The 168359-nt window shown below is 42.6% G+C and carries 139 protein-coding genes, 4 tRNA genes, 2 pseudogenes and 1 riboswitch (1 of these 146 only partly in view); of the genes and pseudogenes, 55 read left to right on the top strand and 90 right to left on the bottom strand.

The window, feature by feature from the left end:
• The first annotated feature begins 242 nt into the window (after nucleotides 1-242).
• The 5 genes and pseudogenes from JMX82_RS03530 (at nucleotide 243) to JMX82_RS03510 (ending at nucleotide 3797) form a co-directional block, all read left to right on the top strand.
• Entirely contained in the window at nucleotides 243-929 is a 687-nt protein-coding gene (locus tag JMX82_RS03530) for a hypothetical protein (protein WP_201539492.1), read from the top strand.
• Between the two features lie 118 nt (nucleotides 930-1047).
• Nucleotides 1048-1377: pseudogene (locus JMX82_RS03525) on the top strand (PAAR domain-containing protein); the annotation flags it as partial.
• 156 nt (nucleotides 1378-1533) lie between these two features.
• Nucleotides 1534-2004: a hypothetical protein gene (locus JMX82_RS03520; protein ID WP_201539491.1), complete on the top strand. Its 471-nt coding sequence runs from the start codon at nucleotides 1534-1536 to the stop codon at nucleotides 2002-2004.
• Between the two features lie 290 nt (nucleotides 2005-2294).
• Nucleotides 2295-2864 carry a hypothetical protein gene (locus JMX82_RS03515; protein ID WP_201539490.1) on the top strand — a complete coding sequence of 190 codons (570 nt, stop codon included), beginning with the start codon at nucleotides 2295-2297 and terminating at the stop codon, nucleotides 2862-2864.
• Between the two features lie 30 nt (nucleotides 2865-2894).
• Entirely contained in the window at nucleotides 2895-3797 is a 903-nt protein-coding gene (locus JMX82_RS03510; RefSeq protein WP_201539489.1) for a tetratricopeptide repeat protein, read from the top strand.
• 72 nt (nucleotides 3798-3869) lie between these two features.
• Here JMX82_RS03510 and JMX82_RS03505 read toward each other — a convergent pair whose 3' ends face one another.
• Nucleotides 3870-5072, bottom strand: a complete 1203-nt coding sequence (locus tag JMX82_RS03505) for a serine hydrolase domain-containing protein (protein WP_201539488.1) — start codon at nucleotides 5070-5072, stop codon at nucleotides 3870-3872.
• Between the two features lie 149 nt (nucleotides 5073-5221).
• On the opposite strand from JMX82_RS03505, the gene JMX82_RS03500 reads away from it, so the two are divergent.
• Nucleotides 5222-5977 carry a lysozyme inhibitor LprI family protein gene (locus JMX82_RS03500; RefSeq protein ID WP_201539503.1) on the top strand — a complete coding sequence of 252 codons (756 nt, stop codon included), beginning with the start codon at nucleotides 5222-5224 and terminating at the stop codon, nucleotides 5975-5977.
• Nucleotides 5978-6114: 137 nt separating this feature from the next.
• Here the strand turns inward: JMX82_RS03500 and JMX82_RS03495 are convergent, their stop codons facing one another.
• Entirely contained in the window at nucleotides 6115-8250 is a 2136-nt protein-coding gene (locus JMX82_RS03495) for an NADPH-dependent 2,4-dienoyl-CoA reductase (RefSeq protein WP_201539487.1), read from the bottom strand.
• Nucleotides 8251-8683: 433 nt separating this feature from the next.
• On the opposite strand from JMX82_RS03495, the gene JMX82_RS03490 reads away from it, so the two are divergent.
• A complete protein-coding gene (locus JMX82_RS03490; RefSeq protein ID WP_201539486.1) occupies nucleotides 8684-10348 on the top strand; it encodes an AMP-binding protein in 1665 nt (554 codons plus the stop codon).
• Between the two features lie 127 nt (nucleotides 10349-10475).
• Here the strand turns inward: JMX82_RS03490 and JMX82_RS03485 are convergent, their stop codons facing one another.
• The 4 genes from JMX82_RS03485 to hemA form a co-directional block, all read right to left on the bottom strand.
• Entirely contained in the window at nucleotides 10476-10895 is a 420-nt protein-coding gene (locus JMX82_RS03485) for a DUF6691 family protein (RefSeq protein ID WP_201539485.1), read from the bottom strand.
• Nucleotides 10896-10993: 98 nt separating this feature from the next.
• The gene (locus tag JMX82_RS03480) at nucleotides 10994-11431 is read right to left on the bottom strand and encodes a YeeE/YedE family protein (RefSeq protein ID WP_201539484.1); all 438 of its coding nucleotides are present in this window, start codon (nucleotides 11429-11431) and stop codon (nucleotides 10994-10996) included.
• A gap of 161 nt (nucleotides 11432-11592) precedes the next feature.
• Nucleotides 11593-12726 (bottom strand): aminotransferase class V-fold PLP-dependent enzyme, encoded by a 1134-nt coding sequence (locus JMX82_RS03475; protein WP_201539483.1) that lies wholly within the window; start codon nucleotides 12724-12726, stop codon nucleotides 11593-11595.
• Nucleotides 12727-13391: 665 nt separating this feature from the next.
• A complete protein-coding gene (gene hemA, locus JMX82_RS03470) occupies nucleotides 13392-14747 on the bottom strand; it encodes a glutamyl-tRNA reductase (protein ID WP_201539482.1) in 1356 nt (451 codons plus the stop codon).
• 551 nt (nucleotides 14748-15298) lie between these two features.
• Here hemA and JMX82_RS03465 point away from each other — a divergent pair.
• The 10 genes from JMX82_RS03465 (at nucleotide 15299) to JMX82_RS03420 (ending at nucleotide 24320) form a co-directional block, all read left to right on the top strand.
• On the top strand, nucleotides 15299-17248 hold the full coding sequence (locus JMX82_RS03465; protein WP_201539481.1) for a tetratricopeptide repeat protein: 1950 nt from the start codon (nucleotides 15299-15301) through the stop codon (nucleotides 17246-17248).
• A gap of 156 nt (nucleotides 17249-17404) precedes the next feature.
• On the top strand, nucleotides 17405-18037 hold the full coding sequence (gene lolB, locus JMX82_RS03460) for a lipoprotein insertase outer membrane protein LolB (RefSeq protein WP_201539480.1): 633 nt from the start codon (nucleotides 17405-17407) through the stop codon (nucleotides 18035-18037).
• Nucleotides 18038-18103: 66 nt separating this feature from the next.
• Entirely contained in the window at nucleotides 18104-19066 is a 963-nt protein-coding gene (ispE, locus tag JMX82_RS03455; RefSeq protein ID WP_201539479.1) for a 4-(cytidine 5'-diphospho)-2-C-methyl-D-erythritol kinase, read from the top strand.
• A 167-nt stretch (nucleotides 19067-19233) separates the two neighbouring features.
• Nucleotides 19234-19309 (top strand) — tRNA-Gln (locus tag JMX82_RS03450).
• Between the two features lie 244 nt (nucleotides 19310-19553).
• Nucleotides 19554-19629, top strand: a tRNA-Gln gene (locus JMX82_RS03445).
• Between the two features lie 110 nt (nucleotides 19630-19739).
• Complete coding sequence (locus JMX82_RS03440) at nucleotides 19740-20687, top strand: ribose-phosphate pyrophosphokinase (RefSeq protein WP_045452669.1); 948 nt, start codon at nucleotides 19740-19742, stop codon at nucleotides 20685-20687.
• Nucleotides 20688-21110: 423 nt separating this feature from the next.
• The gene (locus tag JMX82_RS03435) at nucleotides 21111-21785 is read left to right on the top strand and encodes a 50S ribosomal protein L25/general stress protein Ctc (RefSeq protein WP_045443278.1); all 675 of its coding nucleotides are present in this window, start codon (nucleotides 21111-21113) and stop codon (nucleotides 21783-21785) included.
• A 196-nt stretch (nucleotides 21786-21981) separates the two neighbouring features.
• Complete coding sequence (gene pth / locus JMX82_RS03430; RefSeq protein WP_201539478.1) at nucleotides 21982-22563, top strand: aminoacyl-tRNA hydrolase; 582 nt, start codon at nucleotides 21982-21984, stop codon at nucleotides 22561-22563.
• A gap of 100 nt (nucleotides 22564-22663) precedes the next feature.
• Nucleotides 22664-23044, top strand: a complete 381-nt coding sequence (panD, locus tag JMX82_RS03425) for an aspartate 1-decarboxylase (protein WP_045443274.1) — start codon at nucleotides 22664-22666, stop codon at nucleotides 23042-23044.
• Between the two features lie 295 nt (nucleotides 23045-23339).
• Nucleotides 23340-24320, top strand: coding sequence for a calcium/sodium antiporter (locus JMX82_RS03420; protein ID WP_201539477.1), 981 nt, complete (start codon nucleotides 23340-23342; stop codon nucleotides 24318-24320).
• 62 nt (nucleotides 24321-24382) lie between these two features.
• Here JMX82_RS03420 and JMX82_RS03415 read toward each other — a convergent pair whose 3' ends face one another.
• The 3 genes from JMX82_RS03415 to JMX82_RS03405 all read right to left on the bottom strand — a co-directional run bounded on the left by JMX82_RS03415 (nucleotide 24383) and on the right by JMX82_RS03405 (nucleotide 25631).
• Nucleotides 24383-25036 carry an RDD family protein gene (locus JMX82_RS03415; protein ID WP_201539476.1) on the bottom strand — a complete coding sequence of 218 codons (654 nt, stop codon included), beginning with the start codon at nucleotides 25034-25036 and terminating at the stop codon, nucleotides 24383-24385.
• A 241-nt stretch (nucleotides 25037-25277) separates the two neighbouring features.
• Nucleotides 25278-25354: transfer RNA gene (locus tag JMX82_RS03410), tRNA-Arg, on the bottom strand.
• Nucleotides 25355-25541: 187 nt separating this feature from the next.
• A tRNA-Ser gene (locus tag JMX82_RS03405) sits at nucleotides 25542-25631 on the bottom strand.
• 356 nt (nucleotides 25632-25987) lie between these two features.
• Between JMX82_RS03405 and JMX82_RS03400 the strand changes: the two genes are divergently transcribed.
• Nucleotides 25988-26794 carry a hydroxymethylpyrimidine/phosphomethylpyrimidine kinase gene (locus JMX82_RS03400; RefSeq protein WP_201539475.1) on the top strand — a complete coding sequence of 269 codons (807 nt, stop codon included), beginning with the start codon at nucleotides 25988-25990 and terminating at the stop codon, nucleotides 26792-26794.
• 103 nt (nucleotides 26795-26897) lie between these two features.
• Here the strand turns inward: JMX82_RS03400 and JMX82_RS03395 are convergent, their stop codons facing one another.
• Nucleotides 26898-27467, bottom strand: a complete 570-nt coding sequence (locus JMX82_RS03395) for a YggT family protein (RefSeq protein WP_045452679.1) — start codon at nucleotides 27465-27467, stop codon at nucleotides 26898-26900.
• 132 nt (nucleotides 27468-27599) lie between these two features.
• On the bottom strand, nucleotides 27600-28433 hold the full coding sequence (gene proC, locus JMX82_RS03390; RefSeq protein WP_201539474.1) for a pyrroline-5-carboxylate reductase: 834 nt from the start codon (nucleotides 28431-28433) through the stop codon (nucleotides 27600-27602).
• 218 nt (nucleotides 28434-28651) lie between these two features.
• Between proC and JMX82_RS03385 the strand changes: the two genes are divergently transcribed.
• Nucleotides 28652-29164: a GNAT family N-acetyltransferase gene (locus tag JMX82_RS03385; RefSeq protein ID WP_201539473.1), complete on the top strand. Its 513-nt coding sequence runs from the start codon at nucleotides 28652-28654 to the stop codon at nucleotides 29162-29164.
• A gap of 50 nt (nucleotides 29165-29214) precedes the next feature.
• Here the strand turns inward: JMX82_RS03385 and tilS are convergent, their stop codons facing one another.
• The 3 genes from tilS to ppx form a co-directional block, all read right to left on the bottom strand.
• A complete protein-coding gene (tilS, locus tag JMX82_RS03380; protein ID WP_201539472.1) occupies nucleotides 29215-30816 on the bottom strand; it encodes a tRNA lysidine(34) synthetase TilS in 1602 nt (533 codons plus the stop codon).
• 230 nt (nucleotides 30817-31046) lie between these two features.
• On the bottom strand, nucleotides 31047-31850 hold the full coding sequence (locus JMX82_RS03375; protein WP_201539471.1) for an acetyl-CoA carboxylase carboxyltransferase subunit alpha: 804 nt from the start codon (nucleotides 31848-31850) through the stop codon (nucleotides 31047-31049).
• Between the two features lie 227 nt (nucleotides 31851-32077).
• A complete protein-coding gene (gene ppx / locus JMX82_RS03370) occupies nucleotides 32078-33604 on the bottom strand; it encodes an exopolyphosphatase (protein ID WP_201539470.1) in 1527 nt (508 codons plus the stop codon).
• A 458-nt stretch (nucleotides 33605-34062) separates the two neighbouring features.
• Here ppx and JMX82_RS03365 point away from each other — a divergent pair.
• Nucleotides 34063-34401, top strand: a pseudogene (locus JMX82_RS03365) (Mpo1-like protein).
• A 19-nt stretch (nucleotides 34402-34420) separates the two neighbouring features.
• On the opposite strand, the gene JMX82_RS03360 reads toward JMX82_RS03365, so the two are convergent.
• From JMX82_RS03360 to JMX82_RS03350, 3 genes are all read right to left on the bottom strand, one after another.
• A complete protein-coding gene (locus JMX82_RS03360) occupies nucleotides 34421-36169 on the bottom strand; it encodes an AMP-binding protein (RefSeq protein WP_201539469.1) in 1749 nt (582 codons plus the stop codon).
• A gap of 281 nt (nucleotides 36170-36450) precedes the next feature.
• Nucleotides 36451-37752, bottom strand: a complete 1302-nt coding sequence (hemL, locus tag JMX82_RS03355) for a glutamate-1-semialdehyde 2,1-aminomutase (RefSeq protein WP_201539468.1) — start codon at nucleotides 37750-37752, stop codon at nucleotides 36451-36453.
• A gap of 111 nt (nucleotides 37753-37863) precedes the next feature.
• Entirely contained in the window at nucleotides 37864-38217 is a 354-nt protein-coding gene (locus JMX82_RS03350) for a zinc ribbon domain-containing protein YjdM (RefSeq protein WP_055123598.1), read from the bottom strand.
• Nucleotides 38218-38542: 325 nt separating this feature from the next.
• Here JMX82_RS03350 and JMX82_RS03345 point away from each other — a divergent pair, with 325 nt between their 5' ends.
• Together JMX82_RS03345 and JMX82_RS03340 are read left to right on the top strand one after the other, a co-directional pair.
• Nucleotides 38543-39316, top strand: a complete 774-nt coding sequence (locus tag JMX82_RS03345) for a YgfZ/GcvT domain-containing protein (RefSeq protein WP_201539467.1) — start codon at nucleotides 38543-38545, stop codon at nucleotides 39314-39316.
• A 74-nt stretch (nucleotides 39317-39390) separates the two neighbouring features.
• Entirely contained in the window at nucleotides 39391-40716 is a 1326-nt protein-coding gene (locus tag JMX82_RS03340) for a D-amino acid dehydrogenase (protein ID WP_201539466.1), read from the top strand.
• A 98-nt stretch (nucleotides 40717-40814) separates the two neighbouring features.
• On the opposite strand, the gene JMX82_RS03335 is transcribed toward JMX82_RS03340, so the two are convergent.
• Entirely contained in the window at nucleotides 40815-43028 is a 2214-nt protein-coding gene (locus JMX82_RS03335) for a molybdopterin oxidoreductase family protein (protein WP_201539465.1), read from the bottom strand.
• A gap of 251 nt (nucleotides 43029-43279) precedes the next feature.
• Nucleotides 43280-43969 carry a TetR/AcrR family transcriptional regulator gene (locus JMX82_RS03330; protein ID WP_201539464.1) on the bottom strand — a complete coding sequence of 230 codons (690 nt, stop codon included), beginning with the start codon at nucleotides 43967-43969 and terminating at the stop codon, nucleotides 43280-43282.
• A 501-nt stretch (nucleotides 43970-44470) separates the two neighbouring features.
• On the opposite strand from JMX82_RS03330, the gene JMX82_RS03325 reads away from it, so the two are divergent.
• The 3 genes from JMX82_RS03325 to JMX82_RS03315 all read left to right on the top strand — a co-directional run bounded on the left by JMX82_RS03325 (nucleotide 44471) and on the right by JMX82_RS03315 (nucleotide 46762).
• Nucleotides 44471-44674: a CsbD family protein gene (locus JMX82_RS03325; RefSeq protein ID WP_201539463.1), complete on the top strand. Its 204-nt coding sequence runs from the start codon at nucleotides 44471-44473 to the stop codon at nucleotides 44672-44674.
• Nucleotides 44675-45432: 758 nt separating this feature from the next.
• Nucleotides 45433-46095, top strand: coding sequence for a PepSY domain-containing protein (locus JMX82_RS03320; RefSeq protein ID WP_201539462.1), 663 nt, complete (start codon nucleotides 45433-45435; stop codon nucleotides 46093-46095).
• Between the two features lie 295 nt (nucleotides 46096-46390).
• On the top strand, nucleotides 46391-46762 hold the full coding sequence (locus JMX82_RS03315; protein WP_201539461.1) for a hypothetical protein: 372 nt from the start codon (nucleotides 46391-46393) through the stop codon (nucleotides 46760-46762).
• 9 nt (nucleotides 46763-46771) lie between these two features.
• Here the strand turns inward: JMX82_RS03315 and JMX82_RS03310 are convergent, their stop codons facing one another.
• The 7 genes from JMX82_RS03310 to JMX82_RS03280 form a co-directional block, all read right to left on the bottom strand.
• Nucleotides 46772-47083, bottom strand: coding sequence for a YqfO family protein (locus tag JMX82_RS03310; protein WP_201539460.1), 312 nt, complete (start codon nucleotides 47081-47083; stop codon nucleotides 46772-46774).
• Nucleotides 47084-47136: 53 nt separating this feature from the next.
• The gene (locus JMX82_RS03305; RefSeq protein ID WP_201539459.1) at nucleotides 47137-47790 is read right to left on the bottom strand and encodes a DNA-3-methyladenine glycosylase; all 654 of its coding nucleotides are present in this window, start codon (nucleotides 47788-47790) and stop codon (nucleotides 47137-47139) included.
• 165 nt (nucleotides 47791-47955) lie between these two features.
• Nucleotides 47956-48669 (bottom strand): phosphoribosylaminoimidazolesuccinocarboxamide synthase, encoded by a 714-nt coding sequence (gene purC, locus JMX82_RS03300; protein WP_109590721.1) that lies wholly within the window; start codon nucleotides 48667-48669, stop codon nucleotides 47956-47958.
• A gap of 130 nt (nucleotides 48670-48799) precedes the next feature.
• Nucleotides 48800-49114 (bottom strand): hypothetical protein, encoded by a 315-nt coding sequence (locus JMX82_RS03295; RefSeq protein ID WP_227676275.1) that lies wholly within the window; start codon nucleotides 49112-49114, stop codon nucleotides 48800-48802.
• 35 nt (nucleotides 49115-49149) lie between these two features.
• Entirely contained in the window at nucleotides 49150-50055 is a 906-nt protein-coding gene (gene dapA, locus JMX82_RS03290) for a 4-hydroxy-tetrahydrodipicolinate synthase (protein WP_045443218.1), read from the bottom strand.
• A 438-nt stretch (nucleotides 50056-50493) separates the two neighbouring features.
• The gene (locus tag JMX82_RS03285) at nucleotides 50494-51702 is read right to left on the bottom strand and encodes a hypothetical protein (protein WP_201539457.1); all 1209 of its coding nucleotides are present in this window, start codon (nucleotides 51700-51702) and stop codon (nucleotides 50494-50496) included.
• A gap of 261 nt (nucleotides 51703-51963) precedes the next feature.
• On the bottom strand, nucleotides 51964-53328 hold the full coding sequence (locus JMX82_RS03280; protein WP_390890589.1) for a Do family serine endopeptidase: 1365 nt from the start codon (nucleotides 53326-53328) through the stop codon (nucleotides 51964-51966).
• 972 nt (nucleotides 53329-54300) lie between these two features.
• On the opposite strand from JMX82_RS03280, the gene JMX82_RS03275 reads away from it, so the two are divergent.
• Nucleotides 54301-56673 (top strand): cation:proton antiporter, encoded by a 2373-nt coding sequence (locus JMX82_RS03275; RefSeq protein ID WP_227676274.1) that lies wholly within the window; start codon nucleotides 54301-54303, stop codon nucleotides 56671-56673.
• 150 nt (nucleotides 56674-56823) lie between these two features.
• Here the strand turns inward: JMX82_RS03275 and tmk are convergent, their stop codons facing one another.
• Both tmk and mltG read right to left on the bottom strand, forming a co-directional pair.
• Entirely contained in the window at nucleotides 56824-57549 is a 726-nt protein-coding gene (tmk, locus tag JMX82_RS03270) for a dTMP kinase (RefSeq protein ID WP_201539456.1), read from the bottom strand.
• Nucleotides 57550-57648: 99 nt separating this feature from the next.
• The gene (gene mltG, locus JMX82_RS03265; RefSeq protein ID WP_055123616.1) at nucleotides 57649-58941 is read right to left on the bottom strand and encodes an endolytic transglycosylase MltG; all 1293 of its coding nucleotides are present in this window, start codon (nucleotides 58939-58941) and stop codon (nucleotides 57649-57651) included.
• A 167-nt stretch (nucleotides 58942-59108) separates the two neighbouring features.
• Between mltG and JMX82_RS03260 the strand changes: the two genes are divergently transcribed.
• Complete coding sequence (locus JMX82_RS03260; protein WP_201539455.1) at nucleotides 59109-59873, top strand: DpnI domain-containing protein; 765 nt, start codon at nucleotides 59109-59111, stop codon at nucleotides 59871-59873.
• Here JMX82_RS03260 and JMX82_RS03255 read toward each other — a convergent pair.
• A complete protein-coding gene (locus JMX82_RS03255; RefSeq protein ID WP_201539454.1) occupies nucleotides 59865-60431 on the bottom strand; it encodes a hypothetical protein in 567 nt (188 codons plus the stop codon). The genes JMX82_RS03260 and JMX82_RS03255 overlap by 9 nt on opposite strands.
• A 158-nt stretch (nucleotides 60432-60589) precedes the next feature.
• Between JMX82_RS03255 and JMX82_RS03250 the strand changes: the two genes are divergently transcribed.
• Entirely contained in the window at nucleotides 60590-60784 is a 195-nt protein-coding gene (locus tag JMX82_RS03250; RefSeq protein ID WP_055123619.1) for a DpnD/PcfM family protein, read from the top strand.
• Nucleotides 60785-60790: 6 nt separating this feature from the next.
• Here the strand turns inward: JMX82_RS03250 and JMX82_RS03245 are convergent, their stop codons facing one another.
• Complete coding sequence (locus JMX82_RS03245; protein ID WP_227676273.1) at nucleotides 60791-61777, bottom strand: aminotransferase class IV; 987 nt, start codon at nucleotides 61775-61777, stop codon at nucleotides 60791-60793.
• A gap of 3 nt (nucleotides 61778-61780) precedes the next feature.
• Entirely contained in the window at nucleotides 61781-62449 is a 669-nt protein-coding gene (locus JMX82_RS03240; RefSeq protein WP_198330902.1) for a hypothetical protein, read from the bottom strand.
• Between the two features lie 444 nt (nucleotides 62450-62893).
• On the opposite strand from JMX82_RS03240, the gene aroE reads away from it, so the two are divergent.
• On the top strand, nucleotides 62894-63754 hold the full coding sequence (gene aroE, locus JMX82_RS03235) for a shikimate dehydrogenase (protein WP_201539453.1): 861 nt from the start codon (nucleotides 62894-62896) through the stop codon (nucleotides 63752-63754).
• A gap of 95 nt (nucleotides 63755-63849) precedes the next feature.
• Here the strand turns inward: aroE and JMX82_RS03230 are convergent, their stop codons facing one another.
• Entirely contained in the window at nucleotides 63850-64977 is a 1128-nt protein-coding gene (locus tag JMX82_RS03230) for an FUSC family protein (RefSeq protein ID WP_201539452.1), read from the bottom strand.
• Between the two features lie 398 nt (nucleotides 64978-65375).
• Between JMX82_RS03230 and JMX82_RS03225 the strand changes: the two genes are divergently transcribed.
• Nucleotides 65376-67196 carry an acyl-CoA dehydrogenase C-terminal domain-containing protein gene (locus JMX82_RS03225; protein ID WP_201539451.1) on the top strand — a complete coding sequence of 607 codons (1821 nt, stop codon included), beginning with the start codon at nucleotides 65376-65378 and terminating at the stop codon, nucleotides 67194-67196.
• 191 nt (nucleotides 67197-67387) lie between these two features.
• Nucleotides 67388-67870, top strand: coding sequence for a hypothetical protein (locus JMX82_RS03220; protein ID WP_201539450.1), 483 nt, complete (start codon nucleotides 67388-67390; stop codon nucleotides 67868-67870).
• Nucleotides 67871-67907: 37 nt separating this feature from the next.
• On the opposite strand, the gene JMX82_RS03215 is transcribed toward JMX82_RS03220, so the two are convergent.
• Nucleotides 67908-68282, bottom strand: coding sequence for a 5-carboxymethyl-2-hydroxymuconate Delta-isomerase (locus tag JMX82_RS03215; protein ID WP_201539449.1), 375 nt, complete (start codon nucleotides 68280-68282; stop codon nucleotides 67908-67910).
• Nucleotides 68283-68389: 107 nt separating this feature from the next.
• Entirely contained in the window at nucleotides 68390-68878 is a 489-nt protein-coding gene (gene ybaK / locus JMX82_RS03210; protein ID WP_201539448.1) for a Cys-tRNA(Pro) deacylase, read from the bottom strand.
• A gap of 258 nt (nucleotides 68879-69136) precedes the next feature.
• Between ybaK and plsB the strand changes: the two genes are divergently transcribed.
• On the top strand, nucleotides 69137-71920 hold the full coding sequence (gene plsB / locus JMX82_RS03205) for a glycerol-3-phosphate 1-O-acyltransferase PlsB (protein ID WP_201539447.1): 2784 nt from the start codon (nucleotides 69137-69139) through the stop codon (nucleotides 71918-71920).
• A 146-nt stretch (nucleotides 71921-72066) separates the two neighbouring features.
• Here the strand turns inward: plsB and ettA are convergent, their stop codons facing one another.
• A complete protein-coding gene (gene ettA, locus JMX82_RS03200) occupies nucleotides 72067-73728 on the bottom strand; it encodes an energy-dependent translational throttle protein EttA (protein WP_045443195.1) in 1662 nt (553 codons plus the stop codon).
• A gap of 437 nt (nucleotides 73729-74165) precedes the next feature.
• Here ettA and JMX82_RS03195 point away from each other — a divergent pair, with 437 nt between their 5' ends.
• The 4 genes from JMX82_RS03195 (at nucleotide 74166) to JMX82_RS03180 (ending at nucleotide 78073) form a co-directional block, all read left to right on the top strand.
• Nucleotides 74166-75389: a flavin reductase family protein gene (locus JMX82_RS03195; protein WP_201539446.1), complete on the top strand. Its 1224-nt coding sequence runs from the start codon at nucleotides 74166-74168 to the stop codon at nucleotides 75387-75389.
• Nucleotides 75390-75538: 149 nt separating this feature from the next.
• Complete coding sequence (locus tag JMX82_RS03190) at nucleotides 75539-76888, top strand: fatty acid desaturase family protein (RefSeq protein ID WP_201539445.1); 1350 nt, start codon at nucleotides 75539-75541, stop codon at nucleotides 76886-76888.
• A 222-nt stretch (nucleotides 76889-77110) separates the two neighbouring features.
• Nucleotides 77111-77404 carry a GNAT family N-acetyltransferase gene (locus JMX82_RS03185; protein ID WP_045456426.1) on the top strand — a complete coding sequence of 98 codons (294 nt, stop codon included), beginning with the start codon at nucleotides 77111-77113 and terminating at the stop codon, nucleotides 77402-77404.
• Nucleotides 77405-77779: 375 nt separating this feature from the next.
• A complete protein-coding gene (locus JMX82_RS03180) occupies nucleotides 77780-78073 on the top strand; it encodes a 4a-hydroxytetrahydrobiopterin dehydratase (protein ID WP_055123632.1) in 294 nt (97 codons plus the stop codon).
• Nucleotides 78074-78194: 121 nt separating this feature from the next.
• Here the strand turns inward: JMX82_RS03180 and JMX82_RS03175 are convergent, their stop codons facing one another.
• Nucleotides 78195-78350 carry a DUF1328 domain-containing protein gene (locus JMX82_RS03175; RefSeq protein WP_021814049.1) on the bottom strand — a complete coding sequence of 52 codons (156 nt, stop codon included), beginning with the start codon at nucleotides 78348-78350 and terminating at the stop codon, nucleotides 78195-78197.
• Nucleotides 78351-78910: 560 nt separating this feature from the next.
• Here JMX82_RS03175 and JMX82_RS03170 point away from each other — a divergent pair.
• The 3 genes from JMX82_RS03170 to JMX82_RS03160 all read left to right on the top strand — a co-directional run bounded on the left by JMX82_RS03170 (nucleotide 78911) and on the right by JMX82_RS03160 (nucleotide 82399).
• Nucleotides 78911-80203, top strand: coding sequence for a saccharopine dehydrogenase family protein (locus JMX82_RS03170; protein ID WP_201539444.1), 1293 nt, complete (start codon nucleotides 78911-78913; stop codon nucleotides 80201-80203).
• 488 nt (nucleotides 80204-80691) lie between these two features.
• A complete protein-coding gene (locus JMX82_RS03165; protein WP_201539443.1) occupies nucleotides 80692-81528 on the top strand; it encodes a hypothetical protein in 837 nt (278 codons plus the stop codon).
• A 454-nt stretch (nucleotides 81529-81982) separates the two neighbouring features.
• A complete protein-coding gene (locus tag JMX82_RS03160) occupies nucleotides 81983-82399 on the top strand; it encodes a hypothetical protein (protein ID WP_201539442.1) in 417 nt (138 codons plus the stop codon).
• Nucleotides 82400-82573: 174 nt separating this feature from the next.
• Here the strand turns inward: JMX82_RS03160 and JMX82_RS03155 are convergent, their stop codons facing one another.
• Nucleotides 82574-85123 (bottom strand): Tex family protein, encoded by a 2550-nt coding sequence (locus JMX82_RS03155; protein WP_201539441.1) that lies wholly within the window; start codon nucleotides 85121-85123, stop codon nucleotides 82574-82576.
• Between the two features lie 425 nt (nucleotides 85124-85548).
• Between JMX82_RS03155 and ompR the strand changes: the two genes are divergently transcribed.
• Both ompR and JMX82_RS03145 read left to right on the top strand, forming a co-directional pair.
• A complete protein-coding gene (gene ompR / locus JMX82_RS03150) occupies nucleotides 85549-86307 on the top strand; it encodes a two-component system response regulator OmpR (RefSeq protein WP_201539440.1) in 759 nt (252 codons plus the stop codon).
• A gap of 122 nt (nucleotides 86308-86429) precedes the next feature.
• The gene (locus tag JMX82_RS03145) at nucleotides 86430-87683 is read left to right on the top strand and encodes a CobW family GTP-binding protein (protein ID WP_201539439.1); all 1254 of its coding nucleotides are present in this window, start codon (nucleotides 86430-86432) and stop codon (nucleotides 87681-87683) included.
• 62 nt (nucleotides 87684-87745) lie between these two features.
• Here the strand turns inward: JMX82_RS03145 and JMX82_RS03140 are convergent, their stop codons facing one another.
• The 4 genes from JMX82_RS03140 to ubiG form a co-directional block, all read right to left on the bottom strand.
• Nucleotides 87746-88012, bottom strand: a complete 267-nt coding sequence (locus JMX82_RS03140) for a DksA/TraR family C4-type zinc finger protein (RefSeq protein WP_045443167.1) — start codon at nucleotides 88010-88012, stop codon at nucleotides 87746-87748.
• A gap of 161 nt (nucleotides 88013-88173) precedes the next feature.
• Nucleotides 88174-89010: a YciK family oxidoreductase gene (locus JMX82_RS03135; protein WP_201539438.1), complete on the bottom strand. Its 837-nt coding sequence runs from the start codon at nucleotides 89008-89010 to the stop codon at nucleotides 88174-88176.
• A gap of 99 nt (nucleotides 89011-89109) precedes the next feature.
• Entirely contained in the window at nucleotides 89110-89820 is a 711-nt protein-coding gene (locus JMX82_RS03130; protein WP_201539437.1) for an HAD family hydrolase, read from the bottom strand.
• A gap of 75 nt (nucleotides 89821-89895) precedes the next feature.
• Nucleotides 89896-90735: a bifunctional 2-polyprenyl-6-hydroxyphenol methylase/3-demethylubiquinol 3-O-methyltransferase UbiG gene (gene ubiG, locus JMX82_RS03125; RefSeq protein WP_201539436.1), complete on the bottom strand. Its 840-nt coding sequence runs from the start codon at nucleotides 90733-90735 to the stop codon at nucleotides 89896-89898.
• Nucleotides 90736-91184: 449 nt separating this feature from the next.
• Here ubiG and JMX82_RS03120 point away from each other — a divergent pair, with 449 nt between their 5' ends.
• The gene (locus JMX82_RS03120) at nucleotides 91185-91805 is read left to right on the top strand and encodes a thiol:disulfide interchange protein DsbA/DsbL (RefSeq protein ID WP_045443155.1); all 621 of its coding nucleotides are present in this window, start codon (nucleotides 91185-91187) and stop codon (nucleotides 91803-91805) included.
• Nucleotides 91806-92006: 201 nt separating this feature from the next.
• Here JMX82_RS03120 and yjgA read toward each other — a convergent pair whose 3' ends face one another.
• The 8 genes from yjgA to mazG form a co-directional block, all read right to left on the bottom strand.
• On the bottom strand, nucleotides 92007-92525 hold the full coding sequence (gene yjgA, locus JMX82_RS03115) for a ribosome biogenesis factor YjgA (RefSeq protein ID WP_045443152.1): 519 nt from the start codon (nucleotides 92523-92525) through the stop codon (nucleotides 92007-92009).
• Between the two features lie 100 nt (nucleotides 92526-92625).
• Complete coding sequence (rapZ, locus tag JMX82_RS03110) at nucleotides 92626-93591, bottom strand: RNase adapter RapZ (protein ID WP_201539435.1); 966 nt, start codon at nucleotides 93589-93591, stop codon at nucleotides 92626-92628.
• A gap of 42 nt (nucleotides 93592-93633) precedes the next feature.
• Nucleotides 93634-94542: a pantoate--beta-alanine ligase gene (panC, locus tag JMX82_RS03105; protein WP_201539434.1), complete on the bottom strand. Its 909-nt coding sequence runs from the start codon at nucleotides 94540-94542 to the stop codon at nucleotides 93634-93636.
• 41 nt (nucleotides 94543-94583) lie between these two features.
• Nucleotides 94584-95384 carry a 3-methyl-2-oxobutanoate hydroxymethyltransferase gene (gene panB, locus JMX82_RS03100; RefSeq protein WP_201539433.1) on the bottom strand — a complete coding sequence of 267 codons (801 nt, stop codon included), beginning with the start codon at nucleotides 95382-95384 and terminating at the stop codon, nucleotides 94584-94586.
• A 139-nt stretch (nucleotides 95385-95523) separates the two neighbouring features.
• Nucleotides 95524-96045, bottom strand: a complete 522-nt coding sequence (folK, locus tag JMX82_RS03095) for a 2-amino-4-hydroxy-6-hydroxymethyldihydropteridine diphosphokinase (RefSeq protein ID WP_201539432.1) — start codon at nucleotides 96043-96045, stop codon at nucleotides 95524-95526.
• Nucleotides 96038-98314, bottom strand: coding sequence for a polynucleotide adenylyltransferase PcnB (gene pcnB, locus JMX82_RS03090; RefSeq protein WP_201539431.1), 2277 nt, complete (start codon nucleotides 98312-98314; stop codon nucleotides 96038-96040). The genes folK and pcnB overlap by 8 nt, the downstream gene beginning before the upstream one ends.
• Before the next feature lie 166 nt (nucleotides 98315-98480).
• Nucleotides 98481-98855, bottom strand: coding sequence for a ComEA family DNA-binding protein (locus JMX82_RS03085; protein ID WP_109590655.1), 375 nt, complete (start codon nucleotides 98853-98855; stop codon nucleotides 98481-98483).
• On the bottom strand, nucleotides 98852-99733 hold the full coding sequence (gene mazG, locus JMX82_RS03080) for a nucleoside triphosphate pyrophosphohydrolase (RefSeq protein WP_201539430.1): 882 nt from the start codon (nucleotides 99731-99733) through the stop codon (nucleotides 98852-98854). The genes JMX82_RS03085 and mazG overlap by 4 nt, the downstream gene beginning before the upstream one ends.
• Before the next feature lie 176 nt (nucleotides 99734-99909).
• Here mazG and JMX82_RS03075 point away from each other — a divergent pair, with 176 nt between their 5' ends.
• The gene (locus JMX82_RS03075) at nucleotides 99910-101397 is read left to right on the top strand and encodes a phosphomannomutase CpsG (RefSeq protein WP_227676271.1); all 1488 of its coding nucleotides are present in this window, start codon (nucleotides 99910-99912) and stop codon (nucleotides 101395-101397) included.
• A gap of 106 nt (nucleotides 101398-101503) precedes the next feature.
• Here the strand turns inward: JMX82_RS03075 and JMX82_RS03070 are convergent, their stop codons facing one another.
• The 4 genes from JMX82_RS03070 to galE (JMX82_RS03055) are packed head-to-tail and all read right to left on the bottom strand — an operon-like array spanning nucleotide 101504 to nucleotide 106615.
• Nucleotides 101504-102934, bottom strand: a complete 1431-nt coding sequence (locus JMX82_RS03070; RefSeq protein ID WP_201539429.1) for a UDP-glucose/GDP-mannose dehydrogenase family protein — start codon at nucleotides 102932-102934, stop codon at nucleotides 101504-101506.
• A gap of 40 nt (nucleotides 102935-102974) precedes the next feature.
• A complete protein-coding gene (gene pgi / locus JMX82_RS03065; protein ID WP_201539428.1) occupies nucleotides 102975-104642 on the bottom strand; it encodes a glucose-6-phosphate isomerase in 1668 nt (555 codons plus the stop codon).
• A gap of 3 nt (nucleotides 104643-104645) precedes the next feature.
• Nucleotides 104646-105530, bottom strand: a complete 885-nt coding sequence (locus tag JMX82_RS03060; protein WP_201539427.1) for a UTP--glucose-1-phosphate uridylyltransferase — start codon at nucleotides 105528-105530, stop codon at nucleotides 104646-104648.
• A 53-nt stretch (nucleotides 105531-105583) separates the two neighbouring features.
• On the bottom strand, nucleotides 105584-106615 hold the full coding sequence (gene galE, locus JMX82_RS03055; protein ID WP_201539426.1) for a UDP-glucose 4-epimerase GalE: 1032 nt from the start codon (nucleotides 106613-106615) through the stop codon (nucleotides 105584-105586).
• 160 nt (nucleotides 106616-106775) lie between these two features.
• Between galE (JMX82_RS03055) and JMX82_RS03050 the strand changes: the two genes are divergently transcribed.
• Both JMX82_RS03050 and JMX82_RS03045 read left to right on the top strand, forming a co-directional pair.
• Nucleotides 106776-107759 carry a hypothetical protein gene (locus JMX82_RS03050; RefSeq protein WP_201539425.1) on the top strand — a complete coding sequence of 328 codons (984 nt, stop codon included), beginning with the start codon at nucleotides 106776-106778 and terminating at the stop codon, nucleotides 107757-107759.
• Between the two features lie 48 nt (nucleotides 107760-107807).
• Nucleotides 107808-109067 carry a nucleotide sugar dehydrogenase gene (locus JMX82_RS03045; protein ID WP_055123655.1) on the top strand — a complete coding sequence of 420 codons (1260 nt, stop codon included), beginning with the start codon at nucleotides 107808-107810 and terminating at the stop codon, nucleotides 109065-109067.
• 138 nt (nucleotides 109068-109205) lie between these two features.
• On the opposite strand, the gene JMX82_RS03040 is transcribed toward JMX82_RS03045, so the two are convergent.
• From JMX82_RS03040 to sdhC, 16 genes are all read right to left on the bottom strand, one after another.
• Nucleotides 109206-110435, bottom strand: coding sequence for a hypothetical protein (locus tag JMX82_RS03040; protein WP_201539424.1), 1230 nt, complete (start codon nucleotides 110433-110435; stop codon nucleotides 109206-109208).
• 122 nt (nucleotides 110436-110557) lie between these two features.
• On the bottom strand, nucleotides 110558-111682 hold the full coding sequence (locus JMX82_RS03035) for a DegT/DnrJ/EryC1/StrS family aminotransferase (protein ID WP_201539423.1): 1125 nt from the start codon (nucleotides 111680-111682) through the stop codon (nucleotides 110558-110560).
• Nucleotides 111672-112235 carry a DapH/DapD/GlmU-related protein gene (locus tag JMX82_RS03030; protein WP_055123657.1) on the bottom strand — a complete coding sequence of 188 codons (564 nt, stop codon included), beginning with the start codon at nucleotides 112233-112235 and terminating at the stop codon, nucleotides 111672-111674. The genes JMX82_RS03035 and JMX82_RS03030 overlap by 11 nt, the downstream gene beginning before the upstream one ends.
• Before the next feature lie 19 nt (nucleotides 112236-112254).
• Nucleotides 112255-113172 carry a Gfo/Idh/MocA family oxidoreductase gene (locus tag JMX82_RS03025; RefSeq protein ID WP_055123658.1) on the bottom strand — a complete coding sequence of 306 codons (918 nt, stop codon included), beginning with the start codon at nucleotides 113170-113172 and terminating at the stop codon, nucleotides 112255-112257.
• Nucleotides 113173-113282: 110 nt separating this feature from the next.
• On the bottom strand, nucleotides 113283-114311 hold the full coding sequence (locus JMX82_RS03020) for a glycosyltransferase (protein WP_201539422.1): 1029 nt from the start codon (nucleotides 114309-114311) through the stop codon (nucleotides 113283-113285).
• Nucleotides 114301-116277, bottom strand: coding sequence for a hypothetical protein (locus JMX82_RS03015; RefSeq protein WP_201539421.1), 1977 nt, complete (start codon nucleotides 116275-116277; stop codon nucleotides 114301-114303). The genes JMX82_RS03020 and JMX82_RS03015 overlap by 11 nt, the downstream gene beginning before the upstream one ends.
• 110 nt (nucleotides 116278-116387) lie before the next feature.
• Nucleotides 116388-117425: a UDP-glucose 4-epimerase GalE gene (galE, locus tag JMX82_RS03010; RefSeq protein WP_201539420.1), complete on the bottom strand. Its 1038-nt coding sequence runs from the start codon at nucleotides 117423-117425 to the stop codon at nucleotides 116388-116390.
• A 99-nt stretch (nucleotides 117426-117524) separates the two neighbouring features.
• Nucleotides 117525-118400, bottom strand: coding sequence for a succinate--CoA ligase subunit alpha (sucD, locus tag JMX82_RS03005; RefSeq protein WP_201539419.1), 876 nt, complete (start codon nucleotides 118398-118400; stop codon nucleotides 117525-117527).
• A gap of 152 nt (nucleotides 118401-118552) precedes the next feature.
• The gene (sucC, locus tag JMX82_RS03000; protein ID WP_055123662.1) at nucleotides 118553-119719 is read right to left on the bottom strand and encodes an ADP-forming succinate--CoA ligase subunit beta; all 1167 of its coding nucleotides are present in this window, start codon (nucleotides 119717-119719) and stop codon (nucleotides 118553-118555) included.
• 156 nt (nucleotides 119720-119875) lie between these two features.
• Nucleotides 119876-121330, bottom strand: coding sequence for a dihydrolipoyl dehydrogenase (lpdA, locus tag JMX82_RS02995; RefSeq protein WP_201539418.1), 1455 nt, complete (start codon nucleotides 121328-121330; stop codon nucleotides 119876-119878).
• Between the two features lie 221 nt (nucleotides 121331-121551).
• Nucleotides 121552-122793, bottom strand: a complete 1242-nt coding sequence (gene odhB / locus JMX82_RS02990) for a 2-oxoglutarate dehydrogenase complex dihydrolipoyllysine-residue succinyltransferase (protein ID WP_045443097.1) — start codon at nucleotides 122791-122793, stop codon at nucleotides 121552-121554.
• Nucleotides 122794-122946: 153 nt separating this feature from the next.
• A complete protein-coding gene (locus JMX82_RS02985) occupies nucleotides 122947-125829 on the bottom strand; it encodes a 2-oxoglutarate dehydrogenase E1 component (RefSeq protein WP_201539417.1) in 2883 nt (960 codons plus the stop codon).
• A gap of 922 nt (nucleotides 125830-126751) precedes the next feature.
• Nucleotides 126752-127462 carry a succinate dehydrogenase iron-sulfur subunit gene (locus JMX82_RS02980; RefSeq protein ID WP_055123743.1) on the bottom strand — a complete coding sequence of 237 codons (711 nt, stop codon included), beginning with the start codon at nucleotides 127460-127462 and terminating at the stop codon, nucleotides 126752-126754.
• Between the two features lie 211 nt (nucleotides 127463-127673).
• Nucleotides 127674-129524 (bottom strand): succinate dehydrogenase flavoprotein subunit, encoded by a 1851-nt coding sequence (gene sdhA, locus JMX82_RS02975; protein ID WP_045443095.1) that lies wholly within the window; start codon nucleotides 129522-129524, stop codon nucleotides 127674-127676.
• Nucleotides 129525-129987: 463 nt separating this feature from the next.
• Nucleotides 129988-130374 (bottom strand): succinate dehydrogenase, hydrophobic membrane anchor protein, encoded by a 387-nt coding sequence (gene sdhD, locus JMX82_RS02970; RefSeq protein ID WP_227500963.1) that lies wholly within the window; start codon nucleotides 130372-130374, stop codon nucleotides 129988-129990.
• A gap of 20 nt (nucleotides 130375-130394) precedes the next feature.
• Entirely contained in the window at nucleotides 130395-130781 is a 387-nt protein-coding gene (sdhC, locus tag JMX82_RS02965) for a succinate dehydrogenase, cytochrome b556 subunit (RefSeq protein WP_201501781.1), read from the bottom strand.
• A 1029-nt stretch (nucleotides 130782-131810) separates the two neighbouring features.
• On the opposite strand from sdhC, the gene gltA reads away from it, so the two are divergent.
• Nucleotides 131811-133091, top strand: coding sequence for a citrate synthase (gene gltA / locus JMX82_RS02960; RefSeq protein WP_045455400.1), 1281 nt, complete (start codon nucleotides 131811-131813; stop codon nucleotides 133089-133091).
• Between the two features lie 186 nt (nucleotides 133092-133277).
• Here gltA and JMX82_RS02955 read toward each other — a convergent pair whose 3' ends face one another.
• The gene (locus JMX82_RS02955; RefSeq protein ID WP_201539416.1) at nucleotides 133278-134228 is read right to left on the bottom strand and encodes a hypothetical protein; all 951 of its coding nucleotides are present in this window, start codon (nucleotides 134226-134228) and stop codon (nucleotides 133278-133280) included.
• 72 nt (nucleotides 134229-134300) lie between these two features.
• Nucleotides 134301-134807, bottom strand: coding sequence for a type IV secretion protein Rhs (locus JMX82_RS02950; protein ID WP_201539499.1), 507 nt, complete (start codon nucleotides 134805-134807; stop codon nucleotides 134301-134303).
• A gap of 430 nt (nucleotides 134808-135237) precedes the next feature.
• Here JMX82_RS02950 and JMX82_RS02945 point away from each other — a divergent pair, with 430 nt between their 5' ends.
• On the top strand, nucleotides 135238-136527 hold the full coding sequence (locus JMX82_RS02945; RefSeq protein WP_201539415.1) for a replication-associated recombination protein A: 1290 nt from the start codon (nucleotides 135238-135240) through the stop codon (nucleotides 136525-136527).
• A 325-nt stretch (nucleotides 136528-136852) separates the two neighbouring features.
• Nucleotides 136853-137965 carry a bifunctional 3,4-dihydroxy-2-butanone-4-phosphate synthase/GTP cyclohydrolase II gene (ribBA, locus tag JMX82_RS02940; RefSeq protein ID WP_055123670.1) on the top strand — a complete coding sequence of 371 codons (1113 nt, stop codon included), beginning with the start codon at nucleotides 136853-136855 and terminating at the stop codon, nucleotides 137963-137965.
• Between the two features lie 103 nt (nucleotides 137966-138068).
• On the opposite strand, the gene JMX82_RS02935 is transcribed toward ribBA, so the two are convergent.
• The 6 genes from JMX82_RS02935 to JMX82_RS02910 form a co-directional block, all read right to left on the bottom strand.
• Nucleotides 138069-138557, bottom strand: a complete 489-nt coding sequence (locus JMX82_RS02935; protein WP_201539414.1) for an acyl-CoA thioesterase — start codon at nucleotides 138555-138557, stop codon at nucleotides 138069-138071.
• A 58-nt stretch (nucleotides 138558-138615) separates the two neighbouring features.
• Nucleotides 138616-139593, bottom strand: coding sequence for a hypothetical protein (locus tag JMX82_RS02930; protein ID WP_201539413.1), 978 nt, complete (start codon nucleotides 139591-139593; stop codon nucleotides 138616-138618).
• A 101-nt stretch (nucleotides 139594-139694) separates the two neighbouring features.
• Complete coding sequence (locus JMX82_RS02925; RefSeq protein ID WP_201539412.1) at nucleotides 139695-140681, bottom strand: uroporphyrinogen-III synthase; 987 nt, start codon at nucleotides 140679-140681, stop codon at nucleotides 139695-139697.
• Nucleotides 140682-140779: 98 nt separating this feature from the next.
• Nucleotides 140780-141814 (bottom strand): hydroxymethylbilane synthase, encoded by a 1035-nt coding sequence (gene hemC, locus JMX82_RS02920; RefSeq protein ID WP_201539411.1) that lies wholly within the window; start codon nucleotides 141812-141814, stop codon nucleotides 140780-140782.
• Nucleotides 141815-142031: 217 nt separating this feature from the next.
• Nucleotides 142032-142769, bottom strand: coding sequence for a LytR/AlgR family response regulator transcription factor (locus JMX82_RS02915; RefSeq protein WP_201539410.1), 738 nt, complete (start codon nucleotides 142767-142769; stop codon nucleotides 142032-142034).
• A 303-nt stretch (nucleotides 142770-143072) separates the two neighbouring features.
• On the bottom strand, nucleotides 143073-144224 hold the full coding sequence (locus JMX82_RS02910; RefSeq protein ID WP_201539409.1) for a sensor histidine kinase: 1152 nt from the start codon (nucleotides 144222-144224) through the stop codon (nucleotides 143073-143075).
• A 125-nt stretch (nucleotides 144225-144349) separates the two neighbouring features.
• Here JMX82_RS02910 and argH point away from each other — a divergent pair, with 125 nt between their 5' ends.
• Both argH and JMX82_RS02900 read left to right on the top strand, forming a co-directional pair.
• Nucleotides 144350-145723, top strand: coding sequence for an argininosuccinate lyase (argH, locus tag JMX82_RS02905; RefSeq protein ID WP_198330504.1), 1374 nt, complete (start codon nucleotides 144350-144352; stop codon nucleotides 145721-145723).
• Between the two features lie 306 nt (nucleotides 145724-146029).
• A complete protein-coding gene (locus JMX82_RS02900) occupies nucleotides 146030-146320 on the top strand; it encodes an oxidative damage protection protein (RefSeq protein ID WP_060490196.1) in 291 nt (96 codons plus the stop codon).
• A gap of 87 nt (nucleotides 146321-146407) precedes the next feature.
• Here the strand turns inward: JMX82_RS02900 and phoU are convergent, their stop codons facing one another.
• From phoU to pstS, 5 genes are all read right to left on the bottom strand, one after another.
• On the bottom strand, nucleotides 146408-147214 hold the full coding sequence (gene phoU, locus JMX82_RS02895; protein WP_227676270.1) for a phosphate signaling complex protein PhoU: 807 nt from the start codon (nucleotides 147212-147214) through the stop codon (nucleotides 146408-146410).
• A gap of 119 nt (nucleotides 147215-147333) precedes the next feature.
• The gene (pstB, locus tag JMX82_RS02890; RefSeq protein WP_201539498.1) at nucleotides 147334-148260 is read right to left on the bottom strand and encodes a phosphate ABC transporter ATP-binding protein PstB; all 927 of its coding nucleotides are present in this window, start codon (nucleotides 148258-148260) and stop codon (nucleotides 147334-147336) included.
• Between the two features lie 97 nt (nucleotides 148261-148357).
• The gene (gene pstA, locus JMX82_RS02885; RefSeq protein WP_227676269.1) at nucleotides 148358-149272 is read right to left on the bottom strand and encodes a phosphate ABC transporter permease PstA; all 915 of its coding nucleotides are present in this window, start codon (nucleotides 149270-149272) and stop codon (nucleotides 148358-148360) included.
• A 99-nt stretch (nucleotides 149273-149371) separates the two neighbouring features.
• Complete coding sequence (pstC, locus tag JMX82_RS02880) at nucleotides 149372-150325, bottom strand: phosphate ABC transporter permease subunit PstC (RefSeq protein ID WP_201539408.1); 954 nt, start codon at nucleotides 150323-150325, stop codon at nucleotides 149372-149374.
• Between the two features lie 196 nt (nucleotides 150326-150521).
• Nucleotides 150522-151685 (bottom strand): phosphate ABC transporter substrate-binding protein PstS, encoded by a 1164-nt coding sequence (gene pstS, locus JMX82_RS02875; protein ID WP_201539407.1) that lies wholly within the window; start codon nucleotides 151683-151685, stop codon nucleotides 150522-150524.
• A 292-nt stretch (nucleotides 151686-151977) separates the two neighbouring features.
• A riboswitch (TPP riboswitch) is annotated at nucleotides 151978-152120 on the top strand.
• Between the two features lie 248 nt (nucleotides 152121-152368).
• Between pstS and thiC the strand changes: the two genes are divergently transcribed.
• Complete coding sequence (gene thiC, locus JMX82_RS02870; protein WP_227676268.1) at nucleotides 152369-154309, top strand: phosphomethylpyrimidine synthase ThiC; 1941 nt, start codon at nucleotides 152369-152371, stop codon at nucleotides 154307-154309.
• 85 nt (nucleotides 154310-154394) lie between these two features.
• Here the strand turns inward: thiC and JMX82_RS02865 are convergent, their stop codons facing one another.
• From JMX82_RS02865 to JMX82_RS02850, 4 genes are all read right to left on the bottom strand, one after another.
• The gene (locus JMX82_RS02865; protein ID WP_201539406.1) at nucleotides 154395-155519 is read right to left on the bottom strand and encodes a hypothetical protein; all 1125 of its coding nucleotides are present in this window, start codon (nucleotides 155517-155519) and stop codon (nucleotides 154395-154397) included.
• A gap of 27 nt (nucleotides 155520-155546) precedes the next feature.
• Nucleotides 155547-156614 carry a hypothetical protein gene (locus JMX82_RS02860; protein WP_201539405.1) on the bottom strand — a complete coding sequence of 356 codons (1068 nt, stop codon included), beginning with the start codon at nucleotides 156612-156614 and terminating at the stop codon, nucleotides 155547-155549.
• 125 nt (nucleotides 156615-156739) lie between these two features.
• Nucleotides 156740-157642 carry a fructose bisphosphate aldolase gene (locus tag JMX82_RS02855; protein WP_201539404.1) on the bottom strand — a complete coding sequence of 301 codons (903 nt, stop codon included), beginning with the start codon at nucleotides 157640-157642 and terminating at the stop codon, nucleotides 156740-156742.
• 192 nt (nucleotides 157643-157834) lie between these two features.
• Complete coding sequence (locus tag JMX82_RS02850) at nucleotides 157835-158683, bottom strand: DMT family transporter (RefSeq protein WP_201539403.1); 849 nt, start codon at nucleotides 158681-158683, stop codon at nucleotides 157835-157837.
• 318 nt (nucleotides 158684-159001) lie between these two features.
• On the opposite strand from JMX82_RS02850, the gene JMX82_RS02845 reads away from it, so the two are divergent.
• From JMX82_RS02845 to JMX82_RS02835, 3 genes are read left to right on the top strand one after another with little or no spacing between them, the layout of a single operon-like run.
• Nucleotides 159002-160909, top strand: a complete 1908-nt coding sequence (locus tag JMX82_RS02845) for an ABC transporter ATP-binding protein (protein WP_201539402.1) — start codon at nucleotides 159002-159004, stop codon at nucleotides 160907-160909.
• A gap of 51 nt (nucleotides 160910-160960) precedes the next feature.
• Nucleotides 160961-161851 carry an alpha/beta fold hydrolase gene (locus JMX82_RS02840; protein ID WP_201539401.1) on the top strand — a complete coding sequence of 297 codons (891 nt, stop codon included), beginning with the start codon at nucleotides 160961-160963 and terminating at the stop codon, nucleotides 161849-161851.
• A gap of 17 nt (nucleotides 161852-161868) precedes the next feature.
• Nucleotides 161869-162501, top strand: a complete 633-nt coding sequence (locus tag JMX82_RS02835; RefSeq protein WP_201539495.1) for an alpha-ketoglutarate-dependent dioxygenase AlkB family protein — start codon at nucleotides 161869-161871, stop codon at nucleotides 162499-162501.
• A 193-nt stretch (nucleotides 162502-162694) separates the two neighbouring features.
• Here the strand turns inward: JMX82_RS02835 and JMX82_RS02830 are convergent, their stop codons facing one another.
• From JMX82_RS02830 to JMX82_RS02815, 4 genes are all read right to left on the bottom strand, one after another.
• Nucleotides 162695-163699: an NADP-dependent oxidoreductase gene (locus tag JMX82_RS02830; protein WP_201539400.1), complete on the bottom strand. Its 1005-nt coding sequence runs from the start codon at nucleotides 163697-163699 to the stop codon at nucleotides 162695-162697.
• A gap of 87 nt (nucleotides 163700-163786) precedes the next feature.
• On the bottom strand, nucleotides 163787-164545 hold the full coding sequence (locus JMX82_RS02825; protein WP_201539399.1) for an endonuclease/exonuclease/phosphatase family protein: 759 nt from the start codon (nucleotides 164543-164545) through the stop codon (nucleotides 163787-163789).
• Nucleotides 164546-164549: 4 nt separating this feature from the next.
• Nucleotides 164550-165119 carry a M949_RS01915 family surface polysaccharide biosynthesis protein gene (locus JMX82_RS02820; RefSeq protein WP_201539398.1) on the bottom strand — a complete coding sequence of 190 codons (570 nt, stop codon included), beginning with the start codon at nucleotides 165117-165119 and terminating at the stop codon, nucleotides 164550-164552.
• Between the two features lie 367 nt (nucleotides 165120-165486).
• Nucleotides 165487-166599: a hypothetical protein gene (locus tag JMX82_RS02815; protein ID WP_045443051.1), complete on the bottom strand. Its 1113-nt coding sequence runs from the start codon at nucleotides 166597-166599 to the stop codon at nucleotides 165487-165489.
• A gap of 457 nt (nucleotides 166600-167056) precedes the next feature.
• Here JMX82_RS02815 and JMX82_RS02810 point away from each other — a divergent pair, with 457 nt between their 5' ends.
• A protein-coding gene (locus tag JMX82_RS02810; protein ID WP_201539397.1) for a M3 family metallopeptidase crosses the window boundary here: on the top strand, nucleotides 167057-168359 show its 5' portion. It continues 884 nt past the right edge of the window; 1303 of the gene's 2187 nt are visible here — the first part of the coding sequence; its start codon is at nucleotides 167057-167059; its stop codon lies beyond the right edge, outside the window.

Below are 168359 nucleotides of genomic sequence, written 5' to 3'. Positions count from 1 at the left end.
TGGATGGAAAATGACTTATCCAAATTATTTTATGATGTTTGTCCTAGACATAACACTTTTGTTTTGAACTGACTATACTACAGGTGAAAAATATAACGACTTTTATGGTAACCGTTATGATGAATATGAGAACGAAGGCAATTTAAATGAGCTGCTATTGAATTTTTAAAAATATTATTTACTACAGTAAAAAACATTTTTAAAAATAGTAGTGGTTTATTAAAAAATATAGGTTGACACTTGTGACTAACAAAAAAACAAAAAAAATCATTAGAAATATTTTACTATTAAGTACAATAACCTTTTATTGCACAACTGCCCACTCATCTATTACTATAAACAATGAAGCCCATATAAATACTGATAGCTTAAATAAAGAAAAACGAATGTTTTTTAGCACAATTGACTATTTTTCAAATAACCATCCCTATTCAACTCATCAAGTTGAGAACTTCTACGGTAATAACTTCAAATTTATCAAGTATACTAATAATAGGTTTTATGAAATTGAAAGCGTTAAAAATAAACATCCTTATATAAGGAATATTAAAGTAAAAGGGGACCCTCAAAATAGTAATTTACTAATCATATATCTTAAAGAGCCTATCTGCTTTAATAGTTCTGACTATAATGAATTAATGTCTGATTATAAAATATCTTATAACAGTCACTTTCAATCATACTACCGGGTTTTAGATAAAAAGAACGATATAGGAAAAGTTTTTCTTACCAATAGGTTAGTGATTGTTGGCATAAAAGATCACATAAGAGGCTACAGCTCCTCCTCAAATCAAAGCAACAACTCAAAACCTTTAAAAATAATCAGTGATTTAGAGAAAGAAAATAATAGTCGATGTATTACTAACTTAACATTTAATACATTTGATTCGATAAAACCAAAACGTTATGGTCGCTACATTAGAAAATAAACGATAGATGGTTCTGTGGTTTTATACTCAATGATACATAGCGCCCAGAATAGCTTAAATATCAGGGATACATCTACCCCAAATCTGGCTTTGAATATAAGGCTTTACCGATGGCGGTACGGTCATCACTGGCTCTCCGCAAACCACTCATTATGGTATTCCTATCGCTCGTCAGGGAGACAAAGTCGTCTGCAAGAAATGCAAAAAGGTTGTCACTATTATCACTGGTGACCCATCCTATATAGTAGATGGTGCGCCTGTTGCTCGTGTAGGTGATATAACCAGCTGCGGCTCAAAACTAATTGCTAGTCAACAAGCGTTTTCAGAGTCGGGTTTTGATGTGGGCAATATTGAACCATTGCAGTCTGCAAAGTCGGATTCAGAGAGCTTATTTTCTAACTTTGCAGCTTCCGATGACAAAAATTCTGAAACTGAAATGTCTGATTAAGAACTGGGAATCTGGGTTGATGTATCCACTAAAAAGGCATTACAAGATGGTGGGCTTTGGGCAGGAGCAGGTACACGTGAAGAGCTGATTTATCAGGAACGTGCTAATTCACTATGGATCGATGTTAATGGTGATCCCAAGAAGTTTTATGAAGGTATGCAAAAAATTAGAGATGAGGCGGGATTAGTTTTTGACATTATGACATTTCCAATGGGTTTAGGTGCGGTATCTGTTAAGACTGGAGTCAAAGCTGGGCAGTACGTGATTCGAAAACGAGCGGTAAGTAATAACAATATCTACAGAGACTCTGAAAAAGGTTTCGACTGGACTTCTACTAAGAAAAGATCTCCTAATACAAACCTAGCAGAGCATTGGAGTAAACATAGCAAAGAATTTCCTGAGCTAAAATCTCAAAATGACTACTATCGTCATGCTCAAGAGTTTGTCAGTGACCCTCCGCGTGGAACTTTAAATAAAACAAGAAAGAATGGTGATACGGTTTTATATAATCCGAAAACAAACACATTTGCCGTCAAAACGAAAGATGGTGCACCTCGAACAATTTTTAAGCCTGATGCTTCCACACATCCCTACTCAACTAATTTGGAATATTTTCATGCTCAATAGAGAGTTACACAGTTGTAAAATATGCGGTTACTGTGATGAGGATTTCTTGCCATGGGGTCTTGACGGTGAATTCCCATTATATGAAATATGTCCTTGTTGTGAAGCGGAGTCTGGTTATGAGGACTTTACCTTAGAATCAATTATTCATAATCGTAATAAGTGGATTGAATCTCCAAAATTTAAATCGGATGAGAAATATAGAGAACAATTAGTTAACTACTTAGAATATTTAAAGCGCATTAAATAACCTAGTTTTGAAAAATATTATTGAGTATGTAGGAAAATAATCAGTGAAAATAAGAGGTAAAAAATATAAGTTATCTGATATTTCACTTATTGCTTTCGTTATTATTTTATTTATATGGACTGTAGACTTAGAACCAGATAAAGAGCTAGAAATATATCAACAAGAATTAGTTGCGAAGGAAAGTTGGTTAATATCTCAATTAAATGATATCGCCAATTTTATTAACTTCAACAACAGTGAATATGATTACATTAATCGAGAAGTTTGGTTCACTGCTTGGTATGTCAGTCCCGAGTTTGATAAGAATAAACTGTTACATTTACATAGCTTTCTTCTCAAGGAAGGCTGGATAGATATGACTGATAAAATTGACAAAAACGATTATATAGCTAAGACCTCAAGTAGATCTGATAAAACAGATAAACGTGTTCGCATTCTATGCAAAGATAAAGCTACCATTTTCATGTATATGACCGACATGCAAAATGATTATGAATATGAATCTTTTGAAGCACGTACTTTAGTAGACTTACTATATGACTATAGTTTACCTTGCTATGACTTAAATGAAAAAAAATATGACAATCCTAGTGCTATAGAATTGGATAATTAATAGTTATAACAATTAAAAAAAGGATATTCAATGCATCAAAGAAAAAATACTACTCTCATTCAGTCTTTACTATTAGCTACTTTATTATCAAATATATTAATCGTTTCCGCTTGTTCAGCTGAATCATCAAACGCACCAGTACTATCAAATCAAAGCACTCCTGCTGAGACCTATGATCTTGGCCTTGCCTACTATGAAGGCAACTCAGTTCCTGAAGATGATAACAAAGCTTTTGAACTATTTGAAAAAGCTGCCAATCAAGGCTATGCCCCTGCTAAACATTATCTAGGTATTATGTATTATGAAGGTTTAGGCGTAGATCAAAATTATCAAAAAGCATTTGAATGGGTTAAGCAAGCTGCTAACCAAGGAGATTCTGATGCTCAATTTGATTTAGGTGTTATGTACCACGAAGGTATTGCTGTTAAGCAAGATGATTTCAAAAAATTTGAATGGTTTCAAAAATCTGCTAATCAAGGAGATTCTGATGCTCAATATCGTATAGGCATTATGTATTATGAAGGTAGTGGTGTTGAGCAAGATTACCAAAAAGCAATGGAGTGGTATGTATTAGCTGCTGATAATGGATCTTTTGATGCTCAAAACAATATTGGTAATTTTTACGAATACGGTTATGGTGTGACACAAGACTATGACAAAGCTTTTGAGTGGTATACCAAAGCGGCTGACCAAGGGTTAGATGTGGCACAACTTAATATTGGTGGTCTCTACGAAAACGGCTATGGCGTGTCGCAAGACTATGACATAGCTTTTGAATGGTACAAAAAAGCAGCTGATCAAGGCAATCAAGAAGCCAGCAATCGCATTGGTAGATTGGTCATGAATGGTAAAATCGACGATGAAGGTATCGTTATTTATAGCATCCAAGAAACTGGTCTCACATTGGGTGATATTGAAAACATGAGCCAATGATAATGACGGCTGTATGAGCCAGTAATTTTTGGCTCATACAGCCACTAATGTGTGAAATGTTTAACAATTCCATCACTCCGCCAAACTATCCAACATCGTCTTCACTTCAGTCACATACTGACCCAAATCTGGCTCTAAATGAAAACCTTCTACTGGAGTGGGTAAGCCTTTTTGTTTACCTAGCCTAACGATAATCGCGTTCTCTTCTGGCAGCACCAATACCCGCTGACCTAAGTGACCAAGCATGGCGTAAAATGGAATCGGACTGTCCATATCCGTCCACACCGAATGTCCGTAAACTTGCGCTTGCGCTTCTGCAAATGCTGCGGCATTGGGCGTAATCATAAAATCAACGTGCGCTTTGCTAAGCAGTTGCTCACCTTGCCATTCGCCACCATTCAATAGCAATTGCCCAAATTTTGCAAAGTCCAATGCACTGGCATTTAAACAGCAATAAACCTTCTCAATATTTTTTGAACCATCAAGTGACCAATAGCCGTCACCTTGCATTCCAAGTGGTTGCCAAAACTTCTCTTCTAAATAGCTAGAGATAGTATAGCCATGCTCTGCGAGCGCCCGTGATAATGCAATGCCAAGCATTTGCGTATCGCCTGAGGAGTATTCAAACCGACCGCCGCATTCTTGTACAAAATCTCGATTGACCATTTGCTTGACCAAGTCATGACCATAATAGGATTCAGCAGTCGGATTGATCGGAAAATAATAGTCCTCGGTCCAATCATAACCCGAGGTCATCGCTGATAAATCTGCGAGAGTGCAGTTTTGCGCATACTTGTTTTCAGCGTATTCTGGTAGCCAGTTGCTAATCGGCTCATCGATACTACCGATATAACCGTCTTCTACCGCTTTTAGATATAACATAGTTGTGATGGTTTTTGCCATCGAAAAGCTATTGGTGTGCGAGTCGCTACCATAGCCTTGCCAGTAGTTTTCGTACACCAGCTTGCCGTCCTTGATAATAGCAAAGGCGACAGTCTCATCGGTATCTAAGGCATTTTGTAAGGTAGGCGTCAGACTAACGTGCTCAAAGTTGGCATCTTCTTCCCAAGCGATAGGGTCTTTGGCAGCAATAGTCCGATTATCAAAATCGATATAATCATCGATATTAGCGGTATTTTCACCTTTAAGATAAGTGAGTTGCAGACCGCGAAAGATATAAGCATTGCCCGTCACCACTAAACCTAAACTAATAAGAATTGATAACGCTAAAATAGGTAAAAATATCCATTTAAACAGGGTTTTTAACACTACCATTATAAAATCCTTTTTTTATGGCGTGATTGGTGCGTACGATTGAGTATCGCTGATAGGTTTAGCGTAGCATAGATATGAATTACTGAAAGTTAAAATAAACTTATGTTTATTATAAAGTAACTGCTATATTCAAGCTTATGGAGAATAATATGAAAAAATTAACCTTAACTACAATCAGTACTTTAGGCATTTACCTCTTATCCACTTATGCAAACTCAGCCAGTTTTGATTGTAATAAAGCTTCTACTTGGGTAGAAAAAACTATTTGTAAAAGTCCTGAGCTATCCAAGCTTGATGAAGCGATGGCAAAAAAATATATAAAAGATCTCAATAACGCAGCTAATGACGAAGACAGCGAAGTATATAAAAATAATGCAATTATAGATCAGAAATTATGGTTAAATTTTCAACGGAATACTTGTAAAGATACCAAATGCCTTATACGTGAGTATGAAGAACATATCGGAGAAAAGACAGGTTCTGACTGGAACGATGATTTAGATTCTTCTGATTTACCTGATAAAAATGCGTTTGGAGAATTCTCTAAAAACTTCCAGATTTCAGTATATAACGTAGACGGCAAACGCAACAATACTTTTCAAGATGCAACGAATACTTTATCGATTAATAAGGTTGATAATAAACCTCATATCTCTGTAATTGAAAGCATCCTGATTTTTAATAATTTACACACCTGTGAGATTGAAGGAAGCATTGCAACATGGTCACAAAATCACTGGGTGATTTATGATAATAGCCAAGATAAAGAAGTTAGGCTAAGGTTATATCCTGCACCTTATAAAGGTAAGAATCAGTTACTATTAAGAGACGTTGATTATCAATTTAGCTCAGGGCGTTGTGGAGTGCGCGGCTATTTTGACAGTATTATATTAGAACATCAGTAAGTGAGCCGAGTGTCTTAATATTGCCTGAAGCAATATTATGCTGAACTGAAGCTCTATTACAAGAAACTAAATCTACCAAACCAAAAAAAGCGGCAAGATAATCTATCTTGCCGCTCTCATTACTTCTGAACTAAACCCTAAATCGCTGCCGCAACCTCAGCACCATCTCTTATAGCACGCTTAGCATCCAGCTCAGCAGCAAGTTTTGCACCACCGATTAGGTGATATTGCGCGTCAGGCGCATCACCAACATTTGGCATCAGCTCAACCACAGACTCTTGACCGGCACAGACCACAACGCTATCGACACGTAGCAACTGGCTTTGACCTTGGTTATTGGTGATCCAAATGCCTTCATTAGTGATCTTATCGTACTGAGCACCTGATACTTGGATGACGCCGTGTGATTTGACATGGGCACGATGTACCCAACCCGAGGTTTTATTCAGCCCACTGCCCAATCGACCTTTAGTACGCTGCATCAAGTACACTTGGCGGATAGGTTTAATAGCTTCAGGCTTAATCAGACCTCCCTCAGTTTGATAATTGGTATCATTAGTCACGCCCCACTCTTCACGCCACTCTTCGATAGACTGCGCTTTTGGACGATAGCTTGGATCTTTTAAAAGTTCAGGACCTAGCTCATCAAGCGGCTGACCATGTTTGGCGGTCAGATATTCACTGACGTCAAAGCCAATACCGCCAGCACCGATGACAGCGACGGTGTCACCAACTGATTTCTCGCCAGAGAGTAATTCAGCATAGCTCATTACTTGTGGCAAATCCGCGCCTTCCAGTTTGCCAGCTAGGCTTCTAGGGACAACACCCGTTGCGACGATGACATGGTGGAATTTAGCTTTCTCAAGCATGGTTTTATCGACTTTGGTATTGAGTTTAATCTCAACACCTAAGTGCTCAAGCTCATTAATATAATAGCGAATGGTTTCAAAGAACTCTTCTTTACCAGGGATAACTTTGGCGTAGTTAAACTGTCCACCTAAGATATCTTTTGCCTCAAATAACGTGACCTCATGACCACGCAAAGCTGCAACGTGCGCCGCTGACATACCAGCAACACCGCCACCGATGACGGCCACTTTTTTAGGTTTCTTGGTTTTCTTATAAACCAGTTCCGTCTCATAACACGCTTGTGGATTGACCAGACAAGTCGAGCGTTTGTTTTCAAAGGTATGATCGAGACAAGCTTGGTTACAGGCGATACAGGTATTAATGCGATCGGCTTGACCATCTTTGGCTTTATTGACCCAATGGGCATCGGCTAAGAACGGACGCGCCATTTGAATCATATCCGCCTGACCACTAGCCACGATTCCCTCAGCAGTGTCTGGCATATTGATACGGTTGGCGGCCATCATTGGGATAGTGATGTGCTTTTTAATCTCAGCAGTGAAATCAACAAAAGCTGCACGCGGTACGCTAGTGACAATCGTCGGTACGCGTGCTTCATGCCAGCCAATGCCCGTATTCATGATGGTCACGCCTGCTTCTTCTAGCGCTTTGGCGACGGTGATAACTTCATCCATAACGTTGCCGTCTTGAACCAAGTCAATCACTGATAAGCGGAAAAGAATAATAAAATCCTCACCCGTTGCTTCACGAACTGCTTTGACCACATCGACGGCAAACTTCATACGATTTTGAATGTCACCACCATACTCATCAGTACGCTTATTGACGTGGCGCGATAAAAACTGGTTGAGCAAATAGCCTTCTGAGCCCATGATTTCCACACCGTCATAACCCGCTTGCTTGGCAAGTTTAGCTGAACGGGCATAATCTTTTACCGTTTGTTCGATGTTTTTAATACTCATCTTACGCGGCTTAAAGGGTGAGATTGGCGATTTAATCGGGCTTGATGACACGACAAATGGATGATAACCATAGCGACCACTGTGCAAAATCTGCATGATGATTTTGCTGTCATATTTATGCGCCGCACGGGTCACGCGTTGATGGTTAATCACGTCCGCTTTGCTATTCATGGTACCACCAGCAGGGAGTAACCACCCTTCGCGATTGGGCGAAATACCGCCCGTAATCATCATCGCCACGCCGCCTTTGGCACGCTCTGCAAAATACGCCGCTAGTTTGCCGTAATTATAAAAACGGTCTTCAAGCCCTGTGTGCATTGAGCCCATGACCATACGGTTTTTAAGCGTGGTAAAGCCCAAGTCTAATGGCTCAAATAAATGTGGGTAGTGTTCATTGGTGCTAGCAGTTTCGATGGTATTGGCAGTGCGGCTGGCGGACATATCATTTTCCTTATGAATGGTTTGTGGAAATGCTTGTTAAAGCTGGTTGGGCTTTTTAAAAGTTAAGATTTTTAAAAATGAGGCTTTTAGAAATAGTTAAGCGATAGGATTTAACATCACTGGTATCGTAACACACCGTCATTATCATCAGCTATGCAGACAAGCGACTGATGAGTGAACACTATGTGCATTAGACTAATTGATCATGCGATCCAATATAAGCAAGCACTAAAAACATACTCGCTTTTCACAGAGCATTGTCTATAATGGACGAACAAATATTTACCGTGAGTCACCTATCGGCGAGTTGCTACAAGGAAGGTCAGCAAAAATATTAATAACTTATCAAATTGTGATAAATAGCGAAGCCAACTTTATAGCAAGTTTGTAGCGTATTCACCGAATTATAACAGCAAGATAAAGGACTATCCCCATGACAGACTTCCATACCGGTCTCGGCAAAAATGCTGCCAATCATCAACCGCTTACCCCTATCGACTTTATTATCCGTAGTGCTCAGGTCTATCCCGATAAAACTGCCATTATTTATGACGATTTAGAACACAATAACCTCACCCAAACGTGGCAACAGACTTACGATCGTTGTCGTCAATTGGCGGATGGGCTACGCAAATTAGGCATCGATAAAAACGACACAGTTGCAGTCATGATGCCAAACACCCCAGCGATGATCGAATGCGCTTTTGGTGTACCGATGTCAGGTGGCGTACTTTGTACACTGAACACCCGCCTCGACATCAACGCCCTTACCTTTTGTCTGCAACACTCAGAAGCCAAAGTGTTGATTCTAGACAGCGAGTTTGCTGAACATGCTGAAATTATCGATGAAGCCTTCCCTAACCTAATCGTGATTCATGCGACAGATGCGGCGCTCGATACTGAACGTTTTGGGCAAATGAGCTACGAAGCATTAATCGCCAGCTCAGACAATTTGGATAATTGGGAAAAGCCACTCGATGAATGGGATGCTATCGCCCTCAACTATACCTCTGGCACGACGGGTAAGCCAAAAGGCGTGGTCTATCATCATCGCGGTGCGACGCTTAACGCCGTCTCCAATATTTTAGATTGGGATATGCCCAAGCACCCCATGTATCTATGGACGCTGCCATTATTTCACTGTAATGGTTGGTGCTTTCCGTGGACGATTGCCGAACGTGCGGGCATCAATGTCTGCTTGCGCAAGATTGACGCTGATTTGATTTTGCAGCTGATTGCCAAATATAAAGTCAGTCATTATTGCTCAGCGCCTGTGGTACACAATATGATTGCTGGCGGCAAACCAGAATATAAAGACGCCATCAATCATGAAGTAAAAGGCTGGGTCGCTGGTGCGCCGCCGTCTGAAACCATGCTCGCCGCCATGGAAGCCATGGGCTTTCATATCTCGCACGTTTACGGTCTTACCGAAGTCTATGGTCCGGTCACCGTCTGCGCGGAACAAGCAGAATGGGATGAGCTGGATATCGCTGCTCGTGCACAAAAGAAATCACGTCAGGGCGTAACGTCACATTTGATGACTGGCTTTGAGCTGTTTAAACAAGGCACTACAGAGCCAGTTGCCGCGGATGGCGAAGAAATGGGCGAGCTGGCACTACGCGGCAATATGGTGATGAAAGGTTATCTAAAAAGCCGTAAAGCCACCGAAGAAGCCTTTGCTGATGGTTGGTTCCGTACTGGTGATTTGGGTGTCAAATACCCTGACGGCTATATCAAAATCATGGACAGGCTTAAAGACATCATCATTTCAGGTGGCGAAAACATCTCTAGTATCGAAGTCGAAAACGTCTTATATAAAATGCCAGAAATCCAAAGCTGTGCGGTCGTCGCCGCGCCGCATGATAAATGGGGCGAAGTACCTGTCGCCTTTATCGAGATTCATGAAGGCAGCACCTTGCAGCGCGACCATGTGATGGAACATTGCAAGCAGCATTTGGCGGGTTTTAAAGTGCCCAAATATATTATCTTTGCTGAAATTCCAAAAACCAGCACCGGTAAAGTGCAGAAATTTGAGCTGCGTCAAGCGGCTAAATCATTAGCACACGAAACGCCAAAAGTAACGGCTAGCGCCAAGTAAGACTTTATCATTAAGCCTTAATAATACGGAAGTATCGTTAATATTAATGAAGCATCATTGATAAAAAAGGGTCAGCCTAATTGAATTAGACTGACCCTTTTATTGCGCTAAAAAAACCAAACCAATGTTAATTAAGCTTAGGTTCTAGCCACTGATACACCAACATCCCGACTATCATCGCAGGGATAAAGACATAAGCCTGCCACTGTCCTGTACCAAGCAGCACAATACCGGGTCCTGGGCAAATACCAACCAAACCCCAACCGATACCAAATAGCATCGCGCCGATTAACAATTTTTTATTAATAGTGGTTTTGGTTGGCATCTCAATTGATGACCCAATCCAGCTGGTCTGTTGACGCTTAGCCAATTGTACACCGACTATCGCTACCATTAGACCGCCGCCCATCACCAGTGCTAGAGAAATATCCCATGCACCAAAGACGTCCAAAAAGCCCTGTACTTTAACAGGATCGGTCATGCCTGATATCAGCAGTCCAAAGCCAAATAATAACCCTGCCAGTAATCCAATTATATTTTTTAGCATGTTTTTTCTCGCACCTAATGTGTTAATCCAAGCGGTTATAACTATCCGATATAAACAATAGTCATCGCTATCTTCGCAACGTACTGTCTACGTGATTTTTAAATCAAACCCAAGGCATGACGAACAATGTAAACGGTCACAATACCAAATAACATAAAGGTCACCGTCGCCGCCATCGATCGTGGTGACAGTCGCGCATTACCGCAGATACCATGTCCACTGGTGCAACCTGAACCCAAACGTGTCCCAAAACCAACCAGTAATCCTGCCCCAATAAGCAGTGGCAAAGAGCTACTAATCTCTATATCGGGCAACGGTTTTACCAGACCATAAAGTAATGGCGAGATAACAAGACCAAGTATGAATAACACCTGCCACATCTCGACGCGCTTGGGTTTAAGAAGACTTGAGAAAATACCACTAATACCCGCAATACGACCAATGCCCAATAGCAAGATGACCGTTGCAACGCCTAGCATCAGACCGCCTACCAAGGAAATTGGCGTAAAGGCCTGCCAATCTATTTGTATACTCATAATATTTACCTAAGCCAATTTTTATCAAAACAGTTTTGGATGTCGTTTTATATAAATACATTATATTATAAAATATAATAAATAGGTAAAAAAATACTGAACCCTCGTTACAAGGGCTCAGTATTCTTTTTACTTAAAGAACATCTTACGAGATAAAGATATTATTTTGCCAATACTTCATCAAGTGCAGTTTCAAAACGCTGTACCGCTCCGTCTACATCAGTCAATTTATCTAGACCAAATAAACCTAAGCGGAACGTTTTAAAGTTATCCGGCTCACCAACTTTTAACGGTACACCAGCAGCGATTTGCATGCCTGTTTCGGCAAACGCACTGCCTTTATGCATATCATCGCGATCGGTATAAACAACCACAACGCCTGGCGCTTCAAAACCTTTTGCCGCAACGCTTTCAATGCCTCTAGCGGCTAATACTTCACGAATACGGTTGCCCAATTGCCACTGCGCATCACACAATTTATCAAAGCCAATCTCTTTTGACTCTAAAATAGTATCGCGGAATTGACGTAAGCTATCGGTTGGCATAGTGGCATGATAAGCGTGACCGCCATTTTCATAGGCACGCATGACATTTAACCACTGCTTTAAGTCTAAGCTAAAGCTATCTGATTCTGTATTGTCTACTTTTTCGATTGCCGCAGCGCTTAGCATGACTAAGCCTGCACACGGAGTGCTACTCCACCCTTTTTGCGGGGCGCTGATGAGAACATCAATACCCAAGTCTTTCATGTCCAACCACACACAACCTGAAGCGATACAATCAATGACCAATAAACCGCCAACGCTATGTACAGCCGCGCTTAGCGCTTTGATATAGTCTGATGATAAAATAATACCCGATGAGGTTTCGACGTGCGGCGCAAAGACTACTGCTGGTTTCTCTGCTTTAATTTTAGCAACGGCTTCATCGATATCAACGGGGGCAAATGGTTTTGGTGACTCACCCTCTTCACGGTGTGCCGTCAATACCGTAGACGACTTGGCGATTTTGCCTTTTTCTAAAATTTGCGTCCAGCGATAGCTAAACCAACCGTTACGAATAATGAGACAATCTTCATCATTAGCCAATTGGCGTGCAACGGCTTCCATTCCATAAGTACCAGCACCGGGTACAATGACCACTGCTTCGGCGTTATACACGGATTTTAGGTCGCTAGATAAGTCATTCATCACTTGCTGAAAGACTTTTGACATGTGGTTTAAGGCGCGGTCAGTATAGACCACTGAGTATTCTAATAAGCCGTTTGGATCAATATCTTGACGTAATGCAGTCATAGGAAGCTCCTAGTTTATAGTTAGATAGTTTAATTTTTCTCAAGCATTGGCTATAGCAAAATCCAGATACTCTCTTAAACCAACCTGCCTTAATAACGCTAACCAATCTAGAAACCTACTGTTCGCCAACTTAGCCAGATAATGCTTCTATTAGATAACATGGTTGTCAAATAACGTCTTTGTTAAATAATATGGCTGTCAAATAGCATTGCTGACCAATAGCATAGTCGCTAGATTGCATAGCAGCTAGATACTACTATGGGTAGTATTAACTGAATATTAATATGGGGTAATAGTCGAGAGCATGACGCAGGGTTGACGATATAGCACTTTATCCTAGCGCTATTGCCGTTGGTGATTGTGTTTTGCACGACGTGTTTTTATTGATTTTAGACAAAGTCGTACAGAACAGGTGCGCCACTATAGGGGCTACGCGGTGGTAGGCTAATAATGGTCACTAACAACTGATGAGATGAATAGGCATCAAGCGAGAACATATACACTAAGGTTTTGGAGAATAACCGCTCGCGTATAACAAAAGATTATCATCACTTAATATACTCATAACAGCTTGATATTAGCACTGATAATGCAGGTTGACAACGATATGTTTGCGCAATAATAAGGTTTGCGCCACTTACGTTTTTTTGATCAGTCAATAATAACTATCGACGTCCGCGATGAGCCTCTTGCAGCCCAGACACCACAAAGTCTAGCAACTCACTATCCCCTTCACGGGCAGCCTTGCGCATGAGCTTCGATGGTGCGTGGGTTAGCGTCTGCGTCAGGCGGCGTGACAGCTCAATGATAATATCTTCAGGACTGGCATTATCCTGTTGTAGCTTGGTAATGGATTCATGCAGGAGTTTATCTACTTGATCCTGCGTATGCGCGCGATACTGCTGAATGTCTTTACCGACTTGGCGCACTTGAAAGCTGCGATCCATCTCAACGACTAATTGGCTAACGAGCAATTCCGCATCAACTGCCGCTTGTCTACGCTGTTCGATATTGCCAGCGATCACGTGTTGTAGATCATCGACAGAGTAGAGATAAACATCATCAATACGACTAATGGTCGAGTCAATATCACGCGGTACGGCTAAGTCAATCATCAACATAGGCTGATAACGACGATGTTTCAGCGCCCGCAAAGTCATGGTTTTATCGATCAACACATCCATACTACCGCTACAGCTACTAACGATATCGGCTTCTGCTAAAACTTGTGGTAACTCTTGCAAAGGTCTGACTTCTACCAAGTGACCTGCGCGGCGCAGCTCCACTGCCAGCGCTTCAGCGCGCTCAGGATTGCGGTTGCAAATAATCACGCGACCTACACCAAGCCCAGCAATGTGGGTAGCAACCAAACGGTTCATCTCGCCTGCCGCGACCACCAGCAATGTGCGACTGGGCAAATCATCGAATATTTGCGTCACTAATTTGGCGGCCGCATAGCTAAGCGATACCGCTTGAGCACCCACTTGGGTCTCATTACGTACGCGTTTGGCGGCAGCAAATACTTGATCGATAATCCAGCCAAGCTGATTACTCAGGGCTTTTTGTTCTTGCGCGAGCTGTACTGAGCGCTTGATTTGACCGAGTATCTGCGGCTCACCCAATATCATAGAGTCAAGCCCTGCGGCGACCCTAAGCCAATGAGTCAGCGCGTGAGTATCACGGTGCACATAAAGATAGGGATCAATCTCAGACAGTGACAACTGCTTAAAGTCAGCAAGCCATGCTTTAATTTTTAAGATATGAGCACTAATAGCCGCCGAAGATGTCTGAGCACCGGCCGCGCCATTAGCAGACATAGAGGGGACATCTTGCGGCTCTGCTAGCTGCGGCACGAGCGCATAGATTTCAGTACGATTGCAAGTAGAAACAATCACACTGCCATCAGTAAAGGCCTCTAATTGTTTGAGAGCGATATTCACATCGTCACCCACAAGCGCCAAGCGCTCTCTCAGAGCGACTGGTGCAGTTTTGTGATTGACCCCAATGACCACTAATCTCATTATTGATAGACCATAAACATGACGCTCACCTGCCAGCCCACGCTATCTCATTATTTTTAAAAGACAGTTGTAGACGACAGCGCTGAAAGGAAGACTCTAAAAGCCGCTTATTATATCATTATTGCCAGCTTTAATTAACACTCAGCTATCGATGATAGCTATTTGCTTGTATCTGGGCACATGAGTAACAAATCAACTACCGATACGATTGTTAAAACCAATATCTATGTTTTAACGAGCGCTTATAGAAATGGATAGAAATCATTCGCTTACTTGACGTTAACTTGTTATATTTTCACAATATTTAGGCTAAGATTTACAACCAATGAAAGACCCCGTTGATACAGGTTATCAGCCAATCCTACTTTGTTAGCAAAGATTTGGTAGAGCGGCTGCTATTAATAACGGAGTAACACGGGCACTATTGTTTATCCCATCAGTCTGCTTTTATAATGTCAGGCATGGGTACTCGTTACCAATAGTTATTTTGAAATGATTAAAATAAAATTGTCTTATCGATATAGATGAACAATGGGCGAATACGGTTATCTATGATTTTTTTTGGGTCATTATTTCGATCACAACTTGCGCATGACGACCAATCTAATCTGCGTGCTCTATTGCATGCGGTTATCGAACGTCTGTGCCAGCGTTATAAGCTAACCTTGTCGTTGGCCTTTTGCCTATGCTTAGGATCGTCTTCCGTTCATGCCAGTCATCCTGATATCTCGCTCGAAGCCCATGTACCCAAAATATCCATTGCTGATAAGAATGACAAGGCCGTCAGTAGCGACGGCATTGATAATAGCCGCTCAACGCTACCAGAAATTTCTCCTACCAACACACAACCAATAGAAAATGTCGCCAATATTAATGGGTTAGCACCAACTACCTTATGGCAACCTGAGCTCAAAGAGCCTAGCCTGTATGCGCTGCTTGATGCAGAATTCGCAGCAGATCGCGGTGATAGACAACGAGCGATTACTATCTATAAGCAGCAAGCATTTAAAGAAGATGCAACTGCCGTATTTGAAAGAGCACTCAGCCTTTCTTTACGCACCGAAAGGGTTGAGAAATCGTTACAATTTGCCAAGTCATGGCAAGACCAAAATCCGGATCACGTGCCTGCTTGGTTTTATGTGGCGCATTTGGCCCTGCGAGCACACGATTATCTGTTAGCTGGTGAAACCTTAAATCGTATTTTGCTTTATGATCCTCGAGCGGACTTAAGCGAAATCCTTATCGGTATCTATCCAAACAATGATGAAGACAAACGTGAATTACTTGCCGCTTTGCAACCACTAGATAGCGAGCAGAATGCCTCATTGTCGGTATTGAAAGCAGGGTTACTTTACCAATTTAACGAGCCTGAGATTGCCATTGTCCATATCAATCGTGCGCTAGAACGCCAGCCTGACTATGTACCTTTTATTACGCTAAAGGCTGACATACTGCGCAAAATCGTCACGGCTGAAACCGTCGTCAATTATGTGAGCCAAGCACGCCTGCGTAACCCCGATAGTAAAAGTCTCTATCTGTACGAGATTCGCTACTTGCTTGACCTAAAGCAAAGCCAAGAAGCGTGGCAATTATTGCTGGATGCCCATAGTCGCTTTGCGGATGATGCCGAGATTACTTTGTTGGCTGCATTGGTGAGCTTAGACATCGAAGAATATAACAGTGCCGATGAGCTACTCAACATGCTCGCAAAAAACCCCGCTTACCTCGATCAAGCTTATTATTACCTTGGCATCAGTGCCGAGCGTCAGCAGCGCTTTGACCAAGCCAAATACTATCTCAACGGTGTCATGCAAGAAGACTTAGTATTAGAGGCTCGTAGAAAAGTAGTGGCTTTTGAATTGCTTAACGGCGATGTAGATGCGACGATTGCTACTTTAGAAAAACTGCGTAAAGACTTTAACGTCTTTGCGCCAGATACCTTTGTGCTGCAAGCTGATATTTTATGGCAGCAAAATGAGTCCGAAGAAGCCCTGCGCCTACTAACCAAAGCTGCTCGCAAATATCCTGATAATGAAATGCTCTTGTTTGCACGCGCCCAGCTCCTTGACGACAAAGACGACTATATCGTTAAGCGCACCTTGCTCAATCACCTGCAAGCACTTGACCCAACCAACCTCTCCTACCAGCTCAGTTATGCGCAGCTATTGCTAGCCAATGAACGCAGCTCTGAACAAGGATTGGCATTGGCCACCGCCATCATTCAAATTCGCTATGATGACCCACGTTATGACAATGAGCTGCACTTGCAAGCGCTGAATGTGCTGGCTGGCAATGCATTGGCCAATGAAAACTATCAACAAGTCATCGACTACCTGCAAACCCCTTACGATGTGTTTCCTACCTTGCGCTCTGGCAGCTTACTGCTACGCGCTTATCAAGGTTTAGGCAATAATGAAAAAGTCGAGGCGTTACTCGCAGACTTGCAGCAGCGCTTCTCATTTGGGCAACACAATATCAATGACCGTATACAACTTTACTGACCCGCCGTTTTATAGTGGATAAATCGTTGCATGCTATGATTACAAGGCACTCATAAGATACTAACAGCCACGCATAACTGAGTAACATACAACCATTAAGCTAACCTCTTTTCGAAACAATGATTTCGTAAATTTGTCTATCTTTGAGGAAACATCATGTCAGTATTGGTCCATGCTAATAAGCCTAATAAATTGGTGCTATTCGCTGCCGTGACAACCGCGCTCGTCATCACGTCTGGTTGTCAATCACTAAAAACAGCCAACGCTACCAACCAACCCAGCACGACTTTACAAGGTCAAAACGCTGAGCCACCGCAAAAGCTTGAGAACTTTAATATCACTGGCAAAATTGGTGTGACGATGCCCGCCAATGACACCACAGGCACTCAAGGTGGTAGTGCGTTCTATGCATGGGGGCAGCAGAATGATCGCTTTGCCATTGAGCTGATCGGCGCGCTCGGTATTGGTAAAACCAACATCGAGTATAATGGTCAAACCGCCACTTTAGTCAGCGAAAAAACAGGTACCTTAACTGCTGATGATCCTGAGACTTTGCTCAAAAAAGCTACTGGGTGGCAAGCGCCTATTTCACAAATGCCCTATTGGATATCTGGTCGCCCAGCGCCTTCCGATAGCGCACCACAGCTCGATGATCAGAATCGTTTAATCAGCTCAGTCAATGGTGAATGGACCGCAAGCTTCACCTATAAAGGGTCCGACAAGTTACCAAATAAAATCAGTGCCGTGCTGCCACAAGGCAATAAGGTAGTAATGACGATCAATCATTGATTAGTCACGTAAATACGATGAAAATTGCTGATTATTGATTACTATAGCCGCTTATGACTGAAACTTATGATTAAAAACCTAGCCGCTACGCCTACTTCCACCATCACCCGCTTATCACCGGCAAAGATTAATCTGTTTTTGCATATCATAGGTAAGCGTGCTGATGGTTATCATAATTTGCAAACCGTGTTTCGCCTGCTTGATTGGGGAGATTATTTGCATTTCTCAGTCATAGATGAAGCCGTAATTTTTACAGTAGATAGTGAACTAGATGCCAATAAGCTCTATCATCAACTTCTAATATTGGCTGGTGCAGAGACTATAACTGCCGATATAGAAGACAACTTAATTTTTAAAGCAGCGCGTGTATTGCTAGCGGCTGCCATACAGTCAAACACTCTACCTGAGCAGTTAGCACAAGTGCATATCGCTTTAGATAAGCATTTGCCGATGGGTGCAGGCTTGGGTGGCGGCTCATCCAATGCCGCAACGACATTGATGACACTTAATGAAATTTGGCAGCTTAATTTTGATCAAGATACGCTTATAAAAATTGCTGCCACTATTGGCGCAGATGTGCCGATTTTTATCTTTGGGCAAGATGCGATTGCGATGGGTATTGGAGAGCAGTTAACCGCAATCAAGTTGCCCGACCAGCAGTATTTAGTATTGACGCCCAATACTCACGTTAATACTGCCCAGCTGTTCGCGCATCCTAAATTACAACGTGATATCGCTGTGCTATCGGTTGAGACAATTAAAAATAAACAAGCCGACTATGTACAAACTCTGACCACGCCCTATCAAAATGTCTTTACGCCAGTGGTGACCAGTCTTGCTCCTGCCGTCAGCGCAGCATTACGTTACTTGCAAGGGTTGGAGGCGCAAGCACTCGGCACAGCACGAATGACAGGCTCTGGTAGCGCAGTGTTTTTACCTTTGGATGCAAGCGTGGCTACTGACAAAGCACTTTTAGCAAAGTGGATTGAAGAGGCGCCTTGTTCTGCATATTTAGTTCGTAATCTATGAATTAGATTTGAGCTGTAGTGCGAAGATAAAATGATTATAGATACAGCTTGAAGCATTTTATTGACCCAATATTCGGTTTGTTTTTGACCTATTTTTCAATAAAAGCCATAAAAAGACGCAAATCACTTGCAAATTCTGAAAATTTAATTATAATAGGTCGCCTCAATAGGGGTATAGCCAAGTTGGTAAGGCATCAGGTTTTGATCCTGACATCCGTTGGTTCGAGTCCAGCTACCCCTGCCATTTTTTAGTACGAAGCGTTTGATATGCAATGATCATAGGTGGTTTATAAATAGCCGCTTATCTTATTGACATTGACAACGTTATCCCAGTTTCGGTATAGTTCGCAATGGACACCGCTAGGGAACAGTTATATTTTAAATGGTTTATCCGTTTATAATATAGCGAACAGGTCGTGACGCTATTCTAACAATGACTTTTATTAAAAGTTGCTATTAGATATCGACGTACACAGCCTAGACATTACAGGGGTATAGCCAAGTTGGTAAGGCATCAGGTTTTGATCCTGACATCCGTTGGTTCGAGTCCAGCTACCCCTGCCATTTTTTACTGTAATAGTAGTCATCAAAACTTTTCACCACTCTTTTCTGAATTTGAGCAGTTTGACACTGCTTAGCGGTCGCTGCTTGAGTCAATCAATAGGACTTCTGTCATGCCTTATTTGGCGATTTTTACGGGTAATGCCCACCCTGAATTAGCAAAAACCGTAGCCGATCATCTCCATATACCTCTTGGTAAAGCTGATATCACGCGTTTTTCTGATGGCGAAATCGCCGTAGAAATCAAAGAACACGTGCGCGGTAAAGACGTGTTTATCATGCAGCCAACCTGTGCACCAACCAATGACAATTTGATGGAAATCATGATGATGGCCGATGCGCTGCGTCGCTCTAGTGCGGGTCGCATCACAGCAGTCATGCCTTATTTTGGTTATGCCCGTCAAGACCGTCGCCCTCGTTCAGCTCGCGTGCCTATCTCTGCTAAAGTCGTCGCTGACATGCTAAACATCGTGAGTATCGATCGCGTGATGACGGTTGATTTGCACTCAGATCAGATTCAAGGCTTTTTTGACATTCCTGTAGACAATATCTACGGCACGCCTGTATTGCTTAACGACCTACAAAAACAAGATTACGACAACATCATGGTTGTCTCTCCTGACGTCGGTGGCGTGGTGCGTGCGCGTGCTATGGCTAAACAGTTGGGCGATACTGACATGGCGATTATCGATAAACGCCGTGCCCGTGCCAATGAGTCGCAAGTCATGCACATCATCGGCGATGTCCGTGACCGTGATTGCGTCATCGTTGATGATATGGTTGATACCGCAGGTACGCTATGTAAAGCAGCTGAAGCATTGAAAGCAAACGGTGCACGTCGCGTATTGGCTTATATTACGCACCCTGTCCTATCAGGCAACGCGTTACAAAATATCAGTGAATCTGCGCTAGACGAAGTCGTTGTTACCGATACGATTCCATTGTCTGAAGCGGCAAAAGCCTGTAGCAAAATCCGCCAAGTGAGTATCGCACCGATGCTTGCTGAAAGCTTACGCCGTATCAATAACGAAGAATCTATCAGCGCCATGTTTGACGCTTAGATTTTTAATGAGCACTCTCTCTACTTTCTGTTGGCAATGCTCGTTATAAAACACTGCTTAAGTTTAAAAAAAAGCGTCAAGTATCTTTACTTGACGCTTTTTTTGCCTATTGGTGTTGCACAGTCATTTTGCGTAGGTCTTTATTATTACTACAAAATCACGTATAATGCGCGCCTGTGCCAACCATTTGTTCGATTTAATTAGGTTGGCATTCTCAAAAGTGCTGATCATGCCCAAAAGTAACGATTGTCATGATAATGACTATCCAAAAAAATCGTTATGATGAGCAAATGGCTACATTTAGCAATTGTGAATTTTATTAGCAGTCATAAATGTTAGCTATCATCACGTATTAGTGGATTGGTCGCAAATCCACTTTTTTATGACCAGACACTTCATCATTCTTTTTATAGGATTATATCCATGAGCATTAATCATTTTGAACTAAACGCTGTTGATCGTTCTGCTGAACAACAAGGTAAAGGTGCGAGCCGCCGCCTACGTAAGCAGAATCTAGTTCCTGCTATCATCTATGGTGGTAACGAAGAGCCAACGTCTATCTCAATCAAGATCAACGAGCTAGTAAAGTCACTTGAATTCGAAGCGTTCTTCTCACACATTTTGACAATCAATGTTGATGGCGTAGAGCATCAAGCGGTTATCAAAGACTTGCAACGCCATCCAGCTAAAGGCTTCCCAATGCATGCTGATTTCCAGCGCGTTGTGAAAGGTCAGAAAATCAATATGAACGTTCCTGTCCATTTTGCTGGTCGTGAAGAAGCGCCTGGTACTAAAGCTGGTGGTGTTCTATCAACGCTAGTATCTGATATCGAAATCGTTTGCCTACCATCACAATTACCTGAATACCTAGAAATTGACGTATCAGGCATGGAAATCGGTGATCTATTCCGTCTATCAGACATCAAACTACCTGAAGGCGTTATCATCTTTGATCTTGACATGGAAGATGCTCACGACCGTACTATCGTTAACATGCAGCCACCAACGGTTGAAGAAGTTGACGCAGACGCTGAAGAAGTTGATGCTGCTGACGTACCTGCTACTGAGCAAGGCACTGAAGACAAAGACGGCGAATAATAAACCACGGTTACATAGAGCACGCAACCTAGCGTCTGCTATGTAATACAAGGTTTGTTTAGTCAAAAAACAGCAGGTGATAAATATCTCCTGCTGTTTTTGTAAGTAAGGTTTGAAAAATAACAGATATGCTATGAATAAATAGCATAATCACAAACCTTATGCCTCATTTATTCAATTTAAGCAGGGTGTTTTTATGGCCATAAAGCTTATTGTCGGTCTTGGTAATCCTGGTCAGCAGTATATGTTTACACGTCATAATGCAGGGTTTTGGTTTGTCCATCACTTGGCTCAGCAGTTCAACATTACCCTCTCCCATGATAAAAAGTTTCATGGAATTACAGGACGTGGGCAGATTCATGGGCATGACGTACGTCTATTGATGCCGCTCACCTTTATGAATAAGTCTGGTCAGTCGGTCGTGCCGATGGTGAAATTTTATGGCATTGAAAATGATGAGTTACTGATTGCTCATGATGAGCTCGATATTCCAGCTGGCAGTATCAAACTTAAGACGAATGGTGGTCATGGCGGTCATAATGGTCTGCGTGATATCACCCCTCATATCGGCAACGACTTCCATCGTTTGCGTATTGGTATTGATCATCCTGGTCATAAGTCTAAAGTTAGTGGTCATGTACTCTCAAAAGCTGCGCCCGATGAACAGATTGCCATTGATAGCGCTCTGACAGCAGCATTTGAAGCGCTACCATTATTACTAAATGGCGATATTGAAAAAGCACGTTCACAAATTAATGGCTTCAAACTGCCAGAATAAAATCATGCTTTAACCATAATAGCCTTTTATTTTAGCAAGTTATCCCCCATTAACCTTTTGATTTGAATCATTAATCTCAGTTACGCTAAGGAAGCAACCTATGCTACTTAATATGCTTAAATGCAAATTACACCGTGCTCGCGTCACCCATGCCGAACTTCATTACGAAGGCTCATGCGGTATCGATGGTGATTTATTGGATCTTGCTGGTCTGCGCGAAAATGAGTCTATCGATATCTACAATGTGACCAATGGCAAGCGCTTTCGCACCTACGCTATCCGCGCTGAAGCAGGTTCTGGTATCATCTCGCTAAATGGTGCGGCGGCTCACATGGCAGATTTAGGCGATATCGTTATCATCTGTGCCTATGCTCATTTTGATGAAGTAGAAGCGGCAACCTACCAGCCAAAACTGGTGTATTGCAACGAAGATAACACTGTAAAAGACACGGCAAACATCATTCCGGTACAAGTGGCTTAAAGCACCGGAACACCGAAGATTTTTGGATAAAGCAAGGATAAACAATCGACTAAGCTGTTGAAGTTATTCTTATTATCCAACCAAAACCGCTATGCTAATATGAGAGCTGAATCTCCATTCTGATTCAGCTTTTTTTTATGCCATTTTTATATGGCAAATTCACATTTTATACCACTCTTAAAAGATGAAGTCGTCAGAAAAATAAATGTCAGCGCTATGTTTTTAGGCTAAATGAATTTGGCACGGCTAAGCGTATTTTTAGGTTTGGTATTAACACTAATAAGGAAACAGACTGATGTGGTTGGCAGTTATTGCAGTATTGATCGGACTAGCTATTCTTGTTTGGAGTGCAGACCTTTTTGTTGATGGCGCCACTGCCTTGGCAAAAAAATTCAACGTCCCCAGTTTCTTAATAGGTGTGTTGATTTTGGGTGTGGGTACATCCGCCCCTGAGATGGTCGTGTCAGTATTGGCGGCACTAGAAGGCAGCCCTGATTTGGCATTAGGCAACGCTTATGGCTCAAACATCATCAATATTGCGCTGGTATTGGGTGCAACCGTATTGATTAGCCCTATTATCATTCGTAAGGGCATCATCAAGCGTGATTTACCTCTATTGGTATTGATTACTATGGTCGCCGCATGGCAGCTGCGTGATGGGCAATTAGACCAAGCAGATGCGATTGTGTTGATAGCGCTGCTGGTCGTGACTTTAGGCATTCAGATTGTACTAAGCTTACGTGAAGGCAACCATGAGCACGAAGGAGAACCCATAGCAGAAAGCGTCGATGCTGAACATATCGAACAAACCCTAACACGGGGACTCATCAGCTTAGTTATCGGCATGCTTTTACTGGTCATTAGCTCGCGGGCTATAGTTTGGGGTGCAGTAGAATTGGCAACGCTGTGGGGCGTGAGCGAACTGGTGATTGGATTGACGATTGTTGCTGTGGGGACCTCGTTACCTGAGCTGGTATCGAGCTTATCAGCCGCCCGTAAAGGCGAACACGACATGGCATTGGGTAATATTATTGGCTCTAATATATTTAACACCTTGGGCGTCGTTGGTCTCGCAGCGCTTATAGCGCCAATCACAGTCAGTCCAATTATCTTATCGCGCGATATAGTGGCGATGGGATTGGTCACCTTGTTACTCTTGGTATTGTGTGGGTTTGCCTTTATGAATAAGCGTCCATTCGGTCGCACTTCTGGGTCGACTTTGGTCTTATTCTTTGTCGGCTATACTTTATGGCTGATACAAACCGTCAACCTGTAACGCTTAAATTGTATTAACAGACCTTAAAATGTCTTAAAGGACTATGGCGATGATAATGTGGTTTATTTTCCTTGCTTGCGATTTCTAATCACCCGCCATAGTCCTTCATTCTCTGTTTTTGGAATTTTTAAGGTAATGGTATTCGATAGCATATCTTGCACTGCGAGACCACGTGGGTTAAAGAGGCAAAAAGCATAGTTAAAGACAAAGCCCAAAAAGGCACTGGTCAATAAAACAGCACGCGAGCCATCAATGACACTACCAATGATACCAAATATAAGTGGCATAATACTGGCCGCTAAAATCCGCTTAAATGACTGTCCCCACGTTAGCAAATGACCATTACTATTGACCGTCTTTAACCGCCAAGTCTGCATACCTAATGTCTGTCCACCGCGACGCCAAAATATCCCATAGAATCCTACTAACGTCAGTATAAAAGACGGCGTCATAATCACGTTTTGATACCACGTTGGCAGCGACTGCGCTTGTGACGACTCGCTACCCGTCTCCATCGTGATAAGTGTACCAATCACGGTTAGCAGGGTACCGACCAAAAACAACAACGCTAAAATTAACATACCATCATAGAGAATGGCTGCCATACGGGTGCCAGGTTTAGCAATCGTTAGCTCTTCACTTTCAGCGGCATGATATGCTGATGCTTTAGTTTGAGCAGCAGATTTGGTAGGTCGTTTAGGTAAACTCTTTGACATGGTACAAGCTCATAGCAAGCAGTGAATAATGACTCTATTGTACCGTAATTCACGGTCTTATCGTACATTATCCTAAGATGCCGTAAGTCATATAACAATGTGGTATAACCATGTCGTATGACTCATCAGCTCATAAGACTATCACACAGAAATTGCAGACATAAAAAAATCGCCAAATTGTCATAAGACAGGCGATTATTTTAAGGTTTCTCTAACTGGGTTAAAGAAGTGATTATGCAAATGGTGCGCTTGGAGAGATTCGAACTCCCGACCCCTTAGTTCGTAGCCAAGTGCTCTATCCAACTGAGCTACAAGCGCGTACTTTGCACATCATTTACTGCGTTGTTAAGAAACAATTGCAGCAAATTAGGTTGGTTATTATATAGATAATTTCGCTTGTGTCAACATCTTTTTTTATTAAAATCAAAATAGTTTTTGCTTTAATAAAACAGAAGATTATTAACGCTTTTATGCTGCGTCACTACTCTACTAAAAACCGAATAAATGGAGGTGAAGGAGGGATTCGAACCCTCGATACGCGCAAACGTATGGTTCCTTAGCAGGGAACTGGTTTCAGCCACTCACCCACTTCACCAAACGATGTAAGACTTTTTAAGTTCTAAAAAATAGTATTATTGCTGATAATACGTCTTATCCCGTGGGCGATTATTATAGCAAAGCCAAAACGAATTGCAAGCACTGTCTACAAATTTAATGCAATTTTTATCATATTTATTTATTTATATGGTTTCATAGCCTCTTGAGCAGCTCAAATATCAATAAAAACTAGTAAAAACGATGTTTAAGTTAGTCAGCACGCTTTAGGTTGTTGTTAATTGATTGATTAATGGATGGATTGTCTATGTACCATCTCTCACCTACTATGGCTTTTTTAGCAGTGGGTGTCTATAGTATTTGTTACTCATTTTAGATTATGTCAAAGGAATTTTTATGCGACCAGTGGTACTGTGTTTTTCAGGATTAGACCCCTCAGGCGGCGCTGGATTACAAGCGGATATAGAAGCCATCGGTCAAGCAGGTGCGCATGCTGCCATTGCTTGTACAGCTATTACCATACAAAACTCGCAGCAAGTCTTTGGTTTTGAAGCTTGTGCAGCAAATTTGGTAAAGGATCAGGCCACCGCAGTGCTCGATGATTTGCCTGTTGCAGCTATTAAGTCAGGTATGTTGGGTACGACTGATAATATCGCTATGCTGACTCAATTGTTTGCCGAGCGCCTTATCGCCGCTGATACGCCATTTGTATTAGATCCCGTATTGGTTGCCAATAGTGGTGGCAGTTTGGGCGATGAAAAGACGCTCGTTAGCGCATTTAGGAAGCTGTTACCATACGCGACCCTTATCACACCGAATACTCATGAGCTACGCGCATTAAGCGGTGAGCAAGACTTACATATTGGCGCGCAAAAACTATGCGCCCAAGGCACCTATGCTGTATTGGTAAAGACCTCACATGACTTTGATAGCGGCGATATAGAGCAGTATTTGTATATAAAGGGTGAGATGGTACATAAAAGCACCTTGCCGCGCTTAACGGGCGAATTTCATGGCTCTGGCTGTTCACTTGCCAGCTTTATCGCTGGGCGCTTAGCAATGGGTGATGCGCTTATCGATGCAGTAAGGGCAGCAGACAGCTGGATTACCCAGACGCTGCGTGCCGCTGATGCACCGCACCCTAATAATGAGCAAGCCCAATTAATACCCAATCGTTTTATAGACTTTCAGCATAACCTCTAAATAAGCAATAAAAAAAAGGGCGCTCTATATCTCGTAGAGCGCCCTTTTTTAGATAGCTATTGGTAATTTTAGCTAACAGCTTTCAAGTGACCATTAATCCAGCTCAACCCAACATTGGCATGAAGCTCGCGGCAAAGCCACCAATAAACATCTCAAGCAAAATAAAAGCAATGAAGGCGACCATTGGTGATAAATCAATCATGCCCAAGTTTGGCGTGATTCGACGAAATGGTGCCAAGATTGGCTCCGCTAAATCGACAATGATACCAATAATCGGATGCTGAGATTGGGTAAAGACCACAATCCAGCTGACAATGATGGAACCAATGACGAGATAGCGACACATACGTAAAAAGTCTAATACCAAGCTGATAGTACCAGTAAAAAATAACGGTACAGGAGCGATACCTTTATGGGTCAGTGCTGCTTTTCCAGAGATATCGATCAAACGAATCAAAAACATCAGGACGATAGCCGCAATACTGATACGCCCTTGCCCGACGGTTGGAAAAATACGCCCAAACACATCGACAATGTGCGTTGCTTTATAGGCAGGCGCAATCATGGGGTTGCTGGCATCCATCCCTGCAAATTGCAGCATAAAGCGAATAAACACCAACATCATGGCGAAGGTGGTGACCAAATCAAAGATTTGAAATAACATGTTGTTCATGAAGTGCTACTCAATGTGACATTATTAACAGGTTTTGGGATGACGACTGTCATTACTTGGTAGTGGTGCTTGGTATTACAGCTCAGGCGCGTCATTCGCTTTTAGCAAATAACGCGCCTGATATAGGGATGATTATTTACTCATCTCTTCACTCAAGGCTTGGCTACGGTCATAGCAGGCCTGCATAGCCTCAACGATTTGACCACCGATATCATTGGCTTGCATTGACTCAACGGCGGCTTGGGTTGTCCCATTTGGCGAGGTGACCTTGCGACGCAATTCAGCAGGTGCATCCTCACTATTCATCGCCATCTTTGCCGCGCCTAGCATGGTTTGCATAGCGAGCGCTGAAGCCTGCTCTTTATCCAAACCTAAAGCCACTGCCCCGTCAATCATGGATTCAATGAAGTAAAACATATACGCTGGCGCTGATCCTGATACGGCGGTTACCGCATGCATATGTTCTTCATTATCGACCCACATGACCAATCCTGATGCTTCCATCACCGCCGTTGCTAACTGCTTTTGTTCAGCAGAAATATTATCAGTACCGTACAGACCCGTTGCGCCCATTTGAATCATTGCAGGTGTATTTGGCATCGCACGGACGATATTGTCATAGCCATGCAACATGTCAGATAGAAGCTCAGTCGACAAACCTGCTGCCACTGAAATCACCAGCTGCTTGTCTAAGACATCCGCAAAGCTACTGACCACCGCTTTCATCACTTGCGGTTTGACCGCCAGCACCACAATGTCAGCATCGATAACGGCAGCTTTTGCATCAGCAGTTGGATCCACCGTGTTCAGTCCTTTAGCAGCCAATTGCTCGCGTGCTTCACCGCTAGGATCAGCAACGGTAATTAAACTCGGTTTGACACCGCAGCTGACAAGCCCGCTAATCAAAGCCTGCGCCATATTTCCGCCACCGATAAAGCTGATTTTCTTATTATCTAATACTGACATACATGTCTCCTATTCAAAAATCCAAAGGTATTCAAACTAACATAATGATAGGTAAAATGACACTCAGTTTACCATACTGCTACTGGCATCGTTTGATAAATTGACGGCATCTAACCCGGCTGTAAGCTCCGTTGAATCACTTAATTGCCATGGACTATGGCACAACCAAACGGTTAGATTAACAAGGGCATTATATAAAATCAGTGACGGAGAGTACTATGTTTTTCATTCGTAAAGCCAACCCAGAGGATTATGCAGACATTGCTAACATTCATTTCAAAAGTTGGCATGCCGCCTATTTAGATTTGCTACCAGTGTCCTATATCAATGATAAAAACAACTTATTTAATAAGACAAAAATGTGGCAGGAGTTAATGGCGCATCCTGACGTTATTGTCTGGATAGCATATGATGCTTATCATCATAATTTGGGGTTTATTGGCTACTTCATTAATAATAAAAATTATGAAATTACCACGTTGTATGTTTTGCCCGACTACCAAGGATTGGGTATAGGCACTCAATTAATGACAGCATCATTACAAGCCCTCTTAGAATCTCATATCCATGCCCATTTTTATTTATGGGTATTAGCAAACAATGTGGCTGCTATTGATTTCTATCAAAAATTTGGCTTTGTAGGTAATGGCGAAAAGAGTGAAGAATGCTACAAAAGCACGCAAATAATAGATATCAAAATGGTTAGAAAACTTGATGCTCTGATGGCTTGATGACCTAGCCCTAGATAACCTGACCTCCTAAAAGGCTTAGGTTACAAATATTAAAAAGCGTTATTGATGCTTAAACTGTTTCTAATAGCACTATTTCTAATAACATTGCTTCTAATAGCACTGTCTAAAACGCCAATATTTTCTGTCGTGTCTGTTAGCGATCTACTCGTCCCTAGTATCCAGCGCTCAAAAGGTGAAACCAGCAATAATGGCCACTCTTTATTCTGCTGTACGGATACGGCACTGACCAACACCAAACTCTCTCGCAACCATACAGGCACGCCAAGCGTTTGATATAGTTTCTTGCCCACTTGTGGACGTGATGCCAATGCAGTTTGCACACGCTGCTGACGACCTAATGGTGCAAAGGTAATCTTAAACTTCTCATCACCATCTTGGTCGCTGTCTAATAGCTCTGCTAAGGCATTTGGCATCATTTGCACTTGCCAAATAAAGTTATTATCCCTGCGTAAGGTAACTGATATAGGCTGGGCAGCCGCTGAATCAGCATCAGCATCAGCATCAGCCACAACAAAATCAGATAAGGGTTGAATCTGTTTGGTAAGCGGTAATGCTAACCACTTGCTCCACTCACTGCTCAAACGGTAAAGCTGCTGACGGTAGCGGCAAATCGTATAGGACTGCTTACGAGCTTGCCAAAAAAGCGCCGTTTGGTGATCAGGATCTTCACGTCGGCTTAGCATAAATACATCATCGACCAGCTGCTTAGCAGGCGGTAACGGTTCATCTTGACCGAGCCAATGATGCAATAGTTGGCGCTGACGATAAATGGGTAATGCTTGTAGCTTGTCTATATTTAGCACACGCTGGGCAGACGATAGCTGTAATGATGCTACCTCTATCTGCTGTAAATCTTCTGCCGCTTGTGCATTGATTATTAATTGGGCATCACGCAATAGCTGTGCGCTACGGGCGATATTGTCAATGACATTAGAATTATAGGTCGCCAATACGGGCATGATGTCAAGGCGTAGCCCACTACGTACATTCTCGCCAGCATCATTGGTTGGGTCATCGATATAAGGGAGCTTTAGGCGCTGAGCATAATTGCTGATGTTGGCGCGTTTGACCGTCAGCCAAGGTCGCCATAATGCCATACGTTGTGCGCCCTGCGTTTGGATACGCCACGGCTGCATACCCGACAGACCATTCACCCCAGCGCCTTGTATCAGCCGCATCAGCACCGTCTCTGCTTGGTCATCAGCATGATGCGCTAAGAGCAATACATCATCTTGATTGAGTTGCGCTCGCATGACATCATAACGAGCTTGCCTTGCAGCTTGCTCATCATGACCATTCACTTGCGCACGTAAAATCCGACACGGTATCTGCTGCACTGCTGCCCAATGAGCGACATGCATCGCCCAAGTCTCACTATCTGCTTGCAAACCATGATTCACATGCAGCAATTGTGGCAAAAATGGCAACTTACCTTGGCGATAGAGCTGCACACACAGCGCAGCCAATGCTAATGAATCACGACCACCACTACACGCCAGCCAAATCCGTCGACCGTGCAGCTGTTCACCATATTCAGCCATACTGCTCAATAATGCTTTTGCCAGATCGGCATCGACAGGCAAGTCTGCGATTGGCTTCATAGGATGCGAGAGGATTGCACTGCTGGTCATAATCAGCCTTATTTATTTAGCATGCATACATGAATTGACATATAAATGAATCTGCTCATACGTCAGCTACGACATCAGTTACAGCGTCAGTTAGCACCTATATTAACAGCCACAAAAAAACGCGCCATAAAATGACACGTTTTTATTTTAGCATTAAGACTCAGTCTCTAATATGAAAAGCTTTGTGTCCATGAATAGAGGCTTTGTAACAGAGGTGTCATAGCGACCAATTAAGCAGGCAACATCACTTCTGAGTTAAAGGTTTTCAGCTTCTCATAACGCAGCTCACAACGCGCGTGTGCGTCTAAATCTTTAATCTCATTTAACTGCTCAGCAATCAGTGCTTTCAAGGCGATCATGACAGGCTGCGGCTTGATATGTGCGCCTTCACCTTCTTCAATGACGGCATCAATCAGCCCCATCTGATATAAATTAATCGCATTTAATTTCAAGGCTTCACTAGCATCTTGTGCTTTTTCAGCTGTTTTCCACAGGATAGAGGCACAGCCTTCCGGAGAGATAACCGAATAAATACTATTTTGTAGCATATTGACTTTGTCACCAACGCCAATAGCCAACGCTCCACCTGAGCCGCCTTCACCGATGATAGTCACGATAATAGGCACTTTTAGGCTAGAAAAAACAGCGATACTTTCGGCAATGGCTTGCGCTTGTCCGCGCTCTTCAGCGCCGATACCCGGATAAGCGCCTTGGGTATCGACAAAGGTCATCACAGGGATATTAAAACGCTCAGCCATTTTGACCAAACGAATCACTTTGCGGTAGCCTTCAGGATTGGCCATGCCAAAGTTATGAGCAATACGCTCACGGGTGCTGCGACCGCGATGTTGACCAATTACCATCACAGGCTGACCATCAAAACGCGCCAGACCACCAAGAATGGCTTTGTCATCAGCAAAAGCACGGTCACCGTGCAGCTCATCGAATTCGGTAAACAGCTGATTAACATAGTCCATAAATAATGGACGCTTGGCGTGCCGTGCAAGCTGCACACTATCCCAGACAGTGCTCATAGACGCTTCCCTTTAATAATTATACTTAATGTATTTATGTTTAAGAATAATATCGTTATCGATTTTTAGATAATGAAAGTACAGTTGTAAACTCAATAGAAGCTATAGTAGCACATCTTAAATGGCATGACATTACTGACAAAGCCGCTTTTGTTACGTTAATCTATAGCATACTCATTACAATAGTAACAGCACCGTGTTGATCGCTCAGTACAAACCAGCGCTATCTAGCCCTCAACCACGCTCAGCGTCACGCCCCATTTAGCAAACTGCTCAATCTCAGTATGCAAATCGGGCAATAAGAAAGCATAGTGCTCGCTGCTATCGGCAACGGTGATTTGCCAGCAATGATCATCCATGGCTTGTAACTGTAATGCTGGTAATTCATAATCGCTGCGGCTATGATGCGCCAGTACGGCTAAGCGTAGCAACAGGCAAAGATAAACGAGCTGATTACCACCGATAGTACAGGTCTGCTCTAACATATCAGCCTTGAGCTTACGACGATGATTGAGCATCAGTTGTGCCATGCGCTTTTGATCGACTTGCGAAAATCCTGGAATATCAGAATACTCAAGTAAATACGCGCTGTGCTTATGATAACTACTATGACTGATGGCCAATCCTATCTCATGCAAGAAAGCCGCACGTCTGAGTAAATCACAATCATCATTGGTAAGGGCGAGCTGACTCTTCACTTGCTCAAATAAATGACGACTGGTTTTCACCACTTGTTTGGCTTGTTTTTTGTCCCCTGAATAACGCTTAATCAGCGCCAGCACACTGCGGTCACGAACATCTTCGCTAGCAAAGCGTCCAAGCATGTCGTACATCACACCTTCACGTAATGCACCATCTGAGTAAGTAATGGTATCTACACCCAGCACTTTCATGACTGCACGCAGTACCGCAACGCCTGCTGGGAAGACGGCTTTGCGATGTTCCTTAACGCCTTCTAAATCGATGTCATCGACGTTGCCAATTTTAAGCAACAGTTTCTCTAACTTTTTGACACCTTTATAAGTGATGCGCTCTTGCTCATCAGCCCAGCCCTTAGAGACCAGCACATTACGTACCGCTTTAATCGTCCCACTCGAGCCAACCACACTACTCCAGCCCAATTTTTGATAACGACCCTGAATCGCTAACACTTCTTTGCGAGCGGCTGATATCGCATTATTAAAGGCTTCTTTAGTGATTTGACCATCGGCAAAGTACTTCTGGGTAAAGGCGACACAGCCCATCTGTAAACTCTCGGTCAACAGCGGATCGAACTCTTGACCAATGATAAACTCTGTCGAACCGCCACCAATATCGATGACCAAACGCTTGTCACTACTGGCATTGGTGTGTGAGACGCCCAAATAAATCAAGCGCGCCTCTTCTCGTCCCGCGATAATCTCAATGGGTTTCGGCAATATTTTATTGGCACGGGCAATAAAGTCATTGGCATTTTTGGCTTGACGTAAAGCGTTGGTCGCAACCACGCGAATGCGTTCGGGTGGTACCGAATCCAAACGCGCCACAAATCGGCTCAAACAGTCGAGACCTCGCTGTGCAGCTGCCGCACTTAAGATATTATTCTCATCCAAGCCTGCGGCGAGCTGGACTTTTTCAGACATAGAAACGACTTTTCGCACCTCACCATGGTCAAGACGCGCAATGGCCAGATGAAAACTATTGGAACCGATATCAATGGCTGCCATCATTTCATCATCAGCAAGCGGCGGATTTGTAAGGTAGTCAATAGGCATAAGAGGAATCGTTACCGTGTTGGATAAAAGGGAGAGGATATGCGCTAAAAATCAGATGATTGGGTCATATAAACATCGTAGCTGCACCAAATAGAGCCATTTACGCAAAGCGGCTCACGTATTTGACGTAACTTTCGCCATTAAAGCATTTATGCCAAACACTGGCAAGTGACCCAAATGCTAATTAAGCAGCAAGCGCATCATCAACAAAATAACAAATGCGCCATAAACATCCATTGCTTGTGTTAAGGATAGCGTTTTGCTACATTAAAAACGACCAATATTATAATAAATAACAGTCACTTAATGAGCGCCAGCCGCTTTATTAAAACAGAAAGCCCCCTAATATCTATACTCAAGAAACGATTAGCAAGGAAGCTAAACAAATGAATCAAACGACCACACAAAACACTACCAAAAACGCCGATGCTCAAGCGGTCAGCAATGCTAAAAAAAACATGATGACAACCGTCAGCCCAACAAAGCAGAAATTTTATGACTTCTATTTAGCTGAACATCAAAACATGGCTTGTCGCCGCTTACATTTCGCCGGTAGTAGCTTTGGCTTATTGGGACTCGCAAAGTCGGTCAAAACTGCTTCGCCAAAACCATTACTCAAAGGCATCGCTGCTGGATATGCTTGCGCTTGGGTCGGTCATTTTTTCTTTGAAAAAAACAAACCTGCCTAGTTCAAATTTCCTTTAAAAAGCTTTGCTAGCGACTTTCGTATGTACAGTGATGTCCTACGCGGTAGACTCAGCTTAAAAGACCGTAAATTTGATAAAATCGGACGATAATAACTCGCCACTACCTCAACTAACGTAAAGACTTACGTAATATTTTTCCTACCGCAGTTTTGGGCAATTCATCGATAAACTCGTATGACTGCGGGCGTTTATAACCTGTTAAACGTTCGCTTGCGAAGCTTTGTAACTCTTCTACCGTTAGGCTCAACTCCTTTTTAACCACAAACGCTTTGGGTACCTCGCCGCTGTGCTCATCTGCAATACCAACCACCGCGACTTCAAGTACTTTCGGATGCTCTGTCAATGCCGCTTCCACTTCGTTTGGATAGACGTTAAATCCTGAAACCAGTATCATGTCTTTTTTGCGATCCACCAGCGTCAAAAATCCATGTTCATCAAGCACACCAATATCACCTGATTTAAAGTAGCCATCCTTTGTAAAAGTATCTGCATTGTCTCGTTGCCAGTAACCACGCATGACCTGCGGACCTTTAATACAAACCTCGCCCCGTGTACCTATTGCACAAGCTGCACCCTGTTCATCAATGATTTTAATATCCATCATCGCAAGGGGCAGACCAACGCTACCGTTGAAACGATCTATACCAGGTGGGTTAAAAGAGATAACTGGTGCAGTTTCGGACATGCCGTAACCTTCATTGATAATCATACCAGTGACTTGTTGCCACTGATCAGATACGGCTTTTATAATTGCGGTGCCGCCACCAATAGATAGTGCCAAGCGACTAAAATCAAGGTTGGCAAACTTTAGATGATGCAGCATACCAATAAATAAGGTATTAACCGAAGGAATGACATGCGGACGATGCTGCTCGATGATATTGACTAATCCATCGATATCACGCGGATTGGTGACCAGTATGTCTTCCCAGCCGCCATAAATGCCTAGTAAGCCGCAAACGGTAAATGAGAAGATATGATAGAGCGGCAACGGATTGAGTATTTTGATCTGCTCGCTACGACCCGCTTCAATCGCATGACCAAACATCGCATAACACTGACAAACATTGGCCATAACATTGTAGTGCGTGAGCATCGCGCCTTTTGGCTTTCCGGTCGTGCCACCCGTATATTGTAATAAAGCTAAATCTTCACGCTCGATAGTAACAGGCTGATATTGCTCAGCGTGGTATGCACTCATAATATGGGCAAAGCTTATATTATGCTCTGAGATATCGTTTACAGCATTATCGGCTGTGGTTTGGTTGGTTTGATTGAATTGACGAGTAGTATCGGCTGACGGTTCAAGTTGGGTAAGCAAAGCAATATCGTTATCAGCAGGTGCAGCATTCGGATTGACGGAACAATGTACAACCAATGACAGTTGCGCTTTGACTGCATCATCTAACTGATCGTAAGCAGAGGTCATACCATCGAGGACAATCAGCACACTAGCTTGAGCATCCGTCAGCTGATGCGCCAATTCATAATGGGTATACATCGGATTGACATTCACCAATACCGCGCCTGCTCGCAGACAACCAAGTAACACCACGGCATACTGCAATATATTGGGTAATTGCACAGCGACACGATCGCCTTTGCTGATGCCTTGTGCTTGTAAAAAAGCAGCAAAGCGGCGGCTGGCAATATCCAATTGTGCAAAGGTAAGGGTGGCAGGCCCCATACTAAAAGCCACAGAATCACTATGCTGATCTATCTTGGGTTGCAACAAATCTAGCAGGTTGTGCTTTCCCTCTAATACATCTAAATTATTTCTTATTCCATATTTCTCATATGAGGCTTGCCATAACGGTGGCGTATTACTGCTAGGCATATCATTAGTGCTTGTAGTCATCAGTTGGCGTCCTTGCTCAATTGTCTTGATTCATCTCAGAATAGCATAATTTATTGTTTATTTTGCAATCACCCAAAGAAGGAATTGTCTTAGCCTTGGTTTTTTCATTTATGCAGTCATCGTCAAAAAATCTTTATCTCTTATAGTAAAAATCACAAAAGGATAAATATTGGACACAAAAAAAACCAGCATGATTTCTCATACTGGTTCTTGTAAGTACATATATTTTAAACAGGTCTTAAATAAACAGGTGTTAAATAAACAAGGTCCTGAATAAACAGTTACGCTTTTGCCATTTCTGCAAAAATCTCGTCAGCGGCTTTAATCGACGCATCAATATCTTCATTGCTGTGTTTAATTGACATAAAGCCTGCTTCATAAGCAGACGGTGCCAGATAAATACCGCGATCGAGCATACCATGGAAGAACGTATTAAACACCGTCATATCGCACTCTGTCACGTCATCGAAGTTCTTTGGCGTGTCAGTCTCATTGTCTTTCACAAAGAACATGCCAAACATACCGCCCAATTTATTGGTACGCATGTTGATGCCGTGTTTGTCAGCTGCCGCTTCAAAACCGTCTACTAGACGATCAACTTTCGCTGCTAACTCATCATAAAAACCATCTACGGTTAAGTCTTCAAACATCGCAATACCCGCACGCATCGCGAGTGGGTTTCCTGATAACGTACCAGCTTGGTAGACGCTGCCGAGTGGCGCGATACAAGACATCACTTCTTTTTTACCACCGAAAGCACCAACGGGCAGACCTGCACCGATGATTTTACCAAAGCAGGTCAAATCAGGATCAATGCCGAAATGTGCTTGTGCACCACCCAGACCAACACGGAAGCCCGTCATCACTTCATCAAAGATCAGCACTGAACCGTTGGCAGTACATTCTGCACGCAAGGTATCATGGAATTCTTGGGTTGGAATGACCATATTCATGTTGCCAGCGATCGGCTCTAAGATCACGCAAGCGACTTCTTCGCCCCATTTCTCAAAGCAATCTTTAATCGCTTGTGGATCATTATAAGGAATGGTAATGGTGTGCTTAGCAAAATCTGCTGGCACGCCTTTTGATGTTGGCTCACCGATATCAAGCATGCCCGAACCTGCTTTTACTAATAAGCTATCTGAATGACCATGATAACAGCCTTCAAATTTAACAATTTTGTCACGTTGGGTATAACCACGAGCCAGACGAATTGCACTCATGGTCGCTTCTGTACCGGAGCTGGTCATACGAATCATCTCAACACTTGGGACAATTTCGCAAATTTTATCGGCAACAGTCGTTTCAAACGGCGTTGGCGTACCAAAACTTAAACCATCATCAGCCGCTTTTTTGACTGCATCAATCACTTTAGGGTGTGCGTGTCCCAAAATCATTGGGCCCCAAGAGCCGACATAATCGATATAAGCATTGTCTTCGGTATCATAAATTTTGCTACCGTTAGCACGGTGCATAAAAATAGGCGTGCCACCAACACCAGCAAAGGCACGGACGGGCGAGTTTACGCCGCCAGGAATATGTTTGCGGGCTTGCGCAAATAGCTGTTCGTTTTTAGTGCTCATCATTATTCTCTACTTATTATTTCTTTAATATTGATTCTGTCTTATTTTATTAAAAATAACCTTGCGGCTTGTTGTTAATGCTTAGCAGATTTTTAAAGCACATTTAATAATTTATGCTTTTTTAACAACAGATGATTTAAGCTTCATTGGCCCAAAGCCATCAAGTTTACAGTCAATATCATGACCATCAGAGGCATCGGGCAGCAGGCGAATACCTTTTGCTTTGGTACCAACTTTAATAACAATCGATGAACCTTTGACTTTTAAGTCTTTAATCACGGTGACGGTATCGCCATCTTGCAGCTCATTACCGACCGCATCACGAATGACCGCGTCTTGCTCTTCAGCTTGCGCCGCATCGGTTTCAGCCGCAGTCCATTCATGAGCACACATGGGACATACCAGTAACGCACCATCTTCGTACGTATATTCAGCATCGCATTTTGGGCAATTGGGTAAGCTCATAATTTCCTCGTCAGCCGTGATAAATTGGGTGTATTCTAGAGCTAACATTGTACCGTAACTCGCCAGCTTTAACCAATCGCTTCGCTTGTAAATGCTGTGCTGTGACTAATTGATAGATTCGCTCATGTCTTGCAGCGGACGTTTTTTATCACACGGTGTTTTGTGGTACTCTGCTTTAACTAAATTTGGTTTGATGACCATGTACTTTTAGATGGTAAAACCTCAATATTTACTTTATCAATTACTTTAATAACTCAGTATTCACCACAATATCTGAGGCTATGGCTACTGATAACGATAGCGACTTATGAATAGGATAATAATAATGACTCAATCAAACGTATCAACCCTCTCATCAACACTGCCACAATTTGTTCAACTAACGATTCAAGGTGAAGATGCAGAAAAATTCTTGCAGGGGCAGCTAACCTCTGATGTCACCAAGCTCGGACTCAGTTATCAAGCAACGGCGCTTAGCAATTTAAAAGGTCGCATTGATTTTGGTTTGTGGATAAAAAAACAAGCCGAAAAGTATTATGATGTGGTTATCAGTGCCGATTGTGCTGAGGCTTTTCAAGCCCATTTAAAAAAGTTCGGTGCCTTTTCAAAGTTTGACACCAGTACGCCCGCGCCCATTTATCCTTGCGTGCTTGATGACGTGCCAACTTTTAGTCATAAAGAGGAACATAATACGCCAGCCGATACCCAAGCGTGGATGCAAGCGAGTCTTGCCACTGGTAACTATTGGATAGTTGCTGCAACCCAAGGTCTGTTTCAGCCACAAGAGCTGCGTCTGCATCAGCGCGGCGGTATGGACTATGACAAAGGCTGCTATCTTGGTCAAGAAGTGATTGCCCGTATTTATTTTAAGGCAGCGCCAAAAGCGTTTTTACATTATGTCAGCGGCGCAGGTGACGTGCCAGCAGCCGGTGACAAGCTAGAAAAAATTCATGTGGTTAATGCGATTACCGATGACACTATTAATGGTAATGGTTTTAAAGCATTGGTCGTTGCCCGTCCAGAGCATTTAGCCGATAGTGAGCTTACGATATTAAACTTACCGCCAGCGCTGCAAGCCGATGTTGCGCGTCAAAAATAGTACGACATGATGAGTGACGCGTAATAAGCAGCACTCTTCAAAACATTTTTACTAAAAAAGCAGCAGAGTAATCTATGACCCATATTGCGGTACTCGGAGCGGGCGTGGTGGGCGTGACCACCGCATGGTATCTTCGCCAAGCAGGCTACGATGTGACCGTCATTGAGCGCGAATCTGCTGCCGGTATGCAGACCTCATTTGCCAATGGTGGGCAGATATCTGTCTCGCACGCAACCCCTTGGGCAAACCCTACGGCTCCAATGAAAGCCCTTAAATGGCTGTTTCGCGAGGATGCGCCGCTGTTGTATCGCTTGCGTGCTGATAAGGCGCAGCTCAAATGGGCGATGCAGTTTTTGCAAGAGTGCCGTGCCGATAGAGCCGATGCCAATCTGGTACAAATGGTACGTTTAGGCTTGTATTCACGAGATGCACTACAACAGTTGCGTGCTGATATCGGTATTGATTACGAGCAGCAAACGCGCGGTATCATGCATTTTTATACCAATCAAGCTGAGTTTAATGCCGCCATTGCGCCAACGGAGCGCATGCAAGCGTTAGGCTGTGAGCGTCATGTCATCGATATCAATAATGCTGTTAACTTAGAGCCTGCGCTTTACCCTATTGCTCATAAGCTAAAAGGTGCGACTTATACCAGCCGTGATGAATCGGGTAATGCCCATTTATTTACCCAGCGCTTAGCCGAGCGCTGCATCGAGGCTGGCGTTAAGTTTTTATACGATACCGAGATTCTGGCGTTAAACACTGACGCCCATCCTGCTCGCCCGCATGTACATAGTATTACCATTCAACCTAAGGGAGAAAACGCGCAAACCTTTAGTGCAGACAGCCATGTACTAGCCCTCGGTAGCTATAGTGTGTCATTACTAAGACCTTTGGGAATACATGCGCCGATATTTCCAGCCAAAGGCTACTCAGCTACTTATCAAATCAACCCTCGCGCCCCGCATCTGGCACCCTTTGTCAGTCTCATTGATGATGAGTTTAAGCTGGTGACATCACGCCTTGGTAACAAGTTACGCGTCGCTGGAACGGCAGAATTTAACGGCTACAATTTGGATTTAAATAGCACGCGCTGTGCAGCCATTACCCGCCGCGTGCAGCAGTTGTTTCCCAAAGGTATCATTGCCAATTCTGTGCAATATTGGACAGGGCTACGTCCAATGACACCTTCTAATGTGCCGTTAATTGGGCGCGCGCACAGGGGTCAAGTCCGTCATGGTAGTCATAATATGGATGCTGGTTTTGATAATTTATGGCTCAATACAGGTCATGGTACGCTTGGCTGGACGCATGCTTGCGGTTCTGCCAAGGCGATCAGTTTATTGATACAAGGTGAGACACCGCCAGTCGATTTTGATTTTGTTGGCCTAGTAACGTAAAAATAAGAAACGTAAAAATTAGAAACGTAAAAAAGGCGCTACCACTATAAGTCAGCGCCTTTTTTCTTTATATGGAAGACTTTTATTCTAGAACTATTTTATGCAGCGCTCCCTGATTCAATGTCGGAATTAACATTAGAATCAATGGTCTCCAAATCAACCACTTCTGGCGCGATTGCTTGCAGTTGTACCGGTACGCCATTGACTGCCGCATTGCCACTTAGCTGATCGATTAAGGTATCGTCCGTCAAATCATTGACACTGACGCCAGCATGCGCTTGAGCGATCTTTTGTTTTACTCCTTTCCGTCCGTGACCCCAACCATGGGGAATACTCACCACTTTAGGCATCAGCTCGTCCGTCACTTCTGCCACAATAGTGATGCTACCGACGCGCGAGGTAACTTTTACATTCTGACCATCCTCAATACCGTATTCTTTTGCCGTTTCAGGATGCAACATGAGCGTACAGCGCGGCTTACCTTTTACCAAGCGATAGCTGTTATGTAGCCATGAATTATTGCTGCGTACATGACGACGACCGATCAATAGAATTTGTTTGTCATCATAATCCTGCATCATCTCCTGTACCCGCTCTAAATCTGCTTGATAAAAATCGACATTGAGATGAATTTGCTTGTCTTTGTGTTTTAACGCTTGTGGCAGCATCCTTTTGAGGGCACCTAAATTAATCCCATGCGGACTATTTTTAAGTTCCTTTAGATTTAGGCCTTTATAAGGACCACGCTTTAGACCTTGATCGAGCATGAATTTTGGCCCCAAAACCTTTATTAATAGGCGTTCAACTTTGGTTGCAAGGGCGGCTTTTTTATCCAAGCGTTTCGCCAGCTCTAAGTAGATTTGCCAGTCATGCTTGGCGCTTCTTTGCTTAGCAAACAATGCCTTTGAATATTTGGCGACGTTATGGACAGCAAAATTGTTAAAGGTGACGTCATAATGATCGCGCTCTAGTGGCGATACCGGCGGCAAAATGATATGCGCATGACGGCTGGTTTCTGTGACAAAGTAGTCAATAGCGACCATAAAGTCTAAGTTGGCAAAAGCTGTATCTAACTTTTCACCATTCGGCGTGCTGAGTACAGGGTTGCCCGCGACAGTCATAAAGCCTTTTAACTGCCCCGCCCCTTCTACCAGCATCTCATCCGCCATTGCCACAACGGGATAATCGCCATTAAAGTCAGGCAAGTTACTCACGCGGCTATGGCGCTTACCTAAATAACCTGGGCCTGAGTTATTGACCACGTCGACCGCAGGATTGGGAAACATCAGACCACCTACTTCATCCAAGCGACCTGTGACAATATTAATCAGCAGGATTAGATATTGACTCAGTAAGCCAAACTCTTGCACCGAAACGCCCATGCGTCCATAACAGACCGAGCTTTCGGCTTCACAAAATTCTTTGACAAGTCGTTTAATCTTAATTGCCGAAATGCCAGTAATATCAGCGACGGACTCGGCGCTATAGTCTTTGGCAAAGTCTGCAATGCGCTCAATCTCTGGCGCGAGCGCCGCCGCTCGATTATTGTTAGCGCGTGCCTTGTCCGCATACCCTTGGAGATAAATTTCATTGAGCATGGCAAGCAAGAGCAAAACATCGGTCGCTGGACGAATAAAATGATGCTCGCTAGCAATGTCGGCAGTTTCGGTGCGGCGTGGATCAATCACCACCACTTTACCATCACGCGCTTTGATATCTTTTAGTTTTTGACGCATATTTGGTGCGGTCATAATACTGCCATTAGACGCCAGCGGATTGCCACCAATGATGAGCATATATTGGGTACGATTGACGTCAGGCACAGGGATGCGCAGCATATGCCCGAACAGATGCATGCTAACAATGTGATGCGGTAACTGGTCGATGGAAGTCGCAGAAAAGCGACTGCGCGTCTTGATACTGGTTAATAGATGCTTAATGGTTAACATGCCGCCCAAATTATGGACATTAGGATTGCCTAAATAAATCCCGAAGGCGTTTTGACCATGTTTTTTCTGTACCGACTGAATACCAGCTGCCACCTTATCTAACGCCTCAGCCCAGCCAATCTCTTTCCAACCGTTAGCGGTTCTCTCAACGGGATGACGCAGGCGATCACTGTCTTCATGCAAGTCCTGCAAAGCAGTCGCTTTTGGACAAATATACCCTTTAGAAAATGGATCATCTTTATCGCCTTTAATCGATAATACTTTTTTTCCATCGTGCTTGATGACAATTCCGCACATCGCTTCGCATAAATTGCAGGTTCTAAAATGTGTTTGTTCATCCGTGTGACTCTTTTCAATAGCCATGGTCGCGCTCCCTGTTATTTTTTACTATAGTCATTCCACTATAAAAGTATTACTGCGTTAACCTCGCTTGAAGTATTAAATAGACATCTACACTCGGTTGCCTGGTACTACTTTTAAATTGAATCGACTATAGCGCTTTCACTATATAAATTCCGTTTTATAGGTTTAATATGGTTGCTAAATTTGCTCATCTTAAAACTATTGAGCATTAGTTAAAGCTAAGCATTACTAAAAATTAATAAGCTGAGTGACTAGCCATCTACTCTGCGCTTGTCTTTGGTGAACAAATGGCTAAAGACGCCATCAAAATTTTTGCACAATATCTCAATGGCTTGCTGCCGTGAATAACGCTGTTGATGACAGCCCAATATCAATTCATGTACTTGGGCGGCAGCGATATCGACACAGAGATGAACGTCAGATTCGTCAAAAGAGCACTCGGCTGACTGCAACCCCGCTATAAATATCTTGGTCCACTCGTCTCTTATCTCTATGATTAGACTTCCCAACCCGTTACGTTCTATGTTTGAATCAAAGCGCAGACTGTCTTCGAGCAAACGTTGAAATAAAGTGATGTTTTGAAAGGCGGCATCAAAAATCAATGTTAGGCATTCCTGACAACGCTCATTGAAGTCCTCTTTAGACAACGTTGGATAGTCTTTAAGCATATCTACCCACGCCATGCGCATTGGCGATAAATAGTTGCCTTTAAGTTGCTCGCCTAACACCTGCTGCAACGCATCTAAACTATCAAAATGATTATAAAAACTTGGCTGAGCAATACCAGCGCCTTTCGCGATTTTATTCATACTCATACCAAAAGCGCCCTCTACGCTATACAGCTGCAAGGCAATTTTGAGTAACGTATGACGCGTTTTCGCCTTTGCCAGCTCGCGTTTTGTTTCCGGTTTTTTAGCACTTACGCTGTTAAGTACATTCACTATCAACCTGCCCCAACTTAATCTATAAAATAATTGTTATTTCAACTATAAGGCTATAGTCATTTAAACAAGAAGTCTATTACTAAATATTTAACTCTACTTATTCTTGATGATTCGTTTTAACCCATCCTAAAACAATCATAAAAAATAGCCGCCACATTTATGATGACAGCTACTTTTTTATTCCTATATTTACAGCGTGTTATGACGTCATTTGTATAAATCATCGCCAGACTTGTTGATCCTCTTTACGTATGTCACTGATAAAACACTTCATTCATTACACAAATGGACGATGCATAACATAGCTGTGCAGATCTCCATAATGGAGCAACACTCTCAACATTGCATATACAGACATGACGATGGTGAGCACTTATATTAGATATCACCAGTTAGCTGATCAATAAGTACAGATAGCAGCTGAGTAAAATGTCGATTAAAGACAGATGGAATAATTGTCTCAATAACCAACCTTATAATAAAAGAAGGAACATAAAAATGAACGAACATACTCTAAAAGGTGAATGGAACCAAGTAAAAGGCTCAGTAAAACAAAAATGGGCTGATCTTACTGATGATGATTTATTACACGTTGAAGGTAGCCGTGATAAATTGGTCGGAAAAGTTCAAGAACGTTATGGTCACAGCAAAGATGATGCTGAACGTGAAGTAGACGCATGGCGTACTGAACATAAATACTAGTAGATAGTGATGCTTGTAAGAAGTATTAAGATAAAAATCTTATAAGCAGATTATTGAAACGAAAATCGCATTAGTTTCTAATGCGGTTTTTTTATGCAGGACTTATCACCAACTTGATTTATATCAAATAATTATAAAAGATAAAACTCAAAGTCCAGACACGATAAAACCGCATAGCAATTAACTGTTATGCGGTTTTATTGTTAACCATCCATGTTACCTATCACCACTGTTTCCCATGCATCCTTGCATAATATTCAGCATATTGTGATACTGGGCATCCTGCCCTTTTTACTACAACTACCAGCATTAACTACTGATAGCAGCAAAGGGTATGTGTCCTTACTCCACTTATCATTATCATCCTGATGCTAATAAGTGAATCATTATCCTTAATGCGGTCAACTCAATCCTTGAGTCACATTCCCTAATGCCGTGTGACTATAATGCCTAATTCCTAACCTGATGTTAAGTCGCGTAAGCGTCATTACGTGTAAGCATATGCTTACATGATTCATATTCGTTGCTTTAATTACAACTTATTAACGCAAAAGACACTAATCATCAAGCTTTGTCCATTATGATAGATAATGTAAGAAAATATTTCAAAGCGCATAATGTTAATGACGATGGTAATAATTAATTTGCCAGTAAGTTATGAATACGATTATATTAACAATTTACAGAGTGCGTACGTGCTCGGCTATCACCAGCAATGATGCGACGGGTAATTTAAAAATATTATAGGATGTTAGATCATGAAAATTCTAAAGCCTTTCTCAATTAAGACCATTATATCTACTGGTCTTGCGGTTACATTATTGGGTACTACAGTTGGGTGTGCCGTCGTCGGTTCAGGGTATGATAATTACCCAGTATACGGTGGTAATGATGATTATGGTAACGCTGACTACAACCGCATTAGTCAAAAGCTACGCGCTGATCTGCGCCGTAAAGGCTATCAGGTTATGGATATCAAATCCGATAACTACCGTGGCAATCGCATAATGACCGCTTATGCCAAAAAGAACAACCAAGCATACGAGCTAAAATACACGTATCCTGATCTAAAACTTATTAGCTCAAATAAAAAAGCTTGGTCTAATGTTTGGCAAGACGATAGATATGACAAAGACCATTACAACAAAGACAAATATAAAAATAATGGCAAGCATAAGAATAATAAGCACTATAAAAATGATGATATCGAAGATAACATTAAAAGAGACTCGCGTTATCCAGCAATTAAGCAACGTGCAATCAATAAAATACAAGGCATGGGCTATCGGGTCAAAGACATTGAGCTGGAAGAAAAGAACGGACGCGGTGTGTTCGAGATTGAAGCCAAGCGCGGCTCACAAGAATATGAAATACGACTTGGTTACCCAAATTTAAATGTGATTAAGATTGAAAAAGACTAGGGCATGTCCTCCATTCAATTGATAGTTATAGTCAATCCTATATAAATCAGATACGGTATCAGGCTCGCTTAGTCTACTATTTATAGTATTTTCGCTTGCCTTCCTTGAATCTAAATTATATTGAACCGACTATATTTAAGTGCATTAAAAATGAAATAAGTAAAATAAAGCTATTAAATAAAGTTTTGGCATCATTGATTACTTGATGCCTTTGGTCAAATAAGCCAGCCCTTGGTTTATTTGACCCTTTTTTATAAAAGAAGCAAAAATATTTTTGACATCATAAGAGGATTTTATGAACCACCATACTTTATTAAAAACCACTACTACAGCTAGTATGATTGCAGTGTTGCTGACGATAACGACTGGCTGTGTCACTGCACCTGATTATAATGCTTACGGCGACCTTTACGAAGGTGTTTATAAAGACAGTAAGGTCTACAAAAAGCACAAGAAGACCATCAACTCCATTGACAAAGAACTTTATCAGCCTGCTATCGAGCAAAGGGCTGCGAATAAAGTCAGAAATATGGGTTATCGAGTCAAAGACGTCAAATACAAAAAAGGTGACAGTAAAATAAAAGTAAAAGCCAAACGCGGCAGTGAAGATTACAAAATCGAGCTTAGCTATCCGAGTTATAACGTGATTAATATCAAAGAGGACTGATAGCTGACCCTAAAAGTCTAATACTTCAATCACATCATAGGCAGGTGTTTCATAAGGATGCGCCTGCTTTAACGCCTCGACGACTTGTTTAATATCAGCATCAGCCACTACCATTTCTACCCGCCACTCCTCAACGGTTTCCAGTTGATCATGTGCTCCAATATTTGGATTACTACCTGCCAGTGGCCTAAATTGCCCTATTCCCTGCACTTGCCAGCAGCACTGTTCATAATTGCCAATCGTCCCAGCGCCCGCCGAAAACAAAGCGGACTTTACCTGCTCTAATGCTGTATCTGGAATAAAAACCGTTATTTTATACATGTGTTACTTCCTTCAAGTCTATTTAGAAAAACAGCCATCAACTATCAATCTTACTATTTTTTGGATAACGAAGGATGGTCCGTCCAAATGTAGCGTAATAACCACTCTTTTGCCTCGCCCGCATAATCAATGCCAATCCGTGGACGCAGCGATACTAGCGGCTTGCAACCGTCGTCTTCTACCCAAACGGCTGATGCTGGATGAATGGATTTGCCATACAAGTCACGGTCGATTTGTAAACGCTTGGTCAGCTTACCGGGACCAGCGAACTGCTTGGGATGAATCAGTTGTTGATCTAAGCTCAATAATTGCTCATCTCGTAGGCGGTCACTATCTTCTGCTAAAAATCCAGCGCGTATCAGCACTGACTCAGGGGAGTCGATAGCACCACTGATTAAATTGAGCATATGATGGATGCCATAAGTTAAATACACATAAAAAACACCACCTTGCTCATACATGATTTCAGTGCGCGGCGTTCGGCTGTTAGCATGTGAATGACAAGCAGGATCGCCCGCACCGATGTAAGCTTCAGTTTCTGAGATGCGCATACGCAATATTTTAGTCGTGCCATCCGTATCTAACAGCTTTCTACACAGCACTTTACCTATTAAGTCAGCAGCAACCACACAGGTTGGTCGAGTAAACCATGATGGCGCTAAAATAGTAGGCTCAGTGTCAGTAGTAGATGGTTTTGAAAACGGCATACCATAAGCCTTATTTTTGTATGTATCTTTATTATAAGAACAGTAGTCTCACAAGTCGTGCAAATTGTATAAGGTTTCAGTAATTTTTTGCATAAAAAAACTGAGCACATGGCTCAGTTTTTTTTACGCTAAAGATTGACCTGCAGTGCAGTGCCAATCAAACATCTAGCTTAATGGCACACCAATACGGTTAGCCACTTCTTCATAAGCTTCAATGACATCGCCTAATGATTGACGGAAGCGGTCTTTGTCCAGCTTCTTCTTAGTTGTCTTGTCCCAAATACGGCAGCCATCTGGTGAGAATTCATCCCCTAAGACGATACGGTCATGGAACACACCAAATTCTAGTTTGAAATCAACCAGTATCAAATCACCTGCTTCGAATAACGCCTTTAACACCTCATTTACTTGATGAGTTAACTCTTCCATTCTGGCAAGTTGTGCTTCGGTTGCCCAGCCAAGAGACACAGCAAGTGACTCATTGACCATTGGATCACCCAGTGCATCATCTTTATAAAACAATTCATAAGTAGGCGGCGTCAATGCTTGCCCTTCTTCTAAGCCCAAACGACGAACCAAGCTGCCCGCAGCAAAGTTACGAACCACGCACTCAACCGGAATCATATCCAAACGCTTGACCAATACTTCATCTTCAGACAATTGCTTTTCAAAATGCGTTTCGATACCAGCATCAGCCAATTTTTGCATGATGAAAGCATTAAAACGATTATTGACGACGCCTTTGCGGGCTAACTGTTCAATACGCTTGCCATCAAGCGCTGAAGTATCATCACGAAAATGTAGAATCAAAAGATCATTATCTTCAGTTTCATAGACAGATTTGGCTTTGCCTTTATACAGCAGTTGTTGCTTTTGCATTATGGGAGTTCCTGTTCGTTCAAGCTTATGTGGTAAAAACGCGCAGCGACCGCTGATTTTTGTATGACAGAATGAATAATATTTATATTAATCACTGTAAAATGTCAGCGGTATAAATAAGGAAATAGCTTTAATTCGAAGGACTACTGACAGCGCGCTCAGGCTTCGGTAGCTGGTACTGATTACCTGATTCGTTCTGTAATTTCAGCGTATTTGCACCGGCATTAGGAGTTGCGTACAAAGGTACAAAAGGCGCTGGTTCTTTGTTAGCAGGCAGCTCTATTGGCACAAGCTTTTTGCTTTGCTGATATTCTAAACTACCATTGTCACGCTTACCAAGTAAGTTTTTAGCACTTTGGCAACCGCTCAATACTAAGGTGCTTCCCAACATTAAGGTCAGCAGCGCAGGGAATATTTTTGCAGTCGGTGATGATGTTTTCATCATATTATCTCTCTGAGTTAGCATTTACACGCATCATTTTATAATAAGTTCGCACGCACCAAGGCTTCATCAATAGTGGCATGATGTTGTTCAGCCAACCATACCAAAGGCAGACGAATACCAGTATCTATCATACCCATTTTATGAAGCGCATATTTTGCTGGGATAGGACTTGACTCAATAAACAAGTCACGGTGTAAATGCTTGACCACATCATGTGCTTTATGAGCCGCATCAAAATCACCACGAAGCGCCGCTGTAAAAGTCTCGCTCATCGCTTTCGGGGCGACGTTGGCAGTGACTGAGATATTACCTTTACCACCAAATGTCATCAAATCAAGCGCCGTACTGTCATCGCCAGATAGCACGACGATTCTATCACCCACTGCTTTGATCAATTGCTCACCGCGAGCAATAGAGCCTGTGGCATCTTTAATCGCGACGATATTATCGATATCAGCCAGACGTTCTACCGTCTCTTGTGCAATATCAACGACCGTACGTCCTGGCACATTATAGAGCATCTGCGGGATATTCACCGCGCGCGCGATAGCCTTATAATGTTGGTACAAGCCTTCTTGTGGCGGTTTGTTATAATAAGGCGCAACCAATAAGGCACAATCTGCACCAGCGTCGGCAGCATCTTGGGTCAACTTAATGGCTTCCATCGTATTATTGGCGCCTGTTCCAGCAATCACTGGTACACGACCTTTGACATGCTGAACAAAGTAGCGAATGACATCGCTGTGTTCTTGCATAGATAATGTCGCTGACTCGCCAGTAGTACCAACGGCAACGAGACAATGCGTCCCTTGCTCAATCTGCCAATCTATGAGATCCGCCAGACGTTTATAATCGACCGTGCCGTCAGGATGCATGGGCGTTACCAAGGCTACCATTGAGCCTTGTAGTCGGGTTTTGATCTCGTCGTATGCTGTGCTCATAACCGTGCCTTACTGTATTATCCTAGCTTTTTTCAAAGCTGTCACATGATAGGTCGTTGGCAAGTGTCAATGATTATGTCTACGCCTGCACTCATATTGTGTACATTCATAGGCAACATTGGCAATATCTTGCTTGATATTAATGCTGAGTATTTTTTATGATCAATCTTTTTCTATGATAAAAGCGTTCGCAATATAGGTGCTCAAAGCCGTCTTGGCCTTATTTTTGCCAATGACCGACAACGCTTATTTAATACTAAAAATAGAATAACAAAAACGCCTGCTAGTGTAGCATATTTTGATTTGACAGCTATCAATCAATTAACGTTCAATCAATTGAACTGCTGACATGCCGTTACAACCTACAAACCAACAGCCTTATTATTCAACTCTCAGTTTAGCGCAATGAATCAGCGCTGATAAGTCTTTTGAGTCATGTTAACGAATCGTCAACACATCGATAGTGGGGCGATACAAGCGAAAAGGCAACCCTCGTGTACCAATACCGCTACTGACAAATATCTGTGCACTGCCATGTTGGTATAAACCCCGCTGCTTACCCATGCGGCTATTATTCAACAGGGTTGACTGCTCGCTACTACGCTCAATATTTTTTTGTTTTTGTGCCAACCATATATTTTTTTGAATCGCCTTTGCTGCCCCAGTAATCAATAGTGGTCGTGGCTGTAAGGATTTTGGCAAATCACTAATACTATCAAATCGTGAAGCCAAGATGATGACGGGCTTCGTGGTATTAGCAATTTCAGCACCAAGCGCGGCTTTATCAGACGCATTTGCCTCTTCAATATCAGCAAACTGTTTAGGAACATCTTGCCAACCGCAAAGCACGGCGACGGTTGGGCTATTTTCCAAATTTTGCTGTCTAAAGCCCTCTTTATTATTTTTAGAATAGCTCGCACTGGGCATTACTGGAAGCGCATTAGTAGCCCCAGTACATTTAAGTGGCAGCGAGGTACACTGCTGACCGATATAGCTGATATCAAGCACATCAAAGGCACTGGACAACGTATCTTCTAATAACGGCTGTCCTTGCTTAGTCGTATTAATCGATTGATAACGCAAGTCAGAGGTACTCATCACTGTATAAATAGGCTTATTAACCCCTTTAAACAACATGAGCTGACCCACTAAATCAGCACTTGGGTAATACAACCAGTCGCCCGTAATCAGCACCGCATCTGCTGGTAACGCATTGATGGTAGCAACCAGTTTACGAATATGACGCGGCTTGCCGCTATACAAGCCTATGCGTAAATCAGCCAATACGGCAACCGTCAGCGGTGTGGATAAATCTAAGTCGATTGCATGATGATCTAAACGTAAACGATTGGGTTGTATCACCACGGTATAAAAATAGAACCCCATTGCAAATACGGCCACTAGCACGAGTGGCAGTGATAGCTGCGCCAGTATCGGCAGCATTTCTTGCGACCAACCTATCACCAACAGCAAAGCCCAAACGGGCATAGTATAGGCAGCATAATATAGTGCCAACTTCAACCAAATACGCATAAAACGTTTGGTAGGATTGGCATTGAACGTTTGTAATCCTGACCACAGTATAATATACGCAAGCAATACTGCTGTCGTAGAGATACTTAGGATATAAAGAGCATGGTCAGTCATAATTACCTGATGGTTACGAGAGAGTATGAGCCTAGCAACTGGCTTACCCTATATTAGAACGTATAGAGCGATAAATAAATCGCTCCATGAATAAGTTAGTGACAGTGTTAGATTATTTTAAGTCATGGTTAAAAAAATCAGCCATTATAGGGGTCGAGCTCTATCATAGACAAGTAGAATTGTTGACGCGCCTGTTATGCCATGCTCAGTTGGTGCCCCGACTACCCATTACTCCTACCAAGCTATCAAAGCTATCAAGGCTTACTCAATACGTAAACCAATAATCGCGGGAATACCTTGGCGAATAATTTCAATGGTCACTACGCCTTTTTTGGGCAATGATGAAATCGCGCTTGAAAAATCCGTGACCTTTTTAATCGGCTTTTGGTGAAAATTGGTAATTACATCACCTGCCAATAGACCTGAGCGCGCCGCCAATCCCGTTGGGTCAACTGTGGTGACCAAAATACCCGTCTTATTATCCACTGCGATTTCTGCTTGCTCATCCGCGGTCAAGTTACGTAAACGCAAGCCTAACTGCACCTCATCATTCTGCTGATCGCCGCCTTGTGCTCTCACATCATTGGGCGCATAAGTGAGTTTGCCGCTGATGGTCATCTGCTTACCATTACGCTGAATCTGTGCGCGGAAGCTATCGCTCGGTTTGGCACGATTGAGCAAGTTTAATAAATCTGAGGCGCGCATAATTTGCACTTCATTATATTGCAAAATGATATCGCCAGGTTTTAGACCAGCTTTTTGTGCAGGTGAGTCTGGTGATACTCTTGTCAGTAGCGCACCTTGAGGACGATCTAGGTTATAAGCTTCTGCTAAATTGCGATCGATGTCTTGCGGATAAATACCTAAATAAGCACGCACCACTTCGCCATCGGTTTTTAGCTGCTCGTAAATATCCATCGCCGCATCAATCGGAATGGAAAACGACAGACCCATGTAACCACCTGTACCACTAAAGATACGCGAATTAATACCAATCACTTCACCGCGCTGATTAAATAGTGGACCGCCTGAGTTACCCGGGTTCAATGCCACGTCTGTTTGGATAAATGGCACGCTGGTATCGCGTGAAAAACTGCGTGATTTAGCACTGACAATGCCCGCCGATGCTGAGTAATCAAAACCAAATGGCGAACCAATGGCCAGTACTGGTTCCCCTACTTTCAGAGCATTTGAGTCGCCGATAGGCAAAGCAGGAAATTGGTTGCCCGAGACTTTTAGTACAGCCACATCAGAGCGTTCATCACTACCAACCAAGGTTGCATCAAGCTCCGTTCTATCGTTAAGAGTGACAGTGATTTTATCAGCGCCCTCCACCACATGATGGTTGGTTAGCATATAACCATCGGCTGTGACAAAAAAGGCCGTGCCATAAGCATGCTCAATTGCTGGCGTGGCAGCCTGATCAGGAATACGTAAACGATCACCAAAGAACTGCCGCAACAATTCGGCTGTTTGGGCTTGGGCAAGCTCAGCCTCGCTGACGGTCTTGGTGACATTTACGCGGGCAACGGCTGGGGTAACTTGCTGCACTAAGTCAGAAAAATCCGCCGTGGTGACGACAGCTTGGGCGCTTGCCATGGCGGTGGCAGTGACGCCAGTAACCATCGAGGTACTGACAGCAAGCACCAGCGCACTACGTTTTAACCAATGCGGCACATAAAACTTAGATTGCGCTGTAAGCATATTGATAGGCATATTGTCCTCCATATAAGTAATCGTTGTTATTTTTAATGGTTATGTTTTGGCTACTATCGCTAGTGATGTGTATACGATGTTTTAATTTTAACCAAATCCGTATATGACAAACGTTGCATCGGCACTTAATGTTATGACGGCCAACCTTTTTAGTCGCTATCTAGTCGTTTATTAGATTACTGTTTTTTATACCCTTATGCCATCGACCATTCACCTTTCCTTATATGAACACCCCAAAACAATGATAATCCTCGCTAGGTGCATGATAAAGACGGCTACTGTATGATAAGTCATCGTGCTATTTTGTCATTATTCCGATCATGTAGGATAACCCAAGGCGCAATTATTTGACCCAGTTATTGTATATTTTTACCGCTTCCTACTGATATCGTGGTAGATACGGCCTTGCTCAGCATGAAATAAAAGCATGTTATGATAGCAAGCCAAATAACTTTTCAAGCAAACTAAAGTCTATAAATAATCATTATTGACTATTGTTTTATAAAGCTGGCTATTATCACCCTTATTGTTCATCTTTTGTATTACTAGAATAATGCGATGGTCGATTCAAGATAAATGGATAAAAAAAGTCGCGTGACAGTACTATCAATAATAGACTGAGCGAGCTTGATGCCATATACGATTTATATGAGATTGACGATTTTTTCTAGCAATGCTTTTGTCTTTACTACTCTATAGTAGTTATATCATATCTAGCTCATGTTGTGATTCATGATGGATACCATTGTCGTCGCTTACGTTTTATAGAGATGTGTCTCTATAGCGAGTAGCGTCAACTTATTATTATACTACTGGCGGCCGCTACTCTAAAAAAACGGTTGATAGCTATAAAATACGACAAGATTATAAAAGGATCAATTTATGGATACCGCCCTATTATTATCTGGCGTGGTTGGGATTGGCATTGCTGCCCAATGGTTGGCTTGGTATTTAAAGCAACCGTCCATTTTATTTTTATTACTGATTGGCATTATCGTGGGCCCAGTGCTGGGAGTCTTCGATCCTGACTTGGTGCTGGGAGAGCTGATGTTCCCCTTCATCTCTTTGGGCGTGGCGATTATCCTATTTGAAGGCTCGCTGACGTTAGAGTTTGACGAGATTAAACAGCATGGCACCGTGGTGCAAATGCTGGTGTCGGTCGGTGTACTTATCACCATTGCTATCGTGGCGTTATCGACTTATCTCTTATTCGATGTCGATCCACTGATTGCTTTGCTGTTCGGTGCGCTCGTGTGCGTCACGGGTCCAACGGTGATTATGCCGCTATTACGTAGTGTGCGTCCCAATAAGACGATCTCTAATATCCTCAAATGGGAAGGTATCATCATTGACCCAATCGGCGCTATTGCCGTGGTTTTGGTCTATGAATACATCATCTCAGGCGGCGAAGCCAGCAGTATCTTATTGTTTGCCAAAATCGTGGTATTAGCGACAGCGATGGGTATGGCAGGCGCTTGGCTGCTTGCCTTCTTGATGCGTCGGCATATGATTCCTGAATTTTTACGTAATGTCTTTACGCTTGCCTTTGTCTTGGTGTTATTTTCAGTATCGAACCATTTAGAGCATGAGTCTGGGCTATTGACAGTCACCGTATTGGGCGTGGCATTGGCGAATTGGCCAAAATTCCCACGCGATACGATTTTAGAGTTTAATGAATCTTTAACCATCCTTCTTATCTCTGTGCTGTTTATTATCCTTGCAGCACGTGTAGAGCTAGAAAGCTTACTTAGTGTTGGTTTCGCAGGGCTAGTATTACTTGCTATCGTCATGTTTGTGGCGCGACCCTTATCCGTTTGGGCATCGTCTATTGGCTCAAACTTAAAGACCAATGAAAAGCTGATGATTAGTTGGATTGGGCCACGTGGTATCGTCGCTGCAGCTATCTCATCACTGTTTGCTATTCGTCTGCAAGAGTACGATATCCAAGGTGTTGAGCTGCTTGTGCCCTTAGTATTCATGGTCATTATTGGCACGGTTATGATTCAGGGCTTGGGGGCGAAAATAGTCGGCAACTTGCTGGGTGTCCGTGAGCCTGAGACCAATGGTATTCTTATCGTCGGCTCAAATCCCATTGCCCTTTTGGTAGCAACTTCTCTAAAAGATCAGGGCTTTGATGTCATCGTCGCACACAACAACTATACCAATATTGCCCGCGCACGCATGAGCGGTCTACGTACTTATTTTGGCAATCCCATCTCTGATCACGCCGATCATCATCTTGACCTGATCGGTATCGGTCGGCTGTTTGCCATGAGTATGGACAAAGAGATGAATACCTTGTCTGAGATTCATTATCGTCATGAATTTGGTGAGCGCAAATTGTACCGTCTCAAGTTCAGCGACGAAAAGGTCAAAAGCGAGCGCGATGATAAGCAAGGCAACTTCCACTCGCAGTGGCTGTTTGGCAAAGACGTCACCTATACCAAGCTTGCCAGTATGCTGTCGAAAAAAGCCCGTATCAAGATTACCAACATCACTGACAGCTACAGCTTTGAGCAATACAAAGCCGACAATAAGCAATTCGTGCCGCTGTATACAATCGACAAAGAAGGCAAGCTACACGTCATTACCGATAAGTTTGATGGCATCGTGCCACGCGATCGCAAGCTCATCTCACTGGTAGTGGAAGATGAAGTACAGCCAAAACCTGTCGACGTGACACCTAAACAAGAGCAGGCGCGACTGGCAGCTGATGCTAACTTTGAGTCCAGCTCAAAAGCGCCTGAAAAGCGTAAAGAAAAAGAGCTGAGCGATGATAGTGTTGATGCAACAGAACAATCCACTGCCACTGATAGCGACAGCGCTAAAGAAATAATCGCTGAGCAGAAAATCACTGAGCAGAGAGTCGCTGAGCAAAATGCAGATACTGAGGTATCAAACCATTCGAGCAGCAGTGCTGGAACTAAAACCACGCCAAACACCTTGAATGACAAAGTAATAACGTCAAAAGATAAGTCTATTGACGTCGTTAATAAAGGCGTCATGTCAGCCAACTCGACAGCGACTTCGAAGGCAATGCCTAAAAATAAGGTGTCTAACAATAGTAGTACGAATGGTAATGGCAACGCACCTAAAACCAAGAAGGGCGCGCTTGATCCAAATCGTCTACCCGACTCTGGTCAAGATAATACAACCAATGCAAGCTCTGATGGCGATATTACTAAAGACAACATTAACAAAGACAATGTTCAAGAAATTTCAGATAATAAAGCGGTGAATAAACAGGATGAATAATCTTTGCCACAGCTTTGTTTTAACACAGTTTTGACAATATCTTGATGACTGTTTTGATACTTTATAGAATATAACAGTTTATAAAACACAAAAGCCCCAACGCAATGTTGGGGCTTTTTATTTGGCTAGGTGATGGCTGTATAAAATCCGTTACGAAACATCAAATCTGCCTTGTACCGCCTGCCATACTCGCGCGCTCACCTCATCGGCTGTGCCTGATGCGTCAATGCGCTGTATCCGTTCGGGATGCTGAGTCGCCAGCGTGTTAAAGCCTTTATGTACCCAAGTAAAAAATTCGGTCGCTTGCTGCTCAAATCTATCAGCGGCGCTACGTTTATTAGCGCGTGCCATGCCTTCTAATACGGGCAAATCCAGCCACAATGTCAGCTTAGGTAGTTGCGGCACAAACTGCTCGATAAGTGATTCAATTTTGGCTCGTACCACCGCATCGCCATGTGCGCGCCCAAAGCCTTGATAAGCAATAGTAGAATCGGTAAAACGATCGCATATTACCCACGTCCCACGTTGTAGCGCTGGCAAAATCACTTGCTGCATATGATCGCAGCGCGCCGCAAATAGTAGCAATAGCTCTGTATCATCATTGATGTCGGTCGCAGGGTCCAATAATATAGCGCGCAAACGTTCTGCAAACGGGCTACCACCCGGCTCACGGGTACGCAGATACGCAATATTGTTATCGTCTAAGCGTGTGCACAGCTGCTCAATGGCAGTCGTTTTGCCTACGCCCTCAGTACCTTCAAAACTGATAAAGCGCCCTTGATTGAGTGCGATATCATTGATGTCATTGCTTGTTTTGGGCTGACTTGCTTGCGACTGGACTGTTTGAGATACATGGTCTTGTATAGATGCTGACATGATATGACCTTATGTCATTGATGAGCGTTATGTCGTTATGTAGACAGTTGCATAACGCTCAGTTCACGATAGGTTTTTAAGAAAAGATAGAGGATTGAATTACTGCGGCGGGGTTTGTGATTTTTTTTCACGCATGACGCCGAGATATTCTTTTACCGCTTGATTGTGCGCCGCCAAGCTATTGGTAAATTTGTGCCCGCCATTACCCGTCGCTACAAAGTACAATGCGTCACTATCTGCTGGGTGCAAGGTCGCTTCGATAGAGGCAGCCGATGGTAGCGCGATAGGTGTTGGCGGTAGGCCGTCAATTTGATAAGTGTTATAAGACGTTTTTTCATCAATGTCTTTACGGCGAATGTTACCTTCATAGCGACTGCCCATACCATAGATGATGGTCGGATCGGTCTGCATTCGCATGCCTTTATCTAAACGATTTCTAAACACCGCAGAGACCAAAGGACGCTCTTCTGCCACACTGGTTTCTTTTTCGATAATAGAGGCCATCACTAACGCCTCATAAGGCGTCTTATAAGGTAAATTGGGCGCACGATTTTCCCACGCTTCAGTCAATACTTGCTGCTGACGCTTATATAAATCGGTCAATACCTGCTTATCAGTGCTGCCTTCACCATAGTAATAAGTATCGGGGGCAAACCAACCTTCAAGATTGTGATTGACGATAGGGTCGTTACTATTGATCACTTCATTTGGCAATATACCGACCAAATCCAACGCTTGAGCAATACCAGCATTGTCTCTATCATTGCCACTATCGTCGGTCAGCACCTCTTTTTTGATGCCTTTATTGTCCCTCAATGTTTGATATAAATCTTTAGAGGTTTTGCCTTCAATGATTTGCACTTTTACCATCGATGCTTTTACCCCTTGCCCAAGTATATGTAGCGTTTCAGCAAAGGTAGGGTTTTCTGGTAATTGATAAATACCAGCATGTAAGGGGCCATCGACTTGTGTTTTCATATAGAGCTTGGCAATCGTGGCAGAGAACAGCGGGATTTGCTGTTGCCACTGCGGCAGTAAGCCGTAATAGCTCTGACCCTGCTCAATGGTGACCATTTGCTTTGGCTGCTCAATCCGCCCAAACAATGTCTGATAGACCATCACTAAGAAAAACGCAGCGATAAGCCCCAACACTAGCAACACTTGATAACCACGCTGCATAAAGAACGATTGATTATCCGCTTTATATTCGCGTGGCTTAGCCGCTCCACTGATGAGTGACACATCTGTCGCTGGCGTTTCCTCTACCCCATCAACTGCTGGTTGCGTGTCCGGTAGTGTGGTATCGACACGCTCCTCAACACTGCTATCTGGTTTATTCGATGGCGTTTCATTAGGGCGTTCAGGAGGCGTTTCAGATGTAGGCTTGCTCATGGCAACTCGCGAGGCAGAAGTTTGCTAGAATTTAGCACTGAACCGTGCGATTTTCAATGGTATTTGCTTAGCTTATGAATTATCTTGGTATTTACGCCTGCTGATATGGGCTAATATTTCTACCTTCTTTTGTTGTTTTTCCTTTTCTCTAATAACGAAAACTGGTTATGAACCTACATTTTAATCAAAGTCTCGCTGCAAACTACAAATCCGAACCTCAAAAAATTCGTGTATTAAGCGAGGATTGGGTTGCTAAGCAAAGTTACTGCCCTAATTGCGATGCTGAACCATTGGCGGAATTTACTAACAATAAGCCTGTCGCTGACTTTTATTGTGCAAATTGTAATGAGCAATATGAGCTAAAAAGTAAGCAAGCAAAGTTAAGCAATATTATCAATGATGGCGCTTATGACACCATGATTGAGCGTATCAGTAGCGACAATAATCCTAACTTTTTCTTTTTAACCTATTCTCAAGAATATAGCGTTAACAACTTCCTGATTATTCCTAAGCATTTTTTTAAGCCTGATATGATTGTTAAACGTAAGCCTTTATCAGTCACTGCCAAACGTGCCGGTTGGGTTGGTTGCAATATTGATTTACGACAAGTGCCCGAATCAGGCAAAGTATTTTTGGTGAAAAACCAGCAAGTCATACCACGCGATAATGTCACCGAGCAATTTCAAAAAACCTTGTTTTTACGCGAGCAATCTACGACCTCACGTGGTTGGACGTTAGATGTTTGGCAATGTATTGATAAACTGAACGTTAATTTTTCTCTCAATCAGGTTTATGCTTTTGCTGAACTATTAAAGCTTAAGCATCCCGAAAACAATCATATTAAAGATAAAATTCGTCAGCAGCTACAAGTGTTACGTGATAGAGGCATTATTGAATTTATCGGTCGCGGGCATTATCGAAAATTATATTAAACGTTTCTCATTGAAGCGTTCAGGTCTTGGTTGCCCTTTATTATTACGGTAGACATCTGCAATTAATTCCTCTCTATCGTCCCATAAAGGTAAACGTGCCGTTGCAACTAAACGGCCATGAAACTTATGCGGTGGATACTCTCCATCAATTTCATCATTGATTTTAAAAAAGTGCTCTTCTCGATAATCGACATAAGCGTGCATTCTATTTTTAACATACTTATTCCAATACCAAACTAGCTGTATAGCTGTGCGCGCGGGCTGAGTAAACTGCTTTAAATTGACTGTCAGCGCACGTGTGACTGGTTCATCATTAGGAAAAACTCTAATGCGTTGCTCGATAACTTCTTCTCTTGTTTCTGCATACTCAAACACGCCGCCAAACGCGATAAATTTTTTAAAGTCTTTCAAATACATAACACCGAGCGACAATTCAGTGAATCTTGATAAATGAATAATTTCATCAGGTTGTTTTTTTGCTAATTTGCAAATCTCATCAAAAATTAATAGTCGACGGATTTGTAAAGGTATTCGTTCATCTTCGTAGATGTAGTCCATGGATATCTCTCCTTATCAAAACACTATCATTGATCGATTTTCCTTATCGCACAAGTCTACGTAACAAAAGACGATCACTTCTTTTTAAGCGCCTTTGCTAACCTAGAATATATAAATACTCAGGAAATTTTGATAAGCGTATATCGGGGATAGTAATGATGAAAGTAGATAAAAAACTGAAGAGAGCCTTTCAGATAGAGATTGTCGAGACGTTGAATAATATCGTGGAGGTTAACGCAGAGAACGAGCAAGAAGCACTATTAAAAGCGCAAGATATGTATCACAATGAGGAAGTTATTTTGTACCCAGATGACTTTATTGATACCAAGTTTAATATTTTTAAATACGATTAGAATCGCTCAAAATCTCACCATTTCACCCGATAATAACGTCAGGCTACTCATTGGCATGACACCGCGCAGCGCATTGCAAAAGAATAGCTGGCTTAGTCGTGGCAAATCCTCATCTTTTAATGATCTGATAATGACGGGATGTTTGCTAGTCGATAACGCATCGATAAGCACTTGCCGCATCACGCCAGCGACGCCAGATTTCGCCATGGATGGTGTATACCATTGACCAGTGGTTAGATAGTTTGCATTGTCTTCATAAAGCGGTAGCGTAGACAATTTTTCTGATGACGTTTTTTCTGATGATAGTGTTGATAAAGGCGAGTCTGACAACTGATAGAAGACGTTACTCATCGTACCTTCAACCCAACGACCACTCATATCTCGTAGCAGCCCCTCACTGATGCTGGGTTTGATATTGTCTTCCAATACTTTGGCTTTGATGCTTTGTAGCTCGCCACTTGCCAGCACATTATCAAGGCAATTGAGGCTTTTGAGTCCGGCTAATGGTTGCGGTAAGCAAGCAAGCTGCGAAGATAGGCAAATGGCAGAACTGATAGGCTGCATCGGGATTAAGCATCCATTAGGCAAGCGTAATTGCTCAGTCGTAGTGACGGTCATCGCAGAGGATTTTAGCCAAATCTCACAAGCACTACCAGACGTGGTTGGCACATAGCCATAACCACGGATATCTTGCACGGCGCGAGTCACCATAAGCTTCAGCATGCCTTGTTGTAGTTGCTCGGCATGCGTCTGCAATAAAGCCATGACAGAATGACTGTCTAATTCAAGTTGTAAAGCTTCAGCATGGGAAACAAGGCGCTGCTGATGATAAGCCAACCACAGTATCTGCCCATCGATGACCCCCATCGTGGTAAAAAATCCATCGCCATATGCCAACCCACGATTGTCTAGCGATACTGTGTCTGAGATATCCGTCGTAGCACTTGATGGATGTATGCATAGCCAATTATTGAGCGGCATGATAGCGAGCACAGCTTACTTCTTATCTGTTTGGGCAGCAGATTTATTGATGACCAACATACAACTGTAGAACTCACATTTTGCCAGTTCTATTTTTTGACCACCGATGACTTTATTTTTGATAATTTGACCATTAAGCATATCAGAAATCAGTTGTCCGCCCTCCTCACCCATCAGTTGGCGGGCAAGCTTATGCGCTTTTTCGGCATGGTTTTGACTTATCTCTTTTTCTTTATCAGAGTCAGTAGGATTGGCAAAGTACCAGCCCAGTTCGAGATACTTTTCAGAATCAATCAGATCCAAATACGGCGCATCGGTATCCATAAAACGATATTTGGCGGCTGGATTACTGGCATAGTCGAGGCTGTTCTCGTCAGTGCTCATGACCTTACCAAAAGTCGCTTTGATCTCATCTAAATTATCGACGGTCAGTGACGCTACATTTTTAGTGCCCCATCCCGCAACGTCATATTTCACTTGTGTACCTTGCTGAGCAGTAGCGCCGTCTAAATCGGCGTTCGGCGCAGCATTGTCCTGTACTAGCGCATCGTCAGCGACGCTTTGTTCGCTCATATCGGCATCTTGGTTTTGGGCGTCGTCTTTACTGCTATCACAGCCACTGAGCGACACGCCGACTGCCATTATCGTACCGACTAAGAGGGTCTGTAGGCTATTATTCCACATGGGCAATTTACTCACACTTTTAGATGATTCTCAAAATAGTATTAACGAGCAGGCAGATAGGCCGCTGATAATGGACATTATATTTTATAAACAAGCGTTCTTATACTTGGTATTGTATGACTCAGTTTGTTATGTCAGTTTCTTATGACTTGGTGTTTGACAGTTCAGTTACTGATAGTTATGCAACTGCCAAAATATCAATATAAAAATTTCATGCTCTCTAGTTTACCCAACTGCTTAACACTTGACCACCCTTTACGTTACGGATAACGCTCCCAGACAGTACAGATTTGTTAAAGACCTAACCTGTCAAAAAACCTACCTATTCAAGTGTTTACTTGTTAGACCACCGATTTGTCAAATATTGCGTTATCCCTTATGATGATTGCATATCAATGCCCTTCCGCTGATTAATTTTTGCCTCTTACCGCAAGCAGACCCATTATGACCCAGCATTTTATCGTTATCGGCAATCCCATTGCCCACAGCAAATCCCCTGAAATTCATACGTTATTTGCAGCGCAGACGGGCATTGAGATTAGCTATCAACGCCAATATTGCCCCGATGATGTAGCCAGTTTTACCGCGGTGCTTGAGGCGTTTTTTCAGGGTGGTGGCGTTGGAGCCAACGTGACTGTACCTTTTAAACAAATCGCTTATGACTGCTGCGTGGCGCGCGGTGGTTTATCGGAGCATGCCAAAGCTGCAGGCGCAGTCAATACGCTGTTACTAAATAAAGCGCTGGTGAAAAGTGGCGTGCCAATCACCGAGGCATTGTATGGCGATAATACCGATGGACAAGGACTGGTCAATCACATCGTAAGTTTGGGTTGGCCATTGAATGGTGCACGTGTGGCACTCATTGGTGCAGGCGGCGCAGCACGTGGGGTGATATTGCCATTGATTGAAGCCGGTATCGCACATCTTACGATTGCCAATCGTACGCTGAGCAAGGCAACAGCGTTAGTCACTGAGCTTAGCGCGGCAAGCACTGCTATTCATGAGCAGCAGATTGAAACTTGTCGCACAGCGGATTTAAATGGAAAGTTTGATATTATTATCAATGCGACTTCTATTGGTTTATCAGCAGATACGCTACCACTAAGCGACACGCTAAACGGTGACTATGCTTATGACATGATGTACGGACGCACGCTGCCGTTTTTGCAGCATTTTTCTGCACGTGGCGCGCAGATTTCTGATGGCTATGGCATGCTCATCGGGCAAGCAGCGCTAAGTTTTGAGCGTTGGACAGGTCATACGATCGATGTTGCGCAAGCGACCGAAGCGTTACACAATCGTTAATCGAAAATTGATATGAAAAAAGTCGCATGAACTTAGCTCATGCGACTTTGATTAATACTTGATTTCAAACGTACTGATGATTTGACACTCATCAATTAGCCAAAGCGCGCCAGCAGCCAGTTTTCGATACGCCGTAGTGGTATGCGTAAGTTGGTCGAATGCATCACTACTCCGCCGCTCAGACCCACCAAGCAGCCAATCACAGTATCAAAAAGGCGCGTGCGAATCACTTCTTGATAGGCGGACTCAGAAAACGGTAGACCACTGCCGTATTCTGCAATAAATATCGTCAGCGGCGTGATAAATATGACTGCCAAACCATAATGTCGATCCACCAACGTCTCGATACAAAGCATCATCGTCAGTATCGCCAGTGCGACACCCCATATTGACAATCCCCAAGACAACATCCAACTCGCCAAAACCACGCCCAATACTGTACCAAGTAAACGATGTATTTGCTTAATCCACATGGTACGCAAATGAATACCTTGGATAATCAAAAAGCAGCTAACTGCTGCCCAATAGGGGTTGGACAGCTGTAAAGTGACGGCGATGAGCAAGGCTAAACTGACAAAACTGGCGACAATCACACTTTCAGTAATAGTATCTGGCTCGTAGCTATAAGTAGGCGTCGGCGTTGCTGGGCGCGTCGCCAGTAAAAATAACGAATACAGCAATGCCATCACTAAAGCAAAGCCACTGCCAAGCATCACCAGTCCAGTTGCACGTAAGATGTCTTCCAAAGGCAGCGGTATAAATAGCGCAATAGCGCCTGCCATCATCACAAACAGTCCCGCTGGCGGTGGCTGACGATAATAACGTCCAAAAATCACAATACCAAACGCCATGAGCGTAAATATCGGCAGTTTTAATAGCGGGATTTGCTGAGCAATGAGACCGAGCGCAAAGCACAGCGACATGGCAAAACCCCAAGCCATCACCGTCACCAATCGATACGGCAGCTTGCCCACTAACGGTATATTCAAAATAACCATCGCCCCCAAAGACGCTTTGATACCTGACGATAAAGCATCGAAATAAGCGCCCACAAACACAGGGAAACTGATCGCAATCGCCGCGATAATCGGCATATGCCACGGTCTCTTACTACGGTTCACTGTCAGCAGATGCGCCAGCTCCCCATCAATTAAAGCCTTTATGCGAGCAAATAACGCTGTCAGCCAAGATGCTCGCGTTGCCTTGCGCTTAGATGCGCTCATAATTGGCTTTCCTTATATCGTAAATGCAGTTAAAAAATGTTTTTCTGATACGGTCACATCTATCATTAATAGGTACTTAACCACAGACGCTGATAAAAACCGAATCCATCAATACATAAATTAATGTTTTGATTTAAAATATTAATTATGAATATTAGTTATTAGTTATATATTTGTCGCTATAGAAGATTTATACTGACAGTAACGCCGCGACAGCTGTTTTTTATCAAGGATGCCTTAAAGGCAATCAAAATGGATGAGCTGTTTTTGATAAATCTGAATGACGAGCCGTGATATCGTCTATTCTTACCCCAAATAATTAAACACCCTTTTACATGAAACGTGGCTCAACTACTGAGCTAGCCATTTATGATAGCGAATAACTAAAGAGAGCGACTATGTTAACTTACAAAGCACCTTTACGTGATATCAAGTTTTTAATAAATGATGTTTTCGACTTTCAAACTCATTATAAAGATTTGGATAATGGCGAAAATGCCGATCCTGAAACCGTCGATATGATTCTTCAAGGGATGGCAGATTTTGCTGAAAATGTCTTAGCGCCTTTATATCAACCAGCAGATGCTGAAGGTTGTCATTTTGAAAATGGTGTGGTCACAACCCCTAAAGGCTTTAAAGAAGCTTATGATCAATTTGTAGAAGGCGGCTGGCAAGGTATTTCTTACCCTGAAGAGTACGGCGGTATGAACTTACCGACCTCATTGAACTTAATTAAAGCTGAAATGATCGGTACGGCGAACTGGCCATGGGCAATGTATCCTGGTCTATCAACTGGCTGTATCAATACCATTATGCAATATGGTACCGATGAGCAAAAAGAAACCTACTTGCATAAATTGGTCGAAGGCTCTTGGGCTGGTACCATGTGCTTGACTGAACCGCAATGTGGTACGGATTTGGGTCAAGTTAAGTCTAAAGCCATTCCACAAGATGACGGCTCTTATAAGCTTAGCGGTACTAAGATTTTCATCTCAAGTGGTGAGCATGATTTAACGGAAAACATCGTTCATATTGTTTTAGCACGTTTGCCAAATGCACCAGAAGGCACACGCGGTATCTCATTATTTATCGTACCGAAATTTTTACCAACTACTGAGGGTGAAATTGGCGAGCGTAATGGTGTGACTTGTGGATCGATCGAACACAAAATGGGCATTAGCTCATCGGCTACTTGTGTGTTGAACTTTGATGATGCCGTGGGTTACTTAATTGGTGAGCCGAACAAAGGTCTAAAAGCTATGTTCACCTTTATGAACACAGCCCGTATTGGTACTGGTATCCAAGGTTTGGCGCATACTGAATTGTCATTCCAAAACGCGCTGCCGTATGCAAAAGATCGCCGTTCTATGCGCACCTTATCAGGCACGAAAGAGCCTGAAAAAGTTGCTGATGCCATCATCAACCATGCTGACGTACGTCGTATGCTATTGACCCAAAAAGCCTTTGCCGAAGGCGGTCGCTCGATGATTTATCATTCTGCGCGCTATGCTGATAAAATGGCACAGGGTATCATCAATGGCGATGATGAAGAGTTTGAAAAATGGGATGACAAATTGGGTTTCTACACACCAATCCTAAAAGGCTTCCTAACTGAACTAGGCATTGAAGCGGCCAAACACGGTCAGCAAGTCTATGGCGGTCATGGTTATATCAAAGAATGGGGCATGGAGCTAATTGCTCGTGATGCTCGTATCGCCACCATGTACGAAGGTACAACTGGTATTCAAGCATTGGATTTACTCGGTCGTAAAGTGATCTTGCAGTCTAAAGGCAAAATCATCCGTGATTACACCTCAAGCATTATGAAATGGTGTGGTGAGTATGCACTTGATAAAGACATGCGTAAATTTGTTTGGGCGCTCACCAAGCTATGTGCTGAGTGGAACACACTGACTGTACGCTTGATGCTAATGGCACGTAAAGACCGTGAGATCATCTCTGCTGCATCAGACGATTTCTTGATGTACTCAGGCTATGTCATGATGGGTTATCATTGGGCGCGTATGGCAGCGGTCGCTTATGACAAGCTTGAAACTGGTGGTACTGAATCACCAGAATTCTACAAAGCTAAGATCCAAACGGCTGAATTCTATTTTGATAAGTTGTTACCACGTACCTCGGGGCATGCCGAAGCCATGGTTGCACCAAGTGACAGCATGACAGCAATGAAGATTGAGAACTTTGCTTTTCTAGACTAAGTTTTTTAGACTAAGATAGCATCACAATTAAGCAGTAATTAATAAGAAAAGCGCCTAGCATGTAGGCGCTTTTTTATGCTTAACTAAAAGTACAGACGTTCTCATTAAAGCCTATCAATAATAAATATACATCATAGATGACGGTTAACGAGTAACTCATCATAGATAAACGGCCATTTTAGGAGCCAATCATGTTACCCAGTGATCATCAAAAAACTTCTTTAGCCTCATTATCTATACGAGTACTATTGCTCAGTACAGCACTGATCAGTTTTAGCGCAACTAGTGCTACGGAGCTGGCTAAAAACCCTGACATTCCTATTAAATTTGCCCAAGGCGCGATCAGTAGCACGATCACTGGCAAATTAAGCCCCAATGAAGATGAGCGCTGGTATCGCTTTGATGCCACCAGCTGGCAATATGCCGTTATTAATATTGCGCCACTTATTGGTACGCCTGAGACAGCCAGTGTCGGCGTATTACATATGCCAAACGGTACGCAAGATGGCAGCAAAGGCGGTATCGTGTATCAAGGCTGCCTACCCGCAACCGGAGAATATCGCTTACGTATTGCCCACAATTTGATGGCGACTGAAGGCAAAACGGCTGGTTATAAGGTTGAGGTAATGATATTACCCACATATGCCAGTAAATCGCTATGTGAGTACTTATAACCATTGATGAATCGTTGTTTCGGACGATATCAGCATTTTAGCTACCCAGCATTTTTTTATGATACACCGCACTAATTTCTTCAACTTCCACACATATTTGTAAGGCTGCTCGCCCTGATTGCTCTGCGCCTATCTCCTGCTCTATCGCCGTCACCAGCAGCCCTGCTAGCTGATTACGAATAACTATGTCACGACCAGTCATTAGTTTTAGATGCGCATAAATAAAGCCATACGCCTGCTCATCATCTTCAACGCCTACCAAAAATGTCTCAATAGGTACGATACGTGCTTTAATATCAGTCGGCGTGCCAAAGTGCCCACTGTCCCATAATGCTTTATTTAACGCTTTAAGCAATGATTCTTCATGAGCAATACTGACATTGGGCGTCATTTGAATGGTTAGATGTGGCATGAATATGTCCTTATAAAATATGAGTGAGGGAGTAAAATATTAGCCATCGTTTCAGACTTGATTAAACAACCCGTTAGCGGCAACGATTTTTAGTCATCAGTAACTTTTTAGTCATCAATAATAGTACTAAAGCAAGCAGCAAGGGTCTCAGCTAATTGTGCTGGTGGCAGCTCAATTTCTAAACCACGGCGACCACCGCTGACATAAATCGTTGTCTGCTCTGCAGCCGAGCTGTCTATGATAGTCGGCAAGCGCTTCTTTTGTCCCAATGGACTGACGCCGCCTAGCACATAGCCCGTACTACGCTCTACCTGCTTAGGATCCGCCATTTGCACTTTTTTGCAGGTCAGCAATTTATTCGAAGATAGCGCCTTAGCCATTTTTTTAAAGTTTAACGTTTTATCCACGGGTAAGATAGCAACGGCAAGCGTACCAGTCTCTGTCGATACCACCAAGGTTTTGAACACTTGTGACACATCCACGCCTAGCTTTTCTGCCGCCTCTAAGCCAAAAGAGACGGCATTACTGTCATGGACATAGTCGTGTAACTGATAGTTCAGAGCGCGTTGTTTGGCAAGATTAATCGCTGGTGTCATAATATTTCAGCTTATATCAATGATATTAAAGGGTAGATTTAAACATAATTACTCTATAGTGACTCTTGATTGTCGCCGAACTATTATTGCGCTAAATACATTAACTTTCAATTATTTGAGCTTATTAAGAGCGACTTAACTCACTATATAGTAACCAGACCGTATTAATATTAGCAGTATATACAGACACTATATATCGCTTTGATGGCTTTTATGGCATCATAAGCGCAACATATTTGACTATTTTTGATACTGATTATGATACCGAAGTTCTTAAAAAAACGGATTTTTAAAGCGCCAGTCACAACCGACAGCGCTTCTAATACTGACGTCAATCCAATCGCCCCCAGGCCTTATTCCAATGCGCCGATTAATCAAATTTATCGCAAGCTATCGGGGCAGCTACTCGATGTCGCTGTTAAACCTAAGCTATTGGGTGAATTACCTGAGTTCGATACAGACGATCAAACGCTAAGATTTTATGTGTTGCAAGATTACTCGCGCTCCAACAGTATTTTGATTGACCTGCAGACGCAAGAGCACAACTTACCGCCAGCATTGGTTGGGGTACATGATGCCGCCCATAATATCAAAGAAAACGCAGCCATCATATTTTTGAACCATCCAAGCGCCAAAGACGGCAAATTATCACCGCGCCTGTCACGTTTGGTGTCTGCTGTTTTGCAACATCCAGAGCTAAAAGTACGTTTGGTGCCCGTCTCTATTTTATGGGGACGCGCCCCAGAAAAAGAGGACTCACTGTTTAAACTGCTGACCGCTGACAACTGGCAAGACCCTAGCATCACCAAGCAGCTCTTTAATATCGGAGTAATGGGACGTGACACCTTTGTACAGTTCCATCCACCTCAAGATCTACGTACCCTTATCAATGATAGCCTTAAAGGCGATGAAGAAGGGTTTTCTATTTTTGATTCGCTAGCTACTGATTCAAAAGAGAACTTTATAAAAGAAAGCTCTGTAAAAGACAGCAATTTAGACATCACGAGTAGCGTGGGCGATGCTGACGAAGCACCAAACTATGCTTTGGTAGCGACCGCTGACAGCAATCGTGAGCTGGTACGTATGCTACAGCAGCGGCTTACGGTTTATTTAGACAAGCAGCGTGCCAGTATGCTCGGTCCTGATTTATCAGACAGACGCAACTTAGTAGATAAGCTGGTGTATTCACCAGCTATCAAACATGCGATAGAGGCAGAAGCCGTAGAATCCGGTATCAGTGTACGTGAAGCCCGTGTCTTGGCTAAAGGTTATGCCAATGAGATGGTCAATGATTATTCACATTCCATCGTGCGCGGTTTTTATAAGTTTTTAACGTGGTTATGGACGCAACTCTATGATGGCGTAGAAGTCCATCATTTCGAGCGCGTACGTGAGCTTGCGACTGACTATGAGCTGGTTTATGTGCCTTGTCACCGTAGCCATGTCGATTACCTATTGCTATCTTACGTCATCTACAAGCGCGGTCTGAGCATTCCTTATGTCGCTGCTGGTGACAACCTAGATGTACCCGTATTAGGTCCATTATTACGCGGCGCGGTTGCCTTTTATATACGTCGTAGCTTTCGTGGCAATGCACTTTATACTGCCGTCCTCCGCGAATATATGCACACCCTTATTACGCGTAACACACCGATTGAATACTTTATCGAGGGTGGTCGCTCGCGTTCAGGACGTTTATTACCACCGAAAATGGGCATGCTAGCAATGACAGTGCACAGTCAATTACGTCATTCTGAGAAGCCAGTGGTTTTCATTCCGACTTATATCGGTTATGAGCGTATTATGGAAGGTGGCACCTATGTTGGTGAGCTAAAAGGCAAGCCAAAAGAATCTGAATCTTTACTAGGCTTACTCAAAGTTGGTCGTAAAATTGAGCGTATCTTTGGTAATGTACATCTAAGCTTTGGCACACCACTACATCTTAGCGACTTTATGACAAAATTCGATGTGCCAGCCAATAGCTTGCCGACGGATCGCACCGATACCCCGCTCGATGATAAAGCCAGCGCGATGGTCGATAACATCGGCGTCAAAATCATGCAGCACATCAATAAGGCGGCGGTTGTGACGCCCGTTTCGTTATTATCATTGGTATTATTATCAGCGCCTAAAGCAGCTTTAGATGAAGAAATCTGCCGTGAGCAAATTGCCCTCTATCAAGGTCTTGCTCAGCAGTTGTCCTACTCAGATGATACCGTCATTACAGATATGAGTCCGCAGCAAATCATTGATTATGGTATCAAGCTAAAGCTCATTGAACGTACACCGCATATCTTAGGCGACATCATTCAGATTGCCGGCAAGCAAGCGGCATTGCTCAGTTATTTCCGTAATAACATTCTTCATGTCTTTATTCTACTGTCTTTTTTAGCCGCCTTAGTAGCGCGTAACGGTCGTATCGAACGTAGTCGTTTGGACAATATTGCTAAGCAACTCTATCCATTTTTACAAAGCGAGCTGTTCTTATATTACCCAGCACATGGCTTGGCTGATACCCTGAACAAAAAAGTCGACAGCCTACTCTCGCATGGTCTAATTGTCGAATTGAGCGATGGCGTACTCAGCGTCCCTGAGTCAAACAGCAAATGCTATCAGCAGCTGCAAGTGCTAGCGACGCCTGTCGGACAGAGCCTTGAGCGTTACTTTATGACGCTTGCTCTACTCGCCCAGCAAGGCTCAGGCAATCTAACCGAAAGCGAAGTCGTTGATCTGTGTCATCTGCTGGGTCAGCGCTTATCTGTACTATATGCAGATGATATTCCTGATTTCTTTGACCGCGCCTTATTCACCAGCTTCATCAGTGCCTTGACTCGTCTCGATTACTTGCAAAAAGATGATGAAACTGGCGTATTGACCTTCGATCATCGTATCAATGATATTGCTCGTCATGCTAAGTACGTGCTAACGCCTGACATGATGCAGATTTTGCAGCAAGTCGCCAGCTTAGATGAAGAAGAAATTACTCATGCGATTACTGAGATTAGTAATAAAAAGCAGCGTAAATTTGGGCGTAAGCGTTAATTTGTAACCAGCTATAATATTTAATGAGCTAAACTGAATATATCGAGCAAAAAAAGACCTCTAATTGATTAGAGGTCTTTTTTTATCTTTAAATTTGAAATTTCTAAGTAGCTGTTTTTTTAACAACTACTTTTTAAATAACAGTCCTAGGTTGAAATCTTTTTATATTTCATACGCTTAGGAGTGGCAGCATCACCCATCGTCTTTTTGCGATACGTTTCAAACTCAGAATAGTTACCATCGAACCAAACTGGGCCTTCATCTTCGAACGCCAAGATATGAGTCGCGATACGGTCAAGGAACCAGCGATCATGCGAGACGACCATGACCGTACCTGGGAAGACCTGAATCGCATCCTCTAGCGCACGTAAGGTTTCGATATCCAAATCGTTTGACGGTTCATCGAGTAGCAGTACGTTTGCGCCCTGCTTCAATGTCTTCGCTAGCTGTAAGCGGTTACGCTCACCGCCAGACAATTGACCGACGTGCTTTTGCTGATCTGAGCCTTTGAAGTTAAAGCGACCGATATAAGCGCGACTTGGCGTGGTGTAATCGCCAACCGTAATAATATCAAGACCGTCAGACACTTCTTCCCAAACGGTTTTGCTGTCATCTAAGTTATCACGTACCTGACCAACATAAGCGACTTTGACACTTTCGCCCAAATCGACTGAACCGGTATCTGGCGTATCACGCTCAGTAATCATGTTAAACAGTGTGGTTTTACCCGCACCATTTGGACCGATGATACCGACAATAGCACCAGCTGGCACGTTAAAGCTTAAGTTTTCATAAAGCAGACGATCACCAAATGATTTGGAGATGTTATTCACTTCAATGACTTTATTACCTAAACGTGGACCGGGCGGAATATAAATTTCAGCTGTCTCATTACGCTGTTGGAACTCTGTTGAGTTCAACTCTTCAAAGCGCTGTACACGAGATTTAGACTTGGCTTGTTGACCTTTTTGGTTTTTGCGAATCCAATCAAGCTCTTTTTTCAGCGCTTTAGCAAATGACTCTTCTTGCTTATTCTGCTGCTCTAAACGGGTGTTCTTTTGCTCTAACCACTCAGTATAGTTGCCTTCATACGGATAACCATGGCCACGATCTAGCTCCAAAATCCACTGAGCGACGTTGTCTAGGAAATATCTATCATGGGTAATGGCAACGATTGTACCGCTGTAGTTCTGTAAGAACTGCTCTAGCCATGCAACAGATTCGGCGTCCAAATGGTTGGTTGGTTCGTCAAGTAACAGCATATCAGGGCGTGACAATAGCAAACGGCATAGTGCCACACGGCGTTTTTCACCACCAGACAGCTTACTAACATCCGCATCCCAAGGTGGCAGACGTAGGGCATCAGCCGCTTTTTCTAACTGAGTATTTAAGTTATGGGCATCCCACGCTTGAATGATGTCTTCCATCTTGCCTTGTTCTTCAGCAAGCTTATCAAAGTCAGCATCAGGCTCAGCATATTCAGCATAAATGGCATCTAAACGTGCGAGCGCATCTAAGGCTTCACGCATACCGTCTTCGACGTTACCACGTACGTCTTTGCTGTCGTCAAGCTGTGGTTCCTGCGGCAAATAACCAATTTTGGTGCCAGTTTGCGCGCGTGCTTCACCACTAAATTCAGTATCCACGCCCGCCATAATGCGTAGCAAGGTTGATTTACCTGAACCATTGATACCTAGGACACCGATTTTGGCACCTGGGAAAAATGATAAGTTAATATTTTTTAAAATTTCACGCTTAGGCGGAACAAGTTTTGACACGTTGTTCATCGTGTAAATATATTGAGCCATTAACACTCCGATAGACTGCATAAAAGAGGCAAGCGAATCATACTTGGCAATGATGCCAAGCGTGCTGCACCTCAAAATCAGGGTTACAAATTATAAGCCATTATCGCATTGTGGCGCATGCCCTGCAAGCCAACAGATTGTTTTAACGATTGTTTTACGGCTTTTGTCACAGAGTACTCAGCTTTCTAGCTAAAAGCGGTAACGAAACCTACTCTCGAACCGTTTCGCTTAACATTCTGACTTATAACTGTTTTATAAAGACCACAAAAAATTGCATCAAAACTTTCGCAAATTTAATCAATAGCCGTTAGCATGTTAGGATAGCTTAACAGATTCAGTCGACCTGACCTAAGTGATATCCGCTAAATTGGCGCACAGGTGAACACAATATTTATGATGTCAATCATTTTGATAGTATTAACAAAGGTACTGATAATATGACCAACGGCTATCGCCCTGAAATGATTCAACATGCATTTATCGATTTTATTGGATCACACTTACAGCCGTTTTGGTCTTTCACTGTCCCAAAGCTGCGCCTTGTTGCGCGGTATACCCTTAGCGATGACTTAATAGCGCTCAGATTTGAGATCAATCATGCTTTTCGACGGCAATTAGTGGGTTCGCAACGTGGTTGGCAGGGTGGGCAACATCTTAACTTAAGCGTTCTTATTGAAGGTGTGTATCATCAGCGCAGCTATTCATTATTAGGTTTGGCGCATCAACCGCTCTGGTGGCAAAATGCTGCTATCAATAATAGTACTAATAGTGGCGCTAGTAAAAAGCAACCACCTTATCTTGCGGTTACTATTGCTATTAAGCCACAAGGCTTGGTTTCAGATTATTTAACCAAACATATGGCACTTGGCAGTGTCATCAACAGTAGTGTCCCTAGTGGCTCTTTCACTTTGGCACAATCATCTATAACGGTACAGACAAAATCAGCTGCCGAAAAATCTGCTTCTTTATTATTTATCGCAGGTGGCAGCGGTATTACGCCCATGTTAGGACTCATCACGCAAGCACTGGACAACGGACATCAGGTGACGTTGCTATATTACAGTCGCACTGAAATGCTCCCGTTCAAAAACCAATGGCAACAACTGAGCATAGCGTATCCAGCTTTCACCTATCATCTGGTCAATACCGAGAAATCTGATACTTATTTGGCTGGCAAGCGACACTTGAGCCTAGACAGTTTGTTGGCATTAAACCTGCCGCTGGCAGATACGCAAATATTTGCATGCGGTTCACAGACTCTGTTGACTGGCTTATATAAAGCAGCGGCGAAGGTAACCCTACCGCACAATAAAAACCTGCGCGATAATATCATTGTAGAAAACTTTGGTCATGCGTTGCCTGATTTCGATTTTGATAACGAACAAGCGCTCGATAGAAAAAAACACGCAGCACAACATACTGTTTATTTACGGGCGAGGCAACGGCAGTTTAATAGTAGCACGACACTATTGAATGCTGCAGAGGATGCAGGAATTCGCTTAGCGCACGGTTGTAGACAAGGTATCTGCCAGTTGTGTCGCTGCAATAAAGTCAGCGGTGTGGTCAAAAATATTCACACAGGAAAAATGAGCAGTGATGGTTATGAATCTATTCAAACTTGCATCAACATTGCCATGACTGATGTGGTGCTGGATATTTAACAACACGGTGATAAAAATAAATACTCATAACGGCTCGTAAGATAGAAACACAGCCTGCTGTTACCTTATAGCCTACGGTAAAAACTTAAACAACTTATTGAACCGAACCCAGTACCGACTCTCCGTACCATTTCGGTTAAGGATTATTTATGCGCTTGCTACCACCCGTCACTACGGCACAATCTGCTGTACCCGTTTTGACCACACTAACTGATGCAAAACAGCAGAAAGCAAAGCAGTTGACTCGCTACCCAACGTTGACAGGATCGCCCTTACCGAAGGCGCAATCTGATGCCCTCGCTCATGAATTAAATGTGCTTTACCGAAGCGTGATGGATTCATTAGGTAGTGATGACGCACGATACATTAAACGAGTGTATGCCGCGGTAGTCTATAGTGAGATGACAGCGCGTGGCTTACTGGCAGCGGCTGGATGCATGCAGTCAAAACGTAAAATAGTCGCGACTTGGTTATTGGGTACCTCGCTACTGAGTCTCAGCAAAATCCTAAACAATATGGAACTTGGGCATAATGTCATGCATGGTCAGTATGACTGGATGCAGCACCCGTATCTCAATAGCCAAAAGTTTGATTGGGACATTGTCTGTCCTGCCCCATTGTGGCAACACTCTCATAATTACTTGCATCATACTTTTACCAATATCGTTGGTCGTGACCACGACGTTGGCTATCACTTAATTCGCGTGACTGATGAGCAACCTTGGACGCCAAGCGACCGCCATAATATGTTGAAAACAGCGATATTGGCTCTAGGTTTTGAGTGGGCGGTCGCCTTTCATGATATTCAAATCAGTGTCGACGAATATGCGGACTTCCCTGATCGACACCAAACCATGCAACAGAAATCTCGCGCATTATTCGCCAAAATCGCACGGCAAGTAGGCAAAGATCATATTGTACTACCCACGTTAGCAGGGCTGACATTAGGTCGGCGTAGTGCTATGACTACACTGAGCGGTAATGTTACTGCCAATATCGCTCGTAATCTGTGGACATGGGCGGTAATATTCTGTGGACACTTTACCGAACAAGCCCATATCTATACCCATCTCGATGCCGATGAGACTAAAGGCGACTGGTATGTGCGTCAAATTCTTGGCTCCAGCAATATTCAAGGCAGTAAGCTGTTTCATATTTTGACGGGTAATTTATCGCATCAAATCGAACATCATATTTTCCCTGATATGCCAGCCAGTCACTATGCTCGTATCGCACCACAATTACAAGCAATATGCCGCAAGTACAATCTACCCTATAATACTGGGCGCTTTGGTACACAATTCCGGCAAATGCTGGAACGTATCCGCCACTTTAGCAAGCCAAGTGCTGAAGAATGGCAGTCTTATTTACACTCACAAACTACGTCAATCACTGAAACAAATCATGCCGTAGCAGAAAGACAAAAAGAGCTGCCCGCTATACGTGGATTGGGTAAATATCTTCCCCCTGTCATGCGCCAAGCCTTATTTTATGCTTGATATGCAGCTCATATGGAGATCACTGGTAGACCCCTTTAGTCTTAACATTTACTCTATCGACTCTTACGCTAAAGAACTATAAATGTGAATCGAAAGGACTCATACTTTAGTGAACAATCTATTTGGTCATTCAAGCTCTTTTCATTTAAAAATACGCTTGATCCATACCAAAAAAAACCAATAATATTTAATGATAATAATCAATAATAACGGAGAATATCCATGAAAAATCAAAACTCTGAACAAAACCTAACCATTACCCATGATGAACAAGCTAAACGCTTTGAAACCTCTATTGACGGTTATACTGGCTATATTAGCTATCAAGAGCGTGACGATACATTAGTTTATGATCATACTATCGTACCTCAGGAGCTAGGCGGGCGCGGTATTGGCTCAGCATTGGTCAAGCATGCCCTCAACTATGCTCGTGAACAGAATAAAAAAGTGATACCACAGTGCTCATTTGTCTCGTCATATATCAGCAAACATCCTGATTACCAAGACTTGCTATAGTCCACTCCTTAGCAATAAGCCGTAGAAAATGTAGCATGCTAATAAGCACCACGATTTCTTTAGAAATATTTTAAGCATTTATTATGGTTCAGCTTGGCCAATAAAAATGGAACGTTAATACGCTACTACCCTCCTATTTATTTGCTATCTGCCCTCGTATATTTATCTTTGAATATATGGCAAGATAGCAAATATAGGTGGGTTTTCTGACCTATAATGCCGATAGAACAAAAGGTCTTTACAGTGATGTAATAGCGTCAATGATACAACTGAAAAAGAGGATTGAAGTTTCGTACAATAGCTTTGACAGCTACAATGTAGTGCCTGATATAGTTTTTAATAAACCAAATCAACATAATAATAAAGGTGATTAATATGAGTAGTTTATCTGATAAGCAAGTAAATTTGCAGCTAGAAGAATTGCCCGGTTGGCAGCGCGAGGGCAATGCTATCGTAAAAACATATCACTTTAGCGATTTCATCGAAGCCATAAGCTTTATGAATCAAGCAGCGTTCCATGCCGAAGCGCTCGAGCATCATCCCGAATGGCGCAACACGTATAACGTGGTAGAGGTGCGCTTAACTACTGGCGATACTGGCGGTATAACCAGCCATGATATTCGTCTGGCGAAACGGATGGAACACATAGTCCAGCCGAAACGTTTATAGTGATGTGTTTGTTTTTATAATGTTTATAAAAATCCTTTATTAGTAAATACATTATTAAATACCAAAAAAAAGTCCTCAATTGAGGACTTTTTTTTGGTATTTAACAATCTACAGGTATTAATTACATCTTGCGGCTTACAAATGCCACAATAAATAAAATAACAGCGACTGCTAAGAAAATATATGCCAAATTAGCAGACAATCCTGCGACACCGCCAAAACCCAATAAACTTGCTAACAGTGCGATCACGGCAAAAATAATAGCCCAGCGAAACATAACCTTCTCCTTAAAAATTATTATTAGAAAACCAGATATTTAGATTGATGCAATGGACAAGTATTAATAAGAAATAACTACTATTATTAATGAGTACCTTGCTCTCTCTAAGATTCCTTTTTCTTTACTTGTTGTTTTTTTGATATTTATTAATTTTTTAACCATTAATACTGCTTACGACCATAGATTAGCAATATTTATCTTTAGAAAACGTTCATTTTGGTAATGATATCGGTAGGTTATGTAACCTTTGTAGCAAATCTTAACATCGAACCTTTTTTTCATCCCTTTATGGGAGTTATGTGTATAGATGGTTAGTTATCACTTAGCCATCAACATTTTCATCATATAATCTGCTATAAACAGTAACTTACAAGTCATTTTTACTGGTCAAAAATACTTTAATATATCTTTTTCAGGCAGATATAAATCTGAGTCATGACTTATATAGATAATATGATTTCTATCAAAAAAAATCAGACTTCAAATTCTGACTGTTAAATGGCAATAAATTTTAAACGTCACACGACTCATCAAAATAGCTATTAAGGATAATAAATATGGATACCAATACTAATACGGATACCTCAAACAATACACAACAGCGCAGCGATGAAAAGCGTCCTTACGCGGTCGTCTTATATGGTGCAACCAGCTTTGTTGGTCAAATCACAGCACACTATTTAACAGAGTTTTTATCTAATACTAAAGACAAAGATGGCGCCGATGTCACGTGGGCGATTGCTGGGCGTGATGAAGCAAAACTGAACGACTTGCAATCTAAACTTGGCAGCACTGTCGATATTATTCTTGCTAATAGTGACGATGCGGATAGCCTTGATGAGATGACCAAACAAACCCAAGTCATCATTTCAACCGTCGGTCCTTATCTTAAATACGGTGAGCCGCTGATCAAATCTTGTACCACTCATGGGACAGATTATGTCGACCTCACTGGTGAAGCTATCTTTATCAAAGATATGATGGACAAGTATCAGGACGCGGCAAAGCAAAGCGGCGCTCGTATTGTCAACTCGTGTGGCTTTGATTCGATTCCATCGGATTTGGGCGTCTACTTTACCCAAACCCAAGCAGAAGAGAAATTTGGTCGCGCCTGCGATGTGATTCATATGCGTGTCAAAGCGGCGAAAGGCGGTCTATCAGGTGGCACCATTGCCTCGATGGCGACTATTTTTGAGGAAGTCGGAAAGGACAAGTCACGTCGTAAGCAGGTAGCAAATCCTTATCTACTCAATGATGATAAAGATGCGCCAAACGTGCGCCAAGCTAATGTCAGTAAGCCAGAATACGATAGTAAGCACAAACGCTGGCTTGCGCCTTTTGTCATGGCTAGCATCAATACCCGTATCGTGCATCGCACCAACCAATTGCTTAACTATGAATATGGTCGTGACTTTAAATATGACGAAGCAATGTGGATGCAAGATGGTGTAAAAGGTCAATTATCAAGCTATGCAATGAGCGCCGGCTTGTTTGGATTTGCCACTGCTATGATGGTCAAACCGAGCCGTGAATTATTAGCTAAGCACGTGCTACCCAAGTCAGGTTCTGGTCCGTCTGCAGAAGAGCAAGCAAACGGCTACTTTGACATTCGCCTCTTTGGAGAAACGGCTAATAAAGACACCATCAATACGAAAGTAACGGGTGATAAAGATCCAGGTTACGGCAGTACCTCGCGTATGCTAGCGCAAGCAGCGTTATGCTTAGCACAAGATATCAGCAAAGAAGAAATTGGTGGTGGTTTTTGGACGCCAGCCTCTGCCATGGGTAAGCATCTACTAGCGCGTTTAGAAGAGCATGCGGGTCTTAGTTTTGAAGTTGTCGATTCGTAAGATGACCCATTTATAAATCGAAGCAATCTACTTCTTAATATCTAAGTAATGACCGTATCTTAGCAACGAGATACGGTTTTTTATTGCCTATTTTTTCTCATTATTCACATTGCAATCTTTTGAGCGATTGTTAATAAATAATAATAACGTGATTCTTTGGTAAATGATATTGCCAATTCTTGCCTTTTTAATACATTAAGCTACACATTTCTAGAGTAATGTCACAGCCATATTGCAGTGAATGACGTAGGATAAAAAACTTAGGATAAAAGAAGTTAGGCAATTTTTTATCCCATATTTTTTTACTACATATTGTATAGCAGCTTTGAGAGGAATAATTGGCTCATTAACATTTTATTTAGGCTTTAAACGCGTCAGAGTAATTTTCTAGTGCAATAAAAATCATATTAATAAAAATTAAGTTTTACTTATCTATCATAAATTTGGAATAAATCAATAGACCCTCATCCAATTAAAAGGACATAATAATGAAAATGAATATATTAACCGCTGCTGTGATGACATCCAGTCTTGCTATGTTTGCAAGCTCTGCTAACGCCGCTATGACTACCGATAGCCACGGCAATGTTGGCTATGACAGTTATGAGGAGTGTGTGAGCGCTGTCAAAGATGGTTCGGCCAAATTTTATACCCCTTATACTTATCAAAATCCAAAGCGCCAAGCAGGTGAAGCGACTGTCAAAAAAATGCGCTTGTCTGAAGTAATGATTCCTCAAACAGTGGTCAATGCAAACAACTTAACAGCCAGTGATTACTCAGCAGGTGCTTGTGATTTAGGAGTTGGGCAGTCAAATGGTCGCTATGGTGTTTCGGGTGCATTGGTTGGGAAATACGTCCCTATCGCCGCTGATATGCCTGTCAATGTCTATATGGATAAGGCTGGCAATCCAGTACGCTTAAGCATGCAGCAGTGCGATAACCACTTCGGTGCCAAGTTTCCAACGCCTATTATGAGCGAAACAAAAGAAGCTACAGCACCAGAAGCACAACTCGCGATTATCGAAGATCGCCGTGTAGAGCCTGTCATCGTTGAAACCACACGTGTTATCCGCCCTACTAAATATAGTGTCAAAGAAGTCATCATCGTACCGAAAGATCAAATCAAGCGAGTAAACACAGCGTCAGGTACAGCCATTGCTATCGAAGACGAGGCTAACCGTACTGTAATCGTTGGTGAAGAAGCAGATGCGGAGGTCATCGACAATACTGAAATCAATCAAACCTTCCCAGTCATTCGTGTTCCTAGTAGCATTCAACAACGCGTCGTTGATTCAAACACTGGCAAGTATATCGTTATTGAATAAGACTTTAATGAAATACAGACGAACGAGATTCGTTGAGACATCATTGCTATAAAAATTAGAGATATGAAAGTAGAAAATAATGCTATTTTCCTATCTGACAATAACCATACAATAGTTGCACAAAGTCACCTGCTAACATCCGTCTGTTAGAATTTTAATCTATGGACTACTGAACTAACGCTTGTTTAATTGGTATTCTCCCTTTTAGATTTTTATCACTGATTTAGGTCAGCTTATAAAGCTCTTTATCCAAATCCATCATGATAGTCTCTTAATGGTTATCATGATTTTATTTTGTCTACCAATTAAATGTTAGATATATTAAATATATAGATTTGAATTACTAAATGAATGTGTGATATGCAACGGCTGTATACAGCAGTTAGCAACATAAGCGTCAAGTTTGAAATTTTTTAAACTGACATTATAAGATTGTAAATTAAGGAATTGATTAATGAAAAAAAGTACTCTATCTTTATCGCTACTGATCGGCGCTGCGCTCACTATCCCAAGTTTGGCTATGGCAGCACCTGCTGATACTGCGGCAGTAGATGTGCAAGCAGCGGCTACCGCCACCACACTTGAGATGGAAGGTGACAATACAAATAATGCCTCAGCAGACAATCAATCTAGCCCATTTCAGATTAGTGAGACACAGATTATCTCAAGAGCAAACGTTAACAACAGTGCTGAGCAAGAAGCAATGGATGCCGAGCAGGAGTTGATTCAAGATTCTGAAGAAGCGATGCAAGAAGCAATGGATGCCGAGCAGGAGTTGATTCAAGATTCTGAAGAAGCGATGCAAGAAGAAGACTCGTTAGACACACAAGAAGAATTACAAGAAGCTGAAGAAGCCACAGAAGAATTATAGAATACGAAATAAAGTACGATATGAACCCCGCTGTTAACTGAAATCACGCAGAAGAGGTTATTCAGCGAGTTAGGTTTGAGCAGTTATCAGTGTTCATTAACAATTTCTACTTTTAAATAAATTCCATAAAAAAGGCAGCCTAATGGCTGCCTTTTTTATCACTATTAATATTAACTATTTTTTGGTTTTAGTCACACCAGCTTCCTGTAACAGCGCCCCAAGCGTACCCATTTTGCTAGGTGCTTCTGCTTTATCAGCCCTTGGCGCTTTGCTACGATCATTATTAGCATTGTCTTTATCCTGACGATTACCGCGAGATTTCGACGGGCGCTTGTCAGCCGCTGGACGGCTACTGTTCGGGCGTTTGCTATTTGCATGATCGCTACGTGGACGACTGACTTTCTCATCATTACCAGTACTTTCAGCCGCTTTCGCTGCTGAGCGTACTGGCTTTTCGATTTCAGGTTTCATACTAAAGCCAATACGACCACGTTTTTCATCGATAGAGATGACACGTACCGAGACGATATCGCCAGGCTTGACGCGGTTCATCGGGTCAGCGACAAAGTCATTGGCCATTTGTGAGATATGTACCAAACCGTCCTGATGGACGCCAACATCAACGAAGCAACCAAAGGCTGTCACATTGGTCACCACGCCTTCAAGCTGCATGCCCTCGCTCAAGTCTTTAATACTGTTAACGTCTTCACGGAAGTTAGCAGTCTTAAATTCAGGACGTGGGTCGCGTGCTGGTTTGGCTAGCTCCTCGATGATAGCAGTTACACTAATATTGTCATCATTAGCAGCCAGTGCAGTGGTATCTATCGTATTTAATATGCCGTCATTACCGATGACTTCTGGCAATGCTTTACCAGTTTGTGCCAATAAGCTATCGACCAGCGCATAGCTTTCTGGATGCACACCAGTGGCATCAAGGGGATTACTACCACCATGGATACGCAAGAAGCCTGCTGCTTGTTCAAAGGTCTTAGCGCCTAAGCGTGGAACGTTTTTTAATGATTCACGACTGTCAAAAGCACCATGCTCTTTACGATAGGTCACGATTTGCTGCGCGACGTTTTTATTCAAACCAGCGATATGTGCCAAGATAGCAGGGCTTGCGGTATTTACATCAACGCCAACCGCATTTACGCTATCTTGCGTGACTTTATCAAGACTATCTGCCAATTGTGTTTGGTTAACATCATGCTGATATTGACCAACGCCAATGGCTTTTGGATCAACCTTGACCAATTCTGATAAAGGGTCTTGCAAGCGACGGGCGATAGAAACCGCACCGCGTACCGAAACGTCTAAGTTACCAAGCTCATCAGTGGCAAGCTCACTGGCTGAATAGACAGAAGCACCTGACTCATTGACGATAACTGACTTGGCTTGTAGCTCAGAGTTGGCAGCCAAAATTTCTTTAATCATCGCATCTGTTTCGCGGCTCGCCGTACCATTACCGATAGCCACCAAATCAACGTGGTAAGTACTTAATAATTCATCGATGACTTTTTTGGCTTCATCCATTTTATTATCAGGGGCAAATGGATAAACGGTTGCGACGACAGGCTTGTCTTCACTGTCTAACATAACGTGACCTTGAGCATCGACGATGGCCATTTTTACGCCATGACGAATGCCAGGATCAACACCTAAAATCACTTTACGACCGGCAGGCGCTGACATTAATAAGTGCTGTAAATTATTAGCAAACACGTCAATCGCGTCAGCTTCAGCGGTCAGACGTTTTTCTGTCAATAAACGGTGTTCAATATGCGGACGCCATTTGTCTTTCCACAAACTCGTCGCCGCTTCTGTCAAAAACTCTTGACGCTCGGCTGGAGCTTTTGTATCAACGTCAAAATGCTTAATGATTTTTTCGATAAAGGGTGCGTCTTCGCCTTCGATTTTAAGACCTAAGACGTTTTCTTGACGACCACGTAGCATCGCTAATAAACGATGATTCGGCAGACGCGCAAGGCTTTCACTATGCTCGAAGTAATCTTTGAATTTCTCGCCGACTTCACGTTTTTCTTCACTGGCAACGGCAGATACGATACTCGCCGTCTTGGCAAAGCCACTGCGCAAGTTGTCTAGCAAAGCCAAAGCCTGCGTCCATTCATCAACGATGATGGCTTGTACGCCAGCCAATTGCTTGGTGATATCGCTAAAATCAACTTCGATCTCATTACCACTATCATCGGTAATGCTAGATTGTACTTGATAGTCTGCTAGCGCATCGGTCGGCGTGATTTCTTGCGTCAAGACGGCTTGCGCTGCCACATCAAGACCAGCAGCACGTGCTTTGGCAGCTGGTGAACGACGACGCGGGCGGTATGGCAAGTAGATGTCTTCAAGCTCAAGTTTCGACGTCGCATTATCGATACGCGTCTGCAGCTCGTCAGTCAAATTGCCCTGCGTGCTGAGCAGCTCGGTAATTTTGAGGCGACGGGTGGCCATGTCACGCTCATAATTAAGAGACTTCTCAAGCGCGCGCAATTGCGCATCGTCAAGATTCTGCGTCTTTTCTTTACGGTAACGGGCAATAAATGGAACGGTCGCGCCTTCATCGTAAAGTTTGACAAACGCATTGACTTGAGCAGTCTTAATGCCAAGCGCGCGAGCAAGCTTGTCGTGAATATTCGCGTGTGTGGTTGCATCCAAAACCTGTGCATTTGTCGAGGTTTGAGATGGCGTTAAGGTATCAGTGCTACTCATAGACGTATCAATCGTTGAGAAATGTAGTTTTGCATTATAGCAAAAGCTGCATGAATAAAAATCCTTTTTATCTTTTCGTTATTTATCGCCTGTTTTCTAGCAAAAATCGTCTAATATCGTCCGTTCTTGTGCCTTGTTAAACAAACGCATACAGCATTTAGCATTATCATTGATGCAATTATTACAGCAATCTTATACACTAAAGTCTTAATCGTACAAATATTGCAGTTTACTACTGTACTGAACACTAGTTTGTTATATTTATTTATTTTTAGCAATTGATGGAATGGTTTTTAGCTAGCAGCACTAATATTGTTACCTTTATGGATGCTTTCCTGAATTCTATTTTTATTAACAAAGACATTTACCCTTGTATTTTTAATCACAATTTCTACCAATAATAATTTTTATAAGAGGATGACTGTATGACAGATAACAACAGCCCTGATACCTTAACTCAGCGAATTTTAGTCGTTGATGACGATGCACGCTTGCGCTCTTTATTACAGCGCTTTCTAGAAGACGACGGTTTTGTCGTCCGTACGGCTCATGATGGCAGTCAAATGGACAAACTGTTGCAGCGTGAGCTTTTCTCATTGGTGGTACTCGATTTGATGCTGCCAGGCGAAGACGGCATCAGTATCTGTAAACGTCTACGCGAAGATAATGGCGACATTCCTATCATTATGCTAACAGCCAAAGGTGGTGATGCCGATCGTATCGCTGGTCTAGAAGCGGGTGCAGATGATTATCTGCCAAAACCCTTTAACCCCAAAGAGCTGTTGGCTCGTATTAAAGCGGTATTACGTCGTCAAAATCGCGAGCTGCCTGGCGCACCAAGCCATCAGCTTGAAGTGGTTGAGTTTGGACCGTGGACGCTTGATTTATCGACACGTACGCTTAAACGTGACGGCAATGTTGTTACCTTAACAACAGGTGAGTTTTCGGTGCTAAAAGCACTGGTGCAGCATCCACGTGAGCCATTAACCCGTGACAAACTGATGAACCTTGCACGCGGTCGTGAATGGGGTGCGATGGAGCGTTCTATCGACGTACAGGTATCACGTTTGCGTCGTTTGATTGAAGACAACCCGTCACAAGCGCGTTACATCCAAACCGTTTGGGGTGTAGGCTATGTATTCGTTCCTGACGAAGCCGAAGTAGAAACCGTTAAAAGTGAGTAACTTTTGACTAAGTGTGTCCTCATTTCGAAAATTCCGATTATCGATTGAATTGACGACACACGCTAATATCATTTCCTTTTAATATAGGCCGTGTTTGATTACTCACAAATACGGCCTATATGATGAGTGTCTCTGTGAAAAAACCTATTATTTTTCAAAACATACCCTGCACCTTGGTGACAGGGTTTTTGGGTGCTGGCAAGACCACAGTGATTAATCAGCTGCTTGCTATCAAACCTGCCGATGAGCGCTGGGCATTACTGATCAATGAATTTGGTCGTATCGGTATTGATGGTGCGCTGCTGGCAAGCGCACAAGATAGTAAGCCTGAGCAAGATAATATTGCGATACGAGAAGTTAGTGGTGGCTGTATTTGTTGTACCAGTCAGCTGCCATTACAAATTGCTATCAGTCGGCTACTTAGTGAGCATCATCCACAGCGGTTGCTCATCGAACCCACAGGGCTTGCTCATCCACGTGAGCTTATCATGCAGCTCAGTGCACCTCATTGGCAAACAGCGCTCAATATGCAGGCAGTAATAACGGTACTGAGTGGCGTACAATGGCAGCAAGATAAATATCGTCATCATGACGGTTTTCAAGCGCATGTCCGTGATGCCGATGTGTTGGTCATTAATCGCTATGCTCAATTGAGCGATAGCGAAAAACAAGCACTGCAACAATGGATAGCCAAGCTCAATGCACAGGTAAAAATTATTTGGGCAGCATCTGAGCAGATATCTCATGATACAAATGACTCATCCAATATTCTTTTATCAGAATCAAGCGTATCAGAGTTGAAAACTCAGCTAACCAAGCCCAGTCAGGTTATCTCGAAACAACGCATAGTCAATATTGTTCACCCTCAAAAATCGATTACTAGCTTGCAACCACAGAGTAATGCCCTATCGATATCGACCACCTTGTCATCCGACGCTTTTACAAACAAAGATGATGCGCAGACCAGCACAGATATTGAGCTACCTTATCGTTATCATGAGAAACAACAAGAGTTACAGTTGGCGGGTTGGCGACTGCCAGCGCACTACATATTAAAAGCGGATGAGTTACAGAGTTGGTTATTAATGCTACCGAACTGGCAACGTATCAAAGGTGTGGTTCATACGTCTGATGGCTGGCTACAAATCAATTTTACCCCTGACAGCTTAACCACCAGTACGGTTAGCGCACAAGTTGATAGTCGGCTAGAGATTATATTACAGTTGGAGGCAAATGCTAATAACGACAACGATACAGCAGTAGAAAGCGACCGCTCAGAAGAAAAAGATAGGACAGCATTTTTATCTTCTATAGAGACGCTACCTTCTATCGATTGGGATACCTGCGACCGTGAACTAATGGCACTGGTTATATAGTAATAGACAAAAAAAGGGCAGACATTGCTGTTCGATATAGCAATGTCTGCCCTTTTTCTTTTTTAACGTAATTGACTGTCTTTGCTACCGCGCCGGTTAAACAACTCAGCGGCTCTCGCCTCTTGTTCAAGTTCTGTCTGACAGCTGACGCAATGCTGAATACCAGGCACTGCTAACCGCCGTGCTTCTGGAATAGGCTTGCCGCATTCATCACACATTTCGGCACTGATGCCAGTTGGCAACGCACGTCTTGCCCGCTCTAATGCATCATTTACCGTTGCATCCATTTGCTCATGCTCAGCACCATCTCTTGACCAACCACCTGCCATAATCCCATCCTATTTATTATCATTAGATATTACAAATCGCTTTAATAACAAATAGATGGGGTTGTTTATAATTAATTGCAACCTACTAGAGCATGCCTCAATCTGAAAGTAAGCGAATAAATACCCTAAATAATGACATTTCCTAGCAAAAAATCACATGGCTAATCTTTTGGCTGTAGCTCAACCACTTGCCCGCGTACCCCGATACTGGCATCACTCATTAAACAGACATAGCCTGCCATGATATCTTCAGGCGTTTTTAAGCTCATAGGGTTTTCTCCTGGATAAGCATGCGCACGCATATTGGTACGAGTACCACCAGGATTGACACAGTTAAAACGTAAATTAGTCGTATTCTGCGTCTCTTGGGTAAAGATATCACTCATGCCTTCTACGGCTTGCTTGGACAGCGCATAAGCACCCCAGAACGCGCGAGGATGTGTACCGACCGTGCTAGAGGTGAAAACAATAGAGCCATTCTCAGCATCTTTAAGTAATGGTAGCAGTGCTTGGGTGAGCATAAACGTCGAGGTAAAGTTCACCTTCATAACTTGTGCAAAAGTATCGACGTCATACATCTCAAGTGGGGTTAGCTGCCCAAGCATGCCCGCATTGTGTAAGATACCATCGAGCTGACCGACTTCTTTATTAATCAACCCCTCTAACTGCTGCATCTCAGCATAAGTTGCTCCTTCTAGATTCATCGGTAGCATGGCAGGCTGTTTGCCACCAAGACTTTCAATCTCATCATAAACATATTCAAGCTTGCTGCTGGTACGTCCCAATAACAGGACTGTCGCTCCATAACGAGCATAAGTCAGCGCGGCAACGCGGCCGATACCGTCACCTGCCCCCGTGACCAAAATAGTCTTACCATCTAAACAATTATCAGATGGCACAAAGTTGCGAATATCGTTATGAGTTAAAGGTTGAATTAGACTTTGAACGGTTTTTTGGTTGTCTTGCTGATTAGCCGGCTGATTAATATTGTCACTCATGGCATTGCTCACTGCTTATCGTTTAATAGTTGGGAAGCTAAGTATTTATCGTGTTTCTTTAAAAACATAGAGTGTGTTGGACTCGATTTATAATTTGATTTATAAATAGTCAAATTTACCAGAAGAGAGTAGCAGTTTATTTAATTGCTCAGGCGTATCAGTAATATAATCTGCACCCCATTTCTTTAGGTTTTTTTGATCTTCAGGCGGAATATAACCATAAGCAGCTAGAATCGTCGGCATGCCAGCCGCATTACCAGCTTCGATATCACGGATATGGTCGCCAACATAAATCACACTTTCAGCGGCGCCGCGAGGGATACCAAGCTTCTCTAACGCCGCATACATAGGCTCTGGGTCAGGTTTTGAGCGAGACACATCATCAGGACAAACCAAAGCAGAACAGCGCCCGTCTAACTGCATCTTTTCTAGTAACTTCTCTGCCAGATAACGCGGCTTGTTGGTCACAATACCCCATGGCACCCCTTTTTCTTCAAGAGCAGTCAACACGTCTTCTAATTCAGCGAACACACAACTATCGACGCATATCTCAGCTTCATAATCATCTAAAAACTGTTGGCGAAACTCCTGCAAAGCTTCTTCGCTAACCTCAATTTGATCGTTATGACGTAGCATCAACTGTACCATCGCTGAGGCACCAGCAGAAACTTGCTCGCGAATTTCTGTTTCAGGGGGTGCTTGCCAATCATTTTGGCGGCTCATTTTACCGATAATACGGACAAAATCAGCAGCCGTATCGATTAATGTCCCATCGAGATCAAATAAAACCGCTTTTACAAATTGGCTCATAGTGAATGCTCTTAATATAAATAAGGTGTTGAGTGAAATAGTATGGCATGAAAACAACCAAATACGGCATTCAGCTTAAGCCAGTGGCTTGTGTACTGCTATCATGTAATTGACATCGACATTTTGAGCCAGCCAATAACGCTTGGTCAGCGGATTATAATGCAAGCCAATAATATCTTGACGTGTGAATCCAGCGTCAATTGCCATTTTGTCTAGCTCAGCTGGCGTGATAAATTTGCTATAATCATGAGTGCCGCGATCGAGCAAACGCAATACATATTCTGCCCCAACGATGGCAAATAGATATGATTTAGGGTTTCGATTGATCGTCGATAGCACGCAAACACCGCCTGGTGCCAATAACTCAAAACACGCCTGCACAATCGAGCTGGGATCAGGCACATGCTCGAGCATCTCCATACAAGTCACCACATCGAACTGACCTGCATGAGTTTTGGCTAGTTCTTCTACTGGGATATGCTGATAGCGCAGCGTCTCATGTAAAGCGCTTTGCTCTGCATGCAGCGCTGCCGCTTTCAGATTTTCGGTACCCAAATCAATCCCTGTCACATCCGCACCGCGACGTGCCATAGACTCTGACAATATACCGCCGCCACAGCCGACATCGAGCACTTTTTTCCCAGCCAAGCCAGTTTCAGCCGTTTTATGAATGTCCGTATCAGCACTGTCATTTTGATAACTGCGCTTGACGTTTTCTTCTATCCAATTTAAACGCAGTGGATTTATTTCATGCAAAGTCGCAAATGCACCCGTCTTACTCCACCATTCGCTTGCCAACTTATTAAACTTATCGACTTCGCTAGGATCTACATTAATGGTGGTAGCCGTTGTATCATCAAGACTGCTGTTTGCTTGCTCATTCAAAAAAGGCGAGGAAGATAGAGCTGAGCTCATTGTATTTTTCCTTTATTGTCATTATCGTTTTAATCATATACAGTGCACAATTATGTACCTAATATTAGCATGAGAGCGGCAGCTTTGTCGTGAGTACATCGTCACCGATTGTGAATGGTCTTAGCAAACGTTCATATTTTCTGTACAGTTTTTTTAAATGACAGATGCCTCAAACAGTCTAAAACCTAAATAATAAAACGCTAAAAAAATTCCAAAAAACGCGGTGAAATAAGCCTTAAATAATGGCTCACAGCTTTACAACCATTAGTTAAGAATCGGATTCACAAGCGACCATGTTTTACGTTATTATAGTCGATACGTCGCTATAGTTCGATTATACTCGACACTGTCTCGTTTGGGCACTTTAAAAACCTGTGCGCTATACCCAAAACCATACGATACTAAAACATCTCAACAAACCCGAAGTTTTCACACCTCAAGGATAAAGTATGAAACGTGTCATCACACTGACTGGTCTGGCCATGGCCATTGGACTTGCCACTATGGGCGCACAAGCTGCCGACTATGTCGCCGGAAAAGACTATCGCGTGCTAGACAATCCAGAAAAAATCAGCGGTGATGCTATCATTGTTCGTGAGTTTTTTTGGTATGGTTGCCCGCATTGTAACGTTCTTAACCCGCACATGGAAAAATGGGCTAAAAACAAAGACAAAGACGTTGCCTTTTTCAAAACGCCAGCAGCGCTTAACCCTGTCTGGGAAGCCAACGCTCGTGGTTTCTATGCCGCTCAGCTGCTAGGGTTTGAGGACAAGACTCATGACGCGCTATTTGATGCCATTCACAAAGATGGTAAGAAAATCTTTGATCAATCATCATTAAGCAAATGGTATGCATCGAAAGGCGTTAATGAGAAGAAATTCAATAGCCTTTATAATTCATTCGCTGTTGGTACGAAAATTGGTCGTTCACAAGCAGGCGCTAAGCGTTATCAGCTCTCTGGTGTGCCAGCAGTCGTCGTACAAGGCAAATACGTTGTAACTGGTGAAAGCGCTACTGTACCTAAAGTCGTTGACTATTTGGTTGACAAAGTGCGTGCTGAAAAGAAATAGGTTGAGTACCGTTATAAATTAAGTACCGTTATAAATTAGGGACTAGCATTTATCCACAAGTGCCATTTGGACATAAATGCTCTTACCCATAAAAAAGCCAATCACTTGATGATTGGCTTTTTTTATTTGGATACTAAATTAATTTATAAGTGGAGATATTGTATAAATAGTGGTCAAAGCTATTTAGCCGCTATCACCTTATTATTTTTCTTTTTTCAATTGCGACAAAATAGTGACTTCACGAATATAACTGGCTAAATCCGCTTTAGACTCTGCCATCAGCTCATCATCTTGGGTATGTTTGGCGTACTCAATCCATAACAGTAATTGATACATACTATTTTGTTCAGATGCTTGGTACTGTTTAACGAACTGCTTAAGCGTCCCTTCATCATTAATATTTAAACGCTCAAACCAACTTTCTATTTTTGAGACCTGTTCTTTAGGGAAAAACGCATCAAATAATGCTTTTACCAATTCGTGGCGGTTTTCTTCACTAATAAGCTTACCAACGCGCTTGGTTTGGCGAATACGAGCATTAGCGCTGGTGATATCGGCCAATGCCATGAGTTCTGCCATAAAATAGTCACTGGCTGGCAGATTTTTGAGCTGCTTTTTCGATAAGCTGGCAAGTGGTATCGACAACTTCTGCAAGCGCTCATGGGCTTTTTTGAGTTCAGTGCGCGAGACGCGCATATCCTGTTCTTTCCAGTCAATCATAAAAGCTTTCCAAAATAATAAATAATAAAATTAACAGGGGCATGTCCTCATTTTAGGAATAGTGATAAAAATGAAGATATGCCCCAGTGTTTACCAATAACTACCAACGATTTTTTTCACGATGTTTCGCCAGCACTTTTATACTTTGCGGCATAACATCGCCAAGACGACGTTGTAAATTATCGGTGATGAATACTGAACGATGCTTACCACCAGTACAGCCAATAGCCACTGTCACTGTATGGCGGTTATTGTGTAAAAATTCGGGCAACCAACGGGTTAAAAACTTATCTATATCATCAGTCATCTCAGCCACTTCTGGATAGTCGGCAAAGAATGCGGCAACTTCCATGTCTAGACCTGTCGAAGTACGCAATTCAGGGTTCCAATGCGGATTCGGCAAAATTCTCACATCAAAGACAAAATCTGCATCAATAGGACTGCCATATTTAAAGCCAAAAGACAGCAGATTAATCACAATCTGATTGTCCACGCCGACATGTTCACGCAAGCTGTCTTTCAATTGATGAATATTCAAATTGCTGGTATCAATTCTGATATCGGCATGACCTGCGATAGGCTCTAACAGCTCCACTTCTTTTTTAATCGCGGCAGGTAGATTAAAAGCAATGTGCTTGGCATTGTCACTATCGATATCCTGTGACATCAGCGGATGTACGCGGCGTGTCGCATTAAAACGTGCTATCAAGGTACTTTCTTGCGCGGTCACGTACACTACTTTGACCGCATGCGCCCCGTATGTTTTCTTTAAGGATGCATGCATCTCTAAAAAGTTGGATAGGTCCGCTCGCGGTGTTCGAATATCAACACCAAGCGCAATACGACGAATCCCACTTTCATTGACCAATTTATGCGCAGCATCCGGCAATAAGGATAACGGTAAGTTATCAATAGAATAATACCCTAAATCTTCTAAGATATTCAATACTGAGGTTTTACCTGAGCCTGAACGCCCTGATACCACTAGGATACTGAGCTTGTCGGTTGCTATTTTACACGCTGCCTGCTCAGATTGACTGTTATTTTCACCCTGACTCACATCCATGATTCACCCATTCTAGTCCATTGCATCCTGCAAATTACTATGTCACAACGATTGATCCACCGTCACCAATTGATTGTCTAACAAACGTGCACGTCCTAGCCAAGCAGCGACTAAAATCATCAAATTCTCATTTTCTGCATTAAAAGTTACAGTATCATTGGTGAGTGACTCTAGCGTATCGGTTTTAATGTCTAAATAATCAATAATGAAGCCAGCATCCGTAATACGCTGATGCGTTTCTGCTAGCAACGACTGAACAACTTGTTGGCTCTGTTCGCCTTTTTCTAACTGCTTTGCTAAATATTGTAGCGCTTGATGGATAACAGGTGCTACCTCACGTTCATTAGCACTTAAATATTGGTTACGTGATGAAAGCGCCAAACCATCTGCAGCGCGGACAATAGGTGCTCCTATAATTTCAATGGGATAACTTAAATCACGTACCAATTGTTTAATAATCGCTAATTGCTGATAGTCTTTTTGTCCAAAAATAGCCATATCCGGTTGTACGATATTGAACAGTTTAGATACGACAATACCAACACCGTCAAAATGGCCAGGGCGTGATTGACCACATAATTGAGTGGTAATAGCACCTGCAAGAACGGAAGTCGGTGGCGGTAAGACTTGGTACATCTCTTCGATACTGGGCGCAAACACATAATCAGTATCGACCGTTGCTAGTTTAGCGACATCCTCATCAAGCGTGCGAGGATAACTATCAAAATCCTCTCCCGCACCAAATTGAGTAGGGTTGACAAAAATACTAACCACCACGATATCAGCATGTTGCTTGGCTATTTTTACTAATTCAAGATGACCAGCATGCAGATTGCCCATCGTTGGCACTAAAGCGATGCGCTGTGGGCCATCTTGATTGTCAGTTTTTTGTCCACGATAAGACTGTAAAGCCGTACGCAATGCGGAGATATGATGATGAATGATTGGCATGGTTAACTATTCTTCTACTGATAATCGTAAAAACTAAAATGTTAGCTAAACTGGTGCTGCTCGGTTGGGAAGCTGCCTTCACGTACTGACTGCTGATAAAGGGCAAATGCGCCTTCGATACTGTGCGCGCTATTACGCTCATCGGTCAAAAAGTCATGAATAAAGCGCGGGACACGGCCGTGTGCCATACCTAGCATGTCATGCATGACCAACACTTGACCATCCGTATCTGCACCAGCACCAATACCAATAACTGGCACTGCGACGGCTTCTGTCACTACTTTTGCAAGCTCAGCAGGTACGCACTCTAACACTAGCAGCGCAGCACCTGCCGCAACGACTGCTTTCGCATCAGCAAGCAATTTATCAGCCGCTTCGTCACCACGACCTTGGATTTTATAACCACCAAACACATTGACTGATTGCGGTGTTAATCCTAAATGCACACAAGTAGGCGTCCCTGCTTGCGCCAAAGTCGCGATTAAATCGCAAAGCTCACTACCACCTTCAATCTTAATCACATGCGCGCCCGCTTGCATCAGCTGGCGACTATTGGCAACCGCTTCTGGTAGGGTGACATAGCTCATAAATGGTAGGTCAGCCAATATCAGCGCGTGTTGATTGCTACGTGCAATATTGGCTGTATGATAAGCCATGTCATTGACAGTCACGGGTAACGTTGAGTCATGACCTTGCACCACCATGCCCAAACTGTCACCGATTAAAATGGTATCAATCTCTGCTTTTTCCATCATGCGTGCAAACATCGAGTCATAGCACGTTAAGCAAGTGAACTTGGTGCCATCTTTTTTGAATTTTTTTAAAGTAGATAACGTCGTCATATGATCCTCGATTAACCTTTAGTACCTTTAGCTGTCTCTAGCTATTATTCTGATTGTGATCAAAACTTTTAGCAATCGTTTGGTATAGGTGATTTACCTTAAAAGAGGTGAACGCTGTCACTCTTTTATAATAGATTGGCTACAGTAGTTTTAAGCCTGTCCAATCTTTGCTAGGCGGATAGTCATCTATCGATTTGCCAGCAATGATAAGCGCTGGGGTTAACTCTCGCAGTGGTAATAAGACAAAATTACGCTCAAACAATCCAGCGTGCGGTACGGTTAATTGTGGCTCAGTGATTTGCGCTTCACCGTATAACAAAATATCGACATCCAAACTACGCTCACCCCAACGCCGTATTCGTGCACGCTTAGCCTCTTTTTCTAACTGTTGACAGTAGGCAAGCAACTCAAAAGGTGGCAATATCGTCTCAAACCCAGCGACGGCATTAACAAAATCAGGCTGATCTTGCGGCCCCATAGGCGCTGAAGCATAAAACGAAGAAACACGAACCGCACGTATTTGCTTATGCTCTTGCATCGCGGCGATTGCCTGCTGCAAATGTTCTACTGGTGAACCCAAGTCGTTAGACAAATTGCTACCCAAACCTACGTAGCAGATTACCCAATTCGCGTTGCCCGCATCGTTAGTAATATTAGACATTGTCAGTACTAGGTTGGCGACGGCGACGTTTCGATGGGATAGGGCCTTTATTGTCATTTACACTACTCATACCAACATTGCCGTTAGCAGCTTGGCTGGTTTTAGCAGACTTTGCTTCTGTCGTTTTGGCTGGTTTTTTAGCACTTGCAGGTGTCGTAACCTTCGCCACTTTTTTGCGCTCAACCGTTTTTTTAGCCGGAACATCTGTTTTATCAGTAGGCTGGGCTGCTGGCTTAGGTGCTTTTTTTGCATACTTTGCTGCAACTTTAACATCGTTGTTAGTCGTTACTTGCATCTCTGTATTACTAGCAAGATTTATACTCTCTACACTCGGCTGACGACGGCGACGCTTATGGGGTATCGGCTCGTTATTCATACTGACGAGCGCAGGCGATCTTGCTACCGAACGAGCCACAGATGAAGGCATAACCTCTGACTGTGTTGCTTTTGGCTGCTGAGCTTGATTTGAGCGATCAGGCTTACTGTCAGCCTTATTATAAGAGTTAGCATCAGAACTGATATCCTGATTTTTTAGCGCTTTCTCAGCCGATACACTCTTATGGACAGGTTTTTTCTGCGCAGCCCCTTGACGACTATCAGGTTTATCACCATTTGATAGCTGCTTCTGCAATGGTGGCACAACTTTTTCGTGCTCAATTACAAAGAGTGGTGCAGGCTTGAAATGATGGCGTTTATTTGCCGCTTGGTTGCTGCTATTGGCAAGGGATAGCTGTCGTAACTGAGCAAGCTCATGGCTGTCTTGACTTACTTGCTGCGATTCATAGTACTTGTTGTTATTGCTACCAGATTGCTTAACAGAGGCTGATTGACTGACAGCGCGGCGACGGCGTGCTGGAATATTTGACGGGTCATTTACCATATTCTGATCACTCCTACCCTGCTCAGCAGTATCATTGGCTTTGCTGTGCTTGGTATTTTTTTGATGAGATATTGAGTGATCGATGCTATTTGACTCTGAATTTTGATGATTACGCCCACGACCACGCTGCGCTTGTTGCCCTTTTTTATACGCACCGCGACGAATATTTTCATCAAAATCATCAATGGCTTGCTGCTGCTCTCGTTCAGACAATGTCTGATAAGTCTGCCACCAATCGCCCATACCATTGGTCGACTCTGATAACGGATGCTCAGCATCACCGCATTGCTCACGCAATAACAAAAAGTCAAAACCTGCGCGAAAACGTGGATGCTCAGAGAGTTGGACGATTTGTTTGCTACGCGGGGCTGCAAGTCTTGGCTGCAATATCCAGATATCACGGATAAACTGCTCTGCAAATTTAGGAATCGCGGTCTTGATACGTTGACGATCAATCACTTTACCAGCGGCGTGCATTTGCGCTTCAGCAAACGGCATATTGCGCTTCTTGGCTTTTGCCAACTGATGCAGATAGTTTTCCCATAATAGCGCGGCATAAAAGAACGCCGGATTGATACTTTTGCCCGCAGCAATACGTTTGTCGGTATTAATAGCGACTTGATTGACCAGTGCACTCGGCTCAGATGGTGGATAGATAATTAAGCTATCAATCGCCCCCGACTCAAACAATAGCGGCAATAATGGCACCAGATAACCGCCAGTAAACATCTTCTGGGTTTCATCATAGAGACGATGCGGTGATATTTGCTCAAGCAATGCCCAGTTGCCATCATGAAACTGAACGGCTAACTCGTCATCAAACTCAAAACCGAGCTTGGCTTTGAAACGTAAAGCACGCAACAAACGTACTGGATCTTCTTCGATACGCACTGGCGCATGGCCGAGCAGACGAATGATTTTATTATCAATGTCGTCAAGCGCACCGCAAAAATCATGAACCACACCTTTAAGCGGTTGATAATAAAGCGCATTAATAGAGAAATCACGACGAGAGAAGTCTTGTTTGATATCACCCCAAACATTATCACGCAGGATCATACCGTCTTGATTGGTATTAGCATCATTGGTTGGTGGACCACGGAAGGTAGCAACCTCAATCAACTCACGGCCTGAATACACGTGCGCCAACTGAAAGCGACGACCGATAATGCGGCAGCGCTTGCCAAAGACGTCTTTGATCTCATGCGGCTTGGCATCAGTGACAGCGTCAAAGTCTTTTGGACGCAGACCTAATAAAGTATCACGCACACCGCCACCGACGATATAGGCATCAAACCCAGCTCGGTTTAAGGTGGCAATCACTTCAGTAATGGAATTGGGTAATTCAGATTTATTCAGTTCTAACTGCTTGGCGGCACGCTCGGCCATGCATCTACTCCTCGCCGGTATTCTTTAACCACCCCTGATGAACACAGCGTTTATCAGGCGGATGTACCTGCTAGTTTAACAAATTTTGCGCCTAGTAGGTGTGTTATGACTGATACTTACGTGCTATTTTGTCAATATTGGGGTTAATTAAAGCAAAATACTGCCCTTAATCTTGTACGCGTAAACGTCCTCGATTTTTCTCAACCGTTTTTGCACCAATACCTTTGACCTTTGCTAACTCATCCACTGTCTTAAAATTACCAAACATCTCACGATATAAAATAATCGCTTGGGCTTTGCTGCTGCCGATACCGTTTAATGAAACGAGCTCGCCTTCACTAGCACGATTGATATTTACAGTGGCTTGGTCACGTACCTGTATTTTGGCACTTTCTTGCGCCAATAGATATTCATAAGCCCTTTGAGGATTATCAAAACAAGGCGCAGCTTGAACACTGTTCAACATAAAAACCGCCAATATTAAACTGACAACAGCCATATTGACTAAGCTAGCAAACGAGGCCGTATGATAAGCGTTCATGACGATCGTTCATATTGTTTCGCCGCTTCCCATAGTGCATCCATCTCGTTAATATCACTATCCTCTAAACGCTTACCAGCCGCGGCTAACTGCGCTTCAATATAACCAAAACGTGATTTGAATTTATGCACACACGTTAAGGTGGCTGCTTCTGCATCAAGATTGAGTTTACGCGCCACATTGACGAGCGCAAACATACAATCACCCAGCTCTTTTTCAATATCGCTAATATTGGCTTTGCTTGTGTTATATTCAGCAGCATCTTTTGATTTATCTATCAATTCAGCCTTTAACTCGGCAATCTCTTCATCTAGCTTATCAAAAGCACCGCTAACGCCCTCCCAGTCAAACCCTAACTTTGACGCCTGTTTTTGTACATCTTGCGCTTGCATAAGCGCACTGCCCGCTTTGGTATTGTCTAAACGACGTTTTGGTTTGCCTCGTGCCTCGCGCGCTTGCTGCTCTTCCACTTTAATCTCATCCCAACGAGCTTTTACCGCCGTGTCATCTTCAAGGGTTTCAGCCTCAAATACATGCGGATGACGACGAATGAGCTTTTCTTGTAAAGTGGTGATAACATCGCTCATATTAAAGCGACCTTGCTCCGCATACATCTGACAATGAAACACCACTTGCAGCAGTACATCGCCTAGCTCGCCTTTGATATCCTCATCGTCATTACTTTGTACCGCTTCGCCTAGCTCATAAGCTTCTTCGATGGCATACGGAATAAGACTGTGATTGGTTTGTTTTTTATCCCACGGACAATCAACACGTAGCCGTGCCATCAAAGCCAATAAATCGTCTAATTCACCGCTGGCGACAGGCGTTCCTTGCACAGGCTCAGGTAATGTGGTTTGTTTTTTTAGAATACTCATAAAAAGGCTCTTATATTTTTTTTAATCATTGCGTCGAATATTTATCGCCTAACAGAGCGACAGGCATGAGTACGACTCATTTAGCAGTTAGTGTATCATTGAACCTTGATTGGCTTATAATCGTGCTATCTGCTTTATTATTTTATCATTGCCCACGTGCAAGGAATTTTATCATTATGTCTACGTCTGCGACCATTCGTTATCAGCCAGAAACTGCATTTAATCCCATTATTATTGATTCATTTAAAGCTTATGATATTCGTGGCGAGCTTGGGGTAAATCTAAACGAAGCCATTGCTTACCGTATTGGTCGTGCTTTTGCACAGATTTTATTTCAGCGTTATGGTGCGGCGGTTGAGGCTCATGACAATGATATGGTAAATCTAAAACCTGCCATCGTTATTGGTAGTGACATTCGCCATTCAAGCGAGCAATTAAAACAAGCGACCATCGCTGGTATTGTAGATGCTGGTGTCAATGTGATTGACTTGGGCATGAGCGGTACAGAAGAGGTCTATTTTGCCACCAGTTATTATCAGGCATTGGGTGGTATTGAGGTCACAGCCAGTCATAATCCTATTAACTATAACGGCTTAAAATTGGTTAAGGAACACTCAAAGCCGATCAGTGGCGATGATGGTTTGGCAGAGATTCAAGCATTGGCAGAGTCTGGGAAATTTATCACTAAAAACCGATCAGGAACGTTGCAATTATTAACTGATAAAAGCGCTTATATCAATCATGTCATGACTTTTATTGATACCGATAAGCTCAAATCGCTTAAATTAGTGATTAACTCAGGCAATGGTAGTGCGGGACCCGTAGTTGACTTGTTGATTGAAAAGCTTGCACAAGCTGGTGCGCCAATTGAAGTGATTAAACTGCATCATACACCAGATGGTAGCTTCCCCAATGGCATCCCCAACCCTATGATTGAAGCCAATCGAGTGGCGACTCAGCAAGCTGTTTTGGAAAACAAAGCAGACCTTGGCATTGCATTTGATGGCGACTTTGACCGCTGCTTTTTATTCGATGAACATGGTGAATTTATTGATGGCAGTTACATCGTCGGCATGCTTGCCCAAGCATTTTTGAATAAGTACCCAAATGAGTCAATCGTCTACGATCCACGGGTCATTTACAATACTGAAGCCGTGATTAAAGAACATAACGGTAAGGCTGTCATCAGTAAATCTGGACATTCATTTATTAAGCAAGTCATGCGTGACTCTGGCGCGGTTTATGGCGGCGAGATGTCTGCCCACCACTATTTCCGTGACTTTTTCTATTGCGATAGCGGCATGATTCCATGGCTGCTCACCATTGAGCTGTTGTCTGTCACTGGTAAGACTTTATCAGAATTGGTCAGCGGCTATATTCAAGCCTATCCAAGTTCAGGCGAGCTTAATTTTCGACTCACAACAAATGGTGCGCCAACTATTATTAGCGCTATTGAGGAAAAATTTAGCAGCGAAAATCCGACCAAATCGACGCTCGATGGCTTAAGTCTTAACTTCAGAGAGTGGCGTTTTAACTTGCGCGCATCGAATACCGAGCCACTAATCAGGCTTAATATCGAAAGTCGTGGTAACAAAGATTTGCTCAAAGTCAAAATACAAGAGATTCAGCAATGGCTTGCTAGCCAAGGTGCTGTACCAGCGTAAACGAATACGATTTAATATAAGTGATTTCGACTAAAAATCAAAAAAGCTCGCTGATAATTATCAACGAGCTTTTTTAGTAACTGAAAAACTTGAATCTTGAATAACGCTATTTAGACCGACCAATACCCATATAATCGCCTACCAGACTATCGATCTGTAATCGAGTCAGAGCATTTTGTGCATCAAATACTGGCATCGCGTGTTGATTAAGCTTGGCAATATCTAGTTGATCTTGTGGCGACCAACTAATGATAAAAATCGCCTGTGCGGCACTTAGCTGCTGATAAGGATTATTAATCAATTGCAGTAATGATTGCTGCTGATAAAGCATGGCAATCTCATCTTGTGCTTTATCGCTATACACCAAAGTACGAATATTATAAGACCATAATAACGCTAACAATGGATGTATGGCTGAGCCTGCGGTACGTCCTGACCCTGATTTATAACTACCGCCCCAAATCATCACCGTTTTATTGTCAATAAATCCATCAAAATATTGCCAGAATTTGCGGAATATCAGCTCTTTTTGGTCTTCGTTGATGTGCATGACTGACTGCAACAGCGGCAGCTCTAAACTGTGCGTTTGGCTGGACTGCTGTAACTTAGCCAGCTCGGTCGGTAGTGTGTTACCACCAAAGCCCCAGCCTGCTTGCAGATAACTGCTGCCGACCCGCGCGTCTAGCCCCATGATACGACTGACTTGCTTGATATCTACCTGTTGACTGTCCGCCAAGCGTGACATCTCATTCATAAAACTCACTCGCGTCGCCAGCATCGCCATGATACTGCTACGGGCAAACTCTATCGTTGCGATATCAGCGTGATGAGCGGCACGCGCATGCTGCATTAACGGCTTCAATACTTCTAGATGCTGGCTACTGTTGGCTGTTTTTTCACCAAGCAACCACAGTGAAGGATTCAACATTGAGCTATAAGCATCACCGTCTTGCAAGAATACAAACGGCACATAGTAGACCCACGCGCGCTGCAAATTTTGCGCCAGTGCTGAGACAACCCCTAGTTTCTCAATGCCACTTATAATCACGGGTAACGATTGCTGATGGCTGTGGTTGAAGGCAGTAATCCAGCTGGCTTCTGCCCATACTGGCTTGATACTGTCTAAAAATAACCAATAAAGCGCAACGGTGCTTTGGTCGTCAACCTTACTAATCTCATTGCTCTCATTGCTCTCATTAATGTGACGACTGTCGCTAAAATTTGCCGTTTCATAATATTGTATTAACGTGTCAGCGCTAGCTGGTAATGCTGTACTGATAATAACCTGCTGCTGCTCATACATCTGCCACAGTGCTTGCAAATGATGCTCAAAGCTGTATTGTTGTATTTGCTGCGTCAATAGCTCAATACCTGCATAAAGATGCACGCGCTGACCTAGACTTGCCAGCACCACGGCGCTAGTAATGGCCTCAATGCTATGACCAATAAGCACACAAACTTGCTTGCTTGCAGTGCTTTGTGGTTTAGATTCATGCGTATATTTAGGTGTATTGTCATTTATAGAAACAGCGCTCATGCGTTCACCTTTAATGATTATTAACTTAGTAGCAAAACGATCAAGACAGCTGTTGAATGTGTTTTAACAGCTGGTTAGTGGAGCTGTCAAACTGACTCTCACCTGCTTGCTGCATGGCTTGATGTACGGACTCTGCCATTTGCTTGCCCATCTCGACGCCCCATTGATCAAACGGATTAATATCCCAAATGCTGGCCATGACATAGACTTTATGCTCATAAAGCGCAATCAGCGCTCCCAAACTGTGCGGCGTCAGCTCATCGATTAGCAATGTCGTTGACGGCTGGTTGCCACGGTAATATTTATACTTATCCGCAGCAGAAGCTACTTGAACCTCAGTCTCTTGAAGCGCGGCATTACCAAAAGCCAGCACTCGGCTCTGTGCTAGACAATTGGCCAAAGACAGCTCATGCTGCTGCTGTAATGGCGCGTTTTGCGATTGACCACTATAGCGGCGCACACAAGCGATAAAGTCACAAGACACCTGCTGTGTGCCTTGATGTAGCAACTGATAAAAGGCATGCTGCGCATTGGAGCCAATCTCGCCCCACAGAATTGGACAGGTATCATAATCAATATGATCACCGTGTTGGGTGACCGATTTACCATTACTCTCCATCTCAAGCTGGGTTAAGTAGCTTGGTAAATAGCTAAGACGACCATCATAGGGCAATACGGTATGAGCATTCACTTGTAAAAAGGTACTGTTCCAAACAGCAAGTAAACCCAACAATACTGGTAAATTTTCTGCAAAATCAGCCTGAGAAAAGTGCTCATCCATACTATGCGCACCAGCTAATAACGCTTTAAACCCAGCCATGCCAATACGAATGGCAATCGCCAATCCTATCGCTGACCATAAAGAAAAACGACCGCCAACCCACTCCCAAAGCTGTAGCTGATGCTCAGGATGAATACCCCAAGCACTCATTTTTTCACTATTAGCAGATATGCCGATAAAGTGGCGGCGTAGCACACTGTCCTCAGTACCTGCACGCAGCTTGGCAGTGGCAAGCAGCCATGACAATGCTGTCTTAGCATTAGATAACGTGTCAACCGTGCCAAATGACTTGGACGAGATGATAAACAAGGTCGTTTCAGGATTTAGGTGCTTGAGCAAATTGTCAAGCTGAGTGCCGTCCATATTAGAGACGAAATGTACTTCAATGTCGGTATCTGCCCACTCATCTAGCGCGGTCGTCGCCATAAGCGGGCCAAGGTCAGAGCCACCAACGCCGATATTGACCACATCCGTGATAGCTTTACCAGAAAATCCGCGCCATGTACCACTACGGACACGTTCAGATAAACGTGCTACTTGCGACAGACTATCATGCACATCAGCGACGACATTTTGTCCATCAAGGTCTAGTTTGGCAGACTCTGGCAATCGTAGTGCTGTATGCAAGGCAGCACGCTCCTCGCTAGTATTGACCATCGCACCTTGCATAAGTGCATCAATCCTTGTGGACAATTCACAGCTTTCTGCTAGCTGCAAAAGACTTGCCAGTACCTGTTCATCAATACATTGCTTGCTATAGTCCATATATAGTGCACCAACTTGAGTGCTAAAACGACTCGTGCGCTCAGTATCTTGCGTAAATAGTTTATCCAGCGACCATGGCTGTGCCGCTAATTCTTGCAATTGCTGCCAGTACTTAGAATTTCGAGCACTACTATACTTGTTATTATCTTTCGTATCGCTCATTGATTACTCTTCATTTGCTAGTTGCTGCTGAGCAAAATAGATAAATGCTTGCATATATGAGCGCATATCACCGGCATCATAGCTGTCGCCGCGCATTGTCGTGACATTCACGCCGTATTCACTAATCAACGCATCAATCGCATCGGTCAGTTGAATCTCGCCACCGACCGAGGCTTTGGTATTGGCCAGATAGTCAAAAATGTGATTGCTAAAGACATAACGACCAACGACTGCTAATTTTGAGGGTGCATTGGCTAAATCGGGCTTTTCTACAAATCCTGCGACTTTGAAGCTGGCATTACTGTCTGCTTTATCATCTTCCCTGCTCTCCTCACTAAACGCTTCATGCAGTTTAGCAATACCATATTTATGCACATCTTCATCAGCAACGTTATCCACCAATATCTGCGAATGGTTATCTTCAGCAAAAGCATCAATCATAAAGGCTAAGTTCTCAGTAGCCATATCGCCCGTAAAAGGATCAAGCACAACGTCGGGTAATAATACGGCAAAATCATGCGCACCAATGATTGGTCTAGCAGCCAATACCGCGTGTCCCAAACCTAAAGCTTTGCCCTGACGTATCATCGACACCGTTACATCATCTGGTAACCAGTTCAGACTATCAGCCAAGGCGTCCTTACCTTTTGCGCGTAATTGGTTATCTAGCTCAGCATTGATATCGAAATAATTTTCAATCGTGCTCTTTTGTGCATGACCGACCAAGACAATATGCTTAATACCAGCAGCAATCGCCTCTTCAACCACATAGTGAATAGCAGGACGATTACCAAGTGGCAATAGCTCTTTTGGCACTGATTTAGACAATGGCAACATACGGGTACCGAAGCCTGCAACAGGGATGACGGCGTGAGTTATTTTTTTCATAATTTTTAAACTGTATTAATGGAGAATAAGATAAAGGTTATATTTTATAAAGTCTAAGTGACAGTATAGCCATTCGGATTCATACTTTGCCAACGCCAGCTATCTTGGCACATCTCAGTAATTGATAATTTTGCTTGCCACTCTAACAGGTTTTTCGCTTTATCAGCACTGGCATAGCAACTGGCAATGTCACCTGCGCGGCGGTCTGCGAATTGATAAGGAATTGGTTGTCCAGAAACTTTAGAAAATGCCGTTACTAACTCTAATACAGAAGTACCTTTACCAGTGCCTAAATTAATCGGTAAAAATCCTACTGGTGCCACTTGTCGCTCTAAATAATTTAACGCAGCGACATGACCTTGCGCCAAATCAGTAACATGGATAAAATCACGCACGCCAGTACCATCAATAGTTTGATAGTCATTACCAAAAATATTAAGTTTAGCAAGCTTACCAACAGCGACTTGCGAGATATAAGGCATCAAATTATTTGGGATATCATTAGGGTCTTCGCCAATCTGCCCTGATGGATGCGCCCCTACTGGATTAAAGTATCTAAGAGGTATCAGGTTCCAACTGTCGTCGGATACAGCGAGATCTTCTAAGATATGCTCGACCGTCAGTTTACTTTGTCCATAAGGGTTTGTACAAGAACGCGGTGAATTCTCGTCAATAGGCAGCGATTCGGGATCACCATAGACAGTGGCAGATGAAGAAAACACTAGGTTTTTGACATTAAATTTAGCCATAATCTCTAGTAAAGTAATGGTGCCACTGACATTATTGTTATAATACATCAGCGGCTTGGCAACGGATTCACCAACCGCTTTTAGACCTGCAAAGTGAATCACGCCGAAGAAATGATGAGATAGAAACACTTGTTTAAGTGACTCAGCATCACGAATATCGCCTTCGATAAACTCAATCGGCTGACCAATGAGAGTAGAGACACGATTGATGGCTTCACGGCTACTATTAGATAAATTATCATAAACCACAATCTCATACCCAGCTTCATGCAGTGCGATACAGGTGTGTGTGCCAATATAACCCGCACCGCCCGTAACTAGTATCTTATTTTTCATAATATCGACCCATTATTTTTAAAGCTATTATTTTTCGAAGTAGGTATTCGTTTTTACTCGTAAATGCAACTATACTGGGAACGACGAAACATTGCCAACGTAAATACCCCAATCATGACTATCTGCCCTTACGCTATCAATCTAAGCCAGCCAACATATTATGAAATTTAACGCTTACATCCGACCGCTACTATTAGGTTATTATAAACATAATCGTCAGCCAAAACAGCGTTTGGCGTTAGTCGTTGGTATGCTGCCATGGCAGGATTTGGTCGGTGACTGGGTATTAGAGTCGTCACATATCCAAATACAACGGCACTTCAATCAACGCTATTTTGAGCTGTGGTTAAAACCATTCATCAATCGCGTGAATCCCGTCATCTATATTTGGGGTTATAAAGCACCTGATTATTTTATTGAGTACATACGCGAGCAAGAACTAGATATCTTCTTTTTAGAAGATGGCTTTATCCGTTCAGGCCCTGATGATGAGAACGATGCGCCACCATTATCTATCGTAATGGATAGCCAAGCGCCCTACTTCGATACCACTCGCCCAAATGATTTGACTGATCTCATCGCCAATTTTGATTTTGAGCAGGATGGCTATGATGAGACACTAGCACAAGAGATGCTCGATTATTACGTCTCACATCGCGTGAGCAAATACAATCACCAACCGTATGTCGATGTCGTGCCTATATATGGCGAAAAAAGTAAAAAGCGCATATTGGTTTTAGGACAAGTGCCCCATGATGATTCGTTGAAATATGGTGGTGGTATTGGCATTACCCTACTTGATGTGGTCAATAAAGCTATTGAAGAAAACCCTGCTGCGCAAATTATCGTCAAACCTCATCCAATGACGCTTCATGATCCGCCTATCGTCAATGTCCTCATTGAACTAGATTGTCTTATCCTTACTCAGCCTATCCACTTGGTCGATGCCTTAGAAACCGTCGATCATGTATATACGATTACGTCGTTAGGTGGGTTTGAGGCATTACTAAGAGGAAAAAAGGTCACCGTATTAGGGCGACCTTTTTATTACGGCTTATGCTCTGATGATATAAAATCAAACACACCGTTACTTTCTCAGCTATTTTATATCTGCTATTATGCCTACAATCTTAATTATCACTAAAGTAGCCAAACACTCTTATCTAATTAATTCATACCAAAAGGTCATTCGATGAATTCCAAAAAAATCGCCATTATAGGGTTAGGTTACGTAGGTCTACCACTAGCTTGTGCGTTTGCAAAAAAATATGACGTTATAGGCTTTGATATAAATGAAACACGTATTAACGAGTTATCTAATAATATTGATAAAACTAGAGAAGTGACTAGCGAATATCTCAAAAACACTTCTCGTCTTACTTTTACTTCTGACACTAATGACCTAACCGCAGCAAACGTATTTATCATTACCGTACCAACACCAATTGATGATAATAACTTACCAGATTTGTCCCCATTGGTCAAAGCTTCTCAGATGTTAAGTAAAATTATTAAGCGAGATGATATCGTTATCTATGAATCAACAGTATATCCAGGTGCTACAGAAGAAGTTTGTATTCCTGAGCTAGAAAAATCCAACTTAAAGTTAAATATAGATTTTGGTGTTGGTTATTCTCCAGAACGTATTAATCCAGGCGACAAACTGCGCACAGTAGAGAACATATTAAAAGTCACTTCAGGTTCAAACCCTTACTACACAGACATAGTGGATGAATTATATAGCTCAGTAATTACTGCTGGCACATTCAAGGCTTCCTCTATAAAAGTCGCAGAAGCATCTAAAGTTATTGAAAACACTCAGCGTGATGTCAATATTGCTTTGATAAACGAATTGGCCCTTATTTTCAACGAAGTTGGTATCGACACTCATGAAGTCATAGAAGCTGCTGCTACTAAATGGAACTTTATCAAGCTTATGCCTGGTTTAGTAGGTGGGCATTGTATTGGCGTAGATCCTTATTACTTGGCACACAAAGCATCATCTTTAGGATTAAATCCCAATTTAATTTTGACTTCTCGCGCAATCAACAACTCTATGAGTAAATTCGTTGCCGAACAAACCATCAAAAAGCTTATCTCATATGGGAAAAATATCAAAGATGCCCGTATTTTACTTTTAGGTGTTACCTTTAAAGAAAACTGTCCAGATGTCAGAAATACCAAAGTAACAGATATTGGTATTGAACTTGAGAAATATGGGGTAAGAATGACTTATTCCGATCCTTGGGTTACTGAAGAAGACTGGAATAGCCTAGATGTTGATTATATCGACTATGAAGATATTCAAGAGAATAGTTTTGACGCTGTTATTGTAGCTGTTAACCATTCAGATTTTGTTGGTGAAGATGACAGAATAGATGGATTTTGCACTAAGCCTAAAGTAGTTATCGATGTTAAAGGTGCATTAGTAAATCCAGACTGGCGTTTATAAGTACGTTATATCTCTGTAGGAAAGTAAGATAGTTAAAACTATCCTTACTTTCTTATTAATGTTATGGTTTTTAAAGTTCAGTATCTTTCTCGTTTCTCACAAAATGCAAACTTACTATAGTAAAAGGTCAAATCTAGACTATAGATTCTTATCTTCTATAGCTTCAGCTATTTTCACTTTCATAGCTTGTTGCATAGCCACATATTCTATATTACTTATACTATTTAAAAAATCTATGTGAGTTATATCAGAAAAAATCAAACCACATCCATATTTTTTTACAATGCTCCCTAAATAAGTTTTATCATATACTATAATAGGGCATTCGACAGCTTGAGCTTGGAAAAATTTATTAGGTAATGCATATCTATAGCTAGGATGGTTGGGATTTATCAAAATTAAAAAGAAGGGATATTGATATTTCCTAATTTTTTTTAGCAATATAGATTGATAATCCATCCCTTTAAAAATCGTAAGACGATACAGATTACTATTGTTCTCTAAATATGATATGGCTTCTTCATTGTAATTACATGCAATTATTAATATGTCGTATTTATAAGACAGTCTAGCAATATCGTCTAATCCACGGTCTATTGATACATTACCTATGTATATCAATAAATATTTATCTTTCTTACTTTCGGAATCAAAGGAAATATTTGTATTAAAAAAATTCTTATTATAAATAACTTTTATTTTTGATCTTCTGAAATTATACATAGTAGAAAGAGTGTCAGCAATATACTTACTTATCGTAATGATATTTTCCCGCTTACGCAGCTCTTCCATCTCTTTAAGATAGATATAGAAAGACCTCTGAATCGAAGCTTTGTTTCGATTTCTAAAGACCTCAAGTTCATGGATATCGTATATATAATCAACTTCACTATGGGAGTCAACACTACTTGTCGATATTAAATTATTGCAAATCACACAAGTATAACTAGAAGTATCAATTTTCTGTGTTAGAGAATAACTATGATCGTTATATATTCCCTGCTTTGCTTTATTTCTAAACGCTAAGAATGGATGATGTATAACAACTAATATAAAAAACCATGGTAAATATATAATATTTTTCAAGGTTTTCAAATGTAACGCTTTCAACATATCCTTTTTTTGACTATCTGTATAATTATTATCTGGCTTTACTTTTAAAATAGTTATGTTTTTAGTTGTTCGTTGTAGGGCTGCTAGTTGATTCAAAACCCGTATATCAGTTCTTACATCTTCATCTGTGACAATTAATACACGCTCTAAATTAAAATTGGAAAAATAGTTAAAAAAATCTTCAACTATAGGAGCTTCAGGCCTTTCTGTAGTGAGATGAGCAATCTCATGAAGATTTATTTTTTCAATCAGCATTAATATACAACCTGCAGCACTTCTAGAAATCTATGGAATAGTAAAAATTAGCACAGAAAGCTCGAGAAAAAATATCCATTACGAATTTCTTTTCAGGAAAACTGTCTACCGTTTGGTCATTATCAATTATAAAAATTTGATATCTTACTATAGATATAGCCAACTTCTTCGTCTGTTAAATAAGCGTGCATCGGAAGACTGAGTACTGAACTAGCAAAATTTTTAGAATTTTTCAATTCACCAATTTGATACTTCAAGAATGAGGCTAGAGCTTTAGTCTGACTCATTGTTTTAGGATAATATACTGTAGTTGGAATACCCTGACTCTTAAGGTAAGCCATTAATTCTTCTCTTTTATCTACTCTCAAAGTGTATTGCGCCCAACTACTAGTATAGCCTGGTGGAATCTTGGGCACTATAACGCCTTTAACATCTTCTAAAGCAGAAGTATACATGGCTGCTATTTCATTCTTCTTAACTACTTCTTTATCAAATATCTTGAGCTTTTCGAGCAAAATGGCAGCTTGGATAGTATCAAGTCTACTATTATACCCAATATTAACATTTTCGTATTTGTGTGATCCTTTGCCATGTACTCGCAATGACTTGATATGCTCTGCCACATCTATATTATCGGTAAATATAGCGCCTCCATCACCGTAACAACCTAAAGGTTTCGCCGGGAAGAAGCTAGTAGTACTTATGTCTCCAAAACTACACGCCCTATTATTATCTATCTTACCTCCGAAACCTTGAGCGGCATCTTCAACATGCCATAATCCATGCTCTTTCGCCAAACGATCAATTTCATTATGATTGGCAGGAAGTCCAAAAAGATCAACACTCAGAATACCAGCTAAATTTTTATTACTATTCTTTAATGTTAATATTTTTTTCTCTAAATCTAGAGGGCAAATATTGTATGTATCATCAATATCTACAAATATAGGAATAGCACCCAATTCTGCAATAACCTCAGAAGTTGCAAAAAATGTGAAGTCCGTGGTAAGTACTAAATCACCTTTCTTAATTTTAAGCGCTATCAAAGCTAAACGAATGGCATCCGTGCCATTGGCACATAAGAGACAGTATTTCCTACCTGTATATTCAGATAATTGCTGCTCTAAATCCAAGCATTCTTGACCCATAATATATTGGCCAGCTCTCAATACCCGAGATATAGCTTCATTGACCTCTTTTTCAATTTTTTGCTGTTGGCGCTCTAAATCTATAAAGTTAATTTCCATTATTACTCTCGAAGTCATCAATTAGCTGTCTAAGCTTTAAATCATTAATTTCATTTCGCTCTAAACCTATCTTATTTATACCTATTTCTTTAGATGGGTTCCCTGCATAAATACGGCCTGGTAAGATTCTGGCCTTCTTCGTTACTACCGTTCCCATACCAATCATGGCATGAGAACCAATCCGCTGCCGAGGGTGTACAATAGCACCCATCCCTATATTAACGAAGTCTCCGACTTCTACGTGCCCACCTAAGCAAGTATGCGCAGAGATTATAGACCGTTTGCCAATTACTACGTCATGAGCTATATAAGCAGCTTTCATTAAAAAGCTGCCCTCCCCAATTACAGTATCTCTACGAGAGCCTGCATCTATAGTAACATTACCAGTAAGAACAACATTATCTTCAACCTTAACAGTATAACCTACACTTTTACCGAACCCTTCTTTGTACTCAGCGGGGAAACCGATAGTACAGTTTGGGCCTATATATACATTATCACCTAAGATAACGTTTTCATTAATAACAGCAGAGGGATGAATTTTATTGCTCATAAGTATGCCTATAGCTTATTTAAGAAACCATTGACTGATTTCTAATTGATTCTGTCATTTCAATACAACAAACGGCTTCTTGTGCACCAAAACCTCTTCCTTCAAGTATTTCTTTATAACTTATTGTATGTAAATCAGTGAAACCTTTGGAGAACTCTACTAACTCATCACCAATTTTTATTGCACGGAAAGTTGGCTGCTTACCTTTAACTTCTTCAGGCAAATCATCTGAATTGACCGATAGAAACCAGTTTACATTCGCATTTTTAAATTTCAACTTACCTTTTGAAGAATGCGAACCTTGAAAATCATTATCATTAATAATTGGCTCACCAAATAAGTGGTAGAGAAGATCAAAGAAATGTACACCTATATTTGTCGCTATACCGCCCGATTTATTTATGTCCCCTTTCCAGCTCTCTTGATACCATTTTCCGCGAGAGGTAATATATTGAATGTCACAATCATACCGTTTCTCAGGATTTTCCAAAAGTTCTTGATCAATTTTAGATTTTAAAGAAATAACAGCATCATGTAAACGTAATTGAAGGATATTATAGAGACGTTTCCCAGTCTCATTTTCTACCAATTGTATCTCTTTTAAATCATCTACACTCAATACTAAAGGTTTCTCACATATAACATCACAACCCATTCTCAGGGCAAGAGTAATATGAGATAAATGCAAATAATTAGGAGAACATATAGATATATAATCTACTCTAGTATCCTCATTCTTTTGTAGCTGATATATATAGTGAGAAAAACGCTCGAATTCTGTAAAAAACTCAGATTCAGGTGAAATACTATCGATAACGCCCACTGAGTCCGACTTATCATAGGCAGCAATTAGAGTGCCCCCAAGCTCTTTGATCGCTTTCATGTGACGTGGTGCTATGTAGCCTGCGGCACCAATCATTGCAAATTTTCTTTTCATAAAAAATCGCCTGTAAAAAAATTAGTTAATAAAACATGATATAAATTTATTTATAAAAAATTGATAAACTATTTATTACTGTTAAATTATGTAGGTTGAGAATTCCAAAATTATATAATTAAGTCGGAAAACTGCTTATAAAGATAATCTCCCTGACTTTCGGTTGAAAACATTTCATATCGAAGCTTGAGTTGATCTACTATTTTTTTTCTAAAAAAAGAATTTTCTAATATAAATTTAGCAATAAAATAAGCTTCTTCTTCTGAGCTATAAAACCCTAAATAATCTTTCCCTAACTGTTCTTCTCTAACTGCACTTCTATAAGACAAAATTGGAATACCAGCAGCGATCGCGTCTAAGACCTTTCCAGAGCCAAGATACTCAGTTTCAACACCTTCATTGGCGATAAGACATGTACAAGTTTGTATATAATCAGGTATGCTTTCATAGGGTAGATATCCTAAGTATTTAACTTTGTTAGGAACTATCGTATTTGAATATTTCTTACCTGCTGCTATAATATTAATGTCATAACCATTATTAATCATTCTTTGCAAAGCTTTGATAGCCAAATTTGGGAATATTTGCATTGCCAAGCTACCGAAAAAACCAAATGTTGGCTTCAGGCCGAATGATATTCTATTTCTCATCAGGGTATTTGCATCAATTTTTTCCATGAAATTAGAATCAATAGTTTGACGTATATTTATAACTTTTTTTGGAACAATTATTTTTTCACTGTTTCCATACCAGTCTCCGACTAGCTCTCTATAGTAAGTAGAATTATTATAGTTTAGTATAGCCTGCTTCCAACTTTCCGTCGTGGTTATAACTGCATCTACATGATGATATAACCAACTGCTATAAGGTATACCCATAGCAACTTTGGGTCTTGGGCAATTATAAAGAATTCTATTATTTGCTCTAACATAGTAAACATCATAGTTATCTTCCGGTATTTGGATTGGAAGATCTTTAATTCCGTAATCTATTGCATAAGGGTCAAATAATTGCCCATTATAGTAAACTTCAAAATGCTTACTAAGTGCTGTATAAAATCTTATTTCATTAATTTTATCCCCACCAGTAGTATTTAACGTTGTATTATTACCTAATAAGGTAAATATTTTAGGCTTCATAAACGTTTCCCATGAATTCATAAATATCTTTAGATATTTTTTTAGGATTATGCATTGATTGCATTTTTTGACTTAGCTTTATTCTCTCTACGCTATAATGACGATGTAAATTTTTAGTATCTATTAAATCCGAACCTCTTATATCTTCAAATATATAATCTTTAAGGAATGGGTATAATTTACTTACACCTCCAAAATTTTTAACCATTTCCCAATCTACCACTAAAGGAATAGATCCTGACGATACACCTTCTACCAAAGCTTCGTGCGTACCCTCCCTATTACTTACAGATAGTATAAAGCCAATACCTTTTAGCCAGTTAGGGATATTTTGATAACCATCGAATATAATTACCTCTTGCAAGTTATTATTCAAGATATAAGGTTCACATATATTCTTCCAATATCCATAATCCAATGAGTTAGTTACAAAATGATCTCCTGCTAACCTTAGCCTCCATCTATTATCTTCGGCATATAGCTTTTGAAATATCTCTAATGCTTTAATTAGACCCTTATTGATTTTATTAAAACCGGCAAGACCTAAAGTAAAATCAGCTCCTTCATTTTTATCTATTGTAATAGATGAATAATCTTTGACGTTAGGAAATACTTCAATATAATTACTCATTTCACGATTATAATGAATAGAAGATGCATTTTTTAGAAAAATATCTTTAATATGAGGGGCAACAAAAATAAAACCATCAACTCCACCTAGATTTATAAACAAATGCCAAAAAGTGAACACTTCATAACTATGCACTCTAACAACTATCTTTGCGTTTGGAGGTGCAAACTTAGATAGGAATACAGCTGTCTCATTACCCCATTCACAAAAGACAATATCAGCATTTTCTAGTTTTTCAAAAAAAACTGGGTCTAATTTCTTGAAGTTATCCCTGTTTATTTCGTGCTCTTCCATGGTAGTAGATAGGGGAGAATATAAAACTTTAGAATAAATATTTTTATCTTGCTTTTTCATAATTTTTGAAAAAGAAGAATAATCGTAAACGTCAATATTATGATGTAAGAGTTCAACCTCTGAAATCAACGTAGTTAAAAAATTCCAGTTAGAATCTGTAACAAAAAGTATTTTTTTATTCAAACTAAATTCTTTTATTTCCGTATTTTCTTTGAAAACTTTTCTTAATTCATGATCTATACTCAGAGCTTCTTTCCAAGTATCAGTATAATAACTATCAATAAATTCAGAATGATTATCAAAAAATCTGGCAGCCACCTTATTATCTAATAATGGATGCGCTACGAGGTTATCACTTCTTTGAAAAAGCTTATTAATAAATAATTTATTGTTATTTCCTATTACATAATTTATAGAAGGAGTTGTCTTATAAAACAATGCATACTTGAAATAACTGTCCCTTGACTGACCTAATTTCATATTCAAGGTATAAGCTTGAGACAATCTTAAGAGCAAATAGTTTGCGTCGCTATATTTTACAGCCTCTTCTAAATAAATAATAACATTTATCAAATATGCTTTATTTTCCTTCGTACATTTACTTAGCCACGCATCCAAAAACTCATCTGTTACCTCTATATTCTCACTGCTAAAAATGGAAGATATTTGATAAAAATCCATTTTTCCTTCTTGAAGCCTATTAAACACTTTATTTGACTTTATGATTTCTGGAATCTTGAACAAACTAATGACTGAGTTGTTATCAACAATATCTAGTTTGCTGTCTAGTAAATTAATACCAGTATCATATTTTTTTAAAATCTTCCCTAGTTCTCTATTTATATCAGTATTCTGATCTCCTTTTTCTTCAATTTGTTTAGCTAGAAGATTGATACTCTTTCTCCCCCAGTTAGTCTTTATCGCCCTACCTATAGCAATATTATATTTAACCTGATTTGGAAACCATTTAGGATTTTTTATTAATATATAATCTGCAAGTTTAGCAGACCTACTTCCCGCATAGATAAAGATATTTTCCACGAAACTCTCTCTTTAATTAATCATTCATTTTAAAAGTCAAATAACTTAAGCCATCAATGATAGAATACAATAAAAACTATATTTTATTTATTAAGCTTTGCAAGTTTAGCTTAAATGTCTTTAACAGTATAGCCATTCGGATTCATACTTTGCCAACGCCAGCTATCTTGGCACATCTCAGTAATTGATAATTTTGCTTGCCACTCTAACAGGTTTTTCGCTTTATCAGCACTGGCATAGCAACTGGCAATGTCACCTGCGCGGCGGTCTGCGAATTGATAAGGAATTGGTTGTCCAGAAACTTTAGAAAATGCCGTTACTAACTCTAATACAGAAGTACCTTTACCAGTGCCTAAATTAATCGGTAAAAATCCTACTGGTGCCACTTGTCGCTCTAAATAATTTAACGCAGCGACATGACCTTGCGCCAAATCAGTAACATGGATAAAATCACGCACGCCAGTACCATCAATAGTTTGATAGTCATTACCAAAAATATTAAGTTTAGCAAGCTTACCAACAGCGACTTGCGAGATATAAGGCATCAAATTATTTGGGATATCATTAGGGTCTTCGCCAATCTGCCCTGATGGATGCGCCCCTACTGGATTAAAGTATCTAAGAGGTATCAGGTTCCAACTGTCGTCGGATACAGCGAGATCTTCTAAGATATGCTCGACCGTCAGTTTACTTTGTCCATAAGGGTTTGTACAAGAACGCGGTGAATTCTCGTCAATAGGCAGCGATTCGGGATCACCATAGACAGTGGCAGATGAAGAAAACACTAGGTTTTTGACATTAAATTTAGCCATAATCTCTAGTAAAGTAATGGTGCCACTGACATTATTGTTATAATACATCAGCGGCTTGGCAACGGATTCACCAACCGCTTTTAGACCTGCAAAGTGAATCACGCCGAAGAAATGATGAGATAGAAACACTTGTTTAAGTGACTCAGCATCACGAATATCGCCTTCGATAAACTCAATCGGCTGACCAATGAGAGTAGAGACACGATTGATGGCTTCACGGCTACTATTAGATAAATTATCATAAACCACAATCTCATACCCAGCTTCATGCAGTGCGATACAGGTGTGTGTGCCAATATAACCCGCACCGCCCGTAACTAGTATCTTATTTTTCATAAATTTATTTTCGAGACAAAAAAAGACACCCCATTGTAGGGGTGTCTTCTCGATATTTCAATGCAGTTTTGGTAGTTAAACTGTAGACTTATGCCTATCTTACCAACCAGTAACTTCTTTCAATTTCTCGCCAAGCTTAGATGGGTCACGTGTATACGCGATACCAGCATCTTCAAACGCTTTGAATTTCTCTTCAGCAGTACCTTGACCGCCTGAGATGATAGCGCCAGCATGACCCATACGCTTACCTTCTGGAGCGGTAACACCAGCGATATAACCAACCACTGGTTTAGTCACATGGTCTTTGATATAAGCGGCTGCTTCTTCTTCAGCAGTACCACCGATCTCACCGATTAAGATGATCGCTTCAGTTTGTGGATCTTCTTGGAACAGTTTCAACGCATCAATTTGGTTCATACCAGGGATAGGATCACCACCGATACCGATACAAGTTGACTGACCAAAACCAAGCTTAGTGGTCTGAGCAACCGCTTCATAAGTCAATGTACCAGAGCGTGAGATGATACCCACTTTACCTGGCAAATGGATATGACCTGGCATGATACCAATTTTGCACTGACCTGGCGTGATAACACCTGGGCAGTTAGGACCAATCATGCGTACGCCTTCAGCTTCTTCGATATAACGTTTTGCTTTTAGCATGTCTAAAGTAGGCACGCCTTCAGTAATAACGATAATCAATTTAACACCAGCATCTACCGCTTCAACGATAGAATCTAGTACGAATGGTGCTGGTACATAGATAACAGAAGCGTCAGCTTGGGTCGCTTCCATAGCTTCTGCCATCGTGTTGAATACTGGTAGGCCTAAATGCGTTTGACCGCCTTTACCTGGGGTTACGCCGCCGACAACTTTAGTACCGTATTCAATCGCTTGTTCAGAGTGAAACGTACCATTTTTACCAGTGAAACCTTGTACCAATACTTTGGTATCTTTATCGATTAATACACTCATTATTTATTCCTTGTATTCGGTTGTCTTGCAATAGCCACTTGATGATATGTTATCCATTAAATATTAATGGTAAATTTATACCAACAAGCTGCTATTACGCGTTGACTACTATGTTTAAGCACGTATATTTAGAGGACTATGCCTCAAATATATTAAGCTTTAACAGCATCGACAATTTTTTGAGCCGCATCTGATAGACCTTGGGCAGAAATCAATTTCAGACCAGATTCTTCTAGGATTTGCGCGCCTTTTTCAGCGTTGTTACCCTCTAGACGGACAACAACAGGTACTTTTACGTCAACTTCTTTGATAGCAGCGATAATCGCTTCTGCAATCATGTCACAACGTACAATACCACCGAAGATGTTGATTAGAACACCTTCAACGCTGCTGTCTTCAAGAATGATCTTGAATGCTTCAACAACGCGATCTTTAGTTGCGCCGCCGCCAACGTCCAAGAAGTTAGCAGGCTTGCCGCCGTACAATTTGATGATATCCATGGTCGCCATAGCAAGACCAGCACCGTTAACCATACAACCGATGTTACCTTCGAGGGCAACATAGTTTAGGTCAAACTCAGCCGCTTTAAGCTCACGCTCATTTTCTTGTGACTTGTCTTGTAGTGCTGCGATTTTAGGCAGACGATACAATGCGTTTGAATCAATACCAATTTTGCCATCAACACAAACGATTTCGCCATTTTCACGAACGGCTAGAGGGTTGATTTCTAACAAGGCAAAATCGTTATCGATGAATGCTTGATAAGCGCCTGTCATCAATTTAACGAATTGATTGATTTGCTTGCCTTCTAAACCTAGTTTGAATGCCACATCACGTGCTTGGAAAGGCATCAAACCAACTAAAGGATCAACGTTTACTTTAAAGATTTTTTCTGGGGTTTCGTTAGCGACTTCTTCGATATCAACGCCGCCTTCGGTTGATGCCATGAACGTTACGCGACGCGTAGAACGATCAACGACTGCACCAAGATATAGCTCAGTTTGTACTGGATACATATCTTCTGCAACCAATACGAAGTTAACTGGTTGGCCATCAGCGTCAGTTTGGAAAGTAACCAAATTGGTACCGATTAGCTCTTCAGCAACTTGCTTGGCTTCTTCACGAGTTTTAACCAGCTTTACGCCACCCGCTTTACCGCGACCACCAGCATGTACTTGCGCTTTAATAACCGCAATGTCTGTTGGCGTTTTATCAAAAGCAGCAGCAGCTTCGTCGCCGTTATAGGCAATAATGCCTTCTTGAATCGGCAAACCATAGCTTTTTAATAGCTCTTTTGCTTGATACTCATGTAAATTCATTGATTGTATCCTTTATTTTTTACAATTAATAAAAAGTGAAAACAAGTGCGCGTATATACATATTCGACAAGCATATGGCGCACTTATGATCGTGATGGAAACCATAACGACCCCATCGCGATCAGGTTATAAGTTGGTACTGATCAAACTAACGACTTATTTCTTACGCTTTTTACGCTGAATGGCGTGAATAGCACGGCCATCAGCAGACAGAGCAGCTTCATGCACGGCTTCTGAAATGGTTGGATGAGCAAAAGTCATCAACTGCAAATCTTCGATACTAGAGACAAATTCCATCGCGATCATACCTTGATGGACGATATCACCAGCACCAGCAGAGATAGCATGCATACCTAATAGGCGATCTGTTTTAACATCAGCCACGACTTTGATAGAGCCTTCTGCTTCGCTTTGAGCCAATGCACGGCCGTTTGCTGCTAGATTGAATGAACCTGTTTTGACCTCAAAACCAGCGGCTTCAGCTTCTTGCTCAGTCAAACCAACCCATGCGATTTCTGGATGGGTATAGATAACGTTAATAATCGTGTCATAATTAACTTGGGCTTTTTCGCCATGAATGCGCTCAACGGCCATCATGCCTTCTTCCATCGCTTTATGCGCAAGCATTGGACCACGAACCAAATCACCGATGGCATAAACACCATCAAGATTGGTTTTACATTGATCATTCACGTCGATAAGACCACGTTCAGTCAATTGAATGCCACTGTCATCACCAAGCAGTTTTTCAGAATAAGCACGGCGACCAACACAAACGATCAGTTTGTCGAAGCTTTCTTCAGATGACTCGCCTTTGGTTTCGCTCGTGACAACAACTTGATCGCCTTTGACTTCAGCATTGGTTACTTTGGTATCAACGCGGATATCAAGACCTTGCTTCTTCAGCATTTTGCCTGCTTCTTTTGCGATATCTTTGTCAGCAGCTGCTAAGAAACTTGGCAACGCTTCATAAACAACCACTTCAGCGCCTAGACGACGCCATACTGAACCAAGCTCAAGACCGATAACACCAGCACCAATCACGCCCAAGCGTTTAGGTACAGCAGTGAAATCAAGGGCGCCAGTAGAGTCAACGATGCGATCGCCATCAGTTTTAGCAACTGGGATATCGATCGGCACAGAACCTGCCGCAAGAATCACGTTTTTAGCAGTGATGGTCGTTTCTGCTTCATCTGCAAGGGCGGTAAATTTAACTTTTTTATCAGCGCCTTTGCCGTCTTCTAACGTGCCCCAGCCTTGTAGCCAGTCAACGCCATTACCTTTTAATAATGCTGCAACGCCGCCCGTTAATTGCTTAACGATACCTTCTTTGCGCGCAATCATTTGCTCGATATCGATAGCGACATCACCGGTGCTGATACCATGTTCAGCAAGGTCATGCTTAGTCGCTTCGTAACGATGCGAGCTATCAAGTAATGCTTTTGATGGAATGCAACCAACGTTCAAGCAAGTGCCGCCAAGTGCTGGCTCACCTTTATAAACACGCTTTTCGATACAAGCAACGCTCATACCTAACTGACCTGCACGGATAGCGGCTTCATAACCACCAGGACCGCCGCCGATGACGACTAAATCATAATTGTCTTTCATAGTACGTTCCTATTTCTAATTATCGTTCTAATTGTAAATATCGTTTAAACTGAGGATTGTCTCGTTAATAAATAAGCCATATTTTGGTTCAAATTTTTTCACTTTACGGTAAATACACCACATCAGCGAAACATTCTTATTTATCAATAAACAACGAGCACCACTGTTTAGACTAAAGTTAAAAAGCTTGTATCAGCGGTTGCCAATACAAGCTTAAAAGCTTACAGGTCTAGGAGTAACATGGCTGGATCTTCAACCAATTCTTTGATAGTGACTAAGAACTGTACCGCTTCTTTACCATCAATCATACGATGGTCATAAGACAATGCAAGATACATCATCGGCAGAATTTCAACTTTACCATCAACAGCCATTGGGCGGTCGTTGATCGCATGCATACCTAGGATAGCTGTTTGTGGTGGGTTCAAAATAGGTGTTGACATTAATGAGCCAAATACACCGCCATTCGAGATAGTGAAAGTACCACCAGTCATGTCATCTAGACCAAGTTTACCTTTTTGAGCCAAGCCACCAAGCTCACGAATACGGCTTTCGACGTCCGCCATGCTCATGCGATCGGTATCACGTAGTACTGGAACAACCAAACCACGGTCAGATGATACAGCAACACCGATATCGTAGAAACCATGATAAACAATGTCATCACCGTCTAGTGACGCGTTTACTGCTGGGAAGCGCTTAAGTGCTTCGGTTGCCGCTTTCACGAACAATGACATAAAGCCTAAACGTACGCCATGACGTTTTTCGAACTGGTCTTTATATTTAGCGCGCATGTCCATTAATGGCTTCATGTTCACTTCGTTAAACGTCGTTAGCATCGCCGTTTCTTGTGAAGCTGCTAGCAGACGATTGGCGACTGTCTTACGTAGACGTGTCATTGGGACACGTTTCTCAGTACGCTCACCCATTGATTCAGCCACTGGACGGCCGCTATCAGATTTGATGCTGCTGTCTGCTTTCAATGTTGGGTTAGCCATATCTGTTTTGGTCACACGGCCGCCGCGACCACTACCTTCCACTTCTTTAGGATCTACGCCAGACTCTTTCGCTGCTTTACGAACCGCTGGGCTTTGATCTTTATGGTCCGCTTCGTCTTTTTTATCTGTTGCTTGGACAGGCTCGCCACCATCTGCTGCTTGCTTGGCTTGTACTGGCGCTGCTGGTTGATCTGGATCTACCGCAGGAGCATTATCTGCACTGGCGCTTGCACCAGCTTCGAATTGACCAATGATCTCGTCAGACAACACGGTATCATCAACCTGCTTAACTATTTTGGTCACAACGCCGTTATCAGGCGCCACAACTTCTAATACGACTTTATCAGTTTCGATTTCAGCCAATAGGTCATCACGATTGACTTGTTGACCTTCAGTGACATGCCACTCAACGATAGTACCGTCGGCAACTGATTCTGGAAAAACGGGGGCTTTGATATCAGCCATCGATATACTCCTTAGATTGGGATATTCATATTTGTTATTAAGTCGTGATAGGCAGTCAGTGCTATCTTGCATAGCGATCTTAGATAATACTATCTAGATTTTATTACAACATACTGACTGTTATCGCCTGATTCATTTATCTTCAATAATCTGTTACTTAGCCAACTCATCGACACTGATACCAAGACCACCAGCGATCAACGCTTGCTGCTGTTGAGCATGCAGTTTCGGTGACCCTGTGGCAGGTGCTGCACTCGCAGGACGCGCCACTGGCTCCATGACTTTCGCCTTGGTTGGGTGTGGTACGACGATACGGAACATATGTGGTGCTAAATAATACCAAGCGCCTTGGTTCAGCGGCTCTTCTTGCGTCCAAACGATCTCAGCCAAGTTGCTGTATTTTTCAATCTCAGCCATCAAACGCTGCTCTGGTAATGGGTAGAGCTGCTCAATACGAACAATAGCGACATGATCTAGACCTAAGGCGCGGCGCTGCTCAAGCAAATCGTAATAAACTTTACCACCACAAAGCACCATACGAGTGACTTGGTCTGCATTTTGGTTGTCCATCTCTGGCAGTACCGTTTCAAACTTACCATTCGCCAGCTCTTCAAGATTTGAAGTGGCTAGCTTATGACGTAGTAAACTCTTCGGTGACATGACAATCAATGGCTTGCGAATTGGGCGAACTGCTTGACGACGTAGCGCATGATAGATCTGCGCAGGTGTCGTTGGCGTTATTACTTGCATATTGTCTTCAGCACATAGCTGTAAGAAACGCTCAAGACGAGCAGATGAATGCTCAGGACCTTGACCTTCGAAACCGTGTGGTAATAACATAGTTAGACCACAAACGCGCTGCCACTTGGTCTCACCACTTGAGATAAACTGGTCAATCACTACCTGCGCGCCGTTGACGAAGTCACCAAACTGCGCTTCCCAGACGATCAAGGCATTTGGTACTGTCGTTGCATAACCATATTCAAAGGCTAATACCGCTTCTTCTGATAACAATGAGTTATAAGTGGCAAAGCGGGCTTGAGTGTCACTCATATGAGCCAATGGCACATACATACTGCCATCATTGATATTATAGATTTCGCTATGACGATGTGAGAAAGTACCGCGACCCACATCTTCACCAGTAATACGTACCAATACTTTATCGTTATCGACTAGTGATGCGTATGCCAACGTTTCAGCTGCACCCCAGTTCAATGGCTCTTCGCCTGTCTGCATGGCCAAGCGCTGCTCAACCACTTTTTGTACTTGGCGTTGTAACTTATAGCCTTCTGGCATTTCCGCCATACGACGTCCATACCCTTTTAAAATCTCGATGTCGACACTGGTATCCCAATCATCCACCAAATCGTGACCTAAATAAGGTTTCCAATCGACGAACAATTCTTCGTTAGGCTCATTAACCAATGAGTTTGCAACATAGTCACCACGGTCTAAAGACTCACGATAGTCATCTTCATACTGCTTTTCTTCTTCAGCATTCAAAATACCGTCTTCGATGAGTTTTTGTGCATAAATCGTACGAGTCGTTGGTAGTTTCTTGATAACTGCGTACATGAGTGGCTGAGTCGCTGACGGCTCATCCGCTTCGTTATGACCATTACGGCGATAGCAGAACAGATCGATAATGATGTCTTTATCAAACTCATGACGGTAATCTAATGCTAACTGCGCGGCAAATACGACCGACTCAGGATCGTCACCGTTCACATGTAGGATAGGTGCATGTACCATTTTTGCAACGTCAGTACAGTACTCAGTCGAACGCACGTCTTCTTGACGGCTGGTCGTGAAACCGACTTGGTTATTGATCACAATATGTACAGTACCACCAGTGGTATAAGCACGGGTTTGTGACATTTGGAACGTTTCTTGAACCACGCCTTGACCAGCAAACGCAGCATCACCATGAATAACGATTGGCAATACTGAATTACCGCCTTTATTGTCTAAAAGTGGCTGATCGTTGCGACGCACCTGACGGGCACGTACAGAGCCTTGCAATACCGGTGCGACAATCTCAAGATGTGATGGGTTAAATGCTAAAGCCAAATGCGCTTCACCGCCTGGCGTCATCACGTTTGATGAAAAACCATTATGGTATTTAACGTCACCTGAGCCTTTTTCTGGCTGTACTTTACCATCAAACTCGTCAAACAAGTCCGCAGGGTTTTTACCTAAGATATTGACCAGTAGGTTTAGGCGTCCACGGTGAGCCATACCAATGACCATCTCTTTAGTGCCATAACCGCCTGCACGTTGGATGATTTCATTGATAGCAGGGATAAAGCTTTCGCCGCCCTCTAGTCCGAAACGCTTAACGCCCGTATATTTACGTGCTAAGTATTTTTCTAGACCTTCAGCTGCTGTGAGGCGCTCAAGAATAGATAAGCGCTTTTCTTTATCAAACTTGATGTAACCTAAGTTGGTTTCTAGATACTTTTCCATCCAGCGTTTTTCAGTACTGGTGGTAACGTGCATGTATTCAGTACCAATGTAACGGCAGTAAACACGTTCCATAATTTCGATGATTTCACGTAAAGGCGCTTCGTCTTTACCGATATTTAAATCATTGGTAGGAAATACTGTATCAAGATCAGCTTCTGAAAGATTATGATAAGCAAGGGTCAAATCTTCCACTTCTGCACGTGGATGTAGATTTAACGGATCAAGCTTGGCGCGGCGATGACCACGGCGACGGTAAGCTGAAATTAGCTGCTGTACACCCATTTGTTTAGGGTTTGCACAGTCGGCTAAGCCTGCATTTGCATCAGACGCTTGAGTGCTGGCTTTGTTGGCAGTTTGGTTGCGAGCAAGCAACAAAAACTGTTCCTTAATAGCGTTATGCTGTGCATCGTTTGGCGATTTGTATTGTTCAAAATACGTTTGCCAATCGGTATCAACGCTATCAGGGTCGTTTAGGTACTGCTCATAAAGAGCTTCTATATAGCTGGCGTTGTCAGCAGCCAGTTCTGTATGTCCTAGGCTTGCGGCTTCTTTAGTTATACTATTCATAATAATCGTCTATTTGATAGATAAATGAATGGAATCGTGCTTATTATTGTGTAATCTGTTGTATGTGAGACATCTAAATACTTAATGCTGTAAAAACTCAATCGTATTCTGTTCAGTACTGATTTATGAACCACACTTATTACTATAAAAGAAAGGTACGCTTGTCTGTGCTTTTGCTTATGACAGACAGTGATGCTAAATAGTGATAATAAGTGCCATTACAATACCTATATTAAAAATATAATTATTTGTGAACGTCCAGTTTTGTTATCTGACTCGTCTCACAACATTAATTTATATATACTGAAGTTAGTCATAACCAATTCATCAAAGATAAACGATCGATGAATTATTGACGCCTTCAGCTGGCCTATTATTTGGCTATCCTCGCTGGAACGTCTGGTTATTCCCAAGCTATCATTACTTTTATGGCAAACATACGTTGCTGTATAGAGTAGCATGACAGCGTTTCGCGCCATAGTTTGTTTGTTCAATACTAACTATTTAGGTAATGAATATCTACTATCATTTTGAATGCATTATTCCAGTCTATTATTTGTTTTGAATACTTATTTATTAGTAAGTTAAACATTAATGACTAATAGTGGTTCGTCAAAACAACTAATTATTAAAATAATGCGCTATTCTAACATTTAACGTGGTGAATATCTCTGGCTGAATACTTTTTTCTAACACCAATTATATAGATTGCTGACGTATATATCATGCCTTCTTACATACAACCAACGTATTGATAGCCAAGCCTTACCTTTAACTATGTAGAATAATCGTCTCTGTAAGCCCTATCTGACACTGAAAAAATTAAATAATCTCAGATATATTGCTCATAAAAAACACCACCTAATGATTAGGTGGTGTTTTTCGTACGCTATCTGCAAAAAAACCAGACAATTATAAACGATTAACCTGCTTGGTCAATGAGCATATTACGTAAATGACCAATTGCTTTGGTTGGGTTCAAGCCTTTTGGACATACTGATACACAGTTCATGATACCGCGGCAACGGAATAGGCTAAATGGATCATCTAAGCGCGCCAAACGTGCTTGCGTATCACCATCACGGCTATCAGCCACGAAGCGATAAGCATGCAGTAGTGCTGATGGACCTAAGAATTTATCAGGGTTCCACCAGAACGATGGGCAGCTGGTTGAACAGCATGCACATAGAATACATTCGTACAAACCGTTTAGCTTTTCGCGTTGTTCAGGTGACTGCAAACGCTCAGTTGGCGGCGCTGGCTGGTCATTGATCAAGTACGGATGTACTTTCTCATATTGCTCATAGAATTGGTTCATATCAACAACCAAATCGCGAACAACAGGTAGACCTGGTAATGGACGAACCGTGACTTTTTCTGGCAGAGTGTTCATGTTAATGAGACACGCTAGACCATTTTTGCCATTGATGTTCATGCCATCAGAGCCACAAATACCTTCACGGCAAGAGCGACGGAAGGTCAGTGTTTCGTCTTCCTTTTTTAGGCGTAATAACACGTCAAGCAACATACGATCTGAGTCTAGCAACTCAATCGTATACGTTTGCATGCGCGGCGCTGCGTCCAGATCAGGATCGTAGCGATAGATTTCGATGGTGCGAGTACCTCGGCTCATAATGCTAAACTCCACACGTAGGTGATGGCGGGCATACAAAGGTTGCAACATATCAGCGCTATTGATTAGCCCATATTGACAGTAATTATCAAATATCAACTAATCATATTGTCACGCTGGCATGAGCATGTAGCTGGCGGTCACCTTTTAATAAATGAATAAAAAATAAAACGTTTACGCTGTTCGTATCGCTAAATTGCGCAGTCTAAAATTAATAGACGCGAACTTTCGGTTCGATATAATCAACCGTTAGTGGTACTTTACGAACTGGCTTATAAATGATGCGATTACCTTCAGAATACCATAAGGTATGCTTCATCCACTCGTGGTCATTACGGCCATTTGGTGCGTAATCATCATCTTCTGGACGGTCATAGTCAGACACACTATGAGCACCGCGGCTTTCGTGACGCATTGCCGCTGATACCATCGTCGCTTTGGCCACTTCATACAAGTTAGCCACTTCGAATGCTTCAATGCGCGCTGTGTTAAATACTTGTGATTTATCAGCCAAATGGATTTTTTCAATCTTGTCACCAAGCGCTAAAATCTTCTCAACGCCTTCGTCCATCATCGCTTGCGTACGGAACACACTCGCATGCGCTTGCATGGTTGCACGAATCTCGTCAGCCACGTCTTGGGCATTGTAGCCTTCAGTCGACTGTTGCAGCTTGTCTAAACGACCGACCGTATAATCTAGCACGCGTGGATCTAGAGGCTTATAGTTATGATCGGCATGATGGAATTCATCAACGATATGCTTACCAGCAGCACGACCAAATACCAATAGATCAAGTAGTGAATTCGTACCTAAACGGTTGGCACCATGAACACTGACACAAGCACATTCGCCGATAGCATAAAGACCTTTAACCACGTTGCCTTTTGCATATAGACCGTCTTCATCCGTACCTGCTTCTAGATCAGGCGTGATTACTTGACCGTGGATAGTGGTTGGAATACCGCCCATCATATAGTGAATGGTTGGAATAACGGGAATTGGCTCTTTGGTGATATCAACGTTAGCGAAGTTTTTACCAATCTCAAATACCGATGGCAAACGCTTCATGATGGTTTCTACACCCAAATGGGTCATATCCATTACGATATGGTCAGCGTTTGGACCACAGCCGCGACCTTCTTTGATCTCTTGATCCATAGAACGAGAAACCAAATCACGTGGTGCCAAATCTTTCACGGTTGGCGCATAGCGCTCCATGAACGCTTCGCCATCTTTGTTACGTAAGATAGCGCCTTCACCGCGGCAACCTTCAGTTAACAGTACGCCTGCACCGTGGACACCTGTTGGGTGGAACTGCCAAAACTCCATATCTTGTAATGGAATACCAGCACGAACGGCCATGCCAATACCGTCACCAGTATTGATATAAGCGTTAGTAGAAGCGGCGAAGATACGACCTGCACCACCTGTCGCTAGGACAGTAATTGGTGATTGGAATACAGCAACCGTACCTGTCTCTTGCTCAAGCGCGATAACACCGTTGATATTACCCGCTTCGTCTTTGATCAAATCAAGCGCAATCCACTCGATAAAGAACTCAGTGCCTTGCTGCAAATTCTTCTGATATAACGTATGTAATAGCGCGTGACCCGTACGGTCAGCTGCAGCACATGCACGTTGTACGGCTTTTTCGCCATAGTTTGAGGTATGACCACCGAATGGGCGCTGATAAATCGTGCCGTCTTCGTTACGGTCAAACGGCATGCCCATGTGCTCAAGCTCATAAACGACCTTTGGCGCTTCACGGCACATGTATTCAATCGCGTCTTGGTCACCCAACCAATCTGACCCTTTAACGGTGTCATAAAAGTGAAAATGCCAGTTATCGTTGCTCATGTTGCCCAAACTTGCGCCGATACCGCCCTGAGCCGCAACCGTGTGCGAACGGGTTGGGAATACTTTGGTCAAAACGGCAACTTTCATGCCCGCTTCTGCCAAATGTAGTGAAGCACGCATACCTGAGCCACCGCCACCAACGATGACTGCATCGTAGTTTAGCGTCTTAATATTACTAATGGTATTATCTTGTCTAGTTGCCATTACGGTTTTCCTAATGCCTATTAATGCTTAGAAGTAAATAAAAAGGCTGTCTCAAAATCATCCTATTGCTGGACAAAACACTTTATTGTCTTGCCACTATTTGCAATTATAAAAGTAGATGACGCTCACAACCTTTAACCACCTAATTTGCATATCTATCGTTATATTGGGTTCGCTCACTGACTAAACCATAGCGCACCTATTATATAAGTGACTGACTAAGTCAATGATGTCCAACGCTATGATTGGCTATGACTATTTTTGGCTACTAACGGATGACTTTGATATTTGCTAGTCACGTCCGTTATTGTTTATAGATAAATCAAGTTGCAGATAAATAAATATTATCAATACATAGTCTGTTCAATATAATATGGATACAAGGAGGGCATGTCACCAGAACTACAAATAGTAGACTAGGCGAGTCTGACACCGTATCCAGATTATAGGGGATTGGCTATCGTTAAACAGCAACCACACCGAAACCAGTACCCCAAAAAATCATAATACCCCAAAATAGAAACACTAAAATAGCGATAATCATCAATGACTGTAGCACTAAGCGTAGACCTGCTGCGCTTGAGCCCAATTTGCCCGTGGTAATATAGTCAGTGAAAACCGTCCACATACCAACCCAAGCATGACCAGCTAGGGCAAGTACCGCCACCAAGCTAAATAGACGCATAGGTAAACTGGTCATAAATGATGACCATTCAAGATAAGTAACATCGCCGTGCGTCAAAAAGAAGCCCAGCAATACCACACTATAAACGGCTAAAACGACAGCGCTAATACGCTGGATAATCCAATCGCGTGAGCCTGAACCTGTCAGACCAGTCGCACTTTTGATTCCTGAATCATTTTTTATCATTAGAACATCACCCATACAAATGACGCGACAATTAGAATCGCTGCAATCACAAAACTAACCATAGACGCGGTGCGGCCAGATTTTAGCTCTTCGTTCATGCCCATATCAGCGAATAAGTGCTTAATGCCCATCACAAAGTGATAAGCAATCGCAGCAACAAATATCCATGCTAAGAAGCGCACAAGTACATTGTCAAATACGGTTGCAAAGCTCTCAGCCGAAGCCAATGAGTTCTGTAGTAACCACAGCATGACAGGAATCAATAAAAATAAAATAATGCCAGAGATACGATGCAAGATAGAGGCGATCGCAATCGGTGAGCGATTAACGCTAATCACTTGGCTTAAAGGCAGATCAATAGGTCGGTTGCTTTTCACAGCGGGCATCCTTTTTGCGGTTATACTCCTGTATCTGCTATCAACGCTTGATATCACTGATGTCGATTAAGCATTGAGCAACACACGAGACGAATAAAGTAAGGAAGAGCTAGCTGACTTCGTTTAGTTTGCGCTAAATATGAAGAAAGGATCGTGGGGTACAAGGTATTGATAAACTGTTTAATATCGCTCGTCAAATCGACAGGTCTATAAAACAACCCGTCTATTATACAACAAAGAAAATAAACATGAGTAAGATCGATTAACTAGTCTATTTTTACTGGTCATATCAATAAAAACAACGCTACTCCGTCATCGATATCAATACAGCCCTTTTACTAATGACTTAAAAATAGAACAGTTAACAAAAGCATTCAAACCCTGGATTACAGATATTGTCTATCAAAACGCTAGTGCGTCGTTGCTCTTGTGCTACTCAGCCATAACCGAGTATGAATAGAAAAACGACACTACATCATGACCACTTATCAATTCGCACAAAGCGAGTGCCAGTTAAGTTCCTACAATTATAAAATGACTGGGCGATAATTACAAATTTATCCCCTAAGTAGTAAAAGGCAAACGCTGGGTTAACAAATAAATAGACAGCGGTCATACGTATTTGCCAAAATTGCTCAATTTTGAGGAAATTTACGCCAAACTCAATTCGTCTACTACGCATACTCTGTCTGTTTTTAACCCGAATATTAATAAAACCTGCTACATTATTATCGTAAAATTCTTTAAAAATTATGCGGATAATGTAGCTGTACTTACTGTCATAAAAACAAGCTTTCTAAGCAAAATAACCAATCAGACATATTTTGATACAAAAATTACAGTGAATAAACACGACTAAACCGTGCCAATTGGTGCTATTGATGGTAAAAGTCTTTTCAAATCATAAGTAATTACTGCTAATATACCCTGCGTATTAAATGAGTTAAATGCATTTTTATGATTTGACTAACGATAGACCGAGGGTATGCGTCTGTCGTAATTTTATTCTAACAAGCTAAAACCAATGGAGAGCAATTTATGGCTGACACTAATGCCAAACTAACCGTCAATGGTAAAGAATACGAGTTTCCTATTATCGAAGGTACTTTAGGGCGTCCAGTTCTAGATATTGCTGCTCTACAAGAATCAGGATTTTGGTCTTATGACCCTGGTTTTAAAGTAACCGCCCCTGTTGAATCAAAGATTACTTATATTGATGGTGGTAAGGGTGAGCTACTACACCGCGGCTACCCTATCGATCAATTGGCAAACAATGCTGAATATTTAGAAGTGGCTTATGCCTTGATTCATGGCGATTTGCCGAACGCTGAGCAAAAAGCAGATTTCTTTGAAAAAATCCGTAAGCATACGGGTGTTCATGATCAATTGCGCAAGTTCTTTGAAGGCTTCCGCCGTGACGCGCATCCAATGGCCATTATGGTTGGTGTCGTTGGTGCTTTATCCGCGTTTTATCATGAAGCATTAGATGTCAGTAACGAAGAGCATCGTGAAATCACGGCTATCCGTCTAATCGCTAAAATGCCAACGCTTGCTGCGATGAGTTATAAATACTCGCAAGGCGAACCGTTCATGTATCCACGCAATGACTTTAGCTATGCTGAAAACTTCTTATACATGATGTTTGCCACGCCTGCTGATGTTGATTATAAAACCAATGACGTCATCACTCGTGCCATGGACAAAATCTTTACTTTGCATGCTGACCACGAGCAAAACGCATCAACGTCTACGGTACGTCTAGCTGGTTCTACTGGCGCCAACCCTTATGCGTGTATCGCTGCTGGTATCGCCGCCCTTTGGGGACCATCACATGGCGGCGCGAACGAAGCCGTGCTTGAGATGTTAGATGAGATCGGTTCAGTTGAAAATGTGCCTGAATTCATGGAAAAAGTGAAGAGCCGTGAAGTGAAACTCATGGGCTTTGGTCATCGCGTTTATAAAAACTTTGATCCACGCGCACAAGTGATGAAAGAAACTTGTGACGAAGTATTAGGCGCATTGGGCATCAATGATCCTAAGCTTGAGCTTGCCATGGCACTTGAGAAAATCGCTTTAGAAGACCCGTTCTTCGTTGAGCGTAACTTGTATCCAAACGTTGATTTTTACTCGGGTATTATCCTTAAAGCCATCGGTATCCCAACGTCAATGTTTACCGTAATCTTCTCATTGGCTCGTACTTCTGGTTGGATCAGCCATTGGTTAGAGATGCACAGCACACCGTTCAAAATCGGTCGTCCACGTCAGTTATACACTGGTGAAACGCATCGCGACTTCGTTAAAGTTGAAGACCGTAAATAGTCACTTATATTTTAGTTTTTAGAACTATAAAAAATCCCGCCATCGTGCGGGATTTTTTATGGTTCTTTTTTTATGGCTCATGTTTTATAGTTCTTACTGTCTCATTTGATACGGTTAGCCACATTACATTTTCTAAAAACCCTATCCGTTACTGAATGAATAACTGATTGAGTGACAAAATTACGGCTACTGGAATTCTTTTAGTGTCTGCTCATATTTGGCAATTTGCTCATCATAACCTTTAATGGTGTCATTAAACTTAGTCATAAGCGTCTCAAATTCTTTTTGTTGATTCAGTTTCATCTGCTGCATATCAATCACTTGCTGAGCTTCTATCTGCTCCCAAACCTGATGCTGAATAATCAAACGCGCTAATGCTGGGCTCTTGGCACTGAGCCTACCGGCAATTTCTGCATGCTCAAATAATTGCGGAGCCAATGTCGCGATATTAATTAATGTATCAACATCTTCTGCGCTAAGAGGGGTCGTCACAGGCTGATAAAGCGCTTCCATCGCTTGCTGGTAGCTTTCGATGATTTGATCTTCTGTTAGCATGATAGGCTTACGCGGCTCAAGGCTAATGCGCTTTAACACCGTTAAATCACGCTCGCCAACTTCCGTACTGGTATTGATATCAGCCTCAGCGGGGATATCCACTTCATCATCTGTGGTGTCAGCAGATAGTGAGCTGCTATCAGTTGTATCGCTGTTATTCTTCATCACGTTATTAGTATTAGTATCGCTAGCAGCAGTATCATCATTCAGCATCAATGAATCCTCACTATCTAAGCTATCAGCGGCTTGTAAGGATTCATACTCTGCTTGTAAACGACGCTGTAGCCTTTGTGCTTGCGCGACATAGATAGGCTGAAACTGCTTTATACGGGTAGCAGCAGAATCACTTGGGCGCATAGGCTGACTGTCTTCAGTGCTCGTTTTTTCAACGCTCTGACTGTCTTCTGGCGCAGGTTGAGTCTCTGCTTGCTGCTGACAGCCACTTAACAGCAATACGCCGCTGAGTGTTGCCGCAAGCAAGGTTGACGAGTGCTGTAAAAGGGTGTTTTTTTGATTGATAGAATCATCAACCACACCTTTATTCATTTTATAATTAGGCTTTTTTGGCAAAAATTTAAACATAAGGGTACGTGTCCTTGTTAAGGCAAAATAATAAAAACCAAAGTCGTCATGGCAATCCATTGCCAATGGATATCACTTCATATTGTCGTCAGACTTTACGATTAAAAATGGAATACAAGTTTCTAATGCTTGACAGTCTTGTCCACGCTGACGACGAATAAAATAATCCTGAACCATACGCGCCTGCTGTTCGATACCGTAGTTAAAGAAGGATTTGCCTGTCTTGATTACATAATCATAACGGCGATCAATAAGTGCACCGCGCACCACTTTTAAGCCTTGCTGTAATTGCCATACATGGGTCAATTCATGTATCAGCCAGCTTTTTTTACTCAATGAAGCATCGCTAAAATCTATTATCCAATCTGCTCGGTTAAAATAAATATTGCCATTAGGACTAACGGCATAATGTTTCAACACCCACCAAGCAGTCTTGAGCTGAACCTCATCGAGATTGATACTGTCGCCAAATACTGACCGCGCCAGCGCTATCTCACCTGTAGTAAGCAAACGTGATTGCTGCTTGGCACTGCGATGTAAATAGCGAGCAAACAAGCACTGTAATATCGGCGGAGACATCATGACAGTAATACCTTATGCCTAATGAATGGATGATCACAAATGATAGGTCGTAAATCGCGCGTGATATCTGCGATCTATCAATGCTATTGAACCGTTAATAGGGATAAAAGCATAAAAATCAAAGTATTTGGGACATAAGCTGTACACTTGATTGACTTTTATTAACGTAAATCTGCGTTAGCCTATCGTGTATGACACATACCAAGACACATACCAAATAGCATCTTTATAAATTAGCCTACTTTTACTACTCATGTCTAATATTCATTAGTGCGAAAATCATGCCAAACAGACAGATATGATCTTTTTCCATAGCAATGATGAATGTAATCTAGGATGTAGTCATTTAGATGCAGCAATAAAAACCCATTAATCACTGTCGTTATGAACTAATTGATAGCTGTTTAAATTGATAATAGAGATTTCTATGCCGCCTAATTTTCATGCCGACACACCCCTTGCCCAGCGTATGCGCCCAACGACACTTGATGCAATCATTGGTCAAGAACATCTACTGGCAGCAGGTGCGCCCTTGCGGCGTTTGGTCGAACAAGGACATCTGCCATCGATTATTTTGCATGGTGAAGCTGGCATCGGCAAAACGACTATTGCCATGCTGTTGGCTGATGCTGTTGGCAGACCTTTTCATGCCTTGTCTGCCTTGAATACTGGGGTCAAACAGCTGCGAGAAGTGTTAGAAAATAAGGACTCATTAGCATTTGAATCGCCAGTGGTTTTTATCGATGAGATACACCGCTTTAACAAGGCTCAGCAGGATGCCTTACTGGGCGCGGTCGAATCTGGTGATATTACCTTGATTGGTGCGACAACTGAAAACCCCTCCTTTAGTGTCAATAATGCGCTGCTATCACGTTGCCAAGTGTATCGTTTAGAGCCACTGACGCCTGAGCAAATCAGTGCGGTATTGCAAAGGGCAATTTCAGAAGATTCAGTGCTAAAGAATTTGACGGTTGATTTACAAGCACAGGACACTATCAGCCAACTGGCGCACGGCGATGCTAGAAAGGCGCTAAATTTATTAGAGCTTGCTATTCAAACGGCGGACACTAAGCAATCACCGCTCGTCATTAACGATGAATTGGTCGCTCGTGTCGCCCAAACAGCTCTAGTTCGCTATGACAAAGATGGCGAGCAGCATTATGATATTATCTCGGCGATGATAAAGTCCGTACGTGGCTCAGACCCTGATGCCGCGCTTTATTGGATGGCGCGGATGCTCGTGGGCGGTGAGCCTGCTGATTTTATCGCGCGGCGTTTGGTCATCTTGGCCAGTGAAGATATTGGTAATGCCAACCCTAATGCTTTACTGCTTGCCGATGCAGCATTGCGTAGTGTGCAATCAATTGGTATGCCAGAAGCGCGTATTATCTTGGGGCAAGTAGTGGTTTATCTGGCGACCAGTGCCAAAAGTAACAGCACTTATAAAGCCATCAATACTGCGATGGCGTTGGCAGAAAAAGATGCCTCTCCTGTGCCGCTACACCTACGTAATGGCGTGACCAAACTGATGCGCAATCAAGGCTATGGCCAAGGTTACGCCTATCCACACGATTATCCCAATCACTATTATCCACAAAGCTATTTGCCAGACAATTTAGTTGGTAGCAGCTTTTATGAATTTGCCGACAACCAGCGCGAGCAACACAGTAAACAGTTTATGGATTGGCTAAAAAGCCAAGCAGCCAGTAATGACTGATGGCTCACATGGGCGATTATCCCTTTGCTTACTATGTCATTGAATACGTGAATCGTCGTGACCATTCGTAATACTTATCACTATATTTGACAGTCTGGCCCATATAGTTTCGAGATGAATCAGCACAGTGGGCTGAAAAGCGTTAAAATGTCCTCATATTGATATATAAGCAATGATTCCATAATGTCTACGGTGGATCAATTTGATCCAATGCACTTTGCCTAACCGCAACAGCGCCCTGTAGCATCTACTGCTACAATAGACAGAGAATGCTTTATATTCCACATCACACCTATCTATAAATAATAAAATATTGAGACTTACTATGAGTTTAAATACGATTCCTGAGATTATCGAAGACATCCGTGCTGGCAAGATGGTCATCTTAATGGATGATGAAGACCGTGAAAATGAAGGTGATATCATTATGGCAGCGACCCATGTGCGCCCTGAAGATATTAACTTTATGATTACTCATGCACGTGGTTTGGTCTGCTTGACCTTGTCACAAGCACGCTGCCAACAGTTGGCATTGCCGCTGATGTCTGATCGTAACGAGGCAAAATTTAGTACCAACTTTACGGTTTCTATCGAAGCCGCTGAAGGCGTTACAACGGGTATCTCTGCTGCTGACCGTGCACGTACGATTCAAGCAGCGGTTTCTTCTTCGGCAAAACCTGAAGACATCGTCCAGCCTGGACATATCTTCCCAATCATGGCTCAAAATGGTGGCGTCTTGCACCGCGCTGGACATACAGAAGCTGGTTGTGATTTAGCACGCCTAGCAGGGCTTGAGCCCGCAGCAGTGATTGTCGAAATCATTAATGCTGATGGTACGATGGCGCGCCGTGATGACCTTGAGATATTTGCCGAAGAGCATGGCATCAAGATGGGTACAATTGCTGACCTCATCAACTACCGCATCGCGAACGAGCAAACGGTAGAAGAAATTGAGTCGCGTCCTTTTGAAACGGAATACGGTACCTTTACGCTACATCGCTTCCGCGAATTTGGCGCTGATGAAACGCATTTGGCTTTGGTAAAAGGCGATGTGAGCGAAGGCGTCAGCACCGTCCGTGTCCATGGTTTTCACCCACTACGCGACTTGTTTGCTGCCAAAAATGATATGACGGGTCGTAGCGGCTGGAGCGTACGCTCAGCGCTGGAGGAAATCAGTAATTCAGATCGCGGCGTATTAGTTTGGATTGGTAGCAACCAGCCAATAGATTTAGGAGAGGCGTTAGACAAAGCGGCAGACAATGAATCGCAATCGACCATTACTCAGCAGCCGTATCGCAGCATTGGTGTTGGCGCACAGATTTTGCGTCATTTAGGCGTTCGTGATATGCGTTTATTATCATCACCCATGAAGTTTTACGCATTATCAGGCTTTGACTTGAACGTCATCGATTTCGTACATGCGCCAAAGCAAGATTAATATTTGACTGTTTGGCTCGCTGATTCGATATCAGTCAAATAGCAAAAGGGCACGCTAACGTAACGTTAGCGTGCCCTTTTTTTCATTTATTTAATATTCAGTGCTAAAGCTTCGGTATATGACCAACTTTTGCTTCTAATGCCAATAGCCGAGCGCGCTCTTCCTCTGTCCAAGCTAACTTACGCTTTCCCTCACTATCGAGACGTACCACGACTGCCTCAGCCGTCGCGACGATGGCTGCTTGCGCGATGCTATAGTAGCTATATTCCATCACGATACTCGTATTACCCAAGCGCTGACAGCGCACTCCTAATAGCAAAGTATCAGGATAAGTCACTGGGCGTAAATACTGGCAGCTTGATTGTGCCAATACCGTCACCATATTACCATCAAACATACCTAGCGCCTGCAAATAGCCAATTCGTGCTGATTCAGCGTAACGGTAATAAATCACATTATTTAAATGGTTAAACGCATCCATTTCGCCCCAGTGAATGGGCTGGTGATGAATAATGGGGTAATGAGACAATTCGTCAGGATGATTATCTGCGATATTGGAGGCTGCATGTGCTGCTTGATTCAAACTGTCCATAATGTCACTTCTCTTATTTTTATATTCATAAATCTATCAATCAACATCCACTGAACCACTAACGCTGAGATTTATCCAAAATCTGAGTGGTCAACAATGGCGTTGGTTTCGGTGCATTGGCAATCAATTTATCTAACCAATCTATAACTTCTGCGATATTTGTCGGAGCGGATTTGGTTGGTAGGTTCTTGTCGGTAGAGGTTTGTTTTTTGCCTACGGACGTAGCATTAGAGGCGTTTTCAGTATTAGTCACGGCTGCCTTTGGCGCTGACTGTTGCGGAATAGCAGACTTCGGCACCAAGGTTTGTAGTTGATTTCGTGCTTGACGCAGATAACCAACCAGCTGCTCTTGTTCGCGCATATTACTGGCTTGACTGGCCAGATTTAAGGTCATAATCACTTCGTGAATGGTCAGTTGTTTGCGCGAGAGGCTCATATTACTATCGGTGCTATTGTGCGGTGTCGCCTCGCTACTCACACGCTCATAGCTGTGCAAAAACTCTTGAATATTTTGGATGGCGAGGTTTTGCAGCTGCCAAGGACTAGGCTGTGAGCTGCTTGCCTGCAAACGTTCGATGTCTTTCATCAAGCTTTGTTTGATCACAACCGTTAGCGCTGGAGCAATCTCATTGCCGCTTTGCGAAAGCTGCCAATGTAGACCACGCAACAAATCAATCGCCGCACTGTCGTTATTGTCTGCCAATAATCTATCAGCGGCTTGTATCTGAATACGCAATAAATCTAACTGGTTTTGCGCTTGGCTACTGGCGGCAGATCGAGGCTCTGGCAGCGTCTGCTGACTCATCGAAAATAGACGGTCATCCATCTCATTCAGACGGCTGACGACTTGCTCGTTGCTTTGCAAACGCTCATTAACACTATGTTGGAAACGCTGTTGGCTGATGTAGAGCCACAATAGGGCGGCGATAAGCAACAAGATAACCAGCCACTGCAGGCGCAACAAAAACACATTTGCTTGTCGGCGCTGCTGAGTAGCAGAAGGTTCCTGAGATAACGATTCAGAATTGATTGACATAAGGCAGCACCGTTATTTTGGCTAAAACAGGTTTAAAGCAAATAAATAAAAAGTGAAACATAATAGATAAGGACAGATCATCGGTTGGTACATTTATACATTTAACAGGCTTTAGCATGGATAGCAGCAAGAATGGTTTCTGGCGCCAAATCTTCCACACGCCAATAGCTTAACTGCTGATCAGCGACCATATTGGCTAAACGCTCACCCAACACCACATAAGAAAAGTCTGACAATTCATAGGGCAAAATAGCGGGATTTTCTCTGGCTGTTTCTTGATTTAATGCCTTTTCTGCTACAGCCCGAACGATGCTTTCCCAATGCTCAAAGGCTGTACCGCTACTGACGACAACGATTGGCTTTGGCTGACTAGCTGATGTATCTTGCATACCATTGCGAGCTAAAAACCCTTGTAGCCACTGCTCGTATTGAGCCATCGCATCGACCGGCATTATGCGCTCATACCAAGCAATACTATCGATATGCACACCGCGTGCCAGCAACGTATCGACCAATAGTCGCCTACCACCCAATCCGCGCCACACGAGCAACTTGTCACCTGCTTGCAAACGCTCAATCTCAGGCATCGCTAGCATACCTTCGTTATTGGCAATATGCGGCTGAAGCACTTGGTAATTTGATGCCTCGATTTTGGCATTATTTAACACCGACGCAGTCGCTTCACCCACGGCAATCAAGTAGCTCGGCGCTTGCAGAGCATTAATTGCTATGTTTTTTCGCTCATTATTGTCATTGTCATTGTCATGGTTTTGAGCTTGACGCTCATCTTCAAGCGCTTGCCAAACAGCCAGTCCTGAAGCGGCCGCCGTTGGGCTAACAATCACAAGCGCTTTATAATCACCTGCTAGCCAATGCCGCATCAGAGTCATGTCTTGCTCAGTCGTTGGGCGCGATTGTAACGTCAACATCGGTATCTCTACCACCGTCAGCCCTGCTGCTTGTAGATAATCCGTCAATGCAGCGGCACGCTCTACTGGGCGAGTATTAATGACTACTTGCGTAAGTGATGACTCATTATTTGATTGACCGTTAGCAATAAGCTGGGCGTGATTTAATGTTGATGACATAGACGTACCATGACAAAAGACTGATAGAATTGGCTTAACGATAGCCCTAGCATCAATAATACTGGGGCTATGACTAAGATAATTAAAATACTGGCCTGTTATTCAGGATGATAAATCGCGGATAAGATATCACCCGCGCCATCGGCAAGCAGTATATTGGCAACATCAATACCAAGCTGATTAGCCTGTACTTCTTGCTCGGCTTGTGTGCCAATCAACGTGACGCGTTTTTCTGCTTTTAGCAGCTCACAGCCATCCACTTGACCGACGCGGCCACGTAGCCATAACACATTGCCGTTGTCGTTATTGCCATTGTCACCGTTATCATCATTGTTGCTGCTTGTTTCATCCGCCATTTGTAAAACGGCATAAGCAGCAATGGGCACTTGGCAGCCACCCTCTAAGTGACGGTTCAGCGCGCGCTCAGCAATGAGACGGATACGAGCTTTATGATCATTCAGTGGTGCCAGTAATTTTAACACCTCATCATCACCTTCACGGCATTCGATCGCTAAGGCGCCTTGACCAACCGCAGGCAGGCAGGCATTGATATCAAGCTCGCCGCGTATGCGCTCATCCAGCTCGATACGCTGCAAACCACTGGTCGCTAAAATAATCGCATCATACTCGCCAGCATCTAGCTTGCCCAAACGTGTACCGACGTTACCGCGTAAGGTTTTGATTTGTAGGTCTGGGCGATAGGCTTTAAGCTGACACTGACGACGCAAACTTGACGTGCCAACGACTGCCCCTTGCGGCAATTCATCAATACTATTATAGGTGTTAGACACAAAAGCATCAGTCGGTGAGGCGCGTTTGCAATAGACGCCCAGCATCAAGCCTTCTGGAAGCTGCATCGGTACGTCTTTTAATGAATGTACCGCGATGTCCGCTTGTTTGTCATATAGTGCTTGCTCAAGCTCTTTGACAAACAAACCTTTACCACCAATTTTAGCCAAAGGTGTGTCCAAAATCTTGTCACCCTTAGTGACAATTTTTAGCAAGTTAATCGTCAATTCAGGATACAAATCTAGTAGACGAGCACGGATATGCTCAGCTTGCCATAGTGCTAAAGGGCTCTGGCGCGTGGCGATATTCAAGGTAGTCAAAGCAGTTTGCTGCGGATTGCTCATAAAGGGCCTCAATAAATTCGATACTATTCACGTCAGTACTATGCATGTCAGTATTAGACCATACTGCAAATTTTCCACAAAAAATGGGCGATATAAACCATATATAGTCCATGCTGACGCAAAAAAATACCCCTATTTAAGCATAAATAAGGGTTTGATGATATGGGGTGATTATTTCACGGTTGTTTTGCTGTCATTTCACAATGGAAACAGCCGTTTACATGCTTTGAATCTTGTCACGTAATGCAGGTAAGTGACGGCGGCTAACCGCGAGTGTCTCATCAATGCCTTTAAAGCGTATTTGATATTGTCCTGCATCCAACGTTTCTAAAAAGTCCAAAAAGCTGAGGTTGATGATGGCATTACGGTGCACCCGAAACAGCCGATCCTCAAATTCTTGTTCAAGCTCTTTTAGCGTCTCATCAATCAGGACAATGCCATCTTTGTGACGGACTTTGACGTACTTTTGATCGGCGGTAAAATAATAGATATCTTTGAGCTTGATGAGCTCAACGCCTCGGTGAGTACGAGCAGCGATATGCTCACGTACTGGCCGCGCTGTTGGGTCTTCAAGTTTACGAATCTCATTTAACTGCGCCGCGTTCAAATTTTTCGCTTTATCTAGTGCTTCTAGTAACTCATCTTTATTGGCAGGCTTTAATAAATAACCAATCGCATTGGCTTTTAGCGCGGCAATGGCATAATGATCATAAGCGGTGACAAATATAATGGCTGGCGGATGCTCAAGCTTGGCAAGCTCTTGCGCACAGCGCACCCCATCCATCTCAGGCATACGAATATCTAATAATATGATGTCTGGCTGCTGAGTTTTTACAGCGATAATGGCTTCTGCACCCGTGGTTGCTTGAGCAAAGACTTGATGACCTGACTCCTGTACAATTCTAACCAAACGCTCACGTGCTAGTGGCTCATCATCACAAACTACGATACGCATGCAAACTCCAATCCCAGGATAAACTTAGTATTTTTTTCAATGGCCTTACCAACATATTAGCACTCATTACCAATCACTTAGCATAAAAACCTTTAATTATTTCATGAAACAATAACTGGCTATATTGACGTTAATAGCCTTGTGCATTGAGTTTTATTGCGATGCATTTATCGATAGTAATTTTTATGGGGAATCATGGCTAAATATAAAGTAAAACAGCCCATTAGCTATAAATATGGTGCAATAAGTATGCCATACCTATTTCTTGAGAAATAAAATACAAAATTAAGCCAAAAAAAACGGTCATAAACTAACATCTTGCAGCGGATAGTCGATGACAGTAATAATTCGACTACTGGTAACGCTACTTTTAATATCCGCACTTTGACCGAAATAAGCCCGTAAACGTTCCGCTTGAATATAAAAGTTCATGTGCTGACGTAAATCATGGTTAATAATCATGGTTTTTTTCGGCAGCGCGACACCAATCGTAATCACAACCCGATGCTGCTGCCAAGTGACTCTAATATTGATATAAATGGTTTCAGTGGTCATCTCCACCACATTCAGCAGCATTTTTTCTAGCACGCTCTGTAAGGTCAAGGCGGTAATCACCATGTCATACATGACATCTTCGTCAGGCAATTGCCAACTCACTTCAAGCTTATCCGCTAAGCGGCTAGACTCAATCGCTAGATAGTGCTCACAAAGAGCAATTTCTTCTTCAAAGCTAATCTCTCGTGCCCCATTGAAACTAGCACGGAATAAGGCAGAAACGTGCTGTAATAAAGCGGAAGCTCTTGCTGGATTGGACTCTATCAGTGACACAAGGGTATTAATGGTATTAAAGAAAAAATGCGGGGCAATTCGTGCTTTGATCACATCGTTTTGTGCACTCAATTTCTGCTCAAACGATTGTTTGAGCGCATTCGTCTCACGATAACGGCGTAAAAAATACAGTAAGAACACTAAGGTAAAGCCACCACTAATCATCGCATCAAACAATATATTTAGAATAAAAGTTTGACGATCATATTCAAACCAACCAACATTAATCATTACCAGCATGACTAAAATCATGGATATGGTAGATGCCACCATGAGTAAGGCAAGCACATACATGCTGGCTTTAGGTATGCTCATGCCCTTAAAAATGGGGCGCAAATAATCAATGAGGTATAAGGAAGGAATAATACTCAAGGTGTTTTGCAGGACTCTGCTAAACAGCTGAATCAAAAAATCTGACCACGTAGCAATATCATAGCGATTTATTACCGTGACAAATAGTGACCAAAAAAAGATATAAATGAACCACTGCCAAGGCTTCATGACTTCCATGAGCTTGGGAATAAAAAACTCTAAGCGCTCCGCTAGTAAGGCAACCTCATCCTTTGCTATACTTGAGCTCTTATTCTGCTGACTTGTCTTGTACCGATATGAACGCCAATTCTTCAAAACCTAGTAGTCCCGAATCAAATGTAAACCCATCTGTCTCTGATTCTAGCACAGATGCTCCGATAACAAATAACGCTGCACAAAACAACCCTGTAAGCAGTCCTTCAAACAGCCAAGGCCAGCAGATGTGGGGCGGACGCTTCAGTGAAGCGACGGACAGCTTTGTCGCTGCCTTCACCGCCTCTGTTGGCTTTGACCAACGCTTTGCGCGTCACGATATTCAAGGCTCAATCGCCCACGCGACCATGCTTAAAGAATGTGACATTTTGACCGCTGACGAAGTAGCCACCATTATTGATGGTCTGCATCAGGTACTGCGCGAGATTGAGGCTGGCGAGTTTAACTGGTCAATCGCGCTAGAAGACGTGCACATGAATGTTGAGTCGCGCTTGACTGACATCATCGGCGCTGTTGGTAAGAAACTGCATACGGGTCGTAGCCGTAACGATCAGGTTGCCACTGATATTCGTCTTTGGCTACGCGAAGAGACAGATAATATCATTGCCTTATTAGTACGCTTGCAAAGTGGTTTGCTTGATTTGGCTGAGCAGCATACTGACACTATTATGCCCGGCTTTACGCATTTACAAACGGCGCAGCCAGTGAGCTTTGGTCATCACGTCATGGCGTGGTTTGAGATGTTATATCGCGATACCGAACGTCTGGTCGATGCGCGCCGCCGTATTAATCAAATGCCGCTTGGTAGTGCTGCCCTTGCTGGCACGACATTCCCCATCGATCGTACCATTACTGCTGAATTACTGGGTTTCGAAGGTATTTGCCAAAACTCGCTTGATGCCGTCTCAGATCGTGACTTTGCGATTGAGTTCACCTCAGCCGCGTCTATCCTTATGATGCATATGTCACGGATGAGCGAAGAGATTATCCTATGGATGTCAGCGCAGTTTAACTTTGTGCAAATCCCTGATCGCTTCTGTACTGGCTCATCCATCATGCCGCAAAAGAAGAATCCTGATGTGCCAGAGTTGGTTCGCGGTAAAGCAGCACGTGTTTTTGGCCAATTGATGACACTCCTTAGCCTGATGAAAAGCCAGCCTCTTGCTTATAATAAAGACAACCAAGAAGACAAAGAGCCGTTGTTTGATTGCGTCGATACGCTTACCGGCTGTTTATTGGCTTTTGCTGATATGCTACCGAATATCACTCCAAATAAAGAAAACATGCGCGCCGCTACGATGAAAGGCTATGCGACTGCGACTGACCTTGCAGATTATTTGGTACGCCAAGGCGTGGCGTTCCGTGATGCTCATGAAGTGGTGGGTAATGCGGTTGCTTTGGGTATCAAAGAAGGTGTTGATTTGAGCGATTTGTCATTGGCGCAGCTACAGCAATTTAGCGATGCAATCGGTGATGATGTCTTTGAATATTTAACGTTAGAAGGCTCATTAGCAGCCCGTGACCACTTAGGTGGTACAGCGCCAAATCAAGTTAAGCAAGCCGTTGCTCGCGGTCGTAGCCGTTTAGAGGTATTTGCGTAAAAGCGCATTGTTGACCTGACAGCTTCTACCATAAAAAACACCCGCCCCTGCTGCGGGTGTTTTTGATACCATGATGAGGTAAAGTAAATTCAGCTAATAATATTTAAGTCACTTATGCTGAATAAGTGCTAACTAATACCATTCACAGAAATTAGAGTAGCAAGGAAAACGAGTCAAAGTACTACGCCTTGTAGGCTAAGCGAGTTTGACACAGCTAATCTTACTTTTTGGGTTTGGTATAACTATTCTCATGAGTGATTCAATAACATATTTTTATCATAACCAAACCATAATAAGGAACGCCTTATGACTGAGACTTTTAATCCGCAAGCCAATACGGTATTTTGCCGTAAATATCAGCAAGAATTGCCCAAAATGCCGCACCCCCCTTTTCCTAATAAAAAAGGTCAGGAGCTACAAGAAACGGTCTCTGAAAAAGCATGGAAAGAATGGCTTGAACAGCAAACGATGCTGATTAACGAAAACCATCTAAGCATGTTAGATCCTGCTGCCAAAAAATTCCTCACCGAACAACGAGATAAATTTTTAGATAATGAAGATTATGAGCGTGCACAAGGTTGGACGCCAGAGAGCTAATTGTTTTTATTATTGCCACAATATAAAAAATGCGCTATTTAATATAGCGCGTTTTTTTGGATGTAAAATTAACGATGAACTGTTTTTTTAGCCCTCATCACCGTTTGAGTCTACAACATCCGTGGCTGACTTGATGGCAGGTTTAGTGGCAGACAGGGTACTGACTTGGCGCGCCGCCATACGGTCATTGGCTTCTTGCACCGCTTTTTCGACCAGCGCATAGTCGGAATGACGCACATCTTGCCCACTAATATAGTTAATCACCAGTTCTGCAATATTTTGTGCATGATCGCCCACCCGCTCAAGCGCGCGCAATACCCACATAATATTGATGACTTTTGAGACGTGCCGTGAATCTTCCATAATATAGGTCATCAAAGCACGGATGGCTGACTGATACTCATCATTGACTATGCTATCGTTACGCATGACCTCAAACGCTTGCTCAGCATTCGATTGGCTAAATGCCTCTAGCGCATTGTGCAGCATCAAACGAACCTGATTGCTGAGGTGTTGCACTTCCGCATAACCGTATGACAGTTTACCTTGTGCCGCAATTTTTTTGGCCATCTGAGCAATTTTGACGGCTTCATCACCGATGCGTTCTAAATCAACCACGCCTTTACTGATGGACATGACCAAGCGTAAATCGCTGGCGGCAGGCTGACGTTTGGCGACCAATAGCAAGATGTGTTCATCCAACTCGACTTCCATTCGATTGATATCAAAGTCCATATCAATCACCTCTTGCGCCAGTGTCTCATTTTTATCGATAAGCGCATGGATCGCTTTCGCCACTTGGTTGGCCGCGCTATCACCCATGTATAGAAATAGACGGATAGCTTCATCAAGATCTTGGTCAAAACTTTTGGAGATATGCTTATCGCTTTGCATAAGAGGTATTCCCTAAAATCCATATTTTGGTAGCGCGGTGTGGCTGTTGAGTCGAACAGATTGGCTCACGATATCTTATTGAACGTATCGAGCACGTCGTCCTTGCTCAGACCGCGATGTTAGCCATAACGACCCGTAATATAGTCTTCTGTGGCGGTTTGGGCAGGCTTGGTAAATATCTGGTCGGTCTCGCCCATCTCAATCATATCGCCTAAGTACATATAGACGGTGTAATCTGACACCCGTGCAGCCTGTTGCATGTTATGCGTAACAATGGCAATGGTGTAATCCTGTTTTAAATCTTCAATCAAATCTTCAATCGCGCCGGTCGAGATAGGGTCAAGCGCTGATGTCGGCTCATCAAGCAATAACACTTCAGGCTTGGTCGCGACGCTACGCGCAATACACAAGCGTTGCTGCTGTCCGCCTGATAACGAAAGCCCTGACGCTTTTAATTTGTCTTTCACTTCTGGCCATAGTGCGGACTTTTTAAGTGCCCACTCTACCCGATTGTCCAGCTCAGCCTTGCTTAACTTTTCATAAAGGCGTACCCCAAAGGCGACATTGTCATAGATTGACATCGGGAACGGTGTTGGCTTCTGAAAGACCATCCCAACTTGCGCGCGTAGCAAATTCACATCGACGTCTTTGCCCAAGATATTTTGACCATCAAGGTTAATATTGCCTTCTGCCCGCATGCCTGGATATAAATCGTACATACGGTTGAAGGTACGCAACAGCGTCGATTTGCCGCAACCTGAAGGACCAATGAAAGCAGTGACTTTTTTATCAGGAATATCGATATTGATATTTTTTAGCGCCTGAAAGTCACCATAATAAAAATTCAGATCCCGAATTTGCATTTTTGCTGCAGGCATGTTTTTGGGAATATCATGAAGCGTTTGTTTGGTTAGGCTGGCAATATCTGGCTGCTCCATTTGTGCTGCCGTCGACATCGGTCTATTTAATAAACTGTCTGTTGTTGGATTAAATTTATCTGCCACATTGAATTTATCGACAGGCTTTTTTGTACGGATTTTGCTCATGACGTCATTCATAATATGTTCCAACCCAGCTCAATGAATATAAATGGAAGTAAATGCTCGAGGTAATCTAGGACAAGCCCTCATTCGCCATCAGCCTTTATTTAGCCTGACCTCTACTACCGATGAATCTTGCCAAGATATTTAATACCAAAACAGAGGTCGTGATCAGCAACGCCGCCGCCCACGCTAAGGTATGCCAGTTTTCATAAGGACTCATCGCAAACTGATAGATGGTATTGGGCAAGTTGGCAATAGGCTGACCCATATCGGTACTGAAATATTGGTTGTTAAGCGCCGTAAATAGCAACGGTGCTGTCTCACCAGTGATTCGGGCAAATGCCAGTAACACCCCAGTGGTCAGTCCTGCTCTAGCCGCCTTAATCGTTACTTGAGTCACCATTTTCCACTTGGGTGTGCCAAGTGCGTAAGCCGCTTCACGAATGCTATTAGGAACCAGATTGAGCATATTCTCAGTGGTACGCACGACCACAGGAATAACGATTAATGCCAATGCCAACGCGCCTGCCCAACCAGAGAAACTTTGACCTTTTACCATCAATGCATAAATAAAAAGACCAATCACAATCGAGGGTGCGGATAACAAAATATCATTTAAGAAACGCGTTACCTTGCCAAGCATACTGCCTTGAGCGAACTCAGATAAATAAATACCCGTCATGAGGCCAATAGGTGCACCGATAAACAATCCTGAAAACGCGAGCATTACTGAACCGACAATGGCGTTACGCAACCCGCCCGCACTCATCGGTGGCGGTGTATCAGCAGTAAAAATAGGCAGCTGCACAATACCTTGAAAGCCTTCAACAAAGAGCGTCAACAAAATCCAAAACAACCAAAACAGTCCAAAAACCATCGCCGACATGGCAAAGCCTAGACCTAACTTGTTGGTCAAACGGCGCTTGTTATATAAGCTTCTGTTATAACGCCCTTCAAAGCCAGTGTTCAGCGGTGACGGTGCATTGATCGCGTTGGTAGCATTGTTAGAAGGCATAAAATGTGTTTCCCATATTTTTATCAATACCAATAACCATCGACACTTAACTGATTGATTTCATCGAACTGACTCAATGAAACTGAGGCAATCTAACGACTAGCGATTACCTGCTTTTTTATCCATACTCATGAGCATGAGTTTTGCTAGAGATAGTACAATGAAGGTGATGACAAATAAGATTAAGCCTAAATGTAATAAGGAAGCCAAATGTAGCTCACTCGACGCTTCGGCAAACTCGTTGGCTAAGGCTGAGGTAATGGTCACGCCTGAAGTAAACAGACTCGGACTGATGTTAAAGGCATTACCAATCAAGAAAGTCACTGCCATGGTCTCACCCAATGCTCGTCCCAATCCCAAGATAACCCCGCCAACCACACCAGCTTTGGTATAAGGCAAAATGATCTTGAACATGACTTCCCACGTCGTCGCGCCCATGCCATAGGCCGACTCTTTAAGCAGGTCTGGCACGACAGAGAAGACATCGCGCATGGTAGCGGCGATAAATGGAATAATCATAATGGCGAGTACTAGCGAGGCGGTAAACATACCCAATCCCATTGGCGCGCCCGTAAACAACTTACCGATGATAGGTAGTGGACCAATGTGCTCAATAAACCAAGGCTGAATATGATCGCCAAAGAAAGGCGCAAAGACAAACAATCCCCACATACCGTAAATGATAGAAGGGATACCCGCTAATAACTCAATGGCAATACCAAGTGGTTTTTTGAGGAAGGTTGGGCACATCTCGGTCAAAAATATGGCAATGCCAAAACTGATTGGTACTGCAATCAAAATCGCGATAAAGGATGTCACCAACGTACCATAGATAGGTGCTAGCGCCCCGTATTCATTGGCGACCGTATCCCAATTATTACTGGTATAAAATCCAAGACCAAATGCCTGAATGCTCGGCCACGCTCCGATGATCAAGGAGACTAAAATGCCGCCCAACGATAAGAGTACTAATATGGCAAAAGCCTTGGTGGCATTCACAAACAATAAGTCATAGCGCTTTTGTTTAGCCAGTTGGGACCTTAAATCATTCATAAGTGTCTCAGCATTAAATAGAATCAAGTCAAAATAGTAGAAGCATTCATTCGGTTTTATCACAACAAACTTGTCATCAAATTTGCTGTGATAAAACCTCTCAAATAACTACCGGAGAATAGTTATTCGAGAGGATAACTCGAAAGGGACTAGTAAGGCACTGACAAGGTATTAAAGAATATTTAGCAGAAACAGGTTACTGAGCAGGCTTATAAACAGGCTGTCCATCACTGCCTTTTACTTCGTTCCATTTTTCCTTGAATAAGGCAATCGCTGCATCAGAGAATGGTACGTAATCGAGTGCCATGGCATCATCGTCGCCTTGGGTATAAGCCCAATCAAAGAAGTTCAACACACCAGCCACTTGCTGAGGATTCTCTGGTTGCTTATGTACCAAGATAAAGGTCGCAGCAGCGATCGGCCATGCTTGCTCAGTCTCAGAGTTGGTGATGACTTTATAAAAGCCTGCTTGTTTTGACCAGTCGATATCACCTGCCGCAGCAAATGTCTCAGCAGATGGCTGAACGACGTTGCCAGCAGCGTTTTTCAATGCAGTATGTGACATGTTGTTTTGCTTGGCATAAGCATATTCCACATAACCGATAGAATTTTTCATACGGTTTACGTAGCTTGATACGCCTTCGTTACCTTTACCACCTGCACCAGTCGCAGACGTTGGCCATTTCACGGTCTTATCAACACCAACTGTGTCTTTCCAGTCTGGTGAAACCTTGGCAAGATAATCCGTAAAGTTAAACGTTGTCCCTGAACCATCTGAGCGGAATACCGTCGTGATTGCTGCATCTGGCAAGGTCAAATCTGGGTTCATGGCTTTGATAGCAGGGTCATTCCAATTACTGATTTTACCCAAATAGATGTCTGCCAACATTGCACCGTCTAATTTCAACGCGCCCGGCTCAATACCATCGATGTTGACGATTGGCACGACGCCACCGATAACCGTCGGAAACTGAATCAAGCCTGCTGCGTCTAGCTCTTCAGGCGTCATTGGCGCGTCAGACGCCCCAAAGTCGACTGTCTTTGATTCGATTTGTTTGATACCACCAGAAGAGCCAATCGACTGGTAATTGACTTGACCACCGGTAGCAGCGTTGTAGTCGTAAGACCATTTAGCATAGATAGGCTGCGGGAACGATGCCCCTGCACCCGTGATATTCATAGCGATATTCTCAGCAGATTTAAAACCTGCTGCAGAAGCAGATGTTGTCTGAGTAGTTGCTTCAGTGGTGGTGACAGCGCTACTGCTATCCGCAGCTGGCTCTGTCGTTTCAGTCGATTTATTACATGCCGTAAGCACTAATGTACAACTAACGGCCACTGCTAATAACGAATAACGCATGTAGGACTCCTAAAGTTTAACAACGATACAAAAAAGCATTGTTTGTGACATGCGTGCTATCTTGCCAAATTTTTATGACAGTTTAATGACAACCTCCAGAATCTTTCATTCGCTTTACATAATATTTAGATAAGCTATCTACAGCTAAGTAATATCAAGTGATTTTAATCACTGGTACTCTAGAGTCGTTCTCATAAAAACATCGAACCTCAAACTCAACGCCTGATATTTTCATCTAAATATCATTAGCCCTCATTGCAGAACTTTGTTAGTATTGAGTTGATTTACAACACTGACAGACTCGGGGTGCGGTGTATTATTGGCTCACTTTTAAGCTTTCTTTATTAAAGTAGTCGCCTTTATACATTCGCTGAGAGATCACCCGCCGAACCTGATGCGGTTAGTACCGACGCAGGGAAGTCTTAAGCACTTTGTTATTTATGACAATGGACGCGTAGAAATACCTTTTTTATCCTCATTACTCCCTTAATGTGCATGATGTACTATTAAGTAGTGAAGACTGATATAAAGCTGCGTCCAACGTTTGATGAGCATCATCCGCGACTATGTTTTTTGGTCGTAGGCTGATGCTCATGAGCTGAATTTGTCTGGATCACAGGTGCTACCCCCGCAGCTACTGGCGGTGTTGCTTTTATTCAAAAACCAACACGCTAGGACAGCATATGACAACTTTATTAGCCACTTCTCCTTCTCAAAAACCTTCTAAGACAGATGCGTTAAAGACCCCTGCTCACCGCAGTGCCAGTGATGCACGCTTTGAAGAAGACGCTCGCGACTTACACCGCATACTCCCCGCCTCCCGTAAAGTCTATATCGAAGGCTCTAGATCCGATATTCAAGTACCCATGCGTGAAATCACCCTTGATCCTACCCCTGTGCAAGGCGTTTCTGAGAACGAATGGGAACAGAACCCACCATTCTATGTTTATGACACATCAGGCGTTTATACCGATCCCAACGTCGAGATTGATTTGACCAAAGGCTTACCAAAGCTGCGTGAAGGTTGGATTTCTGAGCGCGATGATACCGAGCAATTAAGCGGACTGTCTAGCGCTTACGGAATGGCACGCGCCCGCGATATCAGCACTGCCAATCTACGATTTGCTCATATCGACAAACCTCGCCGCGCCAAAGATGTCGATGGCAAAGCTGGCAACGTCACGCAAATGTACTATGCACGCCGCGGCATCATCACCCCAGAAATGGAATATATCGCCATTCGCGAAACGCAAAAGCAGCATGAGCTGACCGATATGCGTCAGCATGATGGTGAGAACTTTGGCGCTAATACGCCTGCGATTATCACCCCTGAATTTGTCCGCAGTGAAGTGGCTGCTGGGCGCGCCATTATCCCAAATAACATTAATCATCCAGAATCTGAACCGATGATTATCGGACGCAATTTCTTGGTGAAAATCAACGCAAATATCGGTAACTCAGCGTTAGGTTCTTCTATTGATGAGGAAGTGTCAAAAATGACGTGGGCAACACGTTGGGGTGCGGATAACATCATGGATTTATCCACTGGCAATCATATTCATGAAACGCGTGAATGGCTGATTCGTAACTCGCCAGTGCCGATTGGTACTGTACCGATTTACCAAGCGCTAGAAAAAGTCGATGGCGTGGCAGAAGATTTAACGTGGGAAATATTTCGTGATACCTTGATTGAGCAAGCAGAGCAAGGTGTCGATTACTTTACTATCCATGCGGGTGTTTTATTAGAGTACGTGCCGCTAACTGCTGGACGCTTGACGGGCATCGTCTCGCGTGGCGGATCTATCATGGCGCAGTGGTGCATGTTTCATAATAAAGAGAGCTTTTTATATACTCATTTTGAAGATATCTGCGAGATTATGAAGCAGTACGATGTGGCGTTTAGTCTAGGCGATGGCTTACGTCCAGGCTGTTTGCAAGATGCCAATGACGAGGCGCAATTTGGTGAGCTGCGTACCCTTGGCGAGTTGACCCAAGTGGCGTGGAAGCATGACGTACAGGTCATGATTGAAGGTCCCGGTCACGTGGCGATGAACCGTATTAAAGAAAATATGGATTTGCAGTTAGAAGTTTGTGCCGACGCACCTTTTTATACCTTAGGACCCTTAACCACCGATATCGCACCCGGTTATGACCATATCACGAGCGCCATTGGTGCGGCAATGATCGGCTGGTTTGGCACCGCAATGCTGTGCTATGTGACGCCAAAAGAGCATTTAGGTCTGCCTAATAAAAAAGATGTTAAAGACGGTATCATCACCTATAAAATCGCAGCCCACGCGGCTGATTTGGCTAAAGGTCATCCCGGTGCGCAGGCACGTGATAATGCGTTATCTAAAGCACGATTTGAATTCCGCTGGGACGACCAGTTCAATCTGGCGCTCGACCCAGATACCGCCCGTGAGTTCCATGATGAAACCTTGCCTAAAGACGCGCATAAGACGGCGCACTTTTGCTCGATGTGTGGTCCTAAATTCTGCTCGATGAAAATCACTCAGAACGTGCGAGATTATGCCAAGGGGTTGGATACGAAGAAGTCAGCTACTTTGGGCGCAGACGCTATGAGAGCAGTGGGTATCCAACAAGAAATGAGTGAAATGACATAAAAGTATAAGGCGGCAGGGAGTCAATTGTATAGAGAAATTTGATTATTCAATATTTAATACTTAAGCTTAAATCTAGTTGCTAGGTTTAAGCTTTTTTTACGTTTATTTTTGAGTCTCGTGGAAAAACTCGTTTGAAGTAAGAGTCGCACAGTTTCATGATGGTTAAATAAACAAGCAAAGTCAGTGGATAGCCAAAGAGAATAATAAAAATAGTATAACCATGATACCTGCTGGCATGCTCGCCCAGTAACCAATCTATAAGACAAATCTTATAGAAAACTATCATCAATACGATAAATGGAACTATCAGAATCCCTAACCATGTGACCATCCATGCTCTTTTAAGGCTTTTCTTCCGGCTCCAATACATAAGTCCATAGTGAGCACCCCCTAACAAACATATTAAAAACAACAGAAGTATTAATGAGTCTAAGTTAATTAACCACTTTGCTAGAGGCATTGGTTGTGGTTGATAAGATATCTCAAGAACATCTTGAGGCAGATGATCAAAAAACCACTTAGAATCTGCTTTTATCATCCCACTTAAAGGTTCGCCAAGATTAGTCTTCAAATATTTCGACTCATCAGCAATCTTTAAAGTAACGGTCAAGTCACCAAAGCTTTTCCAAGTTTTGGCAGGTTTTAATGAATAGCTATAGATATATTGATTGGTCCAATCACTACGGTTTATTGTAGGATAGGCAGAGTATTTAACATTAATGACATGATTGCCTTCGCTTAAGTGTATCTCAAAGTATTTAGCGTCATTATTGAACGGCACAGCCATATCCGTTTCTGGATCATGATAAGCAGGCAATGATTTTGAATGACTTTCATAATCATAATTGATAAGTACTGGTACCGCTTGCCCATCGACTTCGACTATAAAGCTTTTGTCTGCATCATTATCTATGTTATCGAACACCTCAAAAACCAAAGGTATTCGATCGCCTTCTTTAGCGCTATAAATTTCGTAAGTGACATCATAGTCAGCTTGATTAAAACCTTCAGCAATATTGATATCTATGTTTTCAGACAATATATCGATATCTTTGCTTGAATATGCCGTACTGGCATTAGTACCGTCGATAATGGGAGACGCCATATTGGCATAGCTAAACATACTGTGGCTTAATAAAAGCAATCCTAAAATGGTCCTACGCATTAATATTCTCTCAAATGGCTCGTCAGCTAGCTGTTCGCGAATCACAAAGCTATTTACAGCCTTCAACTATAATTACTTTACTGTTTTAGTAACCGTCTGTTTAACCATCATAAAAACCACAAAACTAATTATCATATAAATAGGTGTTATTACTATATAGCCTAACGGCAAAACCCATATAAAGAACAAATCACGACTCTCTCCTGTTGCGCCTTGACCAATGATCATATCTGTCACCAGTAGATAGAGGTAATAAATTATCAGGCTAAGCAGAGGCACTAGAAAACCACCCACGAGCATGACTGTCCAAAGGGTTTCGGGCTGGGCTTGCTGTCTACGTTTCATCATACGCAAATGCAGTCCACCCAATACAAATAGCGCGAAACTTATAGTTATGAATGGCGAAACAGCCGTCAAAACTTTTGCCACAGGATTCAGAGGTGCTTGAATAATAAAATCAATCTCTTTCGCAAGACTATCGTTGAAATGCCATTGGTTATTAGAAGGTAAAGTATTCTTCGTGCCATCGATATCCATACTGATATAGTCTAAACTACCATTGAAATTTAGCTTAATAAATGACCCTTTAAACTGCTTATCATCACTGACGCTCTCCTTCATCGGCACTAACGAATAAGAGTAAGTGCTTATCCCAGTCCAATCACTGCCATAATAATGCGGCTGGACGTCATAAGTAGCTGTAATAGTATGCAACCCTGACGACAAATCCAGATTGATATACTTTGAATCTGCTCTGAATTGCTCTAAACCAGTATTGGCTGGTATATAGAAGTCAGAGGTCTCAAGCCCGTTATTATCTTCAGTAACCGTTACAACAGGCACCGATTGACCATCAACAGTAATTTCGAACTCATTACTTTGTCCAAATTCATCGAATACTTCAAAAACCAATGGGAATTGAAGCCCTTCACGATTGTTATACAGCTTATAGCTCACTGTATAACCAGCATTATTAGCATCATCTGTAATATCGATATTAACTGTCTCTGATATAACATCGATGGCATTATTAAAATAAGCAGCGCTTGCCCAAGTACCTGAATAGCCTACAGGCTCCATAGATTGACTAGAAACACTCCAACTTAATAAAAACAATCCTAAAGTAATAAAGCGAAACACAACCTCTCCAGAAACCATAAAAACAAACACAAGTTTAATAAATATCTACTGTGAATGCCATTAAAAAAATCCCAGCAAACCTAAAGTTAGCTGGGATTCAAAATCAATTATAAAGGTTTAAGGCTTTAAACTTTCGACGCCTCATAAATCTCTTCGATAGACGTGTTGATAGTATTAGCAAACTCATCATCACTTTGCTGCTTACTTAAGCCTTCAGTAAAGGCACGTGAGAAACTGGCAATCATACCGGGGTTTTGCTTGAGCTTAGCACAAGCATCGCCACGGCTGTAGCCGCCCGATAACGCCACGACTTTTAATACTTTTGGATGATCAATCAGCTCTTGGTAAAAACCCGCTTCTTCTGGCAAAGTCAGTTTTAGCATGACTTGCTGGTCGTCAGTCAAACGATCCAGATTGTGCAAAATGCTGGTCTTTAGTATGACTTCACATTCATGCTTTTTGCTACTGTTGATATCGACTTCAGGCTCTACGATTGGCATCAGACCTTTTGAGAGTATCTGTTTTGCCACATCGAATTGCTGTTGCACGACCAGCTCAATGCCATCGACATTCGGCTCATAAATTACTGAGCGCATTTTGGTGCCAAATACTGGATAGTTTTTGGCTTTATCGAGTAGCAGATCTAAATTTGGCATCGGACGCATCACTTGGACGCCATTCATTTGCTCAGCCAAACCCTTATCCACTTTTAAAAATGGTACTATATTTTTATCTTCCCATAGATAATTGGCCGTCGGTTTGCCATTGACCTCACGTTCCATAGTATCTTCGAACAAAATCGCCCCAAGCACACGCTCATTATCAAAAGCCTCACAAGTCATGATACGCGCGCGCATCTCATGCACTTGGTCGAACATGGCTTCATCGTTGTCATAATCATCGCCTGTGACACCGTAATTCTCTAACGCTTTTGGCGTACTGCCGCCACTTTGATCCAGTGCCGCGATGAACCCTGAACCATTTTTAATGCGTTGTAGCTGTTTGTTATATTGGTTTTGATATTCCATTGAGAGTGCGTCCTATTGTTATTGGTTGAGGTCAAGTGTCACAAAGTAAATCGCTTTTTATTGGCTTATATCAGCCTTACTGTTTGTAGACAACCTTATCATAGGACGCTCTTTGTGCCTATATCTGATAAGTTAACGCGTTGATAAAATAATTATCACCTATCCTATAAGCAAACTCACTAGGCTGAACGTTTATGCTAAAAACAGCACTGCCACACAGCAAATGGCTAATAATAAACCCAATACATTAATACGGTTAAGCGACTCTTTAAACACACCGACCCCTATCAAGGTTGCCACTGCAATGACACCGACATTCATACCGGTAAAGACGATGCTAGGCGACTCGGACAATACTTGATGCGCACGTACATAAGCATAAATATTGCCCATATTGAGCGCACCTAATAACAATCCTGCTGCGAGCGCATTCCCCTGCCAGCGCACCCGCGTAATCAGCAAATAAATAAACAGCAATAATCCTGCTAAACCAAAACTGACAAATAATGTCAGAGGAAAAGCAGCGCCCTGCTTGGCAACTTGCTTGAACAAGATATCAATAATGCCATAGCCTGCCCAGACGCCAAACAACCATAGCGGTGTATGCTTCACTTGTCTGCTAATGTGACCCTGCTGTGGACGATAAATCAGTGCACCAAGTGCCAAAAATCCTAACGCCAGACCAAATATGCGAGTGCCAGTCAGCACTTCACCAAACAATAAAAAAGCCGCGACGATAGGAATAATCAACGATAGCCGCTGAGCCGCATCGGTTGCTACCATTCCCACAGATTCAATCGCCCTTCCAAGGATAATAAATACCGCAGGTAGCAATATGCCAAGCGCAATAATAATCGCCCAAGCACCGCCAAGCGCATTCATGCCACTGACGTCTGGCTTCAACAAAAACCACGTCAGTAGAAAAGCCACCGGATAGCCTGCGACGATGGTCTGGCGTATATCTATATTTTTCTGTCGTAACACTTTTAGCAATACTGAAACGGCGACACTACAAAGCACCGCTATCGTCAAATATATCATGAGCTATTACCTTATTAAACTGCCGCTTTATGGGGACATTATTCGCTCATCATTCATATACTGAAGATAAAGCGCGAACCGCCAATTAGGATAAAGCCATAGAATGTAACAAAGTATTTCTTACACAGCAATCTATTTATTGGCTTTTATTCGACTGCTGACAAGTAGCTCTTTAGCCTTCAATTTACAATTAGCATGCAGGTCTGATTGGGAAGTTTGCTAAAATAGTACTCAATCCTAATAACAAAAGTAAAGATTCAAAATAACGAGTAATGTCGTTGATTTTGGCGTACTGCTATTGATGTTTTATGACTGCCTATGAATGCTCTATTTCGATTTTTTGAAACTCGCCTCCCTGCCTTTCCTGAAACTCCTATGCCGCTACCTTCACCCCGTGATGGCATGCTAAAGTTCTTGTGGGCGTGTACAAACGGTTTACGTGGCTGGCTATTGATATTTATGATTTTGTCTGCGGGCATTGGCATCTATGAAGCGATGCTATTTGCTTGGATTGGGAATATTGTTGACTGGCTAGGCGTCTATACACCGCAGAATCTGTGGTTAGAAAAAGGCGATATGCTACTGCTCATGCTAGCCGTCATGATCATGAGTCCGCTATGGATTGCATTGTCATCATTCATCCATTTTCAGACCTTGCAAGGCGTCTTTCCTATGCAAATGCGCTGGCGCTTTCACCAGCGGATGCTTGGGCAATCGATGCAGTTTTATCAAGATGAATTCTCTGGACGTGTCTCAGCCAAAGTAATGCAAACCGCACTGGCCGTACGCGATACAGTCATGACCGTCACCGACATGTTTATGTATGTCACCGTTTATTTTATTACGTCAGGTGTCATTTTATTTAATCTAGACAGTCTATTATTAATCCCGTTTATCGTTTGGCTAGTCTTGGTTGCGCTGACCATTTGGTACTTTATCCCTAAGCTCAAACAAACTGCCATTGTGCAAGCCGATGCCCGTGCTTTAATGACTGGCCGCATTACCGATGCTTATGCCAATATCATGACCGTCAAGCTGTTTAGCCATTCACGCCGTGAGCTGAGTTATGCCAAAAATGCCATGGGGCAATTTTTAGGTACCGTCCATGCACAGATGCGCTGGGTCAGTTACTTAGAAGTATCAACCCATCTAATCAGTGTGATTTTGGTTAGTGGCACTGCGGCTATTGGTTTGTATTTATGGCAACAAGGCGCGGTCGGTGTCGGTGCGATTGCTGCCGCGACAGCCATGGCACTACGTTTGAACGGTTTGACGCGTTGGATCATGTGGCAAACTGCCAGTCTATTTGAAAGTATCGGAACCGTACAAGATGGCATGCGTACCTTATCAGCGCCGCAAAAAATCGTTGATAAGCCCAACGCACCCGCTTTGAAAGTCACCGAAGGTCGTATCGTTTTTGATCATGTTGATTTTAGTTATGAGAATGATAGCGACGCTGTCGAGGGCGATATCTTAGATACAGTGAAAACATCAGCAACGCCTACTACGAAGACTAAACTGCTCGATAACTTTTATTTAGACATTAAACCCGGCGAAAAAATAGGCTTGGTTGGGCGCTCAGGTGCCGGTAAATCTACCTTGGTTAATTTATTGTTACGCTTCTTTGATGTTGATAGCGGTAAAATCCTAATCGATGGACAAGCAATTGATGAAGTCACCCAAGAGTCTTTGCGCCAACAGATAGGTATGGTGACGCAAGATACGTCTTTGCTACATCGGACAGTACGTGAAAATATCGCTTACGGTCGTCCTGATGCAACCGACGAAGAAATTATTACGGCTGCCAAACAAGCGCAAGCATGGGACTTTATCAAAGACTTATATGATGATAAAGGTAATACGGGGCTTGACACCCAAGTCGGTGAGCGCGGCGTCAAACTCTCTGGTGGTCAACGTCAGCGTATCGCCATCTCACGTGTTATGCTAAAAAATGCGCCCATCTTACTATTGGACGAAGCGACCAGCGCCCTTGACTCTGAGATTGAATTTGCCATTACCGAAAGCCTGAATGACATTATGACAGGTAAAACGGTCATTGCGATTGCCCATCGTCTCTCCACCATTGCCGCACTTGATCGATTGGTGGTCATGGATAAAGGTCAAATTATCGAACAAGGCAGCCATGATGAATTGTTAAATCTACACGGTGTTTATGCTCGCTTGTGGCACCGACAAAGTGGTGGTTTTTTAGGTGAAGACAGCTAAGTACAACCCTTAATTTTTATTAAAAATCAGACACAAGGAGGTGTGTACATTATGAAAGCATTTGCAAAAAATATTAATATTAGTGGAAAACAAGCGCGCTACTATAACCTTAGCCAGCTTACGCCATCGATACAGTCAAGTACTGCCTCTCGCGTGCCAGCACACTTTTATGGTGGCAATAGTTTTACCGTTGGTACTTATAGTCCCTTATTAAATGCGCTGGCAACTGACTTCAAAATCAGCTCGCTTGCGCTTCGTGGCTATTGGTATGACAAGCCGCAGCGCCGTCGTCTTACGCGCGAGCAGGATGCTGAGATACTTATTGAATTTTTAGAAAAAACGCAAGACAAACCCATCGTTGGTATTGGTCATTCGCAAGGAGCCACTGCCACTGCCATCGCTGCAGCCCAGCGCCCAGATCTGTTTTCACAGCTATATTTAATAGAGCCTGTGACGTTTACCAAACCACAAGCCCGACTCTATAATCTATTGCCGCGTAAGCTTCTGCTTAGTCGTGAACCGTTTAAAAGCACTCTAACCAAACAGTCTACTTGGGCAAGCATCGATGATTATTATGAGAACTTACGCGCTCAACGTGCTTATAGGCGCATGAGTGATGCGCATTTGCGGGTATTTGCAGAGCAAAGTTTATCCAAAGATATCAATGGCAGTTACACGCTGATATTTGCGCCTGAGCAAGAGCTCGCCAACTATTTCGGCGCGCCGCATATCGATACCGCCCTCAAGCAATTGAGCTGTCCTTATACGCTTATCACTGGCAAGCCGACGTTGTTTATCAACCATAAAGTGCGACAACAATGGCAAAAATTCGTCCCTGATGACAGCATCATATCTTTGTTAGATTACGGTCATCTACTGCCGATGGAAGCACCTGAATTATGTGCTCAAGTTATCAATGAGCATTATCATAGTCATATATAAGCTGAGCCGTCTAAGTGATGACTGACCTTTTTGCCCCTACACCGACTGATAACCTATTGCCTTACGATGGTCAGGTCAATGACTTAGGGGTAGTTATTAATGATGCTAACGCTCTGTATGAGGATTTACTAACCGAGCTACCTTGGCAGTCTGACATCGTGACGTTGTTTGGTAAAACACATGTTACCACTCGCCAAATCGTCTGGATGGGTGACCACGATGTCAGTTATCATTACTCTGGACAGACGCGTCGAGCCATTCCATGGACAAAGCAGATGTTGCACGTAAAACGACATATTGAGCAGCAGTTATCAAGCATTGGTATCAACGTTGATTTTAATTCTTGCTTACTTAACCACTATCCTTCTGGTGCTGATGGCATGGGCTATCATGCCGACGATGAAAAAGAGCTGGGCGCGCAGCCGATTATCGCTTCTTTATCGCTCGGTGCTAGGCGAAAATTTGTTTTTAAACATAAAACTATTAGACAAAAGAACAAGCCCGTCAAAGTTGAGCTATATCTTGAGTCCGGTCAGCTTATCGTTATGCATGGCAATACGCAGGATTTTTGGAAGCACACCATTACAAAAACCAAAACTGTCGCATCAGGGCGCATCAGCCTCACCTTTCGAAAAGTGCTACCGCATTAAATTAATGTAACTTAATATAAGCTAGAGCGCGTCCTCGTTTTGAAAATGGTGATAAAAATGAGCTAAACGGTAGCCAAACAAGGAAAATAGCACCGTTAATATCGGAATATTAACAGTGCTATTTGATGCAGTCTAGAAAGATTTAACCATTTTTAGCCCACTTAGTCGCATGCCTTCAGATTGAAGACATGTCCTAGCTCACTTTTAAAACAATCTTGCCAAAAGTAGCACCTTTTTGCAGCTCATGATGAGCCGCGACCACTTCGGACAAAGGATAGGTTTGCTGAATACGTAGCGTTAGCTTACCATCTGCAACGAGCTGTAAAACTCGCGCCATATCTTCACCACTACGCTGCGCCTTATAACCCGCTACCTTTAGCTGTTTCTGGCTACCCGCCTCTTTGAGTTTATCCACCCAAATCGTTGGTAACACATTGACGCGACCACCAGATTTGAGCACGCTAAGCGCCCGTACCCCTGCTTCATTACCGACCAAATCCAGTAGCACATCTGCCTGTAACTCAGGGAATTCACCATCTTTGGTATAATCAATCCAACCTGTAAGCTGATTGGTATCTATTATTTCATCAAGCTTGGCATATTTTTCTGGTGAGCAAATGACGGTCACCTTGATATTGTTTTTAGCCACTTTATCCATGAGCAGCTGAATCAATAAGTGACCCACGCCGCCTGCTGGCGCGTTTATCACCACATGCTCACCATCTTGAATATCTGCAAACTCTACAAACTGTATCGCCGTCTGTCCGATACAAGGCAGTGCACCTGCTTGCTCTAACGTGACAGAATCCGGTACTTTTGCCAGCATTTCAGCATCGACTGCTACATACTCTGCATAACAGCCACCATGAAAAGTCAGGGCAGCGACCTGTGTACCGATAGTAAATTGCTCACTACGACTATCGACCACAGTGCCTGACATATCAAAGCCCAAAATTGCAGGCTCATTTTTATCAAACTTGTCTTTTTGAATGGCATCAGCGCCCCAGCCTTTGCCTTGACGTGTTTTGTAATCGACAGGATTGATACCCGCGTAAGCAACTTTGACCAGTACCTGATTGTCTGTTAACACAGGAATGGCCACATCCTCTTGATAGCTCATCACTTCAGGTTCGCCAAACTCACGTATGAGTACGGCATGTTGGGTCGTTGGTAGCGGGTTATGAGAAAGAGTAGACATCGTTATATATCCTTATAGGTATCTATTGCTTTATTTTTGCATTCAATTTTATTTTTAGTGAATAACTTAAGCTTATCTAATAATCATTTATAAGTGTGCCAATTCCGCACTGAGTGGCAGATGATCAGACAGTGTCGACCATGGTTTGCCCGTATGCACCCATGCATTTTTCACTCTTAGATTACGCACATAAATACGATCTAAGCTCAGCACCGGAAGCTTGGCTGGGAAAGTTGGCAGCAGTTTGCCATGACAATGCTTAAAAGCTTCGGTCATACCCAAGCTAGTAGCAAGCTTATCACAAGACATTTTTTTCCAATCATTAAAATCTCCTGCCAAAATCAGTGGTTGATCAGGTGCAATCTCATTACGAACATAGTTGGCAATGGCTTCATATTGCTTGATGCGATCACGCTCAAACAAATTTAGGTGTGCACACAGTACAACCACTGGTACATCCCATCCAACTGGTTGTACTTCACAGTGCAAGACGCCACGCTGCTCAAGCTTATTAACGGTGATATTGACGTTATGCTTAGGATCTAATGGAAAGCGGCTCAATACCGCATTGCCATGATGACCATTTTCATACTCTGAGTTTTTACCATAGCTATTTTGCAGCTGTAAATATTCACCAAACCATTCATGTTGCGATTGGTCAGGGTATTCGTTGTATTGCATATTGCGCTTAAGATTCTGACCTTGCACTTCTTGGAGACACAGTACATCGGAGCCAATAATATCGAGCGCTTGGGCGATACCTTGTATTTTAACTTGGCGATTCATCGGCGACATGCCTTTATGAATGTTATAGCTGGTTAGCACAAAAGAGGTCGTGATAGTCATAGAATTAGTCATCATACTTAAAATAAATGGAACATTGATTATCGCGCCACACTGATTGCAAGTGACGCCTAAATACTGATTTTTGAGAAGCTGATAGCGCTGATTGCTGTAGTAATTTTTCATCAACCTTATAGTCGCCACCATAATAACCAGTAGCGTCAACTGGCTGACCTGTCTTGGCGTTACAAATTGCAGAGTTACCACGGATGGCGAATTTTTGCTGCCCTTCGTACATGATTACTTTCATCTCATCGTAACTTACGTCACCACGACAACCGAGATAATAAGGCACACTCACTTCGACAACACCGTTATTATTAATATCAGTCACTACGGCGGTGTTTTTAGCGAATTCTGCGATTACATCTAACCCATCGCAGGGTACATAATCATATATTTGCCATACTCGTAAAACCTCTTGTTCATCTATAACATATAAATGCGTGAAGACCTCTCCTGCTGGCTCGCCGGGGCTATTGGTTGAATTGAAACGCTGTAATTGAACCAAATACTGTTCTCCTACTGTGCCAATCCAAGAACGAATAGCAACAATATCTTTGGTCTTTAGCCTCATTTTATTTTTTTAGAGTCTATTTGATAATAGTTTTGAATAGAAGGCGGCAATTGACCCCATGATAGATGGCTCACAGATATATTATTCACATCTGTCTCTGCCATACTGAGACTGGAGCTAAAGGCTATCATTGCTGTGACGCTAAATTGCATAAGAGTATTTGGTATGTTATTTAGCATCATTTAACGACATAAGGCAATCAAGTATAAGTTTTAGATAAAGGCTTAATATATCATCAATGTAAAAAAAGCATTGATTCTTATCGAACCAATGCTCCCATATTATACCTATCTTCTATCAATGGCGAATTCGCAAAGGATTGTCATCAATAGGCACTATCTAGCAATTAATAGGCACTATCTATCAACTAATAGCGTGTCACCAAAGCAATTGGTTGATCTTCACCCATAATATCTTGTGGCATAAATACTGCTTCGCCACCATTATGAATGACATGCTCAATGATTTCGCCAATGGCATCATCAGTAACGCCTTCTGAAGCCGCATCATCTGCAAGACTCAAAGTCTGTGCCTTTTCATCAATTTTGGCCGATTGTATATAACCACGACGGACATAAAGCGTCTCGCCTGCACCTTGGAAGGCACTGCGGTAGACTTCTTGTAGATCTGTTTGCAACATATTGGCACCGCGTGCTTTATCAATCTCACCCATGGCAGCTTGATGCAGTGATGTACGATAGCCTTCCACCGCCTCTTGCACACTATTGATAATATGCTGAGCACTACCATCTTCTAGATTGGTCGCATTTGACACTGTGGCAATGATGTTGTCTGGACGATCACAAACTTCTTTATAGTAGCCGATATTTTTAGCATCGCCAACGACAACCAAAGGCATTTTATGCTCACCCCACAACTCTTGTACGCTTTTATCCACCTGATTAAAAAACTCTTTTAGATAGCTGCTTTCATTATTAGATGAGCGATCCGATCCACCATCGCCTGTCGTATATAGACCGTTGTTTTCAATAGGAAATGGGATATTATCCATGTTTTTTTGCAAGTCATCGTCCTTATCGAACTCTCTCACCACGCGATCATTAGACGCTTCAATCAAGCGGGCATTATCACGAGTAAGCACCAAGGTGTAATAATGCACCGCGCTTGCCATATCACGCACCAAATCTCGAGTCGCAAAACGATGTGAAATCACCACACGCTCCGTGGTGTCAATCGGCATACGGATAACTTGCACATCGTCGGTACTGGCAAAAATAGCCAAGGTATCAAGATTTAAGTTGTGATTTAGCTCTTTGGTTTTATCGTGAATCTTATCGAGTATGGTAGTCGCTGTGCGCTTATCGTATTCGTTGGTTAAGCGTTCTTCAGCCACTTTTAATTGGTTCTTCAGGGCAATGGGATCTTGATCATTAGCAGGATGCTCGCGATGAGTCTTAACAAAGATACTAACCGCAGGATTGGCTTTGGTTTCACGTAAACTTTTGAGAGTCGCTTTCATTTATTGCTCCTTGTTTTATTATCATGTACTTTTAACATTGTGATTTTTACTATTAATCAACTGATTGATAGTTTTTGCTATCAATCAGTTGATTAATCTTTTTATTCCATTGCCTTGATGCTAGCAGTCAAACCTCACTCGCTGTAGGGTTAATTTGCAAGCAAATGATAGCGCTTTGTAAGTAGAACACTCTGTATTGTTCTAAAAGCCTGACGGATCGACTTTAAACCCGTTTAATAGTCACTATCTTCTCGCCTCACTTTTTATATAGTCAATAATTAGGTTGTATTTTCGTCAAACGAACCCATCTTTTATATAGCTTATCGATAAGACAGCAAAAAAGAAAAATAACACAAAGCTAATGATGTTCTAAATATCACGGCAAGCCAATCTCTTATATAAAGCGACGTTTACTCAATAATAATTCATTCACTACGATCAGATATCGGATACTTTTATGAAAACCCTTGCTGCAGATTTACGCCTTGTCGATTTTGACAACGTTTCGCCAAGTACATTACAAAGCCATGTCATCACTGCCATCGATGAAGCCAATACATTTTTAGATGAGATGAGCGGAGATACTGATAGCCATAACCGTGCTGCTAATATCAGCGCTGAGCAAGCGCTGGCTGATGTGATGACTTTTGATCATATTAATCTGGCATTGGATCGCAGTTGGGGCATTTTATCGCACCTGAATAGCGTCATGAGCAATGATGACATTCGTCATGTCCATCATGAACTGCTACCCACACTATCGGCTTATGGCACACGAGTGGGACAGCATCAGCCGCTATTTAATCGTTATCAAACTATCGTCAATGACACAGCATTTTTTGCTGCGCTTGAGCCTGCACGAGCGCGGGCTATTGAGCTTGCGCTACGTAGTTTTGAGCTGTCAGGTGTCGCATTACCAAAAGATAAACAGGAAAAGTTTGCGGCTATTCAAAGTCAGCTTTCTACCTTATCAGCGACCTTTTCAGATAACGTATTGGATGCCACCCAAGCTTATGCCTTACCGCTGCAGCAAGAGCAATTGGCAGGTCTAACCGAAAGTGGACTGGCGCTACTCGCAGATGCTGGCGAACAGTATAAAGCGCGCGCGCTTGCCAACGGTACGCTCACGCAAGTAGAAGTCGATGCGTTGCCAAGTCCTTATTACGTGGCAAGCTTAAATATCCCTGTTTATCTTGCCATCATGACCCATGCGGATGACCGTGAACTGCGCGAGACCCTATACCGCGCTTATGTCACTCGTGCTTCTGAGTTCGATGCACATACCAATGCCAAAGGTGAGTCGCTAAACAATGCCGATATCATGGGTCAAATCCTGCAATTACGTGAGCAAAAAGCCAAGCTATTAGGTTTTGACAATTATGCAGAAGTCTCACTATCGACGAAAATGGCAGATAACGTAGCAGAAGTAGAAACCTTTTTACGGAGTTTGGCCATGCAAGCAACTCCAGCGGCTAAGCAAGACTTGGCACAATTACAAAAGTATGCGCAGGACTATGGTATTGAGGAGTTACAGGCGTGGGACAGTGCTTATATCGCCGAAAAAGTAAAACAAAGCGAGTTCAGCTTATCACAAGAAGAGATTCGCCCGTACTTTCCCTTACCAAAAGTGATTAGCGGATTATTTGCCATCGTTGAGCGTCTGTACGGTATCAAAGTCCAAGAGCAAAGTGAATCCGTATCACGCTGGCACGACGATGTCAACTTTTATCAGTTGTTTGATGCTGATGATAACTTGCTTG

The organism is Psychrobacter sp. 1044 (genome assembly GCF_904846525.1).
Classification (GTDB): Bacteria; Pseudomonadota; Gammaproteobacteria; order Pseudomonadales; family Moraxellaceae; genus Psychrobacter.
This window is presented reverse-complemented; position numbering and strand designations above follow the sequence as displayed.

What these genes read in the sequence shown, in the direction of transcription:
- JMX82_RS03520 (WP_201539491.1), top strand. Translation starts at nt 1,534, where the DNA reads ATGCAAAAAATTAGAGATGAGGCGGGATTAGTTTTTGACATTATGACA.
- JMX82_RS03510 (WP_201539489.1), top strand. Translation starts at nt 2,895, where the DNA reads ATGCATCAAAGAAAAAATACTACTCTCATTCAGTCTTTACTATTAGCT.
- JMX82_RS03505 (WP_201539488.1), bottom strand. Translation starts at nt 5,072, where the DNA reads ATGGTAGTGTTAAAAACCCTGTTTAAATGGATATTTTTACCTATTTTA.
- JMX82_RS03500 (WP_201539503.1), top strand. Translation starts at nt 5,222, where the DNA reads ATGAAAAAATTAACCTTAACTACAATCAGTACTTTAGGCATTTACCTC.
- JMX82_RS03495 (WP_201539487.1), bottom strand. Translation starts at nt 8,250, where the DNA reads ATGTCCGCCAGCCGCACTGCCAATACCATCGAAACTGCTAGCACCAAT.
- JMX82_RS03490 (WP_201539486.1), top strand. Translation starts at nt 8,684, where the DNA reads ATGACAGACTTCCATACCGGTCTCGGCAAAAATGCTGCCAATCATCAA.
- JMX82_RS03485 (WP_201539485.1), bottom strand. Translation starts at nt 10,895, where the DNA reads ATGCTAAAAAATATAATTGGATTACTGGCAGGGTTATTATTTGGCTTT.
- JMX82_RS03480 (WP_201539484.1), bottom strand. Translation starts at nt 11,431, where the DNA reads ATGAGTATACAAATAGATTGGCAGGCCTTTACGCCAATTTCCTTGGTA.
- JMX82_RS03475 (WP_201539483.1), bottom strand. Translation starts at nt 12,726, where the DNA reads ATGACTGCATTACGTCAAGATATTGATCCAAACGGCTTATTAGAATAC.
- hemA (WP_201539482.1), bottom strand. Translation starts at nt 14,747, where the DNA reads ATGAGATTAGTGGTCATTGGGGTCAATCACAAAACTGCACCAGTCGCT.
- JMX82_RS03465 (WP_201539481.1), top strand. Translation starts at nt 15,299, where the DNA reads ATGATTTTTTTTGGGTCATTATTTCGATCACAACTTGCGCATGACGAC.
- lolB (WP_201539480.1), top strand. Translation starts at nt 17,405, where the DNA reads ATGTCAGTATTGGTCCATGCTAATAAGCCTAATAAATTGGTGCTATTC.
- ispE (WP_201539479.1), top strand. Translation starts at nt 18,104, where the DNA reads ATGATTAAAAACCTAGCCGCTACGCCTACTTCCACCATCACCCGCTTA.
- JMX82_RS03440 (WP_045452669.1), top strand. Translation starts at nt 19,740, where the DNA reads ATGCCTTATTTGGCGATTTTTACGGGTAATGCCCACCCTGAATTAGCA.
- JMX82_RS03435 (WP_045443278.1), top strand. Translation starts at nt 21,111, where the DNA reads ATGAGCATTAATCATTTTGAACTAAACGCTGTTGATCGTTCTGCTGAA.
- pth (WP_201539478.1), top strand. Translation starts at nt 21,982, where the DNA reads ATGGCCATAAAGCTTATTGTCGGTCTTGGTAATCCTGGTCAGCAGTAT.
- panD (WP_045443274.1), top strand. Translation starts at nt 22,664, where the DNA reads ATGCTACTTAATATGCTTAAATGCAAATTACACCGTGCTCGCGTCACC.
- JMX82_RS03420 (WP_201539477.1), top strand. Translation starts at nt 23,340, where the DNA reads ATGTGGTTGGCAGTTATTGCAGTATTGATCGGACTAGCTATTCTTGTT.
- JMX82_RS03415 (WP_201539476.1), bottom strand. Translation starts at nt 25,036, where the DNA reads ATGTCAAAGAGTTTACCTAAACGACCTACCAAATCTGCTGCTCAAACT.
- JMX82_RS03400 (WP_201539475.1), top strand. Translation starts at nt 25,988, where the DNA reads ATGCGACCAGTGGTACTGTGTTTTTCAGGATTAGACCCCTCAGGCGGC.
- JMX82_RS03395 (WP_045452679.1), bottom strand. Translation starts at nt 27,467, where the DNA reads ATGAACAACATGTTATTTCAAATCTTTGATTTGGTCACCACCTTCGCC.
- proC (WP_201539474.1), bottom strand. Translation starts at nt 28,433, where the DNA reads ATGTCAGTATTAGATAATAAGAAAATCAGCTTTATCGGTGGCGGAAAT.
- JMX82_RS03385 (WP_201539473.1), top strand. Translation starts at nt 28,652, where the DNA reads ATGTTTTTCATTCGTAAAGCCAACCCAGAGGATTATGCAGACATTGCT.
- tilS (WP_201539472.1), bottom strand. Translation starts at nt 30,816, where the DNA reads ATGACCAGCAGTGCAATCCTCTCGCATCCTATGAAGCCAATCGCAGAC.
- JMX82_RS03375 (WP_201539471.1), bottom strand. Translation starts at nt 31,850, where the DNA reads ATGAGCACTGTCTGGGATAGTGTGCAGCTTGCACGGCACGCCAAGCGT.
- ppx (WP_201539470.1), bottom strand. Translation starts at nt 33,604, where the DNA reads ATGCCTATTGACTACCTTACAAATCCGCCGCTTGCTGATGATGAAATG.
- JMX82_RS03360 (WP_201539469.1), bottom strand. Translation starts at nt 36,169, where the DNA reads ATGACTACAAGCACTAATGATATGCCTAGCAGTAATACGCCACCGTTA.
- hemL (WP_201539468.1), bottom strand. Translation starts at nt 37,752, where the DNA reads ATGAGCACTAAAAACGAACAGCTATTTGCGCAAGCCCGCAAACATATT.
- JMX82_RS03350 (WP_055123598.1), bottom strand. Translation starts at nt 38,217, where the DNA reads ATGAGCTTACCCAATTGCCCAAAATGCGATGCTGAATATACGTACGAA.
- JMX82_RS03345 (WP_201539467.1), top strand. Translation starts at nt 38,543, where the DNA reads ATGACTCAATCAAACGTATCAACCCTCTCATCAACACTGCCACAATTT.
- JMX82_RS03340 (WP_201539466.1), top strand. Translation starts at nt 39,391, where the DNA reads ATGACCCATATTGCGGTACTCGGAGCGGGCGTGGTGGGCGTGACCACC.
- JMX82_RS03335 (WP_201539465.1), bottom strand. Translation starts at nt 43,028, where the DNA reads ATGGCTATTGAAAAGAGTCACACGGATGAACAAACACATTTTAGAACC.
- JMX82_RS03325 (WP_201539463.1), top strand. Translation starts at nt 44,471, where the DNA reads ATGAACGAACATACTCTAAAAGGTGAATGGAACCAAGTAAAAGGCTCA.
- JMX82_RS03320 (WP_201539462.1), top strand. Translation starts at nt 45,433, where the DNA reads ATGAAAATTCTAAAGCCTTTCTCAATTAAGACCATTATATCTACTGGT.
- JMX82_RS03315 (WP_201539461.1), top strand. Translation starts at nt 46,391, where the DNA reads ATGAACCACCATACTTTATTAAAAACCACTACTACAGCTAGTATGATT.
- JMX82_RS03310 (WP_201539460.1), bottom strand. Translation starts at nt 47,083, where the DNA reads ATGTATAAAATAACGGTTTTTATTCCAGATACAGCATTAGAGCAGGTA.
- JMX82_RS03305 (WP_201539459.1), bottom strand. Translation starts at nt 47,790, where the DNA reads ATGCCGTTTTCAAAACCATCTACTACTGACACTGAGCCTACTATTTTA.
- purC (WP_109590721.1), bottom strand. Translation starts at nt 48,669, where the DNA reads ATGCAAAAGCAACAACTGCTGTATAAAGGCAAAGCCAAATCTGTCTAT.
- JMX82_RS03295 (WP_227676275.1), bottom strand. Translation starts at nt 49,114, where the DNA reads ATGATGAAAACATCATCACCGACTGCAAAAATATTCCCTGCGCTGCTG.
- dapA (WP_045443218.1), bottom strand. Translation starts at nt 50,055, where the DNA reads ATGAGCACAGCATACGACGAGATCAAAACCCGACTACAAGGCTCAATG.
- JMX82_RS03285 (WP_201539457.1), bottom strand. Translation starts at nt 51,702, where the DNA reads ATGACTGACCATGCTCTTTATATCCTAAGTATCTCTACGACAGCAGTA.
- JMX82_RS03280 (WP_390890589.1), bottom strand. Translation starts at nt 53,328, where the DNA reads ATGGTTACTGGCGTCACTGCCACCGCCATGGCAAGCGCCCAAGCTGTC.
- JMX82_RS03275 (WP_227676274.1), top strand. Translation starts at nt 54,301, where the DNA reads ATGGATACCGCCCTATTATTATCTGGCGTGGTTGGGATTGGCATTGCT.
- tmk (WP_201539456.1), bottom strand. Translation starts at nt 57,549, where the DNA reads ATGTCAGCATCTATACAAGACCATGTATCTCAAACAGTCCAGTCGCAA.
- mltG (WP_055123616.1), bottom strand. Translation starts at nt 58,941, where the DNA reads ATGAGCAAGCCTACATCTGAAACGCCTCCTGAACGCCCTAATGAAACG.
- JMX82_RS03260 (WP_201539455.1), top strand. Translation starts at nt 59,109, where the DNA reads ATGAACCTACATTTTAATCAAAGTCTCGCTGCAAACTACAAATCCGAA.
- JMX82_RS03255 (WP_201539454.1), bottom strand. Translation starts at nt 60,431, where the DNA reads ATGGACTACATCTACGAAGATGAACGAATACCTTTACAAATCCGTCGA.
- JMX82_RS03250 (WP_055123619.1), top strand. Translation starts at nt 60,590, where the DNA reads ATGAAAGTAGATAAAAAACTGAAGAGAGCCTTTCAGATAGAGATTGTC.
- JMX82_RS03240 (WP_198330902.1), bottom strand. Translation starts at nt 62,449, where the DNA reads ATGTGGAATAATAGCCTACAGACCCTCTTAGTCGGTACGATAATGGCA.
- aroE (WP_201539453.1), top strand. Translation starts at nt 62,894, where the DNA reads ATGACCCAGCATTTTATCGTTATCGGCAATCCCATTGCCCACAGCAAA.
- JMX82_RS03230 (WP_201539452.1), bottom strand. Translation starts at nt 64,977, where the DNA reads ATGAGCGCATCTAAGCGCAAGGCAACGCGAGCATCTTGGCTGACAGCG.
- JMX82_RS03225 (WP_201539451.1), top strand. Translation starts at nt 65,376, where the DNA reads ATGTTAACTTACAAAGCACCTTTACGTGATATCAAGTTTTTAATAAAT.
- JMX82_RS03220 (WP_201539450.1), top strand. Translation starts at nt 67,388, where the DNA reads ATGTTACCCAGTGATCATCAAAAAACTTCTTTAGCCTCATTATCTATA.
- JMX82_RS03215 (WP_201539449.1), bottom strand. Translation starts at nt 68,282, where the DNA reads ATGCCACATCTAACCATTCAAATGACGCCCAATGTCAGTATTGCTCAT.
- ybaK (WP_201539448.1), bottom strand. Translation starts at nt 68,878, where the DNA reads ATGACACCAGCGATTAATCTTGCCAAACAACGCGCTCTGAACTATCAG.
- plsB (WP_201539447.1), top strand. Translation starts at nt 69,137, where the DNA reads ATGATACCGAAGTTCTTAAAAAAACGGATTTTTAAAGCGCCAGTCACA.
- ettA (WP_045443195.1), bottom strand. Translation starts at nt 73,728, where the DNA reads ATGGCTCAATATATTTACACGATGAACAACGTGTCAAAACTTGTTCCG.
- JMX82_RS03195 (WP_201539446.1), top strand. Translation starts at nt 74,166, where the DNA reads ATGACCAACGGCTATCGCCCTGAAATGATTCAACATGCATTTATCGAT.
- JMX82_RS03190 (WP_201539445.1), top strand. Translation starts at nt 75,539, where the DNA reads ATGCGCTTGCTACCACCCGTCACTACGGCACAATCTGCTGTACCCGTT.
- JMX82_RS03185 (WP_045456426.1), top strand. Translation starts at nt 77,111, where the DNA reads ATGAAAAATCAAAACTCTGAACAAAACCTAACCATTACCCATGATGAA.
- JMX82_RS03180 (WP_055123632.1), top strand. Translation starts at nt 77,780, where the DNA reads ATGAGTAGTTTATCTGATAAGCAAGTAAATTTGCAGCTAGAAGAATTG.
- JMX82_RS03175 (WP_021814049.1), bottom strand. Translation starts at nt 78,350, where the DNA reads ATGTTTCGCTGGGCTATTATTTTTGCCGTGATCGCACTGTTAGCAAGT.
- JMX82_RS03170 (WP_201539444.1), top strand. Translation starts at nt 78,911, where the DNA reads ATGGATACCAATACTAATACGGATACCTCAAACAATACACAACAGCGC.
- JMX82_RS03165 (WP_201539443.1), top strand. Translation starts at nt 80,692, where the DNA reads ATGAAAATGAATATATTAACCGCTGCTGTGATGACATCCAGTCTTGCT.
- JMX82_RS03160 (WP_201539442.1), top strand. Translation starts at nt 81,983, where the DNA reads ATGAAAAAAAGTACTCTATCTTTATCGCTACTGATCGGCGCTGCGCTC.
- JMX82_RS03155 (WP_201539441.1), bottom strand. Translation starts at nt 85,123, where the DNA reads ATGAGTAGCACTGATACCTTAACGCCATCTCAAACCTCGACAAATGCA.
- ompR (WP_201539440.1), top strand. Translation starts at nt 85,549, where the DNA reads ATGACAGATAACAACAGCCCTGATACCTTAACTCAGCGAATTTTAGTC.
- JMX82_RS03145 (WP_201539439.1), top strand. Translation starts at nt 86,430, where the DNA reads ATGAGTGTCTCTGTGAAAAAACCTATTATTTTTCAAAACATACCCTGC.
- JMX82_RS03140 (WP_045443167.1), bottom strand. Translation starts at nt 88,012, where the DNA reads ATGGCAGGTGGTTGGTCAAGAGATGGTGCTGAGCATGAGCAAATGGAT.
- JMX82_RS03135 (WP_201539438.1), bottom strand. Translation starts at nt 89,010, where the DNA reads ATGAGTGACAATATTAATCAGCCGGCTAATCAGCAAGACAACCAAAAA.
- JMX82_RS03130 (WP_201539437.1), bottom strand. Translation starts at nt 89,820, where the DNA reads ATGAGCCAATTTGTAAAAGCGGTTTTATTTGATCTCGATGGGACATTA.
- ubiG (WP_201539436.1), bottom strand. Translation starts at nt 90,735, where the DNA reads ATGAGCTCAGCTCTATCTTCCTCGCCTTTTTTGAATGAGCAAGCAAAC.
- JMX82_RS03120 (WP_045443155.1), top strand. Translation starts at nt 91,185, where the DNA reads ATGAAACGTGTCATCACACTGACTGGTCTGGCCATGGCCATTGGACTT.
- yjgA (WP_045443152.1), bottom strand. Translation starts at nt 92,525, where the DNA reads ATGATTGACTGGAAAGAACAGGATATGCGCGTCTCGCGCACTGAACTC.
- rapZ (WP_201539435.1), bottom strand. Translation starts at nt 93,591, where the DNA reads ATGGATGTGAGTCAGGGTGAAAATAACAGTCAATCTGAGCAGGCAGCG.
- panC (WP_201539434.1), bottom strand. Translation starts at nt 94,542, where the DNA reads ATGCCAATCATTCATCATCATATCTCCGCATTGCGTACGGCTTTACAG.
- panB (WP_201539433.1), bottom strand. Translation starts at nt 95,384, where the DNA reads ATGACGACGTTATCTACTTTAAAAAAATTCAAAAAAGATGGCACCAAG.
- folK (WP_201539432.1), bottom strand. Translation starts at nt 96,045, where the DNA reads ATGTCTAATATTACTAACGATGCGGGCAACGCGAATTGGGTAATCTGC.
- pcnB (WP_201539431.1), bottom strand. Translation starts at nt 98,314, where the DNA reads ATGGCCGAGCGTGCCGCCAAGCAGTTAGAACTGAATAAATCTGAATTA.
- JMX82_RS03085 (WP_109590655.1), bottom strand. Translation starts at nt 98,855, where the DNA reads ATGAACGCTTATCATACGGCCTCGTTTGCTAGCTTAGTCAATATGGCT.
- mazG (WP_201539430.1), bottom strand. Translation starts at nt 99,733, where the DNA reads ATGAGTATTCTAAAAAAACAAACCACATTACCTGAGCCTGTGCAAGGA.
- JMX82_RS03075 (WP_227676271.1), top strand. Translation starts at nt 99,910, where the DNA reads ATGTCTACGTCTGCGACCATTCGTTATCAGCCAGAAACTGCATTTAAT.
- JMX82_RS03070 (WP_201539429.1), bottom strand. Translation starts at nt 102,934, where the DNA reads ATGAGCGCTGTTTCTATAAATGACAATACACCTAAATATACGCATGAA.
- pgi (WP_201539428.1), bottom strand. Translation starts at nt 104,642, where the DNA reads ATGAGCGATACGAAAGATAATAACAAGTATAGTAGTGCTCGAAATTCT.
- JMX82_RS03060 (WP_201539427.1), bottom strand. Translation starts at nt 105,530, where the DNA reads ATGAAAAAAATAACTCACGCCGTCATCCCTGTTGCAGGCTTCGGTACC.
- galE (WP_201539426.1), bottom strand. Translation starts at nt 106,615, where the DNA reads ATGAAAAATAAGATACTAGTTACGGGCGGTGCGGGTTATATTGGCACA.
- JMX82_RS03050 (WP_201539425.1), top strand. Translation starts at nt 106,776, where the DNA reads ATGAAATTTAACGCTTACATCCGACCGCTACTATTAGGTTATTATAAA.
- JMX82_RS03045 (WP_055123655.1), top strand. Translation starts at nt 107,808, where the DNA reads ATGAATTCCAAAAAAATCGCCATTATAGGGTTAGGTTACGTAGGTCTA.
- JMX82_RS03040 (WP_201539424.1), bottom strand. Translation starts at nt 110,435, where the DNA reads ATGCTGATTGAAAAAATAAATCTTCATGAGATTGCTCATCTCACTACA.
- JMX82_RS03035 (WP_201539423.1), bottom strand. Translation starts at nt 111,682, where the DNA reads ATGGAAATTAACTTTATAGATTTAGAGCGCCAACAGCAAAAAATTGAA.
- JMX82_RS03030 (WP_055123657.1), bottom strand. Translation starts at nt 112,235, where the DNA reads ATGAGCAATAAAATTCATCCCTCTGCTGTTATTAATGAAAACGTTATC.
- JMX82_RS03025 (WP_055123658.1), bottom strand. Translation starts at nt 113,172, where the DNA reads ATGAAAAGAAAATTTGCAATGATTGGTGCCGCAGGCTACATAGCACCA.
- JMX82_RS03020 (WP_201539422.1), bottom strand. Translation starts at nt 114,311, where the DNA reads ATGAAGCCTAAAATATTTACCTTATTAGGTAATAATACAACGTTAAAT.
- galE (WP_201539420.1), bottom strand. Translation starts at nt 117,425, where the DNA reads ATGAAAAATAAGATACTAGTTACGGGCGGTGCGGGTTATATTGGCACA.
- sucD (WP_201539419.1), bottom strand. Translation starts at nt 118,400, where the DNA reads ATGAGTGTATTAATCGATAAAGATACCAAAGTATTGGTACAAGGTTTC.
- sucC (WP_055123662.1), bottom strand. Translation starts at nt 119,719, where the DNA reads ATGAATTTACATGAGTATCAAGCAAAAGAGCTATTAAAAAGCTATGGT.
- lpdA (WP_201539418.1), bottom strand. Translation starts at nt 121,330, where the DNA reads ATGAAAGACAATTATGATTTAGTCGTCATCGGCGGCGGTCCTGGTGGT.
- odhB (WP_045443097.1), bottom strand. Translation starts at nt 122,793, where the DNA reads ATGGCTGATATCAAAGCCCCCGTTTTTCCAGAATCAGTTGCCGACGGT.
- JMX82_RS02985 (WP_201539417.1), bottom strand. Translation starts at nt 125,829, where the DNA reads ATGAATAGTATAACTAAAGAAGCCGCAAGCCTAGGACATACAGAACTG.
- JMX82_RS02980 (WP_055123743.1), bottom strand. Translation starts at nt 127,462, where the DNA reads ATGAGCCGAGGTACTCGCACCATCGAAATCTATCGCTACGATCCTGAT.
- sdhA (WP_045443095.1), bottom strand. Translation starts at nt 129,524, where the DNA reads ATGGCAACTAGACAAGATAATACCATTAGTAATATTAAGACGCTAAAC.
- sdhC (WP_201501781.1), bottom strand. Translation starts at nt 130,781, where the DNA reads ATGCCCGCTGTGAAAAGCAACCGACCTATTGATCTGCCTTTAAGCCAA.
- gltA (WP_045455400.1), top strand. Translation starts at nt 131,811, where the DNA reads ATGGCTGACACTAATGCCAAACTAACCGTCAATGGTAAAGAATACGAG.
- JMX82_RS02955 (WP_201539416.1), bottom strand. Translation starts at nt 134,228, where the DNA reads ATGTTTAAATTTTTGCCAAAAAAGCCTAATTATAAAATGAATAAAGGT.
- JMX82_RS02950 (WP_201539499.1), bottom strand. Translation starts at nt 134,807, where the DNA reads ATGTCTCCGCCGATATTACAGTGCTTGTTTGCTCGCTATTTACATCGC.
- JMX82_RS02945 (WP_201539415.1), top strand. Translation starts at nt 135,238, where the DNA reads ATGCCGCCTAATTTTCATGCCGACACACCCCTTGCCCAGCGTATGCGC.
- ribBA (WP_055123670.1), top strand. Translation starts at nt 136,853, where the DNA reads ATGAGTTTAAATACGATTCCTGAGATTATCGAAGACATCCGTGCTGGC.
- JMX82_RS02935 (WP_201539414.1), bottom strand. Translation starts at nt 138,557, where the DNA reads ATGGACAGTTTGAATCAAGCAGCACATGCAGCCTCCAATATCGCAGAT.
- JMX82_RS02930 (WP_201539413.1), bottom strand. Translation starts at nt 139,593, where the DNA reads ATGTCAATCAATTCTGAATCGTTATCTCAGGAACCTTCTGCTACTCAG.
- JMX82_RS02925 (WP_201539412.1), bottom strand. Translation starts at nt 140,681, where the DNA reads ATGTCATCAACATTAAATCACGCCCAGCTTATTGCTAACGGTCAATCA.
- hemC (WP_201539411.1), bottom strand. Translation starts at nt 141,814, where the DNA reads ATGAGCAATCCGCAGCAAACTGCTTTGACTACCTTGAATATCGCCACG.
- JMX82_RS02915 (WP_201539410.1), bottom strand. Translation starts at nt 142,769, where the DNA reads ATGCGTATCGTAGTTTGTGATGATGAGCCACTAGCACGTGAGCGTTTG.
- argH (WP_198330504.1), top strand. Translation starts at nt 144,350, where the DNA reads ATGTGGGGCGGACGCTTCAGTGAAGCGACGGACAGCTTTGTCGCTGCC.
- JMX82_RS02900 (WP_060490196.1), top strand. Translation starts at nt 146,030, where the DNA reads ATGACTGAGACTTTTAATCCGCAAGCCAATACGGTATTTTGCCGTAAA.
- phoU (WP_227676270.1), bottom strand. Translation starts at nt 147,214, where the DNA reads ATGCAAAGCGATAAGCATATCTCCAAAAGTTTTGACCAAGATCTTGAT.
- pstB (WP_201539498.1), bottom strand. Translation starts at nt 148,260, where the DNA reads ATGAGCAAAATCCGTACAAAAAAGCCTGTCGATAAATTCAATGTGGCA.
- pstA (WP_227676269.1), bottom strand. Translation starts at nt 149,272, where the DNA reads ATGCCTTCTAACAATGCTACCAACGCGATCAATGCACCGTCACCGCTG.
- pstC (WP_201539408.1), bottom strand. Translation starts at nt 150,325, where the DNA reads ATGAATGATTTAAGGTCCCAACTGGCTAAACAAAAGCGCTATGACTTA.
- pstS (WP_201539407.1), bottom strand. Translation starts at nt 151,685, where the DNA reads ATGCGTTATTCGTTATTAGCAGTGGCCGTTAGTTGTACATTAGTGCTT.
- thiC (WP_227676268.1), top strand. Translation starts at nt 152,369, where the DNA reads ATGACAACTTTATTAGCCACTTCTCCTTCTCAAAAACCTTCTAAGACA.
- JMX82_RS02855 (WP_201539404.1), bottom strand. Translation starts at nt 157,642, where the DNA reads ATGGAATATCAAAACCAATATAACAAACAGCTACAACGCATTAAAAAT.
- JMX82_RS02850 (WP_201539403.1), bottom strand. Translation starts at nt 158,683, where the DNA reads ATGATATATTTGACGATAGCGGTGCTTTGTAGTGTCGCCGTTTCAGTA.
- JMX82_RS02845 (WP_201539402.1), top strand. Translation starts at nt 159,002, where the DNA reads ATGAATGCTCTATTTCGATTTTTTGAAACTCGCCTCCCTGCCTTTCCT.
- JMX82_RS02840 (WP_201539401.1), top strand. Translation starts at nt 160,961, where the DNA reads ATGAAAGCATTTGCAAAAAATATTAATATTAGTGGAAAACAAGCGCGC.
- JMX82_RS02835 (WP_201539495.1), top strand. Translation starts at nt 161,869, where the DNA reads ATGACTGACCTTTTTGCCCCTACACCGACTGATAACCTATTGCCTTAC.
- JMX82_RS02830 (WP_201539400.1), bottom strand. Translation starts at nt 163,699, where the DNA reads ATGTCTACTCTTTCTCATAACCCGCTACCAACGACCCAACATGCCGTA.
- JMX82_RS02825 (WP_201539399.1), bottom strand. Translation starts at nt 164,545, where the DNA reads ATGACTATCACGACCTCTTTTGTGCTAACCAGCTATAACATTCATAAA.
- JMX82_RS02820 (WP_201539398.1), bottom strand. Translation starts at nt 165,119, where the DNA reads ATGAGGCTAAAGACCAAAGATATTGTTGCTATTCGTTCTTGGATTGGC.
- JMX82_RS02815 (WP_045443051.1), bottom strand. Translation starts at nt 166,599, where the DNA reads ATGAAAGCGACTCTCAAAAGTTTACGTGAAACCAAAGCCAATCCTGCG.